The 230,686-nt window shown below is 50.2% G+C and carries 225 protein-coding genes, 1 pseudogene and 1 riboswitch (2 of these 227 running past the window's edge); of the genes and pseudogenes, 133 read left to right on the top strand and 93 right to left on the bottom strand.

What is annotated here, in order from left to right; genetic code table 11:
- The 6 genes from RBH92_RS11410 to RBH92_RS11385 all read left to right on the top strand — a co-directional run.
- Nucleotides 1–560 carry the 3' portion of a hypothetical protein gene (locus RBH92_RS11410; protein ID WP_307932165.1) on the top strand. 79 nt of this gene lie to the left of the window's left edge, so 560 of the gene's 639 nt are visible here — the last part of the coding sequence; the start codon falls outside the window, past its left edge; it ends in the stop codon at nt 558–560.
- Between the two features lie 229 nt (nt 561–789).
- Nucleotides 790–1,494 carry a PEP-CTERM sorting domain-containing protein gene (locus RBH92_RS11405; protein WP_307932164.1) on the top strand — a complete coding sequence of 235 codons (705 nt, stop codon included), beginning with the start codon at nt 790–792 and terminating at the stop codon, nt 1,492–1,494.
- Nucleotides 1,495–1,694: 200 nt separating this feature from the next.
- Nucleotides 1,695–2,252 carry a hypothetical protein gene (locus tag RBH92_RS11400; protein WP_307932163.1) on the top strand — a complete coding sequence of 186 codons (558 nt, stop codon included), beginning with the start codon at nt 1,695–1,697 and terminating at the stop codon, nt 2,250–2,252.
- 202 nt (nt 2,253–2,454) lie between these two features.
- Nucleotides 2,455–3,036 carry a hypothetical protein gene (locus RBH92_RS11395; RefSeq protein WP_307932162.1) on the top strand — a complete coding sequence of 194 codons (582 nt, stop codon included), beginning with the start codon at nt 2,455–2,457 and terminating at the stop codon, nt 3,034–3,036.
- Nucleotides 3,037–3,173: 137 nt separating this feature from the next.
- Nucleotides 3,174–3,386 carry a DUF4177 domain-containing protein gene (locus RBH92_RS11390; protein WP_307932161.1) on the top strand — a complete coding sequence of 71 codons (213 nt, stop codon included), beginning with the start codon at nt 3,174–3,176 and terminating at the stop codon, nt 3,384–3,386.
- A complete protein-coding gene (locus RBH92_RS11385) occupies nt 3,383–3,811 on the top strand; it encodes a TM2 domain-containing protein (RefSeq protein WP_307932160.1) in 429 nt (142 codons plus the stop codon). The genes RBH92_RS11390 and RBH92_RS11385 overlap by 4 nt, the downstream gene beginning before the upstream one ends.
- A 238-nt stretch (nt 3,812–4,049) precedes the next feature.
- Here RBH92_RS11385 and RBH92_RS11380 read toward each other — a convergent pair whose 3' ends face one another.
- On the bottom strand, nt 4,050–5,012 hold the full coding sequence (locus RBH92_RS11380) for a chemotaxis protein (RefSeq protein ID WP_307932159.1): 963 nt from the start codon (nt 5,010–5,012) through the stop codon (nt 4,050–4,052).
- A 195-nt stretch (nt 5,013–5,207) separates the two neighbouring features.
- Between RBH92_RS11380 and RBH92_RS11375 the strand changes: the two genes are divergently transcribed.
- Together RBH92_RS11375 and RBH92_RS11370 are read left to right on the top strand one after the other, a co-directional pair.
- Nucleotides 5,208–6,128, top strand: a complete 921-nt coding sequence (locus RBH92_RS11375) for a CPBP family intramembrane glutamic endopeptidase (protein ID WP_307932158.1) — start codon at nt 5,208–5,210, stop codon at nt 6,126–6,128.
- The gene (locus RBH92_RS11370) at nt 6,125–6,574 is read left to right on the top strand and encodes a DUF6174 domain-containing protein (RefSeq protein ID WP_307932157.1); all 450 of its coding nucleotides are present in this window, start codon (nt 6,125–6,127) and stop codon (nt 6,572–6,574) included. Before RBH92_RS11375 ends, RBH92_RS11370 begins: the two co-directional genes overlap by 4 nt.
- A 27-nt stretch (nt 6,575–6,601) precedes the next feature.
- Here the strand turns inward: RBH92_RS11370 and RBH92_RS11365 are convergent, their stop codons facing one another.
- Entirely contained in the window at nt 6,602–7,840 is a 1,239-nt protein-coding gene (locus RBH92_RS11365; protein ID WP_307932156.1) for an EAL and HDOD domain-containing protein, read from the bottom strand.
- Nucleotides 7,841–8,207: 367 nt separating this feature from the next.
- Here RBH92_RS11365 and RBH92_RS11360 point away from each other — a divergent pair, with 367 nt between their 5' ends.
- Entirely contained in the window at nt 8,208–9,095 is an 888-nt protein-coding gene (locus RBH92_RS11360) for a lipase family protein (RefSeq protein WP_307932155.1), read from the top strand.
- Here RBH92_RS11360 and tnpA read toward each other — a convergent pair.
- A complete protein-coding gene (gene tnpA, locus RBH92_RS11355) occupies nt 9,047–9,478 on the bottom strand; it encodes an IS200/IS605 family transposase (RefSeq protein ID WP_307931469.1) in 432 nt (143 codons plus the stop codon). The two genes, RBH92_RS11360 and tnpA, sit on opposite strands and share 49 nt — an antisense overlap.
- A 68-nt stretch (nt 9,479–9,546) precedes the next feature.
- Between tnpA and RBH92_RS11350 the strand changes: the two genes are divergently transcribed.
- Nucleotides 9,547–10,038: a hypothetical protein gene (locus RBH92_RS11350; protein ID WP_307932154.1), complete on the top strand. Its 492-nt coding sequence runs from the start codon at nt 9,547–9,549 to the stop codon at nt 10,036–10,038.
- A gap of 57 nt (nt 10,039–10,095) precedes the next feature.
- Here the strand turns inward: RBH92_RS11350 and pip are convergent, their stop codons facing one another.
- Nucleotides 10,096–11,055 carry a prolyl aminopeptidase gene (pip, locus tag RBH92_RS11345; protein ID WP_307932153.1) on the bottom strand — a complete coding sequence of 320 codons (960 nt, stop codon included), beginning with the start codon at nt 11,053–11,055 and terminating at the stop codon, nt 10,096–10,098.
- A gap of 147 nt (nt 11,056–11,202) precedes the next feature.
- Between pip and RBH92_RS11340 the strand changes: the two genes are divergently transcribed.
- The 6 genes from RBH92_RS11340 to RBH92_RS11315 are packed head-to-tail and all read left to right on the top strand — an operon-like array spanning nt 11,203 to nt 17,035.
- Nucleotides 11,203–11,460, top strand: a complete 258-nt coding sequence (locus RBH92_RS11340) for a hypothetical protein (RefSeq protein WP_292924361.1) — start codon at nt 11,203–11,205, stop codon at nt 11,458–11,460.
- Entirely contained in the window at nt 11,444–12,640 is a 1,197-nt protein-coding gene (locus RBH92_RS11335; protein ID WP_307932152.1) for a patatin-like phospholipase family protein, read from the top strand. Before RBH92_RS11340 ends, RBH92_RS11335 begins: the two co-directional genes overlap by 17 nt.
- Before the next feature lie 39 nt (nt 12,641–12,679).
- Nucleotides 12,680–13,402 carry a TerC family protein gene (locus tag RBH92_RS11330; protein WP_292924357.1) on the top strand — a complete coding sequence of 241 codons (723 nt, stop codon included), beginning with the start codon at nt 12,680–12,682 and terminating at the stop codon, nt 13,400–13,402.
- Nucleotides 13,403–13,427: 25 nt separating this feature from the next.
- The gene (locus tag RBH92_RS11325) at nt 13,428–13,853 is read left to right on the top strand and encodes a universal stress protein (RefSeq protein ID WP_292924355.1); all 426 of its coding nucleotides are present in this window, start codon (nt 13,428–13,430) and stop codon (nt 13,851–13,853) included.
- Nucleotides 13,854–13,874: 21 nt separating this feature from the next.
- A complete protein-coding gene (locus tag RBH92_RS11320) occupies nt 13,875–14,639 on the top strand; it encodes a 3',5'-cyclic-nucleotide phosphodiesterase (RefSeq protein ID WP_307932151.1) in 765 nt (254 codons plus the stop codon).
- 11 nt (nt 14,640–14,650) lie between these two features.
- The gene (locus RBH92_RS11315) at nt 14,651–17,035 is read left to right on the top strand and encodes a GspE/PulE family protein (protein WP_307932150.1); all 2,385 of its coding nucleotides are present in this window, start codon (nt 14,651–14,653) and stop codon (nt 17,033–17,035) included.
- Between the two features lie 48 nt (nt 17,036–17,083).
- On the opposite strand, the gene RBH92_RS11310 is transcribed toward RBH92_RS11315, so the two are convergent.
- Together RBH92_RS11310 and glnE are read right to left on the bottom strand one after the other, a co-directional pair.
- Nucleotides 17,084–17,533, bottom strand: coding sequence for a pilin (locus tag RBH92_RS11310; RefSeq protein WP_307932149.1), 450 nt, complete (start codon nt 17,531–17,533; stop codon nt 17,084–17,086).
- A 208-nt stretch (nt 17,534–17,741) separates the two neighbouring features.
- The gene (gene glnE, locus RBH92_RS11305; protein ID WP_307932148.1) at nt 17,742–20,525 is read right to left on the bottom strand and encodes a bifunctional [glutamate--ammonia ligase]-adenylyl-L-tyrosine phosphorylase/[glutamate--ammonia-ligase] adenylyltransferase; all 2,784 of its coding nucleotides are present in this window, start codon (nt 20,523–20,525) and stop codon (nt 17,742–17,744) included.
- A gap of 324 nt (nt 20,526–20,849) precedes the next feature.
- On the opposite strand from glnE, the gene RBH92_RS11300 reads away from it, so the two are divergent.
- From RBH92_RS11300 to RBH92_RS11260, 9 genes are all read left to right on the top strand, one after another.
- Nucleotides 20,850–21,632, top strand: coding sequence for a carbon-nitrogen hydrolase family protein (locus RBH92_RS11300; protein ID WP_307933963.1), 783 nt, complete (start codon nt 20,850–20,852; stop codon nt 21,630–21,632).
- Nucleotides 21,633–21,697: 65 nt separating this feature from the next.
- Nucleotides 21,698–23,170 carry a metalloprotease TldD gene (gene tldD / locus RBH92_RS11295; protein WP_307932147.1) on the top strand — a complete coding sequence of 491 codons (1,473 nt, stop codon included), beginning with the start codon at nt 21,698–21,700 and terminating at the stop codon, nt 23,168–23,170.
- A 115-nt stretch (nt 23,171–23,285) separates the two neighbouring features.
- Nucleotides 23,286–24,989, top strand: a complete 1,704-nt coding sequence (locus RBH92_RS11290) for an acetolactate synthase 3 catalytic subunit (protein ID WP_292924328.1) — start codon at nt 23,286–23,288, stop codon at nt 24,987–24,989.
- Nucleotides 24,990–24,993: 4 nt separating this feature from the next.
- The gene (ilvN, locus tag RBH92_RS11285) at nt 24,994–25,485 is read left to right on the top strand and encodes an acetolactate synthase small subunit (RefSeq protein ID WP_307932146.1); all 492 of its coding nucleotides are present in this window, start codon (nt 24,994–24,996) and stop codon (nt 25,483–25,485) included.
- Between the two features lie 125 nt (nt 25,486–25,610).
- Entirely contained in the window at nt 25,611–26,627 is a 1,017-nt protein-coding gene (gene ilvC, locus RBH92_RS11280; protein WP_307932145.1) for a ketol-acid reductoisomerase, read from the top strand.
- A 57-nt stretch (nt 26,628–26,684) separates the two neighbouring features.
- Nucleotides 26,685–27,350 (top strand): phosphatidylserine decarboxylase, encoded by a 666-nt coding sequence (locus RBH92_RS11275; RefSeq protein WP_307932144.1) that lies wholly within the window; start codon nt 26,685–26,687, stop codon nt 27,348–27,350.
- Nucleotides 27,351–27,485: 135 nt separating this feature from the next.
- Nucleotides 27,486–28,268 carry a CDP-diacylglycerol--serine O-phosphatidyltransferase gene (gene pssA / locus RBH92_RS11270; protein WP_307932143.1) on the top strand — a complete coding sequence of 261 codons (783 nt, stop codon included), beginning with the start codon at nt 27,486–27,488 and terminating at the stop codon, nt 28,266–28,268.
- Nucleotides 28,269–28,492: 224 nt separating this feature from the next.
- Nucleotides 28,493–30,025: a 2-isopropylmalate synthase gene (locus RBH92_RS11265; RefSeq protein ID WP_307933962.1), complete on the top strand. Its 1,533-nt coding sequence runs from the start codon at nt 28,493–28,495 to the stop codon at nt 30,023–30,025.
- A gap of 34 nt (nt 30,026–30,059) precedes the next feature.
- Complete coding sequence (locus tag RBH92_RS11260) at nt 30,060–30,509, top strand: TlpA family protein disulfide reductase (protein ID WP_307932142.1); 450 nt, start codon at nt 30,060–30,062, stop codon at nt 30,507–30,509.
- A 50-nt stretch (nt 30,510–30,559) separates the two neighbouring features.
- Here the strand turns inward: RBH92_RS11260 and RBH92_RS11255 are convergent, their stop codons facing one another.
- Both RBH92_RS11255 and RBH92_RS11250 read right to left on the bottom strand, forming a co-directional pair.
- Entirely contained in the window at nt 30,560–31,150 is a 591-nt protein-coding gene (locus RBH92_RS11255) for a lytic transglycosylase domain-containing protein (RefSeq protein ID WP_307932141.1), read from the bottom strand.
- Nucleotides 31,138–32,847, bottom strand: coding sequence for a proline--tRNA ligase (locus RBH92_RS11250; RefSeq protein WP_307932140.1), 1,710 nt, complete (start codon nt 32,845–32,847; stop codon nt 31,138–31,140). Before RBH92_RS11250 ends, RBH92_RS11255 begins: the two co-directional genes overlap by 13 nt.
- Nucleotides 32,848–33,051: 204 nt before the next feature.
- On the opposite strand from RBH92_RS11250, the gene RBH92_RS11245 reads away from it, so the two are divergent.
- The 10 genes from RBH92_RS11245 (at nt 33,052) to RBH92_RS11200 (ending at nt 41,990) form a co-directional block, all read left to right on the top strand.
- Nucleotides 33,052–33,612 (top strand): RNA pyrophosphohydrolase, encoded by a 561-nt coding sequence (locus RBH92_RS11245; protein ID WP_307932139.1) that lies wholly within the window; start codon nt 33,052–33,054, stop codon nt 33,610–33,612.
- A 164-nt stretch (nt 33,613–33,776) separates the two neighbouring features.
- Nucleotides 33,777–34,769: a cytochrome-c peroxidase gene (locus tag RBH92_RS11240; RefSeq protein ID WP_292924317.1), complete on the top strand. Its 993-nt coding sequence runs from the start codon at nt 33,777–33,779 to the stop codon at nt 34,767–34,769.
- A 251-nt stretch (nt 34,770–35,020) separates the two neighbouring features.
- Nucleotides 35,021–35,266: an RNA chaperone Hfq gene (hfq, locus tag RBH92_RS11235; RefSeq protein WP_292916613.1), complete on the top strand. Its 246-nt coding sequence runs from the start codon at nt 35,021–35,023 to the stop codon at nt 35,264–35,266.
- Nucleotides 35,266–36,462, top strand: a complete 1,197-nt coding sequence (gene hflX, locus RBH92_RS11230; RefSeq protein WP_307933961.1) for a GTPase HflX — start codon at nt 35,266–35,268, stop codon at nt 36,460–36,462. Before hfq ends, hflX begins: the two co-directional genes overlap by 1 nt.
- Nucleotides 36,463–36,483: 21 nt before the next feature.
- Nucleotides 36,484–37,668 (top strand): FtsH protease activity modulator HflK, encoded by a 1,185-nt coding sequence (hflK, locus tag RBH92_RS11225; protein ID WP_292924315.1) that lies wholly within the window; start codon nt 36,484–36,486, stop codon nt 37,666–37,668.
- Nucleotides 37,669–38,544 carry a protease modulator HflC gene (gene hflC / locus RBH92_RS11220; protein WP_307932138.1) on the top strand — a complete coding sequence of 292 codons (876 nt, stop codon included), beginning with the start codon at nt 37,669–37,671 and terminating at the stop codon, nt 38,542–38,544. It begins immediately after the preceding gene.
- 270 nt (nt 38,545–38,814) lie between these two features.
- Entirely contained in the window at nt 38,815–39,000 is a 186-nt protein-coding gene (locus RBH92_RS11215; protein ID WP_292924313.1) for a DUF2065 domain-containing protein, read from the top strand.
- Nucleotides 39,001–39,045: 45 nt separating this feature from the next.
- On the top strand, nt 39,046–40,197 hold the full coding sequence (locus RBH92_RS11210) for an ATP phosphoribosyltransferase regulatory subunit (RefSeq protein WP_307932137.1): 1,152 nt from the start codon (nt 39,046–39,048) through the stop codon (nt 40,195–40,197).
- Nucleotides 40,198–40,231: 34 nt separating this feature from the next.
- Nucleotides 40,232–41,527 carry an adenylosuccinate synthase gene (locus RBH92_RS11205; protein ID WP_307932136.1) on the top strand — a complete coding sequence of 432 codons (1,296 nt, stop codon included), beginning with the start codon at nt 40,232–40,234 and terminating at the stop codon, nt 41,525–41,527.
- Between the two features lie 31 nt (nt 41,528–41,558).
- Nucleotides 41,559–41,990: a GNAT family N-acetyltransferase gene (locus tag RBH92_RS11200; protein ID WP_307932135.1), complete on the top strand. Its 432-nt coding sequence runs from the start codon at nt 41,559–41,561 to the stop codon at nt 41,988–41,990.
- Nucleotides 41,991–42,005: 15 nt separating this feature from the next.
- On the opposite strand, the gene RBH92_RS11195 is transcribed toward RBH92_RS11200, so the two are convergent.
- Nucleotides 42,006–42,377: a hypothetical protein gene (locus RBH92_RS11195; RefSeq protein ID WP_307932134.1), complete on the bottom strand. Its 372-nt coding sequence runs from the start codon at nt 42,375–42,377 to the stop codon at nt 42,006–42,008.
- Nucleotides 42,378–42,503: 126 nt separating this feature from the next.
- Here RBH92_RS11195 and RBH92_RS11190 point away from each other — a divergent pair, with 126 nt between their 5' ends.
- Nucleotides 42,504–42,872 (top strand): hypothetical protein, encoded by a 369-nt coding sequence (locus tag RBH92_RS11190; RefSeq protein ID WP_307932133.1) that lies wholly within the window; start codon nt 42,504–42,506, stop codon nt 42,870–42,872.
- Between the two features lie 31 nt (nt 42,873–42,903).
- Here RBH92_RS11190 and RBH92_RS11185 read toward each other — a convergent pair whose 3' ends face one another.
- Nucleotides 42,904–44,451 carry a M10 family metallopeptidase gene (locus RBH92_RS11185; protein ID WP_307932132.1) on the bottom strand — a complete coding sequence of 516 codons (1,548 nt, stop codon included), beginning with the start codon at nt 44,449–44,451 and terminating at the stop codon, nt 42,904–42,906.
- Nucleotides 44,452–44,713: 262 nt separating this feature from the next.
- On the opposite strand from RBH92_RS11185, the gene RBH92_RS11180 reads away from it, so the two are divergent.
- Together RBH92_RS11180 and RBH92_RS11175 are read left to right on the top strand one after the other, a co-directional pair.
- Complete coding sequence (locus RBH92_RS11180; RefSeq protein ID WP_307932131.1) at nt 44,714–45,223, top strand: hypothetical protein; 510 nt, start codon at nt 44,714–44,716, stop codon at nt 45,221–45,223.
- A 72-nt stretch (nt 45,224–45,295) separates the two neighbouring features.
- Nucleotides 45,296–46,069, top strand: coding sequence for a hypothetical protein (locus RBH92_RS11175; protein ID WP_307932130.1), 774 nt, complete (start codon nt 45,296–45,298; stop codon nt 46,067–46,069).
- A gap of 135 nt (nt 46,070–46,204) precedes the next feature.
- Here the strand turns inward: RBH92_RS11175 and phoB are convergent, their stop codons facing one another.
- Nucleotides 46,205–46,933 carry a phosphate regulon transcriptional regulator PhoB gene (gene phoB, locus RBH92_RS11170; RefSeq protein ID WP_307932129.1) on the bottom strand — a complete coding sequence of 243 codons (729 nt, stop codon included), beginning with the start codon at nt 46,931–46,933 and terminating at the stop codon, nt 46,205–46,207.
- Nucleotides 46,934–47,256: 323 nt separating this feature from the next.
- Between phoB and RBH92_RS11165 the strand changes: the two genes are divergently transcribed.
- A complete protein-coding gene (locus RBH92_RS11165; protein ID WP_307932128.1) occupies nt 47,257–50,304 on the top strand; it encodes a DNA/RNA non-specific endonuclease in 3,048 nt (1,015 codons plus the stop codon).
- A gap of 81 nt (nt 50,305–50,385) precedes the next feature.
- Here RBH92_RS11165 and RBH92_RS11160 read toward each other — a convergent pair whose 3' ends face one another.
- From RBH92_RS11160 to RBH92_RS11130, 7 genes are all read right to left on the bottom strand, one after another.
- Nucleotides 50,386–52,011 carry a formate--tetrahydrofolate ligase gene (locus RBH92_RS11160; RefSeq protein WP_307932127.1) on the bottom strand — a complete coding sequence of 542 codons (1,626 nt, stop codon included), beginning with the start codon at nt 52,009–52,011 and terminating at the stop codon, nt 50,386–50,388.
- A 172-nt stretch (nt 52,012–52,183) separates the two neighbouring features.
- Entirely contained in the window at nt 52,184–53,140 is a 957-nt protein-coding gene (locus tag RBH92_RS11155; protein ID WP_307932126.1) for a hypothetical protein, read from the bottom strand.
- 383 nt (nt 53,141–53,523) lie between these two features.
- A complete protein-coding gene (locus RBH92_RS11150) occupies nt 53,524–53,748 on the bottom strand; it encodes a hypothetical protein (RefSeq protein ID WP_307932125.1) in 225 nt (74 codons plus the stop codon).
- The gene (locus RBH92_RS11145; RefSeq protein ID WP_132427361.1) at nt 53,745–54,002 is read right to left on the bottom strand and encodes a hypothetical protein; all 258 of its coding nucleotides are present in this window, start codon (nt 54,000–54,002) and stop codon (nt 53,745–53,747) included. Before RBH92_RS11145 ends, RBH92_RS11150 begins: the two co-directional genes overlap by 4 nt.
- Before the next feature lie 53 nt (nt 54,003–54,055).
- Nucleotides 54,056–54,898 carry an S-formylglutathione hydrolase gene (fghA, locus tag RBH92_RS11140; RefSeq protein ID WP_307932124.1) on the bottom strand — a complete coding sequence of 281 codons (843 nt, stop codon included), beginning with the start codon at nt 54,896–54,898 and terminating at the stop codon, nt 54,056–54,058.
- A 2-nt stretch (nt 54,899–54,900) separates the two neighbouring features.
- Nucleotides 54,901–56,007, bottom strand: a complete 1,107-nt coding sequence (locus RBH92_RS11135; RefSeq protein WP_307932123.1) for an S-(hydroxymethyl)glutathione dehydrogenase/class III alcohol dehydrogenase — start codon at nt 56,005–56,007, stop codon at nt 54,901–54,903.
- A gap of 5 nt (nt 56,008–56,012) precedes the next feature.
- Nucleotides 56,013–56,513 carry a low molecular weight protein-tyrosine-phosphatase gene (locus tag RBH92_RS11130; protein WP_307932122.1) on the bottom strand — a complete coding sequence of 167 codons (501 nt, stop codon included), beginning with the start codon at nt 56,511–56,513 and terminating at the stop codon, nt 56,013–56,015.
- 147 nt (nt 56,514–56,660) lie between these two features.
- On the opposite strand from RBH92_RS11130, the gene purB reads away from it, so the two are divergent.
- The 4 genes from purB to dnaJ all read left to right on the top strand — a co-directional run bounded on the left by purB (nt 56,661) and on the right by dnaJ (nt 62,025).
- On the top strand, nt 56,661–58,040 hold the full coding sequence (gene purB, locus RBH92_RS11125) for an adenylosuccinate lyase (protein ID WP_307932121.1): 1,380 nt from the start codon (nt 56,661–56,663) through the stop codon (nt 58,038–58,040).
- Nucleotides 58,041–58,162: 122 nt separating this feature from the next.
- Nucleotides 58,163–58,756, top strand: a complete 594-nt coding sequence (gene grpE / locus RBH92_RS11120) for a nucleotide exchange factor GrpE (protein ID WP_307932120.1) — start codon at nt 58,163–58,165, stop codon at nt 58,754–58,756.
- 71 nt (nt 58,757–58,827) lie between these two features.
- The gene (dnaK, locus tag RBH92_RS11115) at nt 58,828–60,765 is read left to right on the top strand and encodes a molecular chaperone DnaK (protein WP_307932119.1); all 1,938 of its coding nucleotides are present in this window, start codon (nt 58,828–58,830) and stop codon (nt 60,763–60,765) included.
- 147 nt (nt 60,766–60,912) lie between these two features.
- Entirely contained in the window at nt 60,913–62,025 is a 1,113-nt protein-coding gene (dnaJ, locus tag RBH92_RS11110; RefSeq protein ID WP_307932118.1) for a molecular chaperone DnaJ, read from the top strand.
- Between the two features lie 574 nt (nt 62,026–62,599).
- On the opposite strand, the gene RBH92_RS11105 is transcribed toward dnaJ, so the two are convergent.
- The gene (locus tag RBH92_RS11105; RefSeq protein WP_307932117.1) at nt 62,600–62,752 is read right to left on the bottom strand and encodes a hypothetical protein; all 153 of its coding nucleotides are present in this window, start codon (nt 62,750–62,752) and stop codon (nt 62,600–62,602) included.
- A 395-nt stretch (nt 62,753–63,147) separates the two neighbouring features.
- On the opposite strand from RBH92_RS11105, the gene RBH92_RS11100 reads away from it, so the two are divergent.
- The 26 genes from RBH92_RS11100 (at nt 63,148) to RBH92_RS10975 (ending at nt 96,257) form a co-directional block, all read left to right on the top strand.
- Complete coding sequence (locus RBH92_RS11100; protein ID WP_307932116.1) at nt 63,148–63,528, top strand: exosortase system-associated protein, TIGR04073 family; 381 nt, start codon at nt 63,148–63,150, stop codon at nt 63,526–63,528.
- A gap of 351 nt (nt 63,529–63,879) precedes the next feature.
- Complete coding sequence (locus RBH92_RS11095; RefSeq protein WP_307932115.1) at nt 63,880–65,460, top strand: phage tail sheath family protein; 1,581 nt, start codon at nt 63,880–63,882, stop codon at nt 65,458–65,460.
- Nucleotides 65,461–65,540: 80 nt separating this feature from the next.
- On the top strand, nt 65,541–65,999 hold the full coding sequence (locus RBH92_RS11090) for a phage tail protein (RefSeq protein WP_292924259.1): 459 nt from the start codon (nt 65,541–65,543) through the stop codon (nt 65,997–65,999).
- Nucleotides 66,000–66,031: 32 nt separating this feature from the next.
- On the top strand, nt 66,032–66,502 hold the full coding sequence (locus tag RBH92_RS11085; RefSeq protein ID WP_307932114.1) for a phage tail protein: 471 nt from the start codon (nt 66,032–66,034) through the stop codon (nt 66,500–66,502).
- Nucleotides 66,503–66,519: 17 nt separating this feature from the next.
- On the top strand, nt 66,520–66,684 hold the full coding sequence (locus RBH92_RS11080; RefSeq protein WP_307932113.1) for a DUF5908 family protein: 165 nt from the start codon (nt 66,520–66,522) through the stop codon (nt 66,682–66,684).
- Complete coding sequence (locus RBH92_RS11075; protein ID WP_307932112.1) at nt 66,685–67,392, top strand: CIS tube protein; 708 nt, start codon at nt 66,685–66,687, stop codon at nt 67,390–67,392.
- 2 nt (nt 67,393–67,394) lie between these two features.
- Complete coding sequence (gene vgrG / locus RBH92_RS11070; RefSeq protein ID WP_307932111.1) at nt 67,395–69,185, top strand: type VI secretion system tip protein VgrG; 1,791 nt, start codon at nt 67,395–67,397, stop codon at nt 69,183–69,185.
- A gap of 52 nt (nt 69,186–69,237) precedes the next feature.
- Nucleotides 69,238–69,537: a PAAR domain-containing protein gene (locus RBH92_RS11065; RefSeq protein ID WP_292924252.1), complete on the top strand. Its 300-nt coding sequence runs from the start codon at nt 69,238–69,240 to the stop codon at nt 69,535–69,537.
- A 19-nt stretch (nt 69,538–69,556) separates the two neighbouring features.
- Nucleotides 69,557–69,979 (top strand): GPW/gp25 family protein, encoded by a 423-nt coding sequence (locus tag RBH92_RS11060; RefSeq protein ID WP_307932110.1) that lies wholly within the window; start codon nt 69,557–69,559, stop codon nt 69,977–69,979.
- 18 nt (nt 69,980–69,997) lie between these two features.
- Nucleotides 69,998–73,840 carry a baseplate J/gp47 family protein gene (locus RBH92_RS11055; RefSeq protein WP_307932109.1) on the top strand — a complete coding sequence of 1,281 codons (3,843 nt, stop codon included), beginning with the start codon at nt 69,998–70,000 and terminating at the stop codon, nt 73,838–73,840.
- Complete coding sequence (locus tag RBH92_RS11050; protein WP_292924249.1) at nt 73,813–74,646, top strand: hypothetical protein; 834 nt, start codon at nt 73,813–73,815, stop codon at nt 74,644–74,646. The genes RBH92_RS11055 and RBH92_RS11050 overlap by 28 nt, the downstream gene beginning before the upstream one ends.
- A gap of 1 nt (nt 74,647) precedes the next feature.
- Nucleotides 74,648–74,974, top strand: a complete 327-nt coding sequence (locus tag RBH92_RS11045; RefSeq protein ID WP_307932108.1) for a hypothetical protein — start codon at nt 74,648–74,650, stop codon at nt 74,972–74,974.
- Entirely contained in the window at nt 74,961–78,089 is a 3,129-nt protein-coding gene (locus RBH92_RS11040) for a hypothetical protein (RefSeq protein ID WP_307932107.1), read from the top strand. The genes RBH92_RS11045 and RBH92_RS11040 overlap by 14 nt, the downstream gene beginning before the upstream one ends.
- Entirely contained in the window at nt 78,073–83,082 is a 5,010-nt protein-coding gene (locus RBH92_RS11035) for a contractile injection system tape measure protein (RefSeq protein ID WP_307932106.1), read from the top strand. The genes RBH92_RS11040 and RBH92_RS11035 overlap by 17 nt, the downstream gene beginning before the upstream one ends.
- Nucleotides 83,083–83,123: 41 nt before the next feature.
- A complete protein-coding gene (locus RBH92_RS11030) occupies nt 83,124–84,470 on the top strand; it encodes an ATP-binding protein (protein ID WP_307932105.1) in 1,347 nt (448 codons plus the stop codon).
- Between the two features lie 7 nt (nt 84,471–84,477).
- Entirely contained in the window at nt 84,478–87,108 is a 2,631-nt protein-coding gene (locus RBH92_RS11025) for a hypothetical protein (protein ID WP_307932104.1), read from the top strand.
- 28 nt (nt 87,109–87,136) lie between these two features.
- The gene (locus tag RBH92_RS11020) at nt 87,137–87,757 is read left to right on the top strand and encodes a class I SAM-dependent methyltransferase (RefSeq protein WP_307932103.1); all 621 of its coding nucleotides are present in this window, start codon (nt 87,137–87,139) and stop codon (nt 87,755–87,757) included.
- Nucleotides 87,758–87,816: 59 nt separating this feature from the next.
- Entirely contained in the window at nt 87,817–88,527 is a 711-nt protein-coding gene (locus RBH92_RS11015; protein ID WP_307932102.1) for a hypothetical protein, read from the top strand.
- A 276-nt stretch (nt 88,528–88,803) separates the two neighbouring features.
- Nucleotides 88,804–90,450, top strand: a complete 1,647-nt coding sequence (locus RBH92_RS11010; protein ID WP_307932101.1) for a hypothetical protein — start codon at nt 88,804–88,806, stop codon at nt 90,448–90,450.
- A 20-nt stretch (nt 90,451–90,470) separates the two neighbouring features.
- A complete protein-coding gene (locus tag RBH92_RS11005) occupies nt 90,471–92,012 on the top strand; it encodes a hypothetical protein (RefSeq protein WP_307932100.1) in 1,542 nt (513 codons plus the stop codon).
- Nucleotides 92,013–92,120: 108 nt separating this feature from the next.
- Nucleotides 92,121–92,834 (top strand): eCIS core domain-containing protein, encoded by a 714-nt coding sequence (locus tag RBH92_RS11000; protein WP_307932099.1) that lies wholly within the window; start codon nt 92,121–92,123, stop codon nt 92,832–92,834.
- A gap of 119 nt (nt 92,835–92,953) precedes the next feature.
- The gene (locus tag RBH92_RS10995; protein ID WP_307932098.1) at nt 92,954–93,418 is read left to right on the top strand and encodes a GNAT family N-acetyltransferase; all 465 of its coding nucleotides are present in this window, start codon (nt 92,954–92,956) and stop codon (nt 93,416–93,418) included.
- Between the two features lie 106 nt (nt 93,419–93,524).
- Nucleotides 93,525–93,953, top strand: a complete 429-nt coding sequence (locus RBH92_RS10990) for a hypothetical protein (RefSeq protein WP_307932097.1) — start codon at nt 93,525–93,527, stop codon at nt 93,951–93,953.
- Nucleotides 93,954–93,968: 15 nt separating this feature from the next.
- Nucleotides 93,969–94,340 carry a hypothetical protein gene (locus RBH92_RS10985; RefSeq protein WP_307932096.1) on the top strand — a complete coding sequence of 124 codons (372 nt, stop codon included), beginning with the start codon at nt 93,969–93,971 and terminating at the stop codon, nt 94,338–94,340.
- Nucleotides 94,341–94,382: 42 nt separating this feature from the next.
- A complete protein-coding gene (locus RBH92_RS10980; RefSeq protein ID WP_292924233.1) occupies nt 94,383–94,571 on the top strand; it encodes a DUF3330 domain-containing protein in 189 nt (62 codons plus the stop codon).
- 363 nt (nt 94,572–94,934) lie between these two features.
- Nucleotides 94,935–96,257, top strand: coding sequence for a porin (locus RBH92_RS10975; RefSeq protein WP_374049935.1), 1,323 nt, complete (start codon nt 94,935–94,937; stop codon nt 96,255–96,257).
- 29 nt (nt 96,258–96,286) lie between these two features.
- Here the strand turns inward: RBH92_RS10975 and RBH92_RS10970 are convergent, their stop codons facing one another.
- The 4 genes from RBH92_RS10970 to RBH92_RS10955 all read right to left on the bottom strand — a co-directional run bounded on the left by RBH92_RS10970 (nt 96,287) and on the right by RBH92_RS10955 (nt 99,770).
- Nucleotides 96,287–97,777, bottom strand: a complete 1,491-nt coding sequence (locus RBH92_RS10970) for an alginate export family protein (RefSeq protein ID WP_307932095.1) — start codon at nt 97,775–97,777, stop codon at nt 96,287–96,289.
- 325 nt (nt 97,778–98,102) lie between these two features.
- Nucleotides 98,103–98,402, bottom strand: coding sequence for a P-II family nitrogen regulator (locus tag RBH92_RS10965; protein ID WP_307932094.1), 300 nt, complete (start codon nt 98,400–98,402; stop codon nt 98,103–98,105).
- 205 nt (nt 98,403–98,607) lie between these two features.
- Nucleotides 98,608–99,600: a sodium-dependent bicarbonate transport family permease gene (locus RBH92_RS10960; protein ID WP_307932093.1), complete on the bottom strand. Its 993-nt coding sequence runs from the start codon at nt 99,598–99,600 to the stop codon at nt 98,608–98,610.
- Between the two features lie 26 nt (nt 99,601–99,626).
- Complete coding sequence (locus RBH92_RS10955) at nt 99,627–99,770, bottom strand: hypothetical protein (RefSeq protein ID WP_307932092.1); 144 nt, start codon at nt 99,768–99,770, stop codon at nt 99,627–99,629.
- A gap of 439 nt (nt 99,771–100,209) precedes the next feature.
- On the opposite strand from RBH92_RS10955, the gene RBH92_RS10950 reads away from it, so the two are divergent.
- The gene (locus RBH92_RS10950) at nt 100,210–101,697 is read left to right on the top strand and encodes a PAS domain-containing sensor histidine kinase (protein WP_307932091.1); all 1,488 of its coding nucleotides are present in this window, start codon (nt 100,210–100,212) and stop codon (nt 101,695–101,697) included.
- Nucleotides 101,694–102,308, top strand: a complete 615-nt coding sequence (locus tag RBH92_RS10945) for a response regulator transcription factor (protein ID WP_307932090.1) — start codon at nt 101,694–101,696, stop codon at nt 102,306–102,308. Before RBH92_RS10950 ends, RBH92_RS10945 begins: the two co-directional genes overlap by 4 nt.
- 117 nt (nt 102,309–102,425) lie before the next feature.
- On the opposite strand, the gene RBH92_RS10940 is transcribed toward RBH92_RS10945, so the two are convergent.
- From RBH92_RS10940 to RBH92_RS10900, 9 genes are all read right to left on the bottom strand, one after another.
- A complete protein-coding gene (locus RBH92_RS10940; RefSeq protein ID WP_307932089.1) occupies nt 102,426–102,764 on the bottom strand; it encodes a DOPA 4,5-dioxygenase family protein in 339 nt (112 codons plus the stop codon).
- A gap of 29 nt (nt 102,765–102,793) precedes the next feature.
- Nucleotides 102,794–103,177 (bottom strand): VOC family protein, encoded by a 384-nt coding sequence (locus RBH92_RS10935; protein WP_307932088.1) that lies wholly within the window; start codon nt 103,175–103,177, stop codon nt 102,794–102,796.
- An 89-nt stretch (nt 103,178–103,266) separates the two neighbouring features.
- On the bottom strand, nt 103,267–103,563 hold the full coding sequence (locus RBH92_RS10930; RefSeq protein ID WP_307932087.1) for a type II toxin-antitoxin system RelE/ParE family toxin: 297 nt from the start codon (nt 103,561–103,563) through the stop codon (nt 103,267–103,269).
- Nucleotides 103,560–103,769: an addiction module protein gene (locus RBH92_RS10925; protein ID WP_307932086.1), complete on the bottom strand. Its 210-nt coding sequence runs from the start codon at nt 103,767–103,769 to the stop codon at nt 103,560–103,562. The genes RBH92_RS10930 and RBH92_RS10925 overlap by 4 nt, the downstream gene beginning before the upstream one ends.
- Nucleotides 103,770–103,939: 170 nt before the next feature.
- Nucleotides 103,940–105,427 carry a protein adenylyltransferase SelO gene (locus RBH92_RS10920; protein ID WP_307932085.1) on the bottom strand — a complete coding sequence of 496 codons (1,488 nt, stop codon included), beginning with the start codon at nt 105,425–105,427 and terminating at the stop codon, nt 103,940–103,942.
- 191 nt (nt 105,428–105,618) lie between these two features.
- Nucleotides 105,619–106,245 (bottom strand): hypothetical protein, encoded by a 627-nt coding sequence (locus RBH92_RS10915; RefSeq protein WP_307932084.1) that lies wholly within the window; start codon nt 106,243–106,245, stop codon nt 105,619–105,621.
- Complete coding sequence (locus RBH92_RS10910; protein WP_307932083.1) at nt 106,242–106,829, bottom strand: ComF family protein; 588 nt, start codon at nt 106,827–106,829, stop codon at nt 106,242–106,244. The genes RBH92_RS10915 and RBH92_RS10910 overlap by 4 nt, the downstream gene beginning before the upstream one ends.
- An 88-nt stretch (nt 106,830–106,917) precedes the next feature.
- On the bottom strand, nt 106,918–107,316 hold the full coding sequence (locus tag RBH92_RS10905; protein ID WP_307932082.1) for a DUF4357 domain-containing protein: 399 nt from the start codon (nt 107,314–107,316) through the stop codon (nt 106,918–106,920).
- 203 nt (nt 107,317–107,519) lie between these two features.
- Nucleotides 107,520–108,671 (bottom strand): class I SAM-dependent RNA methyltransferase, encoded by a 1,152-nt coding sequence (locus tag RBH92_RS10900; protein ID WP_307932081.1) that lies wholly within the window; start codon nt 108,669–108,671, stop codon nt 107,520–107,522.
- A gap of 322 nt (nt 108,672–108,993) precedes the next feature.
- On the opposite strand from RBH92_RS10900, the gene msrB reads away from it, so the two are divergent.
- From msrB to RBH92_RS10875, 5 genes are all read left to right on the top strand, one after another.
- A complete protein-coding gene (gene msrB, locus RBH92_RS10895; RefSeq protein ID WP_307932080.1) occupies nt 108,994–109,464 on the top strand; it encodes a peptide-methionine (R)-S-oxide reductase MsrB in 471 nt (156 codons plus the stop codon).
- A gap of 3 nt (nt 109,465–109,467) precedes the next feature.
- Nucleotides 109,468–110,904, top strand: coding sequence for a Na+/H+ antiporter NhaC (nhaC, locus tag RBH92_RS10890; RefSeq protein ID WP_307932079.1), 1,437 nt, complete (start codon nt 109,468–109,470; stop codon nt 110,902–110,904).
- Nucleotides 110,905–111,683: 779 nt separating this feature from the next.
- A complete protein-coding gene (locus RBH92_RS10885) occupies nt 111,684–112,091 on the top strand; it encodes a lysophosphatidic acid receptor (RefSeq protein ID WP_307932078.1) in 408 nt (135 codons plus the stop codon).
- Nucleotides 112,092–112,099: 8 nt separating this feature from the next.
- Complete coding sequence (locus RBH92_RS10880; RefSeq protein ID WP_307932077.1) at nt 112,100–112,561, top strand: methyltransferase family protein; 462 nt, start codon at nt 112,100–112,102, stop codon at nt 112,559–112,561.
- Between the two features lie 205 nt (nt 112,562–112,766).
- A complete protein-coding gene (locus RBH92_RS10875; RefSeq protein ID WP_307932076.1) occupies nt 112,767–113,381 on the top strand; it encodes a PEP-CTERM sorting domain-containing protein in 615 nt (204 codons plus the stop codon).
- Nucleotides 113,382–113,731: 350 nt separating this feature from the next.
- Here the strand turns inward: RBH92_RS10875 and RBH92_RS10870 are convergent, their stop codons facing one another.
- The 9 genes from RBH92_RS10870 to RBH92_RS10830 all read right to left on the bottom strand — a co-directional run bounded on the left by RBH92_RS10870 (nt 113,732) and on the right by RBH92_RS10830 (nt 122,039).
- Nucleotides 113,732–114,028, bottom strand: a complete 297-nt coding sequence (locus RBH92_RS10870; RefSeq protein ID WP_307932075.1) for a hypothetical protein — start codon at nt 114,026–114,028, stop codon at nt 113,732–113,734.
- A gap of 187 nt (nt 114,029–114,215) precedes the next feature.
- Nucleotides 114,216–116,594 (bottom strand): endopeptidase La, encoded by a 2,379-nt coding sequence (gene lon, locus RBH92_RS10865; RefSeq protein WP_307932074.1) that lies wholly within the window; start codon nt 116,592–116,594, stop codon nt 114,216–114,218.
- A gap of 138 nt (nt 116,595–116,732) precedes the next feature.
- A complete protein-coding gene (locus RBH92_RS10860; RefSeq protein ID WP_307932073.1) occupies nt 116,733–117,182 on the bottom strand; it encodes a CBS domain-containing protein in 450 nt (149 codons plus the stop codon).
- A 27-nt stretch (nt 117,183–117,209) separates the two neighbouring features.
- Nucleotides 117,210–117,713, bottom strand: a complete 504-nt coding sequence (locus RBH92_RS10855) for a BCAM0308 family protein (protein WP_307932072.1) — start codon at nt 117,711–117,713, stop codon at nt 117,210–117,212.
- Nucleotides 117,714–117,879: 166 nt separating this feature from the next.
- Complete coding sequence (locus tag RBH92_RS10850; protein ID WP_307932071.1) at nt 117,880–119,247, bottom strand: nicotinate phosphoribosyltransferase; 1,368 nt, start codon at nt 119,245–119,247, stop codon at nt 117,880–117,882.
- Nucleotides 119,244–119,828, bottom strand: coding sequence for an isochorismatase family protein (locus RBH92_RS10845; protein WP_307932070.1), 585 nt, complete (start codon nt 119,826–119,828; stop codon nt 119,244–119,246). Before RBH92_RS10845 ends, RBH92_RS10850 begins: the two co-directional genes overlap by 4 nt.
- A gap of 18 nt (nt 119,829–119,846) precedes the next feature.
- Entirely contained in the window at nt 119,847–120,173 is a 327-nt protein-coding gene (gene hpf, locus RBH92_RS10840) for a ribosome hibernation-promoting factor, HPF/YfiA family (protein WP_307932069.1), read from the bottom strand.
- A gap of 34 nt (nt 120,174–120,207) precedes the next feature.
- A complete protein-coding gene (locus RBH92_RS10835) occupies nt 120,208–121,635 on the bottom strand; it encodes an RtcB family protein (protein ID WP_307932068.1) in 1,428 nt (475 codons plus the stop codon).
- Nucleotides 121,632–122,039, bottom strand: a complete 408-nt coding sequence (locus RBH92_RS10830; protein WP_307932067.1) for an archease — start codon at nt 122,037–122,039, stop codon at nt 121,632–121,634. The genes RBH92_RS10835 and RBH92_RS10830 overlap by 4 nt, the downstream gene beginning before the upstream one ends.
- 140 nt (nt 122,040–122,179) lie before the next feature.
- Here RBH92_RS10830 and polX point away from each other — a divergent pair, with 140 nt between their 5' ends.
- The 3 genes from polX to RBH92_RS10815 all read left to right on the top strand — a co-directional run bounded on the left by polX (nt 122,180) and on the right by RBH92_RS10815 (nt 125,119).
- Nucleotides 122,180–123,913 (top strand): DNA polymerase/3'-5' exonuclease PolX, encoded by a 1,734-nt coding sequence (gene polX / locus RBH92_RS10825; RefSeq protein ID WP_307932066.1) that lies wholly within the window; start codon nt 122,180–122,182, stop codon nt 123,911–123,913.
- 20 nt (nt 123,914–123,933) lie between these two features.
- The gene (locus tag RBH92_RS10820) at nt 123,934–124,563 is read left to right on the top strand and encodes a phosphoribosyltransferase (RefSeq protein WP_307932065.1); all 630 of its coding nucleotides are present in this window, start codon (nt 123,934–123,936) and stop codon (nt 124,561–124,563) included.
- Nucleotides 124,564–124,669: 106 nt separating this feature from the next.
- The gene (locus tag RBH92_RS10815) at nt 124,670–125,119 is read left to right on the top strand and encodes a hypothetical protein (protein WP_307932064.1); all 450 of its coding nucleotides are present in this window, start codon (nt 124,670–124,672) and stop codon (nt 125,117–125,119) included.
- Between the two features lie 73 nt (nt 125,120–125,192).
- On the opposite strand, the gene RBH92_RS10810 is transcribed toward RBH92_RS10815, so the two are convergent.
- Together RBH92_RS10810 and RBH92_RS10805 are read right to left on the bottom strand one after the other, a co-directional pair.
- The gene (locus RBH92_RS10810) at nt 125,193–125,924 is read right to left on the bottom strand and encodes a PEPxxWA-CTERM sorting domain-containing protein (RefSeq protein ID WP_307932063.1); all 732 of its coding nucleotides are present in this window, start codon (nt 125,922–125,924) and stop codon (nt 125,193–125,195) included.
- Nucleotides 125,925–126,088: 164 nt separating this feature from the next.
- Nucleotides 126,089–126,787: an SDR family oxidoreductase gene (locus RBH92_RS10805; RefSeq protein WP_307932062.1), complete on the bottom strand. Its 699-nt coding sequence runs from the start codon at nt 126,785–126,787 to the stop codon at nt 126,089–126,091.
- A gap of 290 nt (nt 126,788–127,077) precedes the next feature.
- Between RBH92_RS10805 and RBH92_RS10800 the strand changes: the two genes are divergently transcribed.
- Both RBH92_RS10800 and RBH92_RS10795 read left to right on the top strand, forming a co-directional pair.
- Entirely contained in the window at nt 127,078–129,102 is a 2,025-nt protein-coding gene (locus RBH92_RS10800; RefSeq protein ID WP_307932061.1) for a CopD family protein, read from the top strand.
- Nucleotides 129,103–129,121: 19 nt separating this feature from the next.
- Nucleotides 129,122–129,712, top strand: a complete 591-nt coding sequence (locus RBH92_RS10795; protein WP_307932060.1) for a hypothetical protein — start codon at nt 129,122–129,124, stop codon at nt 129,710–129,712.
- A 98-nt stretch (nt 129,713–129,810) separates the two neighbouring features.
- Here RBH92_RS10795 and RBH92_RS10790 read toward each other — a convergent pair whose 3' ends face one another.
- On the bottom strand, nt 129,811–130,011 hold the full coding sequence (locus RBH92_RS10790; protein ID WP_307932059.1) for a hypothetical protein: 201 nt from the start codon (nt 130,009–130,011) through the stop codon (nt 129,811–129,813).
- A gap of 187 nt (nt 130,012–130,198) precedes the next feature.
- Nucleotides 130,199–130,717, bottom strand: a complete 519-nt coding sequence (locus RBH92_RS10785) for a DUF3617 domain-containing protein (protein ID WP_307932058.1) — start codon at nt 130,715–130,717, stop codon at nt 130,199–130,201.
- 110 nt (nt 130,718–130,827) lie between these two features.
- Between RBH92_RS10785 and RBH92_RS10780 the strand changes: the two genes are divergently transcribed.
- Both RBH92_RS10780 and RBH92_RS10775 read left to right on the top strand, forming a co-directional pair.
- Nucleotides 130,828–132,603, top strand: coding sequence for an SLC13 family permease (locus tag RBH92_RS10780; RefSeq protein WP_307932057.1), 1,776 nt, complete (start codon nt 130,828–130,830; stop codon nt 132,601–132,603).
- A gap of 203 nt (nt 132,604–132,806) precedes the next feature.
- Nucleotides 132,807–134,225 (top strand): C13 family peptidase, encoded by a 1,419-nt coding sequence (locus tag RBH92_RS10775; RefSeq protein ID WP_307932056.1) that lies wholly within the window; start codon nt 132,807–132,809, stop codon nt 134,223–134,225.
- A gap of 52 nt (nt 134,226–134,277) precedes the next feature.
- Here the strand turns inward: RBH92_RS10775 and RBH92_RS10770 are convergent, their stop codons facing one another.
- Nucleotides 134,278–136,680: a Lon protease family protein gene (locus RBH92_RS10770; RefSeq protein ID WP_307932055.1), complete on the bottom strand. Its 2,403-nt coding sequence runs from the start codon at nt 136,678–136,680 to the stop codon at nt 134,278–134,280.
- A gap of 428 nt (nt 136,681–137,108) precedes the next feature.
- Here RBH92_RS10770 and RBH92_RS10765 point away from each other — a divergent pair, with 428 nt between their 5' ends.
- Nucleotides 137,109–137,702, top strand: a complete 594-nt coding sequence (locus tag RBH92_RS10765) for a cytochrome P460 family protein (RefSeq protein WP_292925414.1) — start codon at nt 137,109–137,111, stop codon at nt 137,700–137,702.
- 297 nt (nt 137,703–137,999) lie between these two features.
- On the opposite strand, the gene gloB is transcribed toward RBH92_RS10765, so the two are convergent.
- Nucleotides 138,000–138,773 (bottom strand): hydroxyacylglutathione hydrolase, encoded by a 774-nt coding sequence (gloB, locus tag RBH92_RS10760; RefSeq protein WP_307932054.1) that lies wholly within the window; start codon nt 138,771–138,773, stop codon nt 138,000–138,002.
- Between the two features lie 57 nt (nt 138,774–138,830).
- Between gloB and RBH92_RS10755 the strand changes: the two genes are divergently transcribed.
- From RBH92_RS10755 to dnaQ, 3 genes are read left to right on the top strand one after another with little or no spacing between them, the layout of a single operon-like run.
- The gene (locus RBH92_RS10755) at nt 138,831–139,580 is read left to right on the top strand and encodes a class I SAM-dependent methyltransferase (protein ID WP_292925416.1); all 750 of its coding nucleotides are present in this window, start codon (nt 138,831–138,833) and stop codon (nt 139,578–139,580) included.
- Between the two features lie 19 nt (nt 139,581–139,599).
- Nucleotides 139,600–140,079, top strand: a complete 480-nt coding sequence (gene rnhA / locus RBH92_RS10750) for a ribonuclease HI (protein ID WP_307932053.1) — start codon at nt 139,600–139,602, stop codon at nt 140,077–140,079.
- Nucleotide 140,080: 1 nt separating this feature from the next.
- Entirely contained in the window at nt 140,081–140,797 is a 717-nt protein-coding gene (gene dnaQ, locus RBH92_RS10745) for a DNA polymerase III subunit epsilon (protein ID WP_307932052.1), read from the top strand.
- Nucleotides 140,798–141,134: 337 nt separating this feature from the next.
- Here dnaQ and RBH92_RS10740 read toward each other — a convergent pair.
- From RBH92_RS10740 to RBH92_RS10725, 4 genes and pseudogenes are all read right to left on the bottom strand, one after another.
- A pseudogene (locus RBH92_RS10740) lies at nt 141,135–141,469 on the bottom strand (ABC transporter permease); the annotation flags it as partial.
- Between the two features lie 103 nt (nt 141,470–141,572).
- Nucleotides 141,573–141,986 carry a nucleoside diphosphate kinase regulator gene (gene rnk, locus RBH92_RS10735; RefSeq protein WP_307932050.1) on the bottom strand — a complete coding sequence of 138 codons (414 nt, stop codon included), beginning with the start codon at nt 141,984–141,986 and terminating at the stop codon, nt 141,573–141,575.
- Nucleotides 141,987–142,333: 347 nt separating this feature from the next.
- A complete protein-coding gene (locus RBH92_RS10730; RefSeq protein ID WP_307932049.1) occupies nt 142,334–142,792 on the bottom strand; it encodes a hypothetical protein in 459 nt (152 codons plus the stop codon).
- A gap of 252 nt (nt 142,793–143,044) precedes the next feature.
- Nucleotides 143,045–143,956, bottom strand: a complete 912-nt coding sequence (locus RBH92_RS10725) for a LysR family transcriptional regulator (protein ID WP_292925422.1) — start codon at nt 143,954–143,956, stop codon at nt 143,045–143,047.
- Between the two features lie 330 nt (nt 143,957–144,286).
- Between RBH92_RS10725 and RBH92_RS10720 the strand changes: the two genes are divergently transcribed.
- From RBH92_RS10720 to RBH92_RS10710, 3 genes are all read left to right on the top strand, one after another.
- The gene (locus RBH92_RS10720) at nt 144,287–144,496 is read left to right on the top strand and encodes a hypothetical protein (protein ID WP_307932048.1); all 210 of its coding nucleotides are present in this window, start codon (nt 144,287–144,289) and stop codon (nt 144,494–144,496) included.
- 201 nt (nt 144,497–144,697) lie between these two features.
- Nucleotides 144,698–145,048 carry a DUF488 domain-containing protein gene (locus RBH92_RS10715; protein ID WP_307932047.1) on the top strand — a complete coding sequence of 117 codons (351 nt, stop codon included), beginning with the start codon at nt 144,698–144,700 and terminating at the stop codon, nt 145,046–145,048.
- Between the two features lie 289 nt (nt 145,049–145,337).
- Nucleotides 145,338–145,622 carry a P-II family nitrogen regulator gene (locus tag RBH92_RS10710; protein WP_307932046.1) on the top strand — a complete coding sequence of 95 codons (285 nt, stop codon included), beginning with the start codon at nt 145,338–145,340 and terminating at the stop codon, nt 145,620–145,622.
- Between the two features lie 499 nt (nt 145,623–146,121).
- Here the strand turns inward: RBH92_RS10710 and RBH92_RS10705 are convergent, their stop codons facing one another.
- Genes RBH92_RS10705 through RBH92_RS10695 form a run of 3 tightly spaced genes read right to left on the bottom strand, consistent with a single transcriptional unit; the run spans nt 146,122 to nt 149,142 of the window.
- Nucleotides 146,122–147,324 carry an ABC transporter permease gene (locus RBH92_RS10705; RefSeq protein ID WP_307932045.1) on the bottom strand — a complete coding sequence of 401 codons (1,203 nt, stop codon included), beginning with the start codon at nt 147,322–147,324 and terminating at the stop codon, nt 146,122–146,124.
- The gene (locus RBH92_RS10700; RefSeq protein WP_307932044.1) at nt 147,311–147,994 is read right to left on the bottom strand and encodes an ABC transporter ATP-binding protein; all 684 of its coding nucleotides are present in this window, start codon (nt 147,992–147,994) and stop codon (nt 147,311–147,313) included. Before RBH92_RS10700 ends, RBH92_RS10705 begins: the two co-directional genes overlap by 14 nt.
- On the bottom strand, nt 147,991–149,142 hold the full coding sequence (locus RBH92_RS10695; protein ID WP_307932043.1) for an efflux RND transporter periplasmic adaptor subunit: 1,152 nt from the start codon (nt 149,140–149,142) through the stop codon (nt 147,991–147,993). The genes RBH92_RS10700 and RBH92_RS10695 overlap by 4 nt, the downstream gene beginning before the upstream one ends.
- A 129-nt stretch (nt 149,143–149,271) precedes the next feature.
- Between RBH92_RS10695 and RBH92_RS10690 the strand changes: the two genes are divergently transcribed.
- The 4 genes from RBH92_RS10690 to RBH92_RS10675 all read left to right on the top strand — a co-directional run bounded on the left by RBH92_RS10690 (nt 149,272) and on the right by RBH92_RS10675 (nt 152,841).
- Complete coding sequence (locus RBH92_RS10690; protein ID WP_307932042.1) at nt 149,272–150,903, top strand: MutS-related protein; 1,632 nt, start codon at nt 149,272–149,274, stop codon at nt 150,901–150,903.
- A gap of 215 nt (nt 150,904–151,118) precedes the next feature.
- Nucleotides 151,119–152,219, top strand: a complete 1,101-nt coding sequence (locus tag RBH92_RS10685; RefSeq protein WP_307932041.1) for a PEP-CTERM sorting domain-containing protein — start codon at nt 151,119–151,121, stop codon at nt 152,217–152,219.
- 107 nt (nt 152,220–152,326) lie between these two features.
- On the top strand, nt 152,327–152,611 hold the full coding sequence (locus RBH92_RS10680) for a BrnT family toxin (protein ID WP_307932040.1): 285 nt from the start codon (nt 152,327–152,329) through the stop codon (nt 152,609–152,611).
- The gene (locus RBH92_RS10675) at nt 152,608–152,841 is read left to right on the top strand and encodes a CopG family antitoxin (RefSeq protein WP_307932039.1); all 234 of its coding nucleotides are present in this window, start codon (nt 152,608–152,610) and stop codon (nt 152,839–152,841) included. The genes RBH92_RS10680 and RBH92_RS10675 overlap by 4 nt, the downstream gene beginning before the upstream one ends.
- Nucleotides 152,842–152,964: 123 nt before the next feature.
- Here RBH92_RS10675 and RBH92_RS10670 read toward each other — a convergent pair whose 3' ends face one another.
- Both RBH92_RS10670 and RBH92_RS10665 read right to left on the bottom strand, forming a co-directional pair.
- Complete coding sequence (locus RBH92_RS10670; protein WP_307932038.1) at nt 152,965–154,056, bottom strand: zinc metalloprotease; 1,092 nt, start codon at nt 154,054–154,056, stop codon at nt 152,965–152,967.
- A gap of 65 nt (nt 154,057–154,121) precedes the next feature.
- Entirely contained in the window at nt 154,122–154,949 is an 828-nt protein-coding gene (locus RBH92_RS10665; protein ID WP_307932037.1) for a hypothetical protein, read from the bottom strand.
- Nucleotides 154,950–155,216: 267 nt separating this feature from the next.
- On the opposite strand from RBH92_RS10665, the gene RBH92_RS10660 reads away from it, so the two are divergent.
- From RBH92_RS10660 to RBH92_RS15005, 5 genes are all read left to right on the top strand, one after another.
- Entirely contained in the window at nt 155,217–155,876 is a 660-nt protein-coding gene (locus RBH92_RS10660; protein WP_307932036.1) for a SagB/ThcOx family dehydrogenase, read from the top strand.
- A 53-nt stretch (nt 155,877–155,929) separates the two neighbouring features.
- Nucleotides 155,930–156,538 (top strand): hypothetical protein, encoded by a 609-nt coding sequence (locus RBH92_RS10655; RefSeq protein ID WP_307932035.1) that lies wholly within the window; start codon nt 155,930–155,932, stop codon nt 156,536–156,538.
- Between the two features lie 64 nt (nt 156,539–156,602).
- Nucleotides 156,603–156,923 carry a nucleotidyltransferase domain-containing protein gene (locus RBH92_RS10650; protein ID WP_307932034.1) on the top strand — a complete coding sequence of 107 codons (321 nt, stop codon included), beginning with the start codon at nt 156,603–156,605 and terminating at the stop codon, nt 156,921–156,923.
- On the top strand, nt 156,920–157,429 hold the full coding sequence (locus tag RBH92_RS10645) for a hypothetical protein (protein ID WP_307932033.1): 510 nt from the start codon (nt 156,920–156,922) through the stop codon (nt 157,427–157,429). The genes RBH92_RS10650 and RBH92_RS10645 overlap by 4 nt, the downstream gene beginning before the upstream one ends.
- A gap of 34 nt (nt 157,430–157,463) precedes the next feature.
- On the top strand, nt 157,464–157,541 hold the full coding sequence (locus RBH92_RS15005) for a hypothetical protein (protein ID WP_374049970.1): 78 nt from the start codon (nt 157,464–157,466) through the stop codon (nt 157,539–157,541).
- 14 nt (nt 157,542–157,555) lie between these two features.
- On the opposite strand, the gene RBH92_RS10640 is transcribed toward RBH92_RS15005, so the two are convergent.
- On the bottom strand, nt 157,556–157,888 hold the full coding sequence (locus RBH92_RS10640) for a putative signal transducing protein (RefSeq protein WP_307932032.1): 333 nt from the start codon (nt 157,886–157,888) through the stop codon (nt 157,556–157,558).
- 46 nt (nt 157,889–157,934) lie between these two features.
- Here RBH92_RS10640 and RBH92_RS10635 point away from each other — a divergent pair, with 46 nt between their 5' ends.
- A complete protein-coding gene (locus tag RBH92_RS10635; RefSeq protein WP_307932031.1) occupies nt 157,935–158,822 on the top strand; it encodes a recombination-associated protein RdgC in 888 nt (295 codons plus the stop codon).
- A 95-nt stretch (nt 158,823–158,917) separates the two neighbouring features.
- Here the strand turns inward: RBH92_RS10635 and RBH92_RS10630 are convergent, their stop codons facing one another.
- The 7 genes from RBH92_RS10630 to RBH92_RS10600 all read right to left on the bottom strand — a co-directional run bounded on the left by RBH92_RS10630 (nt 158,918) and on the right by RBH92_RS10600 (nt 167,079).
- On the bottom strand, nt 158,918–159,577 hold the full coding sequence (locus RBH92_RS10630) for a DUF6781 family protein (RefSeq protein ID WP_307932030.1): 660 nt from the start codon (nt 159,575–159,577) through the stop codon (nt 158,918–158,920).
- Between the two features lie 39 nt (nt 159,578–159,616).
- The gene (gene serS, locus RBH92_RS10625) at nt 159,617–160,924 is read right to left on the bottom strand and encodes a serine--tRNA ligase (protein ID WP_307932029.1); all 1,308 of its coding nucleotides are present in this window, start codon (nt 160,922–160,924) and stop codon (nt 159,617–159,619) included.
- A gap of 33 nt (nt 160,925–160,957) precedes the next feature.
- The gene (locus RBH92_RS10620; protein ID WP_307932028.1) at nt 160,958–162,292 is read right to left on the bottom strand and encodes a replication-associated recombination protein A; all 1,335 of its coding nucleotides are present in this window, start codon (nt 162,290–162,292) and stop codon (nt 160,958–160,960) included.
- Nucleotides 162,270–162,896, bottom strand: a complete 627-nt coding sequence (gene lolA / locus RBH92_RS10615; protein ID WP_307932027.1) for an outer membrane lipoprotein periplasmic chaperone LolA — start codon at nt 162,894–162,896, stop codon at nt 162,270–162,272. The genes RBH92_RS10620 and lolA overlap by 23 nt, the downstream gene beginning before the upstream one ends.
- Nucleotides 162,897–162,949: 53 nt before the next feature.
- Nucleotides 162,950–165,250: a DNA translocase FtsK gene (locus RBH92_RS10610; RefSeq protein WP_307932026.1), complete on the bottom strand. Its 2,301-nt coding sequence runs from the start codon at nt 165,248–165,250 to the stop codon at nt 162,950–162,952.
- Between the two features lie 294 nt (nt 165,251–165,544).
- On the bottom strand, nt 165,545–166,477 hold the full coding sequence (locus tag RBH92_RS10605) for a GGDEF domain-containing protein (protein WP_307932025.1): 933 nt from the start codon (nt 166,475–166,477) through the stop codon (nt 165,545–165,547).
- A 185-nt stretch (nt 166,478–166,662) separates the two neighbouring features.
- Nucleotides 166,663–167,079, bottom strand: a complete 417-nt coding sequence (locus RBH92_RS10600) for an RDD family protein (RefSeq protein ID WP_307932024.1) — start codon at nt 167,077–167,079, stop codon at nt 166,663–166,665.
- Between the two features lie 291 nt (nt 167,080–167,370).
- Here RBH92_RS10600 and RBH92_RS10595 point away from each other — a divergent pair, with 291 nt between their 5' ends.
- The 7 genes from RBH92_RS10595 to RBH92_RS10565 all read left to right on the top strand — a co-directional run bounded on the left by RBH92_RS10595 (nt 167,371) and on the right by RBH92_RS10565 (nt 175,836).
- Nucleotides 167,371–168,078: an energy transducer TonB gene (locus RBH92_RS10595; RefSeq protein WP_307932023.1), complete on the top strand. Its 708-nt coding sequence runs from the start codon at nt 167,371–167,373 to the stop codon at nt 168,076–168,078.
- A gap of 3 nt (nt 168,079–168,081) precedes the next feature.
- Entirely contained in the window at nt 168,082–168,840 is a 759-nt protein-coding gene (locus RBH92_RS10590; RefSeq protein WP_307932022.1) for a MotA/TolQ/ExbB proton channel family protein, read from the top strand.
- Complete coding sequence (locus RBH92_RS10585) at nt 168,840–169,262, top strand: ExbD/TolR family protein (RefSeq protein ID WP_307932021.1); 423 nt, start codon at nt 168,840–168,842, stop codon at nt 169,260–169,262. The genes RBH92_RS10590 and RBH92_RS10585 overlap by 1 nt, the downstream gene beginning before the upstream one ends.
- A gap of 115 nt (nt 169,263–169,377) precedes the next feature.
- The gene (locus tag RBH92_RS10580) at nt 169,378–169,605 is read left to right on the top strand and encodes a (2Fe-2S)-binding protein (RefSeq protein ID WP_307932020.1); all 228 of its coding nucleotides are present in this window, start codon (nt 169,378–169,380) and stop codon (nt 169,603–169,605) included.
- 243 nt (nt 169,606–169,848) lie between these two features.
- The gene (locus RBH92_RS10575; RefSeq protein ID WP_307932019.1) at nt 169,849–172,176 is read left to right on the top strand and encodes a TonB-dependent siderophore receptor; all 2,328 of its coding nucleotides are present in this window, start codon (nt 169,849–169,851) and stop codon (nt 172,174–172,176) included.
- A 103-nt stretch (nt 172,177–172,279) separates the two neighbouring features.
- Nucleotides 172,280–174,529, top strand: coding sequence for a hypothetical protein (locus RBH92_RS10570; protein WP_307932018.1), 2,250 nt, complete (start codon nt 172,280–172,282; stop codon nt 174,527–174,529).
- A gap of 230 nt (nt 174,530–174,759) precedes the next feature.
- Nucleotides 174,760–175,836 carry a multicopper oxidase domain-containing protein gene (locus tag RBH92_RS10565; protein ID WP_307932017.1) on the top strand — a complete coding sequence of 359 codons (1,077 nt, stop codon included), beginning with the start codon at nt 174,760–174,762 and terminating at the stop codon, nt 175,834–175,836.
- Between the two features lie 93 nt (nt 175,837–175,929).
- Here RBH92_RS10565 and RBH92_RS10560 read toward each other — a convergent pair whose 3' ends face one another.
- The gene (locus RBH92_RS10560) at nt 175,930–176,550 is read right to left on the bottom strand and encodes a calcium-binding protein (RefSeq protein ID WP_307932016.1); all 621 of its coding nucleotides are present in this window, start codon (nt 176,548–176,550) and stop codon (nt 175,930–175,932) included.
- Between the two features lie 196 nt (nt 176,551–176,746).
- Between RBH92_RS10560 and RBH92_RS10555 the strand changes: the two genes are divergently transcribed.
- The 5 genes from RBH92_RS10555 to RBH92_RS10535 all read left to right on the top strand — a co-directional run bounded on the left by RBH92_RS10555 (nt 176,747) and on the right by RBH92_RS10535 (nt 182,764).
- Nucleotides 176,747–178,306, top strand: coding sequence for an FAD synthase family protein (locus RBH92_RS10555; RefSeq protein WP_307932015.1), 1,560 nt, complete (start codon nt 176,747–176,749; stop codon nt 178,304–178,306).
- A gap of 132 nt (nt 178,307–178,438) precedes the next feature.
- Entirely contained in the window at nt 178,439–179,938 is a 1,500-nt protein-coding gene (locus RBH92_RS10550) for a DUF2779 domain-containing protein (RefSeq protein WP_307932014.1), read from the top strand.
- Between the two features lie 3 nt (nt 179,939–179,941).
- Entirely contained in the window at nt 179,942–180,088 is a 147-nt protein-coding gene (locus tag RBH92_RS10545) for a hypothetical protein (protein WP_307932013.1), read from the top strand.
- Between the two features lie 98 nt (nt 180,089–180,186).
- Entirely contained in the window at nt 180,187–181,878 is a 1,692-nt protein-coding gene (locus tag RBH92_RS10540) for a DUF262 domain-containing protein (RefSeq protein ID WP_307932012.1), read from the top strand.
- Nucleotides 181,879–181,999: 121 nt separating this feature from the next.
- Entirely contained in the window at nt 182,000–182,764 is a 765-nt protein-coding gene (locus RBH92_RS10535; protein WP_307932011.1) for a PP2C family protein-serine/threonine phosphatase, read from the top strand.
- 39 nt (nt 182,765–182,803) lie between these two features.
- Here the strand turns inward: RBH92_RS10535 and RBH92_RS10530 are convergent, their stop codons facing one another.
- From RBH92_RS10530 to RBH92_RS10510, 5 genes are all read right to left on the bottom strand, one after another.
- Nucleotides 182,804–183,961, bottom strand: coding sequence for a S1C family serine protease (locus RBH92_RS10530; RefSeq protein ID WP_307932010.1), 1,158 nt, complete (start codon nt 183,959–183,961; stop codon nt 182,804–182,806).
- Nucleotides 183,962–184,141: 180 nt separating this feature from the next.
- On the bottom strand, nt 184,142–184,573 hold the full coding sequence (gene trxC / locus RBH92_RS10525; RefSeq protein WP_307932009.1) for a thioredoxin TrxC: 432 nt from the start codon (nt 184,571–184,573) through the stop codon (nt 184,142–184,144).
- Between the two features lie 29 nt (nt 184,574–184,602).
- Entirely contained in the window at nt 184,603–184,920 is a 318-nt protein-coding gene (locus RBH92_RS10520) for a chaperone modulator CbpM (protein ID WP_307932008.1), read from the bottom strand.
- Nucleotides 184,921–184,923: 3 nt separating this feature from the next.
- The gene (locus RBH92_RS10515) at nt 184,924–185,868 is read right to left on the bottom strand and encodes a DnaJ C-terminal domain-containing protein (protein WP_307932007.1); all 945 of its coding nucleotides are present in this window, start codon (nt 185,866–185,868) and stop codon (nt 184,924–184,926) included.
- A gap of 153 nt (nt 185,869–186,021) precedes the next feature.
- Nucleotides 186,022–187,194, bottom strand: coding sequence for an alkaline phosphatase PhoX (locus RBH92_RS10510; protein ID WP_307932006.1), 1,173 nt, complete (start codon nt 187,192–187,194; stop codon nt 186,022–186,024).
- Between the two features lie 77 nt (nt 187,195–187,271).
- On the opposite strand from RBH92_RS10510, the gene RBH92_RS10505 reads away from it, so the two are divergent.
- The gene (locus tag RBH92_RS10505; protein ID WP_307932005.1) at nt 187,272–187,658 is read left to right on the top strand and encodes a multidrug ABC transporter permease; all 387 of its coding nucleotides are present in this window, start codon (nt 187,272–187,274) and stop codon (nt 187,656–187,658) included.
- A gap of 112 nt (nt 187,659–187,770) precedes the next feature.
- Nucleotides 187,771–188,400, top strand: a complete 630-nt coding sequence (locus RBH92_RS10500) for a hypothetical protein (RefSeq protein WP_307932004.1) — start codon at nt 187,771–187,773, stop codon at nt 188,398–188,400.
- An 83-nt stretch (nt 188,401–188,483) separates the two neighbouring features.
- On the opposite strand, the gene RBH92_RS10495 is transcribed toward RBH92_RS10500, so the two are convergent.
- The 13 genes from RBH92_RS10495 to purE form a co-directional block, all read right to left on the bottom strand.
- Entirely contained in the window at nt 188,484–190,421 is a 1,938-nt protein-coding gene (locus tag RBH92_RS10495) for a multicopper oxidase family protein (protein ID WP_307932003.1), read from the bottom strand.
- A gap of 113 nt (nt 190,422–190,534) precedes the next feature.
- A complete protein-coding gene (locus RBH92_RS10490) occupies nt 190,535–191,449 on the bottom strand; it encodes an HDOD domain-containing protein (RefSeq protein ID WP_307932002.1) in 915 nt (304 codons plus the stop codon).
- 434 nt (nt 191,450–191,883) lie between these two features.
- Entirely contained in the window at nt 191,884–195,507 is a 3,624-nt protein-coding gene (gene uca, locus RBH92_RS10485) for an urea carboxylase (protein ID WP_307932001.1), read from the bottom strand.
- Between the two features lie 168 nt (nt 195,508–195,675).
- A complete protein-coding gene (locus tag RBH92_RS10480; protein ID WP_307932000.1) occupies nt 195,676–196,335 on the bottom strand; it encodes an urea amidolyase associated protein UAAP2 in 660 nt (219 codons plus the stop codon).
- A complete protein-coding gene (locus tag RBH92_RS10475; RefSeq protein ID WP_307931999.1) occupies nt 196,332–197,054 on the bottom strand; it encodes an urea amidolyase associated protein UAAP1 in 723 nt (240 codons plus the stop codon). Before RBH92_RS10475 ends, RBH92_RS10480 begins: the two co-directional genes overlap by 4 nt.
- The gene (locus tag RBH92_RS10470) at nt 197,051–198,484 is read right to left on the bottom strand and encodes an APC family permease (protein ID WP_307931998.1); all 1,434 of its coding nucleotides are present in this window, start codon (nt 198,482–198,484) and stop codon (nt 197,051–197,053) included. Before RBH92_RS10470 ends, RBH92_RS10475 begins: the two co-directional genes overlap by 4 nt.
- A 60-nt stretch (nt 198,485–198,544) precedes the next feature.
- Nucleotides 198,545–198,648: riboswitch (guanidine-I (ykkC/yxkD leader) on the bottom strand.
- Between the two features lie 176 nt (nt 198,649–198,824).
- A complete protein-coding gene (locus RBH92_RS10465) occupies nt 198,825–199,370 on the bottom strand; it encodes a hypothetical protein (RefSeq protein ID WP_307931997.1) in 546 nt (181 codons plus the stop codon).
- A 337-nt stretch (nt 199,371–199,707) separates the two neighbouring features.
- Entirely contained in the window at nt 199,708–199,974 is a 267-nt protein-coding gene (locus RBH92_RS10460) for a hypothetical protein (RefSeq protein ID WP_307931996.1), read from the bottom strand.
- Nucleotides 199,946–200,161 carry a BrnT family toxin gene (locus tag RBH92_RS10455; protein WP_307931995.1) on the bottom strand — a complete coding sequence of 72 codons (216 nt, stop codon included), beginning with the start codon at nt 200,159–200,161 and terminating at the stop codon, nt 199,946–199,948. Before RBH92_RS10455 ends, RBH92_RS10460 begins: the two co-directional genes overlap by 29 nt.
- A gap of 245 nt (nt 200,162–200,406) precedes the next feature.
- Nucleotides 200,407–202,158, bottom strand: coding sequence for a hypothetical protein (locus tag RBH92_RS10450; RefSeq protein ID WP_307931994.1), 1,752 nt, complete (start codon nt 202,156–202,158; stop codon nt 200,407–200,409).
- A 226-nt stretch (nt 202,159–202,384) separates the two neighbouring features.
- Entirely contained in the window at nt 202,385–203,269 is an 885-nt protein-coding gene (locus RBH92_RS10445) for a phosphoribosylaminoimidazolesuccinocarboxamide synthase (RefSeq protein ID WP_307931993.1), read from the bottom strand.
- A gap of 10 nt (nt 203,270–203,279) precedes the next feature.
- Nucleotides 203,280–204,413 carry a 5-(carboxyamino)imidazole ribonucleotide synthase gene (locus tag RBH92_RS10440; protein WP_307931992.1) on the bottom strand — a complete coding sequence of 378 codons (1,134 nt, stop codon included), beginning with the start codon at nt 204,411–204,413 and terminating at the stop codon, nt 203,280–203,282.
- Nucleotides 204,413–204,901, bottom strand: a complete 489-nt coding sequence (purE, locus tag RBH92_RS10435) for a 5-(carboxyamino)imidazole ribonucleotide mutase (protein ID WP_307931991.1) — start codon at nt 204,899–204,901, stop codon at nt 204,413–204,415. The genes RBH92_RS10440 and purE overlap by 1 nt, the downstream gene beginning before the upstream one ends.
- 239 nt (nt 204,902–205,140) lie before the next feature.
- Here purE and RBH92_RS10430 point away from each other — a divergent pair, with 239 nt between their 5' ends.
- The 6 genes from RBH92_RS10430 (at nt 205,141) to RBH92_RS10405 (ending at nt 209,541) form a co-directional block, all read left to right on the top strand.
- Nucleotides 205,141–205,572 (top strand): ExbD/TolR family protein, encoded by a 432-nt coding sequence (locus tag RBH92_RS10430; RefSeq protein ID WP_292922978.1) that lies wholly within the window; start codon nt 205,141–205,143, stop codon nt 205,570–205,572.
- A 66-nt stretch (nt 205,573–205,638) separates the two neighbouring features.
- Nucleotides 205,639–206,280: a superoxide dismutase gene (locus RBH92_RS10425; protein WP_307931990.1), complete on the top strand. Its 642-nt coding sequence runs from the start codon at nt 205,639–205,641 to the stop codon at nt 206,278–206,280.
- Between the two features lie 14 nt (nt 206,281–206,294).
- Nucleotides 206,295–206,939 carry an ATP phosphoribosyltransferase gene (gene hisG / locus RBH92_RS10420; RefSeq protein ID WP_307931989.1) on the top strand — a complete coding sequence of 215 codons (645 nt, stop codon included), beginning with the start codon at nt 206,295–206,297 and terminating at the stop codon, nt 206,937–206,939.
- Between the two features lie 34 nt (nt 206,940–206,973).
- A complete protein-coding gene (gene hisD, locus RBH92_RS10415) occupies nt 206,974–208,281 on the top strand; it encodes a histidinol dehydrogenase (protein ID WP_307931988.1) in 1,308 nt (435 codons plus the stop codon).
- A 44-nt stretch (nt 208,282–208,325) separates the two neighbouring features.
- The gene (locus RBH92_RS10410) at nt 208,326–209,147 is read left to right on the top strand and encodes a TrmH family RNA methyltransferase (RefSeq protein WP_307931987.1); all 822 of its coding nucleotides are present in this window, start codon (nt 208,326–208,328) and stop codon (nt 209,145–209,147) included.
- A 49-nt stretch (nt 209,148–209,196) separates the two neighbouring features.
- The gene (locus RBH92_RS10405; protein WP_307931986.1) at nt 209,197–209,541 is read left to right on the top strand and encodes a hypothetical protein; all 345 of its coding nucleotides are present in this window, start codon (nt 209,197–209,199) and stop codon (nt 209,539–209,541) included.
- Between the two features lie 4 nt (nt 209,542–209,545).
- On the opposite strand, the gene uvrB is transcribed toward RBH92_RS10405, so the two are convergent.
- Nucleotides 209,546–211,576 (bottom strand): excinuclease ABC subunit UvrB, encoded by a 2,031-nt coding sequence (gene uvrB, locus RBH92_RS10400; RefSeq protein WP_307931985.1) that lies wholly within the window; start codon nt 211,574–211,576, stop codon nt 209,546–209,548.
- A gap of 79 nt (nt 211,577–211,655) precedes the next feature.
- Between uvrB and RBH92_RS10395 the strand changes: the two genes are divergently transcribed.
- On the top strand, nt 211,656–212,849 hold the full coding sequence (locus RBH92_RS10395; protein ID WP_307931984.1) for a pyridoxal phosphate-dependent aminotransferase: 1,194 nt from the start codon (nt 211,656–211,658) through the stop codon (nt 212,847–212,849).
- Nucleotides 212,850–212,880: 31 nt separating this feature from the next.
- Here the strand turns inward: RBH92_RS10395 and flhC are convergent, their stop codons facing one another.
- The 3 genes from flhC to RBH92_RS10380 all read right to left on the bottom strand — a co-directional run bounded on the left by flhC (nt 212,881) and on the right by RBH92_RS10380 (nt 215,284).
- Nucleotides 212,881–213,417, bottom strand: a complete 537-nt coding sequence (flhC, locus tag RBH92_RS10390; protein ID WP_307931983.1) for a flagellar transcriptional regulator FlhC — start codon at nt 213,415–213,417, stop codon at nt 212,881–212,883.
- A 28-nt stretch (nt 213,418–213,445) separates the two neighbouring features.
- Nucleotides 213,446–213,763 (bottom strand): flagellar transcriptional regulator FlhD, encoded by a 318-nt coding sequence (gene flhD / locus RBH92_RS10385; protein WP_292922996.1) that lies wholly within the window; start codon nt 213,761–213,763, stop codon nt 213,446–213,448.
- Between the two features lie 207 nt (nt 213,764–213,970).
- Nucleotides 213,971–215,284 carry a putative bifunctional diguanylate cyclase/phosphodiesterase gene (locus RBH92_RS10380; protein WP_307931982.1) on the bottom strand — a complete coding sequence of 438 codons (1,314 nt, stop codon included), beginning with the start codon at nt 215,282–215,284 and terminating at the stop codon, nt 213,971–213,973.
- 439 nt (nt 215,285–215,723) lie between these two features.
- On the opposite strand from RBH92_RS10380, the gene RBH92_RS10375 reads away from it, so the two are divergent.
- The 6 genes from RBH92_RS10375 (at nt 215,724) to RBH92_RS10350 (ending at nt 221,674) form a co-directional block, all read left to right on the top strand.
- Nucleotides 215,724–216,941 carry a PEP-CTERM sorting domain-containing protein gene (locus RBH92_RS10375; protein WP_307931981.1) on the top strand — a complete coding sequence of 406 codons (1,218 nt, stop codon included), beginning with the start codon at nt 215,724–215,726 and terminating at the stop codon, nt 216,939–216,941.
- 125 nt (nt 216,942–217,066) lie between these two features.
- Complete coding sequence (sucC, locus tag RBH92_RS10370) at nt 217,067–218,257, top strand: ADP-forming succinate--CoA ligase subunit beta (RefSeq protein ID WP_307931980.1); 1,191 nt, start codon at nt 217,067–217,069, stop codon at nt 218,255–218,257.
- A gap of 18 nt (nt 218,258–218,275) precedes the next feature.
- A complete protein-coding gene (gene sucD / locus RBH92_RS10365; RefSeq protein WP_307931979.1) occupies nt 218,276–219,151 on the top strand; it encodes a succinate--CoA ligase subunit alpha in 876 nt (291 codons plus the stop codon).
- Nucleotides 219,152–219,181: 30 nt separating this feature from the next.
- Nucleotides 219,182–219,502, top strand: a complete 321-nt coding sequence (locus RBH92_RS10360; RefSeq protein WP_307931978.1) for a hypothetical protein — start codon at nt 219,182–219,184, stop codon at nt 219,500–219,502.
- 14 nt (nt 219,503–219,516) lie between these two features.
- The gene (gene dacB, locus RBH92_RS10355) at nt 219,517–220,959 is read left to right on the top strand and encodes a D-alanyl-D-alanine carboxypeptidase/D-alanyl-D-alanine endopeptidase (protein WP_307931977.1); all 1,443 of its coding nucleotides are present in this window, start codon (nt 219,517–219,519) and stop codon (nt 220,957–220,959) included.
- Between the two features lie 124 nt (nt 220,960–221,083).
- Nucleotides 221,084–221,674, top strand: a complete 591-nt coding sequence (locus RBH92_RS10350; RefSeq protein WP_292923009.1) for a CBS domain-containing protein — start codon at nt 221,084–221,086, stop codon at nt 221,672–221,674.
- Between the two features lie 75 nt (nt 221,675–221,749).
- Here the strand turns inward: RBH92_RS10350 and trpE are convergent, their stop codons facing one another.
- From trpE to rpe, 3 genes are read right to left on the bottom strand one after another with little or no spacing between them, the layout of a single operon-like run.
- A complete protein-coding gene (gene trpE / locus RBH92_RS10345; RefSeq protein ID WP_307931976.1) occupies nt 221,750–223,222 on the bottom strand; it encodes an anthranilate synthase component I in 1,473 nt (490 codons plus the stop codon).
- A 9-nt stretch (nt 223,223–223,231) separates the two neighbouring features.
- Nucleotides 223,232–223,960, bottom strand: a complete 729-nt coding sequence (locus RBH92_RS10340) for a phosphoglycolate phosphatase (RefSeq protein WP_307931975.1) — start codon at nt 223,958–223,960, stop codon at nt 223,232–223,234.
- Between the two features lie 36 nt (nt 223,961–223,996).
- Nucleotides 223,997–224,677: a ribulose-phosphate 3-epimerase gene (gene rpe, locus RBH92_RS10335; RefSeq protein ID WP_292923014.1), complete on the bottom strand. Its 681-nt coding sequence runs from the start codon at nt 224,675–224,677 to the stop codon at nt 223,997–223,999.
- A gap of 161 nt (nt 224,678–224,838) precedes the next feature.
- On the opposite strand from rpe, the gene apaG reads away from it, so the two are divergent.
- Both apaG and RBH92_RS10325 read left to right on the top strand, forming a co-directional pair.
- Entirely contained in the window at nt 224,839–225,222 is a 384-nt protein-coding gene (apaG, locus tag RBH92_RS10330; RefSeq protein ID WP_307931974.1) for a Co2+/Mg2+ efflux protein ApaG, read from the top strand.
- A gap of 51 nt (nt 225,223–225,273) precedes the next feature.
- Nucleotides 225,274–225,978: an SAM-dependent methyltransferase gene (locus tag RBH92_RS10325; RefSeq protein WP_307931973.1), complete on the top strand. Its 705-nt coding sequence runs from the start codon at nt 225,274–225,276 to the stop codon at nt 225,976–225,978.
- A gap of 49 nt (nt 225,979–226,027) precedes the next feature.
- Here RBH92_RS10325 and gloA read toward each other — a convergent pair whose 3' ends face one another.
- Together gloA and RBH92_RS10315 are read right to left on the bottom strand one after the other, a co-directional pair.
- A complete protein-coding gene (gloA, locus tag RBH92_RS10320) occupies nt 226,028–226,423 on the bottom strand; it encodes a lactoylglutathione lyase (protein ID WP_307931972.1) in 396 nt (131 codons plus the stop codon).
- Nucleotides 226,424–226,612, bottom strand: coding sequence for a rubredoxin (locus RBH92_RS10315; protein ID WP_292923021.1), 189 nt, complete (start codon nt 226,610–226,612; stop codon nt 226,424–226,426).
- A 52-nt stretch (nt 226,613–226,664) separates the two neighbouring features.
- Here RBH92_RS10315 and thiD point away from each other — a divergent pair, with 52 nt between their 5' ends.
- From thiD to hemL, 3 genes are all read left to right on the top strand, one after another.
- Nucleotides 226,665–227,522: a bifunctional hydroxymethylpyrimidine kinase/phosphomethylpyrimidine kinase gene (thiD, locus tag RBH92_RS10310; protein WP_307931971.1), complete on the top strand. Its 858-nt coding sequence runs from the start codon at nt 226,665–226,667 to the stop codon at nt 227,520–227,522.
- A 105-nt stretch (nt 227,523–227,627) separates the two neighbouring features.
- Entirely contained in the window at nt 227,628–228,299 is a 672-nt protein-coding gene (gene thiE, locus RBH92_RS10305; RefSeq protein WP_307931970.1) for a thiamine phosphate synthase, read from the top strand.
- Between the two features lie 18 nt (nt 228,300–228,317).
- A complete protein-coding gene (gene hemL, locus RBH92_RS10300; RefSeq protein WP_307931969.1) occupies nt 228,318–229,598 on the top strand; it encodes a glutamate-1-semialdehyde 2,1-aminomutase in 1,281 nt (426 codons plus the stop codon).
- Between the two features lie 62 nt (nt 229,599–229,660).
- Here hemL and RBH92_RS10295 read toward each other — a convergent pair whose 3' ends face one another.
- Nucleotides 229,661–230,320: a c-type cytochrome gene (locus RBH92_RS10295; protein ID WP_307931968.1), complete on the bottom strand. Its 660-nt coding sequence runs from the start codon at nt 230,318–230,320 to the stop codon at nt 229,661–229,663.
- A gap of 134 nt (nt 230,321–230,454) precedes the next feature.
- On the opposite strand from RBH92_RS10295, the gene RBH92_RS10290 reads away from it, so the two are divergent.
- Nucleotides 230,455–230,686, top strand: the beginning of a protein-coding gene (locus tag RBH92_RS10290; RefSeq protein ID WP_292923030.1) for an SPOR domain-containing protein. The gene runs 359 nt beyond the window's last position; the window shows 232 of its 591 coding nt (coding positions 1–232); the start codon lies at nt 230,455–230,457; its stop codon lies off the right edge, out of view.

Here is a 230,686-nt window from a genome sequence, read left to right as displayed (position 1 = left end):
CGTTGGCGCGCGATCTGGCGTTGTTCGATCAGAACGGTTACGACCTGACCGATCTCGAACAGCGTTATGCCGAAGCCAACGGGACGCAAGCGCATTCGCACCGGGAGCACCATCATGCATTGAAAGCGCCGTGGTTTACGCAACCGGATCGGGTTGAGGGCGCGGTGTTGAATCACAGCTTGCTGTTCGAGCGCAAGGGGTATGCCGGGGAGGCGCTGCAACAATTGCAGTGTTGGGCGAAAGCCAATCCTCTGATCTACAAGATTATCCGTATCCGCCCGAAATGGGGGCTTGATTTCAGCATCGACTACGCCGACCGCGACGGCAACGTATTCGAAGTGCTGCACTGGGAATACGACGGTTTCAATTATGCCGAAGTCGAATCACGCAAACAGGAACTGGAACCACGATTCGCCGCCATCGACTGGGACGATGCTGCTGCCCGTATCCTGAAACAGAAAGATCAGTGGCATCACCTCGACTTCTTCGCGCAAAGCGATTGGAAGTGCAATTACTTCGGTATCGTCAAGGAACGCTTCAAGATGGTGATCTGGGAGTAGAAAGAAGTTTTGCTGATCTTGATAAATATCGGTATTTACGTGTTTATTCTGAGAGTATCCAGCACCTGGTAGTGTGTTTAGTGCAGCAAAAATTAGTACAACCATCCTATAAAAAAGGTAGTGCTCTCCTATGGTTTCGAAATATACTGTGGGCTACTATTTCTGTGCGAAATAGTTTTAAAATAAACAGATAATTGATCTTTAGGTATATTTCTTTTGTGAGGGAAAAATGATTGCGAATAATAAATTGATTAGAACAGCGGTATGTATTGCAGGACTGGCGGCATTACCGTCAGTTGCATCGGCCGGTTTGAGCGATCACAGTTTTGCATGGACGCACGGTATTGGCAGCGCACAACTGGTGCTGAACGGCAGCACGACGCTTACTGCGACCAATCGCGGCTGGGTTGATGAATTTGGTAATAATAATTTCGGTGGTGCTCTAGGAAACTATATTGTCGGTACCTGCGGTTCATCCGATTCGTGCAGTGGAAGCGACACGTATGCAAATAACTACTTTGCATTCGATCTTCATGGCATTACCGGCGCTACCAGCGCGGTGTTGAATTTGTATCAACCGGCGGTCGGTGAAAATGGCGGCGCGGATGGCGGTTTTCTGAGCCAATCGGCTGCATTGGTGTATACCTTGTTCGATGTTTCGGGTAACCCTTTAACCGATTCCGGTCTTGGAATTTTTGGTGATCTGGCATCCGGTGTTTCTTACGCTTCGATTGCGATTGGTTCATCGAGCAATGGCAATATCGTATCGATTCCACTGAATGCAGCGGCCGTTTCTGCAATTAATGGCGGTACGGACACTTTCTTTATCGGCGGCACGATCAGTCCGGTACCTGAACCTGCCACTTACGGCATGTTGTTAGCTGGTTTGGGATTGCTGGGATTCATGGTTCGCCGTAGAAATCAAGCCGTTTAATTTTCAAACGAATGTCACCGGGTTTCTCCGGTGACATTTTCCATGTTCCACGCATTACGTTACTTTTCATTGCAGCATTTGATTAATTTTCCGGAAAATAGCATTATTCCAATGAAGTGCTGGGTTATCCGCGATCTGCTAAGCCAAATCTTTCATTAACCTTTCTTGTTAACGATTGGTCGATAAGGAATACCATCAGCGTGGATGTTATCGAACTCAAGAATTATGCGGATTTTCTGCAATCGATTGCCACAACCGGTGCCATCGTTGTCGGCGGTATTTGGACTTATTTTTTATTCATCAAGCACCGGCTCAATTACCCACAAATAGAGCTGAAAATCGCCTACGATCAATATGCGCTGGATCACGGTAAAAAGCTGATCCATGCCACCGTCACGATAAAAAATACCGGCGAAGTGATGTTGTATTCGCGATTTGCGGAAATCCGCTTGCGGCAGGTATTGCCACTACCTGCGGATGTAAATGAACGGATTGCTCAGAATTATGATCTGCTATTGCAGGATCAAACCCAGGTTGAATGGCCGTTAATTGCCGCCCGGCAATGGCATTGGGACTCCGGTGAATTTGAGATTGAACCGGGTGAGTCGGATGCATTGCATACCGAGTTTGCTGTCGATGCGAGTGTTACCGTGGTTCAATTTTATTGCTTCATCAAGAATGCGAAAAAACAAAACTTGGGGTGGTCTCTCGTTGAGATGCGCAAGCTGGGATTGGCGGAAAATGAAGAACATACCTGACAGGGACAATCATCGGGATCCGGATAATACCGGAATCAGACAACAAGAACCGGGGCCATCGCAACAACAAAGAAGTATCCGCTGAATATCCTCTGCAGTTTTTCTATCCGGTATTTTTGAAGGTTATTTTCATTCGAACTGAACCAATTGAAAGCAGCATACTCATACATCGCTTTCAATAATTTCAGCGTGTCAGAAAAGCATGTTCTACAAAGAAACATTCAGCCTCATCGCAATTGCGATTACCTTGGCTGCGTTCATTCCTTATATCCGGGAAATCTTCCGGGGTTCGATCAGGCCGCATATTTTTTCCTGGGTGATTTGGGGTGTGACGACATTGCTGATCTTTGTGGCGCAGCTCGAAGATAATGGCGGACCGGGAACGTGGCCGATCGGGGTTTCGGCGAGTATCACTATTTTTATCGCTTATCTGGCGTTTATCAAACGCGCGGATGTCACTATTACACGCGCCGATTGGTTGTTTTTTATCGCGGCGCTGCTGTCGTTGCCGTTGTGGTACTGGACATCCGATCCGTTATGGGCGGTGATTTTGCTGACAGCTATCGATGTCGCCGGGTTCGGGCCAACGGTTAGAAAAGCCTACCAATTCCCTTATTCGGAATCCTTGTTGTTTTTTGCATTGTTTACATTGCGGAATGCACTGGTCATGTTGGCATTGGAGAATCTGACATTAACGACATTACTATTTCCTGCAGTCATGCTGATACTCTGTGTATTGATGATGGCGATGATTGCATACCGCAGACGGGTTTTGTTGGCCTAATCTGACAACCGTGATTGCTCGAAGGGCTTTCACGGCTGTTGTACTACACAGCAGATTCGCTGCTACCATTGTTCATATCAATTGGTTGTTAAAGGTAAACTTTTCTCGAATGAATAAAGTGAATAAGGAAATGTGCAATGGCGTATAAAGAATACAAAGTGTTATACGTGACGGAAGGCGGGTTGGGAACGCTTTTTCTCGGAGCATCGGGTATACCGATCAAGCGGTTGGAAGCGACACTCAACAAGGAAGCAGCCGAGGGTTGGACGCTGGTGTTTCAGTTTGTCGAACAGAAACGGTTTTTATTGTTCTGGAAGCGGGAAGCCGTCATTATCACGCTGGCACGTTGACAATCTCAAGCGCTATGCGGATGAAAAACAAGCAAGCCATCGAACAAGATGAAGAGCGCATTCGCAAAATGGTGCGTGAACTACCGGATGACAAACGGTTATGGTTCTTCCGAGAGGCGGAGAAACAGCTAAAAGATCCCGATACTTATGCAACGCTGAACTTTCTTTTTATCGCCGGTTTGCATCATTTTTATTTGGGAAAATGGGTACGCGGGTTTATCAATCTTGGGATTTTTCTGACTGGTTTCGTGATGTTGTTTACACCATTGTTTGGAGCTGGGTTATTGCTGCTGATTGTCATTACGGCGGTTGAACTGAAAGCGCTGTTTCAGTCGCAAACTGTGGTGCAGGATTACAACAATGGCGTGATGGAACGGATCTACAGGGAAGTTGCCGCGCAGACGGAAGTGTCGCCGGATAGTTAGTGCGTTTGTTTTACGGAAGCTTTGGTAAAAGTCGCAAACAAAAGTTATATAAAGTGCGATCCAGTGAAAAAACGCAATTTAATGAGGTATATGAGCGATTTGAGCCGGGTCCCAGCGCAGCTTCGCTGGGTGTAACGGCTTTTACGATATTTCCCTTGGAATAACAAACCCCGTCTCGTAGACGGGGTTTGTTATTTACAGACTCAACTCTTTTCGGAGAACCAAGCTTTATTCAGTTTCAGGCATGTGCTTTGTTTAAAACATTCCGGATCGCTGAAGCCATTTCATTCGCGGCAAACTTAGCGACATAGGCATCCGCGCCGACTGATTTGACGTGGTTCTCATTGGCTTCGCCGGTGAGTGACGAATGAATAACCACAGGAATCGATTTGAAGCGCTGATCATTCTTGATGTTGCGCGTCAGCGTGAATCCATCCATTTCCGGCATTTCCAAATCGGTGAGTACTAGCGCTACTTTATCTTGGATAGTTTTGCCTTCGGCGTGCGCTGCTTCCGCTATCGATTGTATCTTGGTCCAAGCCTCCAATCCGGTTTTGGTCATTACAAAAGGCGCATTCATTGCTTTGAGACCGTTCTCGATCATGCTGCGGGCAAGGGGTGAATCGTCGGCTGCCAGTATTACTTTCCCTGGCGGAATCGTTAACTTAACGTCGATGTTTTCCATTTCCATACTTCCGGAAGAATCGGGTAGAACATCGCGCAGTATTTGTTCGACATCGAGCACTTGTGCTAAACGCGAATCTTCCCTGTCGCCGTCGAGCCGGGCAATACTGGTTACCAGGTTGCCGCCTTTTCCATCCGCGGCGATGACTTGATTCCATTCCAGACGCGCGATCTCGTTGACTTCCTCAACGGCAAAAGCTTGTGTTGACCGGGCATATTCGGTTACCAGCAGAATGGAAGTTCCTTTTTTCGGCGTGCAACCGACGACTTTGGGTAAGTCAATGACGGTAATGATCTGGCCACGAATATTGGCGACGCCCATGACATATCGAGGAGCATTGGCAACTGCGGTGATGGTTGGCATCACCAGGATTTCGCGTATTTTAAAGACGTTAATGCCGAATAATTCGCGGTGGTCGGTACCCGGAGCTTCTCCCAATCTAAACAGCAATAATTCGAATTTATTGTGAGCTGTCAGGTTTGTGCGTTCGTCAATTTCGTGTAAAGCTGTGCTCATGGCAAGGTCTCCGCAATCGTTGAGTAGGTTAGAATGTGAAGTGTATCTTACGGCTGCTGATGGAAAAGCTTGAAAAAAGAGAAGAAAGCTACTTATTTCACCCTTCAACAAAGAATTACTGCATTGTTTCTTTTGTAATTATTACGAACAATATACCCCGGCTGATACCATGTCTCGTTCGATTGATTTCTATCTATGACCATCTTTCTCGATTATTTGCGGGATTATGTTTTAACGATTGATAAGCGGTTGTTGCTGTTTTGTAGCATCTGGATCGGGATTCTGGTTACTTTGAATTATCAACTAGGGGTCGAGCGCGAGATGATTGCCGGCTTGGGGTCACGCTATTACCAATTTGCAGCGTTGAGCGGGTTGTACTACTGCGCTTTTGTGATTCCTTACTGTTTTGTGATCGTGCGAAGAATGAATCAGGGGGCTTTAACGCCGGTATTCTGGGGCTTGCTGATGTTTGCTCCGCTGCTATTCGCGCTTAAAGTTTGTATTACCAATCCCTTCGAAAATTTAGCGGCGGGCGTTTGGGGTGATTATGTAGCGGCGGTGACGGCATTACCGTTTAGATTGTTGGTAGTGTTGATACCATTGCTGATTTTGGCCATGCATTTACCGGCGCAACAGAGTTTCTGGGGGATGACATGGAAAGGTGTTCAATGGCGGCCTTATATGCTGATGCTGGGATTCATGCTGCCGCTGATCGTTTTTGCCAGCACGCAGCCGGATTTTCTCAATACTTATCCGCGGTTAAAGCAAATTGATTTCATATTGCCGCATACGGAGCATCCGATCATTATTCAGTTATTGTATGAAATCAGTTATGGCTTGGATTTTGTGACCATTGAGCTATTTTTTCGCGGGTTTCTGATTTTTGCTTTTGTCCGCTACGTTGGAGCGGCTGCGATTTTACCGATGGCGGCTTTCTATTGTAGTATCCATTTTGGTAAGCCACTGTTTGAATGTATTTCTTCCTACTTCGGCGGATTGATATTGGGCATTGTCGCGTACCGGACACAATCGATCGCCGGTGGCCTTGCCGTGCACTTGGGAGTGGCCTGGATGATGGAAATTGGCGGTTTTTTGGGGAATCTTACGTTGAAATGAAAAAGATAGTTTGGTTAATACTGGCTTTTACCATCATGGCATGTGCAACATCAGGGCAAAGTCATTCCGATTACCAACAACGCAGATGGCAAGAAGCCAAAATTCCGCATTACCGGTTCGAGTTGCGTATCGTTTGCTATTGCCCTTTCAGGGGGCGCATGCCGCTACGAATCGAAGTTCTGGACGGGCAGGTGGTATCGATGAAAGATGCGCATGGCGGCATCATCACAAAGGCGGATGTTCACTCGGAATATTTTGAGCGTCATGCGACCATTGATCGTCTATTCTCGATATTGCAAACCCACCAAAGTGGTAAGGCGGATCGGGTTACAGTGAAATTCCATCCGGTATACGGTTTCCCGGAACGGATCAATATCGATCGCATAAAGGGCGCTGCGGACGATGAATTGGGATTTATTGTTTCCGGGTTCGAGCGCTTACCTTGACTTTGAGGTGCGATCGGCGGGTTCCGGCTAATTGGCAACTTCACCCGTTTGATTGGCCCAGTCGGAAGCGCGCAATTTGATGCCGTTAAATTCGCGCAAGCTCAAGAATCCTAATCCGGCGAGCGCCGATTCAACGGCGGCATTATCGCCGCTCTCGTCGCCTTCAACCAATTTGAGCGCTTGGCCCAGACGCCCTTCCCGCATCATCAAAGCTTGGTGCATATCGTCCGAGATCCCCAATTTGTTCACAATCTGTTGCATGTCGATGCCTAACAACTCGTCAAGCAAAGATAGAATGCCTACGATGAAAGCCCGCTCCTGATGATTTTTATCGTGCGGACGTTCCGCGGCGGCGATTAATTCCATCAACTTGCCGCGCTCGACGGCGGTTTGCATGCGCCGGTTAACCGCGATGTCTTCCACGGGATTGGAGGTATAGAGCAATAGTTGAATCCATTTCAATAATTGCTCGCGCCCCATCAATGTGATGGCGTGTTTGATCGAATTGATTTTGCGCGGCAGATCCCCGGCTACGGAATTGACCATGCGCATGAGGTGATAACTTAAACCTGGCTGGCGTTTGAATTCCCGTTCAATTTCATCGTGATCGCGATTGTCGGTTACCAGCGTGAGCAACTTCATCAGCGATAATTTTCCGGGGTCCGCGCGTTTGACTGACATAACCTCGGGTTTGGCGAAATAATATCCCTGAAACATTTGAAATCCCAGCTGCTTGCAGCGCATTTCCTGTTCGCGGCTTTCCACTTTCAATGCCAACAGCAGAACGGGCCAGCGTTTCAGAGTGTTTACCAATTTCTCTAATGCATCTATTTCCAGTGACAATACATCAACTTTCACGATGCTGACGATCGGCAACAGCTGCTCTATTTTGCTATCGATGGCAACAATGTTATCCAGTGCGAATTGATAGCCTTTTTGCTTTAATTCGTTGCAGTGCCGCAAGAAATCTTCAGTGATATGATCGGGTACTCTGACCTCTAAAACCACATGTTTACAGGGCAGCAAGCTGATGATATTGCTCATGATCAAACCGGGATCCGCATTGATGAAGCCCCGTTGTTGCCCTAGTACATTTTGGATACCGAAGCGGCCATAGGCGTTAACGATAACATTTGCCGATGCGGATAAGTCATCGGTAACGACCGTTGCTTCCTGGGCTTGTTCCTGGCGGAACAATAATTCATATGCGACCAAGTTTTGATTCCGGTCCAGAATGGGTTGCCGCCCGAGAAAATAATTGTCCATTGCAATCTCCGCATTCATCTGTATTTCAGTAACTTATGCCAAATCAAACACATATTGCCGAAGCCTGGGGGAGTATACGGTAAAGAGCAGGAAAGCCTAAAGCGGGAATAAAAGGGCTTTTCTGGATCAATGGCAAGTTTGGCCATTGCCCGGTGCGTGTGCAAAAGACATCAAGTTTTGCGATGTGTTTGCTGTAAACCTGAAGCGCAGCAAGATTTAACTACTACAGTTGTAGTACTACAGGTGTTTCCTATTAATTGTGTAACGTTATTGTAATAATTGGCGACGGGTATGTGCTCATACCCGATCGGTTTGTTCGTCAAAGGGATTCTCGATAGACCGATTTCTGATTGACATTGGCGGAGTTGTGTTTTTAAACACAGCAACTGGTTTTGAGAAATTTTTCTTGATCATTTTTAAGGAAAGAATAATGAAAACTAAACATACTCTAATGGCTTTATTGGCAGCATATTTAATATCTGCAAATGCCGTACAGGCAAATTGGGATACCAATACTGCTGTCATGTTGGCTACCGCATCGGAATGTGCATATCGAGTTACCAACGAGCGCCAGAGAGATGCTGATCGTATTAATGTATTAAATTGCCTCAAAGATGCCGCAACTGAGAATCCAGAATCCTTGAGAGAAGCTTTCTCGAGACTGAATATTCACTCGGTGGAAGTGTTTTCTTCGCCAGGATCATCTGAGAATGGAGGTGCCGAAATCGATGCGGCGATTCTGCTAAAAATCCCCAATGGTGCGATTATTGCCTTCCGGGGCACGGAGCCGAATAAATCGGATTGGTTGAATAACCTCAAGCTTTTTAGATTTCATGATCTTGACAGGAATACTCGGGAGTTATTGTTTGAAAAAGGCAGGCATGCCGGTTTTGCAAATTCGTTAGAAACTTTGCGCAATAAGATTTTGCAGGATCAAAAAATCTGGCAACCGTTCAAAAATCAAGCGCAGGGAACTTTGTATCTGACAGGTCACAGCAAAGGTGGTGCATTGGCAACGGGCGCCACCGTCGATTTCCGAGAAGATTTTACCGGGGAAGTTATAACTTATACATTTGCCGCGCCGAGATTCTTTACAGCTCGTGGAGAACAAATTAGTAAAGGATTCACTAAACAACCACCGGCTAAAGCCGGTGGGTTTGAGTTACGGACTGAAAGTCCGGATACGCGTCGACTAAACGACGCGTCTTATTCCGGCTCCATTTTAAAATTGTCGTTTGGATTTGGCTCAAAATGATGCTCCAAGTATTGTTTGATCATCTCTTCTGTCATCTGACCTACTGTCACGCAGAAATACCCTCGCGCCCAAAAATGCCTTCCCCAGTACCGCTTCTTCAAGTGAGGAAATTCTTCAAACAGATAGCTCGATGTTCGTCCTTTTAGCCGCCTCATGATCTCACTCGGAGCCATCTCCGGCGGACAACTCACCAGAATATGCACATGATCCTTACTTACTACACCCTGTACAATTCCGATTTCAAATGCTTCACACGTCTGACGAACCAACTCTCGTACTCGTTCTGCTACTTCTCCCTTCAGAATCTTATATCTATACTTCGTTACCCATACAAAATGATATTCAATCTGATAAACCGTATGACTTCCATATCTATAATCCATGCCACACCTCCTGTGTGGCATATTCTCGCAGCTAAAGCTGACCGGCTGAAGCCGGTGGTTTTAACCTTATGATGGACAATAAAGAATCCAATAAAGAATCCAGGCCGGATATATTTGATAATTTATGGCGTTTTGAATATCAATATGATTTTGTTCCGCACGTTCCGCTAGGAAAAGTGACGTATGACATCCTGCTTGAGAAACTGAATAATATTCCGGAAACATTGTTACCGGAAGAAATTTCTCAGCTTAAAGAATCGCTTAGAACGTGGCTGGAGGGCAATAATGTGAATTTTGTGCCGGTCGGAAAATTAATGTACGCGAATTACCAAAATGAGCTGCGCGGCGAAAACCTTTCCGCTTCTTATCCGGAACGCTTTAAGGATGTCGCCGGTAAGTTGGGCCGCAAGGTATTGGAGTTGATCCTGCACCCAGGTGAAGCGAAAGAAATAGTGAAAAATCCGACTAAAAGCAGTTTCTTCATTGAACAACACGCACAATATTTACCTTATCTTAAAGATCTGTCGAGCAACCAAGCAGCTATTGCCCACCCTGAATAAGGTACTGAATACACCGGGCTGGCAAGTAAAACCAAGTGCGATTTACATTTCCGGTGGTCAACGGATGCTTCGCATTTTAAATTGATTCGTAGCACGGATTAATGCTGCTTGTATGCCCGGTTCCCATACCGAGTGCCCGGCGTCGTCGATGATGAGGTATTCCGCTTGCGGCCAGGCATGGTGCAGATCATCGGCGCTGGCGATCGGACAAACCGCATCGTAGCGTCCTTGCACGATGGTTGCCGGGATGTTGTGCAATTTATGCGCGTTATCCAGCAATGAATTTTCCGGCAAAAAGATGTTGTGCTTGAAATAATGCGCTTCCATGCGAGCGAGTCCGAGCGCCACAGTGTCGCCCGCGAAATAACTGACGGTTGCGGGGCTTGGCAATAAGGTCGAGCAAGATCCTTCGTACGTGCTCCAAGCGCGCGCGGCCGGCATGTGGACGGCGGGATCGGGATTCATCAAGCGCTGATGGTATGCGGATAGAATATCGCGGCGTTCTTCAATAGACAGCGGTGCTACGAATTCCCGCCAGGCTTCCGGGAAAAAATTGCGCAATCCATATAAAAACCAATCAATTTCCGGTTTGCGGCACAGGAAAATTCCCCGCAGAATAAAACCAAGGCAGCGCTCGGGATGCGCTTCGCCATAAGCGAGGGCTAATGTGCTGCCCCAGGAGCCGCCAAAGACCAGCCATCGGTCGATTCTCAAGTGCTGACGGAGTAATTCCAGATCGTTGATCAAATGAAGTGTGGTATTTTCCTGGATCTCGCCAAGCGGTAAAGATCGGCCTGCGCCCCTTTGATCGTACACGACAATACGATAAGATGCAGGATCGAAAAAGCGCCGGTGGGCTGGAGATGCTCCGGCGCCCGGTCCGCCATGAAGAAATACCACCGGTGTGCCGGAAGGATTGCCGGATACTTCCCAGTACATGGTGTGGATGTTATCCAAGGTCAGCATGCCTTGCTGATAGGGTTGGATTTCGGGATAGAGCGTGGTTTGATGGTTCATGATATGAGTACAGATGCCGTTAATGAATTTGGTTAAAAAAGCTGAAAAGAGTGATAAACAGCACAGAGTTCAAAATATAAATGAATTATAGTTCTGTTATATTGCTCGACAGGCGGGTTACTGTATTTATGTTATAAGGAATATCATATGCCTAATACCATCTTGAGAGAACAAGAAGTTTCCATGCTGCGCGAAGAAATGGAAATTCTAATGAGTGAGCGTCAGAGTCTTTTGAATGCGACTGGCGCTGCAGCTGTTTTTGTGGCTAAACTGGATAGTTCGATATTGCCGGATTCGGCATGTCAGGCGGCGAAAATTTTATCCAGTTCGTTAAATAACTTACCAGAAGAGACCTTACGGGATGCGCTGGAGAGGGTGAAATCAGAATTTGCAGTTCGAGCATGAGCAACAACAAGATTCAGGTGCGCCCAGAGTCGGTTTGGTTCTGACCGGAGGGGGTGCTCGCGCAGCTTATCAGGTAGGAGTGTTACGAGCGATTGCGGAATTATTGCCGGATAAACGCCGTAATCCTTTTCCCATCATTTGCGGTACTTCCGCTGGTGCGATTAATGCAGCCAGTATTGCAGTTTCGGCAAGCAATTTTGGTGAAGGCGTTGAAAGACTGGAAGCCGTCTGGTCGAATTTTCATGTCGACCAGATCTACCGGTCCGATTTCCTGGGGGTGCTGCATAATACCCTGCGTTGCATGCTTTCTTTGGTATCGGCCGAATACGGTCAGCATCATCCGATTTCCTTGCTGGATAATTCCCCCTTAGAAGCTTTATTAAGAAACCGCTTCTCTTTTCGTACGATTCAGCATTCCATCCGTTCCGGCTCTTTATATGCACTCGGTCTTACCGCATGGGGCTATACCTCTGGCCAATCAGTCACTTTTTATCAGGCGGCTAAAGCAGTGACTCCCTGGAAAAGAGCCCAAAGATTGGGGATTCCGGCTGAGATCGGAGTTGGACACCTGATGGCTTCATCGGCAATACCATTTATTTTTCCAGCGGTAAAACTGAACCGGGAATTTTTCGGCGACGGTTCCATGCGTCAACTGGCGCCGATTAGTCCAGCGTTGCATTTGGGAGCGGATAAAGTATTGATAATCGGTGTGCGCAAGCCCGTGACCGATGAACCGAAGCGTGTCAGCGTATCGGGTTATCCGCCATTTGCGCAGATTGCCGGGCATGCGCTGAACAGTATCTTTGTCGATAGTTTGGACGTGGATTTGGAGCGTTTGCTGCGTATTAATGAAACCTTAAAACTGATTCCTCCGGCAGCATTCAAAGAAAAAAATATTTCATTGCGGCCCGTCGAAGCAATGATGATCGCGCCTAGCGAAGGTATCAATGAGATCGCGCAAAAATATGCGAGTACTTTACCTTGGATTATGCGTTACTTATATCGTGCGATCGGTGCGATGGGGCCGAATGGGTCGACCTTACTGAGTTACGTGCTGTTTGAAATGGCTTTTTGCCATGATTTAATCGAATTGGGTTATAACGATACGCTTCAGCAGAAAACGGAATTGCTGAAATTTATCGGAATTCAGGATAGCGAGAACCGGGCGGAACGCTCGTAGCATTTCCCATACTTAATTAAATATTTCTTAGGAAAGTTGATGGCATTTGATAGTCCGCAGTTTTGGTTAGCCGTGCTGCAAATTATTGCGATTGATATCGTTTTAGGTGGCGACAATGCGGTAGTCATTGCGTTGGCTTGCAGACGCTTACCGGATAAGCAGCGCAAGCTCGGGATTTTCTGGGGTGTCGCAGGTGCAATTGTGCTGCGTGTTGTGCTGATCTTTTTTGCATTGAATCTGCTAACCATTCCTTATCTGAAGGTTGCGGGCGCGGCATTGCTGGTTTGGATTGGTATCAAGCTATTACAGCCTGAATCGGAAGGCAGTCACGAAGTAGACGCCAGCACCACGCTGCTGGGCGCTATCAAAACGATTATCGTCGCGGATGCGGTGATGAGTCTTGATAATGTGATTGCCATTGCGGGGGCGGCAAAGGACGAAATCAGCTTGGTGATTTTTGGATTGGTGATCAGCGTACCGATCATCGTTTGGGGTAGTCAACTGGTAATGAGGGTCATGGATCGATATCCGGTCACGATTGCAATCGGTGCAGGGTTGCTGGGGTGGATTGCGGGCGATATGGCGGTAACCGATGTGGTTACCAAGGAATGGGTTGATGTGAATGCGAATTTTCTGCACTGGATCGCTCCCGCTGCCATGGCAATCGTGGTAATTGCCGCCGGTAAAACGCTGGCCGCTCGTAAGCGGGCTGAAGCGAGACCGATCGTTGATCTGGCCGATGAAGACAATTCCAGGCAATAACCTGGATAGATAAATAGAGGATATCATGCTGAAAATACTGTTGCCTGTTGATGGCTCTGAATGCTCGAAAAAAGCTGTAGCTGATTTTATTCAATTGCTCGATTGGTACAAGGAAATACCGGAGTTTCATCTGCTTAATGTTCAATATCCGCTCGATGGAAATGTGTCATTATTCATCAATCAAGCGGATATCAAGCAATATCATCAAGAGGAAGGCTTGAAAAACCTGCATGAAGCTCGCGACATATTGGATCAGGCCGGGATTGCTTACCAGTTTCATATTACGGTGGGTGATCCGGCTGAGATGATCGTGCGATTTGCCACCGAAAAGCAATATGATCTGATCGTAATGGGGCCACGCGGTAGAGGTGGTTTAAAAGGATTACTTTTGGGGTCCGTGACCAGCAAAGTGATGCAGCTGTCGCAGATACCCGTCTTACTGGTTAAATAATTCTTTCTCTGGGCTAGTCCGTTGAAACTGAGAATTTTGGGATGCAGCGGCGGTATCGGCGGTGGGGCGCAAACCACGGCGATGCTACTGGATAACGATATCCTGATTGACGCCGGGACGGGGGTCGGAAATCTGAGTGTCGAAGAGATGACCAAGATTGATCACGTTTTTGTGACGCACGCACATTTGGATCATGTGGCTTTCATTCCTTTTCTGGTGGATACGGTCGGTTCATTACGCACGAAACCGTTGACCGTTCATGCCATTCAAGCGACGCTGACGGTACTGCAGAAACATTTATTTAATTGGCACTTATGGCCGGATTTCACAAAAATTCCGGATGCGGATTTCCCTTATATGCGCTATGAAGCGCTATTGCCGGGACAAGCTGTCGCTCTGAATGGCCGGAAAATCATACCGCTTCCGGCGAATCACACTGTTCCGGCAGTAGGTTATCAATTGGATTCCGGTCATGCCAGCCTTGTTTTTACCGGCGATACCACCACACATGACGCATTCTGGCCGATCGTGAATAAAATCTCGAATTTAAAGTATTTGATCATTGAATCCGCTTTTTGTAATGAAAAAAGAGCAATCGCCATCCGATCCAAACATCTTTGTCCCAGTTTATTGATGGAAGAATTGGAAAAGCTGGAGGGTGAAGCGGAAATTTTAATTTCACATTTAAAGCCCGGCGAAGCGGATATCACCATGAACGAAATCCGGCAATGCCTGGCAAGATTTCATCCGAGACGATTGGAAAACAATCAATCACTTGAATTTTAGGAAGCGATTTTATGAGTACACCTGCACCAACGCTGCTTAAACAAAAAAATATCCCCAATAGCATTCCTGCACAGGATTTCTCCAAAAACCTGCAAGCAGTGATCGCTAAGATTCAGGCCGCGAACAATGTTGATGAAATCATGGTGGAGGCGAGTAAAGATATCCGTGCGCTGTTTAATGCGGATCGGTTAACGATTTATGCATTGAGCGACGATAAATCGTTCTTCATCACGCGGGTAAAAACCGGAATTGATACTTTTCAGGACCTGAAAATTCCGGTAACAGAAACCAGTATCATGGGGCATGCCGGTCTGCAAAAGAAAACGCTCAATATCGAAGATGTTTACAACAAAAGTGAATTGAAGCGTATTGATGCGCAACTGGTTTTTTCCAATGAAGCCGACAAACGTACCGGCTATCGAACCAAGCAAATGCTGGTTGCGCCAATATTGAACCAGGAAAACCAAGCATTGATAGGCATTGTTCAGGCAATCAATCATAAAAGCAATCAAGCCTTTCCGTCTGAGATTGTGCAAGGTGTCACCGAAATTTGCCGTGCGGTTTCGGGCGCTCTTAAACAGCCGGAAAAACCCGCGCAACTGCTGAAATCGAAATATGATTATCTGGTGCTGGATGCAACAATTTCCGCGGCGGAACTGGAACTGGCCGCCCGCTCGGCACGCAAAAAGGGGTGCGATCTGGAAGATATCCTGCTCGATGAATTTCAGATCGGATTGCCGGTTATTGGAAAAGCGCTTGCTTCTTTCTTCGCGGTGAAATACGAGCCTTTTAAAGCTGATCGTGTAAAACCGGCGGAACTGCTGAAAAATCTAAAAAGGGATTATGTCGAAAGTAACGCGATTCTGCCGATTGACGACACCAAAGATGGCTTGGTGATTTTAACGCTGGACCCCGAGCGCGTTAAAACACAGCGCATTGCCAATACTATTTTTCCGAAAAATAAAATTATCTATACCGTCACCACCAAACGGGAATTTGATGAAACGGTGAAGCAATTTTATGGCGGCGACGAAATCGATTCGGGCGATATCAATGAGATGCTCGTCGGTCTTCAAGGGGAATCGATTGATACCGAAGAAACTGATAACGACAAAGAAGAGTCTTCTGCGGCTTCCGACAACGAATTAGTCAAGCTCGTCAATAAAATCATCATCGATGCTTATAAACAGGGAGTCTCGGATATTCATATCGAGCCTTTTCCCGGCAAGGAAAAAACCAAAATCCGTTTCCGCAAGGATGGCTCGCTGATGCCTTATATCGAGATTCCAGCCGGCTACCGGAATCCGCTGATTACACGGATCAAGATCATGTGCGATCTGGATATATCGGAGAAGCGCAAACCGCAGGACGGCAAAATCAAGTTCAAGAAGTTCGCGCCGCTGGATATCGAGTTGCGGGTGGCGACGATTCCATCGGCGGGCGGCATGGAGGACGTGGTGATGCGGATTCTGGCCGCGGGCGAGCCGATTCCATTGGAAAACATGGGGTTTACAGAGCATAACCTGAAGGAGCTGAAAAGTATCATCAGCAAACCTTACGGGTTATTTTTTGTGTGCGGCCCGACCGGCTCCGGTAAAACGACGACGCTGCATTCCGTTTTAAAATATCTGAATCAGAACGATACCAAGATCTGGACGGCGGAAGATCCGGTGGAGATCACCCAGAAAGGTTTGCGGCAGGTGCAGATCAACGTCAAAGCGGGACTCACTTTTCCGGTCATCATGCGTTCCTTTCTGCGGGCGGATCCGGATATCATCATGGTCGGCGAGATGCGCGACAAGGAAACCACCAGCATCGGCATTGAAGCATCATTGACCGGCCACTTGGTTTTGGCGACCTTGCATACCAACAGCGCGCCGGAATCGGTGATCCGTTTGCTGGATATGGGCATGGATCCGTTTAACTTTGCCGATGCATTGCTCGGTGTGTTGGCGCAACGGTTAGCGAAACGGTTATGTAAACATTGTAAGGAAGCCTATGTCGCCAGCGAACAGGAAGTCGATACCTTGTTAGACGAATATTGCGTGGAATTGAGAAATATTGATCGTTTCAAAGCCGATCCCGAGACCGCGCTGCGTGAAATTCGCGCGCAATGGATCCAGCAATACGGTGACGATCAGGGCCGAATTACGCTTTACAAAGCTGTCGGATGCAACGAATGCGTTGGTACCGGTTATGCCGGACGGGTCGGGTTGCACGAGCTGATGACCGCGACCGATGCGCTCAAAAAGAATGTACAGGAGCGCGTGCGTGTGGCGGAAATGCTGGTAACAGCGTTGGGTGATGGGATGCGAACGCTAAAACAAGATGGGATTGAGAAGGTGTTACAAGGGGTTACTGATATGCATCAGGTGCGGGTGGTGTGTATTAAATAAAAAAACCGCCCACGATAGGCGGTTTTTTGTTTAGAACCTAATTATGCTTTAGCATATTGCACCTGCAGCACGAGTACGGCAGGTACTTGCTGCATTTACTGTCCATGTAACTTTTCCTTGTGCGTCGACGGCGGGCGTTAGGATATAAGTTTCACTATTCAAGCCTTGAACCGCTGTGGCAGTAGCTGTAATTTGACCGGCGGCCGTAACAACGACACCATTTAAGAAAGTGCTGGCTACAGGAGCTGCCGGTATCAATCCAAAAGCACCAAAAGCAACGCTTTGTATTGCAGGGCCGCCTGCATTAAAGCAGTTACCTTCTTGTACACATACTTCAATACCGGCTTTAATGCCTGCTGTTGCATTAATTACTTCTGTATATTTTGCCTTTAATGCGTAATTCTGATAAGCAGGCACCGCGACCGCTGCCAAAATACCAATAATGGCCACAACAATCATTAACTCGATCAGGGTAAAACCTTTTTGTACGTTTTGCATTTGCAGTTCTCCTTTTTGGTTGTGAGTAGGACACACCCGATGTGTGTGTATTGAATCGATAGCAGAATTCGTGCCAGAATTTCGAAAAAATAATTTCTATTTAATATTCAATGGTTATCAGTTTTATTTCAAGTAATTTATGATTAATTCAGATATGAAGATCAGCTTAAATTCATCGCTGAGTGAAAAGTATATTTAATACAATGCATTAGTTTCCAAAAACTTCTTTCCATAGCGCCAGTACCGCTTTGCGATCCTCTTTCAAAGGGCTGTCTTCAACCCGGGTGAATTTTTGTGCTTGGCTATCCACCGGCGCACTGCCGGCCATATCCGCTTCGCCATTCAAACGCTGCCGGTGCTGGATGCGCCGGAATTCGCGATAGGCCGATCGCGTTTTTTCCGCAGTGATTTTTTCTATGAGTCCCAGCTCTCCCGCAAGTTTTAAAAGCGCGATATTCCCGATGTTGCCGGTGAGTTCCGGATACTGATTCGAGTAGCCGAGCACCAGATATTGCACGATAAACTCGACGTCTATGATACCGCCGCGATCATGCTTGATGTCAAACAACGCGGTCGGATTGGGATGCGCTTCCAGCATCTTTTCACGCATTTTCAATATTTCCTGCTTAAGTCCGGTCAGGTTGCGTTGCTTGCACAAAATTTCTTTTCGCGTCTGCTCAAAAACATCACCGACGTGCGGATCGCCGACAACGAATCGAGCACGGGTCAGCGCTTGATGCTCCCATACCCAGGCTTGTTGATGCTGATATTGCGCGAATGCTTCCATCGAGCTGACCAGCAAGCCGGAAGCGCCGTTCGGGCGCAGACGCAGATCGGTTTCATACAGGAGCCCGGCGGATGTGTGGCGGGTCAGCCAGGCGTTGATGCTTTGTCCGAGCTTGGTATAGATTTCCGCTGCGTCGGGATGGTCATCGTCGTATAGAAATACCATGTCGAGATCGGATGCGTAGCCGAGTTCCTTGCCTCCCAGTTTGCCGTAACCGATCACTGCAAAAGCTGGGTTTTCACGGTGGCGTTTCTTCAAACCGGACCAGGCAAGATTCAGCACATTGTCCAGTACCAGATCGGCCAATGCGGTCAGATGATCACTCAACGTTTCCAATTGCAAGGAACCTTCGAGATCGGTAACCAGCAGGCGGAATACTTGCGCATGCTGGAAGTGCCGCAAAACGTCCATTTGCCATTCGATCACGTCATTTTTCGGATTGTTGACATGATTCAATTGGTAGATCAATTCGTTATTGAGTACTTTCCAATCCGGAACCGGATGCGGTTCAGCTTGGCGCAACAATTCATCCAGCAGGATCGGGTGGCGCCCCAGATAATCGCTTGCCCATTGACTGATGGAGGCGATTCCCGCGACGCGCTGCAAGGTATGTGGATGCTCCAGCAGCAACGCCAAGTAAGAAGATTGGGTGCTGATTTTTTCGAGTAATTGCAGCATGCGTTCCAGCGTGATGTCGACCGGCGGATGTTCCGAAGCGGTTTCAATGAGCATGGGTATCAACGTAATGATTTGTTGCTGGCTCGATTCGGCGAGATGCTGATAGGCATTATCTTGATAAAACGAGCGGATCCGTTCCGAGATTTTTTCGGGTTCGGTAAAACCCATGGTACTCAATTGCGTTGCGGCGGCTTCCGTTTGCGAGGTATCGTGCGCTTCGGCTTGCCATAAATAGGCCAGCATGTCATGCGAGGGAGATTTCCGGGGTGTGGCAAAAATGAGCTCAAAGTGACGCGTTACGTCACTCCGGTGTCTGTCCAATTGTTGCATGAACCGCTCGTAGCCGCTGAAGCCCATCGCGCTGGCGATGCGTTGTTGATCCTCGGGGTTCAATGGCAAGGTTTGAGTTTGCTGGTCATCCAGATATTGCAAGCGGTGTTCGAGTTTCCGTAAAAAGCAATAAGCCCCGATAAGCTCGGATACCGCTTGTTTCGGTAATTGCTGTTTTTTTTGAAGCCGTTGCAGAACGCCGAGGGTAGGGCGGATGCATAAATCGACATCCCGCCCGCCGCGGATTAATTGGAAAACTTGTGTGATAAATTCGATTTCGCGGATACCGCCCGGTCCCAATTTGATATTGTCGTGCAGTTCGCGGCGTTCGACTTCCTTGCGCAGTTGCGCGTGGAGGCGGCGCATCGATTCGTATGCATTAAAATCCAGATACTTGCGGAATACGAAGGGTCTGACAATTTGTTCCATCAAAATGGATTCGCTATCGATGCCGCCGGCGATCACGCGTCCCTTGATCCAGGCATGGCGTTCCCATTCCCGGCCTTGCTTGATGAAATATTCCTCCAGCATCGGGAAGCTGATGGCTAAAGGACTGTTTTCTCCATGCGGGCGGAGCCGCATATCAACCCGGAATACATAACCGTCCGCGGTAAAATCATTGAGACTGGCGATTAACTTGCGTCCGAGGCGCGCGAAGAATTCGTGATTCGAAATGGATTTGGCGCCATCGGTTTCGCCATCTTCCGGATATACGAAGATCAAATCGACGTCGGATGAGACATTCAATTCTCCACCGCCGAGTTTGCCCATGGCGACCACCAGCAGATGCTGAACCGAATGACTGTTTTCACCCCGTGGCGATCCGAAACGGTGCGGTTGTGTAAGCCACATTTCGTGGAATTTGAGGGCGCAATTGATCGTGACCTCGGCCAGATCGGTCATGCAGGTCATTACTTCCGCTAAATCCGCTTGGCCGCTGATATCCCGGATCGCCAATCGAAGGATGACTTGTTTGCGTAGATCCCGTAATACGGTATTTAAGCTTTCTTCGTCCGCGATTTGTACGGATTTCAATTCGAGATGATCTTGCATTTCTTTTCTATCGAAAGGGGAATGCAGATTTTCCAACAAGGCGGTTTTTCGGACTGGCTCGCTATCCAATAACCGCTGCGCATAGCGGCTGGAAGGCAGCGCGGCGGCAAGAATGGCTTCTGGCGAGTGATCGTGATGTCTCATAGACCGTCATGAGCAATAAAATAATCAATAAGCTTACAGGAAAGTGACGGTTGGCATGGTGAATAAAACGAAATAGAACGTTTTCCTACTTAAATGCTAGAATCCGGGTTGGGTAACACCGATTCGGTGCCGTGCATGATGCATATACCGGAAGTGATTGATAATAGAATTTATTTTTTGAATATCCACAAGATATTTTTTTAATTAAGATTTTCTGGAAATCTGAACCAGAGAAAGAGAAGTATGTTGAAAAATACAATTAAAAGCGATCCATCGAAGATTGATAAAGACGCCGATAAGGGTTTCTGTGTGGCCGCAATACAAATGGCTTCGGGTCCGAGCGTATCCGCCAATCTCGAAGAAGCTGCGCGGCTGATTGAGGACGCAGTTGGCCGTGGCGCCAAATTGGTTGTGCTGCCTGAATATTTTTGCATCATGGGCATGAAGGATACCGATAAACTGGCGGTGCGGGAGCAGCCGGGGGAAGGACAAATTCAGAAATTTCTAAGTGACACCGCAAGACGTTTAGGAATCTGGCTGGTGGGGGGGTCGGTGCCGCTGGCTTCGCCGGATCCTGATAAAGTTTATAATAGTTGTCTGGTTTATGCGGATGACGGCCAGCAAGTAGCCCGTTACGACAAAATTCATTTGTTCGGTTTGCAACTGGGGCATGAACGTTATGCTGAGGAAAAAACCATCAAGGCGGGGGATAAAGTAGTCACGGTAAACTCCCCTTTCGGGCGAATCGGCTTGTCGATATGCTACGATCTGCGGTTTCCGGAATTGTTCCGGCTGATGGATAAAGTTGATATTATCCTGGCGCCAGCGGCATTTACAGCGATTACCGGAAAGGCGCATTGGGAAGTTCTGGTGCGCGCGCGCGCCGTCGAAAACATGGCGTATGTTATTGCGCCAGGACAAGGCGGTTATCATGTGAATGGGCGGGAAACCAATGGCGATAGCATGATTGTCGATCCGTGGGGAGTAGTGATCGAACGCTTGCCGCGCGGTTCCGGCGCGGTTGTGGCGACGATCGACCCCGATTATCAATCGAGTTTGCGAGCCAATCTGCCCGCGCTGGATCATCGGATTTTACAACCCTGCTAAGCGTAAAGATTCGGTATCATGAGCAATTTATTTGCGGTTGCAGCTAGACTATTTGAATTACAATTATGAACATTGACGGTAGCACTGAAAATAGAGATTTTATGGCGATTGCCAATCGCAGCTTGCTAATGCCTTACGATTTGGATGCCTCGGGCTTGCAGCAAGTGATGGCGCAGTTATTGTCTCATCGGATCGATTACGCGGATCTCTATTTTCAATATAGCCGCTCTGAAGGCTGGATGCTGGAAGAAGGTATCGTGAAGTCGGGTAGTTTCAATATCGACCAAGGGGTTGGCGTTCGTGCGGTTTGCGGTGAGAAAACCGGTTTTGCCTATTCCGATGATATCAGCATGCCGGCGCTGGTGTCAGCCGCCCAAGCGACACGCGCAATTGCGAGCCAAGGACGTTCGCATGCGGTTCAAATAGCAAAGCGGAACGCGCTGGATCAACGGACGCAGTTGTATTTGCCTGAAGATCCGATCGCGAGCCTGAAGGACGCAGAAAAAGTAGCATTATTGGAAAAGGTGGAACGTTTTACCCGGCAGCTCGATCCCAGGATTACGCAAGTGGTTGCGTCGCTGGCGGGTGAGTACGAAGTCATTCTGGTCGCTCGAAGCGACGGCATGCTGGCAGCCGATGTCAGGCCTTTGGTCCGGTTGTCGTTGCAGGTAATCGCCGAAGAAAAAGGCCGGCGTGAGCAAGGGGTGGCTGGCGGCGGCGGGCGCTTCGGCTATGAATATTTTACTGATGAAATTTTGCAGGGCTACGCCAGGGAAGCGGTTCATCAGGCAGTGGTCAATTTGGATGCGCGTCCGGCGCCCGCCGGCACGATGACGGTCGTGTTGGGTAGCGGTTGGCCCGGGATACTGCTGCACGAAGCGATTGGCCACGGATTGGAAGGTGACTTTAACCGCAAGGGAAGTTCGGCATTTTCCGGGCGTGTTGGGCAGCGCGTGGCGGCACCCGGCGTTACCGTGGTCGACGACGGCACCATTCCCCGGCGGCGCGGATCGTTGAATATCGATGACGAAGGCAATCCGACGCAATGTACGGTATTGATAGAAGATGGCATACTGCGAGGCTATTTGCAGGACAGTTTAAATGCCCGGCTGATGGATTTGCCGGTCACCGGCAATGGCCGGAGAGAATCTTTCGCACATATCCCGATGCCACGTATGACCAACACTTATATGTTGAACGGCGATAAAGATCCCGCTGAGATTATCGCGTCGGTGAAACATGGATTGTATGCGGCCAATTTCGGCGGTGGTCAGGTTGACATTACCAGCGGGAAATTTGTTTTTTCGGCTGCGGAAGCCTATATGATTGAAGACGGCAAAATTACTTACCCGGTTAAAGGCGCTACTTTAATTGGTAACGGCCCAGATGTGTTGACCCGGGTTTCCATGATCGGGAATGATATGCTGCTGGATCCGGGGGTGGGCACCTGCGGCAAAGAAGGTCAAAGTGTGCCGGTCGGCGTCGGGCAGCCAACCTTGCGCGTCGACGGCCTGACAGTGGGCGGGACGGGGATTTAAAGTAGCAAGGATAATGCCTTGTTTTCGTAACGTTCTGTTTTTTGATGAGACAATGAAGCTTTTAAGTGTTATTTTCTATAATTTTTTTTGAAATTGATATTAGGATGTAATTAGCATGAGTGTAGAACTGACCGGTGCTGAAATTACCATACGGTGCCTGCAAGAAGAGGGGGTGCAGTGTATTTTCGGCTATCCTGGCGGCGCAGTGTTATTTATTTACGATGAGCTGTTCAAGCAAGATAAGGTTCGTCACATTTTAGTCCGTCATGAGCAAGCCGCACTCCATGCGGCGGATGGTTATGCGCGTTCCAGCAATAAAGTAGGTGTCGCGCTTGTTACTTCCGGTCCAGGTGTTACCAATGCGGTGACCGGGATCGCGACTGCCTACATGGATTCAATTCCGATGGTCATCATTAGCGGTCAAGTGCCGACCAGTGCTATCGGTTTGGATGCATTCCAGGAAGTTGATACGGTGGGTATTACACGCCCTTGTGTGAAACATAATTTCCTGGTCAAGGACGTGACCGAGCTGGCACAAACCATTAAAAAGGCTTTTTATATTGCCTCGACCGGACGTCCTGGCCCTGTACTCGTTGATATTCCAAAGGACGTTTCACAACAGAAAACCAAGTTTGTATATCCGGACAAGATCACGATGCGCTCTTATAACCCGGTGGTAAAGGGACACGCCAGGCAGATCAAGAAAGCAGCGGAATTGATATTGAGCGCCAAGCGTCCGATGATTTATACCGGTGGTGGTGTGATATTGAGTGATGCTGCGGCACAATTGACCGAGTTAACGCAATTGCTGAATTTTCCTTGTACCAATACTTTAATGGGATTGGGCGGTTACCCGGGTACCGATAAGCAATCCTTGGGTATGCTGGGCATGCACGGCACTTATGAAGCGAATATGGCGATGCAATATTGCGATGTGCTGGTGGCGGTCGGTGCCCGGTTTGACGATCGCGTGATCGGAAATCCCAAGCATTTTTACAATGAAAACAGGAAAATTGTCCATATCGATATCGACCCTTCATCGATTTCCAAACGTGTGAAAGTGGATGTTCCGATTGTCGGCGATGTTCAGGATGTGTTGAAGGAATTAATAAAATTACTGAAATCCGAGAATGCAAAACCCGATCAGGCGGCATTGAAGGATTGGTGGAAACAGATAGACCTTTGGCGCGAACGGGATTGCTTGAAATTCGACCGTGATAGCAAAATTATTAAACCGCAAATGGTTGTTGAGAAACTATTTGATGTGACTAAAGGGGATGCATTCGTTACTTCGGATGTCGGGCAGCATCAAATGTGGGCTGCGCAGTTTTACAAATTTGATAAGCCGCGCCGCTGGATCAATTCCGGCGGGCTAGGCACCATGGGATTCGGCATGCCGGCGGCAATGGGGGTGCAATTGGCTAATCCAAAAGGGAAAGTAGCCTGCGTCACTGGTGAAGCGAGTATCCAGATGTGTATTCAGGAACTGTCAACCTGCAAGCAGTATCGCTTACCGCTAAAAATTGTCAACTTAAACAACCGCTACATGGGCATGGTTAGACAGTGGCAAGAATTTTTCCACGGCAATCGTTACGCGGAGTCTTATATGGATGCGTTGCCTGATTTTATTAAACTGGCTGAAAGTTATGGACACGTCGGGATGCGCATTGAGAAGCCGGAAGACATTGAAGGTGCATTAAAAGAGGCTTTTAAGCTCAAAGATCAATTAGTATTTTTGGATTTCATTACTGATCAGACCGAAAATGTTTTTCCAATGGTGCCAGGCGGTAAAGGGCTTTCTGAGATGATTCTGGTGTGATCAAATGCGACATATAATTTCTTTATTAATGGAAAACGAAGCAGGGGCGTTATCCCGCGTGGCAGGTCTGTTTTCGGCGCGTGGCTATAATATTGAATCACTGTCTGTGGCACCGACAGAAGATCCGACGCTGTCTCGCATGACGCTGGTCACAGTAGGGTCCGATGATGTTGTCGAGCAAGTGACGAAGCAATTAAACAAATTGATTGAAGTAGTCAAGATTATTGACTTGAATGACGGCAACCATATCGAACGAGAGCTGATGCTGGTAAAAGTGCGCGCAACCGGACCCGATCGAGAAGAAATCAAACGGCTATCCGAAATTTTCCGCGGCTCCATCATTGATGTTACAGATAAATCCTTCACGATCGAATTGACGGGCACGAGTGCAAAGCTGGATGCGTTTCTTGAAGCTGTCAGCAAGAGCGCTGTCCTGGAAACTGTGCGCACGGGTGCATCGGGTATAGGGCGCGGTGAATGGATTTTAAAGGTATAATTCGTTTTTGCAGATTAATCCGGGCCTTGAAAGCTTAAATCCACAGTGGCCCACAGTGTTTATTTTGTTAACGAGCAGTTTCTTATTGGCTTGTTTCTATCCAACATTTGTATAAAAGGAAAATAATGAAAGTTTTTTACGATAAAGACGCAGATTTGTCTCTTATTAAAGGAAAGAAAGTTACGATCGTGGGTTACGGCTCTCAGGGGCATGCTCATGCGAATAATTTAAGCGAGTCTGGCGTCAAGGTTACGGTCGGTCTACGGAAGGATGGCGCGTCTTGGGCTAAAGCAGAGAAAGCGGGATTGAAAGTCAAAGACGTAGCCGATGCAGTTAAAGGAGCCGATGTCGTAATGGTTTTATTGCCCGATGAGCAAATTGCTTCGGTATATAAGAAAGAAATCGAGCCGGCTTTGAAAAAAGGCGCCACCTTGGCGTTTGCTCACGGTTTCAATATCCACTACGGGCAAGTAGCGCCGCGAGAAGATCTGGATGTCATCATGATTGCTCCGAAAGGCCCGGGGCATTTGGTGCGTTCGACCTATCTGCAAGGGGGGGGAGTGCCGTCACTGATCGCGGTCCACCAGAATAAATCGGGTAAAGCACGGGATTTGGCTTTGTCGTATGCAGCGGCTAATGGCGGTACGCGTGGCGGGGTGATTGAAACGACGTTTAAGGAAGAAACCGAAACTGATTTGTTTGGTGAACAAGTGGTATTGTGCGGTGGTTTAACTGCATTGATTCAAGCCGGTTTTGAAACATTGGTCGAAGCTGGTTATGCACCGGAAATGGCCTATTTTGAATGCTTGCACGAAGTAAAATTAATCGTCGATCTCATCTATGAAGGTGGAATTGCGAATATGCGCTATTCAATTTCCAATAACGCGGAATATGGTGATGTGTCGCGCGGACCGAGAATAATCACCGAGCAGACACGTGAAGAAATGCGGGCAATTTTACGGCAGATTCAAACCGGAGAATATGCCCGTGAATTTATTTTGGAGAACCAGGCGGGAGCGCCAGTTCTCAAGTCAAGCCGCCGTCTCGCATCCGAACATCCGATTGAGCAAGTGGGTGCGAAGTTGCGCGATATGATGCCTTGGATCAAGAAGAATAAACTGGTTGATCAAGGAAAGAATTAGGATTATTCATTCGAATTAATTTTTCACATTCATTAAGTTTCTGGCGCAGTTCATTTCATGACTAACTATCCTTACCCTATCATCGCACGCGAAGGTTGGCTGCATATCCTGATTGCGTTTACGGCGGCGATCAGTGTGACCTTTTTTGTTGACTGGTATTGGGCAATACCATTCTGGGTGATTGCCATTTTTGTATTACAGTTTTTTCGAGACCCGCCGCGGGAAGTGCCGGTTGTTCTAAATGCTGTTTTGGCGCCTGCTGATGGGCGGATAGTGGCCGTTGAGAAAACACAAGATCCTTTTCTAGACAGAGAAGCGGTTAAAATCAGCGTATTCATGAATGTCTTTAACGTGCATTCCAATCGTAGCCCGATTGATGGTGAAGTATGCAACAAGTGGTATTTCCCAGGAAAATTTATTAATGCCGATTTGCCTAAAGCGTCACTGGAGAATGAGCGCAATGCGTTATGGATTAAAGCCGATAATGGCGCGGATGTGACTTGTGTGCAAGTTGCCGGTTTGATTGCAAAACGGATAATTTGCCATGCTTCCTTGGGTGATCATTTGGCGAAGGGGCAACGCTTCGGGTTTATTCGATTTGGATCGAGAGTGGATGTATATTTACCGCTGAATACCAAAGTGAATGTCAATATCGGCGATAAAGTCTTTGCGACAACATCCATATTGGCAGAATTTCGTGAAGAAACAAACGCAACTGGCTGAAAAAATAAATTCTTTGCGCGTCTGAGGCTATTTCTGCAGCATTAAGCATTGTTGGCATGGGTACTCTGAGGAAAACTAACGTGAGCATGGCCAGTCTGAATTTTATTTTTACTACTGTGTTTTCAAGGCAGCCGAATGCCCATAACACCTGATTTACTGCCTGAGCGCGCTATAGTCAAATCCCGGCTCCGCCGGCGCGGTATCTATCTGTTACCCAATTTGTTTACGACGGCTGCATTATTTGCCGGGTTTTATGCGATTGTGCAGGCAATGAACGGGAATTTTGAATATTCTGCGATTGCTGTTTTTATTGCCATGGTGCTGGATGGACTGGATGGTCGTGTGGCGCGGCTGACTGGAACTCAAAGCGAGTTTGGCGCTGAATACGATAGCATGTCTGACATGGTTTCATTCGGGGTTGCGCCTGCATTGATCGTTTATGAGTGGGCGCTTAAGGAGATGGGCCAATGGGGCTGGATTATCGCATTTATTTACTGTGCTTGCGCGGCACTGCGGTTAGCCCGTTTCAATACCAATATTGAAGTAATTGATAAACGTTTCTTCCAAGGATTACCCAGCCCGGCTGCTGCGGCGTTGATAGCAGGATTAGTATGGGTTATGTTGAACTTTGATATTCAAGGGAGCGATATCAAATGGCTGGCAAGTATCGTAACGCTGTTTGCGGCATTAACGATGGTGAGTAATATCCCTTACTATAGTGGTAAGGAGATAAACTTGCGGCGCCGGGTGCCTTTTTTCACAGTCTTGTTGCTGGTACTGTTCTTTTTTGTGCTGATTCCCAGCCATCCGCCTTTGGTATTATTTATTCTATTTGCTGTTTATGCATTCTCGGGTTATTTCATTAAATTATGGCGTTTTGGTAGGAGCAAGAAAAATCCGGAAGGATCTAATCGCTAACATCTATTGCACAATAAGAAAAAAAATTTTATAGTCGCTTTCATGATGTATCTAACTGACAATTCCTCCTTATTTGATTTTCCTTCTTTTCCGATAAAAAAACTATCGGTGCCGTTATTGCGCCTTGCGCGCTAAATTTCTATCCTTACTTCACTTCTTCCTTATAAAATTCGAGCAACGAATTTTGTTATTCTTTTAGATTTCTTCCTCAAGTGGAGAGCATGATGCAAGATCATTTAATTATTTTTGATACAACGCTGCGTGATGGTGAGCAAAGTCCCGGCGCTTCTATGACAAGAGAAGAGAAAGTGCGCATTGCCTGGCAGTTGGAGCGGATGGGAGTGGATGTCATAGAAGCGGGTTTTCCGGCCGCTTCCAATGGCGATTTTGAAGCTGTCAAAGCGGTCGCGGATACGGTCAAAGAAAGTGTGGTATGTGGTTTAGCCCGTGCGATTGAATCGGATATTCAACGCGCAGGTGAAGCGCTTAGAGGTGCGCAATCAGCACGAATTCATACGTTTATTGCAACGTCTCCCATTCATATGAAGAATAAACTGCGGATGTCTCCGGATCAGGTGCTCGCGCAAGCTGTAAAAGCCGTCAAATGGGCGCGCCAATACACCGATAACATCGAATTTTCACCGGAAGATGCAGGGCGTTCGGAAATTGATTTCTTGTGCAAGATTCTGGAAGCGGTTATCGACGCCGGTGCGACTACGCTTAATATTCCGGATACAGTCGGTTACACCATGCCAGAGCAGTTCGGTAAGCTCATTCGCAATTTACGTGAACGTATTCCGAATTCCGATAAGGCGATTTTTTCGGTGCATTGTCATAACGATCTAGGGTTGGCAGTGGCCAATTCACTGGCTGCCGTAATGAATGGCGCGCGGCAGGTTGAGTGTACGATCAATGGTTTGGGTGAGAGAGCTGGAAATGCTGCACTGGAAGAAATTGTTATGGCTGTCCGCACGCGCCAGGATTTTTTTCCTTGCGACACCAAGATCGATGCTACGCATATTGTTTCGGCCAGCAAGCTGGTTTCAGGTATTACCGGTTTTCCTGTGCAACCGAATAAAGCGATTGTCGGTGCAAATGCCTTTGCACACGAATCGGGTATTCATCAAGATGGTGTGTTGAAGCATCGCGAAACATACGAAATCATGCGGGCGCAAGATGTGGGCTGGAATGCTAATAAGTTATTGCTGGGAAAACATTCCGGCCGGAATGCATTTCGCAGCAGATTGATGGAATTGGGAATTGAGCTGGAATCCGAAGAAATGCTCAACAACATGTTTATGCGCTTCAAGGAATTGGCGGATAAGAAGCATGAAATATTCGATGAGGATCTGCATGCGCTGGCTTCGGAAGAAGAACTGGTATTGCATGAATGTTACCGGCTGATATCGCTGACCATCCATTGTGAGACGGGTGAAATACCTTATGCGCAGATCGTGATTTCCGACAATGGCAATGAAATGCGTGCTGAATCTCAAGGAAGCGGGCCGGTAGACGCAACCTTCCGGGCGATCGAAAAATTGCTGACGAGCGGCGCCGAACTTCAATTGTTTTCGGTTAACAATATTACCAGCGGTACCGATGCGCAGGGTGAAGTGACGGTAAGACTGCGTAAGTCCGATCGTATCGTCAATGGCCATGGAGCGGATACGGATATCGTCGTTGCTTCAGCAAAAGCTTATTTAAGCGCGTTGAATAAGCTCTGTAGTAAATTGGAACGCGCGCATCCGCAAGTATAGTGTGAGGCAGGTTATGCGAAACTTGAGAAGGTTAATGCTGGCTTTTTGCGCATTGCTGCTGATACTGAGCGCCCCAGTACATGGGTTTCAATTTCAAGATACGACAGGAAAAATTCATAAGCTTGAAGATTACAAGGGGCGGTGGGTGCTGGTTAATTTTTGGGCAACCTGGTGTCCACCTTGTTTGAAAGAGATTCCCGATTTAATTTCGCTTTACAAAGATCGCGAGGACATCATGGTGATCGGTGTGGCGATGGATTCAGACGATCCGCGAACTGTTATGGAGTTCGTGCAGTCGATGTCTATCAGCTATCCGATTGTATTCGGTAACCGCCAGATCGCTTCTCAGCTGGATGACGTTTCACTTTTGCCCAGCACCTATTTTTACGACCCTGAAGGTAATCCCGCAGCACGTCAACAAGGCATTATTTCAAGGGAAAGCATAGAAAGCTTTATTGATTTGAAGTCACTCGGAAGAAAGTAACTTGGATTCGGAATAATCAGGTAAGAGTTTTGCTATTGCCGAGTGACTCACTATGAGGAGGTATAGCGCCAGGTAGTTTGCCATTTGTTAAAAACCAGTTGAGGATATGATGCAGCGCCCAAGCTGCCGTTGTATCTTCCGAGCGCGCGGAAATAGTCGCCTTTTTCTTTATCTAGGTAATGGCGCAAAATTGTGCAGCCATAACGTAAATTAATGCGCAGATGAAATAAATTGTGATCTTGATGTCCGATAACACCAACCCAGAATGGCATCACTTGCATATAGCCGCGCGCACCGGCATGAGAAACGGCGTATTTCTTAAAGCCGCTTTCAACCTGGATGACGCTCAGTACTAATTGGGGATCCAACCCCGCGCGCGTTGCCTCATAGTACACGGTTCTTAAGAAAGCTTCGCGTTCGAGTAAGTCCGGAATGTATTTCTCCAAGCGGCGGCTCATGCTGATGAGCCAAGTGACGTTGTCAGCGACAGCCGCATACTCCGTGTACGAGGCAGCTTGGTCGCTTGTTTCATGAAGGATAATGGTTTGGGTGCTGGCGGCAAGCTGTTGGTAACGGGGATTATTGGCGCTGGCGATCCCGGAAAACAACACAATGAAGCTTATAAAGATTAGTTTGTGCATAACTTGGCGGTGATAAATGAAAAAATCTCATCAAGGGGTATGGCTTGTGAAGTCTCATCTCTACGGCCTTGATACTCAACAGTCGATTGCTGAAGTCCGCGTTCGCCGATCACGATTCTATGAGGAATGCCCATTAACTCGGTATCTGCAAACATGACTCCCGGGCGCTCGTTCCGGTCATCCAGCAAGACTTCAATGTGTGCGTCGATAAATTGATTGTATAGTTTCTCGACAATTTCCGCGACCAGGTTATTTTTATGCAACCCGATCGGGATAATGGCAAGCTGAAAAGGGGCCATGGCCAATGGAAAAATGATACCGTGCGCATCATGATTTTGCTCTATGGCGGCTGCGACAATACGCGATACGCCGATACCATAACAACCCATTTCCATATTTTTAATCTGCCCTGATTCGTCCAAATAAGTAGCCTTCATGAGTTCAGAATACTTGGTTCTTAATTGAAAAATGTGCCCCACTTCAATCCCGCGGCAGATTTCCAGAGTGCCTTTGCCATCGGGTGAGGCGTCGCCGGAAACGACATTTCTGATATCAAAAACATGTGCTGGCAGTTTGAGATCGCGATCAAAATTGACGTTGATGAAGTGGAAACCTTCGTCATTTGCGCCGCAGACAAAATTACTCATATTGAGCACAGCTTGATCGGCAATAACGCAAGTATCCAAACCTAGGGGACCAATATAGCCCGGCACTGTTCCCGTAACCTGCAGGATATCTTCTTCACTGGCCATTTGAAATCCCGATAAAAAAGGGATTTTCCTGACTTTTAATTCATTTAGCTGATGATCGCCGCGCAGCAGTAACAGATAAATTTGATCGTTGGCTTTTATCGCAAGCGTTTTGACCGTTTGTTCCAAAGGAATTTTCAAGAACTCCGCAACTTCCGCACAGGATTTTTTTCCGGGGGTCGCAATTTTTTTCATGACATCTGCTGCTTCATCTCGCCCTGTTAGAGAGAATAACGAGCTTGCCAGCTCTATATTGGCAGCGTAATCAGAGTCCGGGCAAAACGCAATGGCATCTTCACCGGAATCCGCTAATACGTGAAATTCATGAGAACCACTGCCGCCAATAGCACCGGTATCTGCGGCAACAGCCCGGAATTTCAATCCAAGGCGCGTGAAAATACGGCTGTAAGTTTCATGCATGCACTGGTAAGTTTGCATCAGACTATTTTCGTCGGTATGAAAGGAATATGCATCTTTCATGATGAATTCGCGTGCGCGCATGACTCCAAATCGCGGACGGATTTCATCGCGGAATTTGGTTTGTATTTGATAAAAAATTAGAGGCAGCTGGCGATAACTCTTGATTTCCCTACGTGCGATATCAGTAATAATTTCTTCATGAGTGGGGCCAAAACAAAAATCATGTTCATGCCGGTCTTTGATTTTAAGCATTTGTGGCCCGAAAACCTCCCATCGTCCACTTTCCTGCCATAATTCAGCGGGTTGTATCGCAGGCATCAGCACTTCAATGGCGCCGCTCCGATCCATTTCGTCCCGGATAATGTTTTCAATTTTTCGTAAAACTCTTAAACCCAAGGGCATCCATGTGTACAGCCCACTACCTAGCCGACGGATAAGTCCAGCGCGCAACATGAGCTGATGGCTGATCAACTCAGCTTCAGCAGGCGCTTCTTTTAACGTTGTAATAAAAAATTGCGAGACGCGCATGAGCGATTCCATATTATAATAAAAACAGCGGTGATTTTACCTTGAAACGCTTGGGAAAGTGGGCATTGAAAGATATATTGCGAGTATGCTGATCACTTTGCTAAAAGCAAATACTGCAAGATGCGGTTTTTGTTTTAGGGCACTTTTAATCTATAGTAAAGTATGAAAAAATCCACTCATTTATGGATCAAATGAATAATTCAAATGATCGATCGTAATGGATATCGTCCCAATGTTGGTATTATTCTCCTGAATTCGAAGAATGAAGTTTTCTGGGGTAAACGAATACGGCAGAATTCTTGGCAATTTCCCCAAGGTGGCATTAAATCAGGAGAAAGCCCTGAGCAAGCCATGTATCGGGAGTTAAGCGAAGAGATCGGGTTGCGCCCTAATCATGTCGAAATTATTGGGCGCACACGCGATTGGCTGCGGTATGAAGTGCCTGATCGCTGGATAAGACGCGAATGGCGTGGGAACTATAAAGGGCAAAAGCAAATCTGGTATCTCCTGCGCTTGATCGGACGTGATAGTGACGTTTCTTTGCGCCGGAGCGCGCATCCGGAGTTTGATGCATGGCGCTGGAATCAGTATTGGGTTGAATTGGATACGGTTGTCGAATTTAAGCGTAAAGTTTATAAACAAGCTTTAACAGAATTATCACGTTTGCTGAAGACGGACCCTTGCCAAAGCACTGACGGCGAGAATACTAATGTAACCAAGCAAACAAAGAAAATACTCACAGATCGGCTCGAAATTAACGAATAGTGAATCTGTTGAGGATTTGCAAAGATGCATTTATAGTTGACAGTTACTGAATTAAGTTTTTCAACTTTCTCTTGCAGAATTTCCAATTTTAGGTGTTTTATCAGGCGTAATCGGCTGCGCCATTACAGCCGTTTTTTCAATTATTTAAGGTAGGGAGAATACCGATGAAGACACGTACACTGGTTGCGTCACTGATATCGATTGGGGCTCTGGTCACTTCGATGAATGTTTCGGCCAATGAACCGATTCAACCCATCAAAGCGGTCAAAGTAGCAAATGCGGACATGGTCGAATTGGGAAAGATGTTGTTTTTTGATCCGCGATTATCAAAATCTGGTTTTATCTCGTGCAATTCTTGCCATAATCTCAGCATGGGCGGAACGGATAATATTCCGACTTCAATTGGTCATGCATGGCAACAAGGACCGATCAATGCGCCGACAGTATTGAATGCAAGCATGAATTTAGCGCAATTTTGGGATGGGCGTGCTAAGGATTTGAAAGAACAAGCCGGAGGCCCGATTGCGAATCCAGGTGAAATGGCATCTACTCACAAAGTAGCGGTAGAGGTGTTGCAATCCATTCCTCAGTATCGTGAACACTTTGCAAAGGCTTTTGGATCGGACCAAGTCGATATCGACCGGGTTACAACCGCAATCGCTGCTTTTGAAGAAACCTTGGTGACACCCGGATCACGATTTGATAAATGGTTGGAAGGCGATAAGAAAGCATTGAGCGCTCAGGAACTGGAAGGTTATGAATTATTCAAAAGTAGCGGCTGTGCCGGATGTCATAATGGCCCAGCAGTTGGCGGTGCGCTTTATCAAAAATTCGGTGTGCATCACCCATATAAAACCGCTAGCAAAGCGGAAGGAAGAAAAGGCGTTACTGGAAAAGACACCGATTTGAATGTTTTCAAAGTCCCAACGCTACGTAACATTGAGTTGACCTACCCCTACTTCCACGATGGTGCAGCTGCAACATTGGAAGATGCTGTTAAAACTATGGGTAAGTTACAGTTAGACCGGGATTTTAATAAAAAAGAGATAGACAGTATCGTTGCTTTCTTAAAAACCTTAACGGGTGAGCAACCGGATATCAAATTGCCGGTTTTGCCGCCTTCCAATAACAATACGCCAAAGCCGGTACCATTTTAAGTTTTAACATTTAAATTCGAACTGCACGAGTGAATGTTTGCTAGGAACTGAATTAAAATTAAGCATCCAGGCTCGTATTTGCCTGGATGCTTAATTATTAAGCAACGCTGGAAAAATCGATTAAGCCGGTTTGGTAGTTGACAGGCTATGACGAAATTTACAGATATGCGTATAATTTGTTGTAGATTTACATCCGAAAATGAAGTAGAGTCACTCATCCGATAACCAATAATTAGAAGAGGGAGTTACCAATGGGTAACAAGGGACAGTTACTACAAGATCCATTTCTCAATGTTTTACGGAAAGAGCATATTCCGGTGTCGATATATCTAGTGAATGGTATTAAGTTACAAGGACAAATCGATTCGTTTGATCAATATGTGGTGCTGTTGAAAAACTCAGTTACACAGATGGTTTACAAACATGCGATTTCAACGGTTGTGCCTGCAAGAGCCGTTTCAATTCCCATTGAAACAATGGAAACACGCGATACTTGATGTTATCTGAGTCGGGTATGAATCAGTCAGTAGTCGCAAATGCGGCTATACTTGTTGGAATCGATTTTGGAAATGCTACCCACAAAGAGAGTTTGCAGGAGCTGCAGCAGCTGGCGATAAGTGATCAGCTTCAAGTATCGGCGATTGTTGAAGGAAAACGTAATCGCCCTGATCCGACGACCTTCATTGGAAGCGGAAAAGTTGATGAGGTAGCGCAGTATTTGCAGCAGACAAAAGCTGCGCTAATAATCTTTAATCATGATTTATCACCGGCGCAGCAACGCAATTTATCGATGCGGCTGAATTGCAATGTAATTGACCGTACTAGCCTGATTTTGGATATTTTCTCTCAGCGCGCAAAGAGTCATGAAGGTAAGCTGCAAGTTGAACTGGCGCAACTTGAACATTTGGCGACACGCCTTGTGCGTGGCTGGACTCACTTGGAAAGACAAAAGGGCGGGATTGGTTTACGTGGCCCGGGTGAAACTCAGCTGGAAACAGATCGCAGATTACTCAAAAAACGAGTTAAGCTGCTTAAAGAAAAACTTTCGGATCTGCGGCGTCAACGAGGTGTTCAGAGACGATCAAGGCAGCGATCAAAAGTGCTATCGGTATCGATTGTCGGATACACAAATGCTGGAAAATCCACATTATTCAATCGACTAACACACGCGCAATCGTATGCGGCGGATCAGCTCTTTGCAACGCTGGATACCACAACCCGGAAATTATTTTTGTCCGAAGCAGGCGCAGTCGTTATCTCGGATACCGTCGGGTTTATTCGCGAATTACCGCATACGCTGGTAGCTGCGTTTCGTGCGACGTTGGAAGAAACTGTGCAAGCCGATATTCTGCTTCATGTGATAGACGCCAGCAGCCCAAATAGAGATGAGCAGATCGATGAGGTTAATAAGATATTAAGAGAAATCGGTGCCGATACGATTCCTCAGATTCTGGTATATAACAAGATTGATTGCGTTGATGAAGTGAATAGCGGGAAAAGTTTCGTGCGCGATGAATATGATAGAATATCCCGCATTCGTTTAAGCGCAAAAACAGGCGAGGGTATTGAGTTTTTAAGGCAAGCACTACTGGAAGCAATCGTAGAAAACTCCAAGAAATTAAGTGAAAGAGCAGTAAATAATAATATCGAAGATGGGCTTGGAGGTTGTACTAAGGTACGAGAACTTTTTTGAACGAACAAAATAGGAAAGATTATGGGATTAAATGATCCTCAATGGGGAAAAAATAAAGGTGACTCCGGGCCACCGGATTTGGATGATGTGCTCCGTAACGTCAATAAAAAAATAAATAATATCTTCGGGCAGAAAAAAGGCGGCGGTGGTGGCGGAGACGAAGGCCCTCGCTCATCGGGTCCAAAGCCACAAAGTGGCGGTAGTGTCGCTCTGATCTTGGGGCTATTGGCTGTCGTTTGGTTAGCCAGCGGGTTTTACATCGTAGACGAAGGTCATAGAGGTGTAGTACTGCGATTTGGCCAATATGTCGATACGACGCCTGCCGGTTTGCGCTGGCATATGCCTTATCCGGTTGAGAAAGTTGAGATTGTGAATGTCAGTCAGGTGCGAACGGTTGAAATCGGTTATCGCAATAATGTCAGAAGTAAAGTCTTGCGGGAATCGCTGATGTTGACTGACGATGAGAATATCATCGATATTCAATTCGCGGTTCAATATATTTTGAATAATCCTGAAAATTTTCTTTTTAAAAACAGAAATCCCGATGAAGCAGTGCTTCAAGCGGCTGAAACGGCAATCAGGCAAGTCATCGGTAAAAGCAAAATGGACTATGTGCTATACGAAGGCCGTGAGCAGGTAGCCGCCAGTGCAACGCAGTTGATGCAAAAAATTCTGGATCGTTATGAGATTGGTATTTCGATCAGTAGAGTGACGATGCAAAATGCGCAACCGCCGGAACAAGTTCAAGCCGCGTTTGATGATGCTGTAAAGGCCGGTCAAGATAGAGAACGGCAGAAGAATGAAGGGCAAGCATACGCAAATGATGTTATTCCGAGAGCAGTTGGTAACGCGGCGCGGTTGATTGAAGAATCTGAAGGGTATAAGCAACGCGTCATTGTAAGTGCCGAGGGTGACGCCAGTCGTTTTGAACAGATTCTTTCAGAATACAGTAAAGCACCCAAGGTGACGCGAGAACGGTTATATCTGGATATGATGCAACAGGTGCTTTCGAATACGAGTAAGATTATTGTTGATCAAAAGAATGGCAATAACTTGTTGTACCTACCACTGGATAAGTTGATCAATATGAGTGGTTCCTCACCGGTTACACCAGTAACGGTGCAACCCATGATACAGGAAGCGGCGCCCGACAATAGCCTTCGCGCGCGCGAGTCATTTCGTAGCCGTGAACGGGAGATAAGATAGATGAAAAGCATAACGTCCGTATTAACAGGTATTCTTGTTGCGGTTTTCTTTTTAGGCAGCTCGGCGATTTTTATTGTTGACGAGCGGCAGCAAGCCATCCTGTTTCAATTGGGGGAAGTAATCGATGTGAAAACCGAACCTGGCTTGTATTTCAAAATTCCGATCGCTCAAAACGTGCGTTATTTCGAGAAACGCATACTGACAATGGATACTGAAGAGCCTGAGCGGTTTATCACTTCTGAAAAGAAAAACGTGTTGGTGGATCTTTTTGTGAAATGGCGTATTGTCGATGTAAAACAATATTATATCAGCGTGCGCGGTGACGAAGGGTTGGCGCAAACACGGCTGGCGCAAACGATCAATGCAAGTCTGCGGGATGAATTCGGTAACCGTACCGTGCATGATGTAGTATCCGGTGAACGTGACGTAATCATGGAGATCATGCGGCAAAAAGCCGACAATGATGCCCGGTCAATTGGTGTGGAAGTTGTGGATGTGCGTCTGAAGCGGGTTGACTTGCCGCAAGAGGTTAGCGAATCGGTATTCAGGCGTATGGAAGCGGAGCGTAAGCGAGTTGCGAACGAATTACGTTCAACCGGTGCTGCTGAATCAGAGAAGATTCGCGCAGATGCTGATAGGCAGCGTGAAATTATTCTGGCGGAAGCTTATCGTGAAGCACAAAAAACCATGGGTGATGGCGATAGTCAAGCGGCCGCAACCTATGCTACGGCATTTCAAAAAGACCCGGAATTTTATGCTTTTTGGCGCAGTATTGATGCATACAAGCAATCATTTAAAAACAAGGGGGATATGATGGTCCTTGAACCGACTTCCGAATTCTTTAAATATTTAAAGAACCCCTCGATCAATAAATAATTAGCGGCGATCGCATCACGTAATGATAATGATAGTGTTTGATTCCCAATAATTGATTGATATTTTTGCTAACAACAGGCAAATAAGATCCGGGGCCGGCACTATGATTATTTGATGAATTTTGTGATCCGCTGTTTCGATCGGTCATGAAGAGGTTCTGGAAATCGTAGTTTGTGCATACGCGAGACTACAACAGAGCCTCTTAATTTTTGTACTTCCTCAGCGGTTATAATCAACGTGAATGCGTCAATAACGCAGAGGTTATCGTAAATGTGGGAAAATTTTCTGAACGCGATTGCGTTGATGCTCATCATCGAAGGAATGTTGCCTTTTTTGTCGCCGCAAGCGTGGCGGGAAGCCTTCAAAAAATTGATCGAAACCAACGATAATCAGATACGATTTATCGGTTTGACCTCCATGATGGTCGGCGTAATGTTGCTTCTTATCTTCAGTTGAATTGTTATTCAAACCTCTTCTTTGATAGCTATCAATTTTTAATATATGCGTAATTGGTTACTTCCGGAGTATGTCGAGGATATATTACCCGTTGAAGCTTTACAGATCGAAGGCATGCGCCGGCAGATGATTGATTTGTTGATGGTGCACGGCTATCAGCAAGTGATTCCGCCACTGCTGGAATACATCGAATCATTGCTGACCGGCAGCGGTAGCGATATGGATTTACGCATGTTCAAAGTCATCGATCAGCTCAGCGGGCGGATGATGGGATTACGTGCCGACATGACACCGCAGGTCGCACGGATAGATGCACACTTGCTAAATTGTGATGGCGTTACACGCTTATGCTATGTTAACAGCGTATTGCATACGGTACCTTCCGCTATCACAACCACGCGGGAGCCGTTGCAAATCGGCGCGGAATTATATGGCCATGCTGGTCTCGAGAGCGATCTGGAAGTACAGCGGTTGATGTTGCAATGCTTATCAGCCGCAGGTGTCAATCCAATCCATTTGGATTTCGGTCATGTGGCTGTTTTCCGGGGGATTATCAAAGGCGCGGGCATTTCGCAAGGACTCGAATCCGAGCTTTATGCAGTGCTACAAGCAAAGGATATCTCGACATTGAGAGAATTGTGCGTGCAGTTGCCGGCGCATACTCGTGAAGCGCTATTGCTATTACCCGAATTTTACGGGGATGAAAAAGTATTAGCCGACGCCCTTAAGCGATTGCCAAGCTATCCCGAAGTCAAATCGGCGTTAAATGAATTGTCGACTGTCGCAGCGGAGTTGAGTGATTATGTCGATACGATCGCTTTCGATCTGGCGGATCTGCGCGGCTATCATTATCATACCGGAATGGTGTTTGCCGCTTATGCGCCGGGTTGTTCAAATGCTATTGCTTTGGGAGGACGTTACGATGAAATCGGCAAAGCTTTTGGACGCGCACGCCCTGCAACTGGTTTTAGCATGGATCTCAGGGAATTGGCGAGATTGATAAAACCGTCAATCTACCCGAAAGCCATCCGCGCGCCTTACCAGCTGAAGAATGCTGCGCTCGAGAACAAAATCGCGCAATTGCGGCAATCCGGCGAGATTGTCATTGTTGAGTTACCAGGACAACCCCAAGGATCGCTCACTTGCGATCGTCAGTTGATATGGCATGACGATCAATGGATCGTTAAAGCGCTATAATTGTCAGGAAACAGAATTTTTAGAGATAGCAAATATGACAAAAAATGTTGTCGTCATCGGAACGCAGTGGGGTGATGAAGGAAAGGGCAAGATTGTTGACTGGTTGACCGATCATGCGCAAGGCGTGGTGCGTTTTCAAGGCGGGCATAACGCGGGTCACACTTTGGTTATCGGTAATAAGAAAACCGTGTTGCATCTGATACCTTCCGGCATTCTGCGTGATAATGTGGTGTGCTACATCGGTAACGGTGTGGTGATTTCACCGGAGGCGCTGCTCAGTGAAATCGACATGCTCGAGAGCAATGGTGTCGACGTTAGCGGCCGTTTACGCATCAGCGAAGCGTGTCCGTTAATTTTGCCGTGTCATATCGCGCTGGATAATGCCCGGGAAACTGCCCGGGGCGTTGGAAAGATTGGCACCACCGGACGCGGTATCGGCCCGGCTTACGAAGATAAAGTTGCGCGGCGGGCGGTGCGGCTGCAGGATTTATTTCATCGCGACCGCTTTGCAGCTAAATTAGGCGAAATCCTGGATTACCACAATTTTGTGCTGAAAAATTACTTTCATGCGCCAGTGATCGATTTCCAGAAAACGATGGACGAAGCATTGGCGCAAGCCGCTCGCATCAAACCGATGGTGGCCGATGTGCCGCGATTGCTGTTTGAAGCGAACAAAGCCGGTAATAACTTGTTGTTTGAAGGCGCGCAAGGCGCGTTACTCGATGTCGATCACGGCACTTACCCCTTCGTGACTTCCAGCAACTGCGTGGCTGGCGCAGCGGGCCCCGGCAGCGGTGTCGGACCGCAAATGCTGCATTACGTGTTGGGTATTACCAAAGCTTATACGACGCGGGTGGGATCAGGACCTTTTCCGACTGAATTGGACGATGAAGTCGGCAAACATCTGGCCACGCGCGGGCACGAATTCGGTTCGACGACAGGTCGTCCGCGCCGTTGCGGCTGGTTCGACGCGGTGGCGCTGAAGCGCTCGATCCAAATCAACGGCGTGACCGGATTATGCATCACTAAGCTGGACGTATTGGATGGCGTCGAAAGTCTCAATCTGGGTGTCGGTTACCAGTTGAGCGACGGCAACAAGAGTAATATCCTTCCGGTTGGCGCGGATGACCTTGATCGCTGCGAACCCATCTATGAAGAAATACCGGGCTGGTCGGAAAATACCGCCGGCATCAAGGAATTTTCCCAATTGCCGAAAGCCGCGCAAAATTATTTGCGGCGCCTTGAAGAAGTTTGTGAAATCCCCATTGATATGATTTCTACCGGACCTGACCGGGAAGACACTATTCTACTTCGCCATCCTTTTATTTGAGTAACCGGGCACATCCTATCCGGAGTCTGTTATGCATTCCACCGGTACGATACGGATTGTAAGCTGGAATCACGAAGCGCCTGCCTTACGCGCGATTCGCACGGCGGTATTCATTCAGGAGCAGCAGGTACCTGAAGCATTGGAATGGGACGAACTCGACGCGGTCAGTGTGCATGCGCTGGCGTTGGATGCTGCCGGACAACCGGTTGGTACTGCGCGGCTGTTACCGGATGGACACATCGGCCGCATGGCGGTGCTCAAACCATGGCGTGGACAAGGTTTTGGCGCGGCATTACTGCAAGTGCTTTTGGAAGAACTGCGGCAACGGCAGCAAAAGAAAGCGATGCTGAATGCGCAAACCTACGCTGTTCCGTTTTACCAAAAATTCGGTTTTAACGTTTGCAGCGAAGAATTTATGGATGCCGGCATACCTCATGTCAAAATGGAATTGCTGCTGGCGTGAATACGCAGCAAGCGGTTACTTCACCTCGGAATTTCCCCATTCACTGGCCAAAGCATCTGTAGCTTGTTTCCACTGATTGGCTGCTTGCTGGGCAGCCATTCTAGCGCGCTCCGATCTTGTTTTTGCAGCTTTGGCTTCTTGTTCGGCTTCCGCCAGCTTTTGTTTTGCGGTCGCCAGTTTTCTTTCAGCGAGCGCCGCGTCTTTTGTCAAAGCATCTGCGGATTTTCTTGCTTCCATCATTTTTTCATACGCGATACTGGCGTTTTTCTGCAATAACTCGATGGTATCCGCTTGCGCTGGCAATACCCACGAGACCAGTAACAATAGCATCGTGAAACTGGTAAAGCGGAGACGGTTGCAGGGAAATGGTTGTGTGTGACGATTCATTTTCATCATAGCCTATGAGTTTGAAAACTGGTTGAGTTGCTTGTCAGCATTTGAGTTAGGGTAAAATCAGTATAACAAAAAGCCATTATTCAGTGGCTATCTAACATTTAGAAAGGGGAGATGTCGATGTCATTTTTTTTCAGAGCCAGCATCACGATTGTTTTCAGTGTGGGATTGGGGTTGTTTGCGGCGCCGGTACTGGCAAGCTGCGAAGGTTGCTTGTGTCCGGGAGATCCTTGTAATCTGTGCCCGTTACCGGCGATGGAGAACGATCCGCCCAAAGCGAACGAGCCTGAAATATGCGCGCGCATCCGCGCCCGCGTTCCACCCACCTCAGCGCAACCCGGTTCCAATGAATATTTTCCCAGCCTGGATCAGTCAATCGCGGTTTGTGTCAATGAAGGCGGTGACGTGATACGGAACCGGTTACGCAATAACCCGGAATTTCCGTCGCGCTATTATTGCAAGCCGCCGGCGGTGATCAAACAGCAGTGAGTAGTGTGAACCGGTGACACTCAGTCAAACATTAACCGACTTCAATATACGTCAGTCCCGTTTGCACCAATCCGGTCAAGTTGATATTTTCCGCATTGGCAGCGCTTTCAGCGGCCAGCACGGTTAATCCGCCGGTTGAAATGTCATCTTCGTCAAGCATTTTGACGTATGGGGATTTTTCGCTGCCGGTCGGAAGTTCGCCGAACAGATTCAACCACAGCAGTGTGACAATTTTGTCGTGATCGGTCAGCCGGGTGGCATCAATGGCGAATTTTGCCAGTTGCTCATAACTTAATCCCTCATCGGCTTTGCCCAGCCCGATGCCGACGTAACCGGTGTTGTTGACGAAGGTTGCACCGAATACCGCGCCGATCAGTTTGGCGACTTCCCCGGCGTTGCCGTCGAGGTCGAGCGCCAGTCTGAGGTCGTCGAATGCTGCCCGCTCGATATTGACGAGCGTATCCTCGTTGCCAGGGTTGGTGTTTACCTTGACGGAGTAGCCGTTGCCGGTTTTATTCAATGTGACTTGGTTGCGCTGCGCTTCGATCCGGATCGTATCGATACCGGCGCCGCCATCCAGATTATTGCGGCTGCCGTTACCGATCAGGATATCGTTGCCTTGTCCGCCGATGGCATTCTCAATGGTCACTTTGTCGGCGATCCAGATATTCGGGATCGGTGAACCGCGATTAACGCCGTTAGCTTGCACGTAGACCGGTTGACCGATCAGCGATGGGCGGGTGGCGTTCAGATCAATCAAACTGGGCAACGAACCGGCGTAGTGAATCGTATCGGACGCGCCGCCGGCATCCCAAATGGTTTGATGGTACGTGTGCGCATCGTCGAACAGATAGGTATCGTTACCGGTATGAAAACCATTGTTGGGGCTGTATAGATATTGGATCGCCGCAATATCCAGCACCATCGGCGTGGTCGGATGAAAGGAAAAACCGTTGCCTTCGTCACCGTCCAGATTGGCGTAGGTATAGCTCATGATAGTATGGATGGTGTTATCCAGATCAGGCGGCAATGTAGCTTTCGCAGGATCATCAGGGTCTGCAAACGGGTGTTTCAGACCCAATGCGTGCCCCAGTTCGTGCAGAATCGTTTCAAATGACAAACTGCCAGGATTCCACTCTTCTTCATTGAGCCGGCTTTTGGTGTTGATCCAGATATCGCCGCCCAGCGGACTGTTGCTTGGCAGATAAGTCCACGCCAGCGTCAGTGAATCCGCTTCGATGGTGTACGCGGCGCGGATATCGCCGACATTGCCGGGAGACTCCGAGACCTGAACGAATCTCAAATTGATAACATTTGACCATTGTTGCAGCGCATTCACAAAATTGCTCTGATCGGAACTGGTCAGCGGCGCAAATGTGCTTCGCCAGGGTTCGCCGTCGCCGCTGACCGGACCGTAACCATTGGAATACGTAGACCAGAAAGCGGTACTGTTGCTCGATGGAAAACTGTAAGGAATGGACAGAACCGCCCAGCGCGCACCATTCAATAGCGCATCAATCGAGTTGATGCCGGAAAGACTGCGATTAATAGCGCCGCTGGAGAATAGGGGAGATGGCATAGGAAATCCTGATAATTAATCAAAAGCTGACAATAATATAACGAGAAATCGTTGATTCACCGGCAATTATTGTAATATTTGTTCTGAAAAATTCACGAATTCTTCTCATTGATCTCACAAAAAAATCATTTATAAAAGAACATAATGCGCGTGTATAGAAGTACGTCCGATTTTTGAAGGAATCGTCACTAGATTGGTGACATTCATTCAGTGTTCTGTGGACTTTGATCAGATCCCGTCTATTTTCTATAAGGAAAGCGCCATGATAGTCAAAAAAACGATGTTTTTGTTCTTTTCTTTACTCACATTCATATTGCTAAGTTCCAATGCCCAAGCTTTGCCAAGTTTTGCCCGTCAAACCGGTTATGCCTGCAGTGCTTGCCATGTGCAGTCGTTCGGACCTAATCTGACGTCGGTCGGTAGAAATTTTAAACTCAACGGCTATACTCAGACAGACGGTAAAAATAACAATCTCATTCCGTTGAGCGGCATGATCCGCGGTTCATTTACGCATACCCAAGAAGGTCAGGAGGGTGGCGCGGCGCCGCGTTTCGGCAGAAATGATAACGCAACTATCGACGAAGCGGCGGTATTTCTGGCGGGCCGCTTGACGTCGAAGATTGGTGCATTTGTTGAAGGAACCTATGATGGCGTTGAGAATATCGGCGTGCTCGATAATACCGAGATCCGCTTTGCTGATCATTTTGAAGTAGCGGGACAGAAAGTGGTATTCGGTTTGACGACGAATAACAATCCGACCGTTTCCGATTAATGGAATACCACACCGACTTGGGGATTTCCGTGGAGTTCATCGCCGCTTGCACCGGCTCAATCGGCTGCAACATTGATTGAATCGCTCGGTTCGCAAGTGATCGGCGCAACCTCGTATATGATGCTGAACAATATTCTTTATGTCGAAGCGGGCGGTTACACCAGCTTAGCGAAGAACGCGCAAAAGGGCATCAGCGTATTTGATCCGGAACAATCCCGTTTGAGCGGCGGCGCGCCGTACTGGCGAATTGCACTGCAGAAAGACTGGAGCGGGCATTACGGCGCGATCGGCACTTTCGGCATGCACGGCGATGTCAGTCCGCAACGAATTACGACTGCCGGCACGGATCGCTACGATGACATTGGCTTCGATCTGACATATCAATATCTGGGAAATCCAGTTCATATCTACGAGTTTACCGCGACTTATCTGCGCGAGAACCGCAACATGAACGCCAGTTCGGCTTTAGGATTGGCGGATAAAATCAAAAGCAATCTCGATACCGTACGTATTAGAGCCGGTTACACGTATCAGCAAACGTACGGTTTGAATCTGTTTTATAACCAAACGACCGGAACGGCTGATACGTTCATTTACGGCTTTGGCGATCCGATCAGCGGCAGCCGGACAGGCAGCCCGTTAAGTCAGGCATTCATCGCAGAAGCCAGCTTTACGACGTTTGGTAAATCTAATAATTCGGTAATGAGTACTTTCGTTAATCTGCGGCTGGCAGTGCAGTACGTTCATAATTTCAAATTTAATGGCAGCGTTCACAATTACGATGGATTTGGCCGCAATGCTGTCAATAATGATGCGGTTTATTTCAATGCTTGGATGGCTTTCTAACGGCCTATGACGATTGGATCTCACGAATAATTGCGCTACCGGAAATTTGCGCGCCGAATTTCCGGTACATGGCCTGCCTTTCTGGTGCAAGCCATACTCAGAGGAAAATGTTGCGGATACTGATCCGGCATTCAATTACTGCAGTGTTTCTTCCTCTTGTTCAACCGAAAAGCGATAGCCCGTGCCGCGCACGGTTTGCACCAGATTCTCTTTTCCAACCTTCTCCAGGATCTTGCGTAACCGGCGGATATGCACGTCGACGGTGCGGTCCTCGATGAACACATGATCGCCCCAAACGCGATCGAGCAATTGCGCGCGCGTATGAACACGTTCTTTGTGCGCCATCAGGAAATGCAGTAAACGGAATTCAGTCGGGCCAAGTGAAATTTCCGCCATCTTGGATGGCTCGTCAACTGCGGCGGCATGCACACGGTGCGTTACCGGATCAAGTTTCAAGCCGCCGATGTCGATGATTTCATCCGACATTTCCGGCAACCGGCGGCGCAGTACCGCTTTGATGCGAGCGAGTAATTCCCGTGGCGAAAACGGTTTGGTGATGTAGTCGTCGGCGCCGGCGTCCAGTCCGGCGATTTTGTCGCTTTCCTGCACGCGCGCGGTGAGCATGATGATCGGAATCGCTTTGGTGCGATCCTCGCGCCGCAATTTTTTCGCGAATTCCAATCCGCTCATGTCCGGCAGCATCCAATCAAGCAAAACCAGATCCGGTAAAACGTTATTGACCATCTTCTTGGCTTGTTCGGCATCGCTCGCGCATAGCACAATATGCCCCGCTTTCTTAAGATTCAGCGCGATCAATTCCTGAATTGCAAGTTCGTCTTCAACAACGAGTATGGTGACAGCCATTAACGACTCCCTAGTTACTGCGGTTACGAGATGCTGCAATCATATAAAGAATGCGTTACATATTTATGACAATATGATGAAGGAAATATTATTTGTCATGAGCCAAGCAAGAATGCCAGCGATCCATCCGCATGGCGCGCGTGATTTGAAAGAAAAAGGATGCGGTCGTCAGGAAATCTGAAAATTGCTCGGACAGCGGCATGCAGTCCGGGTTAGATTTTTTCTTACGCGCGATACTTATCGCATTCAATGATGCGGTCCTTATTGATCACTATCAATGATAAGATACTCAACGTATATGACGATCTTCAAGCTTTTTTCCGATGAAAACCTCGCTTGTTAATCACAAGAAGGCTGAGTCCCCGGTTGATGCAAAACGGGAACCTAAGTTACCGGCGGAATCCACGGTGAGCGTTCAGCGCCCGGAATCGCTGGCGCTGAATGACTTGCATACTGCTATCAACGCCAGCCCGCGGGTTCAACAACTGAAGAGACAATCCCAACGGTTCAATAGCCGCTTGCCGGTAAGAATTCAAAAAAAATCGGATTCTCCAACCATTGGCAAAGTCGCACAGCGGAATTTTGATACGACGGTAGCCACCTTGCATCCTATGACCGGGAAACCGGTTGTTCTGAATTTGTTTGATAATATCAACGGAATTTATCAATATACCGGCACCATTACCTTCTTTTTCAAACCATCCGCCAACGAGTATTTTGACTCAAACCGGAAATCCATTCCGGGGCCAGCCGACTTTGACGAAGACAAAGCAGCCGTTAATCCTACTGTGGGTGGAAGTAATGCGTTTCGTGGATTGAAATTCACCGTCGATAGCGCCAATCGTGTGATTGGCGCCGAAGGAAATATCTATAAGAGCGGCACCACTGCCGAGAGCGGCCGTTCGTCGGATGCCCAATCCGGCGCATGGGATCATGTGCAAGGTATCCATCGCCGCATGTTCAGACCACTTAAGGAATTTAACGGTGGACACATCATTGCGCATCATTTCGGCGGCTCACCGGGGACCGATAATATGGTGCCGATGGAAAAAAACTATAACCAAAACGGCAGCTATAAACAATTTGAGAATGATTTGGACGAGGCGTTGAAAAATGCTAATCCGTTATCCATTAACATTCAGGTTAGCTATGCTACCGATTTTGACGACTTGATGGATCAATTGGTGAAGAAAGATGATGCCGATAAACGCACTGATATCAAGAATGATCCTGCAACCAATAGCATGATCATGCGAACCTTGGGGCGCATTCCCAAAACAATCCATGTTGTATCGCTGACCGATTCGAGCTTGAGCAGCGTCGCAATAACCGACCCGGACAGCCCCATGGATTCCTTGGAAGGAACCATTCCCAAAAACTTCAGCACCGATACAATCTTGCTCGAAAAATTTAGCAAAGTAGGTAAGGGGCGGGAAGGTGAAGGTACTTCCAAAACTTTTAAGCCATTTGAAAAATCCTATGGCCCGAAAAAAGGCGAATCGATTGCTAAGGACAAGACCTATCAATCGGATTATCAATCTTTATATGGTGCACTGCCGAAACCGGGAATTACGGAGTATTTGCCCGGAAATAATGGATTAGCAGGCGGCGTGCGGGCCTATATCTGGATGGATCCCATGGGGATCTACAATCGTTTCGGCGGTAGCGATACGATTGATACCGTCGATCCGCAGGGGAGTGACTGGGCTCATCTGCGCAAAGCTGTGCATGCGAACACCAGGGGCGGAAAGATTTATAAAAAAGGACACTTGCTTAATGCGGGGTTACACGGGCCTGGTGCGGATTCACGCAATTTATTGCCGATCACGACGCGCGCCAATGGCGAGATGTCGCGCAACTTTGAAGAGATTGTCAAGAAATCGGAGGCATTGATTAACCCTCAGAAAGGGGTGCTCTGGGAAACCCGTACCGGTGGCGGTAATGTGACACGCCCATTCGGCTGGGATCGGTATGCGGCCAGCCTGCAAAATTCCGCCAAGTTATTTGATGAAGAAGCAAAGCTTCCGCAGTATCTTGATTGCAGTGCCTGGGAAGCGATTCAATATCATGGCGGATTGCAAAAAGGCCGTTCGATCGCATCCTATCGCGCTTGGAACGGTCATCCGGGAGATCCCAACGGAGAGTTGGGTAAAACCCTGGCAAGTAATCAAGCCAACGATACTGGAATTGCTAATACGATCAAACAAGGCAATAACAATGTGACAGGACATGCTGTCGTGCCTTTGCCGGCGGATGCATCCGAGGCTTATGGAAAAGGCTACCAAATGGACGGTAACTGGTTGTTGTTGAATCCCGGAAAACAGAATGATTTTCTCGAAGGACTAGGCGACCGGGCATTTGATACCGGATTTGCGCAGCAGCCGAAGCCCGATCAATCCGGATGGTCACTATTGGCAATCCAAACATACGACAAGCATTACCTCAAAGGACAGCAAAAATACAGCCATGCCCACGGTCTGCATGACGATGTTCATGCGCCGGTCAATCCCAGTCAAGTCTTGGCTGACAGCTATAATCAAGGCCGTTATGACCGTGGCCGGGCGATTGGTAAATTACTGGGCGATCAACCCGACAAAGCGCACAATAACGATTTAATACAAGAGGGGTATTTCGACGGTCTTTATGTTCGCGGGAAGCAAGATGCATCCGAAGGAAAGAATGCGGCCAGCAATAAGCAAGACTATCTTAAAGGTTATTGGAAAATCTATCAAAACAAAGCTTACGATCATGGTTACGATTGTGATCCCTTGCCGCCAAACATGATCGACCCCTATGCGGCAAAATTTGAATCCGCCTATCGCGAGGGCCAGGATGCGCGAGGATTTCACGATGGCTACGATATTAAACCGTCATTGGATAACCAACTCCAGGAATATTATCTTGGTCGGGAAGAAGGGCTTGAAAAACGCGGTTATGAAGACGGCTACGATCTGGAAGACGAAGCCAGCGACGAACAAGACTATACCAAGGGCTATTATGACGGAGTTTTAGAACGCGGTAAGGATGATGGCTATAACGCTGAAGATGAAGCCAGTCAGGATGACGTGTATTTAGAAGGTTACTCGCAAGGTGCGCATGCGTTGAGTCAGGATGAAGGTTACGATTTGATACCGCATTATGAAACAAGCTATATTACCGATCAAAACGACAGCCATACGCAAGCGTATTCGCAAGGGATGTATGAACGCGGCAAAGATGATGGTTATAATCTGGTGGCAAGAGAATCCAATAACATGACATACCGGAACGGATACGAAATGGGGTTGTTCGAACGCGGACAATCCGATTCCGAGGAGGGAGGAATGCGCATGAGCAACGAGAAAAGCTATCTGGACGGGTATGGTGGTTAACGGATGGCTCTGGATTAATACCGCTTAGCGCTGCACAGCAGCTTCAGACTTTAATCGCTTTTTGTTCTTTTTAATAAACATTCAAATACCGGTAATATCGCCATCGTCGCTCAAGTCGATGCGATGCGCAGCCGGATCGTGCGGCAGTCCCGGCATGGTGACGATATCGCCGGTCATGACCAGCAAATAGCCCGCACCGGCAGCGATGCGTATCGCTTCCACAGGCAACGGGAATCCCTCGGGGTGGCCGATTTTGGCGGGGTCACTGCTGAGGGATAAATGGGTTTTGGCGATGCACACCGGCAACCGGTCGTAACCTAATGTGCGGATTCGTTCCAGGTCTTTTTTGGCTGTCCGGCTGAGCTCGACTTCGCTAGCACCGTAAATGGTGCGGGCAACAGCCGCAATCTTTTCTTCGGGTGAATCGTTCAGATCGTACAAATAACGTACGGGCGGTTGCGGCCGGGTGGCTGCGGCGATCACCGCGTGCGCCAGCGCTTCGGCTCCGCAACCTCCATCGGCGAAACCGGTGAAAATAGCGGTACTCAATCCAAGCTCAGCGCAGTACTGTTCGATAAGGCTTAGTTCGTTGCCGGTATCGCCCGTGAAGCGATTGACGGCGATGACCGGTTCAAACCCGAAAGCCCGCACGCTTTGCACGTGATGTTCCAAATGCGCCAAGCCGCGCTCGATTTCTGCGATACTGCCGAGCCGGGAAGGATCGCCGCCGCCATGCACCCGCAACGCCCGCGTGGTGACGACCAGCACCACTACGCTCGGCCATAACCCTGAACTGCGGCATTTCAGATCGAAGAATTTCTCCGCGCCCAGGTCGAAACCGAAGCCTGCTTCCGTCACCACCCAATCAGCGCAGGCCGCAGCAGTCTTGGTGGCGATTACACTGTTGCAGCCGTGCGCGATATTGCCGAAAGGGCCGCCGTGCACGAAGGCCGGTACGCCTTCGGTGGTTTGCACCAAATTCGGCAGTATCGCATCGTGCAGCAAAGCCGCCATTGCGCCGGTCGCTTGGAGGCTTTGCGCCGTGACCGGATTGCCGGAACGATCGAATCCGACCAGGATACGCCCCAATCGCGTTTTAAGATCGGCGAGATCTTCAGCCAGACAGAGAATAGCCATGACTTCGGAAGCCGCGGTAATGTCGAACCCGGTTTCGCGCGGCACACCGTTGAGTCGTCCGCCCAACCCGATCACCGCTTGCCGCAGCGAACGGTCATTCATATCCAGCACGCGGCGCCAAAACACCTGACGATGCTCCAGATCCAAGCCGCTGCGGAAATGCACAGCGTTGTCGAGCAAAGCGGCGAGCAAGTTGTGCGCCGCACCGACGGCATGCAGATCACCGGTGAAATGCATATTGATGCGCGTCGACGGCTCAAGCTGGCAACGTCCGCCACCGGCGCCGCCGCCTTTAATACCGAAAATCGGCCCCAAAGACGGCTCACGCAACGCCAGGGCAACCTGCTGCCCGATACGCGCTAGACCCTGTGCCAAACCGATCGAAACCGTTGTTTTCCCCTCGCCGGTGCGCGTCGGATTGATTGCCGAAACCAGCACGATTTTGCCTTTTGGTTGTGTACCTTTTTTCGGCAAAGCACCCAACCGCAGTTTGGCCATGTGTTCACCGAACAGCATGAAGTTGTCCGGTTGCAAGTTAAGCGTTGCCGCGATATCTACTATGGGGTGCATTTAATTATTTCACTCTGAGCTTTTAATCTCTTTCGGGTTTAATTTCGCATCTACTAGAGCGCAAGTAGGGAGGGAACTAGTAATTTGAAGAGTGTATTTAGTACATTGCAGATTACAGTGAGATGTTTTATCTAAAATAAATAACGAGGAATCTCAATTACTATGCGGTACTTTAAGAGTCGGCAAAGTGATTTATTAATGGATAAAAATTAAGCTTACGATCATTCCAATCGTAACAGGCATAGTACAATTTGAGATTGTAAGTTTCTCGCAGGAATGAAATATACAATCGATCATCAGGCAGTGCTACAGCATCTCCAGCAACAACGAGATATAGCTTCTCATTGTGATTTGGGTAATGAGCATATTCCAGTAATTGGCCCAAGGCTTCGCGGATGCATCTTTTTACTGAGGATGCAGCTTTAACCTCGAAGATAAATTGTATGTCCTCTATCTTTACAGAGAGATCAATCCAGTTTTTTTCGTAGTCAACATCCGGGAAGTTTGTTTTCAGAAGTGTATGAATAGTATTCTGTAAACGATCATGCTTTGGATCTTGGGTTGTCGCGGGCACACTACGACGTAATCTTTGGTCTACTTTCTTCTGATTTGTCGAGCTGCATCTTGCGGCGGGTGGTTTTATTAGTTCTAGAAATTTATCAGTACTATCCACTTTGTATGAAAGATAGCGGGGATAAGTTTTTGAGAACAACTTTTGCTCTTTAAATGGTTCAGGAGGATCCAAAACCTCGCAGTCTTTTGGGTAAAAGCGAATGTTCACTATGTTCGTGGCAAGTGCATCTCTAATCTTATCCCCAGAAATCTTTAGCCTTTCGAGGTCAGCGCCCATCGCCTGGAGAATGTTGGCATTGCTAAGTTTCTTTACAACCTCGGTGGCCTCGGTCTCAGTGAGGACAATAGCTGATGCAATTCGACCAACCTTGCACCACAGGCCATCGGGATTCTTTGTATAGAGTAGAATCTCTATGTCTTGCCCTGCTAATTTTCTGCGTGACTTGGAGATAGCTTGGATGAAACCCACTCGATGTCCATCTACGAGGCACTCATGATTGAATAACCACTCCTCGTGGCCAAATCGATTTTCAGCGACGTATGAGCCTTTCTCCAAGCGAGATGCTTCGTCGGTTGGTCTTCGCCACCCCTCACTATTCCAGCATAGGCGACACAGCAATGTAGTCATAGAATGGGCATTTAACTAGGAATTAAACATCTGAAATAAAAAATATATTGAGTCAATAATGAAATTTAATACGTTAATGTCTCTGGTATTTCTTTAAACAAACTTTCGCATAAAAATACACACATTGCTCACAGTAGATGATAAGAGATCATGACAGCGCATCCCGATGATACTTCAAATGCTCCCCAATAAACATGCTGATAAAGTAACCCGTAAGGCGTAAGCCCGTCAGGGTGTTCAGCCGTTTTCAACATTAGGCTATATTTATGTTTTTGGCGGAACGCCTTACCAGACTTCCGCCCTACAAACTACTAAGCATGCGCAGAAATAACTCGTTCAACAACATTATCTGGTAACGATATGCAAGTAAAAGCCGCAGCCGGGTATAAATAATCTTCCCCCGATTCATCGATGACGCGAATTTGCGCGTGCTTTTCCGCATCGGCATCAGGTAGCACTTCGTATAGCTTGCGGATTTCAAGCGATACTTCATAGCCGCGATTGTCAGTGCAAATTGCAAATTGATGTTTACTCATGATGTTATATCCCTATAACGTTTGATTTTGAACTCACGCTTGCCGATACCGGCCGCTTCATACCAATGAATCTCGGCTTCCCGGATTGATCCGTCATGCAAACGAACCATCGCGTTACCTTTGCGTTTGCGCCAATTGCCCGGGCCATGAATTTTTCGAAGCCGGTTTATCTCCCGGATACCGGAACCGCGAGCAATTGTTTCGGAGTGTTTGATTTCGCCGATAATTTCAAAGTCCATACGAAATTCTAGCATAACGAACTAAAGCTACTCAGTTGTTTATAGGCATAAATGTAATTAAATGAATGCTAACCAAGCTTCTCTCGATGATACTTCAAATGCTCCCCAACAAACGTGCTGATAAAGTAATAGCTGTGATCGTATCCTTGATGATAACGCAGCGTCAGCGATTGACCGGCATCGCCGCAGGCTTGTTCCAGTGCTTCGGGGAAGAGCTGTGTGGTTAGGAATTGGTCATTGAATCCCTGATCGACGAGTAGATCGGGTACGCGGTGTCCGGCTTGGAGCAATGCGGTGGTGTCGTAGGGTTGCCAGTCTTGCTGGTTGTCGCCGAGGTAGTTGCTGAATGCTTTCTGTCCCCACGGGCAGCGCATTGGCGCGCAGATCGGCGCGAAGGCGGAGACTGAGCGGAACAGTTCGGGGTAGCGCAGCGCTAAGGTCAATGCGCCGTGGCCGCCCATCGAATGGCCGGAAATGCCGATGCGGTTCGGATCGGCGGGGAATTGTTCGACGATGATTTGGCGCAATTCCTGTGTGATGTAACTTTCCATGCGGTAGTGTTGCGACCAGGGCGCTTGCGTTGCGTCGAGATAAAATCCCGCACCGGCGCCGAAATCCCAGGCGTCGGTTTCGCCGGGAATGCCGGTTTGGCGCGGACTGGTGTCCATCGATACCAGCATCAGGCCGAGCTCGGCGGCGTAGCGTTGCGCACCGGCTTTAATCATGAAGGTTTCTTCGGTACAGGTCAGTCCAGCCAGAAAAAACAGTACCGGAACGCGTTGCTGTTCGGCTTGTGGCGGTTGATACACCGAGAAGCGCATCGGCAGACCGATGACTGTGGAGGGATGCTGGTAATAGCCCTGGATACCGCCGAAGCAGTGATGCAGGCTGCGGGTTTCGAGTGTCGTCACGATCAGTAAATCACTACGGAGCGGATCGATTCACCAGCTTTCATCAGGCGGAAGCCTTCGTTGATGTTGTCTAGCGTCAGCGTGTGCGTGATCAGCGAATCGATGTCGATTTTGCCTTCCATGTACCAATCGACGATTTTCGGCACGTCGGTGCGGCCGCGCGCGCCACCGAACGCGGAGCCTTCCCATTTGCGTCCGGTGACGAGCTGGAACGGGCGTGTGCTGATTTCCGCGCCGGCTTCGGCGACGCCGATGATGATGCTGCGTCCCCAGCCTTTGTGCGTGCACTCCAGCGCTTGGCGCATGACTTTGGTGCTGCCGATGCATTCAAAACTATAATCCGCGCCGCCATCGGTCAGTTGCACCACGGCGTCGACGATGTTGGGCACGTCGTTCGGGTTGATGAAATGCGTCATGCCGAATTTGCGCGCCATCGCTTCGCGTTCGGGATTGATATCGATACCGATGATTTTGTCCGCGCCGACCATGCGCGCGCCTTGAATCACGTTCAAGCCGATGCCGCCCAGACCGAACACCGCGACATTCGCGCCAGCTTCGACTTTGGCGGTGTAGATCACCGCGCCGATGCCGGTGGTGACGCCGCAGCCGATGTAACACACTTTATCGAACGGCGCGTCTTCGCGGATTTTCGCCAACGCGATTTCGGGCACGACAGTGTAATTGGAGAAGGTGGAAGTGCCCATGTAATGAAACAGCGGTTTGCCGCCGATGGAAAAACGCGAGCTGCTGTCCGGCATCAAGCCTTTGCCTTGGGTGCTGCGAATGGCCTGACATAAATTGGTTTTTTTCGACAGGCAGAACTTACACTCGCGGCATTCCGGCGTGTACAGCGGAATGACGTGGTCGCCCTTGCGCAGCGATTTGACGTTCGGGCCGACGTCGACCACCACGCCCGCGCCTTCATGGCCGAGAATGGCGGGGAACAAACCTTCCGGATCGGCGCCCGATAGTGTGTAGTAATCGGTGTGGCAGATGCCGGTGGCTTTGATTTCGACCAGCACTTCGCCGGATTTGGGGCCTTCCAAGTCGATTTCTTCGACGGTTAACGGTTCGCCTGCTTTCCAGGCGACGGCAGCTTTTGTTTTCATGGGAATTATCCTTGTTGTGTTGGGGTGTTGCGCAAATGTTCCAGCAGGCCTTGGCTGGCTTCTTCGACCATATCCAGCACCAGCTCGAATCCTTGCTGCCCGCCGAAATACGGGTCGGGCACTTCGGTATCGTCTTCGTAGCTTTCGCCGTATTTCATGAATAAATGAATCTTGCCGTGATGGTGGCGCGGACTGCGTTGCAGCAGCAGTTGCAGATTCTCTTTATCCATCGCCAGAATATAATCGAATTCGTCAAAATCGTCCGATTCCACCGCTCTCGCGCGCAAATCGTCCATTTTGTAGCCGCGCTTCAACGCGGTGCGTTGCGAGCGTTCATCCGGCGGGTTGCCGATATGGTACGCGTGCGTTCCAGCGGAATCGACCTCGATCAAATGATCCACGCCAGCGTTTTTGACATGGTGACGGAACACCGCATCGGCGGTCGGCGAACGGCAAATATTGCCCATGCAGACAAACAATATCCTGATTTTCTTTTGAGTGTTCATGCGTGTTTTTTGGTGACAGCGATTATTAATTGTAATGGCCGTTATTTTACACGGCTATGAACGCAAGAACAGTGCGCAGCCGCTGAATACCATCTGCAACAACGGGCAAGCGTGATAAAATCCGCGCTTCAATTACCCTTAATCATTATGAATTTTTCTGCTATTACCGCGCTTTCACCGTTGGATGGGCGTTATCACAGCAAAGTCGAATCATTGCGGCCGTATTTCAGTGAATTCGCGTTGATCCGTTATCGTGTGCAAGTCGAGATTGCCTGGCTGAAAGCGCTCGGCGCTGAACCCGCCATTACCGAGGTACCGCCTTTCTCAACAGAAACCAATGCACGTCTGGATGAGTTGCTCACTAATTTTTCGGTGGCGGATGGCGAAGCCATCAAGGCAATTGAAGCTATTACCAATCATGACGTGAAAGCCGTTGAGTATTGGCTGAAACAAACGCTCAGCGATAATGCGGAAGTTACGAACGTCGCGGAATTCATTCATTTTGCCTGCACCTCGGAAGATATCAACAATCTGTCGCACGGCTTGATGCTCAAAACTAGCTTGCAGCATGCGATGCTGCCGGCATTGACCGCGATTATTGCTAAACTGATCGAGTTGGCGCAGCAATTGGCGGAAATACCCATGCTTGCGCGCACGCACGGACAGCCGGCGTCGCCGACGACGCTTGGAAAGGAAATGGCGAATTTCGCCTATCGGCTGCAACGCGCGAAGAAACAACTCGAAGCGGCCGCCATTCTGGGCAAGATCAATGGCGCTATCGGCAATTACAATGCGCATTTATCCGCTTACCCGCATTTGGATTGGGAAAGGTTTGCGCGATCGTTCGTGGAGCAATTGGGACTGGAATTCAATCCGTACACCACGCAGATCGAGCCGCATGACACCATGGCCGAACTGTTTGATGCTTACGCCAGAATTAACACCATTTTGCTCGATCTGAACCGGGATATTTGGGGCTATATTTCGCTTGGTTATTTCAAGCAAAAAACCAAGGAAAACGAAGTGGGTTCTTCGACCATGCCGCACAAAGTCAACCCGATCGATTTTGAAAATTCCGAAGGTAATCTTGGCATTGCCAACGCTCTGTTGCGCCATTTGAGCGAGAAATTGCCGGTTTCCCGCTGGCAGCGGGATTTAACCGATTCAACGGTGTTGCGTAATATGGGCGTTGCATTAGGTCATACCTTGCTGGCATACGATTCCTGCATCAAGGGTTTGAATAAACTGGATGTCAACATTGTGCAGATCCTGGAAGATCTGGATAACACCTGGGAAATTTTGGCCGAGCCGATTCAAACGGTAATGCGGCGTTATGGTGTCGCTAATCCGTATGAGCAACTGAAAGCGTTGACGCGCGGCAAAAGCGGCATTACCCGGGAAACGTTGCATCAATTCATCGCGCAAATCAATATTCCCGAAGCGGAGAAAGAACGCTTATTGGCATTAACGCCCCGCAACTATATCGGCAAGGCCAGTGAACTGGCCGCCGCGATCAAAACGGAATAGATTGGATGGTGTAACGTGTTGAACTGGAACGATGAAAAGGAATTCGTTCAGAAATTTCTGTTTTTGACTTGAAATTTTAAACGATGACCCCAACATGGGTTGCACAGTTACTAGGAGGAACGATGCAAAGTCCAGAAAATCCACAAAATACGGCAGGTAGTCAAGCCGAATTAGCAGAAAACGCACAAGAAAATAAAATTCCGGGTATAACCGACGATCCCACCATCTCGACGGGGGGAGTCAGCGCAGCGCAACCGGATTACGAACAGCTGCTGAAAGAAGCGGAAATTAAAGCCGCAGAGCATCATGATGCGTGGATACGCGCCAAAGCGGAAACCGAGAATATCCGTAAACGCGCGCAAAGCGATGTTGCGAATGCGCATAAATACGCGGTTGAAAATTTCTCGGCTGAATTGCTGAATGTGATGGATAGCTTGGAAGCCGCGTTGGCGGTGGAAAATGCGACCGTGGAGAATTATAAAAACGGCATGGAGTTGACGAAAAGACAACTGATGACCGTTTTTGAAAAATTCAGCATAAATGCTATTGATCCCAAAGGTGAGAAATTCGACCCGCATCAGCATCAAGCCATGTGCATGGTGGATTCCGAACTATCTCCCAATACCGTGGTGCAGGTTATGCAAAAAGGCTATAAGCTGCATGAACGAATCATCCGTCCGGCGCTGGTGTCGGTTTCTAAAGCCAAAGATACTTGAATTTTTGACAGATATCTCCATTTACCAATCAATTTACAAGCAGAATCAATTTCAGAAAAGGATCTATTAATATGGCAAAGATTATCGGTATCGATTTAGGAACGACCAATTCTTGCGTAGCCGTGATGGAAAACGGCAAGCCTAAAGTCATTGAGAACTCGGAAGGCACGCGGACGACCCCATCGATTGTGGCTTATACCGAAGAAGGGGAAATCCTGGTGGGCGCTTCGGCAAAACGTCAGGCAATTACCAATCCGAAAAATACCCTATTTGCAGTCAAGCGGTTGATTGGACGCCGTTTTGATGAAGACATGGTGCAACGCGACATTAAGATGGTGCCTTACAGCATTGTCCGCGCGGATAACAACGATGCCTGGGTTGAAGTGCGTGGCAAAAAAATCGCTCCGCCGGAAGTATCGGCGCAAGTATTGATGAAAATGAAGAAAACCGCCGAGGATTATCTGGGTGAACCGATAACCGAGGCAGTCATTACTGTTCCAGCGTATTTTAACGATTCGCAACGGCAAGCTACCAAAGATGCCGGACGGATCGCGGGCTTGGAAGTGAAACGGATTATCAACGAACCGACCGCCGCGGCGCTGGCTTTCGGTCTGGATAAAAAGGAAGGTGATCGCAAAATCGCGGTTTATGACCTCGGTGGCGGTACTTTTGATATTTCCATCATTGAAATCGCTGAGATCGAAGGCGAGCATCAGTTCGAAGTATTGGCAACAAATGGCGATACTTTCCTCGGCGGTGAGGATTTCGACTCGCGCGTCATCGAATATCTGGTCGATGAATTTAAGAAAGAAAACGGCATCGACCTGAAGAAGGATATGCTGGCATTGCAACGCCTGAAAGATGCGGCTGAGAAAACCAAAATCGAGTTGTCGTCCAGCCAGCAAACCGAAGTCAATTTACCGTACATCACGGCCGATGCTTCCGGACCCAAACATTTGGCGGTCAAAATAACCCGCGCGAAATTGGAAAGCCTGGTGGAAGATTTGATCGAGCGTACCGCGGGACCGTGCCGCACGGCGCTCAAAGACGCTGGTTTGAGCGCATCGGAAATTGACGATGTGATTCTGGTCGGCGGACAGACCCGCATGCCGAAAGTACAAGACAAGGTGAAAGAAATTTTTGGTAAGGAGCCGCGCAAAGACGTGAATCCCGATGAAGCGGTTGCTGTCGGCGCAGCCATTCAAGGCGGTGTGTTGCAAGGTGATGTCAAGGACGTGTTGTTGCTCGATGTGACACCGTTATCCCTGGGGATTGAGACGCTGGGCGGTGTGATGACCAAGCTGATTCACAAAAATACCACGATCCCGACCAAAGCGCAGCAAGTGTTTTCTACCGCGGAAGACAGCCAAACCGCTGTTACCATTCACGTTTTGCAAGGCGAACGCGAGATGGCGTCCGGCAATAAAAGCCTGGGGCAATTCAATTTGAGCGATATTCCACCGGCGCCGCGCGGCATGCCGCAAATCGAAGTGACGTTTGATATCGATGCCAATGGCATTTTGCACGTATCCGCGAAAGATAAAGCGACCGGCAAGGAAAACAAGATCAAGATCCAAGCCAGTTCCGGTTTGTCGGATGATGAGATCGAACGCATGGTCAAAGATGCGGAAGCGCATGCGGAAGAGGACCATAAAGCAATGGAATTGGTGTCCGCCCGTAATCAATGTGATGCAATGATTCACTCGGTCAAGAAATCTTTGAAAGAGCATGGCGATCAACTGGGCGGAGATGAAAAAGCCAAGATTGAATCGGCATTAAAAGAAGCGGAAGATGTTCTTAAGACCGATAACAAGGAAGCCATTGAGGCGAAAACTCAGGCGTTGACCGAAGCTGCGCATAAATTGGCCGAGAAAATGTATCAACAACACGATCAGGCAGGTCAGCAAGCGCAACAACCGGGTGCTGGCGCTTCTTCAAACCAAAGCGAAAAACCGGTCGAAGGTGAGGTTGTGGATGCGGAGTTCGAGGAAGTTAAAAACAAGAAATAGTTGTCTTTAAAACAACGATATCACTGCAGAGGCACACCAAGAAAGAGAAACTTTCCTGGTGTGTGCTCTGCGTTTTAACGTTAGATGCAAACATCAATAATCAAGAAACAGAATGCCCTATATCTGTCACGGTAGCAGGAAATCAATATGAGTAAGCGCGATTATTATCAAGTGTTAGGCGTCAGCCGCGATGCCGACGAAGCCACCATCAAAAAAGCCTATCGCAAACTGGCGATGAAGTACCATCCCGACCGGAACGCCGGCGATGTGAAATCGGAAGAGATGTTCAAAGAGGCGAAAGAAGCTTATGAAATATTGACCGATCCGAATAAACGCGCGGCGTATGACCAATTCGGCCACGCCGGGGTGGAAGGCGGCGCAGCGGGAGGAGCTGGCGCGCAAGGTTTCAGCGACGCCTTTAGCGATATTTTCAGCGACTTGTTCGGCGGGCGCGGCGGACGCGCCAACGTGCATCGCGGCTCGGATTTGCGCTATAACCTGGAAATTTCGCTGGAGCAGGCTGCGCGCGGTACTGAAACAAAAATTCGCATTCCAACAATGGAAATGTGCGATGTCTGCCATGGCAGCGGTGCCAAACCGGGTAGTTCACCGAAAACTTGTCCGACCTGTAACGGTCATGGGCAAGTTCGCATGCAACAAGGATTCTTCTCTATCCAGCAAACCTGTCCGAAATGTCACGGCAGCGGCAAGATAATTTCTCAACCGTGCGGCAGTTGTCATGGTGTCGGGCGTGTCAAGCAGCATAAAACGCTCAATGTGAAAATTCCCGAAGGTGTCGACGATGGTGATCGGATTCGCATTTCCGGCGAGGGTGAAGCTGGTGTCAACGGAGGCCCGCCGGGCGATCTGTACGTTGTTGTTCATTTGGCGGCACATTCGGTATTCCGTCGTGATGGCGATCATCTGCATTGCGAGATTCCGATCAGCTTTACCGTCGCGGCACTTGGCGGAGAAATCGAAGTGCCGACTCTGGAGGGGCATGCCAAAATCAAAGTGCCGGCAGAAACACAGACCGGTAAAATTTTCCGGTTGCGTGGCAAAGGCATCAAGGGTGTGAGAAGTCATGACAAGGGCGATTTGCTGTGTCATGTGGCGGTGGAAACACCGGTTAAACTGACAACCCGTCAAAAAGAATTGCTGGAGGAATTGGAAGCTATCAGCTTGAAAGACGGATCGCGTCACAGTCCCCGTGCAAAATCCTGGATGGACAAAGCGCGCGAGTTTTTCTCTGAAAAATGAAGCAGTTCGTTTGGGAAGCGCTGATTAATTCAACGAACGTGATGAAGGGCGAAGCGCACGGAACGCAACAACCGAGACATATCAATCTGATAGGCGAGGGAGTGAGTACCGCGCAACGAAGCAATTCGCTCGTGCAGTCAATTAATCAGCGCTTCCTTTGAATTCTCTGAAAAATGCAACAGACTCGAGTCCGATGAACGCCGATATTGCTCCGGAAGACGTAAATAGTGCTCATGCGGTCGAATCCGGAGCGAGTGTCGGAGGAAGAAGCCACTATGGTTTTATTTTACGTAGCAGGGTCTGCTGACATTGAATGATTTTCTTCACAACACCTCGATTAATCAGCCGGTTACAACAACACTGCGGATGCGGCGGATAACGATAGCAGCAGCCGCTGGCTATTATATTTGAGTCTTTATTGAGTCAGGCCAGGCGCATCCAACCCAATGTGGAATCGAACGGCGGTGATTTGAATCATCCATTGAGTCCGGTGATGGCGTTGATGATTAGAACCGTTCGGTTCCTTTTTTGCATCAGAAGCTTCAAGTTATTGAACCGTAACCGGCTCGATGAATTATTTCTTGGCCAGTAACATCATTGCGCTGATAAAGGAAATCAATAACCCCAGTAGCAACGGCGCCAGAACTGCGCCCTCGCCGGTTATTTCGTAATAGCCAAATAATATCAATGCGATGACTAATGAAACAATCACAATCGTTTTATACATCTAACGTTTCCTATCTCTATTAATTAGTTATCAATTCATTTCTTGCTTCCGGAATCAGCAGATTCCTGGATGTCCTCGGGCATAGTCGACTTGTTATTTGCGATACTTGTCATTAATGAACTGTGATACGAATAACCCGGCGACTAAAGCAATAATGCAATAAAAAGTGATTTCGATTAAATCCGACATTTTTCCGATTCTCCGCAACCAAGACACAAAGCTAAATCATACTATATCCATCAATGGAAATTGAATGGAAAAACGCGCTGACTTTTGTCGCGGACAATAATCAGATTCAAACAGAGTTGCAATCGCGCAAGCAACTGCTTCACTTTCGCTCGTTTCCATGGAATCATACCGGTCACTGCATTTATAACTCAAAAAGGAGTTTCATCATGAAAGCTGCCGTCCGCTTTACTTTCATATTATCTCTGTTATTGTTTTTTCCGGCATCAACATATGCAGAGAATATTACTGCCGACATCTACTTTAATAGAGCGGGTACAAAGATCGTTAGCGGTATTGCCAATGTAGCGACCGGGTGGATGGAGTTACCCAAGAATCTTGCGATCTGGAATGAGAAGGATGATCAGATCGTGATAGGCACCATTAATGGATTGCTTTGGGGCATGTTTCATACGGTCGGACGTACAGCGAATGGTGCGCTGGATTTCGCTACGTTCTGGCTGCCGACTTATCCAATTCCCGATCCGGTGTACATTTGGGAAGATTTCTGGAAAGAAACCGACTATCTTGGCTGGCGCATGGCGAGATAGTTGAGGGAAACGCTGGTTAATTGACTATACGAGCGAATCACTCCGTTGCGCGGCACTCGCTTCCTTGCCTATCTTGTTGATATGTCTCGATTGCTGCGTTTCGCGCGCCTCATATTTCATCTCGTTTGCCGAATTAATCAGCGTTTCTTTGGATTTTTCCGGAGCGGCGCATCAGATCTGGGCTTTTTCCGGTTTTACAATTTTCTTGAGGTTTCGCCATTCTTCCGCTAAGCTGTGATATGTTAAATTGAAATAGAGAAAATAAATGTAACGCTGTAATATTTATCAGTTTTGTCGGGTTTAAAAAGCATGTTGTAGAGCGCTACTCATCCAATCAATAAGGAGCTGGCTATGGGGCAGTATAAAACACCGGGTGTTTACATTGTTGAAAAAAGTGCGTTTCCCAATTCCGTCGTAGAAGTCGCTACAGCTGTACCGGCGTTTATCGGGTACACGGAAAAAGCAAACAATAAAGGCAAATCCCTGTTAAACAAGGCATGGCGAATCTCGTCCATGTCCGAATTTATCAGCTTTTTCGGCGGACCGCCTAAGACGCAATATCAGATTGCTGAAGCTGCGGCTTCAGCTCCTGCTCCCGGCGGAAAAGATAAGGATAAAGATTCTGGTAAGGGTAGTGCAGTTGCAGCAGTGATTGAATCCGATTTCTCCAGTAACGATAAAGAATATGCACTGTCGCTTCAGGGCGCACGCTATTTTCTGTATCACAGCATGATGCTGTTCTTTCAAAACGGCGGGGGTGCCTGTTATGTCGTTTCTGTCGGCAATTACGAGCAGGAAATTGCAAAGCAAATTATTGAGAAGCCTAAGCTGAGCGCGGGGATCGACATCCTGCTAAAAGAACAGGAACCGACCATGGTGGTAATCCCGGATGCGGTATCGCTGGCCGAGCCGGATTGCATCGCGTTGCAGCAAGCAATGCTCAGCCACTGCGGACAAGTGATGAAAAACCGTTTTGCCATTTTGGACGTGTTCGACGGCTACAAGGAAGCGCAAGACAGCAGTTGTATCGAGAATTTTCGCAACGATCTGGGTACGAATAGCCTGGACTTCGCAGCAGCCTATTATCCTTGGCTCAACACTTCGATTGTGCAAACCGGCGATTTGAGTTTTGCCAATGTTTCCAATCTGGATAAGTTGAAAGAATTACTCAAAGCCGAGACTGACGGTAGCGATCTGGATGACAAGAAAAAAGGCGAGATCAACGCCAAGATTGCCGAAATTGGTGTGACGCCGAAAACGGATAAGATGTCCAGCGATGAAGATCTGCACAAAATTCTCACCGCAGTTTGCCCGCTATACAAGAACATCATCGAAAGTATCAAACTCAAGTTGAATTTGTTGCCGCCCAGTGCCGGTATGGCCGGGGTCTATACCATGGTCGATAATTCCCGCGGCGTGTGGAAGGCGCCTGCGAACGTCAGCCTGAATGCGGTGATCTCTCCTTCAGTGGAAATCACGCATGCGCAACAAGAAGATTTGAATGTGACGACTGCCGGAAAATCGATCAATGCGATTCGTACTTTCATTGGCGAGGGTACGCTGGTTTGGGGGGCGCGCACACTCGACGGTAATAGTCTTGACTGGCGCTACATCAACGTGCGCAGAACCATGATCATGCTGGAAGAATCGATCAAGCTGGCGACCAAGGCCTATGTGTTTGAGCCGAACGTTTCCAATACCTGGGTTACGATCAAAAGCATGATCAGTAATTTCCTCACCAGCATCTGGAAACGGGGTGGTTTGGCTGGTGCAACACCGGATGACGCCTTTGGTGTTTATGTCGGTTTGGGCGAAACCATGACGCCGCAGGATATTCTGGATGGTATGTTGAAAGTGACTGTGCTGGTCGCATTGAGCCGTCCGGCAGAATTTATCGAAATTACTTTCCAGCAGCAAATGCAGAAATCTTAACCTGAAAGTTAAGCTGTTACTAATGCAGTTGACGAACACGACATTTATTTCTTAATCAATAAAATAAGCAGGAGTAAATCATGGCAGATGATGGATCAGCTCAATCGACTACAGTTTGGCCCATGCCGAAATTCTATTTTCAGGTTAAATGGGATTCGCAAGTGATGCGGTTTCAGGAAGTCAGCGGATTGGATATCCAATCCGAAGAAATTAAATACCGTCATGGCGATAGCCCGGAATTTTCAGTCATTAAGATGCCGGGCATGAAAAAATTTGGCAATATCACCATGAAGAAAGGCATCTTTAAAGGTGACAACAAGTTCTGGGACTGGTTTAAACAAATCAAGATGAACACGATCAAGCGTTTGCCGGTCACGATCAGCCTGCTCGATGAAGGCGGTAAAGCGACGATGGTTTGGACATTGACGAATGCCTGGCCGACAAAAATTACCGGTACTGATCTGAAATCCGAAGGTAACGAAGTGGCGATCGAATCCATTGAAATTGTGCATGAAGGCCTGACGATCGCCAACAGCTAATCGCAAGATCCAGAAAGCAGATGAGCGGTTCGATGAATTTGTCACTGTCGGGCAGTCCTTATCCGCCATCTGCTTTTTATTTCAAGGTTGTTATCGGACCGCCCGCTGGCTTAACGGTTGATACTTCGTTTCAGGAAGTTTCCGGGATCGATATTGAGATGGATGTCGAAACGGTAATCGAAGGCGGAGAGAATCGGTTTGTCCGGCAATTGCCGAAAGGCACCAAACACTCGAATTTATCGTTGAAGCGGGGGATTGCCGCTTTAGATTCACCACTGGTGATATGGTGTAAAACGACGCTCGAGTCCGGTCTGAATTTGGTGATTAAGCCCTTGCCGGTGCTGGTGTACCTGATGAATGAAGATAAAGTACCGATCCGTGGCTGGTCTTTTGACTCGGCTTATCCCTTAAAGTGGGAAGTGGAAAGTTTCGGGTCGACCAAAAACGAAGTGGCGATCGAGAAAATCGTGCTGAGCTATACCGCTTCATCCCGCATCATTTAGCGCGTCAGAATAAGAAGATGTCTATTGAAATTAAGCAATTGCTGATCAAATCGAACATTGTCCAGAGAACCAAGCTGGAGGATCCGGAGCTGCCGGAGGAATACCGGGAACTCAAGGAAGATATCCTGTCGGAGTGCCGGCGCATGATTCATGATTCTCTGCAGCGGAAGGAAGACCGCTAAATGCTGCTAAGCGGCACGAAAACACTGCTGACGATTTCGCCGTGCGTGGTCAATAACGGCAAGATCAGTGTCGACGGTTCCAGGCAAAAATTTGAAGCGATGATCAATCCTGCGGGTTATGAGCATACGCTCCGGTTAAGTTATTCGAAAAACCGGGTGCTGGGTCAACCGGGTACGGAAACCAAGTACGATATCAGTCATCCGGAGAAATTCTCGCTCAAGGAATTGATATTGGATGCTACCGGCGCGGTGCGTGCCAATCCGCTGGATGTGATCAGCGATCCGGTGCCGATCAAGGATCAGGTCGACTTATTGAAAGACGTCGTTTACAACTATCAAGGCAGTAAGCACGAAGCGCCGATTGTGCAAGTGAAATGGGGCGAATTGCTGTTTTACGGGCGGGTGGAAACCCTGAAACTGGATTATACCTTGTTCAAACCGAGTGGCGTTCCGCTCAGAGCAAGAGTTACACTGACATTTGTCGAATATCAAAGCAGCGAGGAAATCTCCAAAGAAGCCGCGACCGAATCGCCGGATTTGACGCATCTGATAGAAGTCAAAGCCGGTGACACTCTGCCGCTGCTTTGTTATCGCATTTATCAGGACTGCGGTTACTATCCGCAAGTCGCCAAGATCAACAACCTGACAAATTTTCGTGATCTAAAGCCCGGGATTAAGCTTCAATTTCCGCCATTGAGTGGAGGCTGATTATGGCAGATTCTCCATTGATGAGCAGCACCGGGGTGGTCTCGGTAACCATTCAAAGTAACGGCGCTGCGATCGCCGACTCCATTCAAATCGTATCCATCGAAATTTTTTACGCGGTGAACAAAATTCCGCATGCCAGGATTATCCTGCTGGATGGCGATATGCCGAATAATGATTTTCCCGTAAGCAACGCCGACGATTTCAAACCCGGTGCGGAAATTACTATCAATGCCGGCTACGCCAATCAAACCGCCACGGTTTTTAAAGGTATCGTCATCAAGCATGGCATCAAAATGGACGGCGATAACTTTTCCCGGCTGATTGTGCAATGTAAAGATAAAGCGGTTGCCATGACAGTGGGGCGCAAGAATGCCAACTATGTCGATTCGAAAGACAGCGATATCCTCAGCAAAATCATCGGATCCTATAGCGGATTGTCGTCCGACGTGACCGCCACCACTGCCAGTTTTAAGGAATTGGTGCAGTATTACTGCACGGACTGGGATTATTTGCTCGCTAGAGCCGAAGTCAATGGATTCCTGGTGACAATCGATGAAGCCAAAGTCAGCGTTAAGGCCCCGCAAGTGAGTGGTGAACCGGTATTGACGCTGACTTACGGGATCGATCTGATGGCATTTGCCGCAGACATTGATGCGGCGGCGCAATATTCGGAAGTTAAAGGCGCGGCATGGAGTTTAACGGATCAGGCAGTACAAGAAGCTCAAGCCGCTCCGGACAATCTGACCAGCCAAGGAAATCTGACAGGCAGTGATCTGGCCGGCGTGATCGCGGCCAATAATTTCCGCTTGCAATCGCCGGTGCCGCTCGACGATTCGGCATTAACCGGCTGGGTTAAGGGACAGCAAGTAAAATCGGCTTTGGCGCGGATCCGGGGTTACGCGTCGTTTCAGGGCAGCGCCAAAGCGAAAACCGGCGAGTTGATCGAATTGAAAGGTGTGGGTAATCGTTTCAACGGCAATGTGTTGGTGACGGCTGTCAAACATGATATCAAGCAAGGTAATTGGGTCACGGAGATCGAGTTCGGCTTGTCGCCGTTATGGTTTACCGAGCAGTATAAAACCGAAGCGCCGCTCGCTTCGGGGTTGACGCCGGGGGTCAACGGCTTGCACATCGGGGTGGTGAAAAAGCTGGATGCGGATCCGGACGGGCAATACAAGATCCAGGTATCGGTTCCGGTGATGCAGCCGGATACCGAAGGCGTGTGGGCACGTCTGGCGAATTATTATGGTTCGAATGGTTTTGGCGAGTTTTTTATCCCGGAAATCGGCGATGAAGTGGTGCTGGGCTATTTCAATAACGATCCTTCGCACCCGGTAATTTTAGGGAGTATGTACAGCAGCAACCACAAACCGCCGTACGAGTTGACTGCCGACAATTACATCAAGGCCGTGGTGACAAGAAGCAAGCTGAAGCTGGAGTTCGACGACGAGAAGAAAGTCATCACGCTGATTACTCCTGCCAATAACAAGATTGTCATCAACGACGATCAAAAGTCGATTCTGCTGCAAGACCAGAATTCCAACAAAATTGAGCTCAATTCCAGCGGCATCGTGATCGACAGCCCTAAAGATATTAAGATCAGCGCCAAAGGCAAAGTGACCATAGATGCCGTCGGCAACATCGAAGCAACGGCGCAAGCGGATATCAAGTGCCAAGGTTTAAATGTCAATCATCAGGCCAACGTCGGCTTCAGCGCCAAAGGCAATGCGACTGCCGAATTGTCCGCCAGCGGGCAAACCACTGTTAAAGGCGGTATTGTCATGATTAACTGACACCGCGCACGGCGATCTAAAATTTACCGGTTGACAAAGGAGTATCAGAATCATGCCGCCAGCTGCCAGAATTACCGATATGCATACCTGTCCGATGCAAACCCCCGGTGTTCCCCCGATTCCGCATGTTGGCGGTCCGATCAGCGGACCCTGTGTTCCCAATGTGTTGATTGGAAACCTGCCGGCTGCGGTCGTGGGGGATATGTGCGTGTGTGTCGGGCCGCCCGATACGATTGTGAAAGGTTCGGCTACCGTCATGATCGGTAACAAGCCGGCAGCCAGGATCGGCGATACCACCGCACACGGCGGTGCGATCGTGGTCGGTTTGCCGACCGTGATGATTGGCGGTTAGAACCGGAGCCAGATTCGCCATGACTGCCGACAAATCCTTTCTCGGAACCGGTTGGGGATTTCCTCCCGAGTTTCAGATCCATGGAACGGTGAAGCCTGTTTCCGCTGAAGAGGATATCCGGGAAAGTTTGTATATTTTATTATCGACCAACCCCGGAGAGCGGGTGATGCAACCAACCTACGGTTGCGGTTTGAAAACGCAGATATTTGAAGAAATCAATGAAACCGCGGTAACGGTGATGATCGATCTGGTTAGGCGCGCCATTCTGTTTTTCGAACCGCGAGTCATCGTGGAAACGATCACCGTCGAATCGGATAATGCAAACGATATCTTGAATGGACTGATAAAAATAAACATTTCTTATATCGTACGGGCAACCAATAACCGCCATAACATTGTATATCCGTTTTATTTCACGGAAGGAACCAACGTTGAATTGTAATTTATTCGGGTAAACGGGATGAAATCGCTCAATGATTCATTAATTGATCAACTGCACATTAGCGACGGCCGGAGTCAGCAAAACAGACGATTGCCGGCTTTGCAGCAAGATTATTTTAATGTTTCGGAAATGCAGTTTCATACACTGTTGGCTTTGCTGGCGGATTATGCGCAGGCAATGAATTTTTTTAACCTGGAGCACCGGATTTCCGGAACCTGGAAGCAATTTTTCTCAGTGGATGAAACCGTCGTCATCGCGACAATGCTGGCGGTCGATTTGAAGAAATTGACAGCGGCCGGAGCGGCTGAGTCAAGCGCGGAAAGTGCTGACAATCCGGTAATTCAGGCGCTGCAGCCGTTAGCCGGCAAAGAAGTCAGCCGGCATGTGATGGCAGCCTATACCGCGCTGCATTTGCTGGATCAGTGGTTGCAGAAATTGGCAACGCCGCATAACCAAGTTGGGATAGAGCTACGCAAGATTCTGGAAAGTGTGATCACCGGACTGAGGAAAGATGTCGATGTGCTTTGGCAATATTTAGCCGGATATCTGGAAGGTTGCGAACAGCAACAAGTTTTTTCCACAGATTTAATTGACTTGGTGTTATCCGCTGAGGAAAAGCCGCGAACGCATCGTGAAACCGGCATCGTCGAGATAACCGATGTTGCAACAATCCGGTCGAGTCATTATGCATTTGTGAAGGCCATTGAAATGGTGCAAAGTAATGCGGCCGAACTGCTTTCATCCGCTTTGCGCAGCGGCGATCATGATCCTGCGGTCGGTTTGCTGTTTGCTTTTTTGCAGCTATTCCAGAAACTGCAAAAAAAATTAAACCGGTTCACGTTGAATTATGTTGATTTTTACTATGATCAGGTGCTCAAAGTTCAGCGGCGTGATTTTTCCCCGGATTATGTTTATCTGGTAATCGCGCCCAATAAAAAGAATTTTAATGCTCTGATTCCACGGGGAACCGAATTTCTTGCGAGATCGGATGAAGAGAACCGGGATATTGTTTACGCGTCCACCGCTGATGTCGCAATTAATGATGCAGTCGTAAACTCGATTTATACGCTGTTCTTTAAAAGGGATGCGATGAATTTTCCAGAAAATAATTTACTGGAAAAAACCGGATTGGATGGCCGATCCGATGAATCCGCGAGACAACTGGCAACCGGATGCTGGCTGCAAAGTATTCCGTTGCCGCTAGGGACGAATGCCGCCGGTCAGGGACAGATGACCGCTTACCCATTGTTCGGAGCAACCAGAGAAGGCGAAGAGAATGTGCTGACGCAGCAAGCGGATATCGGTTTTGCATTCGCCAGCAAGGTGTTGCTATTGAAAGAAGGGAAGCGGACGGTAACGGTTGAAATTTGTTTCAGGAATAACGGACTGACTTTTGAGCAATGGCTTCAAAAAATTGCTGAAGCCATGCACTCTGGCGGCGGTTGCACTGAAACCTTGACGCATATTCAAGAACAGCAAGCTTTTTTTAAAGCGTTTAAGGATGTTTTTGTAATCAGCTTATCCACTCAAGCCGGGTGGCAGGAAGTACCGGAATATTCGCCTTGTTACTTAGGAATCGACCCGCGCCAGCAATCCAATAGTTTGCGCATAACCTTGTTGCTGCCGGAGAGTTTTCCAGGAATTGCCGCGGTCAGTTCCGATGTTCACGGAACGGATTTTGATACCGGGTTACCCGTTATCCATTTTCTATTAAATCCCCGGAGCTATTTGTATCCGTATGGGATTTTTTCCAGACTGGAAATATCGTCGGTTGAAATCGGGGTCGAAGTCGAGGGTTGCAGAACCCTGCAACTTTTCAATAATATCGGACAATTGTCGCCGTTGACGCCGTTTGCACCTTTCGGCCCGATCCCGGAAACCGGTTCGTATTTGGTTGCCGGGTGTCCGGAAACGGCCGGTAAACACTTATCCGACTTTAGTATCACGCTTCAATGGGGAGGTGTTCCCGCCACACTCGGCGGGTTTAGATCCTACTATCAAGGTTACGAGTTATCCGGAAATACTGATTTCCTGGTAAGCGCCACAGTTCTGGCCAATGGCAAATGGTTGCCCGAAAATGCCGGATCGGCTAACGTCAGCTCGTTATTTGAAATCAATACCGGCTTGGACGGCGGCAGTGAAATCAACGAACATCGCCAGCTATCATGCCGTTCCATCATTTCCAACTGGAGTCCTGTGGAGTACCGCAGCTCTGGAAGTCCGTACAATTATTCGCCGTCCGCCCAAAAAGGTTTTTTTAAGTTTACACTGATCGCGCCAGCGCAGGCTTTCGGTCATCGTGAGTATCCGCAGGTATTGACGGAGGTATTGACGTTCAACGCCAAACAGAAGCATAGCCAGTTTCTGAAAAAAATGCCGAATCCTCCCTATACACCGATGATCGTGTCGATTTTTGCGAACTACAAAGCGGCATCGAAAATCATCGTGGGCAGGGAAGAAGCAAACTGTATCCCGGCGATGCAAGAGAAAATCATTCATTTGCATCCGCTGGGCTGGAAAAATGCAATGATTAACACGGATCGAAGCATTTTTTTACTACCGCACTATGCCTATTCAGGCAATTTGTTGATTGGATTGCAGGGATTGACCGATGGCGGCGCGATCACGCTGTATTTTCATTTGCGCGAGAATTCCTTGCCGATTAAGGATACTTATCTGAAAGAGTTGCGCTGGTTCTACATGGCCGATAACCAATGGCTGCCATTAAGCGCGAAGGAGATATTATCGGACTCCACCCAACGGTTTATGAAGTCCGGAATCGTCACGTTGCATATCCCGGCGGATATTACGCAGGAGAATACGGTGCTGCCGGCCGGATTATCCTGGCTGCGAGTGTCCGCTGAGCATGAGCTGGAAAATTTCTGTAGTCTCTATGCGATCCATGCGCAAGCGATAAAAGCCAGCAGGCAATCGGATCAGGGCACTCAAAGCAACTTGATCCGATTGCCGCCCGGTTCGGTAACGCGTGCCCGCAAATCAATTCCCGGTATCGGGAGCATCGGGCAAATCCAGGCATCGTTCGGCGGCGAGCCGGTTGAAGATCGCGATCAATTGCGCGTGCGTATCAGCGAACGCCTGAAACATAAGAAACGTGCGTTGCTGTCGGCGGATTACGAATTGCTGATACTGGAACAATTTCCGCAGATCCATAAGGTAAAATGCTTTCCCAGCATGGCTCCCGATTTTGTGTCCGCGCAGCAATTTTCTCCCGGTCATTTGATGATAGTCGGAGTGCCGTATCTGTCGCATGATGAAATAACGACGCAACGGCCGTTCTTAAGCGGGCAATTGATCAATGACATACAGGATTACATCAGTCGGCTCACCACGCCGTTCGTGGCGATCCATGTTTGTAACCCGGTTTATGAAGTGATCCAGGTGAGGTGCACGGTCAAGCTGAAAAATCCGCTCCTGGCGGGTTTGCATTTGAATCAATTGAATGCGGCGATTTCCGGTTTTCTGTCGCCCTGGAATGATGCGATTGGCAATACCCATCATTTTGGCTGGCGCATCAGCAAGCACGATATCGAATCTTTTATTCAGAATATGGATTACATCGACCGCGTGACCAACTTATCGATCTTGCGGATCGCACCCAAGGGCGAAGGTTATTTCGAGTTGTTCGATAGCGCGGCGCAAACAGGGGATGACATAGATTCCGGCGATGTCGCTCCAATTTATCCCTGGAGCATCGCGGCGCCGATTAAGCAGCATTTTATCGAAATGGATGACCGCTTCGATTTGATCGAACCGGAAATAACCGGAATCGGGGAATTGGAGATTGGCAGCACTTTTATTATTTCTGATGAAAAATGGCGCGAAAAGATAGAAAAACACTAGAAGCCAAATTCAAGAACGGAAGAATGCCATCGGAAGTCGCATTCGCCGATCTCATTGATTCAACGTTGAATCTGATTGACGACGGGTTCGAAAAAACCGTGGAAGACGGGCTTAAAGTCTCGCAATTAGGAGATGGAAAGCTGATGAGTTTTTATCAAAATATGTCGACGCTTAGTTCTATGTGGTTTGTCGGGATTGATAAGGCAACCGCGAATTTAAGTTTTGGCAATCCGAGCAACCCTCACGTATTGACTTTACGCAGCATCGACCCCGCGGATTCCGGATCCGCAAGCGCGGCCAAAATGGGCGTCGGAATTAATACCGCGGCGCCGCGATTTGAACTCGATGTTGCCGGAACGATTGCGTCTCATGGCCGGGTTGGGCAGCGCGGAGAATTTGCCGTTCCCGCTGATGGCAACTGGCACGATATCACCGAAATGCTGACGGGCTGTCAGGCGTTTGAAGTGGTTGCGGGTGTCGGCGGCAAGGATGCCGACGGCAAGTTTGCGCTGATGCACGCGTTTGCGCTGAATACCTATAATACCAAGGGTCATATTACCTATCATCAATCCCATTACGGGGCCAAATGTAACCGCCTTGAATTGCGCTGGCAGAACGGCGAAAACACCGAGAACTTCGAATATAAGTTGCAACTGCGGGTCGAGGCGGCGTATGGAGATAAAATTTGGGTCAACTATCATATGACCCGGCTTTGGCATGATCCGCTGATGTATGGAAGTGAGAAAGAACCCGAATCGGTTTATCCGCAGGTCATCCGCAAACGGCAGCAAACAACGGACAAGTAAGATGACCGGACGCACATTCATTATCAGTTTGAATCTGGAAGAAGGCAATGTGTTATTGGAAGCGCTCGCGGAATGTCCTTTTAAATCAGTTTTTGAATTGATCGGTAAATTAAACCAGCAAGCCAATCAATTATTTGCATCCGGTGCTTCTCCGCAGGAGCGGCAACCATTTAATTTTACCGAAGCGGAACTCTCGCTTTCGCTCAAGGCCCTGGGGAACCTGCCTTATCATCGCGTTCACAAATTGCTGGAAGATCTGAACTTGCAGATCGGACGTCAAGGTAATCAGCATTCAACCGCGGTATCAACCGGCTATGTCAACGTCTGATCAAATACCGCGGATTAGAATTGATCCGGATGGTCTTGATTTTGATACGTTAAGAAAAGAAGCGATCGGCAGCGTTCAGGAACTCAGCGGAAAAATCTGGACTGACTTCAATACGCACGATCCGGGCGTTACCATCCTGGAACATCTTTGCTACGGCTTGACGGATTTAGCGTATCGGACCGGATTTGAAGTGCCGGATTATTTGATCGATCAGAACAATAAGATCGATTACGCCCGGCATGCATTATTTTCTCCGGAAGCAGTTTTTCCCAGCGCGGCCGTTACAGAAACCGACTATCAAAAATTATTATACGATGCGATTCCCGAAATCGATTATGTTTGGCTGGAACCCTATGTTGCCGGGGAAGCTTCCGCTCCGAAGGGGCTTTATTCGGTTTTTGTGAAGCTGGATGAAACGCATCTGCAAAGTGGAACGGAAAAACCGAAACAGGATGATAGCCGGCTAAAGGAATTTCCGGCAAAACTTGAGCCGATCCGCCGGGCATCGGATCGGGTGCGCAGCCAATTCGATCAACTCGGTGAATATTTGGATGCCTGGCTGGAAACTGTGCAACGTGGACGGGATACGGTGAATGATTGCACCCCGGCAAGCCAGGAATCCGCGCAATTCGTCAACCAGCTGAACGAGATGTTGCGTCAGCTCGATCGAATTTTGTCCTGCATCGATAGCATTTGGAGCCGGATCGATAACCTCTGGTCGGTGATGATTGATTCTTTAGTCAGCGCCGATTTGGCTGTCCGTTTCGACGAGATCCTGCTGAAAATGCACGCGGTATTCGGTTATGCCAAACTGAATGAAACGCTGAAGAATGCTTTGGCGTTTTTACAGCCGGGTCCAGTAAAGCGTAAGCCAGCGAAAAATGATTGGCTGACGGCACTGATGATTCCGCTGTCAAAGTTTGAACGCGCATTGAACAAGCTGGATGAATTGCTGCAGGGGATCGGAAACGGCTTATTCACGCAAATTGAATTACCGGATAACGCCATTGCGGCGCCTGATGAAGCCGCGATTAAACAAAAAATACGTACGGTATTTTTGCAACATCGCAATCTCTGCGAAGATATTCAACGTATCGAAATCATTCATAGCATGCCTTTTTTCCTGGCGGGAGAGGTGGAGATTCAGCCGTCTTACAACCGGGCTAAGATTTATGCCGAAATTTTTCTTAAATGCGCGCACTGTATTTCTTCCGGCATACAGATCGACCGCTATGAATCGGTTCTCAGCCGGACGGGTGATTACGAGCGGATTTTTTGCGGCCCTCTGACCAGTCACGGGCATATCAGCGATCGTTGTTTTGAGGGATCGCAACAAGTACTGGGTGTGATTGATTTAATCAACTTGGTGAAACAAATCGAGGGAGTCGTTCAAGTCCATGAACTGTATTTGATCGATCTGGACAATAAAAAACACACCAGTATTTTCTACGATTCTTCCCGGTATGTTTTTCCGGATTTATGCTTCCCCAAATCGGCCAATCCGAAGCAGGTGCTGAAGCTGGTTCTTCCGCAAACGGCTAGTCAACGGCAAACCGGCCGCAGTATTTCCGGTTTTGGATCTTCCGGTGGCGGCGCTCAGGATGTCGAATTGCTCGAAGAAACGCGGCTGGAACTCCGCAAGTTAATTTTTGAATACTACGCTTTCAGGAATAACCGCGTATCGTTTGCGCAATTGATTCCGCTGCCCAAGGGACAGCAGCGGCCTCTGCAAGAATATTATTCGATCCAGCATCACTTTCCGGCGATTTATGGGATTAACCGCTATGGCATTCCGCAGTCCAAACCCCTTGCAGTGAAAGCACGGGCGAAGCAGCTAAAAGCCTATTTGTTTCCCTTTGAACAGCTCATGGCGGACTATTTGCAGAATCTGCAGGAATTGCCGCGATTGTTTTCACTAGACCCGGAGCTTGGCCAATCCTATTTTTCTCAATTTCTGGATGATCAAAATATTCCCGGCATCGAGCAACTTTATGCGGGTGGAAAAGCGTGCAGCCGGACTTTGCTATCCGCCGTTTTGGCGCGCTACGATGGCTACGCTGAGCGAAGAAACCGGCTGCTGGATACATTATTGGCGATGCATGGCGAAGAATATCCGCAAAAGTTGCTGCTGCAATTCGACTGTTACTGGCGAGAGAATCCAGAAGAATGGATTATTCATAATAAGATCAATTTTCTGAAGTGTATCCGGGAAATTACACGCGACCGGGGGTTGGGTTTCAACTATTCGGAACCTGCGGTACGGGTGGCCGGTCAGGCGGCAATTGAAAATATTGCCGGCGCTCATCAACGTATCAATATTCTGCTGGGACTGACACAATATCGCAGCATGCCCGCCATCACCGAAGTGTTACTGGCCAGAAACAGCCGCCTGATTCCCGATCGGGTGATGGCGCAAGCGGTCAATTTTCTTTCCGAAGAAATGGAACAATCGGCGGAATCTATCGTTGCGGAAGCAGGAAGATTCGCCGGCCTTTCGGTTCCGGCTTTATTACCGCCGCTCAGCGATAGCGTATTCAAAGAAGGAACCGAATTGCGCAATTACCGGTTAGTCAATTCGGGCGGTCAAACCTTGGTATGTCTAAAAACCGCGCAATCGGCGCGCCTTTGGCCACTGGAGATCAAGGACAGCCGGGATGAAGCCATCCGTTATGCTTATACGTTCAGCCATGCGTTGACGCAACTCAATATCGCCTGTGAAGGCTTTCATTTGCTGGAGCATGTTTTACTGCGGCCGCGAGGACAGGATCAACCGGATACCGCTCCCGTTCCCGGTTCCGGTTCCGGTTCTTCTTTCGATTTCCGGGTCAGTGTGATTTTTCCATCCTGGACGGCGCGCTTCTCGAATCCGGCATTCAGGAAGTTCGCGGAAGAAACCGTGCGCAGCAATCTGCCGGCGCATATTTTTCCGCAGTTTTACTGGCTGGATTTTGTTTATATGCAAGATTTCGAGCAGCGTTACCGGATATGGCTTGACTGCATGCGGCAAACCGATCCGGATCAGCCGGGTCTCAAACGGCTCAATAATGCGTCCAAAAGACTCATCGCTTTCCTGGTAAAAAATAGAAAGGAAAATGACCATGCGTGCTGGATTTAGCGATAAGCCGGCGGCGCATTGCATTGAAGCGCTTATTTTTGATTGTTCTTTTGATTCCATGGCCATTGCACAGACGTTCGAAGCGGATATGAATGTCTGGTTAACCACCCGGTTACTGCCGGTTATCGATAGCGTGCTTCTCGAATTTGACGAAACCGGCGTGGTATGGCGCATGGATCGGCTGGAACTCGATCTGGGCGATATTCCCGAAGACAATTTTTACGATGTGCTGATGCAGCGCTTGCGGGAAAAACTGAGCGAGTGTTTGCAGGCGCAACAAAATAAAACCCCTGATTCCGCGGCGGCAGCCTCGGCTCTGTTGCCTTTACAGCGTATCAGCCAATTGCAGTCGGATCTGGAACGATTGCGGGATTTCTTGCTAACCGGCGCTTTACCCTGGCACATCAATGGTGCAAATCGGCTGGCGCATGAAACTATGCTGCAACGCCTGTTGCAATCCGGGCCTGCCGGAGGGCTATTGGTTACACTGTTGAAACGTTTATCAACGGACGAACGGACAATCGCTGTGAAACGTCTGATTTCGCAGTTTCCCCGGCAGCATTTGGAAAATCTGTTATCCCACATGACCCCGATGCATGTCGGCATGCTCGCTGATTTTATCAAGGTTTACCGGCAAGCGCTTGTCGAGCGAGGCGATCTGCAGTATTCACCTGCTGAAGAATCGGCCGCGGCGTGGACCCATGTATTCGAGTTTCTATTGTCAGCCAACCGGCTGCCCGATCATCCGCAAGCGTTATTACACCAGTTGATCCATCAAAATGCGATCCGGCAACCGTGGCAAGAGCCGCGCCAGTTAGTGAAGCAGCTGGCGGCAACGGCGATTCAATGGGAAAAATCCGGAAAGATTGATCGTGTTTTGAGTGATGCATTGCAAAAACTCTACGCGGGTATTTCCGGACGGAAGCCTGGTGCGGGACATCATGATATCGCAGTCACTCGCAATCAGTCCGCGCGGCGGGCAGCTCTGGACCGGAAGACGCCGCTGGCGCGGATAATGGAAGCGTTGCGCGGGATGGGACAGATAGGGGAGCCGATCCTCAAATGGGCGGATCAGGAACCGGAAGTGTTCAGGCGGCAATTGCAGCAGTGGCTCAGCGCAGCGGCTGTGAGAGACGAAGTGATCAAGCTGCCGGACCGCGTGCTGCGAGACATCCACTTTGTGTTGTCGGAACAAGCGGCGTTGCTGCTGGAAAACTTGCTGAGTTACAGCGGCAAACTGTACAAGCTGAAGCAACAAGGCGGTGAACTGAGTCGTACGGAGTGGCAACGGAAATTGTGGATGGCCAGTTTGGCCTACTGGCCGGCGCAACCCGGTGCGGCATTTGAGCCGATGGGTTATCTGCATGCGCTGGCCCGCGGCATATCGGATGCAGCAAGCCCGAGGGAAATATTGCGCGCCTGGCTGGCGGCGCTGCAGCGCGCCAAATCCTACGGCACATTGGTCATGCAACTGCAATTGTCGATTGCGAATGTTCCCGGACGGCAAACGGCCAAAGGAAGCAGCGTAACGCACCGGATTGATGAGCCAGCGGAAGACGAAACCGCCTGGCTATTGCAACAGCAGCTCCTGACCGGCGCGGCTGATGCGGCGCAACAGCCATTGCGGCAACATCTGCAGCAACTATCGATCAAGCACCCGCAACAACTGCAGCATTTCTATCAGGATTTACGCCGCGGCCGCTACGATTTGACAGCAGCGCATCTGCGCGTGGAAGACTTGCGCAGCCTGATCGAAGGATTGTTGCAGACTGAAACGGCTACTTCAGATGCCGATCATCAGCTTTTTCTGCAAAGCATCGACCAGCGGGCGGTGCGGATAACCGGCATAACCGATCAGCGCGCCTACTACCGGAAGGTGCTGGAAGCGATGCTGCAGAACCGTGAAATTGACGTAGAGGCGATTGCAACAGCGGTGCAGCGGGACGCCGATAGCGGCGGCACCGAGAGTAAAGAAACCCCGGGCGATACGCAAGCCGCCATGGCGGAAGCGGAAGCAGCCAAGCCACGCAAAGCAGACCCGCCGCAAACAGCATTAACGGACAGCGCACCGGAGCGGCAGCTTGAAGCGGTGTATGCCGCAGCTTATCGAAAGCTATTGAGCGGACTGCAACAGGCCGGGCTGCTGCAAGAAACCGGACGGCCGAGCGTGACCGGCATGCGTGTTACGGAATTGCGGCAACGGCTGCGGGAGCTGCTAAGCAGCATGGAACTGGATGAACTGGCCGGTAAATTACCGCCGGCATTGGTACTCGAAATCATTTATTGGCTGCAACCGCAGGCGGCGCGGATCGTTGAAAGCTTGCTGTCGCATGGCGCCGAACTGCACGAGGTAGCGGATCTGGAAGTAACGCGGAATCAGGCGCAGTGGCGATACCGGCTGCAGCGGGCCGCAATTGCCGGCTGCCTGATGCAAGAAGATCAGGCATTCGAGCCGGCAACTTATCTCCGCGCACTGGCGCGTGCGGTATCGGATGGCACGGCACCGGAGCAAGTACTTCTAGCCTGGCACGAGAAACTGGAACAGATCAAAGCCTACGGTGCGTTGCACGCGATGTTGCAAACGATCGATGACTTGTCCCAAGTTACCCGGAATCCGGTATTGCCGGTTCCAACCGCAGCATCCAGTCACGCTGACAAGATGATGCCAGCGGCTGAAACTCAGCCGGCTGCGCTTTCCGGTGAGTTGCGATCAACACGGCGGGCAGCTCTGGACCGGAAGACGCCGCTGGCGCGGATAATGGAAGCGTTGCGCGGGATGGGACAGATAGGGGAGCCGATCCTCAAATGGGCGGATCAGGAACCGGAAGTGTTCAGGCGGCAATTGCAGCAGTGGCTCAGCGCAGCGGCTGTGAGAGACGAAGTGATCAAGCTGCCGGACCGCGTGCTGCGAGACATCCACTTTGTGTTGTCGGAACAAGCGGCGTTGCTGCTGGAAAACTTGCTGAGTTACAGCGGCAAACTGTACAAGCTGAAGCAACAAGGCGGTGAACTGAGTCGTACGGAGTGGCAACGGAAATTGTGGATGGCCAGTTTGGCCTACTGGCCGGCGCAACCCGGTGCGGCATTTGAGCCGATGGGTTATCTGCATGCGCTGGCCCGCGGCATATCGGATGCAGCAAGCCCGAGGGAAATATTGCGCGCCTGGCTGGCGGCGCTGCAGCGCGCCAAATCCTACGGCACATTGGTCATGCAACTGCAATTGTCGATTGCGAATGTTCCCGGACGGCAAACGGCCAAAGGAAGCAGCGTAACGCACCGGATTGATGAGCCAGCGGAAGACGAAACCGCCTGGCTATTGCAACAGCAGCTCCTGACCGGCGCGGCTGATGCGGCGCAACAGCCATTGCGGCAACATCTGCAGCAACTATCGATCAAGCACCCGCAACAACTGCAGCATTTCTATCAGGATTTACGCCGCGGCCGCTACGATTTGACAGCAGCGCATCTGCGCGTGGAAGACTTGCGCAGCCTGATCGAAGGATTGTTGCAGACTGAAACGGCTACTTCAGATGCCGATCATCAGCTTTTTCTGCAAAGCATCGACCAGCGGGCGGTGCGGATAACCGGCATAACCGATCAGCGCGCCTACTACCGGAAGGTGCTGGAAGCGATGCTGCAGAACCGTGAAATTGACGTAGAGGCGATTGCAACAGCGGTGCAGCGGGACGCCGATAGCGGCGGCACCGAGAGTAAAGAAACCCCGGGCGATACGCAAGCCGCCATGGCGGAAGCGGAAGCAGCCAAGCCACGCAAAGCAGACCCGCCGCAAACAGCATTAACGGACAGCGCACCGGAGCGGCAGCTTGAAGCGGTGTATGCCGCAGCTTATCGAAAGCTATTGAGCGGACTGCAACAGGCCGGGCTGCTGCAAGAAACCGGACGGCCGAGCGTGACCGGCATGCGTGTTACGGAATTGCGGCAACGGCTGCGGGAGCTGCTAAGCAGCATGGAACTGGATGAACTGGCCGGTAAATTACCGCCGGCATTGGTACTCGAAATCATTTATTGGCTGCAACCGCAGGCGGCGCGGATCGTTGAAAGCTTGCTGTCGCATGGCGCCGAACTGCACGAGGTAGCGGATCTGGAAGTAACGCGGAATCAGGCGCAGTGGCGATACCGGCTGCAGCGGGCCGCAATTGCCGGCTGCCTGATGCAAGAAGATCAGGCATTCGAGCCGGCAACTTATCTCCGCGCACTGGCGCGTGCGGTATCGGATGGCACGGCACCGGAGCAAGTACTTCTAGCCTGGCACGAGAAACTGGAACAGATCAAAGCCTACGGTGCGTTGCACGCGATGTTGCAGCACATGATTTCGCAATCTGCCGCAACTCCGGGATTTCACGAGGAATCCGGCGGGATACAGCGGCAAGAGGTAGGGGGCGCCGCCGCAGAGTTATCGGCGCATCAAGCATCGCCGCCGGTTAACTGGGATTCTCTTATGAAAACATCGCGATACGGTGATATCTACGAAGAGATCTTCATCGATAATGCCGGAATGGTATTGGCCGCGCCATATCTGCCGCGGTTGTTCACGCTGCTGGAATTGGTCGACGACGGCGTATTCGTTGACCGGCAAGCCGCCGAGCGGGCAGCACATTTGTTGCAATTTCTGGTGAACGGACAATCGCAGTCACCGGAATATCAATTGACGCTTAATAAGATTTTATGCGGTATCACTACCGGCATTCCGATTTGCCGGGGAATTGAAATCAACAACCGTGAACAGGAAACGATTGAAGGCTTGCTGCGCGGCATGATTCAAAATTGGAAAACCGTCGGCAATACTTCCATCAGCGGGTTACGCGAAACCTTTCTGCAGCGTAAAGGCGTATTGCAGTTAAAAGAAGACGGGTTATGGTATTTAACGGTTGAGCCGGGTGTATTTGATATGTTGCTGGACAGCTTGCCGTGGAGTTTTTCGGTGATCAAGCACGCTTGGATGGAACGCGCGGTTCATGTAACCTGGCGTTAAAGCATCGTGATCTGTTTTTTTACCCTGAAAGACCAGACAGTATGATGAAAAGTCATGCAAATGCAGTTACTTTAGAGAAAGAGATCGCCTGGTTTAAGGCGGTGCTCGCGGCGCGTTGCGATATATATTTTTGCAGGGAAACCGCCACTGCGGATATTCGCGAGATTGCGCCGCCGGATGTCAGCGCCGATTCTTCCGAGTATGCCCAATTGATACAGGCTTACAACATGGGCTTTGATGAACGCCTGGTGTTGATTCTGGCAGTGTTGCCGCATATTCAACCGCATGTGCTGGATACGTTCTTGCTGAACAATCAAGAGACAGCCCGCGGCTTTACCGAATTTGGCGGATGGAAGGGAAAAGGGCATAGCGGTTTCTTACCGACGTGTGAAACCGCTGTGTTTATCCTTGCCGGCGAAGAGCTGGCGAGGCGCTTTGAAGTGATGAATCTGTTTCAGCCGGATCATTTCCTGTCGAAGCAGCAGATGATCAGAGTCGAGCACAATGCCAGCGGAGAACCTTTCTTAAGCGCCATGTTGATGATAACCGCCGAGTGCCTGAACCGGGTGACGCTCGGCCGCTGCGATAAACCCGATTACGGCGTTCATTTTCCGGCAAAGTTGATTACGACTTTCTTGACATGGGATGACCTGGTATTGAATCCCGAAGTGATGGATGACGTGGAAAATATCAATACCTGGCTGCGGCATTCGCAAACGATTTTGCAACAATGGAAACTGGAAAGAAATATCAAACCGGGGTACCGGGTGCTGTTTTACGGACCGCCAGGCACCGGAAAAACCTTGACCGCGACATTAATTGGACTCAGTATCGGCGTTGATGTCTACCGCATTGATTTATCGATGGTGGTATCGAAGTATGTCGGTGAAACGGAAAAGAACCTTGCCAATGTTTTCGATCAAGCGCTCAATAAAAACTGGATTTTGTTTTTTGACGAAGCGGATGCATTATTCGGCAAGAGGACGCAGACCAATAATTCCAATGATCGCTATGCCAATCAGGAAGTGTCGTATTTGCTGCAACGGGTTGAAGACTATCCCGGTGTCGTGATTCTGGCGACCAATCTGAAGGCAAACATCGATGAAGCTTTTGCCCGGCGATTTCAGGCTTCGATACATTTCGCCATGCCGGATGCCGATCAACGCTTGCGCTTATGGCAAGGAATGTTTGCGGATCGCGGACTACTGTCCGACGATGTGGATTTAGTAAAACTGGCGGAACGATACGAGCTATCCGGCGGGGCCATCACCAATGCGGTGCGTTACGCCGCGATTCAAGCGATCCGCATGAATCGTACCCAGATACTTCAACACGACTTGATTCAGGGTGTCACCAAAGAGTTGCTTAAGGAAGGCCGAACCTTGTGAGTGTGCAATGAATAGATATCTCTACCTTATTTTCGTTTTGTGGTGCTGCTGCCTGACAACGGTATCGGCAACGGAAGTTTATTATGACCGTCTGCTGGATCAAGATCATTTCAGTCACTTGAACAGATCCACGGTTAAGCGCATGCAGCACAATCTCGCAGCGATCTATCAGCATGACCGCGATTGGGCGCGCGATGCCGCGCTCAGACAGCATCCGCTCACGGATGGCACGCTCGGACCGGTTACCTTATTCTGGTTGCAACGCTTTATTTACGATTTCAAGATCGAACCCGTCGGCCGCCGCTATGTCGACGAGACGATTCTGCGATTGGAGCGCATTGCATCGTTTGCCGGTATGTTTCCGGAAGAATTGAAAATCCTTATCAGTTCGGATTTTGCGGAATGGAACGATGATCAGCCGGAAAAGCAGAGGAGTCAGTATTTTGGTGTGAGACGAACCGGCAGCGATCAAGCGCTGCTGGATCTGGTGTATCTGTATCTGCAACTGGTCGAGCCGCTGCCGGATCCAGGCAAGCCTAACAAGAATCTGCTCACGACCTATTATTACCAATTATCGGCGGAAGATTTCAAGGTACTGCAAGGCAAGAACCAGATTCAGGCGCAACTGGCGAAGCTGGTCAACAAACGGTTTGACAATATCGAAGCGCTGAAAGAAGCCGTGACGGGCGTGTTGAATGATTTTCCGGAATTGGCCGAAAAGCTGGCTTCGGTGATTGAGCGTTACTATCGTTACGCCGACCCGGTTATCAGTCAGAGTTTTCTGGAAGTCCTCATGGGCGATACCCTGTTTGCCACGCTCAATGGCACTCTCGTCAAGTTGCTGGAAAATACTCTTAGCGGTATCGCCTACCCGGATCAACAACTGTTTGCTCAAGCGGTAAAATCCAGAGTCAATGCAGGGTTCGGCGCTTGTCAGAACCCCGATCAGCAGAATGAATATGTCTCTCGATTAAAGTTGAGCGACGATGATTTTCATAAATTAACCGGGGATTTACTAACCGGCCCTTATCAAGGAATACCCGATTTCTCGCAGCAGCTAAAACAAATCGATTTATTGCGCATGCGGCGCAAGGACGATTGCGAAGCGGCGGATCTGGCGCTGATCAATGAATTTGTAAGCGGCGTCTATGAGAATGTCATTCATCCCGCGATCCAGTTGCATTACAAGAAAAAACCCGGCTATCGCGCGGCAACGCCGATACAGTGGGACGGCAGCGGTTGCGGTTGCGTTTTGGACGATCTATCGGGGCTCGTCTATGGTTTTTATCCGTTCTGGATCGCGGATGGCGCTGCGCATACGGTTAATTTCAGCGTATTGTCGCGAGTGGCGTACTATGGTTTGTCATTCGACGAGGACGGGATTATCAAGCAGACCAATAATCCGCACCATGAGGTTACGGCGTTGTCGATGAACGATGCCGGCCAGAATCTTCAAACCGCATTTATTCGAACGGCGCGCAAGCACAACAGCAAAGTCGACTGGGTTGTGCATAACGATAAATCGTACTGGGACCGGTGGAAGTCGCTGACGTATGCCGCCAAAGTGACGGTTTTCGAGACGCTGTCGGACAGCATCGTTAATCTGCTGACCGGCCGGCTCACCGACAGCGCTTCAGAATTTGCACAGAAAGTGACGTTCGGCGCTATCAAGCCGGCAACGCGCGGGGATGGCATAACGCTCTATTTTAATGATTTTCCGGATGACTACGAGTCGGTGGGGCTATTCAACCGGTTTTTCTCGGATTTGCAGAAGCGGTTGCAGATTGAGGCCAATGATTACTTTGTCAATATTCTGGTTTCCCAATCCAGACTGGGAACCGGTATTTACCGGTATTCCAATCTGTTGGCATGGATCGATCAGACAAAATCCGCAACCGGGATAGCGATGATGCCGAGTTTTCCATCGCAGGAAACTTTGAATACCAGGATCCTGGTATTTATCGAAGAACCGACAACCGATTCGAAGAAGAATTTACGGCTGGAAATTGAGAACAGCGAATTACACGGCATCGAGCGGGGGTTGTTATTAAGAAATATTATCCCGGTGATCGAATTCGACGGCAAGAATTGGAAGCAATTGGAAGATGACGTGGTGTATTTCAAGGATAATTTCGGCGGTATCGGCTTTTGGCCGTTCATGACGAATGAAGCGGAAGTCACCGCGGAAATGCCGTTCCGCTGCGATGAAATTCAATCGGTGAGCGGTTGCCTGACGCGGTTTTTTCAAGCCGCGACGTGGCATGGGGAACCGGAATCGATGCTGGAGAAAGTGGTTTGCGATAACCGTTACCTGTTCCGTATCGCATTCGGCTTGCTGGTTACACTTTGCCTGATTTATACCAGTTTGTATTTTTATTCATGCCGGATTCGTAGCAAAATCAGAAATTGGTACGTGTTTTATCTGCTCCTGATCGGGGTTCCAACTTTGGTCGTCGCGTTATTGCTGTTGACGTATGACCCCATGCTGGAGCCGGTTTCGGAGGGCAACTTGCCATTAATTATGCTGCTTTTTGGCGGTGTCGCAGTCAGTATTATGGTGTATCAACGACGGAAAAAACAAATGAGAAAACCAACGCGTCCGAGAGTTCTGGCTTATGACAGCCACACCGAAATCTAATTAGCTGATGTTAATGGAGTGAATAGCCGTGGATCTCATTGAGAAAGCAATGATCTTGCACTATCACCGGCACCGCATCGGGCAGTTCCAGCCAGGCACCGTTGAAGCACTCGGCTGGCGCAATATGAACAGCCAACAGTTACGGTTTCAAACATTAATGAAGGCTGGAAATCTGAACGGCGCGACGATTCTGGACATTGGCTGCGGTTACGGTGATCTGAAAGCTTTCCTCGATTTGCATTTTTCGGATTTTGATTATACCGGTATCGATCAAATGCCCGAATTTATAGCCGAAGCCCGGAAGCGCTATGCCGGTCACGCGCGAACTGTTTTTTTCCAAACGGACTTCAGTACCGCAGCATTGCCGCAATTCGATTATGTCTTCGCCAGCGGCGTATTGGGTTATCGCTGTAACAATGAAAGTTTTTATACCGGCATGATCTGCAAACTGTATGACAGCGCCGGAATTGCTCTGGCTTTTAACATGCTGGACAAAAACCGTTTTCCGCCCCATGATTTGCTGGTCGGGCATGATCGCGAAGCGGTTCTCGCGTTTTGCCGGGGACTGTCGCCGCGAGTGGAATGTTTCGACGATTACCTGGAAGATGATTTTACGGTGTTGATGTATCGGGATGTGGCGGATCGTTAGGAAAGTTCTGTTACAGAGTTTGCAAAGTCGCATGCTGGATATTTCTGGAAGGAGGCTGCATGAAGCGGTCGTTAATAACCAAAACTCGTTACTCTGCGGATCTAAGACAAAAGATTGCTGCAGGCGAATCTTCGCATATCGCTAAGCAGCGAATTGTGGATAATCGTCCGCATGCGATCGCGCAGCGGGAACTCAAAAAGATTATTAACGATAGCTTCCGCGTTGTGTCGCAGCGTAAGACAGCGGCAATGATGCAAGGCGGCTTGCAAAACCGGTTACAGAAAGCCTTACCCAGATCGTCAATCAAAACGGTTGCGCAATTGATGACGATACACTCCACCGGTAGTGAAGCCAATCCAAGTTATGACTTTACAGTGTTAAAAAACGATTTAAACAGAGGAACCAATACTACAAAAGAAACCAGAGAGTATGTCAATAGCTGGAAAGCTATCCCGGGAACGGTCAATTATGCCTACGAGATTTATGATGTCAGCCAGGCGGATAAGAAAGTCGACCAAGATTCGGGCTCTACGGCTAATCCAAATCCGATGAAAATTGGACAGAACTGGGATGCGGGCCACTCGCTTGGCCGGCAAAACGGGGGGTTAGGGGATGATAAAGGCTGGGTATTTCCACAGAACCCGCAGTTTAACCGCGGCAATAGCTATATGGGACAAAAGACTTATCAAGATTGGCGTTATTGCGAGAATGTTTTTCATGATTCTGTGTATCAATATGGCAAAGGTCGTTGGAAGGTATGGTTGACTTAGCTGCAAGTGCAGAAAGTTTATGCGATATCAAAATAAGCTAGAGGTATATGAGTGAAACAAATATTGCCTATTGAATCGGAGAAGAATCGGACATGTTGTGCTTATGATTCGACAAGTAATTCAGTGCTTATCCATCAAGCATTTACGGATAACCGTGAGTCGACTGCAATTCAACGGCAATTGAGAGACACCATGATGAATTCGTCGAAGGCCATCGAACAGCGGCAAATTAATCAGAAAATGCACAACAGTGAGCGGCTGCAGGCACAACGCAAAATGATTTCAAGTATTCCGGATGGTCCTGCGCAGTTCAAAGATGAAGAATCACTTCAAGGAAAATTTCCCAAAGTATATCAGCCGCAGGGAGTGATTCAGCGGAAAGCGGTCGATGTTAATCTCGATAAAGTCGAGGCCTTGGATAGCTCTGATAAGATTGAGCTGAAGAACGTATTTAGCCGTCCCACTTTTAAAATTTCTCGCGATGCTAAAGGAAAACGTGGCTATATCGGTACTGCGATTGTTTGGTCAGGCGAATCGGGAGCAGCATCCTTGGCCAACAAATATGTAGAAGGCTCACAAGAATGGGGTTCTGACGAACGTAAGGCCCGCTTGGGAATAAACTTTTTGATTAACAGCCGCGCCGAATTTGATATAAAAGCGAACGAGAATGCGGAAAGTGATGCTGTTATCAAAGCTGCGGATACGGCGCTGAATGTTCTGGGTAAAGCTACGAGCCGCATTGAAGGGACAACGTGGGGGTATCGCTACAAAGGCGGCGGATTGCCGGAAAAAACCACCACGGAAGTTGGTGAGACTCTTGCAAGTGGAAAGTTGAATGCAACGGATACGGTAAACTGGAAGAAAGATAATATCGTTGTTGATGCGCTTAAAGCTGCCGAGATATTCAAAGCCAAGCGGGCGGAAAAAGGCGTACCTTATGGCGCACTGCGCAGCAAAGTTGGCAAGGGCACGGCGGAGATAGAAAACCATCTGAAGAGTTCCAATAAAACTGGAGAGGTCTATCTTCATTCGATCGATGCAGATGCGCCTGATTTTTCGACACTCATCCCTGACAAAAAGGGCGGCTGGTTAAATGTGCTGGATGCTTACGACCAAGTTCTGGAAGGCGGAGGCGATCATGATTTTGTCATCGGCGGCTATAATCTCATTGCCGAGCCGGAGCAATACAAAGGATTGAATCCGGAGCAAGACTTCCGTCATACCGTCCGTGCTAACGTGGTGGATATGACCATTCGTCAGGCAGCGTTTAGTGTGGAACCGGCGCTGATTTATCCGACGGAACCGAATTTTCTGGTTAAGGCCAGTACTTACACTGAAATTGACAAATCTACCGGCAAAAAGAATGCATGGGGTAACCGCGCTTCGGAAGGCAGAGCATTGCTCGATAACTATATTAAAGCTAAAAAAGACAATACGGATATCGCTTATAACCCGCTAGCTTCGGTTCCAACCGGCGTTGGAGCGGGCGGTGCCCGGCTGAAAATCGACAGCGCTAAGACTTACGATGAAAATTCACTTTTCGGTAAACCACAAGGCGATACTTCCGTGAAAGGAGATGCCATAGGGATTCCGCAGCAGTATGTGGTGCAAGCGCAATCATGGGCAGGGGCTACGCGTATTGCTGGAGCCTATTTTGCGGCTTATACGGCTAAACTTGGCAACCAACCTACCTTCAAAAAAACGGACATAGTGAAGTATTTTGCACCAGTTGAGCAAATGGTGATGGCGCTGGCTCAAGACAGAGATCCTGCGGAGATTTCATTGGCAGTCGATGGATTGGAAGCACATGATCTAGCAAATACCAGTATAAAAATTCAGCCGATCCTGAAAGCAATTCAGGAAGCATTAGCGGTACTTCACACAGATGTTGATTTTGCTCGACTGATCACTGGAGACAAGTAGGAAATTGTGAGGGGGTTATTATGAAACGTTCATTACCGGTCGAAACAGAGCAGCGGCAATCACGCCGCGCTAATGTGCATGCAAATAATAGCGCTTTTGTCAGCCAAACTTTTGTTGATAACCGGGAATTGGCAGCAAGTCAACGCCAATTGAAGGCTCTCATGGTAAATTCCCCGCAATCCATTGCACAGCGGCTGGTTAAAAATCAATTGCACTCATATCCGCAAATGCTGATGCAATTCAAAAAAATAACAGCGACTGCTCCCAGTTTAGGCGCATTGAGAAAGAAAAAATTTAACAACTGGGTTCATTTCAATATTCAAATGAGCGGAGATTCCCGGATGGCGGTAGCGGGAGTAAGGCTGGCCGGTCAAAACGAAACTAGAGACAATTACTACAACGGTTTAATCGTTTCGGTTCCCAAAGATACAGATCATGCAGAATCTACCGATGCTGATTATGTTGATAAAAAACTGTATGGACTTTTATCTACCCATAGTGTGAAAGATAAAACAGAAGTTTATGCAACTTCAGCTAGCAATCCTCATGACAGTCGACAGGAGGCGCTAGAAACTTGGAAGGGTAGATCCAATAAAGAGCCACGTGTATATCAAACAGGAAAAGTAGAAGAGCTTATTAATGAGTATGAGAAACTGCCATCTGACAAATCTCTTAAGGATACTTTGATTCAGGATTATGGGCATGATGACGTGGAAACCGAGTTGGGTGGAAAAATGAAAGCATTAAACAGTGCAGGGAATGCAGTCCTTTGGTTCAAAGGGGATCCTGCAGAAAGTGGCGCAATCAATTCACTCCAAACTGCTAAAACGGAGCATTGGCTGAGTGCGGGTGCAAGCAACAAGATTATTTCCAAAATAGCAAAGGGGAAGAAATTTGCTATTGCGGGTTCTCTCGCGGGTGGTATGGAAGGTGCATTATCAGATAATCTCACAAGCGATAACCGGTTTACAGCAGATAAGTTAAATGAAGCCGGTTATACCAACTTAGGCAAACAATATGGATTTTTCAATCAATATAGTGACAAGATGACGCATTTTGGGGGACGAAGCGGGCATCTCGAACCGATTGCAGCGATGGGGATTAAAACAGTTTACTTTGAAGAGGAAGGTAATAGTCAGGCTGGCCGTACCGTCGGTATGGGGAAAAATAATGCGATGAGCAAGGTTGTCGTATCCGGTGTCGGCGGTTTGGGCGGGGTTATTTCAAAAGCGTTATCCTGGATGCAGCCGGATGGAGGGTATTACAGCGGAACGCGAGGTCCATCCGGTGATCAAGAAACACTGATGGATAATATTGTTCATCAATGGCTAAAGTTGGATGTGTCCGTTGCGGTTGATAAAAACAAGCGAAAAGAATTTTATGAGACGTTTGTGGCCAAAAAATTCGGAACAAACCAGCACCAGCAAGACAAAGATAAGACGCTCAGCGAAAATAGTAAACGTATGTTAGAGCAGTTGAAAAATAAAGGTCATGATCTGACCGCGTTGGAAGCAGGCGTGTTATCGGATAGCGATGTTGACGAAATCGTGAAGGCTTTTTAGTCGTCAAGTCATGGGCTTGCTTGCGATTTTGCTGTACCATGGACTGTATACAATGAGATTATAGATTTGATCTTGTTTCCCTGATAGTTGGTTTGAATGGAGGTTATTATGAAGCAAGCGTTGACAATGGATGCTGCGCAACGGCAATTACGCTACTCTGAGAATGCTACCGGAAATATCAAATCCGCACGGAGCATCACTGACAATCGCGCCTCAGTCGCCGCACAGCGCCAACTAATCACCGCCATGACCAATTCTCCCCAAGCCATCGCGCAGCGGAAAATGAGCCGGCAAATTCACGGCAGCCCGCGCATGCTGGCGCAACGCAAGCTAATATCCGGCGAATCCGTTCAGCGCGTTGTGGAAGATGAATCCTTGCAGAAGAAATCCGAACTGCTGCAGCGTGTTGAGGAGGAAGAGTTACAGAAAAAAGCGGTTACAGATTCTCCTGCGCAATTGAAAGAGCAGTCTTCCGCTCAATCGAACAATACCGTGAACAACACCGGTCTGCCGGATAACCTTAAATCCGGTATCGAATCGTTGTCAGGACTGTCGATGGATTCCGTGCGGGTTCATTACAATTCATCGCAACCGGCGCAACTCAACGCGCTGGCTTATGCGCAAGGCACTGATATTCATGTGGCGCCAGGGCAGGAACAACATTTGCCGCACGAAGCCTGGCATGTGGTGCAGCAGGCGCAAGGCCGGGTGCAACCGACCATGCAGATGAAAGACGGCGTGCCGGTCAACGATGATCAAGGACTCGAAAGAGAAGCGGATGTGATGGGCGAGAAAGCGCTGCAAATACCCGCTGGCGGCTGATGGTGCCCGGTGGTGGCGCGATTTATCGCGATAGGCGAATTTCCCTGGGCGCCGCCCATCGCAGCAGATCGCTTGCGTAGCTGAATTATCAGCATTTCCCTAAGATTTTCAGTGACTGCATGCAAATCCACCGGCGCCCCGCGCAGAACTCCGATTATGACTGGTTGTTGCGGCTGCATCATACCGTGTACCGGAAATTGATCATCCGAGAATTCGGTTATTGGGACGAAAACGAAGAATTCGAGTTATTTACCGAAGCATGGCAAACGCAGCAGATTCAAATCCTGCTGCGCGACGGGCAACGCGTCGGTATGTTGATGATTCTCGAAGAAACCGGGCGGCTGTGGCTCGACGAAATTCAAATCGATCCGCAGTTTCAGAATCAGGGTATTGGTACCGCCGTGATCGAGGAGTTGATCGCTACCGCGCGGGATCGCCAATTGCCGGTTCACCTGCGCGTACTGCGCGCCAACCGCGGTGCGCACCGGTTGTACCGCCGGCTGGGTTTCCGCCGGATCGAAGAAGCAAAACACCATATTGTGATGGAATTGACATGGGCAGCGCCCGGTATTGCCGCGGAATGAATGTATTTCCATACACTTGGTTGGGGTTTCTGTAATTCAACGGAATTCTGTGAAACGGCGTCAGTCATATTGAGAGATTATATTCAAAACTTGCGGTGAGGTTGCTATGCAATCGATTCAATGGAAAGGTTTGTCAGTGATTCTCCTGCTCGGCTTTAGCGGCAGCTTGGCATGGGCGCATGGGCATCATCATAGTCATTTCGGCATCGGTTTGGGTTATTACGGCCCGGGTTTTTACGGCAGTTATGGCTACGGCGGCTATGGATTTGGCCGCTATGGGTTCGGCGGTTATGGCTACGGCTATCCCTCTTACTACTATCCGTCTTGGTATGCATATCCGCCAGCAGTGGTCGTACCTACAACGCCGCCGGTATACATTGAGCGGCAAGAAGCGCAACCGGCTCAATCGGCCCAGCCGGATCAGCCGCAATCCAATTTCTGGTACTACTGCCGCAATCCCGATGGTTACTATCCTTATGTCAAAAGCTGTCCGGGCGGCTGGTTGCCGGTGCCGCCGCGGCCAGCCGGTCAATAACGCCAGGAGGAGATCATGATAAGTCGATTGTTCTTTCTGTTGATCATGCTGGTAATTCTGACCGCTTGTGTCAGTACGCCAAACGCGCCGAGTGTGATCACCCTGCCGGGCAAGGGGGTCAGTTTCGAGCAGTTTCGCGCGGACGACTACGATTGCCGGATGCTCGCATTCCAGCATCTGGAAGGCAAAACATCGCAGTCTGCCGCTGCCGCAATGCACAGGAGTCAGCGGCAATTCGATATCTACTACATTCAATGCATGTATGCCAGAGGCCACCGCGTACCGATGCTGGGAAGATTGACCGGTGATCCAGCGGATGTTGAAACAAGCAACCCCAAGGTAACCGCGCCACCGGCGGGTTTTAGGCCGCCATCGCCGCCACGTTAACGCAACCGCTTTAGCGTTTCTTTGTTGAAAGGAGAAATCGAGATGATCGAGCAAAAAAATATCCAGGAGCCCGAGAAAGTATCGTGCGAAGTGTGTTTCAAGGAAATTCCTGTATCAGAAGCGACTAGTGTCAAAGCGACCGATTACATCGTGTACTACTGCGGTCTTGAATGCTACGATCGTTGGAGAAAGCAGCAAACCGGAACCACGGCTCCGGAGAAAAAAGACTGAACCGCCAGCTTCAGCCTGGCAGTTTTTCGAACACTATCAAATCGAGCGCAACGCTTTTCAGGAACACCTGAAAAGCGTCATGCGCGCTCTCAGCACAGGCCAGATTCGGTGATTTTTACCATCGATCCCAGGTCAATTTTCTTATACGCTTCAACTGAAACGCTGCGTCAGCAATTTCTGGTACCGCGCGCATTTTCCCGGCAAAGCACTGCGGCATTGCCTGCGCAAGCCATCTGTTCCGTTTCCATGCTATAAAAAATAGGAATATTCTGACAGGAAATGAAGGCCATTCCGATAGCTTTTGCCGCTTCAATTGCGCTAAGGTGCAGCCCTATCATTTTACTTTTAAATATATAAATAACCATGAAAGGGATAATGAATTACCGGATCAACAGCCTGATAGCGTTAGCAGGAATGGCTGCCGCCATGATGATGACGGCTGATCGCGCCGCCGCCAATGTCATGCCGGAATTATTCAAGCGCAGCGGTCTGGAAATCGGCGGCTGGATCAACGGCGGGGCAACCTATAACGCAAACAATCCGGCGGATGGTTTTAATGGCGCGGTGACATTTGCCGATCGCGCCAACCGCTTCCAGTTAAACCAGCTTAACTTCTTCATCGAACGCAGTGTTGAAACCGACTCCAAAAATTGGAGCATCGGCGGCCGTTTCGACTTTATGTTCGGCACCGATGCCATTTACACGCAGGCCTTCGGCATTTCCGCGTTCGATGAGAATACCGGAGAGCCTTCGGACAGAGGCAATTGGGATTTGAATCTCTGCTGCAAATCGACGCGCACATACGGTATCGCGCTGCCGCAAGCGTATCTGGAAACACACGTTCCAGTCGGGAACGGCCTGAATATCAAAGCGGGACATTTTTATACCCCGCTGGGCTATGAAAGCGTACCCGCCCCCGACAATTTTTTTTATACCCGCGCGTATATCCTCAACAGCGGCGAACCCTTTACGCATACAGGCTTCTTGGGCACCTACCCGGTCAACCGCAACTGGACTATCCGCGGCGCAGCGACCACCGGCAGCGCAACCGGCGGCTGGGACGGCGGTTTCGACAAGCAGCTCGATAACTGGGGCGGATTGGCGAATCTGTTGTGGGATAGCGACGATAAGCGTACTAACGTATCGTTGGGCGGTACCTATGGCCAAACTGCGGTGGGTGAGCCGTGGATGATGTACAGCGTGGTGTTGCAACATTGGCTCACGCCCAAGATGCACGCCGTGCTGCAACACACGAACGGCTGGGCGGCTAACATCAATCTGCCCGAAGGCATCGGCAACGCCGCTTGGTACAGCATCAATTCCCACCTGACGTACGAACTGCGGCAAAACCTGTCGATCGGTATCCGCGCCGAACGTTTTCATGATCGCAACGGCTGGCGGGTATTTTCCCCTTACCGCATCTTGTCTGCATTAAACAATAAGGGTGTCAGCTATGCCGGTAATGTACCCTTCATCAGCGCGCCGGCGGATTATTACGCCGTGACCGTCGGCATGAACTGGAAACCGGCGATGCGCTGGAACAAAGGCTGGAAACCGATCCGCAATATCATCGTCCGTAAGAATATCCGTTACGACCGGGCGGACGGGATCGATATGGCGTTCCGCCCGTTCGACGGCAAGAAGGATCAGTTTTTATTCTCGCTGGATGCAACGATTCCTTTTTAAAAGAAAAACAGGAATTGATAAGCGTTTCCTCAAAACTTAAACGTCGCCATGGTGTAACCATAATTGGTGTCGGCCATACCAGGGGTGTTGGCGACTTTGTCGAAGTAATCGCCTTTAAAGATATGGCTGTAACCGATATCGAAGCTGACGCGTTTCAGGAAGCTGAATTGCGGATCCCAGCCGATGCTGACGTCGAGCATGTTGCCGAGGAAAGTGCCGGCGCGGCCGGTCGGGTCTTGCAAGCCGCTGCCGACATAGGCCCCGTGTTTATCGGCGAGCCAGTAGGCGCGATGCGACATCATCAGGCGGACAGTCGGCGTTGGAACCAGCGTTGCGCGGAAGCCGACCGGCGATATCAAGTTGGACGGAAAAAAAGGCCCGAACATACCGGTCGGGCCATACTCGACGCGTCGCTTGGCGTACAGAATGTCGAAGTTTTTGTCGGGATCGCGGTCTCCCGATGAGTAATCGAATAAATAAACGGCTCTGAGCGGCATAGAGGTATTGAAACTATACCCGACCTCACCGTGATGGCGATGGGCGAACAAACTTTTATCGCGCGTATCGCCGAATTGGTACATCGATTCGACTTCATAATCCATGCTGCCTTTCGCAGGTTTGGCGAACAGCCGGAAGCCGGTGGTCGACAAGTTACGCTGCCTGAGATGATCGCCCTCGTTTAACTGCAGGAAATAACCGTCGAAGTTAGCCCAGCGCAGATCGCGGTTGGTCACGTAAACCCCGGAAAAGTAAGTCTCGGGCGTGTTCCAGTTCAACGATGTGGTAACCCGGTTGACAGGCCGGGCGCCGAACACGCGCAAGCTCCATTTTTCATCGGTATTGCCCATCATGAAGTGCAAGCCGTCGAATGCGGGTGAGAGGGTTCCCCAGCGGTGTCCCCCGACCAGACGGGCTTCACCCAGATCCATCATGAAGCGGCCGACTTCAAATTTTGCCGCATACCCTGTACCGAGAAAATTTTTGCCGTGCAGACCGAGGTTCATTTGGGTAAAGTCAAAATGATCGGCGATATTCGGGTTGTGCTCTTGCCCGAAATTGGCCAGCGGGGCGCGGATATCGGTCAGTTCGAGCGTGAATTTCAGCGGGTCGATGATATTTTTGATTTCCATCAGAAAGCGGGTGCGCTGATGAATCTGATCGTTGAATCCTGGAATACTTCTGGTGAAACCGTTATCGTAAACATCGTAACGCGTGCGATGCTCAACCGCGATGTTCAGCCAGTCGGGTGCCATGGCGGCTAGCGGTGTTTTATGTTCCTCCATCAGTTTGGTCAGATTGTCGAAGTCGAAGCGTGTGCGCCCGGGCGTTTCCTGTGCGCTGAAAGACGTGCCGTTGGTGCCGTTGGCCGGCGTATTGGTTCTTACGATCGAAGGCGTTTGTGTGGCTTTCCGGGCTTCGTCCTTGGGTAGTTCCGCAGCAAACAGATGTCTGCCCCATAACACGCACCCGCAGCAGAAAAATACCAGCCAGCAAGTGTATTGAATTTGTTTCCAGGTCATTGTTGTTTCCTCATCAAGTGAATGGTCGGTTAAAGAAAATCCAGGTGAATCGATCAAGTTTCTATTAATATACCGGGCGATAGTTGCCGGAAAAATCCGTGCGAGCACTTAAGCGCAATCCCTTATAAGTTTTGGGGTGATATTAATTGCTATTGGTAATCAGATGGTTGTGGAACTGCCGCCGCATTTCCTATTGCAATTGCGATACCGGCGATAGGACCCGGCTACAAAAAATGCTGTGAATGGTTAGTGTGTTGAGATCCTGGCTGATCGCCAGCCAGGATTTGAAGATGAAGCGGTTTAAGGATGCCGGAACGGTTGATGCTTAATACGAAACTGCCGGTCCCATGACCCATTGGCAATCGGTGACCAGACACATGCCGCCGAAATTTTTTAAATTCGGGTGAAGGATGCTGATGATCTTTGCTGCCTGACTTTCTTCGCAGGCCAGTACCATGATGGCATTGGGCAGTTCCAACGCGTAATCGTCCGGGTTACGCTCGCCGGTGGATCCGAGTCCTCCGGCTTTCTTGATCACCGTGTAGCCGCGCACGTTGGCGTCGCGCAGCAGCTTCAGTAGATCGTCTAGTGAGTTTTCGTCGATGACGATCTCAATTCGCTTCATTGGTTTCAGTATTTCTTTTTCTAACATAATGCGGTATCTCCATAAAAATTAATGATGCGGTATCGGGATGTGAACGTATTGATCCGATCAATCGCGGCGGCACCGGAGGACAGTGCCGCCGAAATTGGCTCCTGTTGCTAAAGGAGGAAAAACAACAGGAGCAGGTAAACGCGGCTTGCGGCCACATAGCAGGCTGATACGCCGCTTACCAGGGATAGTAAGTGGCGTGCAAATATTGCGCGGCGGCGTAGTACATGGGAATGCCGATGACAACATTGAACGGGAAGGTGCAGCCGAGCGACAGCGTCAGATAGAACGACGGATTGGCTTCCGGAATCGCCAGACGCATCGCCGGGGGAACGGCGATATACGAGCAACTGGCTGCCAGCACCGTGACCAGCGTGATACCGCCAACCGAGTAGCCGAGCAGAAAGTGTCCGACAAACAGCCCGCAGACAGCGCCGATCAGCGGCATCACGATACCGAAGCTGACCAGGAAAATACCGACAGACTTGAATTCCGACAATCGTTTTCCGGCTTCCATGCCCATGTCGCACAAGAAGATGCACAACGCGCCCATGAAGATCAGCTCAAAGAACGGCTCGATTTTCTTATAACTAGGATCTGAAACCATCCACCCGATCGCCATCGAACCGAACAACAGCAGAATACTGCCGTTAGTAAAAGCTTCGATTATCAAGTGCTTATACATTCCTTTGTCAGCTTTGGTCGCGCCTCCCATGATTTTCCGGGAATATCCGGCAAGCACCAGGCCGATCATGATCGCCGGCGATTCCATGATTGCCAGCATGATCACCGGATAGGCTTCGTACGTCACGCCGATACCGGCTAGAAATGCGACCGCGGTCATGTAGGTGCCGGCGCTGACCGAGCCATAATGCGCGGAAATCGCCGCAGCGTTGAGCGGATCGATTTTGCCGACCATGCGCAGGATTAAATAAGCGACGATCGGCAAACCGATGCCGAATCCGAGCGCCGCCCAGACCGCCGGGATGGCGGATGCCATATCGGATCCGGCCAGCGCTTTACCGCCATGAAGTCCGATACCGATGAGTAAGTAAATGACGATCATTTTGTGCATATCGGGCGGGAATTTCAGATCCGATTTGATCAGACAAGCAAACATTCCCAATGCGAAAAACAGAATCGCCGGTACGAGAAGACTGGACAGGGACATAATGGAACTCCTCTATACGTAACAAGTTAAACAACTAAAGTATTGCGTGCATGTTCTTGCTGCACCGCGGGCTTTGAAGCCACATCGACCGGATCGCTGAACAGAGATTTGTCCGGCAAAACCGTTAATGCCGCCATGACGATCCCGCATATCCATATTTTTATGTTCATCGTGTTTCTCCAAATAGTTAAGAATCAGATTTTTTGAGTGAAAACAGCCCATCATTAGGTTGTAATCGCTCGCGGCAAGCCCCGGATTTTTTAAGGAAATGCTGATTAATTCGGCGAACGGGAGAAAGCACGAGGCGCACGGAACGCAGCACCGGGACATATCAACAAGATAGGCGAGGATGCGAGTACCGCGCAACGAAGTGATTCGCCCGTGCAGTCAATTAATCAGCGTTTCCTTAATGCATTCCGGTGAAAGCAATCGTTGCCATTTCCTACCGGGCAAATCCTACAAGAGAACCCCGTAGGGAAATATCCGTGCGGACACGTAAGTGCAAACCCTTACGTATCAACAAATTGATAGTAAATTGCCGATTTCTGTCGTAAGCTGTTTAGCGTTCCAATTCCGAATCGACGGGTGGAGAAACATTTGAATAGTGCAGTGAGAGGTTTAACTTTCTCGACAGTATTTGAAGCCGCAGCGGATGCCATGATTCTGGCGGACGACGCTGGCCGCATCGCGGTCGTCAATCCCACAGCCCAGCGGCTGCTCGGTTATACCGGCGGCGAGCTGGAAGGCGTGACGGTGGAAATGCTGATCGCGCCGCGCTACCGGAAGCAATACCGCTATTACCAGGATCTGTTTTTGAAACGTCCGGCGAAGCGCGCCATGAGCGCCGGTAACGAATTAATCGTACTGCATCGCGACGGCAAGGAAATGTTGCTCGATATCAGTCTCAGTCCGGTCAAGAAAAAGCAGCAGTTGTTCGTGTTGATTATCTTCAACGCCGCGCGGCGGCGGCTGGACACCGAAGAAGCCCTGCGTATCAGCGAAGAGCGCCTGCGTCTGGCCAAGCAAGCGGCGGGATTGGGCATTTTTGACTACGACTTCAAGCGTAATATCGTTTTCTGGGATAAGCAGATGCGCAAGCTGTGGGGGAAGAATTCCGAAAATACCGTCAGTTATGAGGAATTTGTGGCGGCGATTCATCCGGAAGACCGCGAAGCGCGGCAACTGGCGATCGAGAAAGCGATGGATCCCGCCAGCAACGGCGAATTCAAGGCGCAATACCGCATCATTAATCCGTTGAATGGCATGGAATGCTGGATCTCGGCGCACGGACGCGTCTATTTCGAGTCCGGGCATCCGCATCGCCTCATCGGGGTGACACGCGATGTCACCGAGCAAAAGAAAATCCAGAAAAAATTGCAACTGCAGCGCGACGAAACCGAAAGCATCCTCAAGCAGCAAGTCGCGGCGCGCACCGCATCGGCGATCGCGCACGAGCTCAATCAGCCGTTGGCGGCGATATCCGCCTACAGCGAGGTGGTGTTGCATGCGCTTGGCAGCGGCAGTTCCAGTTACAGCCATCTGAAACGGGCGCTGGAAGGCTGCGTGGAGCAGGCGCAGCGCGCCGGACGCAGTCTGCACGAGTTGCTGGCTTTTCTGCAGAAAGGCGAGCTGGTGACCGAACGCTCCAGTTTGACCGAAATCGTTTATGAAGCGTTAAATGTCGTCTACAACGATGGCTACGGCAGATTCCACCCGGTATTGTTACTGCAGGAAAATTTGCCGGAAGTGCGTTGCAACCGCACACAAATCCAGAAAGTGCTGGTCAATCTTTTCCGCAATGCGATCGAAGCGATGCGCAACCTGGACTCGCCCGACCTGACGATCATCACCCGGCTGGAAACGATCGGTGAAGTGGAGGTTGCCGAAGTGATCGTGCAGGATAGCGGCCCGGGATTCGACCCGAATCTGATGAAACGGATCTTCGAGCCGTTTTTTACCACCAAACCGACGGGTATCGGCATGGGGCTGGCAATCAGCCGCGCCTTGATCGAAGCCAACGGCGGCCGGTTATGGATCGACGCCAATGCCAAACCCGGTGCGAAATTTCATTTTACCTTACCCTTTGAACCATCATGATGCAGGAACCGGTTGTTTATATTGTGGATGACGATGCGGCGGTGCGCGATTCGCTCACGTTGATGATCGAACAAGCGGGTATGGCGGTGCAATCGTTCGAAAACGCCCGGATGTTTCTGAATGCCTGCCATCCGGATTTATTCGGTTGCATCATCATCGACGTAAGAATGCCCGGCATGGACGGCCTGCAACTGCAGGAAGAATTGGCCTGGCGCAAGATTCCATTGCCGGTCATTTTTCTGACCGGGCATGGCGACATTCCGATGAGCGTGCGGGCGATCAAGGGCGGCGCAGTCGATTTCCTCACCAAACCGGTGATCCGCGAGAAGCTGCTGATCTGCGTGCGCACGGCTTTTGCCGAAGCGAGAAAGCATATCAGCGATGTTACCGGTCATCAGGAAATCCGCTCGTGTCTGATCAAGCTGACACGGCGCGAACGCGAGGTTATGCTGCTGGCGGTGCAAGGCCTTGCCAACAAGGAAATTGCATCCTGTCTGGGCATCAGCCACCGCACCGTGGAAATTCACAAATCGAAAATCATGCAAAAAACCGGTGCGGGCAATTTGCTCGAGCTTGCGCGCATCGTCCGCGAAAATGGCTTGAACGAATAGTTTCGCCGGTTGCATGATCGCATCGGCATGAGCCTGACCGGGGCGGTTTTTCAGAACCTTATGGGGGAAACGTTGATACCCATGCGCCCAAAACCATCCGCTATCGGGCGGCCGGTTTCAGCCGCGCGGTTTTTCAAGAACCTTCAAGTCGAGCGGCAATGCTTCGCCGAGCCAGCGGGCGAGCGTGGTGTGCGCTGCCAGTTCATCCTCCAGCACCGGATGAATCAGCACCGGCAAGCCTTCGCGCAGATTGTCGATTACTGCCAGGATTGGGCCGATTTCCGCCGCCGGGATGTGAATCTCAAACATCGGCCTGGAATGCGGGCCGATTGGTTTGGGAATCAATTTTCCGATATACGTCAACTGCGGCAGCGCGCCGGCGAGATTGTTGCGCACTTTCTCGGCGAGTTCGATCTGATCCGCCGTAAAATAAATATGGCCGTGGAATAGTTGCATGGCTGTCATCCCGGTGCGGCTTTAGTGAATTATTGCGCCGGCATGACGTAATCCGCCGTCAGCATTTCCAGCAGATGCCGGTTCGGGTCGCGGAAATACACGCCGCGGCCGCCGTGGTTGTGATTGATCGCCATATCGTCGGCGTTGCCGGGACCGCTGCCATACGGAATTTTCTCCGCCAGCAAGCGCGCGAAAATCTCGTCGAATTCCCGCTCCGAAACTTTGAACGCGTAGTGATGCGGTTCAAACTGCGTTTCATTGTCGAAATCCAGGCACAACGTGTCGTTGACGCGCACCACGATAAAGTGCGAAAAAGGCCCGATGTACTCAAAACCGAACACCCGGCTGTAAAATTTTGCCGACGCGACTTTATCGAAACTCGGCACGATGGTGTGATTCAAGGTGATGGGCATGGCGGTTCTCCTTTATGTGGTGAAATCGGTAAGTCGAATGTATCGGCCACGATCTAATGATGCGTGGGATAAAGGTTTTAGCGGTCATGTCATGGTCTTTGCTGCCATTTTTGCGGATGGCGACTGCCATGCATGACGGCAATGACGATGATCGTTTCTTGCGCGATGCGATAATAAATTGCAAACGGAAAACGTCTGATTACGGCCCTGCGGGTTTCCCGGTGTATGACGGGAAAACTGCCCGGGTTAACGGCAATCCTGCCACACATATCGAGAATCTCATTCAAGAACTGATTTCCAAGACCTGCGCATTGCTTTTCATACCAGGAAGCGGCTTCCTCGATATCCGCTTCCGCTTCGGCGCGAAAAAATACCGTGCGCTTCACAACCGCTTTCTGATACCGGCAATCACTTCACCGGCTTCCCGGCCCTGCGCTTGATCCGCTTCGTAGGCATCCAAGCGCCGGTTCAGCTCGTCTTTTTGTTCGGGCGTGAACGGCAGCATGGCCTGATCTTCGGCAATGCTATCCCAGAGATCTTCCACCAGCAGAATTTTTTCACGGATCGATAGTGAGTTGAGTGGAGTCGGCATAGAGAAAGCACCTCGCTGAAAAAAGCAGTTGAAAAACAAGCTGTCAGTATAGCGCTAATGTACCCGGGATGAAAATCCGGCCAGGAGTCTGCCGGTTAATCGAGACCGGCATCTTAACGGGCCTGATTTCGAGCCTGCTTCCCGGCGTTATTCGCATCGTTTCAATCAATTTACGTCCCGCAAAACGTTTGATAAACCCGTTCCGACGGCGCGGGCGGGGTGCGGTAGTCGAAGTATTCCGGGTCATCTTCGTACGGTTGCGCGAGCGCGGCGAGCAGGCGCTGCAACACGGTGTAATCGCCTTGTTCGGATGCGGCCGTCAGCGCTTCCTCGACGTGGTGGTTGCGCGGGATGATCACCGGGTTGTTCGCTTGCATCAATTGCAGCGATTCGGATGCCGGTTGCGGCTGACGCGCCAGCCGTTGCTGCCAGCGGCTATGCCATTCCATGAAACTGCTTTCGCGGAACATTGCATCTTGCGGCAATGCCGGTTCGGTGAGCGCGCGGAAGGTGTTGGTGTAATCGGTCCGGTGCTGATCCATCCAGGTGAGCAGACCGGCGATCAGCTCGCTGTCGCCTTCCTCTTCTGTGAATAATCCCAATTTCTTGCGCATGCCGCCGATCCAATGCGTTTGGTAAATCCTCGGAAATGCGTGAAGGCTTTCTTCCGCCATTGCCACGGCTTGTTCCTGCGACGGGTCGAACAGCGGCAATAGCGTCTCGGCAAAGCGCGCGAGGTTCCACTGCATCATCACCGGTTGGTGACGATAGCGGTAACGGCCGTTCTGGTCGATCGAGCTGAATACGGTATCCGGATTGTACGCATCCATGAAAGCGCACGGGCCGTAGTCGATGGTTTCGCCGCTGATGCTGGTGTTATCGGTGTTCATCACGCCGTGAATGAACCCTGTCATCAGCCATTGGGCAACCAGCGCCGCTTGCCGCTCGATGACGCGGTTTAACAGCGCGAAATAGGGGTTCTCGCTGGCCTGCAATTCCGGGTAATGACGCTGAAGGGTGTAATCCGCCAGAATCTTCACCGCGTCCTTGCCGCCGTGCCCGGCGGCGTACTCGAACGTGCCGACGCGGATATGGCTGGCGGCGATACGGGTCAGCACCGCGCCGGGCAGCATCGTTTCGCGCCGCACTTGCTCGCCGGTCGTCACCACAGCGAGGCTGCGCGTCGACGGAATGCCGAGCGCGTGCATCGCTTCGCTGATGATGTATTCGCGCAGCATCGGCGCCAGCGCCGCGCGGCCGTCGCCGCGGCGGGAAAACGGCGTCTGCCCGGAGCCTTTGAGTTGAATGTCGACGCGCCTGCCGTCCGGGGTCAAATGCTCGCCGAGCAGAATCGCGCGGCCGTCGCCGAGCATAGCGAAGTGGCCGAATTGATGTCCGGCGTAGGCTTGCGCGATCGGCTGCGCGCCGTCGGGCAGGGCGTTGCCGGCAAACAAAGCCGCCGCTTCCTCTGTGGACAATGCGTGCAAATCCAATCCCAACGATTCCGCCAACGCGTGATTCAGCAGCACGGCCTGCGGCGCACGCACCGGCACCGGACACAATTGCGCGTAAAAATAATCGGGCAGTCGCGCGTAGCTATTGTCGAAGCGCCAGCCCACGTTAGCGGGGGTGTACTGCCTGTCGGGTTTCAGAGTCATGTCGTTATTTTTCGGAGAATGTTACAAACGAACTTATTGTAGGGAATTTATGGTGGGACATGCGCAAAACCAAGATGTTCGGGTGAGTCGGTGGATGTTGGGCTTACTTTTGTAAATCAACCCGTCGCGCTGATCAGGTTCTTCATCGTCGATTTCTTTAGGAATCTAACGCAAAGCTCAGTAGTGGAGCGTTAGCGGAGTCTGCTGGAACGTTGGATTAGGCTTGGTTGTTTAACCGAGACAATGGTTTCGATAGATTGCTCCTCGAACAAATCTTGTTGAATAGATTTTATTGATTCAATTTTTTTAAATAACCCGATTTTTTCATCTGCTTTTTTAAGCGATGTGGTATTCATAAAACTAATTAGAGTTTCAAGGTCTTGAGCATTTCTGACTTTGATAAATTCTTTGACTTTGTTTATATACACCAGACCAACTTTATTTTTCTCGACAAGTTCAATTACGTTGTTCAAGGTTCCGGTGCTATTGGTATCCCAAACCATAAAGCCATAATCGCAGTCAGCAGCCATGGCTTTATCTTTGGCAGTAAAATATTGCCGAGTACCGGACTTATAAGTGGTGCTAATTTTTTTGGTTTTCCAATGCCCAAGATTGTTTCTTGGCGTATCTCCTGAGCAATATACGACAACAGAGCGCATCCCGCTGGATTTTAGGAACTCTTGAACAGAACTATCAACACCGACAGCATCACCAATAATTACCTCAAGGTTGGATGAAATAATGTTTTTTAGTCGCTCAATGACTTTGGGATCGAGCTTTTTAATCTTGATTGAGCCAGATACAAAAACACTTGTCATACGTTTTTCCTAGTGATTGTGACAACAAAGATTTTATTGATTTTTGTGTATTGTCTTAACATGGTTGTAGCTGCTTCAAGCGATGATCCTGTATCATACAGGTCATCTATAATTAGCACATTATTATAAGAATCCTCCGCCAGTACGTTGTGTACTTTAAAGCTTGAACAGAGTGTATTAATCCGTTCTTCCTTTGACGGCATATTTTTCACTTGAGCCGTGTATGCTGTTTTAACTAAAACATTCTCGATGTAGGGGATATCCATTAATGCCGCTACTTGTTTCGCAATTTCATTTACTGGTTGAAAAGCCCTTTTTTTGGATGCTGGCATTGGTATGATAAACGATGCACTTTGCAAATAATTGCCAACTGAGTCAACAACCTGTTGTCCGATAATGCTGATTTGGCTACGATCTGAATTGTATTTCAACTGATATAAAGCTTCACCAATTTCTGTTCGTGTCGTGTCAAACATAGGATGACCAAATTCATTATTACCAATATAAACACTACTACTAGAGTGCTTGTCAAGCGAGTAACCAATGTCCCAGTTGCCAAATATTCTTTGAACGTTTACTTTCAAAAAATCACCTCATTTGAGTAAAGTATCTAATGTTACCTTTAGCGGCTCGCCGTCAGGCACGTTCGCTGGAAGGCGTAGTTGGGCAGTATTACTTTCGAAGCTCGGCGATCGTTTTCCATTTTGTTGTTTCTGGCACTAAGCATTCCCAAAACATCCAACCATTTACTGGGTTGCCAGTAATTGCGACTGCGGCAGCGGACGGCGAGGAGAAGCGCTTGCCATTTACAACTAAGGCACCATTCTGAACTATCCCGGTGTACTGCTGACCCTTGTGGGTGGTTCGAAACTCAGTTCCATGCGGAAAGGTTACACCTTTCGAAACCCATGGTGTGCCTCTGTTGCTTGCGAGTGTGGCAGCCTTTGTATGGGCGGTTGGCTTTGAAAGACCAAGAATCTCGCGAATTACTTCATTCTCGGTCATTGCTTCAGAGCGCCGCCGCATGGTTAGTTCTTTAAAAACTTCAAAATCTATATCTATAGCAACCATATCTATCCCTCCTATTTATTTATAGTAGAAATAGTAGTATTAATAGTTTCTATTGTCAACTGTTCTGTGATACCTAACTTAATATATAAGAGAGAAATTTTGAGACGATTGATACAAAGACGTGTCAATGGAATCAATTTCATAATCCCGTTCCCGGCTTCTGGCGGGCAATGACAACCTCAGCCATCAGCCGGTTGTCCTGACTATCGCTTGCTAAACACAGCCAACGTCTCAACATGCGCGGTATGCGGAAACAGATCGGCGAGCTGGATGCCGTCGATGGTCCAGCCGTGCTGGCAGAAGAACCAGGCGTCGCGCGCGAAGGTTTCGGGGTTGCAGGAGATGTAGTAAATCGCTCGCAATGCTTTAAAACACTCGAAGAATCCCTGATGTTTTTTTAGTCCGGCGCGTGGCGGGTCAAGCACCAGGATTTGCGCATGGCCGGCTTGCGGTTGCAGTTGTTTCCAGATGCGTGGGTCGTACAGATCGGCGATTCGCGGTTTCACTTTGGGAAGTTGCCTGGCTTTCAGTTGCTCGATGGCGGCGGTATCGGCTTCGTACGCCAGCACTTCCGTGCAGTTCGAGGCGGCGATGACCGATGTGAAATTGCCGGAGCCGCAGAACAGTTCCACCACTTTCGCCGGGCCAGGATGGGCGGCGAGTTTTTCTTTGAGCCAACTCTGCATCCATTCGCTTTGCGCAGTATTGCCTTGTTTGAACGGGCGTTTGCGGTCGATGGCGATTTCCTGCGGCTGCAAGCCGTCGTCCAGATCGATAAAATGCCACGGTTGCGTCAAGCCATCTTGCCATTGCGGATTCGGCAATTGTTGTTGCACCGATTTCAGCAATGCGCGGCAAGCGTCGTTGAGCACCAGGCAATCTTCGACCGGTGCGATTTGATGCGAATCTTCGGAGACGAAACCGAGCCGCACGCCGTCGGTTTTGATTTGGCAGCGGTTGCGGTAGCCCAATTGTTGCGGGGATGGATGGACGTGACTGATCGCCAGTTGCGCGGTGTCGAAACCAACGCGCCGCATCGCATAAACCACGCGATTGCGTTTTTGTTCGAGCTGGCTTGTATAATCGGCAATCATCCACGGGCAGCCGGTGCAGGCATGATCTTCCGCCGTGGCATGCGGACAAGGTGGCGTTTGCCGCTGACCGGACGGTTGCAGCAGCCGGACGAGTTTGGCGTAGGCGAATTTTTTATTGTTGAGCGGTTTGTCGATCACTTCGAATTCGCCGTGATCGCCCGGCCAGGCGCCATAGACGAAATACGATAAGTTATTCTCGGTATTTTTGACCACGCCGAGGCCCTTTTGCGACAAATGAGAAATGGTACCGGTAAATTTCATGATTAATTTTATGGGCATCTCTAAAAATTCATATTTTGTTACAATACTTCGTTGATCTAAAAAAATATTTCCTTACATATCAATCGAGACCTTTGTACGGTTACTACGCGGCACGATAATTGCGTTAAAAATTTGCGAAAAATGCTCATTTACCCCGTGTAAACTCCGCTTTTTCGCAAATTTTTGCCTTATTCTTGTACCGCTCATGACACCGTGCAAAGGTCTCCAATCATATGCTGCAAAAATATTTTTTGTTCTCGCCTCGTCTTGTCTAAAACTCTGAGTTTTTAGAGACGCCCCTATGTGTTAAGGAAACAATACAATGAGCAACAACCCCTTCGAGCAATTTAAAACAGACCCCGAGTCCCTGGAAAAAACATTAACGCCGTTGCAGTACGAAGTTACGCAACACGCCGGGACCGAGCCGCCTTTCCAGAACGAATACTGGGATCACCACGCCGAAGGCATCTATGTCGACATTGTATCGGGTGAACCGCTGTTTGCGTCGGTGCATAAATTCGATTCCGGCACCGGCTGGCCGAGTTTTTACCGGCCGATCAGCGAACAGTATATGCAGTTCAGAACCGATTACGAGCTGTGGATGCCGCGCACCGAGGTGCGCAGCCGTTACGCCGGCAGCCACTTGGGTCATGTATTCAACGACGGCCCGGCGCCGACCGGCTTGCGCTATTGTATCAATTCCGCGTCGCTGAAATTCATCGCTAAGCAAGATATGCAAGCGGCCGGGTATGGTGAATGGCTGGCTTTGTTTGAAAGCGGTACGCAAAGCTAGGCGATGGCAATGACTGATGAGCAACCCACGTTAGATGAATTACCGGTAACACAGCCGCTGCCATCCTTTTGGCAAGCGGCGCTTTGTTTCGGCGGCGTGTTGCTGTTGATTTCGCTGGGTTTGTTTGTATTTCAGATCAGTTTGCATGCATTGATGTTTCTGGCGTTGATTTGGGCCGGATTGCACGCGCGCGGTCTGGGGCTTCCGTTTGCCGCCATCCGCGGCATGATGAACGACGGCATTACCAAAGCGTTGCCGTCGATTTATATTTTCATGCTGATCGGCATGGTGATCGCCAGCTTCATGCACAGCGGCACGATCGCGACCTTGTTGTACCTCGGCCTGAATTGGCTCGATCCCGCCTTATTTCTGGCAGCCGGGTTTGTGTTATGCAGCTTGATGTCGGTCGCAACCGGCACGTCCTGGGGCACCACCGGCACCATCGGCGTGGTGTTGATCGGCATCGGCGATGCGATGGGGATTCCGCTGCCGCTGGTGGCGGGCATGATCGTCTCCGGCGCGACGTTCGGCGACAAGTTATCACCGATATCGGATACCACCAACCTCGCGGCAATGAGCGCGGGAACGAATCTGTACCGGCATATCGGCTCGATGTTGTATACCACGTTGCCGACCTTCGTCATCGTGCTGATTATTTTCACCGTGTGGGGTTTGCAATACGGCGGGAATCAGTTGCCCGGCGAGCATTTGACCGAGATCCGCAATGCTTTGGCGGGTTCTTACCGGCTGGACGGGTGGATCACGCTGCTGCCGCTGGTATTGATGTTCGGCCTGAGCATCAGACGCTACGCCGCCGAAGTCAGCATGTCGTGCAGCATCCTGCTGGCATTGGCGATTGCCATCGGCTATCAGGGCAAAGATGGCGTCGACGCGCTCAATGCGCTGTGGCTGAATTCGCCCGGCCAGACCGGCATCGCCAGCATCGACGAATTGCTCGGGCGCGGCGGTTTGTACAGCATGGCCTGGACGCTGTTGTTATCGATCATGGCGCTGGCGCTCGGCGGCATTTTGCATCACGCCGGGTTTCTGCGGGTGCTGCTGCTGCGTTTGATCGCCGCGATCCACCGTAGCAGCACCTTGATCGCCGCGACCATCGCATCCGGTCTGGCCGGCAACTTAGCGATGGGCGAAGCGTATATCTCCATCATCCTGAATTGCCAACTGTTTAAGGGTGCCTACCGCGAAAAAGACCTCGACCCGGCGGTGTTGTCACGCTCGGTCGAAGAAGGCTCGACGATCACAACCGGCTTGATTCCGTGGACCACCGCCGGGACTTTCTACGCCGCGACCTTGGGCGTGCCGACACTCGATTACGCGCTGTACGCCTTGTTGAATGTGCTGAATCCGTTCGTTTCCATTACGATGGCGGTTCTGGGGGTGGGGCTGTTGCGAAAGGAGAGTGGGTTGGGTAAGTTATAGGTTGATGTCCCCCAAGCGAGATATTGCTTGGGGTGATAAAAACTACGATTTCTTGCTATTCCTTGTGAGGAACTGCAGGAATCTGAATTTTAATGGTCCGGGGTGCGTCTGGATACTTGTCATGAATCGGAAGCGTGAAGCCAGGAGCATCGCTTTCTCGAATTTCATCAGGAGCGTCTTGACCAGGAAGACAATCCATGACTCTGCAGTACTGATACGTTGGATCTACGTTAGGAGATGGATTCGGGTCTACCCTGGTAACGCAGCACGTTCTGGAGTATCCGAGGCCACCGTCGCTTGTACAGGCATTGCAGCTTACCGGTTCAGCGTTCGCAGTACTGGCAAAAGAAATAATTCCGAAACAAAAAGCAGTCATAAAACCATGCAAACTAATTTTTTTCAAAATAGCCTCCGCTAAGTAAGGCCCTGAGGGCATTGGAAAAATGAAGTACCTCGTAGAATTTACATAAGGATAGTTGGGTTGTCAAACACCGTGGCCATTACCACCGCCTGTGAAATTGGAGCATACAGTCAGCAGGGAATTGGGTAGTACTATCATTGCACCCAACGCCGGTTGGGGCTATTCTTCGGAAGGACAAAAATTCTTGGTTTTGCGCGTTATGCTGTGCAAGCTGGCACCGTTCTATTCGATGTCGTCATGGCAAAGCTGCAAGAATTACACCTGACCGCTGAGTTTGCGATCGATGCGGTTCGCTTTGACTCACCACATCCTCCATATTTTATTGTTTAACCATTGATTACGTTCATCAAAGGAAGTTATGCAAAATAATCTCAATCAACCCAACCCTTGGAAAGGGTTGCTAATCGCATTGGCCGCCTTGGGCGGCGGTTTTTTATTGTCGTTTCTCGGTTTCGGTTTATTGTGGAGCGGCATTTCCTGGGCTGTTCAAATGGTTCTGGCGTTGCTGTTTTTCACCGCGGTGTCCTACGGGCTTTCGCGCTGGAGTCAGGGCGCGATCCTGCCCGAACTGCTGCTGGTGACCGGCGCATTGCCGCTTGGGTTGCTGATGATGCAATTCCGCGATACCAGCGGATCGCATTTGCTGCCGGTGCTGGTTGTTCTGAGCTGGTTGCTCGGGATAGCGGCCGGATATTTCTGGGGGAAATGGTCGCAAACCGCTCAAACCGTTCAATCCAGCGTTTCGCAAGATAACGTTTCTTCTTGAGGAATACCATGCATCGTCTTGAATTGAAAATTCCTCCGGCTGCGGTGGTCTTAGTGTTTGCCGGATTGATGCGGGCCGTCGCGGAACTGGCGCCGTGGGCGGCGGTGGCTATCCCGGGTAAGGAATGGATCGCATTGGCGCTTTGGCTGATCGGGATGATGCTGATTGCGAGTGGCATTGCGACATTTATTGCTGCACGGACGACCGCCAATCCATTCACGCCGGATCAATCGTCCTCGCTGGTCACGCACGGTGTTTACCGGTTCAGCCGCAACCCGATGTATGCCGGTTTCCTGTTGCTGCTGGCGGCATGGAATGTCTATTTGGAGAATGGCTTGCCGCTGCTGTTGTTGCCGTTGTTCGTGTGGTATCTGAACCGGTTTCAGATCATTCCGGAAGAAAAAGTGCTGTTGACGAAATTCGGCGAGGATTACGCTAACTATTTGAAGACCGTGCGCCGCTGGCTATGAAAGCGTTGAATATGCTGCATAAAGCTTGATGCCGTCATCCGTCAAAATAATCCTTTATTCAGCTAATAACCGCAGGTAGGACAAAAATTATCTAAACCCTCGTGGCAGATCGTTCGAAATAGTCGTGCTGGTTTCTTACAGCAATGGGTAAAAGTAATTCGTTCATTGAATTACTTTTTTGACGAAACTTTTTCGGAGATTAAGCATGAAGAAAATTTGCTATGCCACGATCGCCGCCGCGGGATTGCTGGTTTGCGCAAGCGCAGCCAATGCCGCGCTGGTGTTTGTGGAGACGGATACGGCAAAGCGGACCGAAGCGTTTAACGTTTCAGGATTCGCAACGCTGCCAACCGGTTCTACAGTGAGTATAGGACATCTTGATTTCGCAGGTCCGGGATCGCAGATGGTGACTTATACTTACTTGGGACAGGAGTCCGGATTCAACGACAAGTTTTATGATCTGCTGGGCGGTCATCAGCTGCGGGAATCCGATCCGGTCGGAACATCGGTCAGTACGCTGGTCAGCACAATTGGAGCGCTGAATTTCAAATTCGAAGGCGATGTCGGCAAATTTGCCGTCAACGGCGGCGATTGGGATAAAGGCACTTCGATCGGATTGATCGGCACCAACATGCTGGTCGGTTCGGTCGTATACGACTACGTGCTGGGCTATAACGACAGCGCCGGATCCAAGAAACTGGGCGATTGGGATGATTTCGTGATCGGTGTCAGCGCGGTTCCGGAACCTGAAACCTATGCGATGTTGATCGTCGGAGTCGGTTTAATAGGTTTCTCGCTGCGTAAACAGCCAGTCAGATAAAACCAACGTTTGAATTTCCTTTAAATCCCCTGATTGGTTCGCCATTCCGGGGATTTTTCATTGGGGAAACGCCGATTAATTGACTGCATGAGCGAGTCACTTCGTTACGCGGTATTCGCATCCTCGCCTATCTTGTTGATATGTCCCGGTTGCTGCGTTCCGTGCGCCTCGTGCTTCATCTCATTCGTTGAATTACTCAGCGTTTCCTTGACAGATCGTTGAAAACTATCTGCGTCGCCGCTACGGTATTGAAAACAGCCGAAAAATGCTCATTTATTACGCCATAAACCGTGCTTTTTCACCAGCTTTGACTTCGCATCGATTTCTCGAAAGCATTGCTCAATGAATGACTAATAATTCGCGAGCGAAACGCATATTTTCTGCAGATCCGAGCGAACTGCGGCGGGTGTCCGTTTTAACCATCCGGCGAGAATTTTAGAATCGGTCGTTTCCAGAATAATGCTGGTTTCCAGCAACTGATACAGGGAAGGCGTCAAAACTTTCTTGTCGTCTAAAACCTCAATCATTCGTGCCGCGTGCATTTTTGCGCGCCGTAATTGACCCGCTTCATAGATTGGCGGATTGCTTTCAAGCCGTTTGGGTTGATAAATGGGATTAGCTTGGATCGGTATTTCGGGATATTGCATGGTATTTACTCCTCTCATCAAACGCTAAATCAAGGATAGCAATAGCAGATGACAACAATATTTCATGATGATTGAAACACTATCAGTTGTCCAATGTAACTGATGAAGGACCAAACCGCAATGCGGCAAATTGCCGCTACAGTTTTTTACACCGTAGCGGCAATGCAGATAATGTTGCAGCGGCTTATTAAACCAGGATCAAGTCAGCAGTTGCGGCGGCATTGCGGTTGATTGGATTGAGCGCCGCCCGGACCGCGTCATCGGCGGTTTCCAGAAAAATGAATTGCATTGCTTGACGTGTTGTTTCGGGCACATCTTGCAAATCTTTCCGGTTACGCGCGGGCAGCAGCACTTTCCGGATACCGGCGCGTTGCGCCGCCAGTATTTTTTCCTTGATGCCGCCGACCGGCAATACGAAGCCGCGCAAGCTGATTTCACCGGTCATGGCGACATCGTGCCGTACTGGCCGGTTGGTAAACAATGAAGCCAATGCAATGAACATGGCTACGCCGGCGCTCGGTCCGTCTTTTGGAATGGCCCCGGCAGGGACGTGTAAGTGCACGTCGATACCGTCAAAAACCGATGCCGGAATCTGTAAATCGCTGGCGCGTGCTTTGACCAGCGTGAGTGCGGCTTGCGCGCTTTCTTTCATGACATCGCCGAGTTGTCCGGTCAGGATCAGGCGGCCGCTGCCATTGACGCGCGTGGCTTCAATGAACAAAATGTCGCCGCCGACCGGTGTCCAAGCCAAACCGGTCGCAACGCCGGGCATGTCGGTCAGCAGCGCCAGCTCATGCTCGAATTTTTCCGGCCCGAGGATGTCCGGCAAATTCAGTGTGTCGATCCGCACTTGCTGCAATTCGCCTTGCGCAATACGTAACGCGGCGTGCCGCATAACCCGGCCGATTTCGCGTTCGAATTGGCGCACACCGGCTTCGCGCGTGTAATTCGCGACGATGCTTTGTAACGCTTCGGATGTCAGTACGCATTGATCGGTTTGCAAGCCGTTGGTTTCGCTTTGGCGTTGCACTAAATATCGCTGTGCGATCTGTAATTTTTCTTCTTGCGTATACCCCGGCAAGTCGATGATTTCCATGCGATCGCGCACCGGCGGCGGAACATTGTCGATGACATTGGCGGTGGCGATGAAGATTACCCGGCTCAAGTCGAACGGCACACCCAGATAGTTATCGCGGAATGTCGAATTTTGTTCCGGATCGAGAATCTCCAGCAGCGCCGCTGACGGATCGCCGTGTGCGCTGGCGGTCATTTTGTCGATCTCATCGAGCATCATCACGCAATTGCGCGCGCCAGCCTTGCGCAGACCTTGGATGATATTGCCCGGCATGGCGCCGACGTAGGTGCGGCGGTGGCCGCGCATTTCCGCTTCGTCGTGCACGCCGCCCAATGACACCCTGACAAACGGGCGTTGCAACGCCCGCGCGATGCTTTGACCGAGCGAAGTCTTGCCGACGCCCGGCGGACCGACAAAACAAAGAATCGGTGCGCGGCCTTGCTGTTTTAATTTTTGTACCGCGAGAAATTCCACGATACGCTGCTTGATGCGTTCCAGCCCGAAGTGATCCGCCTCAAGCACTTCGCGCGCGGCATGGAGGTCGATCGGTTTTTCTTCCGGCAATTGCCACGGCAATTCTGTCATCCATTCGAGATAAGTATGCAGCATCGAGTATTCGCTGGACGCCGCGGGCATTCGCTGCAACCGCTGCAATTCCTTGCGGGTTTGTTCCTCGATATCGCTTGGCATGCCGGCAGCGGCGATGGTGTCGTGCAATTTTGCGATTTCCTGATCGTTCTCGCCGTCTTCACCGAGTTCTTTCTGAATGGCTTTTAACTGTTCGCGCAGTAAATACTTGCGTTCGCGGTCTTCCATTTGTTCTTTGGTGCGTTCGCCGATTTCTTGCGAAAGCCGCAGCACTTCGATGCGCCGCGTGATAATTTGCAGTACATATTGCAAGCGCGCTTCGGTATCGATGGTTTCCAGCAATTTTTGTTTTTCGCTGATTTCGGTATCCAGCAGGCTGGCGGTGATATCGGCCAGATCGGATGGCGCGCGGGTCGCTTGCAATGCATGCGCCAGTTCCGCCGGTACCCCCGGCAGCAACGACAGAATTTCGATCGCGCGTTCGCGCAATTGCAGCGCCAATGCTTCAATTTGCGTGGTAACGGCGGCGGTTTCCTGAATGCGTTTTATCCGCGCGGCGATGAACGGGTAACCTTCGACCAGTTCTTCGATCCGGAAACGCTCGACGCCGAGGCAAACGGCATGGTGCGTACCGTCTTCGGAAGCGATATGCCTGACGACATTGGCAATCGTTCCGACTTGGCAGAGTGCTTCGAGGCCCGGTTCATCGGCCATAGCATCTTTTTGCAGCACGATGCCGACCGGGGTTTTCGCTTGCAATGCATGCTGAATCGTCGCAATCGATCGTTCCCGGCCAACGGTGACCGGCATTAACACATGGGGAAATAGCACGACATTGCGCATCGGCACGAGCGCGATGACATCGGCGGGCAATTCGAGCGGGGTTACGGCAGATTGTTCCATGGCGTTCATCTCAACAGTTTACTAATGATGAGTAATATTGAGCGCTTCAACGGAAATTCAAGAGCGGGTCTGTTGAAGGATAACGATGCAATCCCGCCGGTTCAGAGCAATCAACCGGCGGTGTGCGAGGACACCCGCCTATGGACGGTGGCGGGTTTCTTTCTTCTGTTCGTACCGTACCAGTTTTGCGAGATCGAGCAATTCTTCCGACAAAATCTCCAGGACATCGTCCAGCGTCAGAATTCCGACCAGTTCACCGGCATCGTCGACGATCGGCAGCCGGCGGATGGTTTTGCGGCGCATGAATTCGATAGCATCATGCGTGGCGGTGCTTTCTTTCACGGTAAACAACTCCGGCGTCATAATGTCGCCGACAGTGATGACTTTCTCGTCCAACTCGGTAGCCAGCACTTCCACGACCAAGTCGCGATCGGTGACGATACCCACCGGTATCGCGGAGCCGTTGGGTTTATCGATTACAATGACAGCGCCGACATGGTATTGGCGCATCAGTTTTGCCGCTTCCACAACGGGCTCATCGCGTTGAATGACAATGACTTCACGGTTGCAAATTTCGCCGACGCTCATAGCAGTCTCCTTTATTTTTTATCGTTATCAGCGCGACCAATGCACGCGCAGTAAATTCTCATCCTGGTTATAGTGAAAATCCAGATCGCCTTGATAAGCATCATGAATCGCCTCACCGATGCCGCGCGCCAAGTGAATATCGGTGGTTGTAATCAAAAACGAGCCATTCTGCTTTTCAGTCGCAATAATGCGCTGCAACGGGTGTTCGGATTTTTCCTTTTTTTCGAAATTTTGCACCAGATGCAGAATTTCATCGCGATGGCTGTGAAAGAATTCACCCTCCAGCGTCAGAAAGCCGGCGGGATAATGATCGATGATGCGCTGGCACGCCGGGCAATTATGTTGGTGCGCATTGGCGGGCGCCGCCGTCCATTGCCACCGTCCGCTATGGAATACTGCGTTGCATTGCGGGCAAACGGTCGGCTCCGGCAATTTCTCCTTGATTTTATAAGCATCGTGTACGCGCTCTTTAAAAACCGTATCATGACGCATGATTTGACGAAAATTAGGGGGGATGCTTCGGGTGCCCATGATTTTATTCTCCTGTCATGTAACTTGCTAATTGTAATAATAAAATTATGTCTTCTTGTTGCCGACAACGACTATCATTCCGTCTGACTACACGCCTTTCATCTTGCTCCCTTTGATAATTTTGTCAAGCTATTACACTCGGTAATGTTGCGTTGAAAAACATACGTCATTTTTCTGGTAGTACGATTTTTTGATCGTGCAGGAATTGCTCCTGATCCAATTGACGGGCGAGCGCTTTCAATGCCTCTGAAATCGTTACCGGATAGGCATTTGCTGTTTCGAGCGTGATCATCGCGGATGGCAAGCCGTCATAATTGACCAGTGTTTGCTGGCGTAATTCGTGCAGCGATGGCTTCGGCTGCAACCGCTTTCCGGCGCGCATGAACGGTTGGATCAACGGCGTGCCCGGTTGCGGGTCATCGTCTTCCAGCGTGACAGTATCGCCATCGATGTAACCGTCATCGGTGAAGAGGCGATAAACCTGCTTTCTGCCCGGCCAGGTGGCTTTGCCTTCGGAGCGTTTACGCCGTGCTTTTCCGGCAGATTCCTGCAGCTTGTAGGCGCAATCGAGCGATGGGGCATCGATGGAAATGTCCAAGGCGGTGCCGATGCCGAAACCGTCGATTGGTGCGCGGGCGGCTAATAATGTTTGCAGTTTGTATTCGTCGAGATTGCCGCTGGCAAAAATCGTGGTGCCGTGCAAGCCGCCGTTATCGAGAATTTGCCGGACATTTTTGGCGTGTGCGGCCAAATCGCCGCTGTCGAGGCGCACACCCTTGATGCCGATATGATCCGCTTTCAGTTTATTCGCCAAGGCGACGGTTTTATGCGCGGCAGCTTCGGTATCGTAAGTGTCGATCAGCAAAATCGTATTGTCCGGGTGCGAGCGGGCGAAATGCTCGAAAGCCAGGCTTTCATCGCCGTGAGCCTGGATGAACGAATGCGCCATGGTGCCAAAAACCGGAATATCATACAACGCGCCGGCCAGCACCGTAGCCGTGCCGGAAAAACCCGCGAGATAACTGGCGCGTGCAGCCAGCAATCCTGCTTCCGCGCCATGCGCACGGCGCATGCCGAAATCGACCAGCAATTTATCCGGCGCAACTTGCACCGATCGCGCCGCTTTTGAGGCAATCAGCGTTTCAAAGTGCAGCAGATTGATAATGCGCGATTCGACCAATTGAGCCTGCGGCATTGGCGCGGTGATGCGCAGAATCGGCTCGTTCGGGAAAAAGACCGTGCCTTCCGGCATGGCATGCACATCGCCTTCAAAGCGGAAGTGTTCGAGGTAATCGATTACCTGCGGCGGGAAACGGGTCGCCAGCCAATCCAGTTCTTCCGCTGAAAACTGCATGTTCTCCAGAAATTCCAGCACTTGCTCCAGGCCGGCGGCAACCAGGAAATTGCGTCCCGGCGGCAATTTTCTTACGAACAATTCAAACACCGCGGTTTGCTGCATATCCTGTTCCAAATAGGTTTGCAGCATGGTGAATTGGTACAGATCGGCCAGTAACGGGCTGGTTATCGGATTCATGCGGCAAGCTCCTGAAACTGAGTCAGTGTTGCGCCATGCGCGATCATGTCGTCGATGGCTTTTATTCCGTCGTGCGGTTTGCGGTTAATCGCCTGTGTGGCGTCTTGCAGCACGGTAACGGAATAGCCCAGCTGCAGCGCATCGTTTACAGTCTCGTGCACACAGTATTCGGTTGCGATGCCGCCGACAAAAATCCTCTGGATATGCAAGGATTGCAGCAAATCCTGCAAGCCGGTGCCGGAAAAGCCGGAATAGGCATCGGCTTCGCGTGTAATTGCTTTGGAAATGACGTGCGTATCAGCCGGTAATGCCAGGTCAGCATGAAAAGCCGCACCAGCCGATCCGGCGATGCAATGTGGCGGCCACGGCCCGCCCTGCTGCACAAACGAGCAATGATCCGACGGGTGCCAGTCGCGGGTGGCGATAACCGGTAAGCGGGATTGCTGGAAACGGACGATATAGCGATTGAATACCGGAATGAGGGCATTCGAGCCGGGAACTTCCAGGCTGCCTCCTTCCAGAAAATCGTTTTGCAGGTCGATGATCATCAGCGCATCACCCGGTGCAAGCTGAATTGCCATACGCGGCGGATCACAGGATTAAGTTTCGCTGCCGGAAACATGCTGCTTCCGTCCGTAATCCTCCAATTGCCGTTTAGCGGCATCGAATGCATCGCGTACCGCGACATAAACATCTTCGTTGGCGACACGATTAACCACCAGCTCTCCGCCAGGCACTGTCATGTCGATGTGTACGTCAAACAACCGGCCTTGATGATGATGTTTATGCGGCAATTCAACGACAATCCGGCAGCTCATGATGTGTGGATAAAATTTTTCCAGCTTTGCCGCTTTTTCACGGATATGGCTTTCCAGGGCATCGGAATGCGGAATATCTCGCGTCGTAATTTGCAATGTGACTTCCATGATGTTTCTCCTTATGAACGAGGTGATTGCGAAGTTATCCTTTTATACATACTTTCGGGCGCAAGAAAGCTACCCGGCGAGCAAGTCCAGCCTGTTCCGTGACTTCGGCAACGATATCGACATCCTTGTAGGCGCCCGGTGCTTCTTCGGCAGCGCCACGCATTGAGCGGGTACGGATCAGGATGCCTTGCTGCAATAATTCCTGAATCAGGGTTTTGCCTTGCCATTGTTTTAATGCCTGGTTGCGGCTCATGGCGCGGCCTGCGCCGTGACTGCAGGAAGCGAATGCCGGGTTGCTGCGGGTGCCGGCGAGAATGTAAGAACCGGTGCCCATACTGCCGCCGATAATGACCGGCTGACCCGAATCCCGGTAGCGCTGCGGTAATCGCGGATGCCCCGGTCCGAACGCGCGCGTGGCGCCCTTGCGATGCACGTGCAAACCCCGGGGTTTGCCATCGACTTCGTGCGTTTCTTCCTTGCAGGTGTTGTGTGACACGTCGAATAGCGTTTCCAGCACGGCTTGCGGAAAGATTTCGTTGAATGTTTCGCGGGTCAGGTGGGTCAAGATCTGCCGGTTAGCCAACGCGCAATTGATCGCGGCATTCATCGCGCCTAAATAGCGCTGTCCTTCGGGGGATTTGATCGGAGCGCAAGCCAATTCCCGGTCGGGCAAGCGGATGCCGAGGCGATTCGCCGCCTTTGCGAGCATCATCAGATAATCGGTGCCGATTTGATGACCGAGGCCACGCGAACCGCAATGGATGGAAATCACCAATTGTCCTTCCTGCAATCCAAAAGTTTGAGCGATTGGCTGATCGTAAATTTTTTCAACCACCTGCACTTCGAGATAATGGTTGCCGGAACCCAATGTGCCCATTTCGCCGCGCTGGCGTTTTTTGGCGAGCTCCGACACATTGTCCGGCACCGCGCGGCTGACCCGGCCGTTTTCTTCAATAAATTCGAGATCAGCTGGATTGCCGTAGCCTTGCTTGACGGCCCACTGCGCGCCGCCGGTCAAGACTTGATCGAGTTGTTGCGGATTCAAATGAATACTGCCTTCCTCACCAACGCCGGCGGGGATGGTTGCGAACAGCCGGTCGGCCAGGCGCTGCAACAACGGCGCGGCGTCGGCAAGCTTCAGATTGCTGCGCAGGCAGCGGATGCCGCAGGAAATATCGAAGCCGACGCCGCCGGCGGAAATGATGCCGCCTTGTTCGGCGTCGAAAGCCGCGACGCCGCCGATGGGAAATCCATAGCCCCAGTGCGCATCCGGCATGGTCATCGCGGCGCCGACGAGTCCAGGCAATGCGGCGACGTTGGCGATTTGTTCCAGCACCTTGTCATCCATGCTGGCCAGTAACGGTTGACTGCCGTACAGCAAAATCTCCGCTCTTGCCTCATTTTTCGATTTAGGCAATGTCCACAGATATGAATGTAATGCTTGTAATGGTTGAATATTCATACATCGACCACGCAACGTGATTCCCAAACCGGTCCGATTTGCTTGACCGACAACATGGTCAGCGTGGCGCCTTTGACTTCGACGCCGCGCTCCAATCCCTCCCGCCACGGTTCGCCAAGCACCTTGCCATGCCAATGATCATCCTGGCGGTGGACATAAAAATGACCGAATACCATACCGGATTCGCGCGACTTTCCCAGGATTTGATTCAACCAAATCACCAAGGCCAGCTCCGGGTCGGCTTCTTCAAATTCGATCTCGATCCCCGTCAGCGGTTGCACTGCTTCGATATTGGTAATGATCGCAAACACCGCGTGCGCCGCCGCTTCGAACGATTGCTCAATGGTCAGGCCGCGGCCGATAATCCCGATATCCGCATCATGTTCAAAATACGAAGAACTCATGTCATAGTAATTGCTGTGCACGTTTTATTTCATTGTAGTAGTTTCATCGCGCCGGGATGTATTTTTCTGTACTTTTTTTGCGCTGGATCAATTGTGCGAGACTTGGAAGCGAAGTAAAGTGAAAGCGGGGAGAAGAAATTATGCCGAAGCACAATGCCGATATCGCCGGTATCTTTGAAGAGATCGCGGATTTTCTGGAAATCCAGGGGGCTAATCCATTCCGCATCCGTGCTTACCGCAATGCGGCGCGCATCCTTGGCGAACTGCCGCAAGAAGTTTCACGTTTGCTGGAAAACGGCGGCGATCTGACCCGCTTACCGGGGATCGGCGATGATCTGGCGGCGAAAATCAAGGAAATTGTCACGACCGGGCATTGCAGCCTGCTCGACCGGTTGCATACCGAATTGCCGCCCGCGATTACCGATCTGCTCAGAATTCCCGGACTCGGTCCCAAGCGAGTCAAAGCGTTGTATCACGACCTCGATGTGCAAACGCTGGAGCAGTTATACCGCGCCGCCCGAGACGGCCGGATCCGCACTTTGCCGGGATTCGGCGAGAAAACCGAGAGCAATATCCTGCAAGCGATCGAAGTGCATGCCAATCAGACGCAGCGCTTTAAACTGGCGGTTGCGGCACAGTACGCCGATGCGCTGGAGCGCTATCTCGCGATGACGCCGGGCGTCTTGAAAGTAACCATTGCGGGCAGTTACCGGCGCATGCGGGAAACCGTCGGCGATCTGGATATATTGGCGACTACGCCGACATCGGCGGCGGCGCGACAAGTGGTTCAACATTTTGTCAGTTATGATGAGGTTACGGATACCCTGTCGGCGGGGACGACGCGCGCCAGCATCATCCTCAAATGCGGATTGCAAGTCGATTTGCGCGTGGTCAAAGAAGAATCGTACGGCGCCGCGTTGCATTATTTGACCGGCTCGAAAGCGCATAACATCGCGATTCGCGTGCTGGCTCAGAAACAAGGTTTAAAAATTAATGAATACGGCGTGTTTCGCAATGACACGCATATCGCCGGAGAAACCGAAGCGTCGGTTTACGCGGCGGTCGGTCTTGCGTATATACCGCCAGAACTGCGCGAGAATCGCGGCGAAATCGCCATCGCCAAATCCGGAAAGTTGCCGCAATTGATCGAACGAAAGGATTTGCGCGGTGATTTGCATGTGCATACCAAGGCTACCGACGGCCATCATTCGCTGCGGGAAATGGCGCTTGCCGGTTTGTCGCAGGGGTTTGAGTACCTGGCGATCACCGAGCATTCGCAACGGCTGACAGTGGCGCATGGACTCGATACGGCGCGGCTGTTGGCGCAATGCGAGGCGATCGATGCGCTCAACGAAGAATTGCAAGGCATTACCTTGTTGAAGAGCATCGAAGTGGATATTCTGGAAGACGGCCGCCTGGATCTGCCGGATAGCGCACTGGCACGGCTCGATTTGGTGGTGGCCGCGGTGCACAGCAACTTCAATCTGTCGCGCGCCAAACAAACCGAACGCATCGTGCGGGCTATGCAGCATCCGCACTTCACGCTGCTGGCGCATCCGACGGGCCGCCTGTTGCAGCGCCGCGAGCCGTACGATGTCGATATGTTGCGTATTATCCGCGAAGCCAGGCAGCGCGGCTGTTTTCTGGAATTGAACGCGCATCCGGAAAGACTCGATTTGCTCGACACCCACTGTCAATTGGCCAAGGAAGAGGGGGTCTTGATTAGTGTCAATTCGGACGCACATAGCATTTACGATTTTGCCAATTTGCGCTTCGGTATCGGCCAGGCGCGGCGCGGTTGGCTGGAAAAGCACGATGTACTGAATACCCGGCCATTAACAGAATTGCGTTCGTTGATTAACCGCACGATGTGACTGAACTGCAGGAGCAAACCATGATTTTTAACGATCGCATTGCTGCCGCTGAGAAGCTTGCACAAGCACTTTCCGAATACCGCGGCAAGAATCCATTGGTGCTGGCGATTCCGCGCGGTTCGGTGCCGATGGCCAAATTGATCGCTGAGCAATTGCAAGGCGAGATGGATGTGGTTCTGGTGCGTAAGCTCGGTGCGCCGGGCAATCCGGAATTTGCCATCGGCTCGGTCGATGAAAGCGGCTGGGTTTACTTGACGGAGTATGCCGCCAAAGCTGGGGCGGACGATCTTTATGTTCAACGGGAAGTAGCCGCGCAAATGGAAACCATGCGGCGGCGGCGCGCGCAGTACACGCCGGCACGGCCGCCGGTGAATCCGGCGGGGCGCATCGTTATCGTCATCGACGATGGCCTGGCAACCGGTTCGACCATGATCGCGGCGTTACATGCGTTGCGTAACCGCAAACCGGCGCAATTGATTTGTGCCGTGCCGGTGGCTCCGCCTGAAACTATCCAGAAGTTGCAAGGCAAGGCGGATCGCATCGTTTGCTTGTCGACCCCGGCCGATTTTTATGCGGTGGGGCAGTTTTACCGCGATTTCCCGCAAGTCAGCGATGGTGAGGTGATCGCTTGTCTGGGGGCTGCAACGTGATGCGGGGTATGCTTTTGAAGTTATTTCAGCAATAATGAACCTTAACAAGGATTCTTAATCGAATTGCTCATTAGCTTCGGCTGTTACTAACCTGAATGGTAGATTTATGTGCCTCGATAAAATATACAAATTGAGAACGGGTGTAAGTCTTAAAGTTTCGACCATTGCTTTGCAAGAGTTGATTGCCAACGCCATCCGTAAAAGAAAATTTCCTGAACTTCATGACATGCGCAGCACATCGGATTTATACGACTATTTGTCGGTTGTCGTATGCGATGGCGCGGAAGGGTTGATCGAAAGAAGACAACGCTGGATTGAAAAACCCATCCAAGCCGATTTGATCGCAGGGCGTCCGGTTTCTTTCCGTAGCTTCTGCAATTTGTTCTGGCGTAATCTCGATGAGGACGATCCGGATGGCGATGAATGGCAGAAGATGATCGCCAGTGATCAATTTTATTTCCAGTTGACGATCCTGCTCAACAAACTGCGCATTGCGGAGCGCAGCCTGCAAGACCATAAGGGCGTACTGCCGGAGCTATCGCTCGGCTCGGCTTAACAAGCCGTCAAAAAACAAACCCCGCTTCGCGAGCGGGGTTGTTCATCGAAAGAAAAACTTCTCTGTCGATCGGTTAACCGGCTTTGCTGCGGCGAACCGAGAATCCAAGTAATCCCAAACCTGCAAGCAACATCGCCCAGGTGCTGGGCTCCGGAACCGCTGGTGTGATATCGCGAAGTACATACGCATTCAAAATAGGATTGTTTGTACTGTCGAAAAATTGAATGGTTTGATCCACGTCATCGGCGGTAAATGTTCCGACGATACTGGTGTAACTATTGCCATTGATCGGTGTCGATAAATTTCCTTCACTATCGCCGAACCAATGCGTGCGGGTTGCGCAGCAATCGGTGCGGGCGGCAAAAAACTGCACCTGGTATTGATGGCCGACGGTCAGGCTGTCGAGGAAATTGGCAGCAGTAACATTTGCGCCGCTTTGCCATTCAAACGTATTTAAAATGGCTGACCATCCCGGATCGGTATTGCCGCCGCCGGTAGCAGACGCCCAGTTGGAATTAAAAAATGGTGAATTGATGGTGCTGAATGTAATGTTTATGCCGGTTGGATCTACTGTAATGGGAGGAGCAGTTGAAGCGCCTGACAAATTGACGGCTTCGACCAGAGAACCGTTCGTTAAAATACCCAAATGGCCGTTAGGGCCACCGAAATTCGGACCGTTGCTCCAGGTGATACTAGCCGCCGATGCGGCAGAGATACTACACAATGTAAGCGCTGAAATTGCAAGTAACCGAGGAGTTGCAGCCGGGAGCTTCGCAGCTTTTTCAATTAAATCTTTTATCATCATTAGGCTCCTTAAAATTAACAATATGTTTCTTGGCGTAAATTTATAATAATTTTTACACGCCGATTGTATGGATTGACAATGAGTAAATTAATGGTCAATTGCTCCTTATTTTACTAGTACATTTGTCCTGGCTGAAAATATCTTTACGGCTACCGGTTTTCATTTCACCAAGGTATTTCCTTTCCATCAAACGCATAAAACTTGCCGGAATCTTGCAGTGTGAGGTTGCCGATCACGCGGCGCATGCCGGTGACGCTTTGTTCGGCGGTGATCAACGCGCCGGGGCCGCCCATGTCGGTTTTTACCCAGCCGGGATGGAGCAGGACGGCAATGATTTTCTTGGGATTCAAGTCGATTGACAGGCTTTTCATCACGATGTTGACACCCGCTTTGCTGGAGCGGTAGATATAGCTTCCACCGCCGCGATTATCGGCGATGCTGCCCATTTTGCTGGTGATGGTGACGATGGTTTTGAGCTCGCTGCGCGACACTTGCCGGATGAACGCTTCGGTCATTTTCAGCGGCGCCATGGTGTTGACTTCAAAAGCTTGCTGCCATGCGGCATAATCGGTGCTGCCGAACGCATCGCCGCGCTCCGGCGGATAAACGCCGGCATTGTTAATCAGCAAGTCGACCGGTTGACCGGCCAAGGTTTGCGACAATTGCTCGATTTGCCGGTGATCGGCGACATCCAGCGCATGCACCTGGATACGATCGGGATATTGGTTAGCTAAGCGGTTGAGCGCATCCGCTGCCGCCGGTTTGCGGCAACACGCGAAAACCTGCCAGCCGCCGCTGGCGTATTGGCGCGCGAATTCAAGTCCGATGCCGCGGTTGCAGCCGGTGATCAATACTGTTTTCATAATGCTCCTTTTAGCAATGACTCATGGGTGTCATTGTACTGCGGCTCATAAATCCGGTGACGTTCCGTTTGCACTTCATCCACATTCTTTAAATACTAGCCAGCACCGGATTCCGAATGAAATGGTTTGAGTAACCACAATGAATGCCTTGAATATCCGTTAGCTCGGCGTAAAATGTTTAACAATCCGCGATACCGCAAAGCTTCTGAATTATCAACCGATCGGATGGTTTTATGGCTTTTGTGATTTGTTTTGCAAACATTACCTATAACAGTTTTTAACGGACAACCATGATTGAAATCATTGCAGCAGTGGCCCGCTGGTCACAATTAACCGCTAATTTGATCGTTTTTGGCAGTTGCGTGTTTCTTGCCATCATCTGGCAAGCGAGCAACATTCAGGAAACGCCTTGGATGGCGCGGCTGGAGAAGCTTTTCCCGTGGCTGGCGGGGATTACCGTGATCGGGCTGATCGGCATTCTGGCGACGACTACCGGCGATGCAACCGGTGATGTCAGCGATGCCTGGAATCCCGCGGCCTGGATCGATGTTGTAAAGCGCACGCAGATCGGCCATATCTGGGCGGCCAGGGAGTTTCTCGCGATCGTGTTGTTATGCGCGGTGATTAAAATGCAAGGAATCGAGCGCGCCCGCTGGCACTACGTGCTGTGCGCGGTGCTCGCGGCTTTGCCGCTGGTGGCGGGTACTTTGATGAGCCATTCCAGCGCCGATGAAATGTCGTTCGAGGCGATCGCGCCGTATGCTATTCATATTCTGCTGGCGGGTATTTGGTTCGGCGCATTGCCGGCCTTCCTGCTGATCTTGCTGAATTTGAACAAGGATATCGGCCGGTCCGCCACACTAGCTGCGGTCGGGTATTTGCAGAAATTTTCCGCAGTGGCGCTACTCGCGATGATTCTGATCATGGTAACCGGCGTAATCGTTACCGGCCGCCTGGTCGATGAAAAATACCATACGTTGGTATCGAGTCCTTACGGCTGGCTGCTGGACAGCAAGCTGGTAATTTTGACGGTCATTCTGCTTATTGCTTACCAAGCGCGCAACCACTGGCTGCCCAAGCTGACCGGAATGCAAAACCAGGAACGTAGCGACAGCGTGGCGCATTTGAATCAATGGGTGCGCATCGAATTCGCATTGGCATTGGTGCTGGTTCTGGTCGCGACGATCTTGGCGAATACGCTGCCCGCCAAGCATACGATGATCGATAATTGGCCGTTCCCGTTCCGCTTTTCGATCAGCGCCGTCTGGGATGATCCGGATGTCGAAGGCCAGGTATGGTTCGGGCTGGCATTGCTGACTCTTGGAATTGCGACCGCCTGGTTCGCGATCCGCGAGAATACCGGCGGCAAGACGCTGAAATTTCTGTTGCCGGGCGCGTTCGGCATCAGTTCGCTGGCGCTGGCATTGCCGCCGCTGACGATTGAAGCGTATCCGGAAACGTACAAAAAACCGACCGTGCCGATCGACGCGATTTCCATCGTCGCCGGCGCGCAATTGTTCGCGGAGCACTGCGTTGCTTGTCATGGCCCGCAAGGCAAGGGCACCCGGCCGGTGGCCGATCCCGACGTGCGCGATCCGACCGATTTGCTAACCCAGGAACATACCGCGAAATATACCGTCGGCAATGTTTACCACCAATTATCGCGCGGTATTCCGGGAACCGAGATGCCGGGATTCGCCGATAAATTGTCGGAAGAAGAGCGCTGGGATTTGATCAATTTCCTGCATGCGATGTCGCGCGGTTTCGATGCGCGCCTGCTGGGCACCATGATCGTGCCGGAAACGCCGGTGATCGGCTCGCCGGTGTTTAATTACTCCGCCAGCGACGGCACTAGCGGCAATCTGAAAGATTTCCGCCTGCAAAAAAATGTGCTGATGGTGCTGTTCGCCTGGCCGTCAGCGAAAGACCGCTTTTTTCAGCTGGCGGCATCGTATGAGCGGATCCGCGATTTGAACACGGAAATTTTGGCGGTACCGATTCATCCGCTGACCGATGAGCAATTGCAGCAGATTACCGCGATTGCGCCATTCCCAGTCGTCACCGAAGGCTGGGAAGAAATCAAGAATGCTTACTGGTGGTTCCGGCGTATCCGCATGGTGCCGGATTTATCGGGCAAAGGCATGTTCCCGCAACACATGGAATTTCTGACGGATCGTTTCGGCTATCTGCGCGCGCGATGGGTGGCGCAATTCGAGGGATTCGGCTGGCAGAATGTCGGTGCGCTGGTATCACAAGTCAAGCAACTGAACGAGGAAGGTGAAATCATGCCGCCGCCGGGCGAACATGCGCATTAACGATTACAAGGAGTCGACCATGAACGGATTGCTGCAAAATGACCGGAGTGCAACGTGGCAGGGATGGATCAAACGCTGGTGTGTTATCGCGGTTTGGCTGATCGCGCTGCCGATGACGGCCGCCGCCGGTTCACCGGGGCATCCGCTGGCGGCGGTCGAAATCGCCGGCATTTCGCTCGATACTCCGGCGGATAAAATTGCCGGAATCTTGCAAGCGCAAGACTATACCCAGGTCAATCCGTCGCTGTATACCAAAAGCGAAGCCGCGCCGAACGGGCGTAGCACAGTTTACCGCGTCGAGATCGACGATACCGCGAGCGCTCGCGAATTGAGTTATTCGCGCAGCCTGACAGGCGGCCGCAACAAAAGCCCATTATCGCGCGATGCAACGATTCCCGATAGCGAAATCGCGATGGTGCGGCAAGTCTACGACGCCGTCTGCAATGTTTCCGAAGATTTGCAAAGCGAACGCAAGTGCCAGCCGCCGCAACCCGCCAGTGTCATGATCAACCACGGCATGTTGCTGACCGTCGATGCGGATTATTCGGTGCTGCTGAAAGCGTCGGATTCGAGCACGTCAGTGGTGGTTAAGTTTAAGGGGAATCCGTGAAACGCTATCTGCCATTACAACAAGTTTATATTTATATCGTAGTTAGCTTATCGGCAGCGATGAAGCATCGCCGAATTGATGCCCGGTGGAGTGCCTTGTTAGCCCATAATTTCGTTCATTCGCTCCTGGAAATACCTTGGGTATTTTTCCATCACCGTATTGGCTCCGTCCCGGTCTTGTTTCAGTGTCTTCACGAGATCCTTCTTTTGAGTCGCAGCCAGGTTCAAGGATGCGGCGAGGTTCTGAGAAATGACGCGGTCCGAAAAGCCAAGCTCATAAAGGGCAATGATGTGGTCCAATAGACCCGGACACTCCAGTTAAGAGAGAATAGTCATAATTGGAGTGTCCGGGTCTATTGGACCACATCAGTAATATTTATTGGTTTATATGGCAAGGGCGATTCTTTTTCAGTATTTGTCATTTTACGAGCCGCTAAATTGAGCGTGATTTCAAATACCGGCAACTTCACTCGTGCTGAGTCAATACTCACGGCAGCGGATTGACTGCAGTGCAGCGTTCGCCGATCCAGCGGGCGCGGGTTTGCGCTGTTGCGTGCACCGGCGCGCCGCTGACGGTGCTGTCGAATTCGGTGCGGCCGGTGAAGCTTTCCGGGCTGATGAAGGTGCCTTCGGCGGTGCCGTTGCCCTGAAAATGTGCATTGCTGCACGTCAATTCGAGTTGATAGCGGTTGCCGGTGCGGGTGGCGTTTTGCACGGTGCAGCCGGAGCGGTGTTCGTAAAAATAGGACGGAACATCCTCGCTGGCCATCGCTTCGGTGATGCAGACATGCGAGGTGGCGGCGCCGTTCTCGATTTTAGGCAGTTTCAATCCATAGCGCTGCGCGAGGTCGCTGAGTTGCTGCATGTGTTCCGCTGGAATGTGCGGCACCAGCGCCAGCAGGTCGGAGCGGGTGGTGACTTCCCATAGTCCGGGGCGGATGTGTTGATGCGCCAGCACGGGCGTCATCGCTAGGCTTAATAACAGGGCGGCGAGTGTTTTTCGCATGATCGGTGTCTCTATTCTATAATTCGTTTGTATATCATTATAATCAATTATTATTTCTGGTTATATGACGTTTGTTGTATATTCCGTTCCTTTGCGCGGAATGTAAGACTATGGAATGGCAAGGCTGGTTTACCCTGGGTTTGTGCGGCACGGTACTGGCGTCATTGATTTTTACCAAGATCGGTCCGCATTTGATCATGATCGGGGCGTTGACGATCCTCAGCGTAACCGGCATTTTGCAAAGCGGCGATGTGCTGAGCGGTTTCAGCAATTCGGGTTTGATTACGGTGGCGGGGATGTTCGTGGTTGCTGCGGGCATGCACGCTTCCGGCGCCATCGATTTGCTGGTCAACAAGCTGCTGGGCCGTCCTAAAACCTCGCGCGCGGCGTTGAACCGGATGTTCTGGCCGGTAGCGTTTTTGAGTAGTTTCCTGAATAACACCCCGGTTGTCGCGACCATGATTCCGGCGATTTACAGTTGGTCGCGCAAAATCGGGATTCCGCCATCCAAACTGATGATTCCGCTGAGTTACACGGCGATTCTCGGTGGTACCGTGACGCTGATCGGCACCAGCACCAACCTGATCGTGAACGGCCAGTATCAAACGTTGACCGGTGAGGCCGGTTTTTCCTTGTTTTCAATTACCGCGGTCGGCTTGCCGGTGGCGATCGCCGGGTTTCTGTTCATGTGGTTGTTTTTTCCGAAATTGCTGCCCGACCGCAAGCAAGGCGAAGTCTTTTCGAATTTGCGCGAATTTACGCTGGAGGTTTCCATCGATCCGAACGGTCCGCTGGTCGGTAAAACGGTCGAGCAAGCCGGGCTCCGGCATTTGCAACGGGTATATCTGGTAGAGATCGAGAGGAACGGCACCGCGCTGGCGGTGGTTTCTTCAGAGGAAGTGCTGCAAGGCGGCGACCGGTTGGTGTTTGCGGGGGATACCGATGCGATTTCCGATTTGTTGCGCATTAATGGCATTATTCCGTCGAGCGATGACGGGCAACTGCATGCTTTCGCGCAGCGGCATCCGGAAAGACGATTGGTCGAAGCGGTGGTATCCCCGCATTGCTCGGCGATCGGGTACGCCATCCGCGAGGCCCGTTTCCGCGCCCGCTACGGCGCGGCGGTGCTGGCTGTCGCGCGAAATGGCGAGCGCATTAAAGGCAATCTCGGCAGCATCATTTTGCAGCCGGGCGATACGTTATTGTTGGAAGCCCGGCCGGCATTCGTTACGCGGCAGCGTTACAACAAGGATTTTTTACTGATTAACGATCTCAATACCGAAGCGCCGCGGCATGACCGGGCCGTCATCGCTTGGGCTATTTTGCTCGGGATCGTCACGCTGGCGAGCTTCGAGGTGATTACCATGCTCAATGCCGCGCTGATCGGCGCATGTTTAATGATCATTACCGGCTGCTGCTCACCCGGCCAGGCGGAAAAGAGCCTGGATCTGACGGTTATCCTGACGATCGCGGCGTCGTTCGCGCTTGGCATGGCGCTGGAAAAAACCGGTGTCGCCAAATACCTGGCGGGCAATATCGTCGATATCAGCGGCGGAACGCCTTGGTTGTTGTTAATTCTCACGTATCTTGCGGTGTCGCTGTTAACCGAAGTGATCACCAATAATGCGGCGGCGCTGCTGATGCTGCCGATCGTGCTGGAGATTACCGCTGAAGCCGATTTGAACCATATTCCCTTTGTATTGGCCATCATGATGGCGGCTTCCGCCAGTTTTGCCACGCCGCTGGGTTATCAAACCAACATGATGGTGTATGGCCCCGGTGAGTACCGCTTCACGGATTTTCTGAAGGTTGGAATACCCATGAATATCGTTGCCGGCATTGTCACAATTACGGTGCTCTTAATCGGTTGGCCATTGACCCGATGATGCCGTCCGGAGCAAGCCCGCTTTATTTTTTATTCCGGATTAACTTTGGATTTGTATGATGGTCTAATTTTTGGCTTAGATTTTTACCGGCGAAGTTATTCAATAAAAAAACCGACCATATCCCTGTCTTTATTGACTTTAACAATCGGTTCTTTTGCCGTTAACAGCAAGCTATATTCGCAGATCGGGAACCGGAGTTTGAAATGGACTTATATGCAGGTATCGCCAAAGAATCAAAACAATCCACGTTAGTGAGAGAATCTCAGAGTCTCATTCAAAATCTTTTTTGCGGCATCCGATTGCTTGGCTTTCGCCGGAATGCGATCGCGCAAGCGATTGCGACGCATAATCAATTGGCCTTGCTCGTGGTTTTTTACAGTTTAACCGCGCTGGCCATTTCTTATTCGCTGACATCCGAGCCGACCTTCGATTTATTTGGCTTAAGTTATCTTGGAGTTGAATTACTGATTGTGCTGATGGTCGGCTTTGTGGTGACAAAGGTCACGCATAACCGGGATCATTTATTGCTGTTTTTAGTGTTGGCTTACAGCGTCTTACCATTCCTTTATTTGATATCTTTTGTTGCGTTGCCGCAGTTGCCGGACGATTATCTGGAGACCGGTTACACGATCTATGCCGTTTGGAGTTTTCTCGTTTGTTTTTTTCTTGCATTGCAACTGCTGGATTTCCACAAAATCCGGGCGCTTTTGTTAGCGGTTTTTTGGATGAGCGCAACGTATCCTTTAGTCAATATGCCATTCAGTTTCTGGTACGAGGATTTTGACTATTCAAATGTCATGGATGCGTATAGCAATGCCGATTTGAGCTACATTAATCAGGAAGATGTTTATTACAGCCAGTATAGGCTTCTGAATAACGCGCTCAGTGCTGTCGAACCCGGCAAGGAAGGCGTGACGGATTTGTTTTTTGTAGGATTTGGTTCCGATGCCGCGCAGGATGTCTTCATGAGAGAAGTTGGCCATGTGCAGCGCGCCATGAATAAAAACCTGGGGGCATCGGGACGGTCGGTGGTATTAATCAATAACCTGAAAACCATCGATACCACCCCGCTCGCGTCCGCTTCCAATTTAAGAATCGCTTTGAGTCATGTGGGCGGTAAGATGAACCGTGAGGAAGACGTGGTGTTTTTGTACCTTACCAGTCATGGATCGAGTGATCACGAGCTTTCAGTCAATATGTGGCCGCTCGAACTCAACGATGTGCGCCCTGAAGATATCAAAGCTTATCTGGATGACGCCGGTATCCGCTGGCGCATTATTCTGATTTCAGCGTGTTACTCCGGCGGGTTTATTGATGCGTTGAGGGATGATCATAGCTTGATTCTCACTGCGGCGGCGGCTGATAAAGCATCTTTTGGGTGTACTCATGAGAACGAGTATACGTATTTTGGCGAAGCCTTATTTAGAAGCTTGGATGACAGGCCTTATCAATTTATTGAAAATTTCAGTGAAGCTATCGAGAAAATACGGCAGCGCGAGCTGTCTGAAAATTTGACCCCTTCCGAGCCTCAATTATTTATCGGTGATTCCATGCGAGAGAAGCTGAAGCTGTTGGAACAGGATATGGTCCGGTATGCGCCCGAAAGATTTGCCGCTTATTGACGGAAAACCCGCTGGATAGCGTGACCGAGCGTAGCAGTTTTTTAGAACTTCCTTAAAGCGATTTTCCACTCGTCTGTGCAAATGATTGATTAAGCCTTGCTAATTCCGTCAATCGTTTGGAAATTTCGAAATTGATGCTGTCTTCGGGATATTTACCGTCTTGATCCATTTCACCTGGTTGTTTTCCGGTGAGCAGCATGATGGCTTGATCGACGTTTTCCACGGTATAAATGTGAAACGCACCGGCAGCAACCGCGTCGACGACATTTTTACGCAGCATCAGGTGCTGAACATTGCTGGCTGGGATTAGCACGCCTTGATTTCCGGTTAGTTTGCGCGCCGCGCAGATATCAAAGAACCCTTCTATTTTTTCGTTGACCGCGCCAATTGCTTGGACCTGGCCGAATTGATTGACTGAGCCTGTGATAGCCAATGATTGGTCAATGGGCGCATCTGCGAGATGAGAAAGCAGTGCGCATAACTCTGCAAGTGAAGCGCTGTCACCTTCGATCATGCCATAAGATTGCTCAAATACCAGACTGGCGGACAAAGCCAAGGGTTGATTCTTTGCATAACGTGCTGCAAGGAATGCAGAGAGTATTAATACGCCTTTGGAGTGGATGGCGCCGGAAAGTTTGACTTCGCGTTCGATATTAATCATGTCGCCCTTGCCGAAGCGGGTTGTAGCCGTAATCCGGGTCGGTTGTGCAAAAGCGAATCCGCCCAACTCGATCACCGAGAGTCCGTTAACTTGCCCTATCACAGACCCTTGCGTGTCGATCATCAGAATATTGCGCTGGATTGCTTCATAAAGACGATCCCTGACACGGTCTTGACGGCGGACCCGGGCATCGATCGCTTGTTGAATGTCGCTTGCAAGGACAATATTGTGATGCGCTTCGCGCGCCCAGAAATCGGCTTCCACGAGCAGGTCAGCGATATTGCGCATATGCATAGATAGTTTTTCCGAATCACCCGCCAAGCGCCCGCTATACTCGATTACACGCGCTACAGCATGACAATCAAAGGGCAATAATCCTTCTTTGCGGATTAGTGTGGCGATCAGTTGTGCATAAAGGAGATGATTGCCGGCATTCCATTCGATGGTTTCTTCGAAATCAGCGGCTACCTTAAATAGCTCACTAAATTCCGGATCATATTCCTGCAAGAGATAGTAATAAATGCGATCGCCGAATAATATGACTTTGACATCGAGTGGAATTGGCTCGGGCTCAAGCGAAACTGTGTTGATAAGGCTGTAAACTTGCCCGAGTGATTCAATGTGGATTTTTCGCGCTTGCAGCGCGCGTTTCAATCCTTCCCAAGCAAACGGCTGCATCAGAATCTTGCGCGCATCCAGGAGCAGATAGCCGCCGTTCGCCCGGTGCAATGCACCTGCTTTGATCAATGTAAAATTGGTAACCAATGCACCAAACTGGGAAAGGTATTCGACGCGGCCAATCAAATTGCTGTAAGTGGGGTTGTCTTCAAAAACGATCGGCGCACCCTGAGTCTGTGCGTTAGAGGTCAAGACATTGATCTGATAATTATTGAACGTCTGATGCGTGACGATTGTCATTCCGGAAATATTGATGGATTCATCGGGTTTGCGGAAATCATCAACATGGATAACCATGTCTTGTTGAACGGCATCAAAATACTCGAGTACATCGGGTAAATCATTGTAGATCGAGCGTAATTCGTTGAACATATGCGCAACGGTTGACAACATCGTGTCGCGATTCAGTTGCTTGATGCGCTCGTTACGCTCGCGGCGACGCATTGGCAGATGGCTGAGAATTCTTTCCAGATTGGTTTGTAGCTCCGCGATTGCGGTTTCAATCCGGTCTTTTTCAATTTGTGGCAGTTTGTCGTACTGTTCTGGCGGAATTACTTCGTGGTTACGGCTAGGAGCAAGTGCAAAACCTTCCGGAGTACGTAGCAGGATAATTTCCTTTTTCTGGGCTTCAACACCGAGTTCACCGATTTCGCGTTCCTGTTGCTCATTAAATTCCTGATGAATCGCATTGAGTTGATTGCGGTAGTCTTCACTCTCGAACTGGGCGGGGATCGCAGTACGCAAATAATCCACCAGCTGCTCCATGTGCAATCGCAATTCTTCCCCTTTCCCGGAAGGGAGTTTTAACATTTTTGGTTTGTGTGGCTGGGAAAAATTATGCAAATAGCACCAGTCATACGGCTTTGATTCGGTACTGGCTTTGCTTTCAAGAAATTGGCGCACTAAGCTGTGCTTGCCCATACCGGGCGGACCCAGCACAAAGAGGTTATAGCCTTCCTGACGGATGCCGGAACCGAAGCGTATGGCTTCCAGCGCACGCTTTTGTCCGATGATTTCGGTCAGATCCGCTAATTCCGATGTTGTTTGGAAAGTGAACTGATCCGGATCGCATGAGCGGTATAGTTGATGCGGCTTCAGTGGTGGAATTACAGTCATTGTTTATTTATGCCCGAAAAAATTACCGTTTTGATTGATACAGGTTAACAGATAAGTTGTACCAAAATTGAAGAAACAATGGAATGAGTGCGCGAGATCTGGCGGATGGCGACGATGCTCCATGCGAGTTCAATGTCATGACCGCTGTGTAACCCAATCAAAGTTGCCGCGCAGTTTAATTGCGTAGCGTGTTTATTTTACTTCAGTCTTTAAAAAATATTTATTTTTCAGCTAACTAGGAATATTCTGCAAATTTAGAATGCGTTATAAGGTGTTTGAAAAGTAAGAATTCAATGAGTCAGTCGATGTGCTTGCTACTAATACGTTTCTCTTGACGAAGGTAGGTTGTCTGAATACTATTAAGGCCGATGGCAGTTTAAGAATTTGCTGCTTTCTTTGTGATTCTTTAACTATTTTAAGGGCTTATTATGTTACAGTTAAAAAAAACGTTATTAGGTGGTATTGCACCAGTATTGTTATCCATTGCGCTGGCAAGCCCAGTGATCGCTTCCGATGCACACCATGCGCACGGTAAAGACCATAATTTTGGGAGATTCACTAAGGATAATTTGTTGTTGACTCCAAAAGATTATCGCGAATGGATCTTTGTCGGCGCGCCGGTTACACCGAATGATATGAATGAAGGAAAAGCCGCATTCCCAGAATTTCACAATGTTTATATCGATCCAACCAGCTGGAATCATTGGAAGAAAACGGGTCAATTCCGTGATGGAACTGTTATCGTTAAAGAATTGGTGGGTGTAGGAACCAAAGAAGCTCCAAGCGGACATGGTTATTTCCCTGGCGAATATAATGGAATTGCCGCCATGGTGAAAGATTCGAAGCGTTATCCGGATAGACCCGGCAATTGGGCATTCTTCGGTTTTGAATCCTATGAAGCCAAAAACGGTGCGATTCAGGCCGATGAAGCTTGTGCGGCTTGTCACAAAGAAAATGCCGCACAAGATATGGTCTTTATTCAATATTACCCAGTGTTGCGTGCTGCTAAACCTGGTAAATAATAAGTAGAGGCCTTTGCACGGTTACTACGCGACACGATAATTGCGTTAAAAATTTGCGAAAAATGCTCATTTACCCCGTGTAAACTCCGCTTTTTCGCAAATTTTTGCCTTATTCTCGTACCGCTCATGACACCGTGCAAAGGTCTCAAGTAATTAATTTTAGCTGTTTCTTTTAGTTAATTTGGCATATTCAGTTTCAACGGAATATGCCAAATTTGTTTTCAGCATAAGGTTTTGCAGCTTTTATCTAGCTCGCTGACTTCTTCAGCGTTTCCCTAATCGTTTAGTGGCATTGTGTTAGAAATTATTTTTCCAATTCCGCAAAGCTGTAAAAATGCTGAGCGGATCCGGTTGTAAACATCCGCAATGACTTTGCACGCTAGCGATGATCTCCCGATTTTCACATCGCAGAAACGGATTCATTGACTTCTCATTGCCAAGTTTTGTCGGTACTGTAGGAATATTTTGATCGCGTTGATTCTGCGTGGTTATTTCAAAAGCCTCTAACGTATCATTTTCAGGATCGACAACGCGGGCAAATTTAATATTGCTAAGCGTGTATTCATGCGCGCAGTAAATAAGCGTGTCATCCGGTAATTGGGAAAGCTCCTGCAGTGACCGGTACATTTGTTCTGCAGTACCTTCAAAGATCCGCCCGCATCCGCAAGCAAAAAGTGTATCGCCGCAAAATAGCATATCGAACGGTTGATGTGCATAGTAGGCGATATGATCGAGCGTGTGTCCGGGGACTTCAATGACAGTCAATGTTAATGACAATTCAGGAAAAGCGACTTCATCGTTTTCCAAGACTGAATGAGTAATGGCGGAAATGTTTTTGGAGTGCGGACCGTATACCGGCACCCCGGAAAATTGCAGCAGGCCGGTAACGCCGCCGGTATGATCATGATGGTGATGAGTAATGAGAATTGCAATTAACTGTAATTGTTTTGATCTAAGATACTCGATGACGGGTAACGCTGCTCCTGGATCAATCACAATCGCTGCGTTACGATCGTGAATAACCCAGATATAATTATCTTTAAATGCAGCTACCGGATGAACTGTCAGCATAGCGTTTCCAGAAAAATTGGCGTTAATCTATTCATGCGGGAAAAATGATCAGTGAAAATGAATATACAAAATGATCAACCATGGTTTCAATCTTCTCTTGGTCAGTATTTGATCGAACATGAATATTGCTACTTTGATCAAGTGGTTGCTAATATTTTTGGTTACAATGCTGTCCAAATCGGCTGGTCGCAGTTTAATTTTCTTCGCCTGAACCGGGTGCCATTCCATTTTACTGTGGGATTAGAAGACGGTACTTCGATTCGTGCCGGCGCTGGATTTTTGCCGCTCCAAAGTAATAGTATGGATCTGGTCATTTTGCCACATACGCTCGAATTTAACCCAAATCCTCATCAAATTTTACGGGAAGTACATCGCATCCTGATTCCAGGAGGGCATATTGTCATTTCAGGATTTAATCCTATGAGTTTGTGGGGTATTTGCCATTATTTAAAATCGACCCGGCGCGAGTTCCCCTGGAATGGTCATTTTATTTCTTTGGCGAGATTAAAGGACTGGTTAAAGTTACTGGATTTCGAAATGGCGGGTGGCCGGCTCGGATGCTATGTTCCGCCTTTCAAGCAAGAAAAATGGCGCCGGCGCTTTCATTTCATGGAAGCCGCAGGTGATCGCTGGTGGCCGATCTCAGGGGGCGTTTATTTTTTACACGCGATCAAATATATACATGGAATGCGTGTGATTAAACCGGATTGGAAAAATTGCTTGGACGGGAAAAGGAAAATGGTGCCTGTCGCTCAAAAGATAAAAAAATTTCCGGCGGAAGAGCAATCTACGAGAAAATGTGACTAGGTTGCTGAGAGACCGGACTATGAATCGAGAACGAAGCAGGGTCGTTGAAATTTTTACTGATGGTGCATGTAAAGGTAATCCCGGTGTGGGGGGGTGGGGCGCATTATTGAAATATCAAGGACATGAGCGAGAAATATTTGGCGGTGAAGAGCACACGACGAATAACCGCATGGAGTTGCTGGCGGCGATACGGGCGTTAGAAGCGCTAAAATACCGTTGCAAGGTGCAGTTACATACCGACTCGCAATACCTTCAAAAAGGTATCAGCGAATGGCTCGAAGCATGGAAAGCGCGGAGTTGGCGCACCTCGAATAAGAAACCGGTTAAAAATGAAGATCTCTGGAAGCTGCTCGATCAATTGTCGCAACAGCACGAGATTGAATGGTGCTGGGTTCGTGGCCATTCCGGGCATATTGATAACGAGCGCGCCGATCAGTTAGCAAATCGCGGGGTTGAAATGATGATTCCTACTGATATCAAGAATTCTCAAGGATCTTAAAATGCGTCAAGTCGTATTGGATACGGAAACGACCGGTTTGGAACATAAACTGGGTCATCGCATTATAGAAATTGCAGCAATAGAACTTTGTCACCGGCAGTTTACGGGTAAACATTTTCATTATTACCTGAATCCTGAACGTGAGAGTGATGAAGGCGCTTTGCAAGTGCATGGTCTTACCTCCGGATTTCTTCGCGACAAACCCAAGTTCATTGAGATATCGACTGAATTTCTGAATTTTATCAGTGAAGCGGAGCTTATTATTCATAACGCATCCTTCGATGTCGGATTTCTTAATTATGAATTAGGCTTGGTTAAATTAGGGGTACTGGATGATTATTGCGCATCAATAACGGATACATTGAGACTGGCCAAGGAACTCCATCCCGGTAAACGGAACAACTTGGATGCGTTGTGTGAACGTTATAATGTGGATAATTCCAGACGCACACTCCACGGCGCATTGTTAGACGCTGAATTGCTGGCGGAAGTCTATCTTGCGATGACACGCGGGCAAGAAAGTTTGCTCATTGAGATGGAACCCGCTGAGTTGGATCAATTTTCAATAACCGGTCTTGATGGTCAAAACCTTAAGATCATTACCGCAACCCATGAGGAAATGACCCAACACCAAGCGGTTTTAGCTCAAATCTCGCTTGAATGCGGTGGAAAATGTTTATGGGACAGACTTGAGCTGGGTGACGCTGCTGAAAAGTAATTTTGTCTGCGTGCTTAATTGATACTGCTACCGGAAGCCGCCAAAGAGTCACCGCTTCGAATCCATTCTTTCTTCTTTACGGTTGCCCCCCCGTGTAATCCAAGCTACACATCCTATGATGTTGTATTGAACGCCCCCGCCATTCACTAATGGTTTTACTTACTGGAAAACAAGTGATTCCCCAATATACCTCAGTGTTTTAACTAAGCTAGGATGCTTGTACCCGCTTTGAGAAACAGTGGTTGACTATTTCAAGAAGCGATGTTGATCTATCTGATGGGAATGAGAAATGCTCGTAAAAAATTTTGCGATTCTATTGTTGATTATTTTGAGGCTGACCGGTTGCCAGTGCGACCAAGATGCCTGCAATCGAAGCCCAAGCGGGCGCCCCGCAGGCAGTTGAGGAAATGCTAACCGCAGCAGCAGACTGCCGGATTGACCGAGCAGGAATCCCAACACAGCGCCTGTCAGCGATAACCAGACCGCTTCGGCGAAGAACAACCGGCGGATGTCGCCGGAAGTCGCGCCGATGGCCTTCAGCAGGCCGATTTCCGCAGTGCGCTGGCTGACCGCAACCAGCATCACGTTCATGATCAGAATCCCGGCGACGATCAGGCTGATCGCGGCAATGCCGGCGACTGCCAAAGTCAACGCTTGCAGGATTTTATCGAAGTTGGTTCAGCGCAACGAATCTCCGGAAAATCCAATGTGATTCAGGGAAAGCACCCCGGCAATATTAACTACCGTTTACACGAAATCTGGAATGTCATTCAAGCTAACGAAGGTACTCACCGGAACGTTCTGGTTGATATGTAATTTCTTCAATGCGCACTTGCAACATTCCTCCGTCTGGCTTCGGCCACTCGATTTCATCTCCTTGTGAAAGACCAAGCAGTGCAATACCCACAGGTGCAAGTATCGAAATTGTGCCGCCTTGAGCATCAACATCTTTGGGATATACTAGAGTTAGATAGAAATCCCGGCCGGTGGATTCGATTTTGAATTTTACGGTCGAATTCATTGTTACTACCGTTGATGGAATTTTCGTCGGATCTACCACTTCCGCGCGAGCAAGTTCAGCTTCCAAATCGCCTTTGTCTGGAAATTCTGAATCAGACAATGATTCTATAAGATTTTCCAGTCTTATCACATCAAGCGACGAAATTAGAATTTTGGGTTTTTGGGTCATATTTCCTAAATCGAGGTTGTTATAAATTGTCTGAATTGGCTTGGGATGAACAATGCAATGATGTCACTCTGGTCGGTATCAGACACTGTCTGATGGCTAAAAATGAGAAAAAAACGATGAAAATGGCGGGTCGATTGGAATCGAAAGCAATTACATCATGGAATAAATCAGCTATCTGATCTTTGGTTCAATTGAATTTTTCGTCAGCATAGAGATAAAAGATCAGATTTGAGCGACTTAAGAAAACTAAACGCCTAGAGTTCTCTTATTGCCCTGGGCGTTCTGAACATGCTCTGCTTCGAATCGGCTATTCCTGCTGCGGTTCTTTGCCTAGAGTTTTTGGGTGCTTATAACTTGTCAGGATCGGAATCCAACTCTGCTTTATTCGCACGATCACTGAACTGGCCTGGTGTTGCAACCGGCTTGGCATTTTCTCGTTGCAGCAATTCTGCTGCTATCTTGCGATGAAAATATGCCTGTTTTTGTGCTTCTTGCGCCGCTTGTTCGTAATAACGTAAATTGGCTGTTGTATGTGAGTGAAAATCTTGCCCGCCTCTTCCATAGTAGTGACTTTTGTCTTCATAGTGCTGTAAGGCTTTCCTTTTTTCTACAACTTTTTTTCTCATTTCGTTGGCCACGTCGTCATAGTAACTCGCCAATTTTTCATGATCGCTATGCGTTCTTGCGTGCTGTGCAAGCTTATTCATCTCGGTGTCCTGCACTTCGAGCGGTCCCAGTTGTGCACAGGCAACCAGCATAGAAAACAACGGTAGAACTGCAAGGTATTTTCGTAGATTCTTGCTCATGATAGTGACTCCAGGTAAAACGATAGGGAGGCATATTACGTGAGACGATACAACGATGAATATTGGGGAAACTATTGTTCTTTACTAAGGAAAACTATTAAGTCACATCTTGCCCGGTAATCCGTCAAGAGAGATGGCTTAATTGTTCAATGAGATAAACGGTATTGCGAAATGGATAAAGGTGCCGGTCAATGAACAGCTGATTACGTTTCATAATCATTGACCTAATGCAGGATATTGGTTGAAGCCAGGCTATTTTAGAGATTGATCCCAATACGGCATCTCCCCGACGTGTTCCGACAAGAAATTAACAAAAGCGCTTATCTTTTTCGGCAAATGTCTGCTTGGAAGATAGCAAGCGTAAATATGACGCTCTACCGATAGGTATTCCGGAAGCGCCGCCTGGAGCCGTCCTTTTTGTAACTCCATGCCGATGGTGTAGGTGGGTAACAAAGCGATCCCCAGTCCATGGAGAGCTGCCTGAGCAAGCGCATCATTATTATTGATGCGTAAGGTCCCCGATATTGGAATCTTGATCTTTCCCTCTGGTCCGGTAAAGTGCCAGTAACTTTGTTCGGTTGACAGCGCGCAATCGAGACAGTTATGTTTTTCAAGATCTGCTGGCGTTTGTGGCATGCCCCATTGTTGAAAGTACTGAGGAGTTGCGCACAATATGCGGCGCACAGGCGCAATCTTGCGAGCAACCAGATTGGGGTCAGGCTCGTTTGTTACACGAATTTGTACATCGTATCCTTCTTCTATCAAATCACCTGGGCGATCGGTAATGATCAAATCAACCTTTATTTTCGGGTAACGAGCTAGAAAGCAAGGGAGCGAGGGGGCGATATGGCGCATTCCGAAGGAACTCGGCACACTCACTTTTAGCGTTCCGAGCGGCTCTGCATGAAGACTACTCACGACTTGTTCGGCATGTTCAGCTTCTGCCAGGATGCGTGCAGCATGCTCAGACAGTGCGATGCCTGTTTCTGTCAAGCTGAGATGCCGGGTGCTCCGGAGAAGTAATCGTGTACTCAAGTCCTTTTCGAGTTTGGCGACAGCTTTACTGACTGCTGCACGTGAAATGTCCATACGCCGCGCCGCTTCCGCAAAACTGCCCGCTTCCACGACGCGTGCAAAAACGATGAAAAGATTAAGATCTTGCATATTGCTATTGTATATCTTTAGGAAACAAAATGTTTCATTTCTCGGTACTTCTCTCGGATGTTTTCTATCTATATCATGTTTCTCAAGGTTGAGATTAATATTATATTATAAAAAGTAATGATTCTTGTTATTGTAATATAATGGTTAATGTTTATACAACCTTAATTGATTCGCTCTGAATCACTTGGAATGATGAGTTTTTGGTTGATTAATTGATGATTTTATTGTCAACCATATAGAGCGTATTGTCAGTGCGGTTATTTTTACAAGTCAGAAATTCATCGCGACTTGCATCAATGATCAATAAATGCATCATAAGGAGAATAAATTATGGAAACCAAAGAGTTAATAAAAGCACCTCAGTTGTTTGTGGTTTATGCGATTGCCATCCTCTATACAGTCGTGTTCTCTTTAGCGGCGGTTGTGGCGCCATCCACTGATAATGCTGTATGGGGTCTGCAAGGCATAATTCAGGTTACTGAGCTGGGAACAAACAGCCCTAGCCATTCTCAAGCGGAATGGGACAATAGTTCGAGTTAAAAATTATATGGTTCGCGCCCCTCATGTGTGTGATTAAGCTACTTATGCCAGACAGCGGGAACATCATCGGGGGCGCCTGAAAAAATGCAGTCAGGAGTAACTATAAACGCGAGGGGAAAAATGAGATGCTATTTCGACAAAACATAGGGCCACTAGGCGAATTAAGCCGGCGATAGCTGCCTGTTAAATTCAGAAAATACCGTGAGCGTTATCAAAATTAAACGAGCCTATGAGAAGGCTGAAGCAAATGATGGATACAGAATTCTGGTGGATCGATTGTGGCCGCGAGGTTTGACTAAAGAACGGGCAGCTATTGATTTGTGGCTCAAAGAAATCGCGCCTTCGCCGGGATTACGCAAGTGGTTTGGGCATGATCCGGAAAGATTTCTTGAGTTTCGTACCCGCTATGTTGAAGAACTTGCACAAAATCCTGCTATAACAAATGTTTCAGACTTATTAACCAAACACAGAATTGTGACCTTGGTATATTCGGCTAAAAATGTGGAAATTAACCATGCTGTCATCCTCAGAGGATTTATGGAATCAATTTAGAGGGTATCGGTTCGACACCACATGACGGACATTTTCACTCAGCAGGTTTACCCGCTGAAGTAAGGCCGCCTAATAGTTTCCTGTAGGAAGAAACCATGGTTTCCTTAATATACCCCCTCTATTAATTCAACTAAGATGGCTTTGTTTTCTTGTGTCTGAAAAGAATTATCGGGAACGCACAAGGAGTCGCAGGAATTCGAGGGAATGCGAGTAACTATGAAAAAAGCATCTTATATTTCTATTCGATGGTTATTGGGTTTTTAGAGAGAGGAATAAGTAAATGATACTAATGAAAAGATTTGAAATCGTTGTTGGAATTGAACACCTCAATCAATTGATAGAATTGTTAGAGAGATCCGAAGTACGCGGATATACCGTCATCAAAAAAGCAGGGGGCCTCGGTTCACGAGGTGCGCGGAATCCGGACGATCTCCTGGTTTCCGATGAGAATGCGGTAATAATCCTTGCCTGCAAGGAAGATCAAGCGCAGAAAATGCTAAATGAATTACGACCCGCTATGGAGGGGTTGAATGGTATGTGCTTGATTTCAAATTGTCATGCACATGTTCATTAATGACACTGTCTAAAAAGTATCTGGCAACAATCTGGAAAGAGCATTTTTTTGTTTTGTTTAAAAATGGAATTACTGCTCCCGGAAGTTGCCGGAGAATCGCCGCTTCGAATCCATTCTTTCTTCTTTACGGTCGCCCTCCCGTGTAATCCAAGCTACATTCCAATGATGTTGTATTGAACGTCCCCGCTCACTAATGGTTTTACTTACTGAAAAACAAGTGATTCCCCAATATACCTCAGTGTTTTAACTAAGCTAGGATGCTTGTATCCGCTTTGAGAAACAGTCGCTGACTATTTTAAGAGGCGATATTGATCTATCTGATGGGGATGAGAAATGCTCGTAAAAAATTTTGCGATTTTATTGTTGATTATTTTGGGGCTGACCGGTTGCGCGACGGATGATTATTCTTATCAATCGTCACAAAGAGACAAATGCGCGTTAGCAGGCAGGGCATTCATGTATTCCTGCATGAGTCGGCGCTAGCAAGTACTCATCATGTTTATTTTTTCCCTAGCGCTTTCACCGCATCGAGCCGTGCTGCACGGTTGGCGGGGAAAAGGCTGGCTAGAACGCCGGTTGCCAGTGCGACCAAGATGCCTGCAATCGAAGCCCAAGCGGGCGCCCACGCAGGCAGTTGAGGAAATGCTAACCGCAGCAGCAGACTGCCGGATTGACCGAGCAGGAATCCCAACACAGCGCCTGTCAGCGATAACCAGACCGCTTCGGCGAAGAACAACCGGCGGATGTCGCCGGAAGTCGCGCCGATGGCTTTCAATAGGCCGATTTCCGCAGTGCGCTGGCTGACCGCAACCAGCATCACGTTCATGATCAGAATCCCGGCGACGATCAGACTGATCGCGGCAATGCCGGCAACCGCCAAGGTCAATGCTTGCAGGATTTTATCGAAGGTTGCCAGGATGGCATCCTGGGTAATCACGGTGGTATCTTCCTCGCCATCGTGACTTTGCTTCAGGGTGGCTAGGATTGCTTGTTTAGCGGGTTCGATTTCGCTGTGACTTTTGGCTTCGATCAAAATCCGGAACAGCGAGGTGGTGTTAAACATGGTTTGTGCGAAATCGATTGGGATGATGACAATCTCATCGGTATTAAAACCCATCGTTTCCCCTTGTGCCGCCAGGACGCCGGAAACCAGAAAGCGGCTGTCGCCCAGGCGTACGCGCTGTCCGATTGCTTGCGTGCGGGGAAAGAATTCCCGTGCGATTTTAGCGCCTAAAACAATCTGAGCGCTGTTTTCGGTGCCGGCTGCCATGAAACTGCCTTGCGCCAATTTCATATGGCGGATTGGGATCAGATTGGCATTGCTGCCGAGTACCGTGACTTCGCGCAGGCGGTTGGCTGCGGACAGCTCCGCTTCGCCGACATTGAGCGGCGCGTAACGCCGCACTTGCGGCAGGCGGCCGATCAATTGCGCGTCTTTCAACGTCAGATCACGCGGTGTTTGACCGAGTACCGCGCCGAGGAACGAACCGGAAGTTTCCGCGCGTCCCGGCAATACCACCAGCAAGTTAGTGCCGATCGAAGAAAATTGATTGATCACATAATTCCGCGCGCCATCCCCGATTGCTGTCAACACCACCACGGCGGCAACGCCGAGCGCCATCGCCAGAATGATCAGCAACGAGCGCACGCGATAGTTCACCACGGTTTTCAACGAAGTTTGCAGCGTATCAGTGAGTGTCATCGCTCTGGTCCGTCATTATCCGGCCGTCGCGCATGCCGATCTGACGATGCGCGCGGGCACCCAGTTCGCGGTCATGCGTGACGACGATCAGCGTGGTTCCGCGGTGATGCAGCGCTTCCAGAAGCAGCATGACTTCCGCGCCGGTTTGATGATCCAGGTTGCCGGTCGGCTCGTCAGCCAGGATGACGCTGGGTTGCATGATGGTGGCGCGCGCAATCGCCACGCGTTGCCGCTGGCCGCCGGAAAGCTCGGCGGGACGGTGGCGCGCGCGTTGTTGCAATTCAAATGCTTGCAAGGCATCGTTGACGCGTGTTTGCCGTTGCTCCGGCGGCACACCGCCGAGAATCAGCGGCAGTTCAATATTTTCCGCCGCGGTTAAGCGCGGAATCAGATGAAACGATTGAAATACGAAACCGATTTTCTCGCGGCGGATTTGCGCCAGTTCGTTTTCGGACAAATCGGTAATTAACCGGTTATCCAGCTCGTAACGGCCGCTGTCGGGTCTGTCCAGCAACCCGATGATATTGAGCAAGGTTGACTTTCCGGAACCGGAAGGTCCCATCACTGAAACGTATTCACCGGAAGCGATACTCAAATCGATATGGTTTAAAGCATGCACCGCTTGATCGCCCATCTGGAAAGTCCGGTTAATACCGGTCAGGCGGATCATGGTTGTTTACGTTGCACGGCGACGCCGGTTCCGATGCCTTCCCGGTCGAACGAAATCAACACTTGATCGCCCGCTTTCAAACCGCTGCGGATCTCGGTGAAACTCCAGTTGCTGAGACCGGCTTCCACAGGCTGTTCAACCAGCCGGTTTTGCGCATCCACCAGCCAGACTTTGTTTTCCTGGCGAATGGCCTGTGTCGGAATACGTAACACCTCGTCTCTGCGTTCCAGAATGACTTCCACGTCGGCGCTGTAGCCGACCAACAGCGGAATATCCGCCGGGATGTGTTGAAAGTCCACTTCAATATCGACCGTGCGTGCTTGTTTTTCAATCTCGGTCACATACGGTGCAATGCGGCGGATTGTGCCGGGAAAGATTTTATTGGGCATGGCATCGAGCGTGATGCGCGCTTCCTGGCCGACTCTGATTTTCGGCGCGTCCACTTCGTCCATCGGTGCGGTGACGTATAAGCAACGGTCGTCGATCAAATCGATCGTCGGCGGTGTCGGGATACCCGGTGGCGACGGTGTGGTGAATTCGCCCAGCTCGCCGGAAATTTTTCCGATCACGCCGGAAAACGGCGCGGTGATGATGGTGCGCTCGATTCCGGCTTGCGAGACGCGGATTTGCGCCTCGGCACGCTGGATATCGGAAGCAGCCGCTTCGCAACTGGCCTGGCGCGAACGGGCATTGGCGTTGACGTCATCGGCGCGTTGCGAACTGACGAAGCCTTGCGCAACCAATTGTTGCGTACGGATCGACTCGCGCCGGGCATTCTCGGCCAGAATGCAGGTTTCGCGGCGGCGCTCCTGCGCCATCGCCAATTGCCGCTGCGCCAGCTCACGTTGCGCCACAAGATCCTGATTCCAAAGCTCCAGCAGTACTTGGCCCTGTTGCACATGGTCGCCTTCTTTTACCCGGATTTTGGCGATCTGGCCGCCGGTAATCGGCGCCAAATTGGAGCGCTGACAGGATTTGATCGTGCCCGCGCGGGTATTGACAACCGTCGCCTCGACGCTGCCGGTGGTGATGACGGCGACATCCACTTCCAGCGGCTTGGGGCGGGTGTAATACCATGCGGCGGCGGCAAGTCCGCCGGCAAGCGCGATCAAACCGATAGCGCGGAGCGGTTTCTTAGTAAGTGGCATGATGAGAAACGGTGTGACGGATAAAAATGAGCGGACATCGAGTTGTGTTTCCTGGCAAATATGCGTATTTTACACGTTCATTTACACGGCTTGCCGACGTATCACGATAAACCCTGACAAACGATTGCTATGATTGATATTTGGCGAAAAAAATTCATCTTGTCCGATTCCGGCCGGCCTGCAGCCCTGGAAGACATCCGGCCTTCTGACGCGGATTACGAAGCACTCGATCCGAAAACCTTCGATGCTATCGAAGCGCAAGCCTTGTTTCATGCGATTGATCGCACGCAAACCGAAGTCGGCCGGCTGACATTGTACCGCGCACTTGCCCGTCCGGTGCATGACGCGGCAGTGTTGCAGCAAAAGCAAGATGCCTTGCGGGAAATTGCGGAAAATCCGGCGTTGCTCGATGTGCTGGTGAGATATGTCAATAAAGTGGCGCCACTGGAGAAATCGTTAAAATACTTGCTGTATGGTGAATTTACCGGCGGTTTGACGACCGAGGAACCGGCCAGCCGAAGCGATAAGCTGGAATTCGGCGGTTACGGTTACCGGCAATTTCAGGACGGGACACAATTCGCAATCGAACTGACCGAAGGCGCCGCGCAAATCCGCCAACCGCAATCTGCTTATTTACGTGCACTGCTTGGTGCTATTGGGGATTTCAGCGAATCGCGCACTTATGCCTTGATGAAAGGACCGGTGTATTCGTCAGGCGGTAAATTCAAGACCAGCAAAGAAAAGAAACCGTTTGATTTGTTTGCCCGCTTCCGGCCGTCGTTGTTCAAGATTTTTCCGGCCATCCTGTTTTTTGCAGCGTCGTACGGTGTGTTGTTTTTCTTTGAAAATTTCATGCCGCAGTTCAGTGCGTCGTATATCGGCTACGGCATTTTGGCGCTGACTGCGCCGGTGTTTCCGATCATCTTGTTGGCGATGGGCGTATCCGACCGCGATACGATTATTTATCCATTGCGCAAACATTTCCGCGAAAGCCCGGAACTGGCGAAAGCATTTGAAGCGTTCGGCATGATCGATGAACTGTTGTCGCTTAACCGCTACGGCCAGAAGTTGCCCGGCGCTAAAATACTGCCGGCTATCGTCGCTGACAAGCAGCACCGGCTGATCGTCAGCCAGGCACGGAATCCGTTACTAATCCGGACAATTCCGGATTACGTGCCGAACGATATCGAACTCGACGCGGCGGGGCGGGTGCTGATCATTACCGGACCGAACAGCGGCGGCAAAACGGCTTACTGCAAAACCGTAGTGCAGATTCAACTGCTTGGGCAGATCGGTTGCTATATTCCTGCGGTGCAAGGGCAATTGGTGCCAGCGGAACATCTTTACTATCAAGTGCCTGACCCCGGCCAGCTCAGCGCCGCAATGGGGCGTTTCGGTCACGAACTGCAACGCACGCGCGAAATTTTCTTCAATTCCACGCCACGCAGCCTGGTGGTACTCGACGAGTTATCCGAAGGCACCACGTTCGAGGAAAAAATGACGATTTCGGAATATATCCTGAAAGGATTCCATAAACTCGGTGCCAGCACATTGTTGGTCACGCACAATCACGAACTGTGCGAACTGCTGCAGCAAGACGGCATTGGCCATTACCTGCAAGTCGAATTCCTGCAAGGCCCGACGCACCGACTGATCCCCGGTATTTCCAAAGTCAGCCATGCCGATCGTGTCGCCAGCGCAATTGGTTTCAGCCGCAAGGATGTGGAGGCGCATTTGGAGAAACAGGGCGGTAGATCATGAAGGTTAAAAGATTGACATATTGTGTCTTTGTGAAGAGAATGAAACTCTTGCTCTTCATTGTGGTTCTAGGAGCAAGAAAATTCTCTGTAATTAAAAAATAATTTAATTACTTGAAGTAATAATAAAAAAAGGAAAAGTATGTTAAGAAAATCTCAAATCTCAAATCTCAAATCTCAAATCTCAAATCTCAAATCTCAAATCTCAAATCTCAAAGCTTGGTAGCGGCGAGTATCATTGCGGCTAGTACATCCTCGCTTGCGGTTGCTTATCAAATCTCACCGAATCCGAACTATGGAGATATAGTTATTTTTTCAGATGATGAGGCAGAAAATTACCTGACTCCATTTGAAAACTTTGGTTTTTTAATAGTGGCATCATCCGCGACATTGAGAAATTATGGTGATTTGCAAAATCATGGCTACCTTTGGGTAGGTGATGACTGGGGAGGTGCAGACATAGAAAATCATGGAAGCTTGATTAATCACGGGTTAGTCGTTTTTGGTCGTGGTAATGATCATATATACGGCGGAGGTCTTATAAGTAATTCAGGACGTTTTGTTGGTGACATTAACAAAAGCGGTCATGACACCATAGAAGCTTCTGCTTTAGATAACTCCGGGCTTTTTGATGTAAATAGTCAGGTTATAATTAACGGTGAAGTGACAAATTCCGGCGATTTTATCAACCATGAGCTACATGTTGGAACTTTTGTAAATACTGGAAGTTTTCAAAATCCTTTCGCTACTTCTAACGCTGATGGCTATAGCTATACACAGTTTTATGGAGAAACTGTCAACAACGGCGAGATCGAATTCATGTTCATAGATATTCATGGCGGTAGCTTAAAAGGAACAGGTACCCTCGTAGGGAACGTGAACATAGGCTCAAGTGCAACCGTAATTCCAGGGTCATCGCCGGGAACCCTAAGTATCGATGGCGATCTGCATAGTAGCGGGAATTATGTTTTTGAAATCGCAGGAGTGAATAGCGGTCAATACGATGTGCTGGATATCGATGGGAATGCATTCTTTACCGGCGGCAATTTCAAGTTCGAATTCATTGATGGCTACCTTCCTTCACCCGGCGATCATTGGGATTTCCTGGTTGCCGACAGTTTGAACGGTTTTGATACAGTCGGCTTCACATTTGCCGGTTTAGGTGATGGCTTGGGGATCGATTTTCACAACGAAGGTGGCAAAATCTCGTTGACGGTGATTACCGCAGTGCCCGAACCGGAAACCTATGCGATGCTTCTTGCCGGTTTAGGGTTGATGGGTTTCATGGCATGCCGAAGAAAGCTAAAAGAAGCGGCTTGATCTTTGTACGTGTTAGCAGTGAAAGCAACCCAGCTTCGGCTGGGTTTTTTGTTTGGAGTTTTCTTAAGATTCCTTGACTTCAAAAATCGTGTGCATACAATGTATGCATGATTAAGTTCGAGTGGGATTCCAATAAAGCGGCTTCAAACCGGAAGAAACATGGAATATCTTTTGAAGAAGCGCAATCCGTATTTTATGATGATTTTGCCGTGCAGTTTTTTGATGAGGATTCTGTTTCAGAAGATCGGTTTTTGATGCTCGGAATGAGTAACGAAGCTCGCATATTGATCATTTGCTACTGCGAGCGGGATTCAGGAAATGTCATCCGGATTATATCGGCACGAAAAGCAACTAAATCGGAACGTCAATTTTATCGTGGTGAAGTGTTATGAAAGCTGAATATGATTTGTCAAAAATGAAATCCCGCAAAAATCCCTATGCCGCCAAGCTTAAAAAATCCGTAACGATGCGGTTGAGTGAGGATGTTATCGGTTATTTCAAGAAAATGGCGGAAGAGACGGGAGTACCTTATCAGAGCCTTATCAATTTATATTTAAGGGATTGCGTTTCCCAACATCGGAAAATCGATATTACCTGGCGAGGTAAATCACAAATTTCCTGAAGGTTATTTTTAACCATTATTACGCATTGGAAAAATAACCGTTTTTCAAACGGAAACTACTCCGCTTGCATTGGTTGATGCGAACGGAGCAGTTTTTTGTTGACGCGGTGAATCGTGACAGACTTAATTCACGCGGATGCCGATGTAAGTGGCGTTGTTGGCTTCGCTACGCTCGGTAAATGCGCCGTTGTAGTCGATGATCGCGCCGATCCAGTAATTCTGGCCGCTGACCAGATCGGAAGGGATCACCAGGAAGGTGTTGTTGGTGGTATCCGGAAAGCCCCGATACAACGTTACCGTGCCTTCGCCCAGGAATCGGTCGCCGGTCGTGATGGTGTCGTTGGTCGATAAGTAATAACCGACTTTAGCCGTCAGCGGACTGGTTTTGCCGAGGTTTTCGTAGGTCATTTCGAGCTTGATGGTTTGTCCTTTGTTGACGCGGTATACCGGTTCGGCAGTACCGGCTACTTTGGTCAGTTCTACATTCGAGGTATTGAAAATGCGGGTGCGGCCATGCGTGCTGTATTCGCCGCTGCTGCCGATGTGCCGCCAGTGCGAAACGGCTAAATCATTGGGGCCGCCCGCCCACAAGCCGTACACTGCGACCAATCCATTATTAGCATCCTCGCCGCTGTAGGCGGTCGCGGTTGCGCCGTTGGCATGGATGTGTGTCCAATCGGATCCCATGATGTTATAGACATTGGCGGTATGCGCCAGTCCGGCGGCATGGCCGAATTCGTGCATGGCAGTGGTCTGGAACGGACGGTAAGCGCCGCCATAAGACCACAGGCTGGCTTTGTTGGTGGTGTAGTGATATGCCACGCTGTTATTGAAAATAATATCCGCCTCTTTCAGCGTGCAATCGCCTTTGAACCATACATAAGTGACAGCCGGATAGGTGCCGATGTTCGGGCCGTTATTGGCCTCCCACCAAGCTTCGTTTTCGTTGTTATTGGCAGCGACGCCAGGCTCGTTCCAAACGACACCGAAGCTCAGATTGCTGGGATTGCCGTTCCAATGTGTGACCACGGAAGATAACGCATCGCGCCACGGCCCCGCTGGGAAACCGACGGAAGATGCGCGGATGGTATAGTTGTTGCCGCTCCATTTGGTTGCGTTGCCGCCGCATTTGATGGTGGTGTAAGCGAATGCATGTTGCGTCATGGTTGCCAGAAACATCGTGGCGAGCAATTGATTTAATCGCGAAAATTTCATTGTAAGTCTCCTAAAAATTGTTCATAACTTGAGTGGCGGTTGCAAATTCAGGGTGAAAGCGCGCTTTAATCCCTGTGGATGGTCATTTCCACGTGATTCGGCGCTTCCAGATCGAGTTTTTTGAGAACCGGTGGTACCGCCGGTGCGGCAACTGGTTTTGCTTTTCCTACCGCAAATTGTTCATGGATCTGTACGCTTTGGACGGGCTTGAGCGAACCGAGCGCTTGCGGGGTGTAGTGCTGGTTGACGCTATCGCTGAGGAATTTACGGAATTGCACCGATGTCAGCTTGGTCGCGTCGGCTGGTGGCGTCCACTCGGCTTTGGTCTCGGTTTCAAAAGTAAATTCTTTGATGCCGATGCGAAGCGTCACGCTTTTCTTGTCTTCGTTAAAATTGCCTTGATCGAGCTGGCCGTTGCTGCGCAACCAGATTTCTTGCCACGCATCGGAATGCACGGCATCCTTGCTGATACGGAAGCGTCCGAAGTTACCGCCGACCACCGGTGAAATTTCCACGCCGTTACCGCGCACGAACACGATATCCTGATCGCCCACCTGGAACAGCGGCACACCCGGAATGATCAGAGTATTGCCGGCGTCATCCGGGCCGCCGCGGAAACGCAAGGTGATCAATTTGTCCTGGTTCGAGCGGCCTTTAAAGTTCCGGGCGATCTCGTAGGTCACATAGGTATGTGGCATGGCGACATCGCCTGCTTGCAGAACGTCCGATGTGCGATAGTCGACCTCGACGACTTTGCCTTCAAAAATCAGATCGGCCTTATGCACCAGATCCGAAGTATTGGTACCGTCCGCATGCGATGCGTAGGTTTGCGGAATGGCAATCGCCAGACCCAAAGTCAAAATTGCTGCGGCTAATGTTTTTACTTTCATCATATATCTCCTCTTACGTGGTGGATTACTACATTGTTGCGCCGGGTTTCAATAATTCCGGCAAATCGAAACTGCCACGCAAAGATAGGGCTTTTTGCCGGTTCAGGCTGTGATAAAAAACACAGGGAGAAGCACATAGCCGCTGAGCCGCGCAACGATCCGAACTTGATAAACAGATGAGTGCGCCATTAGCTATTGAATAAGCACCTGTTTTAGCGATAGATAAAAGCAGGTATGCTAGCGGTGGTTGCGTAGAGAAGGAGATCGATCATGCATACTGTTGGTAAATTCGTTCTCGGTTTAATGGGGCAATTGCGCGCTAAACCGACTGCCGGTGATTCGGCTGTGCCGGTTTCCTTGCCGCCTCCCGAAAAGCAGGGTGGGCTGCCACTGATGGAAGCCTTGGCTATGCGCCACTCGTCGCGCGAATTTTCACCCGAACCGCTGCCGTTACCGTTGCTGTCGAATTTACTGTGGGCGGCGTACGGCATTAACCGCGAGGACGGCGGACGCACCGCGCCATCCGCGCTCAATGCGCAGGAAATCGATATTTTTGTGGCGCTCCCATCCGGCGCTTACCGCTACGATGCAACGACTCACGCACTCATACTCGTTGCTGCCAGCGACATAAGGCGCACCACCGGTTATCAGGATTTCGTCGACGAAGCGCCGCTCGATTTGGTCTATGTCGCTGACTACACGCGCCTGAGCCGGGTGCCGTTCAGCCAGCGCGAATCGTATGCTTCGGTAGCCGCCGGGGCCATCGCGCAAAATGTTTACTTGTTCGCTGCGAGTAATAGCCTTGCCACCGTGCTACGCGCCTGGATCGACCGCACGGCGATTGCCGAAGCATTAGGGTTGACGCATGATCAACAGGTGTTGCTGTCGCAGACGGTGGGGTATCCAAGTATTATTAAGAAAAACCAATAGTATGGTGATTAATGACTGTCTTAGAATCATAAGATTCGTTGAGGAAAACTGAAATGAGTCGGGTAAAACGAACAATGGAGCAATTGTCGTATGGCTTGGAACAACCACGAGATTTGCTAGAAAAATTGAAGTGGGAAGCAGATAAACTCGGTGAATTGCCTCATGCTTACGATGTGTTTAATTTCATTGTGACTGCCGCTGTACTTGCTGAATGGATACAACAAGCTTATTCTTCTAATTTGGATTCCGACCCATTTGCTGCACCTGCAAAGACAAAGAAAAAGGGTCAAAATATATCTCAAGAAAATTGGTTGATACCAAGTAAAGCAGTGCATTGGATAAATGATACAAGCTGCCTTCCTAATCCCTATTTAGACGTTCGCTATCATATCGAGAATGCATTGTCGATCTGCTCGCATACAGCGAATGCCAGTAAGCATTTTCACTGGAAAGATGGGCGTAGTATTACTAGAATTGAGGAAGGACCTCAGATTGGTGATTATTACCAATATTTTTTTACGTCAACAGCCCCAGATTTGTATCTTGAATTTGAAGGAGATTATTATGGTTTACAACAAATAAAAGGGATTCTGTTGCAATTCTATACTGGGTTAATCCATTATCTCGAAAATAAAGAATCATCCAGTGGAGCGGTCTCGTGAGAATCTGTGAAATACCAAGTCAAAGCAATTTTTGAGCGATGCAGTGTGTAATGACGCCTAGCAAATGATGATAGCCAATCCCGACGTCCGATTATCGATCAGAGAAGTCGAGATCATCCGAGCGACGGTGCATCGTTTGCTGAGCGATGATGCACGGATTCGTATCTTCGGTTCCCGGGCAAAGATGGATGAAAGGGGCGGGGATATTGATATTTTGATCGAAACAGAACAGATACTGACCGATCGCGTTTCGACCGCATGCCGGTTAACCAGCCAACTGCAAATGCAGCTCGGCGATCGGAAGATCGATGTCATCATTGTCGATCCGGCAACGCCGGAGCAGCCGATTCATCAAATTGCACGCCAAACCGGGGTGATGTTATGACAGCGGATACGCTCAAAATCGAATCGATCCGACTGCTGACACTACTGAAAATTGTCCGGCGTGAAGGTGTGTTGCTGTTGAAAACGGATGCGCGATTGTTCAAGGAGGAGCTTGACGCAGCCTGGGTGGAGCGGTTGGAAAGCGATGATGATCTGGCGGAACGTCTGGATGCCTTTGTGTCCCGTTTTGGGCGGATGCAGGATACGGTGGGAGACAAACTGATACCGGCTCTGCTCCGGTCGATGGCGGAAACAACCGGCAGCGCGCTGGATAACCTGAATCGGGCTGAGAAGCTTGGTTTGTTACCGTCGGTCGAGGACTGGCTGAGTGCGCGAAATTTACGCAATAAACTGGTGCACGAATATATGTCCGATCCTGAAGAATTTGCCGTAGCGCTGAACAAAGCGCATTGGACGGTTTCGTTGCTGGTTACCGCCTACAACAACATTAATCGTTATGCCCGCTCGCGTATTCCGGCGGCGGAGTGGCCGGAGTTATTACCTTAGGGCGGGTGATTGAATCGAACGCACGCAACCTGATTTGCCGCGCAGTCCCGCGCAACGCTATCGATTAACTCCGAAGGGGCGGCACTGGTTGCAGCGGTATGCCGGTAAATGAACCGGATTAAACGATCAAGTAAACTGACGATTTTCAGCCATCTCCAACCCGCCACCACATTTCCAGCACAGTTGAAAATTCGCCGGGTTGTCTTCGCCGCAGGATGGACATTGCACGTTGCCGGTGGCGACCGGGGTGTTTTCGTAAGTGTCGATGATGCGTTTGGCGCGCTCGAAATCGTCTTCGCGGATAATCCAGATTTCCGGGTAGGCGTGGGTGAACGGGATTTCGCCGGCGACGCCTTGGGCGTGCTGGTTAAATATTTTTGCCGGGATATAGGCGTGTTCGAGCAGATCCAGTACTATCTGCGCTTCCATCAAATTGCTGGCGGAGTAGATTTTTTTCATGCCAAAGCGAATTAAAAAAACATCAAACGGTTAGTCGAGCAAAATTATGTGGTTCAGAAACTTACAAGCTTATCGTATCACCAGCGGCAATATAACATTGAATAGCCTGGAAGAGGCGCTGTCGAAACATGCATTGCAGCCTTGCACGCAAATGGAGCAGCAAAGCCGCGGCTGGCTGCCGCCGCGCGACGAGCAGGATAATTTCGTGCACGCGTTCGGTCAACAGTGGTTGATCGCGTTTGCGGTCGACAAGAAATTGCTGCCGGCGTCGGTGGTCAATCAGCATGCTCAGGAACGGCTGGCGAAAATCGCCGAGATGCAAGGTTACAAGCCGGGGAAGAAGCAAGTCCGCGACATCAAGGAAGCGACGTTGATCGAACTGCTGCCGCGCGCGTTTTCGCAGCGGCAAAAGACTTATGCATGGATCGACGCGGTTCAGAACCGGTTGATCATCGATACCGGCAGCGCCAACAAGGCGGAAGAATTCGTCGAATGCTTGATCAAATCGGTGCACGGGTTAACGCTGGCGCCGCTGGAGACGAAATTTTCACCATCGACGATGATGACACGCTGGTTGTCCGGCGACGATTTGTCGGCCGCTTTCACCATTGATCGCGATTGCGAATTGCAGGGCATGACCGATGAGAAGGAGATCATCAAGTATTCGCATCATAGCCTGGACGCGGAAGAGACCGGACGGCATATCCGCGCCGGCAAGAAAGTGATCAAGCTGGCGATGACGTGGGACAGTAAAATTTCGTTTGTGCTGCATGACAATCTGCAACTGCGGCGGATCGCGCCGCAGGATATTCTGAAAGAATCCGCCGAGAGCGCGGAGGAGCTGTTCATCAGCGATTTCGCCATCATGACCGGCGAATTGAGTCAACTGATCAATGAGCTGGTTGAGGCGTTGGGCGGCGAGGATCGCGATTAAGGAAGCATCTTGTCATTCCGAACATGGTGAGGAATCGTTAATTATCAAAGTAATAGATTTTTCGTGCTGCTCGAAATGACACCGGGTCGGCTTTTTTAGTGATGATTGCGATCCTTGATGCCGGACAACACGCCGCTGGCAAATTTGCCGACGAATTCTGCGGTTTTTTGCGCTAGAGTGACGCCGGTTTCCAGTTGCGCGTGGCCGACGGCGGCAACCTGCTGCGCCAGCGTCGCCAGGGTTTCTTTTAACTGGAAACCGACTGCCGTGCCGTTATTGCGCGCGTGCTTGCCGAGATCGTGCAGGATGTCGGCGATCAAGCCTTGCGCCGTGGACGCGGTGTGGTGCAGGGTATCGAGAAACAGATTTTCCAAGCCTTCCAGATCCGAACGCGTGCGCGATAATTCGGTGTCCGAGTATTTGCGCGCCTGGCCGGCGGCTTCCTCGATTGCCAATTTGGACGCTTGCGCGAAACCGGCCAGCGCGGTATCGAGTCCGGCGATGGCGGCGGTAATTTGAGTTTTTGCCGCTTGCGCTTGATTGGCAGTGTGCAGCAAATGCTGCGTGGCGCCGTCGTGCACGCCTTGCATCACCGCCGTGATAATGCGCCGCAGTGAGTCAGGGTCAACGTGACGGGCGTGCATCGCTTTCAGAGTCAAACGATGTACGGTTTCCTGAACATGTTCACCGCTGGCGAGCGCTTCGCGGATATCGGCGGTCAGTGTTTCGATATCGGTAGTAGAGTCATGGTGCATCGTGATAGGTCCTCTTACGGTGAAAAATGGGTATGAGGCTCATTTTCCCCCGTTGCTTACCAGCCGGTCAAGACCGTTCATATACGGACGCAGCACTTCGGGAATGGTGACGCTGCCGTCGGCGTTTTGATAATTCTCCAGCACTGCCACCAGCGTGCGGCCGACCGCCAGGCCGGAACCGTTCAAGGTATGCAGCAGCACCGGTTTGCCGTTTTCGTTGCGGAACCGCGCTTGCATGCGCCGTGCCTGGAATGCTTCGCAGTTGCTGCACGAGGAAATTTCGCGATAGGTGTTTTGCGCCGGCAGCCAGACCTCGATGTCGTAGGTTTTCGCCGCCGAAAATCCCATGTCGCCGGTGCACAGCGCCATCACGCGGTACGGCAAGCCGAGTTTCTGCAGGATTTTCTCGGCGTGGCCGACCAGTTCCTCCAGCGCATCGTACGACTGATCGGGATGCACGATATGCACCAGTTCGACCTTGTCGAATTGATGCTGGCGGATCAAGCCGCGGGTATCGCGGCCGTAGCTGCCCGCTTCGGAGCGAAAACACGGCGTGTGCGACACGTATTTAAGCGGCAAGGCTTGCAGCGGCACGATTTCGTCGCGCACCATGTTGGTGATCGGGACTTCGGCAGTCGGGATGAGATGATATTCCGGGCCGCTGGCCGGATCAGCACCGCCGGCTTTGACGGCGAACAAATCCTGTTCGAACTTCGGCAACTGCCCGGTGCCGCGCAGACTGTCGCGGCTGACCAGATAGGGCACGTAGGTTTCGACATAGTCGTGTTCCTGCGTGTGCGTATCAAGCATAAATTGCGCCAGTGCGCGGTGCAGGCGGGCGAGACCGCCTTTCATCAGACTGAAGCGCGCGCCGCTGAGCTTGGCAGCGGTTTCAAAGTCGAGCAGCGCCAGGCCCTCCCCGATACTGACGTGATCCTGGATATCGAAATCGAGTGGACGCGGTTCGCCCCAGCGGCGGATTTGCACGTTGCCGGTTTCGTCCTTGCCTTCCGGTACGCTGGCGTGCGGCAGATTCGGCACTTCCAGCAAGATTTTCTGCAGTTGTTGCTGAATCCGTTCCAGGTGCTCTTCCGCTTGTTTCAGCGCATCACCCAGGTTGGCGACTTCCGCCATGATCGCCGAGGTATCTTCGCCTTTGCTTTTGGCCTGGCCGATTTTTTTCGATGCCGCATTACGCTGCGCTTGCAGCTCTTGTGTCTGAGTTTGAATGATTTTGCGCTCCGCCTCCAGGGCGTTGAACGCTTCCACGGGGAAAGCGAAGCCGCGTTTGGCGAGCTGGCGGGTGACGTTGTCCAAATCGGTGCGTAGTTGCTGAATCTCTAGCATGCGAACTCCAAAATAGCCGGTATCGTTGAAAAGTTATATTTTATGCTTGGCTTGCTCATCCAAGCTGTGCAAATAAGCCAGTTTTTCCCGGATTTTTTGCTCCAGGCCGTAAGCGGTGGGTTGGTAAAAGCTGACTGCCGGCATATCGTCCGGAAAATAATTCTCACCGGCGGCGTAAGCGCCCGGACAATCGTGCGCGTAACGGTAAGCCTTGCCGTAGCCGATGTTTTTCATTAGCTTGGTCGGCGCATTGCGTAAATGCAGCGGCACGTTGCGCGATTTGTCGCGGGTGATGAAAGCCCGTGCCTGGTTGTATGCCAGGTAAGCGGCGTTGCTTTTCGGCGCGCTGGCCAGATACAGCGCCGCTTGCGCCAAGGCCAACTCGCCTTCCGGGCTGCCGAGCCGCTCAAAGGTTTCGCAAGCGTCGAGCGCCAGGCGCAACGCGCGCGGATCGGCTAGGCCGATGTCCTCGACCGCCATGCGGATCAAGCGGCGTCCGATATAGAGCGGATCGGCGCCGCCGTCGAGCATGCGGCACAACCAGTATAATGCGGCATCCGGCGACGAGCCGCGCACCGATTTGTGCAATGCGGAAATCTGATCGTAAAACGCGTCGCCGCCTTTGTCGAACGCGCGGGTGTTGCGTGATAACGCATTGATGACTAAATCCTCGCTGATCTGCGTGACTGCTTCAGTGGTTGCCGCAGTTTGAATCTGTTCCAGCAGATTGAGCAAACGCCGGGCGTCGCCGTCGGCAAATTCGATCAACAGCCGCCGGGTATCCGCTGAAAATTGCAACTGTGGCATCGCAAGCTTGTGCGCGCGATCGAACAGTTGCGCCAGTTCTTGCCCGGACAGCGCGGTCAAAATGTACACCTGCGCGCGCGACAGCAGCGCGTGATTGACTTCGAACGACGGGTTTTCGGTAGTGGCGCCGACAAAGGTGATCAATCCTTGTTCGACATAGGGTAAGAAAGCGTCTTGTTGCGATTTGTTGAAGCGGTGCACTTCGTCGACGAACAAAATGGTATGGCGCCCGCTTTGCTGCAGCGTGAATTGCGCTTGCTCGACGGCGTTGCGGATATCCTTGGTGCCGGACAGCACTGCGGAAAGCGCGATGAATTCGCATTGAAATTCGGTCGACATCAGCCGCGCTAGCGTGGTTTTGCCGGTTCCCGGCGGTCCCCACAAGATCATCGAATGCGGTTTGCCGGCCTCGAACGCCAGCCGCAACGGTTTTCCCGCGCTTAACAAGTGTTCCTGGCCGATGACATCGCTTAAATGTTTAGGGCGCAGCTGTTCCGCGAGCGGTGCCTGGGGTGCGTGACTGGCAAACAGATCCGGATCACTCGCTGATGACATCGGCATTGTCGGGCGGGGCGAATTTGAACAAGTCGGCGGATAGCGTAGGATTCTTGTTCCAGCCGGAAAACGACAGCAAGGTGGTTTGGCCGAAATTATCCCGCAATGCCATGATTTTTAACTCGCCATCCCGGGAGAATGCCATTTGTATGAATTCAAACGCGCTTTCTTTGCTCTTCGGAGTCGCTTCGAGCCATTCCAGATCGTTCTGCACACCCAGCTCGACCAGCTCAAAATTTTCCTCGATGGTGCTGCTGCCGGCCAGCAGCGCCGCCGGACTGCTGCCGATCGCGATATTAAATTGCCTTATGGTGACTTGATTGAGATCGGGATCGTAAAACCAGACTTGCGTGCCGTCGCCGACGATCATTTGCTCGTAGGGTTTTTCATAGACCCAACGGAATTTTTCCGGGCGTTCGAATTGCATCGTACCCTTGGATTCCTGGATGGCGCGGGCGCTTTGATCATAGAGCGTTTGGGAAAAATCGGCGCGGACAGTGCGGGTTTCCCGGATGAATGTTTTCAAGCTTTCGATTGCGGTTGCTTCCGCAAAAACAGGCAACAAGCAGCCCAGCAGAAGCAGTAAAACGGAACAACGTGAACGGGCCATAATGTTCCTAATATGAAATGATGGTAAAAAGACTGGCATCGGAATGCGCATGATTATTCCTTGCGCGACGGCGCCAGAACTTCGCGATTGCCGTTGCTTTGCATCGCGGAAACCAGCCCGGCGCGTTCCATGTCTTCGATCAAGCGCGCCGCGCGATTATAGCCGATGCGCAGGTTCCTTTGCACCAGCGAGATCGAAGCGCGGCGGGTTTTGACGACGATGGCGACGGCTTCGTCATACAATGGATCGGATTCACCGTTGGGCGGTTTTTTCAGGTCGGTTGCGCCATTGGCGTCGCTTTCTTCGTCACTGGATTGAAGGATTTCTTCGATGTAATCCGGTTCACCGTGTTCTTTCAGATATTCGACCACTTTATGCACTTCGTGATCGGCGACAAACGCGCCGTGCACGCGTTGCGGATAACCGCTACCGGGCGGCAGGTACAACATGTCGCCTTGACCGAGCAGCGCTTCCGCGCCCATTTGATCGAGAATGGTGCGTGAATCGATTTTGCTCGACACCTGGAACGCAACCCGCGTCGGGATATTGGCTTTGATCAAACCGGTGATGACATCGACCGAAGGCCGTTGCGTGGCAAGCAGTAAATGGATGCCGGAGGCGCGGGCTTTCTGCGCCAGACGGGCGATCAGTTGCTCGACTTTTTTGCCGGCGACCATCATCAGATCGGCCAATTCGTCGATGACTACCACGATCAGCGGCAGTTCTTGCAAGTATTCCGGTTCTTGTTCCGGCGGCAGCAGCGGATTGACCACCGGTTCCTCGGTTTTGGCGGCATCGCGGATTTTCTGGTTGTAACCCGCGAGATTACGTACACCTAAAGCCGACATCAATTTATAACGCCGTTCCATTTCGTTGACGCACCAGCGCAGCGCATTGGCGGCTTCGCGCATATCGGTGACGACCGGTGTCAGCAAATGCGGAATGCCTTCGTAGACGGATAATTCCAGCATTTTCGGATCGATCAGAATCAGGCGGGTTTGTTCCGGCGTGGCTTTGTAAACGAGACTCAGGATTACCGCATTGATGGCGACCGATTTGCCGGAGCCGGTGGTGCCCGCGACCAGCGCGTGCGGCATTTTCGCGAGATCGGAGACGATTGGGCGGCCGCTGATGTCTTTACCCAGCGCGATGGTTAAGGGCGATGCCGAATCGGCATACACTTGCGAACCCAAAATTTCCTGCAGCCGCACGATTTCGCGCTTGGGATTGGGAATTTCCAGACCCATGCTGGTTTTACCGGGGATGGTTTCAACCACGCGGATGCTGGCGACGGATAACGCGCGCGCCAGATCCTTCACCAGATTGATGACTTGATTGCCTTTGACACCGACTGCCGGTTCGATTTCATAGCGGGTAATGACCGGCCCCGGAAATGCCGCGACAACTTTGACATCGACGCCGAACTCCTTGAGTTTGCGTTCGATCAGGCGCGAAGTGAATTCCAGTGTTTCCTTGGATAACACTTCAAAGTTTTTTTCCGGTTCATCCAGTAGATGCAACGGCGGCAACGGTGAATCAGGTAGATCGGAGAACAGCGATGGTTGTTTCTCCTTGACGATGCGCTGCGACTTGACGATGGTGGCGGCTGGCGGCTCGATATGCAAATGCGGGATGTTTTCGATGCGTTTTTTTTCGGTTTCCACGGCTTTCTCGCGCACATGCGCGGCGATGACGCCGATGAATTTGTCTTGCCGGGTTTCCCAAGCGTGTTTGAGCAGAATGAGCAAATCCTCAACGCTTTCACCGATTTTTTCCACGAAACGCACCCAGGATAAACCGGTAAATTGGCTGAAGCCGACGGCAATCAGAATCAATAACGTCAGCGTTGCACCGGTAAAACCCAGAATTTGCGACAGATAATGGCTGATGGTGTTGCCGAGCATGCCGCCGGGCAGGAGCGGTAATGACAGATTGAGTGAATAAAATCGTAACGATTCCAGTCCGCTGCTGGCGGTCAGCAGCAGAAAAAAACCGCCGACCGACAGCAGCATCGAATGGCGATCAAAAATTCCGGCGGTATCAATGCGGCGATAGCTCCAGGCGATCGCCGATAAAAAGAAAGCGACCCACCACCAGGCCGATGCGCCGAATAAAAACAATAATAAATCCGCCAGCCAGGCGCCGGCATATCCGCCGGCATTTTGTATTTGGTCGGTTTCGCCGCTATGCGACCAGCCGGCATCGCCACGGTCGTAACTGGCAAAAATCATAATCAGATAGAGGGCAGCCCCCATCAGAACCAGTAAACCGGATTCGCGCAGCAATCGGGCGACTCTGGGGGAGAAATTGCGGCCGGTTGATTTCTTGGCCATTGGTTTGTTCAATAAACTCATGAGTATCTCAGCAACGTAGAGGTGTCTGATTGATACACCGGATTATATAAGAGAATTGAAAGTAATTACTTTAAGCAGACAATGATTAATTGCCTACACGGGCGAATCACTTTGTTGCGCGGTACTCGTTTTATCGCCTATCTTGTTGATATGTCTCAGTTGCTGCGAAGTACATGAAGAAATGCAAATGCAGGAGATGCGACAAACGATTTATATCAATCCAATAGGTGAAAGCGAACCCGCACGTTGTGCAATGAAGCGATTTGTTCGAGCTGAGGATTATTCGGCGATTCCCTAATCAATTCGTGATCGCGACAGGATAGCGGCAACCGGCGGTTTATCCTTGCAGGATACGGACGGTAACGTTGAAACCTGGTTGCCACCGTTGCGTTTCGAGATGAATAACGCTTCTTCAGCGCGCTTGCATAAATGCATTTGATCATCGGTTTCTTCCAGAGAGGCGATGCCGATGCTTAGCAGAACCTTATTTTCAGCCTGCTTGCCCATTCGTGCCGCTATTTTTTTTCGTACCGATTCGCATACTTTCTTGGCTTCTGCCAGTTCGGTTTCAGGGAACAGGATTGCGAATACATTGTTATCAATGCGATAGAAGAAATCAGTGGCTCTGATATTGATGCGGATATCGTTGGAGATCCGTTGAATGTAATCATTGCTGTTGCGGTAGTTATAGTTATCATTGAATAACTTAAACAAATCAATATCGATGATGGCAACCGATAAGTGATGGTGATACCGCTTGCAACGCAATATCTCGGTTTCCAATTCCGTCTCAAAAGATTGCCGGTTTCTATACCCGGTGAGAGGGTCTGTCGCTACTTGGTTCACTAGCGAGGAAATATCGATGTTGGCTCGTTTGATTCGAGTGACCATAATGGCCGTGGCGATGATCAATAACACGGTGAGTCCACGATTGATCAATACAATATGTATTGGTGCATCAATACCCGGAGAGAGATACAAGCCGGAAATAGTAAAAACAAGACTGAGTGTGGCGATAAGGTAGGAGAATCCGATACTGCTGATCCATAGGCTGGCGAAAATGACTAATACATAGGGTGCGCCAGCGGCAACGCCGAGCGGTAAATGCAGATCAATGATAAATATAAAAAACGTAGCGGCCACAATAATCAGACTGTTCGCATGGTTGGTCCATTCCCGGAACAAGACTTTGGTTGCGGCTGTTGTAGCAAAAAAATGATCACGCATCGTTAGTGTGTCCTACCTAATAAGTAAAACCAATCCCCATTCATCTGTACGGATCATGGGTTCTATTTTAAGCGTTAAAACGTGAACAGCAACATCAAACCCAGAACCGGGATATTATTACATATCTTTGATAACAGTACTAAATTTCTTTAGCTTTCATCCGGGGTCGTGAACGTTCTCCGGGGTCAGTGCTCAACTTTGATGATACGGGTTCCAGCGATGCGATCGTGCAAGTATTGATGGTCGCGATCGAACAATGCCCAGACAATCCCGATTCCGAATAAGAAAATGCCTACGACGGCCAGTAAGAAACGCGTGATTGCTTGTTTGTTATTCAAGATTTTACCGTCCGCTGTCACCACGCGCATTTTCCAAGTCTGCATGGCCAATGTTTGACCGCCACGGGTCCAGAACCAGGTGAAGTAGTACCCCATTATCGCGAGCAAGTAGAATTGAAATAGCGGCTTAAAATAAACAGCTTGCGTATCTCTGAAAATGAAATGGAAAAGAAAACTAGCCATAAACAATACTGCCAGTAATAGCAGCAGCTCATAAATTAAGCAAACTGCCCGCCGCCAGAAACCGGGTGTGGGGTATGTCATAATTAAATTAGATCAATGAATGCATTAAGTAAATTGATTGAAATTTTTTTGATTGATAGAGCGGAAAATAATCGCGAATAGGTTGAGTTTTGAGGTGTTTTTGATGTCTTCGGCGATTGATAATTATTATCGTTTGCGTTATTATTATAAAAACCCGGAAAATGATCTTATCAGTTGTAAATTCTATATCAAAACGCAATGTTTGCAGCTTGTCTCTGGAAAGAAAATGACGGGTCTCCGGTTTTTTTAAATCAAATCAGTTAAAAGTTTGTTTGGATTCGCTATTCTGAAATGCAATCATTATCCCGGAAAAATATTGAGTATTTGGAGCAGCGGCGGCATTTTATCTCATTACCCGGTTTGATTTTTGTATTGATTGTTCATGCCGCATTATTTTATTTTCTATGGAATCAGCGGCTTATTCCGAATCCGGATCAAGCGCTTACATTGTTCGCTGAATTGATCACACTGCCAGTACCGGCAGTGGCTCCTCCAGCGCCACCCGAACCGGCTCCGGTTAAATTGCAGCCGGCGAAAAAACCAGTCGTCAAACCCCAACAGGAACGGCTGGTTGCAAAATCTCCCGTGACTCCCAAACAAGAATATATCGAACCTGCGCCGCAGCCGGTCCCCGCTCCGGTGACCGAACCGGTTAACGAATCACCGGCGATGGCGGAAGCGCCGCCGGCTCCGGTATCGGCCAGCCCGGTTACGTTAACTTCGGAATTATCGGTTTCCTGTCCGAAGCTTACCCCGCCGACGTATCCGGCTATTTCCAGGCGGATGGGTGAAGAAGGCAAACTGGTGTTGCGTGTGGAACTGGATGAAAGAGGGCGCATCGATGATGCGAAAGTTATCAACAGCAGCGGCTACGAACGGCTGGATGCTGCTGCGTTGACTGCGGTCAGGGACTGGCAATGCAATCCTTCGTTGCGTAACGGCCAGCCGGTGCGGGCAGTCGCTTTACAGCCTTTTAATTTTGTATTGCAAGGAAATTAATTCATGGAACAAGGTCTCGGTTTTTCGCATTTTCTCGATCAGATCGACAGTGTCGGTATCAGTGTGCTGGTGCTGTTGCTGTCGTTGTCGGTGGCAAGCTGGTATCTGATCATCACTAAAAGCATTGCGAATCTTATCGCTACGCGCCGCGCCGAGGCTTTTTTAAGGCATTTCTGGAATGTCGATTCTTTGCAAGTTGTTAGTAATGAGTTAAAAAGCGTGCCACCCAACAATGCTTTTGCCGAGCTTGCAAAATTGGCAATCGACGCTGCAGCGGATGCTAAGATTCACAGTTCTCATAAATTGGCAGCCGCTGGGGGTACCAGCGAGTTTCTGACACGGACTTTGCGAAACGGTATCGATCAAGAAGCAAATCGCATAGAAAATGGACTGACATTAATCGCATCGGCCGGATCGGCCGCGCCTTATATCGGCTTGTTCGGTACGGTGTGGGGTATTTATCATGCGCTGATCCAAATTGGTTTATCCGGTCAAGGCACTCTGGATAAAGTCGCCGGTCCGGTCGGTGAAGCACTGATCATGACAGCGCTCGGCCTTGCAGTCGCTATCCCGGCGGTGCTTGCATATAACGCTTTTGTCCGCCGCAACCGCATATGGCTTGCCCGCTTGGAAGCTTTTGCTCATGACTTGTTTACATTGGTTACCGTGGGTGATGAGAATCATCAAGGCTCTACTCCGGCGCTGGAAGCGATGCAATCATACTCCGCCGATACCGGTAACATTGCTGAGAAGGTGCAATAATGGCATTCGGAAGCATGCAGGATAACGGGCGTCAGGCGCCGATGGCGGAAATCAACGTCGTGCCGTTAGTCGATGTGATGCTGGTTTTGCTGATTATTTTTATCATTACCGCGCCGCTTCTGACGCATTCCGTCAAAATTGATCTGCCAAAGGCGGAAAATACACCGAATATCACCCAGCCGGAGCATGTCGAATTGGCGATCCGTGCCAGCGGTGAATTGTTCTGGAATGGCGAACCGGTGATATTGGAGCAGCTCTCAGGACGTTTTTCCGCTAAGGTCGCTGAAGAGCCTGCAACAGAATTACATATTCGAGCCGACAAACTGGCCCATTATGAGCATGTTGCGCGTGTGATGAGCATCGCCGCGAAAGCTGGTATGACCAAAATCGGCTTTATTACCGACCCCTCTGCTGAGAACTGAGTTTTTATAATCTTGTTGCATTTTTCGGATATCTAAGTATAATTACGAATCATTCTCATTAGTAATAACTGATTTATTGCGAAGAGTTCATCGCGATTCGTTTTGAGGTGTCGATATGTACGTGTGTATATGCAGGGGAGTAACGGAAAAGGCTATTCGGGAAGCGGTTCATGACGGCGCTGACCGCATGAGGGATTTGAAGGAGTGCCTTGGTGTTACTGAGCAGTGCGGAATCTGCGCGTGTCACGCGAAACAAATTCTTGATGAGACCTTGCGGGAGCGGCCGCCGCAAATGCAGAGTTTCCTTTCATCGTCCGCTTGCCTGTGTGAAACGTCGGTCTGATGAACATCATGAGTGAAGTGCTGGGTTCTTTGCTGTAACATACGCCAAATTTTATTTCGATCTAACTATTAGCGATTATTTTCCTATCCGATAGCTCAGAATAAAATATTCTTCTTCAAGCCTGGTTAAGAATTATAAAAAATGTTTCAGCGCTTTAATAAAATCCAAATCCCGGTCGGGAGGATTTGTTTTGTAATCTTAACCAGTTTAGCCAGTACCTTTCTTTTCCCCCTCCATCTCAGCTTGGCGGAATCTCCGGCTGCAGCGGTATCTCCAGTACGTTCTTATAATATCCAAGCGGGCCTTTTGGAAGATGCGCTTAAGCAATTCGCCGAGCAAGCAGGAATTAAGCTTGCTTTTGATCCTGGGCTGTTACAAGGTAAAGTGACTTTTGGATTAGAAGGTGATTTTGAAGTTAAACAGGCACTTGATCGTTTGCTTGAGAACTCCGGTTTACAGGTAGTCCGGTTAGGCGAGAGCTTTGCAATAACTCCGGTTCCGGCTGCGAACGGTGCGGAGCAGGTGGTGACGCTGCCTTCGATACAAATTTCGGCCACCAATAACAATCGTTATGCTGCAACCAGCACCAGCACCGCGACCAAAACCAACACACTGTTGCGCGATGTGCCGCAATCCATCACGGTGATCACCGGTGATTTAATCAAGGATCAATCAATCCGGAGTCTTGCTGACGCGGTCCGGTATGTTCCCGGCGTCGGTGTTTCACAAGGCGAAGGCAATCGCGATGCCTTAGTATTTCGTGGCAACCGCTCCACAGGAGATTTTTTTATTGATGGCATCCGTGACGATGCTGAGTTTTATCGCGATCTTTATAACATTGAACGTGTGGAAGTGCTTAAAGGCGCTAACGGCATGATCTTTGGACGAGGCGGTTCGGGAGGCGTGGTCAATCGCGTAACCAAAGAAGCCAACTGGAATCCGGTCAGGGAATTTTCATTCCAGGGCGGCTCGTTCAACCAGAAAAGAATGACCGGGGATGTCGGTTATGTCATCAATGATGTCGCCGCCATCCGTTTGAACGCTATATATGAAGACGCCGGCAGTTTTCGCGATGGCGTCGACATGGAACGGCTGGGGATTGCTCCTACCGTAACCGTCAAGCCGACCAACCGCACGAAAGTGGTTCTGAATATGGAACGCTTTCATGACGACCGTACCGCCGATCGCGGGATCACATCGGTAGTGGGAAGAACCGGGCAAGTCACCGGTCCGGTCGATGTCGGCCGTTCGCAGTTTTTCGGAGATCCGCGGCGTAGTAATGCGAATATCGACGTATTATCGTTTGGTTCCTTCATAGAACATAAATTCGATTCGGGTTTTACACTGCAGAACCGTACGCTTTACACAACCTACGATAAGTTCTATCAAAATGTATTTGCGAGCGGTGGTCTCAATTCGCTGACCGGTTTGTTGCCGATCGGTGCTTATAACAATACGACGACACGCGATAATGTTTTCAATCAAACCAATTTACTTTATTCGCTTAATACCGGTCCGATAGCGCATACCCTTTTGGCCGGGGTCGAGGTTGGGCGGCAAGAAACCCATAACCGGCGTGAAACCGGGTTGTTCAATAATAGTGTTTCCAGCACCAACATTTTTGTACCGATCAGTAATCCGGTGACTAATCTACCGATTACTTTCCGCAACCGGGACGGAGGTGGCGATCTCGATGCGCTGAATCGCAGCATTGTGAATGTAACCTCGCTGTACATTCAGGATCAGATCGAAATATTGCCGCAACTTCAGGTGATTGCAGGGGTCCGCTATGATATGTTCGAGGTCGATTTTCAGCAGAAGAACGGCCCGCGGGATCATCTGAAGACGCGAGACGATTTGATTGCGCCTCGTTTTGGGGTGATTTATAAACCGATTGAACCGCTTTCATTTTATGGCAGCTACAGCCAGGCTTTCGTGCCTCGCGCTGGCGATCAGTTGACCGCATTGAATGTTACCGTGGAAACATTGAAACCGGAAAAATTTACGACGCTTGAAACCGGTGTGAAATGGGATATCCGGCCGGACTTGGCATTCACCGCCGCAGTCTATCAACTGGATCGTACCAACGTCATCAATTCCGTGGTCGGAGGGCAAACATTCTTGACCAAGGGACAGCGCACCGAAGGTGTTGAAATCAGCTTGGCAGGTCAACTCACAACCAACTGGAGTGTGATGGGCGGCTATGCTTATCAAGTCGGTGAAATTGCCAGTGACATTTTAGGAATTGCGAGAAAAGGGGCTACCGTTGCGGAGTTACCTAAACACACCTTTTCAGTGTGGAGCCGTTACGATATTACACCCCGTATCGGTGCCGCCTTTGGCGTGATACATCGTGACAATATGTACGCTTCCCTGACCAATCGCGTCAGTTTGCCGGATTTTACCCGTGTTGATGCTGCGCTCTTTGCGCAGTTTTCCAAGAGTTTCCGGGGCCAGGTAAATATTGAAAATCTGTTTGATACGAAATATTTCGCCGCAGCGCATAATGATTTTAATATCACCCCGGGTTCTCCCATTGCCGTCAGAGCCAGTCTGATTGCGAATTTCTGAGTAATTGCAAAACGTATAAAGTAATTTTATTTGAATTAATTAATAAGAATCATTATCATTGTCATTCGTGTTAGTGTTTATACTTTTAAAGGGAGTTTACAGAATGTTTATGTTGAAGAAACTCGGCCGATCATTGATTCAATTAATGATCGTGAGTTTATGTTTGTTTCCGGTATATGTCAGCCAAGCCACAGCGGCAGCGAATGTTGCCACGATCGAATCGGCTGTGGCCGCTTTCAAGACGATAGGAACGTTGCGCAGAGAATTTCCGATTAACGGGGAAGCAATCGCGGCGGCCTACACAGGGGCCTTACAAACCTTGACGAAGGAGATCGATACCGCTAATTCCTTAACTTTGGATAGTGATGTTCTGGCAGCGGTAGACGATCTCATCAATGATCGCGAACCCAGCCTGGCGGCGCAAACCATCGATAAAACCCTGCAGCGTGTGTTTTATCAAAGCATTTGGAACCGTATTTCCGCGATCCGGGATCAGTTTAAAACTGCGGCAACTGCGGAGTTGGTTGTCATGCTGGATGAGTCCGTAGCGGCATTTCAAGCGCTCTCAACGACGGTTGCCCGGGAAAATCAAGTATTGACGGCGGATCGGCAAGGGCTCGTAGCGGGCAGCAAGCCGGGTCTGGATGTCGATGTGAATAATTTCTTTACCCAAGTCAGAACCGCATTGAACAAAAGCAACCCCGATCAAGATTTCAATACGGTGCAAATTGCCCGCTATGGCATCCGCTTGTCGCTCACCCGCGCTTATTACATCGGTGTGCTGCGCGAAGTCGCCGGTATTCTGAATAATCGTGCGACAGACCCGGACGAAGCGCGCATTGCGCAAAAGGAAGGGGAAGTCTTTTATCGTATTATTGAGCCGCTGGTGGCGCGAGGAAATCCTGCCGGCAGCCTGATTATTAAGAAACAATTGACAGGCGGTTTTTCAAACGTTGCCGCCGATGAGATTGTGAGTGAATTGGGTAAAGGTTTTATCCCTCGTGTAACCGCCGAATTGACGGGGCAAGAGCGCGCGATCACATCGGGTGATCGTGCGGCGGCGTTGGCGGAAGCTGCGGGCGCCAAGTATTTTGCCAGGATTTTTTTACCGGATCTGGAATTGCGCATAGGCGCTACGGAACGCAGCAATCTGGAACAACAAATGGAGAATCTGCTGACTGCCAGCGACGAGTTGAGTGCGGCCAAATCCAAGGAAGCGCGTGATGCGATTATCGCAATTCTGACGAAGTACGAGAATCAGCTCAATCGCGCCAAATATGAAATCGTTCAGCATACCGCCCTCATCGATAATGCCGTTGCAAACTTTCTGCAGATTGGCGTGTTGCGAGGCAAGATCCCGATTGATGTCGATGCAATTGCCGCAAACTATGCGGGCGATTTACAGCAACTGACGAAAATCGTCGATCAAATCTATGGCACGATGATCGATCAGGATGTTACGAATGCCGTCAATCAAGCAAAAAGCGGCAGTGAACTCGCTCAAGCGCTGCAGAAGATCGATAAATCATTACAACGCGTATTTGCTCTGGTGGTTTATAACCGCGTGACGCTGGTCGCTGACCAATTCGCGGATTTACCGGCGGATGCATTGGCGCTTGAATGGGATCGAGCTTATTCGGCGTATACCGCGATCGCCGGAACCGCAAACCGGCCGGAAAAAATACTGTCAACGGATAAGAAATCCATCATTTCCGGCACAGATCCGGATTTGGATTATCAAATTGTTTCCGCATTCGTTCAAGGTAAGCAAGCGCTCAATAAAGCAAATGCCGATGACCGTTTGGCTTTGGCGCTGGCGCGCGAGAATATCGTCATTCCCTTGGTAAGAAGCTTCTTGATCGGCGTGTTGCGCGAGGTTGAAGGCATTATCACCAATCGCGGCTCGGATACCGATAAAGCCAGGGAGCAACAGGTCGAGGGTGAATTTTTCTTCCGCACGGTCGATGCCTTCATCTCGCCTGATAATCCTACGGGCAGCAGCCGCATCCATGCGCAATTTACCGGTGATCTGAACAGTGTCGTTGCCGATACCATCGTCAGTGACATCAGCAAGGGAATCTTGGGACAACTCAAGCGAGGCTTGAGTGAAGTTGGAACAAACTTTCTTTCTAATAAGAATCAGGCATTACTGGCGGTAGAAAGATTGTCGCTCTATGCAGGAATCTTCGCCGCGGATCTTCAGCTTCGCTTGAATGCGCTGCAACGCGCCAAATTGGAAAATGCAATCAGAGATCTGCGGGAAGCGGTCCTGGCCGGAGATGCCGATCGAGCGGTTGCATTGCGATCCATTCTGATGCAGGTTATTACCGAGTATGAAAGCAAGTTAAGTTAGGAGCACGTATCAGAGCCTCGCAGTCAAAGCCCTTCTGCGAGGTTCGCTCCGCCCAAGGATGGTAATGTCTTATTTCATTTATTCAAATCAGTTTCCCCAGCCAGCCACGGTTTTTCCTTTCCGGTAGCCAGCCAGCATAACACCAGCTTTTCAGTGCTCCATCGCGATCGCGTGAATAGCGATGATTGTTGTTGCAATAGCGGGTGCTTAAAAACAGGAGAAAATAATCAATGTGGCAGAAGAAGATTTACTGCACGGCTTTCGCGATCATTTGGCTTGGCGGGTTCATTAATGCCGCTTACGCCGCCCGGGAATATTGGATTGCCGCCGATGAAGTTCAATGGGATTACGCCCCGACATTTCCGATGAATCCGATGACCGGCAAGGAATTTACCGCGGAACAACGCGTATTTGTAGAGCAGGGAATAGGACGGCGTTACCAGAAATCGCTTTATCGCGAATATACCGAAGGATTCCGCGCGCTGAAACCGCGCTTAGCCGAAGAGCAACATCTCGGTATTCTTGGGCCGGTGATTCGTGCAGCAGTGGGCGATAAAATTATCGTCCACTTTAAGAACAATACCCGTTATCCCGCCAGCATCCATCCGCATGGAGTGTCCTACACCATGGCGCATGAAGGCGCGCCGCATTCGCGAGCGGCCGGCAACGAGCATAAACCGGATGGCGTCGTCGCGCCGGGCGGAGAATATACCTATGCCTGGGATGTGCCCGAGCGTGCCGGACCAGGCCCGAACGATCCTTCGTCGATTGCCTGGATTTACCACAGCCATGTCGATGAAACTGCCGATACCAATGCCGGCTTGATCGGCGCGATTATCATCACCAAAAAAGGATTCGAAGATGCGGACCGTGCGCCGGTCGATGTCGATCGTGAATTCATTTCCCTGTTTACCGTGTTCGATGAAAACGCCAGCTTACATTTGCAAAGCAATCTGGCGGCTTGCACCGGTCTGTGCGATCCCGATGATGAAGAATTTCAGGAAAGCAATTTGATGCATGGTATCAACGGCTTGGTTTACGGCAATAATCATGGCTACTCCATGCGCAAAGGCGAACGCGTGCGCTGGTACATTCTGGGCATGGGCACGGAAGTCGATTTGCATTCCCCGCATTGGCACGGCGCCACGCTGCTGCATAACGGCAATCGGCTGGATGTGACCGAAGTGCTGCCCGCCGCCACTAAAACGCTCGATATGCAGCCCGACGTCCGTGGCCGCTGGATGTATCACTGTCATGTCAATGATCACATCAACGCCGGCATGATGACGAATTTCATCGTTTATTGATATTGATTTTTATGTTGAGAAAACCAATCTTGGGAGATCAAGATTGGTTTTTTCAGAGAGGAGAAACTAAAAGAGAGGAAGGAAGAAATGAAACTACAGATTAAAAACGATCATATCGGCAGTGATCGAATTAAGATCTCCGCCGATGATGATCAACTCGATAGTGGCAACACCTCCTAAAAATTCAACCACATGGCCATTGGTGCCGCTGGGAGGCTTGATGTTCGTAATAAATGAAAGCAATTCCGGCACCGAGTCGATTCCAAGTGTCTGTGAGTCAAAAAATAACCGGTCCTGGCCGATCGTAAAATCGGAAATCTCAAATTGCCCGGCGCCATAAAAGCCGAAAGTGTCGTTGCCGGCACCGCCGTTCATCCGGTCATAATCGTTCGAAGAGCCGCCGGCGCGCAGTATATCGTTTCCTGCTTCGCCAAAGAGTTTTTCGGTACCGGCTTGACCGTCGAGATCATCGTCGCCGTCTCCGCCGCTCAAAATACCGTTGCCATCTCCGCCCCGGATAACGTCGTTGCCGCCTTCGCCGCGGATTTCGTCATGACCGGTGCCGCCGGTGAGAATGTTGTCGGCTTCGTCGCCGATAATGAGTAAGTCGTTGTCGCCGAATCCTGCGGAGCCAATTCCTTCGAAAGCAATGCCATCAATAAACTTGATGGCGCCGGAACCTAAATTCGGACGAGGTGTTGTACTGACTGCCATAATATTGTCTCCTGCTATGATGCGTTAAATAGGTTATTGCTCTCCCATTACTGATAGAAATAATAATGAGAATGATTCCTATTATATTGAGAAGTGATTAAAATGCAATACTTTTCATTAATTGTTTTTCTGATTGATTGTCTTCACAATGCGTTAGATTAAGTAAACTTAACAAAATAATAAGTGATGTTCGATTATGAGTGTGGATGGATTGCTGTTAAAAGCGCGGGATTTAATTGCTGCGGGGAAATTAAACGACGCGGATGCCATTCTGGAGCCCTTGAAAAGCGAGCAGCCGCTGTCACAGGATGTCGCCAGGTTGTGGTGCTCGGTGGCGATGCGGACGAATCGCGCGGTCGAAGCGCTTGCGTACGCCGCTAAAATTTATGCGCATGTCGATGGCGATTTTTATAAAGCGCATTGGGCGCATGTGCTTGGAACAGCGAATTTCGTGTTGCTGGATTTGCCCGCCGCGCAAACCCATTTCTGCCGTTCGCTGAATCATTTGATGGCGCTGACGAAATCCGGCAAAGTGCCGCCACAGAAAAGAGAAGCCAGATCACGGCGGCCGGATAGTAATATTTTTCTTTCCGGAGAAGCCGAATCATTGCTGTGGTCAACCTGCGCGCAACTGGCCAAACAAAACATACCCGTCTTTCCTTACGCCGGCACGTTGTTAGGATTGACGCGCAGCGGGCGGTTACTGGAATTCGATAAGGATCTGGATATCGCAGTGTGGATGGAATCCTGGGAAGCTTGCTGCGCGGAGCTGGAAAGCGCGGGATGGGTGCGCTCGTCAATGCGCATCGACTATGCCAATTACCGTGACTATATTCATCCGGAATTGGGCATCACGCTGGATGTCTGCGGTTTGCGGAGAAGCGGCAATCAGCAGATTACCGGCGGTTTTGAGTTGCCGGATTATCCGCCTGAATATCAGAGAATATCGGTTTTTCCATCGTTCGAATTGATCCAGCGTGAAACAGCATTTGGCCCTTGCTGGTATCCCCGGCAACCCGAGATCATTCTGAATGCTTTTTATGGCGATTGGCGCACGCCGAATCCGCATTGGGATACCGTGATTTCTGCGGTAAACCTGAAGGATTTTTCTTTATTGGTAAGATGTTATGCCTATCACCGGCTGGCGCAAAACTGGTTGTTAGGCGATTTATCAAAAGCCTGGTGCTACGCGCACCAGATTGCGCTGAAAGATCCCGACGACACCATCGCATTGCGCGGCAGGCAATGGCTGGAACGCGCGCTCAACCGGTTAAATCGGCCAATTCCCGCTTGGCCCGGAAATCAAAAACCAAAGCGCGTATACACCCGCATGGTGGCGGATCTGTTTCACGAAGGCCATATCAACTTTCTTAAAGCGGCTCGCGCATTGGGGACGCATCTGACAGTCTGCGTGGTATCCGATGAACGCGTCGTGGAAAACAAAGGCAAATCCCCGGTCATGAAGCAAGCCGAGCGCGCTGCCGTCGTTGCCGCTTGCCAATACGTCGATGCCGTGATGACCGAAACTCCGGCCAGCGTCACCCCGGAATACATGCAGCAACACGGTTTTGATATTTATACTTTCGCCTGCGCTTCCGAGCGGGAGCGCCAGGAAAAACGCAAACTCTGCGCATCGCTACCGGCCGAGATGATTCAGGAATTGCCTTATACGACCGGTATATCCACGTCCGATCTGGTGATGCGGATTTTGGATGGTGTCGGGAGTAAGGAAGCTGGTTTAACGCATCGCTCTTGAAGCATAATTGCTGTATCAGCAAACCGGTATAAACCTCCGGGATTTTCATTGCATTCTGTCACTATGTGCCTAGAATGATTGTTTTTCAGGATATCGTGAGTTTTCCGGTCCTTAAGCAAAGAAGAAAGCATTTTGCACACATTTTCCAAATCCAAACTTCTGGCGTTGCGGCAATGTCCGAAAAAGTTTTGGCTCGAAGTTCATCGCCCTGATTTATTGGAGTATTCCACTGAAACGGACGCTCGCTTACAGATAGGGCGTCAAGTCGGCGAGATTGCCCGGCGTATCTATGATCGCGACGGAAATGGCGTGCTGATTGACGTGCAAGCCGCTGGGTTCGATCATGCTTTTGAACGTACCCCGGAGTTGCTGCGCACCTGCCAGCCAATTTTTGAAGCCGGATTCTCAGCCGGTGGCGCGTTAACGTTTATCGATATTCTGTTGCCGGAACAGAAAGGCGATGAGCTGGCATGGCACATGATCGAGGTCAAGTCTTCCACCAGCGTGAAGGACTATCACTACGACGATCTGGCGGTGCAGGCTTTCGCGGTAAAAGCCGCGGGCATATCGCTGGCCTCCATTTCGCTCGCGCATATCGACAGTTCATGGACTTTTCCGGGAAGCGCTGATTACCGGGGATTGTTGAAAGAAAACAATCTTACGGCAGAAATCATGGGCCGGACTGAAGAAGTCGAAGAATGGATTTTGCAGGCGCAAAACCTTGCTGCTCAATCAATTGAGCCTGCGGTAGCAACGGGCAACCAATGTTTTTCACCGTTTGAATGCAGTTTCTACGATTATTGCAGCCGCAATGAACCCAAACCGGAGTATCCGGTTGCTTGGCTTCCGCGCTTTTCTTCGGCCAAAGCTGAAAAGCTGGCGGCGCAAGGCATTGACGATCTGAGGAATGTTCCCGATGAATGGCTGAACGGGAAGCAGCTCAGGGTGAAAACGCATACCTTGACCGGTGCGGTGTTTTTTGATGCCGCCGGTGCCGCATCCGATCTCGCCGCCCATCCGCTTCCGGCGTGTTTTCTCGATTTTGAAACCATTCAGTTTGCCGTACCGGTATGGAAAGGAACCCGTCCTTATCAACAAATACCCTTTCAATTCAGCTTGCATCGCCTTGATGCATCGGGCCAGCTAGAGCATATTGAATTCCTGGATCTGTCAGGTAACGATCCATCGGAATCTTTCGCGCAATCGCTGATTGCTGCTTGTGGCGAGCAAGGACCGGTATTTGTGTACAACGCCGGATTCGAGACGGCGCGCATTCGTGAATTGGCAGAGCGTTTCCCTGCTTTAAGCCGGCCGCTGCTGGCAATCAACGATCGAATCGTCGATCTGCTGCCGGTTGCGCGCGAACGCTACTACCACCCGAGCCAGCAAGGCAGCTGGAGCATCAAAAAAGTGCTGCCCGCCGTAGTGCCTGAATTACGGTACGATACCTTGGATGGCGTGCAGGATGGCGGCATGGCGATGGATGCTTTTCTGGAAGGCATCCATCCGGATACCCCGCCGGAACGCAAAAACCAAATCGAACAGCAGCTTCTGGCTTATTGCAAGCTCGATACCTACGCCATGGTGCGTTTGTGGCGGGTATTTTCCGGGCACAGTGACTTGAACCTCTGAATCATGTCCAAACGCCCCGGATTTCTGGAAACCATCCAGCTACTTCATGAATTGGAGTCGCTACCGTCCGAAGATCAACAGGTGATAGAACTGGATGATGCCTACCTGATTATGGCGACAGTGGTTGATTCGGTTACGTTGGAGTGGTAGCTAATGGGGTTTGGAGAGTCAAAAAGTAAGGTGAGCAGGGTTCCTCCAAACTTGTACATTAACTTTTAAGTATTTATAAATTGATAAAGGAATAATTAATGGAAGCATCTACCACCATTCAAAAGATGATCTCAGGAAATATAATTATTGTCCCAGATTATCAACGTGCATACTCTTGGGAAACACCAAGAGAAGATAGCGAACGTAAAACACATACAGATGTATTTCTTTCCGATTTGGATGAATATCATGGAAGTAATTCAAAGCTACCCTATTATTTCGGACATTTCTTGTTCGAGGAAAAGGGCGATAAGTTTTATATAATTGATGGGCAGCAGAGGTTGACTACTATTGTCATATTTCTTTCGGTACTTTTTTCGAAATTGGATAAATTAAGGCAAAGATCAGAGAAAGAAAATGAGTATTTCGAGGATATGGTGAAGCGGAATAGCACTATTCGTTTTACCACTGTAGATTACGATAACCAGATTTTTATAGATTACGTTATAAATCGAAATAAAAAGGACAAAGTTGGTCTTGAAACTGAGTCTGCAAAAAGAATTGTTAATGCTTTTGATTATTTTTCAGAACAGTTAGAAACTAAAAATGAAAAGTATTTGATAGATATGCTTGAAATTATCCGGATGGCATCTTGCACCACTCACAAAGTTAAAAATGAAGCAGAATCAATACAGATGTTTATTTTTCAAAATAATAGAGGAAAAAATCCATCAGATTTAGAAATTATTAAAGCCCAGTTCATGTATAGCATTCATTTAAAAGGTGGGGAAGAAAAAGAATCTCTCATAAGCGAGATAAAGAATCGTTTTGCAAAGATTTACAAATGCATCTCAACCATAGATTCCCAAATTGATGAGGATGATGTGCTTATCTATACACTTCGTGTCTACTACAACTCGTTGATGGAATCTGGTGCGCAAAAGAGAATTAATAAAGAGCTATCCAGTGAAAATCCTCTAATTTTTATTAAAGAATTTTCCCATGCACTGGAGATCAGTTTTAATTATCTTAATAAATTCTTCAGTAAACAAAACAGAGATAGTCACTATGCGATCCACTCACTGTGTGCGCTAGGTGGAATTGCCAATGCATTACCTTTTATTATAAAGGCATATAGTTTCGGGGTGGATCAGCACACAATAGAAAAACTTTGTGCATCATTAGAAATTTTAATCTTACGGGATCGATTAATTGGTACTCGTGCGGATATCGCAACACGTATTAATGAAGTATTTAAGAAATTTACTAAGGATGATGTCTCTATAGAATCAATTATCAAACGTGTAAATGAAATGAAATTTACAACTGATCCATGGCTTGCATATTGGAGTAATGCAGAACTTGAACGGGCATTACAAGGCGGCCTATATCATCTCGTTGCAAAATATCTGCTTTGGAAATATGAGAATTATCTGAGAGATGCAGCGGAATCTGGTTATGGGTTTATGAAATATGATGAAATTAAAGAATTAGAATTGGAGCATATTGCTCCAACTACGGAGCCAGCAAAGAAACCCCATGGCTATGATACATATGATGAGGAATTTAAAACTATATATCTAAATTGCTTGGGAAATTATTTGTTAGCCTCGAAACCGCATAATAGTTCCATGAGCAATGATCCTTTTTCATTAAAGCACCCTAGATATTCAATACTTGCACAGCAAAGAGAGGTACAGAAATTAGTTCCAGAGAATGGAACATGGAACAGAGATGCAATTCAAAAGAGAAAAGAAAAGATTGTTCAGTTTGCGATGGATAATTTTTAAGTATCCGATTACGGGTCATAATTTATAGTTATTCGTTTTAATTTAGTAACGTTAATGTAAGACTCGGAAGGATAAGCTTGCGATTGGATAAAAAAGTCTGCTACGGAAGCAGATAAAAATCATGACAAATTTCCAATTCACCGCCTTCAGTCAACGTGGCCGAGGAAAATCACGGAACGAGGATGCTGTTTTGCTGGATAACCAGGTGTATCAAGGCAGTATTCGCGAAGGCGGGATGGCGGATACCGCGCGGCCTCGCTATTTTGCCATTGCCGACGGGGTTGCCATCGGGACGTTGCCGCGTGTGGCCAGTCGGCGTTTGCTGGAAATTTTGAGAGATCATCTTGCATCGGCGTCTGCGACGGAGTTATTGCCGCCGTTGCTGCATCGAGTGCAGCAAGACTACGTGGCGTTGAGCGCTAATCCCCGATTCCACGGCATGGCTTCAACGTTGGTGGGAGTGCGCTTGCTAGGAAGTGCGGTGACCATTTTTAATGTCGGCGATTCGCGGGCTTATCTTTTGGCGGATGGCCGGGCAGATCTGCTGAGCCGCGATCATAGTTTGTTGAACGATCTGATGGATGACGGTGAAATCACCGTGGAACAAACCAAAGATGCTGCGAGTATTCTGCAAGGTCTTACTTGCCAGTTCATCGCGGATGCCGAATGTGCCGATTTCAGGGTAAATAGCGCCACGCATGAATTGCAACCCGGCGAACGTATTTTGCTGTGCAGTGACGGATTGAACGAAGCCTTGGACGATGCGCAGATTGCTGCGCTCTTTGCCAATGAGTCTGAGACGGATCTTGCTGAAATATTCAAAGCTGCGCGCCGCGCGGGCGGCAGCGATGATTTCTCAGTCATTGTATTGGCGGGTGAAAACTAGCAGACTATTTCATCGATCTGCTTTCTCGATTTTTCCATATCATTCTCCCGGTTGCAGTGTCACCGGTATTTCAAACGGTTCGCCTTTGCGCAATATCGTCAGTGTGATGGTGGCGCCGACTTTGTACGAGTCCACGCGGGCGAGCAGTTTTTCCACGGAATCGACCGGTTTGCCGTCGACGGCGATGATGATGTCGTTGGCGATGATGTTGCCTTCCGGGGTCAGCGTTGCGCCGCGCAATCCGGCTTCATCGGCGGCTGAGCCTTGGCTGACGTTGAGGATCACAACGCCGCTGACTTTCAGAAATTGCGTCAGGCGGTTGTTCAATTTGCTGTCGACGGTGATGCCCATCGCCGGGCGGATGTATTTGCCGCGGCTGATGATTTGCGGCACCACGCGGTTGACGGTGTCGACCGGAACGGCAAAACCGATACCGGCGCTGGCGCCGCTTGGGCTGTAAATCGCGGTGTTGATGCCGATCAAGCGGCCAGCGGAATCGAGCAGCGGCCCGCCGGAATTACCCGGATTGATTGCCGCGTCGGTTTGGATCAGATTGTCGATGGTGCGTCCGTCGCCGCCTGGCAGCGATCGATCCAATGCGGAAACGATGCCGGTGGTCAGCGTCCAGTCCAAGCCGAACGGATTACCGATAGCGAAGACTTTCTGCCCGACTTTCAGATCGTGGCTGCTGCCGATCGGCACCGGCGCAGGTCGCTGGAAGCCAATGCCGATCCGCAATACGGCAATGTCATGCGCCGGGCTGGCGCCGACCAGCGAAGCCTTGTAGTCCCGTCCATCCGCCAGCCGCACGGTCGCTTCGCTGGCGCCTTTAATGACGTGCAAGTTGGTAATGATATGGCCAAGATCGTCCCAGATAAATCCGGAACCGGTGCCGCTCGGGACCGAGAAAATATTGCGTGTCCAGGCATCCATCACTCGTTGACGGGTGGTGATGAACACTACTGAATCGCGCGAGTTTTCAAACAGTTCGATGGTACTTTTTTCATCTTCCGCGAGATTGCCGCGTGCTTGAATAGCTCGCGGTTCGGCGCCTTCGCGTTTCTCATCCGCGGAAAAATAACCCGGTTGCAATATGTCCGGGAAATAGTGATACAGGAAACTATGAAGAAATAACACCAGCAATACGCCTGCCAGCGTGAACAGTATCAGACGGGGAAGATTGCCGTTAGTGGGCATGAATATTGACTCCTTGATGGATTATTTTTCTCAGGAAGCGCTGATTAATTGCCTGCGCAAGCGATCTGCGGCGTTGGGTGGTGCTCAGAAACTCGCCTATCCTATCGATATGTCTCGTTTCTTGCGCTCCATCCGCCTTGCATCTCATCTCGTTCGGCGAATTAATCAGTGCTTCCCTCATTATTGGCGATTGGTTTGCGCCCAGCGCACGATATCGCGCTCGCTCATGGCGCCCGATTGCCGGGCAATTTCCCGGCCTTCCTTAAATAATACCAGCGTTGGAATGCTGCGGATGTGATAACGGGCGGCCAAACCTTGCTGTTCTTCGGTATTGACTTTCGCTAACCGCACGGCGGGTTCCAAGGCGGCGGCCGCTTGGACGAACGCGGGTGCCATCATGCGGCACGGACCGCACCAAGGCGCCCAGAAATCGACCAGCACCGAGATATCGTTGTTGGCAATATGCTTATTGAAAAAAATTTCCGTCAATTCCACCGGCTGAGCCGTGAAAAGGGGTTGATGACAAGCGCCGCAGTTGGGTGAAGCGCCTAAGCGGTCATCAGGGACGCGATTGGTGGCATGGCAGTGCGGACAGACAATATGTAAAGGCATGATTGATTTCCTTGCGAGGCGGGTGTTTTTTAATATCCGTCCAATCCCGAAGTTTTCAAGCGCGCGCGCAACAATTCGATTTCCTCGATTAAATCGGCGACCAGCCCGGCCAATTCCGGATTGCTGTCGAAATCGCGTTCGATCGCGATGATGCGTTTGACCCGTATCAGACTGCGGCTGTCGAAAATCCACGAATCCGGATCGGCTTGAAGCCGTCCGCTATCCGGCAACAAGCCCCATTGAATATGCTCGATGATCCATTCCCGGCTTACGCGGCAGCTGCGGGCGAGTTCATCCAGATTGAGCATGGCTTCTTCCAGTAATATGGCATCAATCTCGCGTGACATGGCTTAAACTCCCAGGTGCTGGCGCGGATCAAACGCAAGTTCCCGCGCCATGTTTTGGTAAAATTCGCGTGCTTTTTCCGAAGTGGCGGGCGGTAATACCACTTCCAGCAGCAGATAAAGATCTCCGGGTGCGGCAGCGGGTATACCGCGGCCTTTTAAGCGGAGTTTGCGGCCGCTTTGCGAGTTTTCCGGGACACGCACTTCGACCAGTCCGTCTGGCACCGGCACTTTGACGGTTGCACCCAATGCCGCTTCCCAAGGCGTAACCGGCAATGTGACATGAATATCCTTGCCTTCGATGCGGTAGCGGTTATGCGGCTTGAATTGAACTTCCAGGAACAAATCGCCGGCGGGTTCACCGGCATGTCCGGAACCGCCTTGACCGGCGAGCCGGATCACTTGCCCGGCATGCACGCCTTTCGGGATGCGGACATTCAAGGTATGCTCGGTGAGTACCGGCCGTCCTTGGTTATCGAGTTTCGGCATGCGCAAGGCGAGGCTGCGGGTCGCGCCGTGATAGCTATCTTCCAGATCAAGCATGATTTTTGCGTGATGATCCTCGCCGCGCGAACGGCGATGCGCATGGCGCGCATCCGCGCCCATGCCCCGGCTGAAAAGCTCCGCGAAGAAATCACTGAAATCCTCTGTTTGGCCGGCGCCGAAACCGTGGCTGCTGAATTCGAAATTTGCGTCCCACCCGGGCGGCGGCTGGAAATCGCTGCCAGCCTGAAAACCGCGCTGCTGCAATTGATCATAAGCCGCATGCTTCTCAGGATCGGACAGCACTGTGTAGGCTTCGTTGACTTCTTTCATTTTGTGCTCGGCGTCAACTTCCTTCGAAACATCAGGATGATATTTGCGCGCCAGGCGGCGGAACGCTTTCTTGATGTCATCCGCCGAGGCGTCGCGCGGAACGCCGAGTGTTTGATAGTAATCTTTGAATTCCAAATCGATACTCCCCGTTTATGCCGCTGTCATTCTATGCCAATTACCGCGGTCTGATGCGTAATAGTGAACACAGCGTTTCCTTCGTACACCACGGTTGCTACATGGGTTCATGACTTGGATTTATCAAGGGCTGGGAAATTGAATAAAAGCATATCAGAACGGCCCGGTGATTTCGAATGTCATGCCGCCGTCCGCTTTTCCGTTCGCGCCGCGCTGCGAGCTGAAATATAACCGTGAACCGTCGGGGCTAAACGCCGGTCCGGTGATTTCCGAACGGTCATGACCGACCAATTGCAGCAAGGGCAATACTTTGCCGCCGGTTAGAACCACGATTTGCATATTCCCGCCGTCCTCGGCGACTAACAATTCCCCCGCAGCATTACCGGTGATATTGTCGACACCGGTTAATACCGGTGACAGATAGAGCGATGCGTTATACAGCACGGAAATCCGGTTTTGTTGAACATCATACGCCCACACCCGGTTATCGCCTTTGGTGGCAAAGTAGACCACGCCTTGGTGGTACCAAATGCCTTCACCACCGTTAAACCGGGTGCTGGCGGGAACTTGCCGCCGCGCCGGTGTAGTCATTGCCAGCGGATCGGGAAGCTTATGCCAGCGGATTGAGCCAACCCGGCCCTCGATGATTTCGGCGACTTCCAGGAAACCGTCATCGAGATTGGGCTGGCCCGCGCGGTCGAAAGAATGGGCGGTGTACCGGTACAAACAGCCGTCGGTTTGATCTTCAGTCAGGTAGAGTTGCTTATTTTGAGTATCGACCGCAACCGCTTCATGCTTGAAAACTCCCAATGCGCTTCTGACTTGCGCCGCATTGCGGCCAAACGGATCGCATTCCCAGACCCGGCCGTTATCGGTCTCCTCGCACGACAGCCAGGTTTGCCACGGTGTATGCCCGCCGGCGCAATTGCGGTTGGTATGCTGCAGGATCGGGTAGGCATCGACAATGTCACCGGCGGCATTGAAGCGCAACGCGCCTACGCCACCGGCTTGATGATCCAGCTCGCTATTGGAAACATAAATCCAGCCGCCATCCTCGGCCGCAAAAGTAGCGCCGCCATCGGGCGCAGCGTGCCAGGTATAGTCAAATATTTTTTGACTGGAGCGGGCTACGATGCGCGATGCAAATCCTGCGGGTAAGCGCACGCCGTTCTGATCCGGCGGCAATAGCTCGGATTGCGAAGTCAACAGTGCATTTAATGCCGCCGCGTTGCCAAACGCTGGCAATAGCGCGTTACCGGCAAAAGCACCCAAGCTCAGGAAGCCGTATTGCAACAAGGTGCGCCGATCTGTATTGAAGGTATTCATACCGGAACTCCTAGGCGATATGCAGATAGTTTACAATGCGATGCTGTTAATGATTCCTTTGAGAAAAGCATCCGACAATGTTTCAAATTCTAAAACCGATTGTATCCCTGCTGATGTTTCTAACGGTATTGTTTTTTATCCATACCATGTTAACGATAACCACCAGTTTTGCACCCTGGCTGAGCGTGACTGTTTCATCGGGTTGCGCCGGGCTGGCGGCGTGGTTTGCCTGGATGCTGATTGTCGGCAAAAAAACCGGCACGCTGATGGCGATTGCCGGTGGCGCGTTACTATTGGGCGGCTTGTTCTTTACCGTGGGATTCTTGGGCCCCATGGTTGTCGCTAAGGATACCAGCCAAGGACCGATGATCGGAATCTTTATTGCCGCGCCACTGGGGGTGATTGTCGGGGCGATTGGGGGGTATGTGTATGCGTCGAGAGAGGATAGGGAAGGTAAGGATTGACGGATTATGATTGGAATAGTGAATTTGATAACCTGAATCATTCTTAGGCGTGGCAGAAGATGTATGCAGAACTTTTTCTAATTACTTAAGACAACGCTAGAAATTCTTACATATGAAAACTGAAGAGCATCTAATGGTAGAAGTTGAATATCCTGATGCTGAGTATCTTGCTGCGTACCATAGTATTTTTCGAGATTTAATGGTCGCTGAAGATGCTGTTAATCGTCTATTAAGTATGGATAGGTATTCAGAAGAAAATAGATGCCTTATTGAGTCACTCTATATCTCTGCTCTTGTAAGTTATATGCGTGGATTTACGTCTGGAAAAAGAGCAACTCGTCTTTCAAGTGACATTTTTTCTAAGCTTAATGGTGCAAAAGAAGCACACAATTATTTTAAGAATGTTAGGGATAAACACATTGCTCATTCGGTTAATCCATTTGAACAAGTAAAAGTTGGGGTGCGATTGACTCCCAAAAATAGTGGTAAAAGAGAGATAATAAGCGTAGGAGTTTTGTCATTGGATAGAATTTGTGAAAGTAATGAAAATCTTGTGACGCTTAAAAGACTTATTAATGTGGCGAAAGAAGAACTGCTCCAAAAAATCACAAGATATCAGGATCAAATCTTAGATCAGGCGAAACAAGAAAGCATCATTGATTTATACGAGAAATCAGTGTTGGAAATTGTGGTGCCTGGAGGATTGGAAGATGCGCGTTCATCAAGAAAAACTTCGAATTAATTGTTTTTTAAGTCAAATAGACAGAATAACTTAAATTTATCTTTCTACTAACCTAATCGGATTTCAGCATTAACAGAAAAGTACTATTGTCCATGCTTCTGACGTAACTGTTGTTGACCGCCGGAAGGCGGCAGTATCCTCACCAATTCCATCATGCCATTATCTTCATGAAAAACATTATGGCAGTGCATGACCAGGGAGCCGGTAAAATCCAGCGGCTTTTGCAGAAATTGCACGATTTCACCGATTTCTGCATTACCTTCTTTATCCGATTGCGTTTCCACTAGCAGCGTATCGCGCCAGACCGGGAACGGGTATTGGATCTGTCCGCGCGAGACCAGTTGAAAGGAGTTGATATGGATATGGAACATGTGCGTGCCTGCGGCGCTTTGCGCCGACCATAAATCGACTTGTTTTAGCGTAAGGTCACGCTGGCTGCGGATGGGGTTGAAGACCCGGGCGTTGATGATCGATGCGCCGCCGTCGATTGGGGCGAATTCGCTGTTGGTGAAACCGAAGACAGCGCCCTGGGTGGGGAGCTCGGGGCTTTCCGCCGCGGTGATCGCCGCTGGCGCATTGAGTTTGTTGAGTGCTTGTTGCGAGGGGACTTCGGTATTATAGGCAATCTCGCTCGTGCTGGTTTCGACATTCACCGTGAGAATCGGCGTTGAATTCGCATAGCTGGAGGCTTGGCACAATTCATTGGCGGGAATGGCATTGCCGGATTGATCGACGCTGTCGTACAGAGCGTAAGTGCCCGGTGTGGACGGCGCTTTTACCATTAAATCCAATCTTTGTCCGGCAGCCAGGAAAAGCAGTTCATTATTCAAGAGACTTTTACCATCGGTTGGGCTTGCCGCCGGATTGGTCAGAAGCACCGGTAAATCCAATTTTTCAGCATTGGGGTTTTGGATTGGAACGCCATCGGCTGCCAGAACATAAGCCACCGGTGTTGCGGTCAGTGTTTTATCGTTGCTGCCGCCAATCGGCACCAAGCACATCGGAACGATATTGCCGATGCTGCCGTTGATCACCCGCCAAAGCTGGGCTTCGTTGGTTGACATCGTAATGGCCGGCTGGAATTGACCATTGACGGATAATTCGCTGTTGGTAACGCCGGGAGCGGGTGGTTTCGGTCCGCCGAATGCACAACCATTCTGGTTACCGTATACGCTCATGCAGTCGATACGGTAAGGGTCTTTTTCCGTGCCGGAACCCGTGCCGTCCGGATATTTTCCGCCATACGCGATTTCCTGCAGCAAGATGATTTGTTCGCGCGCTTCCTGTACGGCAGGCAAGCTTTCCAGACCGTGAACCGGATCTTCGATAATCAAGGCTCCGGCAATACCATTGGCCAGATGCATTGCGACCGCGCCGTGTTTGTGCGCATGGTACCAATACGTCCCCGAAGGGTGATTGGCGGGAATTTTATACGCATAAGCAAATTTTTCCGTCACGCAGTTCGCTTTGCCGAATTCGGCGTAGCATTCCTTCAGCGGTTCTTTGGGCGTGTTTTTGGGAAAAATGTTCAGCAAGACGTTGTCGCCCGGGCTTTGCGGAGAAACATGCAAGCCGTGGGTGTGCAAATTGATGACATCGAATCCGTGCGGATTGGTGGTGCTGTGTCCGCCATCGCCGGCGGATTCTTCATAACTAAGATTGTTTTTGAAGAGAATATTCAGTTTGTCTCCAGGGCGGACGCGCAGAGTGGGGCCGATTAGTAGAGATTGAGCCGAGGGCGAAGCGGCCGGTTTGCTGTGCGTGAGTTTTACGCCGCGTGCTTTAACCACCGGGTTTTCGCTGGGACCGTGTGACGCTGTCGGCGAGGGACCGGAAAGCGTATAAGTGCCGAAATCAACATCCAAATGCACGCTTAAGGATTTTGTGGCGCCCGAACTGGCTGATACCGGCATTTGCAACGATGCCGCGTGAATTGGCGTACTGGCCATGGAAGTGGCTGTGACGAGGAAAACAAAAAATAGGATTTGCATGACAGATGCTCGCTGGCTGTTTTTTTTCATTTTATTGTTTCCTGATGAGTGATTGATTAACCGGCACTGATGCAAGCGAATGCAGTGGCTGAATCCGGGGAAAGCAAATCGATTAAACCTAAGATTCCGTTAAGCTTGATCAATCATGCGGCATTGGCAAGTTGTTTGGCTTGCGCGGCAACGGCTCCGATTTCTTCCAGGATTTTGCCAGTTTTACCCGGGTCTATACCCAGTTGATGCCATTCTTGTCCGGTGACTTCGTGAACCGCATGTTCCATGATGGCAAAATCCGGCAGCAATTTTTCCGCAATGTAAGCGAGCTTGACCAAAGGTTGAACATCGGCGGCATCGGGGTGGTCCGGGGTGTGGTGATAACGGATAACGGCGATGATTTCCGCGGGCAATCCCCAATGCGCGCCAAGTTGCGCGCCGATTTCTCCATGATGCGTGCCGAGCAATTCCCGCTCGATTTCAAGCAGCGAAGCCTCGCTCGGCGTATTCAGCTTGTCGTATAAAACGTTGCTGAGGTCTTTGGCGATAAAGCTTAGAACATTGTAGCCAATGTCATGCAGCAATCCGGCCAGGAAAATCTGATCTTCCATCGGGCGTAGCCGTGCCGGCATATACCGGGCGATGACGCGCATCGCGGAAGCGATGGCAAGGCTATGCGTCCAAAGATCTGCTGCTTTGAATTTTCCCTCCGCCACTTTGGAAAATGCCGCAATGGTCGCCATGCCGATCGCAACTGCTTTGATTTGTGTTAATCCCAGGCGCATCGCGGCATCGCTGATGGAGGAAATCATTCCCGGCGCGCCGAATAAGGAGGCATTGGATAGACCGATAATGCGCGCCGAGATTTGCGGATCTTGCGCGATCAATTTCAATAGTTGCGCTTCACCTTCGTCGGTATTGAGCGGTAACGCCAGCATTTTTTTAGCAATGGCCGGCATTGCGGGGAGTTCATGAATCCGTTCCAGAGATTTCTGCAGGCTTGAACTGTTGGAAAGTGTGCGTCCGCTCGGCGGATTATTCACTTCGGTCAATGCGATTTCACTCATTTTGAAAACCTATTTAAAAAGATAACCAACAAACGTAATTCATTGCGAATACCCGACCATCATCGAACCGGCGTTGATCGGCATCGGTTGTTATGCGTTTCCGATTGATCCATTGCGTTTCAGGGGACTATGATCATGGTGCCCATTATAGGAAGTAGCGGCGAGCGCCAATGGCTGAATAACGCTGTGAAAAGTTATCTTTTTTTAGAATGATTCATTGACGCCGATTGTTGGCGCGCGAGACGTTTTCTACTCGAAAAGAACGGTGCGGAGTCCGGAAATGGACGTGAAGGAAACGCGGATTAATTCGCCGGACGAGATGGAGCACGAGGCGCACGGAGCGCAGCAGCCAAGACCTATCAACAAGATAAGCGAGGGAGCGAGCACCGTGCAACGAAGTGACTCGCTCGTATAGTCAATGAATCAGCATTTCCCTAACTTTCCTGCACGATCATGAGCGTTTGGCCGGCGGCGATGTAATTGCCTTGCTGGCAAAAAATCTGGCGAATTTTTCCGCTAACGGGGGATTCGATCGCAAATTCCATTTTCATCGATTCGATGATTGCCAGCGGTTTGCCCGCCTCGATGTATTCGTTTTCCTTGACCAGCAGTTTCCAGACAGTGCCGGTCACTTGAGAACTGATAAGCTGAGCGCCATCCGGCAAATCCAGCTCGCTTTCACTGCCGGCTTCCTCCAGCACATCCTCGTTGATTGCCAGTGCTTGCGGATTTTCCGCCCAGCGTAGGCGTTCGGCTTCAAACGCGGTTTTTTGCCTGGTTTTGAAGGCTTCAATGCTCTCCGTTTGCTGTTGCAGGAAGGTATGATATTGCTGCAAGTTAAGCACGGTTGGTTCCGTGCGCAGCTTGAAATGACCGCTGATAAAATCCTTGCGCAATTTGAGCAATTCGCTTTCGCTCACCGGATAAAAGCGGATTTGATCAAAGAAACGTAATAACCACGGTTTGCCGTCCTTGAAGTCAGCGGTTTGGCGGTAACGGTTCCACATTTGCACGGTGCGGCCGACGAATTGATAACCCCCCGGACCTTCCATGCCATACACGCACAGATACGCGCCGCCGATGCCGACGGCATTTTCCGGTGTCCAAGTCCGCGCTGGATTGTACTTGGTAGTGACCAGCCGGTGACGCGGATCGAGCGGCGTAGCAACCGGTGCGCCGAGATACACATCGCCCAATCCCATCACCAGATAACTGGCGGAGAACACGATATCACGGACTTCGTCAATATTATTCAGGCCATTGATACGGCGGATGAATTCGATATTGCTGGGACACCAGGGCGCATCGCGTCGTACCGATTGCATGTATTTGTCGATCGCCAGCCGCGTCGCGGCGTCGTCCCACGATAACGGCAGATGAATGATGCGCGACGGCACTTCCATTTCGGCAATCGCGGGTAATTGCTTTTCGGCGGCAATCAATTGTTGCAGCAGCGCATCACGCGGCAGCCGGGCCGAATCGAAATGAATCTGCAGCGAGCGGATGCCGGGCGTCAGATCGACGATGCCGTGCAGTTCACCCGCATCAATACGTTGTTGCAGCCAGGTCATCAATGCATGCGCGCGGAAACGCAAATTCAGATCAAGTACCGGCGCGCCATATTCGATCAATAGGTATTTGTCGCCGGATTGCCGGTACGCGACTTCCAACTGATGATTGCTGGCGGCAATGCGATGCAATACCGGATCTTCCAGTTGCGGCATGACGGGCGGGAGCGGTATGTGCTGACTGCCGCCAAGTTGCTCGATGAATCGTGCTTGTTGTTGTTCCAGCAGTTGTGCGTGTTCAATCGACACCGGATGGAAGCGGATGCTGTCACCGGGGCGGAGTTGCCCGATTTTCCAGAGTTCCGCGTGCGCCACCGTCACCGGACAAACGAAGCCGCCGAGGCTGGGGCCGTCGGGGCCGAGGATGATCGGCATATCGCCGGTGAAATCGACCGCGCCGATGGCATAGGCATTGTCATGGATATTGGAAGGGTGCAAACCGGCCTCGCCGCCGTCGGTTCGCGCCCATCGCGGTTTCGGTCCGATCAGGCGCACGCCGGTGCGGCTGGAATTGTGGTGTACCTTCCATTCCGCGGCAAAGAACTGCTCGATATCCGGGCCGGTGAAGAAATCCGGTGCGCCGTGCGGTCCGTACAGCACCGCAATTTCCCAGCGGTGGCTGTAGTGCGGAATCGAATTGTGCGGTAGATGTTCAGTGATGACGGGGTGAGGCGATGGCAGCGCCGGGATATGCAGCACATCCCCGGCGCGTAGCGCGCGTCCGGCGTGGCCGCCGAATTGACCAAGCGTGAATGTGGCTTTGCTGCCGAGGTATTCCGGTACTTCAAAGCCGCCATGCACCGCTAGATAAACCCGGCTGCCGGCCTGGCGGATTTTGCCGAATTGCAGCACCGCGCCTGCTTTGATCAAATGCGCCTGCCATTGCGCCAGCGCCTCGCTGTCGAGCAGTACGTCCATCGGTGCGCCGCAAACGGCGATGATACTGTCGCAATTAAACCGCAATGCCGGACCGGCAATCGTGATTTCCAGCCCGGCACAGCTGCCGGAGTTGTTCACCAACCGGTTGGCCAACTGGAAAGCCAGGCTATCCATCGGCCCGGAAGGCGGTACACCGACATTCCAGTAGCCGGTTCGTCCCGGAGAATCCTGAATGGTGGTTTGCACGCCAGGATTCAGAACATCGATGCTATGGGTCTGATAATGAAAACTATTGAGGAACTGCGTGGTCGATTCACCGTTGCGGAAAGCCCCACTTTGCAGGATTTGCTGGAGATAATCGAGATTGGTTTCGATACCGTGCAACGCGGTTTGCTTCAATGCGGTCAACAGTTTGATTCTGGCGGTTTCCCGATCGGGTGCATGCACGATGATTTTCGCCAGCATCGGATCGTAAAACGCCGATATCTCGGTGCCGCGCTCAACCCAAGTCTCGATGCGCGCGGTTGCGGCGAATTCGACGGCTGTCAATGTGCCGCTCGACGGCTGAAAGTCCTTGGCCGGATTCTCGGCGTAAACCCGTGCCTGAATCGAAACACCGCTGGGCTTAATGACAAAAGAATCGAGCGGCGGCAGGTCGCCGGCAGCTTGCCGTACCATCCATTCGACCAGATCGATGCCGGTGACTTCTTCGGTCACGCCGTGTTCAACCTGCAAGCGGGTATTCACTTCGAGAAAATAAAATTCGCCGCTGACGGCATCGACAATGAATTCCACCGTGCCGGCGGATTGATAGCGTACCGCCTTGCCGAGGCGCACTGCCGTTTCCAGTAATGCCCGGCGCAGTTGCGGAGCTAAATTGGGTGCGGGCGTTTCCTCGATGACCTTCTGATTGCGCCGCTGCATCGAACAATCGCGCTCGCCTAATGCGACGACTTGCCCCCGGCCGTCGCCGAAAATCTGTACTTCGATATGCCTTGCGCGGTCGACGTATTTTTCCAGAAACAAACCGGCATCTTTGAAATTGTTTTGCGCTAACGTTTTGACCGCTTCATAAGCGCCGCTTAATTCATCCGCATTCCAGCACAGGCGCATGCCGATGCCGCCGCCGCCAGCCGTGCTTTTCAGCATCACCGGGTAACCGATATGCTTCGCCTGGTGCAGCGCTTCATCCAAATCGCTCAGTAAACCGGTACCCGGCAGCAGCGGTACCTGGTTTTCCATTGCCAGCGCCCGGGCGGTGTGTTTCAGACCGAAATCGCGCATTTGCTGCGGCGCCGGACCAATGAAGCGAATTCCCTGCATTTCGCAGTGTTCGGCAAAATCCGCTTTCTCGCTCAAAAAACCGTAACCGGGATGAATGGCTTCGGCGCCGGTTGTTTGAGCGATTTCCAGGATTTTACCGGTATTCAGATAACTTTCGGCGGCAAGGCTGCCGCCGATGCAATAGGCTTCATCGGCGGCAGCGACATGCTGCGACAACGCGTCGGCTTCGGTGTATACCGCGACACTGGTTACTTTCAACCGGCGCAGCGTGCGGATAATGCGGCACGCGATCGCACCGCGATTGGCGATCAGTACTTTGTTGAACATATTTGTTCCTCCGTTAGGGAAACGCTGATTAATTGACTGCACGAGCGAATCACTTCGGTGCGCGGTACTCGCTCCCTTGCCTATCTTGTTGATATGTCTTGGTTGCTGCGTTCCATGCGCCTTGTGCTTCATCTTGCCCGGCGAATTAATCAGCGTTTCCTCAGCGAGTTAATCCCAGATCAGCAAGCGGATCGGCGTCGGGTTATAGGCATTGCACGGATTGTTCAGTTGCGGGCAATTCGAGATCAATACCACCACATCCATTTCAGCGCGCATTTCGACGTATTTTCCGGGAGCGGAAACACCATCGGTAAATTCCAGCCGGCCAGCTTCGGTGACCGGTACATTCATGAAGAAATTGATGTTGCCCGGCAGGTCACGCTTGCTCATGTCGAGTTGCTGGCACAACGGATGATGCGCCAAGGCATGTAAAAAATTATCGCGGCAACTGTGCATCGGGAATTTTTCCAATGCGTAGCGCACGGTGTTGCTCTCCGCAGCGCATGCGCCGCCCAAGGTATCGTGGCGGCCGCAGGTGTCGGCGGTGATGACGAGCATGACGTTGCCGAGATTGGAGTAAAGCTTGCTGCCCGTGGTCAGGTACAAATGATTCTGACGGGTAATGGTATCGGTAGCGCTGTAACGTTCTTGCGTATCGTGCGCGTTGTAGAACAGGGTGTCGACCGCTTGATTGCCTTCGAGATCGACGATACGGAATGTTTGCCCTTGTTTGATGAGGTGCACCCAAGGTTCCCCGGCGGGGCAGATTTCGTTGACGGCAGCTTGAGCTGGATCGAAGTGATTGACAGGTAATTTTGCGGCATTCATAGCGTACCCTCCCCATAAAAGTTTTGCGCGTTTTGCAGTGCACGGCTGTTTTCGTCGATATGCAAACATTCCTTGATGGCATCCGGCGGCGTATTGAAAACCTCCAGCGAGATCGCGCCGGGCTGATAAGTTTTTTTGGTGTCGAGCGGATGCGGTGCAGCCGACAGCACCACCAGCGTGTTCATGACGAAACTCAAGTCGATATAGTCGCCCGCTTTGCTATGATCGGGGTGATAGGTCAATTCACCAAAGGCATCAGAGGTGACTTTGCTGAAGAAATTGATATTGGCGACTACATCGCGCATGTCCAGTCCCCACTTGCCCAGCTCGATCAACATACCGCTCAGGCCGCTGCGGTGCATTTGATTGCGATGTTCCTGGTAGCGCGCTTCGCCGTATTTCCGCCGGATCAATGCATCGTCGCTCAAGCCGCAGACGGTGTCGTGCCAGCCGGCGGTATCGGCGGTGATGCAGCAAAAAATCCGGCCCATATCGGAGTGGCAGGCATGACCTTTGGTCAGACGGAAGGTGTGCTGCGACTTCAAGGTGTCGGCCATGTTATAGCGTTCGAGTTTTTCTTCCTGATTGAACAGCAGAACCGCTGCATTCGCGCCGCCGTCGGCATCGGTCAGACGCAATGTCGTGCCGCGGCGGATGATGCCGGACCAATGGCAGCCGCCTGGAATGGTTTGTTTCCAGATGATGGTGTGCTGATTCATAACCGGCTCCTTAAAAGTTTTTTAAATAATAGATAGATGGTTGTAATAGCCAGAATGCTGCCGAGCACCAGCGGTGTCGCCCAAAGCTGCCACCACGGCGCATCGGCGGAGATGGCGTAGGGACGCGGCCAGGCGATGTTGATCAATTCAAACAGAGCCCAGATAAACGCCAAGGTATTGATGAGTAATCCCCATTTGCCCAGTTTCAGTTGACCCAATGCCGGATTCCAGCGGCCGGATAAACGCGCGAACAGCGCAATACCGGTGGTAAAGGCGAACATCGCGTAAAGACCGCCGGTACCGAATGCGATGATGGTTGCCACCGCATCGTCGTTGAGCCCGAAAATCAAACCGCAACCGGCTAACAAAACGGTAAATAGCACAGCATTCCGGGGTGTCTGACTAGCGGTGACCCGGCTTAAAGCTGCCGGCATGTTGCCTTCCCGCGCCATCGAGAACATGATGCGCGAGGTATATTTGACGACCGATGCGCCGCACGCGAGAAACGCGACCATCACGATCGCCAGAAACGGTTTCTCGATCCAGCCGCCAAAGTGATTGGCGACCAACGGCGTAATCGGATCGGCGGTGGCGCTGCTGTGGATGAGTGTTTCGTGATCGAAAGCCAATATCAGGGAAGCCGAATTGAATACCACCACGGTACCGACGGTGCACAATGAGAAAAAGATCGCGCGAGGGACCGCCCGCTTTGGTTCGTGCGTTTCTTCCGCGGTCGTCGAACACGCATCGAAACCGATGAACGCCCAGCCGGCAATGGCGAGCGCGGCCAGAAATGCGGCGGTCTGGCTCGGCGCGGTGCCGGTGCCTAAGTGCTGGAACAGTTCGGCGAGCGAGTGCTGGCGGAAAAACAGGAACAGCAGGATGGCGATTCCGAATGAACCAACGATTTCGGCATAAACACCGAGTTTGATGGTGAGCTTGAAAACGTTGACATGCACCAGATTCAGCGCCGTGCATAGCGCCAGGAAAACGACTGCCCACAGGACTTTTTCCATGCCGCTGTCACCGGAGGATCCAAAAAATCCGGCAAACCAGATACCGCCGGCGTACGCCGTGGTGGTCAGCATGGCAATGGTCGAGCTGATGTAGATGACACCGGCATAGTGTCCGGCCGTGCTGCCGTAAAACTGCCGTGTCCATTTGTAAGCGCCACCGGCAATCGGGAATTGCGACGACAGCTCGGCGTAAACCGTTGCCACCAGCAGTTGCATCAACAGGCAAATGACCAGGGCTGCGAACCAGCCGCCGCCGGTTACGGCCGTTTGCACACCGATAATCGCATAAAGCCCGACAATCGGCGATACCACCGCAAAACCCAACGTAAAGCTGTGCCAGATGGTCATGCTGGCGCGCAGCGATTGTGTTTCCTGGGCGGCTGGCGGATTAACTGATTTTGATACTTCCGACATAACGAACCTCCATTTTCAGAATATTACCGAAAGACCCATGTATCAACGATACACGACTTGATCTCCCGGGCTTTTATCCCTCCGTGGAGCCTCGTTTTAAGAGACCGGAAACTCTCGGACCTGACGTCTTAATTACTTTGACCGGAACCCTAGTTTCCATGCGAGTTATCGCTTTTCTGCATGGCAGTCGAACGTTGACAGACAGAAAAACAACTTCAGGCTGGATTTTATGGATGCTTTCTGGAAAAAGCAATGGGAAATGAAAGGTTGTTGCAAAAAAATCAGGAGAATAGTTGAAATTCCGCCTGCATTCAGCCACCAATACTGTTTGCAAAGCGCATCAATCAAAACACCGGTCGATGGTCTCGGCTTTATGCAAGCGTTGCGGCAGTGAAGCATCCGGGGTGGGCGCATAGGAATCCGGCGGGTAGTCATGCAGCAGATTGGCGTTGCTGCGAATTTCGATGCCGGATCGGATTTCTTCACCGGTGCTTGTATCTTTGATGGTCAAAATCCAATTGCCATTGCCGTGCGTGATCGGTTGACCGGTATTCCGCGAAGAACCGGTGCTGTGAATCTCGGTGATGTAATAAGTTTTTGCGGCTTCGTCGTGAAAGTGCGGATATCCATTGACTTGCATGGATTCGTGATAAATGAAATAAGTGTTGAGATCGCGCACGGTTTGGCGATGCCATTCCGGCAGGGGAAAGCTATCTTTACTTTTCAAGCATTCGGCAATCGCCAGATAGTGTTTGCCGCTGATGCGGCTGTAAATAACGTTCTGAGCCAGTAACGCTTCGCGAGTAGGTGTTGCGACGCAGGCGGTTAACAGGCCGATGATTATCAGAAACAGCGCGGTTGTGATTTTTTGTAAAGAAGTGTTCATGAGCAGTATGGATTTTTAATTAATCGATATTTTGAAATCTTTGCAAAATGATGTGAATTTTTTATTTCGATGTAATTCCGGGTTTATTTTCAACTGATCGAGTGATTTCTAGTTATTTTTTCGCAAATGAGTCTTCACAAAAAACAGTCGGCGACATGCCAAAATCATAGCATTCCTAGCAAGTTGCTTGTGATTTGCTTTATGCCGGAGGAAACGGCTTATGCGAATAATTGCCTTGCCAGAGTAGGGTATCAGTGCGCAAAAAGCACACTACACAGGAAATCATTTTAGTCTTGGATGATGCAGGCTTATCCGGGCGGCTTCCCCCCCGGCAAGTTTATTCTTGCTCGGTTAAAGCGGAGTCTGATACTGGAGGTTTGTCGTAGGCATCGACGTAGCTATCGATCAGATTTCGAATCATGCGCTGATATTGCGTATGGTGTTTCGCTGCTTCCGCCTTGAAGAATTCAACACTTTTCTTGCTGAGTGCAATCGTCACTTTCACGCCTTCTTCCCGGAAAGCAAGCTGCTCAGGTGTAGGCAGAAAATCTTCAATGACTTTGGCTTCAATCGGCTCATCCTGGTACTTGATTTTCTTGCTCATAAATTATCTTTCCTTTTCGCCAATAACCGGCGCCAAATATACGAATTACACCACCGCGATAAGTAAAGCGGACGGTAAGAATGCCACCTTCAACCGCACCGAAACAAAAATAACGCTTTTCCGTTTCACTATGTGCAATATCCTCGGCGATAACACGGTTAGGATCAGCGAAAGCATATTGCGCCAAGGAAAAAGCTACGCCGTGTTTCTTCTGATTCTCGACATCCTTATCCGCGTTCCACTCAAACCGGGCTTTCTTCCTGGAATCAGCTTAGCATATCGACAAATCAGGTTCCATATAAAAATATGGCTATCAATGGAATTCCGGTGCGATCATTCGGCAGGTGATTGGAGGCGGAACGCTACCAGCTTCCGCTTTACATGGCTGATGATTTCGAGACGACACTATCGACGCCACGATATCACGCAACATCAAGGAAGTCGCGGTGGGTATCCTTGACCAAGTACTCTAATTCCACCAGGGGTCACAATATATACGCCTCCTTGGTTGTCCTGAAGAAACCCGCCAGCGATAGGCCCACCACCTCTGGGTGTTGGACTGACACATGGCATAGGGGGCGCGCCAGGGGGGGCAGGGAAGCAAATCGTGTCGTCACCCTTCGGTACGATAATGTCGGGCTGCTCCACATCTACACGAGGACATCCATCGATGGTCGAGTCACACCCTCCTTGAAAACTCGGTGAACCTTCGACGGTTAGCAAACAAGGATCCACACCAGGCATTGGGTATGCTATTTGCATTCCGCAAGCCTTATCTGCTGCAGTATCAATTTGTTCACTAGAAAAGGAGGTCGCGCCACAGATGTTTGAATCTCCATCAACAAGTGCTATAGTCATATCAACCTTGCAACCCTGCATCATGCGAGCAAGCTCTTGGCATTGAAAGGTCTTCCAGCCAGACTCCTCACACTCCCAGATCTTTAGACGTAGCGTCTCACACGTATTTTGCGGAGTATTGGCACTGTCTGTACTCATGTTGTTAGAGTTGTTTTGATTGCCCCCCCCACTCGTATCCAATTTATTCTTAGCCACTTCAAGTGCGTCGGCAGTTTCCTTATTCTTTTTCTTTGCTTCTTCGTCGGCTGCCTTTGCAGTATTGTACGCAGATACCACCTCAGCACGTGTCTTGGCTTTAGAGGCCTCTTCGGCCGCTCTCGCTGCCGCCCCAGCGGCTTTCGCAGCGTCATTCGCAGCTTCGCGTGCTTTTGCTGCCTCTACAGCAAGCTCGGGGTTTTCTTTATTAGCTGCCGCGAGAAACTCCGCTGCTTGAGCGTTAGCCTCAGCTTCTTTAGCAAATTCGCTAGCTTGATGAGCAAAACCTTTGGCTCCATCGCGGTATTTATTTTCCATCAAATCCCCAAGATCATTTGCTGCCTTAATCCCCCAGTTAACTAGGCCAGATGCGCCTGCGCCAACAGTCACAACTTCACTCCCTGGAAAGGGCGGCGTCAGAATACCCCTGTACGTTCCGTATGCGATACTTACTCCAGCTATTACCGAGAAGAGGTAAGTCGATGCAATGTCAGAATTACTAACAGGTTGCTTTCCGCCCTCTGCTGCCCAAGGATTGGGTGAACCTTGAGCGCTGCATTTAATACTGCTCGCACGCGGCATGCTCGTCTTAATTCCGAATAGATTGGGAAGAATGCCACTATCGCGATCACCTCCCCCGATTGCGCCACCCAAACTACTGACTCCTGACGAAGGAACGATAGGTGACGCGCATGCTTTGATAGCTTCATTCAGTGAAGGAAGGCCATTTAAAAGTGTAATCGAACCAACTGCACCGTCATGGCAAAGCATCGCTCCGAGTTGGTTGCTTCGTGCCTCGTCAAGTGTCATTCCGGTTCTTTCGAGAAATGTCTTAATACTGACTTCCTGGACAGATTCTCTTGGTCTAAATTGCTCCGCAATGGGCATCCAACACATGATATGCTCATTTAGCTTGATTCTACCTTGATTGATTTCCAGCGTCACATCCTCAGCCTTGATAGCTGTTTTCGAGTAGATGCAAATCCATGGATCCCAAGTTCTTTTTTGCAAAATATCTGGTGCGATATTTGGTGCGAATGAATTGCACCCTGTAAACATAAGAGCAACCATCCCGCTGAACATTAGGGTAAACCACGAAAAGCAAATACAACGAGTGGGCAGATACTTCATAAGTTTTATAAAACGGATAATTTGGGATAACCAAATTCCATAGCAAGGCCACGGAGAATTGCGAATTAATAATATAAGCATATTTCAGTTTCATGTCCAGAATAACTGGAATCAGTTTTTTTGAAAGTATATGCTATCCAATTATCTGCCTATAAAAATAATCCTGATATCTCATACAAATAAACGAGCAACAGATACAGATTCCGTAGTTAAAGTAGCTAGTCATTCACATCAACAACCTTATCGCCTCCCGATACTTCCCCACCGTCTGCCGTAACACATCGTCCGGTAATGCCGGCGCTGGCGCTTTTTTATTCCAGTCTTGCGTTTCCAACCAGTCGCGCACGAATTGTTTGTCGAAACTCGGCGGGTTTTGGCCGGGTTGATATTGGTCGGCAGGCCAGAAGCGGGATGAGTCGGGGGTGAGGACTTCGTCGATCAGGTAGAGTTCACCGGCATCATCCAGGCCGAATTCGAATTTGGTGTCGGCGATGATGATGCCACGTTGCAGGGCATACTCAGCGGCTTCGGAATAGAGCTGGATGGCTTTGGCGCTGACATTGGCGGTCAATTCCCTACCGAGCAGTTTCTCCACTTCGGCGATGACGATGTTTTCATCGTGCGCTCCGGCAGCAGCTTTGGTCGATGGCGTGAAGATCGCACCACCCGGCAGTTTGTCAGCGAGTTTCAATCCGGCAGGCAACGGAATGCCGCAGATTGCGCCGGTTTGCTGATAATCCTTCCAGCCGGAGCCAACAACATAACCGCGCACGATGGCTTCGATCGGCAGCGGTTTCAGGCGACGGATCACGAACGCGCGTCCTTCTACCTGATTGCGTTCGTTCTCGGCGACGACCGATTCCGGTGCGATGCCGGTGAGGTGATTCGGCAGGATATGCGCAAGTTTGTCGAACCAGAATTGCGATAATGCGGTCAGGATTTTGCCCTTTCCGGGTACCGCGGTCGGCAGAATTACGTCGAACGCCGACAGGCGGTCGGTTTGCACGATTAACAGTTTGTCGTCGCCGACGGCGTAGATGTCGCGGACTTTGCCGCGGTGCAAAAACGGCAAACTTTTAATCGAAGTTTCAAACAGTGCGGTTTCGGTCATGGTATTCGCTTTACTTGGGTTCCAGTTGTTTTTTGATGCGTAGCGCATCATTCAATGCGGTTTCGGTGTCGCTGCCCAACACGGTGAAATGCCCCATTTTACGTCCCGGGCGTGCTTCGGTTTTGCCGTACAAATGTAATTTGGCCGATGGGTGTTGCAACACCAAATTCCAATCGGGATCGCCGCTGTGCCACACATCGCCGAGCAGATTGACCATCACCGCAGGGCTGAGCTGCGCAGTCGAACCCAGCGGCAAGCCGCACAGCGTACGCACTTGCTGCTCGAATTGCGAGGTGACGCAGACGTCGATCGAATAATGCCCGCTGTTGTGCGGACGCGGCGCAATTTCGTTGATCAGCAGCGCGTCGTCGTGCAATACGAAAAATTCGACGCACAACACGCCTTGATAATTGAGTTTTTCGGCAACCTGGCAGGCGAGGGTTTGCGCTTTGTCAGCCAGCAGCGGAGAAATCCGGGCGGGCACGATGCTGATATCGAGGATGCCGTTGACATGCTGATTCTCGGATACCGGAAACGTCGCTATTTCACCATTGCCACCACGGGCGACCACCACCGAGACTTCGCTTTTCAACGGCATGAATTTTTCCAGCACGCACACGGCATGATTCAATTGCTTGTAGCCCGCCTGCAATTCCACTACATTGGCTACTTTGATCTGACCCTTGCCGTCGTAGCCGAATTGACTGACTTTCAGAATACCCGGCAGAAACTGAGCGACATCTTGCGTGGCAATGTCTTGCGGTTGCGTAATGACTGCAAACGATGCCACGGCAAAACCGCAATCGACCAGAAATTGTTTTTCACGCACGCGGTTTTGCGCGATCGACACACTATTCGCATCCGGGCTAACCACGCAATAACGAGTCAGTGCGCGCAACGATCCGGCGGGAATGTTCTCAAATTCGGTGGTAACGGCAGCGCATTGCTGTCCGATCTTTTCCAGAGCCGCTTGGTCATCATAATCAGCGCAGATAAAGACATCGGCAACACGCCCGGCAGGGCTATCAGGCGATGGATCCAGCACCGTGACTTGATAACCCATTTGCTGCGCGGCTTGCACGAACATACGCCCGAGCTGCCCGCCACCGAGCACACCGAGCATGGCGCCTGGCATCACTGGCATTATTGCGGTAACTCGGCGTTAAGAACGGATTCGGTTTGTTTGCGCCGGTATTCGTTCAGTTGTGTGCTGAGTTCGCTGTTGTTGACCGCCAGCAATGCTACGGCGAACAATCCGGCGTTGGCCGCTCCGGCCTGTCCGATGGCAAACGTGGCGACTGGAATGCCTTTCGGCATTTGCACGATCGACAACAGCGAATCCAATCCTTGCAAATGTCTGGAATTGACCGGCACACCGAGCACCGGCACGGTGGTTTTGGCCGCGATCATACCCGGCAGATGCGCCGCGCCGCCGGCGCCGGCGATAATGCACTGAATCCCGCGCGATTTGGCTTCCGCAGCAAACTGGAACAGCAAATCCGGGGTGCGGTGCGCGGACACCACTTTGGTTTCGTACGCAATATGGAATTCATCGAGCACGGCGACGGCGCGCTGCATCACTTCCCAATCGCTGGTACTTCCCATGACTACGCTGACTAATGGTTTAATCATTTCACTCCAAACGGCAAAATTAAACAGTCACGATCAACAGAATGTTGTACTATCACGCCATCAAAATCACGGCTGGCTATTTTATTAGTCTATGCAATAATTGTGTGATGTATTTCGATGGCTTCGCCAACTGGCGTAACTGGTATTATACTAACCTCATCGAACATTGCTTTTCTTCATTGATTTTTTTTATCAATGTTGCCGGAGCCGGAACACGCAATTTCACAAATAGTAGCGGAATGAATTTTCAACGCGGAAAACAAAACGACGAGCCGGAAATCAATCTGGTGCCGATGATCGATGTGTTGTTGGTCATCCTGATTTTTTTGGTGGTGACCACGACTTATTCCAAATTCGCCGAGCTTGAGCTGACGTTGCCGCAAACCAGCGCGGAACAAGTGGATCAAAATATCGAAAAACCCAATCGCATCGATATTACCGTATCGGCGCTTGGTGATTACACCATCAACCTGGTGCCGGTGAAATCTTCCAGCATCGAAAGCTTGCGCGATGCATTACACGCGGCTGCGAATAACCGCGAGGATCCGTTCATCACCATCAACGCCGATGCCAAAGCGACGCACCAATCGGTGATTACGGTAATGGAAGCCGCGCGGCTGGCGGGCTACAATAAAATCACCTTTACCACCGAAACAGACAATACCCAATAAGAAAGGGGTACGCAAATGTTTGAATTGCTGAAAAGTTTTTTTAATAAACCCATGAAGGAGACCACTATGTCTACAGTCAATGTCGATAATTTTTCCAAGGCGGCGCAAGCCGGTTCGCAATATGTGCTGGCGCCGCTGCCGTACGCCAACAACGCGTTGGAACCGGTGATCACCGCCAATACCTTAAGCTTTCACTATGGCAAGCACCACAAAACCTACGTTGATAACTTGAACAACCTGGTGGCTAACACCGCTTTGGCGGGTCAGTCGCTCGAAGACATCGTGCGCGCTTCCGCCGGACAAGCGGACAAAGCGGCGATCTTCAACAACGCCGCGCAAGTTTGGAACCACATGTTCTATTGGCACAGCCTCAGTCCCAACGGCGGCGGCGAACCGCCGGCGGCGTTGAAACAGAGAATCGAGGAAGCATTCGGCAGCGTCGAAGCATGTAAAAAGGAATTCGCGCAAGCAGCCTTGACGCAATTCGGCAGCGGCTGGGCCTGGCTGGTCGTCGACGGCGGCAAAATCGCCATCGCCAAAACCGGTAACGCGGAAACCCCGATCACCAAGAACGTGCGGCCACTGCTGACCATCGACGTGTGGGAGCATGCCTATTATCTCGATTATCAGAATCGCCGCGCGGATTACGTCAACACCATTCTGGATAAATTGATCAACTGGGAATTTGCCGCAGCCAACCTCGGATAATTTCCACTGCTTTTATGACTGAAATCACCATCGCCCTGTCAAAAGGGCGGATTTTTGAAGACACGGTGCCACTGCTCAGGGCCGCCGGTATTGAAGTACTGGATGACCCTGATGCATCGCGCAAGTTAATACTTGCTACCAACCGCGATCATGTGCGGTTGATTATCGTACGCGCGTCGGATGTGCCGACTTACGTGCAGTACGGCGCCGCCGATCTGGGTATCGCCGGCAAGGATGTGCTGCTGGAACATGGCGGCGATGGTTTGTACCAACCGCTCGATTTGAACATCGCGCGCTGCCGCATGATGGTCGCCACCCCTGAAGGGTTCGATTACGACTCCGCCGTGCGCCAAGGCGCGCGGCTGCGCATCGCCACCAAGTACGTGCAAACCGCGCGTGAACACTTCGCCGCCAAGGGTGTGCATGTCGATCTGATCAAATTGTACGGATCGATGGAACTGGCGCCGCTGGTCGGACTGGCTGACGCCATCGTCGATCTGGTATCCAGCGGCAATACGCTAAAAGCGAATCATCTCAAGGCTGTGGAAGAAATCATGCCGATTTCGTCGCGCTTGATCATCAACCAGGCGGCGTTAAAACTGAAAAGAGGCGCGATTCAGCCGGTTCTGGACGCATTTTCCGCAGCCATCGAAAAATAACTGTAAAGCTTTCCACTCAATCGTCATTGAAGCCATGGTTCAAATCAAACGATTCAACACTACTGATTCCGATTTCAACGAGAAGCTCGACAAGCTGCTGGCATTTGAAAACGCACAAGATGATGCCGTCGACGCGACGGTTGCCGGCATTCTGGCGGATATCCGCAGCCGCAAAGACGCGGCGTTGATCGAATACACCAACCGCTTCGACCGCCTAGCGGTCACTTCGGCCAGCCAACTGGAGCTAGCGCCGCAACAGTTGCAGCAATCTCTGAATACCTTACCGGCAGTGGAACGAACGGCGCTCGAGCAAGCTGCCGAACGTGTGCGCAGCTATCACGAAAAACAACCGTTGAGTTCCTGGCAATATACCGATGCCGATGGCACGCTGCTGGGTCAAAAAGTCACGCCGCTGGACCGTGTCGGTTTATACGTGCCTGGCGGTAAAGCTTCGTACCCTTCATCGGTGCTGATGAATGCCATCCCGGCGAAAGTGGCCGGCGTACCGGAATTAATCATGGTGGTACCGACACCGGACGGCGAAAGAAACGAATTGGTGCTGGCTGCCGCAGCCATCAGCAAGGTTGACCGGGTATTCACCATCGGCGGTGCGCAAGCGGTCGGCGCTCTGGCGTTCGGCACTGAAACCGTGCCGCCGGTCGATAAAATCGTCGGCCCCGGCAATGCCTACGTCGCTGCCGCCAAGCGTCGGGTATTCGGCATCGTCGGTATCGACATGGTCGCCGGTCCTTCGGAAATTCTGGTGATTTGCGACGGCGGCACCGATCCGGACTGGATTGCGATGGATTTGTTCTCGCAAGCCGAGCACGACGAACTGGCTCAGGCTATTTTGCTATCTCCCGATGCGGCGTTTCTGGATCAAGTGCAGCAAAGCATCGTGCGGCAATTGTCCGCCATGCCGCGCCAAGCGGTGATTCGCGCGTCGCTGGAAAATCGCGGCGCGCTGATTCAAGTGAGAGACTTGGCCGACGCTTGCGACATCGCCAACCGTATCGCGCCGGAACATTTGGAATTGTCGGTTGAGCATCCGGAGCATTGGGTGGATAAAATCCGTCACGCCGGCGCTATTTTCCTGGGACGTCATGCGTGCGAAGCGCTCGGCGATTATTGCGCAGGACCCAATCACGTGCTGCCGACTTCCCGCACCGCGCGGTTTTCTTCGCCGTTGGGGGTATACGATTTCCAGAAACGCAGCAGCCTGATTCAAGTTTCGCCGCAAGGCGCCGCCAAGCTCGGCGAGATCGCATCGATTCTGGCGAACGGCGAAGGTTTGCAGGCGCACGCAAAATCGGCGGAATACCGCTATATAAAGCACCGGTAGCTGATCGCGTGAACTGACCCCCTTTCATAGCGGATTTGCTCATCATGCCGGTCATCACTTCACGCAATCATCCGCTCGTCAAACAACTGATCAAGCTGGAAGGATCTTCGCAATATCGCGGGAAAACCGGTTTGACGCTGCTCGACGGGATTCATTTGATTCAGATTTATTGCTCGGTATTGGGCAACCCGGAAAACCTGATCGTCAGCCAATCGTATATGGAAAACACCGGGAACGAGCATTTTCTGACCATTCTCTGCGGGCATACCCCGCCGAAAATATCCGTTGTCAGCGATGCCTTGTTTCGCGCCATTTCACCGGTTAAAACACCCACCGGGATTCTGGCGCTGATTACGATTCCTCCATTGCAAAAAGAAACCGGACGCGGCCGGGAGGTTTTCAGCGTGATGCTGGAAGCAATTCAGGATCCCGGCAACCTCGGCTCAATCCTGCGTTCCGCCGCGGCCGCTAATGTTCGCGATATTTATCTGTCGCAGCACTGCGCGGATGCTTGGTCGCCTAAAACTTTGCGGGCGGCAATGGGCGCCCATTTTTTTTTGCGCATCCACGTGAATTGCGATTTATTGCAAATTTCCCGCGACTTTCCGGGAACGGTGATTGCCACTTCGATTCAAGCCGCCAAGAATCTTTTCGACATTTCTCTGGCTGGTCCGGTGGCCTTTCTGTTCGGCAATGAAGGCGCCGGGTTATCCAAAGAACTGATTCAAACCGCGCGGGAAAATATCGTCATCCCAATGCCGGGAAAAACCGAATCGCTCAATGCCGCTGCCGCCGCGGCGATTTGTTTTTTTGAGAAAGTCCGGCAAGACCGGGATTCCGCGCTTACCAACATTGGAACAAAATAGAGCGGCGGTGTATGATACGTGCCTTTTAGACGGAACACTTCTTAAAATCATGAAATTATCTTTTTTATCCCTCATGGCGCTGATTGTTTGCCTGTTTATTCAATCCACCCATAGCATAGCGCAACCCAATGTTGCACAAGGTGCCGCAGCATCAGGAAAAATGGCCGACAACGAAGGTATTGTCGTCGACTTTATGGATGCCGGCGGCTATACCTATATGGAATTGCAGAACAGCGGACACAAATTCTGGATTGCCGCGCCGACGACCCAAGTCAACAAGGGCGATCACATCCGTTTCGGTCAGAGCATGGTGATGACCAATTTCACCAGCAAAACGCTGAACCGTACCTTCGGCACCATCATTTTCGTGTCTTCCACCGAAGTCAAAAAATAGCCACTCAGGTAATACCGGTAAAACCGATCAGCAGCTTGTTCTTGAGGTTCTTGAGTTCATCGCGGTAAACAGCGGCTTGCTCAAATTCCAAGTTCTTCGCGGCATTGAGCATTTTCTTCTCGACCCGCTGAATTTCCTTGGCAAGTTGCGCTTCGTTCATGGCATCGTAGCGCGCTTGCACTTGCGCGGCTTTGTGCTGCTGTTGCGCGGATTCATGATTATAAACGCCGTCGATCAAGTCCTTGATGCGCTTATGCACCGACCGCGGTGTAATTTGATGCTGTTCGTTGAATTGAATCTGCTTTTGACGCCGCCGGCTGGTTTCGTCAATCGCAACGCGCATTGATTTGGTGATAGTGTCGGCGTATAAGATTGCGGTGCCGTTGATATGCCGGGCAGCTCGGCCAATGGTTTGAATCAGCGACCGTTGCGAACGCAAGAAGCCTTCCTTATCGGCATCCAGTATCGCGACCAGCGACACTTCCGGAATATCCAGCCCTTCGCGCAGCAAGTTAATCCCGACCAGCACATCGAATTGCCCGAGCCGCAAATCGCGGATGATCTCGACACGTTCGACGGTGTCGATATCCGAATGCAAATAGCGCACTTTGATTTGATGATCGGAAAAATAATCGGTCAAATCCTCCGCCATGCGTTTGGTCAGCGTGGTGACTAGTACACGCTCGTTCTTGGCCGTACGTAAAGTTACCTCCGACATTAAATCATCCACCTGCGTGGCAACCGGGCGCACTTCGATAACCGGATCGACCAGACCGGTCGGGCGCACGACTTGCTCGACGACTTGGCCGCTATGCTGACTCTCATAATCGGCGGGCGTGGCCGACACGAAAACCGTCTGCGGCATGCGTTTCTCAAATTCCTCAAAACGCAACGGCCGGTTGTCCAGCGCCGACGGCAAGCGGAAGCCGAAGTTCACCAGATTCTCCTTGCGCGAGCGATCGCCCTTATACATGCCGCCGATTTGCGGCACGGTCACATGGCTTTCGTCGATGATCATCAAAGCATTATCCGGCAGATAATCAAGTAACGTCGGCGGCGGTTCACCCGGCTGCTTACCGGATAAATGGCGGGAATAATTTTCAATGCCTTTGCAAAAACCCAGTTCATTGAGCATTTCCAAATCGAAGCGGGTGCGTTGTTCGAGCCGCTGCGCTTCGACCAGGCGGTTTTCCTGATAGAAATACTCCAACCGCTCGCGTAATTCGGTTTTGATGGTTTCCATTGCCCGCAATGTGGTGCTGCGCGGCGTAACGTAGTGACTGGAAGGATACACCGTGAAACGCGCGATTTTCTGCAGAACGCGCCCGGTCAGCGGGTCGAATAGCGCCAAGCTATCCACTTCGTCGTCAAACAACGTGATGCGGACTGCCGCTTCGGAATTCTCGGACGGAAATACATCGACGACATCACCGCGCACGCGAAAAACCCCGCGTTTGAACTCCAGTTCATTGCGTTCGTATTGCATCTCGGTCAAGCGCTTGATGATGTCGCGTTGCGACATTTTTTCACCGTTGCGCAAGTGCAGAATCATGCCGTGATAATCGACCGGATCGCCGATACCGTAGATGCACGATACCGTCGCGACGATAATCGAATCGTCGCGCTCCAGCAGCGATTTGGTCGCGGACAAGCGCATTTGTTCGATATGTTCGTTGATGCTGGAATCTTTCTCGATAAACAAATCGCGCGACGGCACGTATGCTTCCGGTTGATAGTAATCGTAATAGGAAACGAAGTACTCGATGGCGTTTTCCGGGAAGAATTCGCGCATCTCCGCGTATAACTGCGCGGCCAGCGTTTTATTCGGCGCGATGATAATCGCCGGACGGCCCAAGCGGGCGATCATGTTGGCTATGGTGTACGTTTTACCGGAGCCGGTCACGCCCAGTAACGTTTGATACGCAAGACCATCGTTTATGCCTTCGACCAACTGTGCGATTGCAACCGGCTGATCACCGGCGGGCGCAAATGCTTGATGTAATTTATAGGGACTATTGGGGAAGGTTGCGATCACGGGTATAATTCCGCCATTGAATTGTTTCTTGTTATTCTAACATGCGGGTCTGTCTATTTTTTTAGTGCGAGGATTTTCTGTGGAGCTCTCTAGCCGCGTTCAAACCATCAAACCATCTCCTACCCTTGCGGTAACCGCCCGGGCTGCCAAACTGAAAGCCGAAGGCAAAGACATTATTGGATTAGGCGCGGGCGAGCCTGATTTCGACACGCCGCAGCACATCAAAGATGCTGCTATCACCGCGATTAACAAGGGATTTACCAAATACACGCCGGTCGGCGGCACCCCCGGATTGAAAAACGCCATCGTGGCTAAATTCAAACGGGAAAACAATTTCGATTTCGAGCCCAAGCAAATTCTGGTTTCTTGCGGCGGCAAACAGAGTTTTTTTAATCTGGCGCTGGCGGTCATCAACCCCGGCGATGAAGTGATCATTCCGGCGCCTTACTGGGTTTCTTATCCGGATATCGTACTGATCGCGGAGGGCAAACCGGTCTTTATCAATACCGGCATCGAGCAACATTTCAAAATTTCACCGCAGCAGTTGGAAGCTGCCATTACACCGAAAACCAAAATGTTCGTCATCAATAGCCCGAGCAATCCTTCCGGCGCGGTCTATACCCTGGATGAACTGAGAGCTTTGGGCGAAGTATTATTGAAACATCCGCAGATTCTCATCGCCACGGATGACATGTACGAGCATATCCTGTTAACCGGTCAGAAATTTGTCAATATCGTTAATGCTTGTCCGGAGTTATTTGCGCAAGCGGTTGTTCTCAACGGTGTATCCAAAGCTTATTCGATGACCGGCTGGCGCATCGGTTATTGTGGGGGACCTGCTCATATCATTACGGCGATGGAGAACATTCAGTCGCAAAGCACTTCCAATCCGAGCTCGATTTCGCAAGTTGCCGCCGAAACTGCGTTGAATGGCGATCAATCCTGCATGAATCCGATGATTGCGGCATTCAAGGAACGTAATCTTTATGTCACTGAACAACTCAACAAAATCAGCGGCGTGCACTGCTTGGCTTCGGAAGGTGCTTTTTATGCATTCGCCGATGTTCGTGAATCAATCGGAAATTTGTACAAAAACAAACTGATCAATGCACAAAACGATCTCGCATTCAGCGAATATCTTCTGGAAAAAGCCGGTGTTGCGGTTGTCCCAGGCTCGGCATTCGGTTGTGAAGGCTACATGCGCTTATCGTTTGCCACGTCGATGGATAATTTGCAGCAGGCTTTAGCGCGCATTCAAAATCTGCTGAAATGATCAGCAAGCCTTCTAAATCATTCATTCTTATCTAGTGCAAATGTAGCGCCGCAGCTTTCTTGGTTTTTCCAGCCCGCGAAGGAATATTGCACAAACCGCAGACATGATTGGAATGAATTTCCAGCGAATGAACCACAAATTTTCCGTGACAATTCACGCATGGTGCGATGCACAGAACGCCGCTTTCCACAAAACGCACCAAAGTCCAGGCGCGCGTCAAGCTTAATACTTTCTCCAGCTGATTGACTTTGACATGCTCGAGATAGAGCCGGTAGCTTTTTACCAATGCGTCGATTCCTTCGACATCCGAATTAGTCGTCACATAGTTATGAATATTCATAAATAACGTAGAGTGCATGTTGGGTTGCCAGCTCATGAACCAGTCTTCCGAATAAGGCAGCATGCCTTTGGGAGGCGACACCCCTCTGATTTCCTTGTACAGCTTAACCAACCGCTCGCGGCTGAGATTTGTGTTCATCTCCAGAACCTGGAGCCGGGCGCCTAGTTGAATCAATTCCGTGGCGAGTTGAATTTGTTTGGCTTCGGTAAGAATACTTCGGTTGCGCATTATGGACTCCCCATTCAAGCGATTATGATTACACCACAGCTTCGGCCGGTTTTCCGGCCATCAAAATTGCTGCATGCGATTTAGTAACAGCCTGATCGCGGCTATCGTTGGAGAGCATCTCGGCAATCAAGCGATCGTCGAAACGGAACCGGCAGAGCAACATGTTGGTAGCAGCCATTTTGATTAACTGCGCGGAACTCAGTCTGTCGATAATGTCCGCGAGATCCTGATTGATTCCCAAACGGTAGATTGCAGACACTTTATCTTCCCGCAACATTTGCTTGGCAAGCAATAAGTAGCTTAAATTGATATCCCTGATTTCATCCAATATTTGATTGGTTTCCATTTCAACTCCCCTGTCGATTAAAAAGTATTTATCAAAAAAGACAATTTCGCACAGGTGAAATTGTCGGCGATCGCAGGGGGGTAAGTAAATGGAAGTTGCGCTTAAATGAAGTTAGGTAATTCTCTTATCACGATGTAAGAGTTTTACCTACATCGATTATGCGCATTAATTATGAATCGTTCATGCCGGTTGGCCCGGATACTACGGCTACGCAAGCGTCCCGGTTTTGCGCTGCACCAGCAGTTGCATCACATCCTGCGCAAAAACCGGTTTGCTAAACAAATAACCTTGCGCCCGGTGACACCCGGTATGCAGCAAACAATCGAACTGCTCTTTGGTTTCGACGCCCACGGCTTGAACCGCCAGTCCCAGGCCTTTTGCGAGCCCGATCATTGAGGAAACAATCGTCAAGCCGTCAGGATCCGCAATCATATCATGGGTTAAAGTCCGGTCGATCTTCAGAATATCCACAGAAAAATGCTTTATATAGCGCGGCGATGAATAACCGCGCCCAAAATTATCCATGACAATTTTGACGCCAAGGTTTTTCAATGAGCGCACGGCTTGGAGACTGGTTTCCGCATGCCGCATCAACGTCGATTCGGCGATGTCCAATTCCAGAAACTCCGGGGGCATGCCGGTTTCAGCGAGAACCTGCGAAATCGTATTGATCCATTGCGCTTGATCAAATTCAACAGCGGAAACATTCACCGAAACCGACAACAATGGGTATCCCGCGCTGTGCCAGACTTGAAGCTGATCACAAGCCTGCCGCAGCACCCATCGGCCCAGTTCCATGACAAATCCGTTTTCTTGCGCCAACGGAATAAAATCTTCCGGCAGCAACATTCCCAATTCCGGATGATTCCAACGCACCAGCGCTTCAATGCCGGTCAAATCACCCGACTGCAGATCCACTACCGGTTGATAAAGCAGCACAAGCTCTTGTTTTTGAATCGCAGTTTGCAGCGATTTTCTAAGCGATCGTTGTTTAGCCGCCGCTTCGGCGGTTTCCTTGGAAAAATAATAACAATCGCCGCTCCAAACCGTGCGATTATGCAACAGAGCAGCCGGTGCATTCGCAATTGGCTCAGAAATCATTTCCGTGTTATCGGGATAAGTGCTGATTTCCACATCCATCGCGATGCGAAACTGTAAATAATCGATATTGATCGGTGCAATGACCGTCTTTGCAAGCGTGCGAGCAAATAACCCGGCATTCTCATTATTCGCGCAATCCGTTTTGAAGATGGCAAACTGATCCTCTGCAATTCTTGCTAGCAAGCAATGTTCGTTGACATAAGCGGACAGCCGGTTCGACAATTCCCTGGAAAGTTGCCCGGCTAAATCCGGGCCATAGATTTCAATAACAGCTTTCCAACGCTTCAACTGAATCCGGAACATTGCTGCGATACTCATTATTTGAGCGCGCTGTGCCAGCAGTTCATTGCATTGCTGTATAAAATTACGGCTGGAATCCGTGTCTCCAGCCACACAGGACATTGCTTTTTTGATTTTCAATTCTTTACCGGGCATATTCGGACAATCAGCATCTTACGTCCGGATTGTTACGACTTAGCGGAAGTAAAGCTTTAACTCGAAATACCGGTACTTTGCCCCGGCATTTTCATTAACAATAACAATACCCGGCGCAACATGGCGTTACTTTTAGGGAGGCGCTGAACAATGAGCGGCTTTCAGATGATCAGCTCAAACTTGGTATCTGATGCTGCTTTTAGCAGCATCAGCCTTCGCCCCTTTGATGGGCTAGCAAATATAAGCCTCCGGCTTTGCCGGAGGTGATTTAACTGAATTTATCGTAAGAATAAGTAATCGGTTTATTGATTGTGTAATCAATCCGGCCTACACTGATAACGCAACCAAATTGGTTTAAGTTTCTGATTTCTTGCAATCTGAAGGACTTGAACATCACGGAAATAACCACATGAGGGCAATCATCATGAACACTCAGCTCGCAAATTTCAAACAGATCGCAATCTTTGTCGCAGGAATTTACACCGCATCAATTCCGGCAGTGGCGCATGCCGACTGGTCAATAAAAGGATTGGGATTCTTGGGGGAATTTTTACCACCACTCTTTCCTATAGCTAGCAGTGCCTTTGGCATCAACGATTCCGGACAAGTGGCCGGGACTTCTTCTGCATCAGATGGTCCCCAGCATGCATTTATCACGGGCCCTAATGGCATAGGCATGATTGACTTGGATGAGGTGGGCTATAGTTTTGCTTTGGGCATTAATGATTCCGGGCAAGTGGCGGGAGAATCTATTTTTGCAGATGACTATTCTACTGATGGCTATTCTATTCATGCATTTATCACGGGTCCTAATGGTATAGGCGTGACTGACTTGGGTACCCTGGGTGGATCCATGAGTACAGCTCAGGGTATCAACAATTCCGGGCAAGTCGTCGGATATTCTTTCACGAAAGGTGATATTGCTCAGCACGCTTTTATTACGGGCCCGAATGGTATCGGCATGACTGACCTAGGTACGTTGTTGGGCGGAAGATACAGTGTGGCTTATAGCATCAATGATTCCGGGCAAGTAGTGGGAAGTTCTCAAACTGCAGGTGGTTCCCCTCATGCATTCATCACGGGACCTAATGGTATAGGTATGACTGACTTAGGGACCTTAGGGGGATTCAGTAGTCAAGCCTATGGAATCAATGATTCCGGGCAAGTGGTGGGGGAATCGACCATTGCAAGCGGTCCTACCCATGCATTTATCACGGGTCCTAATGGTATTGGCATGACTGACTTGGGTACCTTGGTCGGCGGATACAACATTAGTCGTGCCACCGGCATCAATGATTTCGGAGAGGTTGTGGGAGTGGCCGGAGGTGCTGATGGCCTAGAGCACTCTTTTATTTTTAGTCATGGCGGAATGACTGATCTTTCGTTATTGGCTCCTGTCGTCGCAGACGGGTGGACTAATATTGTTGTTAACAGCATCAACAATAATGGACAGATGGTTGGGTCTGGCCAACACCATGGACATACCGAAGCATTTTTACTGTCGTATACTCCTGATACTATCTTTGACCCTCAACCAATTTATATCCCGCCAGTACCGGAACCGGAAGCCTACGTAATGTTGTTGGCTGGCTTAGGCTTAATGGGTTATCTAGCGCGACGGAGAGAAGAAACCTTTAATTAATCAAGCTTAAATTTGGTTCAGAGTGGAGGGGGTAAGTGGAGGCTTTGGAGGGGGCAGGTCTTGCAATTTGCATTGCTGGCTAACTGCGTTAGACTGAACTATTACCTTAGGGAGAAGTGAAACCGATGAAAATCCACGAATACCAAGCCAAGGAAATTTTACGGCAATACGGTGTTGCGACACCGCAAGGCGTCGCGTGTTTCAGTGTCGACGAGGCGGTGCATGCCGCCAAGCAGTTGGGCGGTGATATTTGGGCGGTGAAGGCGCAGATTTATGCGGGCGGGCGCGGCAAGGGCGGCGGCGTGAAAGTGGCAAAGTCGCTGGACGAAGTGCGGCAACGCGCCGGGGAGATTCTGGGGATGCGGCTGGTGACGCATCAGACCGGACCGGAGGGGCGGATCGTGCACCGGCTATTCATCGAGCAAGGCGTGAAGATCGACAAGGAATACTACGCCGGTATGGTGGTCGACCGGCGTCAGCAGCGAGTGTGTTTGATGGCGAGCTCCAAGGGTGGTATGGATATCGAGAAAGTTGCGGCGGAAACACCGGACAAGATTCATAAAGTATTTATCGATCCGGTGGCGGGGCTGACGCCGCAGCAAGCGGAAGAGGTGGCGCGGAAAATCGGTATTCCCGCAGTTTGCGTGCCGCAAGCGGTGACATTGCTGCAAGGCTTGTACCGGGCATTCGACGAGACCGATGCGTCGCTGCTGGAAATCAATCCGCTGGGTTTGGTAAACGGCGACCAAGTGATGGCGCTCGATGCCAAAATGAATTTCGACGACAACGCGCTGTACCGGCATTCCGACATCGTCGCGTTGCGCGATCTGGACGAGGAAGATCCGGTCGAGATCGAGGCGGCGAAGCATGAGCTGTCGTACATTCCGCTCGACGGCAATATCGGCTGCCTGGTAAACGGCGCCGGGCTGGCGATGGCGACGATGGATATCATCAAGCTGTACGGCGGCAATCCGGCGAATTTTCTCGATGTCGGCGGCGGCGCCACGGCGGAAAAAGTCACCGAAGCATTCAAGCTGATGCTGCGCAATCCCAAATTGCAGGCGATTCTGGTGAATATTTTCGGCGGTATCATGAAATGCGACGTCATCGCGCAAGGGGTGGTCGCGGCGGCGCGCGAAGTGCAATTGACGGTGCCGCTGGTGGTGCGGCTGGAAGGCACCAACGTCGATCTCGGCAAGCAGATTCTGGCCGATTCCGGCTTGCCGATCATTTCGGCTACGGATATGGCCGATGCGGCGCAGAAAGCGGTGAATGCGGCGAAGTCGAAACCGTCTTCGTGCGGTTGTCAGAATTAATCATTACAGGAGCCCAACATGTCTATTCTGATCAATCGCAACAGCCGTGTCATCACCCAAGGCATTACCGGTAAGACCGGACAATTTCATACCCGCATGTGCCGCGACTATGCCAACGGCAAGGAATGTTTCGTGGCTGGCGTGAATCCGCGCAAACCCGGCGAGGATTTCGAGGGGATTCCGGTATTTGCCACCGTCCAGGAAGCCAAGCAGCAAACCGGCGCGAATGTGTCGGTGATTTACGTGCCGCCGCCGTTTGCCGCTGCAGCGATCGACGAAGCGGTCGAAGCCGAGCTGGATCTGGTGATTTGCATCACCGAAGGCATTCCGGTACGCGACATGATCCGCACGCGTTACAACATGCAAGGCAAAAAAACCAAGCTGATCGGTCCGAATTGTCCCGGCATCATCACGCCGGACGAACTCAAGATCGGTATCATGCCCGGCTACATCCACAAAAAAGGCCGCATCGGCGTGGTGTCGCGCTCCGGCACATTGACCTACGAAGCGGTGGCGCAATTGATGGCGCTTGGATTGGGGCAGTCGACTTGCATCGGGATCGGCGGCGATCCGGTGAATGGTTTGAAACACCTCGATGTGATGCAGTTATTCAACGACGACGATGAAACCGACGCGGTGCTGATGGTCGGCGAGATCGGTGGCAGCGACGAAGAGGATTGCGCACGCTGGATCAAGGACAACATGCACAAGCCGGTGGTCGGTTTTATCGCCGGTGTTACGGCGCCGCCGGGTAAGCGCATGGGACACGCCGGGGCGATCATTTCCGGCGGCAAGGGCACGGCGCAGGAGAAACTCGAAGTAATGGAAGCCTGCGGCATCAAAGTCACGCGCAATCCGGCGGAAATGGGCAAGCTGCTGAAATCGGTTTTGTAATTACGTTATTTTTTGTCAAAGGGTTTTTTCATGCGTTTTCGCTTATCTTTTTTTGTCATTTTTTTCGCACTCATTGTCTCCGCTTGCAGCACTACCCCAATGCCCGGTAAGCAGCAGTTGCCGCTACCCGGCAAGAAACCGGAGCGGCCCGCGGGACCGCTGCCGCAAAGCGCCAAGCCCAAATACAACCTGACCGGCTACCCGGCCGAAGTGCAGCAAGGCTATATCGACGGTTGCGAGACCGCCAAAAATACCAGTTGGGCGTTCAAGGATCTCAATCGCTACGACAAGGACGGGCAATACCGCATGGGCTGGGACGACGGTTTCATGATGTGCAAAGGCACGAAATAAGCAATTTCATTCCGATGGTCACTATGAAAGGGCACCTGGGTTTGCTGGTGTGGCTGATGGTCTTGGCATCACCGGTTGCCGCCGCTGAATTACCGTCGATCGTCAAGCAGAAGCTGCAGCAATTGGCGATTCCGGAAACCGCAGTCGGTGTTTATGTGCATGAGACCGGCGCGCGCGAACCGCTGCTCACGATGAATGCCGATACCGCCATGAATCCGGCGTCGGTGATGAAATTGCTGACGACGTATGCCGGGCTGGAATTATTGGGTCCGGCATATACCTGGCCGACGATGCTGTACGCGGATGGAGCGATTATCGATGGTGTGTTGCACGGTGATTTGGTGATCAAGGGCTATGGCGATCCGAAGCTGGATCTGGAAAATTTCTGGCTGCTGATTCACCGCTTACGACAAACCGGATTGCATGAAATCAAAGGAAATCTGGTGCTGGATAACAGTCATTATCAGATTCCGGATGATCATCCGGGCGATTTCGACGGTCAGCCGTACCGCACCTACAACATCATTCCGGAAGCATTGCTGATCAATTACCGCACATCGACGATTCATTTGTTTCCGCAGCCCGAGAAAAATGCCGTGCGGGTGGTCATCGATCCGCTGCCGGACTCGATTCAGGTACAGAATCATTTAAAGCTGACACAAGGCGGCTGCAGTGATTGGCAGAATGCACTGACGATCGATGTTTTGTCCGGTAAAAGCCAGGATAATGATTTTACTGTGGTGCTGAAGGGTAATTTCTCGCAGCATTGCGGCAAGCAGTCGTACATGCTGAGTTTGCAGAAGAGCGCGATCTACACGCGCGATTTGTTTAAGCGCTTGTGGGCGCAACAAGGCGGCATGTTTCATGGCGATGTCATCGTGGGGCGGGCGCCGTCCGGTTTGACACCGTTAAAAATCTATCAGTCACCGCCTTTGGCGGAGATCGTGCGCGGCATCAATAAATTCAGCAATAACATTGCCGCGCGGCAGTTGTATCTGGCGTTGGGAACGGGAGAAAATGCCGCGCAGCAATCACCGGCAACGCTGGCGAAATCGGATGCGGCTGTCCGGCAGTGGTTGGCCGGTAAGCAACTGAATTTTCCCGAACTGGTGGTTGAGAACGGCTCCGGATTGTCGCGCAAGGAACGCATCAGTGCGCGGCACATGGGGCAACTGCTCTTGGCGGCATTTAATAGTCCGGTGATGCCAGAATTCATGTCGTCGATGCCGATCGCGGCGGTTGACGGCACCTTGAGAAACCGCTTTGCCGGGACAGCGGTGAAAGGGCTGGCGCATATGAAAACCGGCGCATTGAATAACGTGCGCGGGTTGGCGGGATATATGCTGGATAAGGCCGGGCGGCGCATCGTCATCGTGTTTTTCGTGAATCACGATCAGGCCGGGCAGTCGCGTGTGGCCGTGGATGCATTGGTGCAATGGCTTTATAGCCGGCCGTAATTCCCCTGACCCGAATAGGCCTATTGATTCCAATTTCTTTTCGGCGTAGAGTGCTTGCTCAAGGTAGACCATCTATTTTGAAATCAGGTGAATCCCTTCAATTCCAGTTTGAGGAGTACACAAAATGATGAATGAATATAAATCCCTCGCCGTACAGTATCTGTCCGGAACCGTCCATATCTCCCGCCCCTTGCCGCCCAGTCCGGTTACATTCGATTCTCCCGCCGCGGAAGTCATGACAGATCTGCGTTCCATCCACGCAGCAGTGATTGCGCCAAGCACTCCGATGGAAATCGCCAATACTTACATGATGCAGCGCGGTGTGCGGACATTGCTGGTCATGAGCAATGACAACACGTTAGCCGGGATTATCACGGCTACCGATATTCTTGGCGAGAAACCGATGCGTTTTATTCAGGAACGCGGCGTGAAGCACAATGAAATTCTAGTAGCGGATATCATGACACCGCTGGATAAGCTGGAAGCGATTTCCCTGGAAGAAGTGATGCATGCGCGAGTCGGCAATGTTGTCGCCAGTCTGCGTGAAAGCGGCCGGTTGCATGCATTGGTGATTGACGATCAGACTATTGGTCTACCAAGAATTTGCGGGATCTTTTCCTGGACTCAAATTGAAAAGCAGCTGGGTATGATGATTCCGCAAAACAATGTGGCGAAGAGTTTTGCGGAAATTGAATCGACATTGATTGCGAGTTAGCCTGAAAACAAAAAACCAGCTTGTGATGTGCTCATAAGCTGGCTTTGTTATTGCTGGATTAATACCACTTTCTTACTAGAGCTTGCTGTCGAGACCGTTCTCGGCCAGTTCCGCCGCGCGTAACACCGCTTTGGCTTTGTTCTGCGTTTCCACCCATTCGTTTTGCGGCACCGAGTCGGCGACAATGCCGGCGCCGGCTTGAACGTGCAGCATGCCATCCTTGATGACGCCGGTGCGGATGGCGATCGCCAAGTCCATGTCGCCGTTAAATCCCAAATACCCCACGGCGCCGGCATAGACGCCGCGCTTGGATACTTCCAGTTCGTCGATGATTTCCATGGCGCGTACTTTGGGGGCGCCGCTGACCGTTCCAGCCGGGAAGGTGGCGCGCAGTACGTCGATGGCGCTCAAGCCAGATTTTAATTTGCCTTCAACGTTCGAGACGATGTGCATGACGTGCGAGTAATTTTCAATTTGCATTTTTTCCGTAACTTTGACGGTTCCGGTTTGCGCGACCCGGCCGATGTCGTTGCGTCCCAGGTCCATCAGCATCACATGCTCGGCGATTTCTTTCGGGTCGGCTAAAAGATCCGCCGCCAAATCGGCGTCTTCCTGCGGATTCTTGCCGCGTGGACGGGTTCCGGCAATCGGCCGCACCGTTACCGCATCACCTTCCAGGCGCACCAATATTTCCGGGGAAGCGCCGACGACGTGGAAATCCTTGAAATGATAGAAAAACATATAGGGCGATGGGTTCAGACTGCGCAAAGCGCGATATAACGCCAGCGGAGAAGCGCTATAGGGTTTGCTGGTGCGCTGCGACAGTACCACTTGCATGATGTCGCCATCGTAAATGTAGCGCTTTGCCCGCTCGACGGCCGCTTTAAAATCCGTCTCCGGAAATTCGGAAGCTGCAGCGGCGGAAGCGACAGTTTCTCCGGAAGGAATGGCGGCCGGTTGGCGTAATTGCGCAAGTAACGCTTTTAACCGGTTGCGTCCGGTTTGATAAGCGTTTGCTTGTGCCGGATCGGCGTACACGATCAGATACAATTTGCCGGAAAGATTGTCGACCACTGCTAATTCTTCGGAAAGCAACAGCAGCATATCCGGTGTATTCAGGGAATCCGGCTTGGCATGACCTTTGAGCCTGTGTTCGATATAACGCACGGTATCGTAGGAGAAATAACCAGCCAATCCACCGCGGAAACGTGATTTTCCAGCCTGGCACGGCGCAGCCTTGAATTGCCGCAGATAGGATTCGACGAATGCCAGCGGGTCATCGGCAATGGTTGTCGCCGATGCATTCTGCCGGATTGTATTGATCGAATTGCCATACGCCTCGATCCGTGCTGTGGCCGGTAAACCGATAATCGAGAACCGTCCGAACCGCTCGCCGCCCTGAACCGATTCGAGTAAATACGAGTACGGCTGGTTGGCGAGTTTCAAGTAAATGGACAGCGGCGTGTCGAGATCGGCAAAAGTTTCAAGGACTATCGGGATGCGGTTGTATCCTTGTTGCGCCAGCTGGTTAAATTCCGCTTCGGTCATGATGCCTGTTCAGGATAAGCGTTTGAGCAATTTGGCCGCATCCACCAGCGATTCGACGATCGCATCGCAGTCCAGCTCGTACACGTTGCGGCCCTCGTTATAACCGTAAGTTACGCAAAACACATGGCAACCTGCCGCTCTGGCAGCGATCGCATCGTTCAGCGAATCGCCGATCAGCAGCGCTTCGTGCGGTTGCGCATCGAAATGTTTGCAAATATGCGTCAGCGGCATCGGATCGGGTTTCTTTTTCGGTAAGCTATCGCCGGACAAAACGATTTCGAATTGATCGTAGAGGCCGGTTGCTTTTAACAGCGGAATGGTAAACGCCTCGGCCTTATTGGTGATGCAAGCTAGCCGGAAGCCGGCTTGCTGCAGAACTTTAACGCCTTCAACCACTCCCGGATAGGGGCGTGTGTTCAAGCTCAAATTTTCGGCATAGTGCTTTTCATAAATCGGCAGCGCTTTGGCAAACAAAGCTGCATCGGGTTCGCCATCGAGATCGCCGGTCAGGGTACGCTTGACCAGCTTTTGTATGCCTTTTCCGATATAAGAACGGATGGTTTCGGTCGACTGTTCCGGCATTCCTAAATCCCTGAGCATCAGGTTGGCGGACAACGCAAGATCGTCCGCAGTGTTTAGCAATGTGCCATCCAAATCGATCATGATTACCTTGACCGCAATCGGGAAATCAATTTTTCTGGAGGAAGCCACGGTATTCGAAGAAAAACTTGGGTTCATGAACGTGTAAAAAATTAAACGAAAATAATTAACTGCTTAGACTTTTGCCAGTTCGGCGCGGAATGCCGCGACAACACTGTCGTAGCGGTGTGGGTCGGTATCTTTGCCGGCATTGTAGATCGCCGATCCAGCGACAAACGTGTCGGCGCCGGCACGTGCAATTTCTGCAATGTTATCGACTTTCACACCGCCATCGATCTCCAGCAGGATATTTTTATTGCCGCTGTCATCCAGCCGTTTTCTGACAGCGCGTAATTTGTTCAACGCTTCCGGAATGAATTTCTGACCGCCAAAGCCGGGGTTGACCGACATGATCAGAATCAAATCCAGTTTGTCGAGCACATGATCCAAATACGATAGCGGTGTTGCCGGGTTAAACACCAAACCGGCCTTGCAACCTTGTTCCTTGATTAGACCAATGGTGCGGTCGATATGGTTGGATGCTTCCGGGTGAAAGGAAATGATATTGGCGCCGGCTTTGGCGAAATCGGGGATAATGCGATCAACCGGTTCAACCATCAAATGCACATCGATGATGGCGTCGGTAACCGGGCGAATTGCTTCGCAGACCAGAGGGCCGATCGTCAGGTTGGGGACATAATGGTTATCCATCACGTCAAAATGAACGATATCCGCGCCGGAAGCGATAACATCGGTAATTTCCTGGCCGAGTTTTGCAAAATTGGCGGACAGAATGCTGGGTGCTAAGCGAAACATGAAAAACCTCTCAATTGAAATCAAATCGTTTATTTTAACCTTAATTGCTCGTTTGCGCGTGAAAGAGTGCAAGCGGATACGAATTTCATCCGGCTAATCCGTTTTTTTGTTTTTTCTTGGTACACTACCTGAAAGAATGAGCTAATGACAGGAATCAACAAATGTCCGAAGAAAATAAATACGAAATCGATATTACTGTTCGAACCGCCTATTTACCGGATCAATCGGATGAGGAAGCCGATCGGCATGTGTTTGCCTACACCATCACGATTGCCAATAATGGCACGGTCGCCACACAATTGATCAGCAGGCATTGGATCATCAACAATGGCGATGGCACGACGCAGGAGGTGCGGGGGTTGGGGGTCGTCGGCGAGCAACCGCTGCTTAAGCCCGGCGACAGCTTTGAATACACCAGTGGAACGGTGATCTCAACCTCGGTTGGATCGATGAAGGGCAGTTATCAGATGGCGGCGGAGGATGGCGTTCATTTTGATGTGGCCATCCCGGAATTCATACTGAGCGTACCCAGGATACTGCATTAGAATCGCTATTTGCTTTTTTATGTTTGATGATCGCTTTGCACTGTTGCTCTGATGGCCGGCACGCTCTATCTCATTCCATCGCCCATCAGCCAGGAAAATATCGCTTGGGTGCTGCCGGCGGCAGTACAGCAATGCGTTGCCGGATTGAGTCATTTTATCGTGGAGCATCCTAAAACCGCGCGGCAATTTCTCAAGCAAATCGGTTGCGAGCAGCCATTGCAGGCATTGCAGATGCAAATACTCAATGAGCATACGCCCAGTAAAGATTTACCGGGATTACTTCAGCCCTTATTGGCAGGCCACGATGTGGGGTTGTTATCAGAGGCCGGGTGTCCGGCAGTGGCGGATCCTGGCGCGGAATTAATCCGGCTGGCGCATAAAAATAACATTGCCGTGATGCCTTTGGTCGGACCATCTTCCATTCTGCTGGCGTTGATGGCATCGGGTTTGAACGGCCAGTGTTTTGCTTTTCATGGGTACTTGCCGGTCGAGAGCGCCGCGCGGGTTCAGAAAATCATGGAATTGGAAAAGTTATCAGCCAGTCTGCAACAGACACAGATTTTTATTGAAGCGCCGTACCGTAATCAGAAATTACTGGAGCAATTGGTGAGTGTATGCCGCGATACGACCGATTTATGCATCGCCAGTCATCTTACTTTTTCCAGCGAGATGATTGCGACCAGAACGGCCAAAGAGTGGCGGAAAAACTTGCCGGATATCAATAAAATACCGACCATTTTTCTATTGCATGGTTAGGCGGTATCCGGGTTGTCGCGGGTTGTGCCCGGATAATCAATGACGCAGATTACTGATCCGGGAATTTTTTCTGTATAAATTCTATTTTATAGCCATCCGGGTCTTCGATAAACGCAATAACTGTCGTACCATGCTTCATCGGTCCGGCTTCACGAGTAACCTTGCCGCCCAGTTTTTTAGTGTTTTCGCAGGCTTGGTAAGCATCATCGACTTCAATGGCGATATGGCCGTAGCCTTCTCCCAGATTATACGAAGCGGTGTCCCAATTGTGCGTCAATTCCAGAACAGCGCCGCTTGCTTCATCCTGGAAGCCAACGAAAGCCAGCGTAAACCTGCCGTCGGGATAATCTTTGCGGCGCAGCAGCTTCATTCCTAATACTTGCGTATAAAAAGCCAGGGATTTTTCAAGATTGCCGACACGAAGCATGGTATGCAGAATGCGCATTTATATTTTTACCATTTCAAAATCATCTTTACGCGCGCCGCATTCGGGGCAAGTCCAATTGATCGGCACATCTTCCCAGCGCGTGCCCGGTGCGATACCTTCATCCGGCGCTCCTGCGGCTTCATCATAGATATAACCGCAAATTAAGCACATGTATTGATTGTACTCACGATTCTCATCGGTTGGCATGATAGATAGCAACTTCCTTTTAGGTTAAAATGACATTTTACGGTATTAATGCATGTTACAGCCACCCCCAATTGTACTTTCTTTTGCAGCCAATGATCCCAGTGGCGGAGCAGGTCTTCAAGCAGACTTGCTGACTATTGCCAGTCTGGGCTGTCATCCGTTGTCAGTGATGACAGCCATTACCGTTCAGGATACTGCCGGTGTCGAGGATGTCATGCCGCTTGATCCGGAATGGGTTGCGGATCAGGCCAGAGCAGTGCTTGAAGATATGCCTGTTCAAGTTTTCAAGATCGGATTGTTAGGCAGCGTTGAGATTATCGCGACGATCGCGGAGGTGATTTCCGATTATCCGCAGATTCCATTGGTGATGGATCCCGTTCTGACTTCCGGCCGCGGTGATGAACTGGCAAGCGAAGAAATGATTGATGCCATGCGCGAGTTATTATTGCCGCAGGTGACGATTTTAACGCCCAATAGTCTGGAAGCGCGGCATCTGGCGCAACTGGAAAACGATAGTCATGTGACGAAACTGGATTTAAGCGTATGCGCGCAGCGGTTGCTGGATCTGGGATGCGAATATGTGTTGATTACGGGTACTCATGAAAATACCGCTCAAGTGACCAATACTTTATTTGCAAGTGACGGTGTTGTGCGATCCGATCACTGGGAGCGGCTTGTCAATACCTATCATGGCTCGGGTTGTACGCTGGCATCCGCGATTGCAGCCTTTTTAGCCAACGGATTGCCCATCACGGAGAGCGTGCAGGAAGCGCAAGATTACACCTGGCATACGTTGCAAGCAGGTTTTCGTCCCGGTATGGGGCAATATATTCCCAACCGGCTTTTTTGGGCGAGGGATAGCGAAGATGACGGCGACGAGACAGGCGCATCAGTTGCTGAGAAAAGTTGAAGAAACGCCGGCTCGTTCGATGAATACGGCGAAATGCAAGATGCTCGCAATGCAACGGCAGATTAATCCAATCATCGGGGAAACGAGCGCTGCTCACAAAATGGCGTGTCTGCGCAATCAATGAATCCGGGCTTCCCTATGATCGGCGGGCTTTACGCAATCACACCGGATCTGGCCGATACCGGCGAGTTGCTTGATAAGACGCGGCAAGCATTGATTGGCGGAGTTCGGCTCGTTCAGTACCGGAACAAATCGGCTAATAGCATTTTGCTGAAGGAACAAGCCGGGTTAATGCGTCAACTCTGCAATGAGTTCCGGGTACCGTTGATTATCAATGATCACATCGAGCTGGCGTTGACCGTTAATGCGGATGGTGTGCACGTAGGCCGGGAGGATGCCGGTGTCGTTGAAGCGCGGAAGCATTTCGGGAAAGATAAGATTGTCGGAGCATCGTGCTATAACGATCTGGAACGAGCGCAGCAAGCGGAACGGGAGGGCGCCGACTATGTGGCTTTTGGCGCATTCTTTTCCTCATTGACAAAGCCTGATGCTGTTTCCGTTCCCGAATACCTGGTCGGACAAGCGAAACGAGAAATTTCGGTTCCTATTGTGGGGATCGGCGGTATCCGGCTGACCAATGCCAGACAAGTAATCGCAAGCGGCTGTGCCGCGGTTGCGGTGTGCGGTGATTTATTCATGAGCGGCAATATCACAGCGCAAGCCATGCGATTCACGCAACTATTTGCAGAATTTCGAAACTTACTAACAACCAATTAATTTTAAAAGAGTAATCAAATGACTTCACGTAATCATCAACTATTTGAACAATCTCAGCAATATATTCCAGGCGGTGTGAATTCTCCCGTTCGCGCTTTTAAATCGGTAGGCGGGGAGCCGGTTTTTTTTCAACGTGGCGAGGGGGCGTATTTCTGGGATGCGGACGGTAAATCGTATATTGATTATGTGGGCTCATGGGGGCCGCTGATTTTGGGTCATGCCCATCCGGATGTGGTTAAAGCCGTGCAGGCTGCGGCACAGAATGGCTTGACCTTCGGCGCGCCTACCGAAGCGGAACTGGAAATCGCCAAGCTGATTTGCCAAATGGTGCCGTCAATTGAGCAAGTGCGGTTGGTGAGCTCCGGCACGGAAGCGGGGATGAGTGTCATTCGGTTGGCGCGTGGTTTCACCGGCAGAAGCAAGATCGTCAAATTTGAAGGTTGCTATCACGGTCACGACGATTCGTTGCTGGTTAAAGCAGGCTCGGGCGCGCTGACCTTCGGCAATCCAAGCTCCGCCGGTGTTCCGGCGGAAACGGCCGGACATACCATTGTCCTCGACTACAACGATCTGGCCGGCATCGAAGAAGCCTTCAGCAAATGGGGTAAAGAAATTGCGGCAGTGATTGTTGAACCGGTCGCGGGCAATATGAATCTGATTGCTCCCAAAGCGGATTTTCTGGCGCGGCTACGCGCATTGTGCACGCAAAACGGCACCGTATTGATCTTTGATGAAGTGATGACGGGATTTCGTGTTGGATTGGGATGTGCGCAAGGACTTTATCAAATCAAACCGGATCTGACGGCATTGGGTAAAGTGATCGGCGGCGGCATGCCGATGGCTGCATTCGGCGGGCGGCGTGACATTATGCAATGCTTGGCGCCACTGGGGCCGGTTTATCAAGCGGGTACGCTTTCCGGAAATCCGGTTGCCGTCGCGGCAGGTACGGCGACACTGAAGCTGATTCAAGCGCCGGGTTTCTACGATAAGTTATCCAGCAGAACCCGGCAGCTTGTTGAAGGTATCAGTGCGGCAGCAAAAAAATACGGCATTGATTTTTGCGCCCAATCGGTCGGCGGTATGTTCGGTCTTTATTTCAGTAAAGATATCCCTGCCAGTTTTGCCGAAGTCATGCAGTGCGACAAGGCGGCTTTCAATCGATTCTTTCACGCTATGCTGGAAGAGGGGGTTTATTTTGCGCCATCCGCGTTTGAAGCTGGATTTGTATCGGCAGCGCATGGCGATAAGGAACTTGATAAAACCCTGGCGGCAGCCGATAAAATATTTAAGAATTGGTAGTAGCAACGGATAACAAAAAAGGCGATCTCAAGATCGCCTTTTTTGTTTGCGTGAAATGTTTTTTAGCGAATCGTTGCGATGTATGCAGAAACCGCTCTTTTTTCATTTGCGCTCATACGGCTGACAACTTGTTGCATGACGGCGTTGTCGTTAGCGCGATCGCCTTTGTTGAATTGATCAAGCTGTGACAGTGTGTACTCCGCATGTTGTCCGGCAACAGCAGGATAATGCGGCGGAATGCCGGAACCGTCCGGGCCATGGCAGCTTGCACAGGCAGGAATGCCATTTTCGATATTGCCGCCGTGATAAATAACTTTGCCGGCTTCAATCAATTTTTCATCGATGGGCGCTTGGCTGGGATTAGCTTTTTGTTTGGCGTAGTATTCTCCCAATCCTTTCATATCTTCCTGCGACAGTGCCGCGACCATGGCGGACATCACAGGGCTGTTGCGTTTAGGCGGTTCTTCGCCATTTGCCTTAAAATCCATCAACTGCTTGGTGATATACTCCGGATGTTGTCCGGCCAGAATAGGATTCATCGGAATGACACTATTGCCATCAGCGTTATGACAGCCAGCGCAAGTGCCTGCGGCAATCTCTTCAACCGTGGCCGGCGCAGCGGGTTCAGGAGCAGTGGAATCGGATTCAGAAGTCGTTTCGGCTGAAATCGGCGCAGCGACTAATAATGCTGCGAATAAAACCATATTCTTGAAAATTTTCATGTTTCTTATTCCGTTTTTAAAGGCATCTAAAAGTTAGTTGGTGTATTTGTGAAATAACGGCGTATTTTAGCAAGGCAAAAGCGCGTTAACAACAAAATTAATAGGGTTGTTGTTATTTAATATTTTATTTTTCAATGAGAATAATCTTTATTATCCTGCTGATAGTGAATGTTGCATTATTTGCCAGTGCGCAGTTCCGCCCGGATGATCGAAATAAAAGCGCTCCGCTGCCGGTAAATCCGGAAAAAATTATTCTGGTGCCGGCTCACGAAAATTGTTTAATGTGGGGCAATTTTTACGAAGAACAAATACAATATGCGACATCGGTATTAGCCGAATTGTTACCCGATTTGGCCTATAGTTTGG

It is taken from the genome of Nitrosomonas sp. sh817 (assembly GCF_030908545.1).
Lineage (GTDB): Bacteria > Pseudomonadota > Gammaproteobacteria > Burkholderiales > Nitrosomonadaceae > Nitrosomonas.
The sequence above is the reverse complement of the archived record's forward strand: the minus strand, read 5'-3'. Positions and strand labels throughout refer to the sequence as shown.

Excerpts from the sequence above, each read along its gene's own strand:
- RBH92_RS11405 (WP_307932164.1), top strand. The coding sequence starts at position 790 with ATGATTGCGAATAATAAATTGATTAGAACAGCGGTATGTATTGCAGGA.
- RBH92_RS11395 (WP_307932162.1), top strand. The coding sequence starts at position 2,455 with ATGTTCTACAAAGAAACATTCAGCCTCATCGCAATTGCGATTACCTTG.
- RBH92_RS11390 (WP_307932161.1), top strand. The coding sequence starts at position 3,174 with ATGGCGTATAAAGAATACAAAGTGTTATACGTGACGGAAGGCGGGTTG.
- RBH92_RS11380 (WP_307932159.1), bottom strand. The coding sequence starts at position 5,012 with ATGAGCACAGCTTTACACGAAATTGACGAACGCACAAACCTGACAGCT.
- RBH92_RS11375 (WP_307932158.1), top strand. The coding sequence starts at position 5,208 with ATGACCATCTTTCTCGATTATTTGCGGGATTATGTTTTAACGATTGAT.
- RBH92_RS11370 (WP_307932157.1), top strand. The coding sequence starts at position 6,125 with ATGAAAAAGATAGTTTGGTTAATACTGGCTTTTACCATCATGGCATGT.
- RBH92_RS11365 (WP_307932156.1), bottom strand. The coding sequence starts at position 7,840 with ATGGACAATTATTTTCTCGGGCGGCAACCCATTCTGGACCGGAATCAA.
- tnpA (WP_307931469.1), bottom strand. The coding sequence starts at position 9,478 with ATGGATTATAGATATGGAAGTCATACGGTTTATCAGATTGAATATCAT.
- RBH92_RS11350 (WP_307932154.1), top strand. The coding sequence starts at position 9,547 with ATGATGGACAATAAAGAATCCAATAAAGAATCCAGGCCGGATATATTT.
- pip (WP_307932153.1), bottom strand. The coding sequence starts at position 11,055 with ATGAACCATCAAACCACGCTCTATCCCGAAATCCAACCCTATCAGCAA.
- RBH92_RS11340 (WP_292924361.1), top strand. The coding sequence starts at position 11,203 with ATGCCTAATACCATCTTGAGAGAACAAGAAGTTTCCATGCTGCGCGAA.
- RBH92_RS11330 (WP_292924357.1), top strand. The coding sequence starts at position 12,680 with ATGGCATTTGATAGTCCGCAGTTTTGGTTAGCCGTGCTGCAAATTATT.
- RBH92_RS11325 (WP_292924355.1), top strand. The coding sequence starts at position 13,428 with ATGCTGAAAATACTGTTGCCTGTTGATGGCTCTGAATGCTCGAAAAAA.
- RBH92_RS11315 (WP_307932150.1), top strand. The coding sequence starts at position 14,651 with ATGAGTACACCTGCACCAACGCTGCTTAAACAAAAAAATATCCCCAAT.
- RBH92_RS11310 (WP_307932149.1), bottom strand. The coding sequence starts at position 17,533 with ATGCAAAACGTACAAAAAGGTTTTACCCTGATCGAGTTAATGATTGTT.
- glnE (WP_307932148.1), bottom strand. The coding sequence starts at position 20,525 with ATGAGACATCACGATCACTCGCCAGAAGCCATTCTTGCCGCCGCGCTG.
- RBH92_RS11300 (WP_307933963.1), top strand. The coding sequence starts at position 20,850 with ATGGCTTCGGGTCCGAGCGTATCCGCCAATCTCGAAGAAGCTGCGCGG.
- tldD (WP_307932147.1), top strand. The coding sequence starts at position 21,698 with ATGAACATTGACGGTAGCACTGAAAATAGAGATTTTATGGCGATTGCC.
- RBH92_RS11290 (WP_292924328.1), top strand. The coding sequence starts at position 23,286 with ATGAGTGTAGAACTGACCGGTGCTGAAATTACCATACGGTGCCTGCAA.
- ilvN (WP_307932146.1), top strand. The coding sequence starts at position 24,994 with ATGCGACATATAATTTCTTTATTAATGGAAAACGAAGCAGGGGCGTTA.
- ilvC (WP_307932145.1), top strand. The coding sequence starts at position 25,611 with ATGAAAGTTTTTTACGATAAAGACGCAGATTTGTCTCTTATTAAAGGA.
- RBH92_RS11275 (WP_307932144.1), top strand. The coding sequence starts at position 26,685 with ATGACTAACTATCCTTACCCTATCATCGCACGCGAAGGTTGGCTGCAT.
- pssA (WP_307932143.1), top strand. The coding sequence starts at position 27,486 with ATGCCCATAACACCTGATTTACTGCCTGAGCGCGCTATAGTCAAATCC.
- RBH92_RS11265 (WP_307933962.1), top strand. The coding sequence starts at position 28,493 with ATGCAAGATCATTTAATTATTTTTGATACAACGCTGCGTGATGGTGAG.
- RBH92_RS11260 (WP_307932142.1), top strand. The coding sequence starts at position 30,060 with ATGCTGGCTTTTTGCGCATTGCTGCTGATACTGAGCGCCCCAGTACAT.
- RBH92_RS11255 (WP_307932141.1), bottom strand. The coding sequence starts at position 31,150 with ATGCACAAACTAATCTTTATAAGCTTCATTGTGTTGTTTTCCGGGATC.
- RBH92_RS11250 (WP_307932140.1), bottom strand. The coding sequence starts at position 32,847 with ATGCGCGTCTCGCAATTTTTTATTACAACGTTAAAAGAAGCGCCTGCT.
- RBH92_RS11245 (WP_307932139.1), top strand. The coding sequence starts at position 33,052 with ATGATCGATCGTAATGGATATCGTCCCAATGTTGGTATTATTCTCCTG.
- RBH92_RS11240 (WP_292924317.1), top strand. The coding sequence starts at position 33,777 with ATGAAGACACGTACACTGGTTGCGTCACTGATATCGATTGGGGCTCTG.
- hfq (WP_292916613.1), top strand. The coding sequence starts at position 35,021 with ATGGGTAACAAGGGACAGTTACTACAAGATCCATTTCTCAATGTTTTA.
- hflX (WP_307933961.1), top strand. The coding sequence starts at position 35,266 with ATGTTATCTGAGTCGGGTATGAATCAGTCAGTAGTCGCAAATGCGGCT.
- hflK (WP_292924315.1), top strand. The coding sequence starts at position 36,484 with ATGGGATTAAATGATCCTCAATGGGGAAAAAATAAAGGTGACTCCGGG.
- hflC (WP_307932138.1), top strand. The coding sequence starts at position 37,669 with ATGAAAAGCATAACGTCCGTATTAACAGGTATTCTTGTTGCGGTTTTC.
- RBH92_RS11215 (WP_292924313.1), top strand. The coding sequence starts at position 38,815 with ATGTGGGAAAATTTTCTGAACGCGATTGCGTTGATGCTCATCATCGAA.
- RBH92_RS11210 (WP_307932137.1), top strand. The coding sequence starts at position 39,046 with ATGCGTAATTGGTTACTTCCGGAGTATGTCGAGGATATATTACCCGTT.
- RBH92_RS11205 (WP_307932136.1), top strand. The coding sequence starts at position 40,232 with ATGACAAAAAATGTTGTCGTCATCGGAACGCAGTGGGGTGATGAAGGA.
- RBH92_RS11200 (WP_307932135.1), top strand. The coding sequence starts at position 41,559 with ATGCATTCCACCGGTACGATACGGATTGTAAGCTGGAATCACGAAGCG.
- RBH92_RS11195 (WP_307932134.1), bottom strand. The coding sequence starts at position 42,377 with ATGAATCGTCACACACAACCATTTCCCTGCAACCGTCTCCGCTTTACC.
- RBH92_RS11190 (WP_307932133.1), top strand. The coding sequence starts at position 42,504 with ATGTCATTTTTTTTCAGAGCCAGCATCACGATTGTTTTCAGTGTGGGA.
- RBH92_RS11185 (WP_307932132.1), bottom strand. The coding sequence starts at position 44,451 with ATGCCATCTCCCCTATTCTCCAGCGGCGCTATTAATCGCAGTCTTTCC.
- RBH92_RS11180 (WP_307932131.1), top strand. The coding sequence starts at position 44,714 with ATGATAGTCAAAAAAACGATGTTTTTGTTCTTTTCTTTACTCACATTC.
- phoB (WP_307932129.1), bottom strand. The coding sequence starts at position 46,933 with ATGGCTGTCACCATACTCGTTGTTGAAGACGAACTTGCAATTCAGGAA.
- RBH92_RS11165 (WP_307932128.1), top strand. The coding sequence starts at position 47,257 with ATGAAAACCTCGCTTGTTAATCACAAGAAGGCTGAGTCCCCGGTTGAT.
- RBH92_RS11160 (WP_307932127.1), bottom strand. The coding sequence starts at position 52,011 with ATGCACCCCATAGTAGATATCGCGGCAACGCTTAACTTGCAACCGGAC.
- RBH92_RS11150 (WP_307932125.1), bottom strand. The coding sequence starts at position 53,748 with ATGAGTAAACATCAATTTGCAATTTGCACTGACAATCGCGGCTATGAA.
- RBH92_RS11145 (WP_132427361.1), bottom strand. The coding sequence starts at position 54,002 with ATGCTAGAATTTCGTATGGACTTTGAAATTATCGGCGAAATCAAACAC.
- RBH92_RS11135 (WP_307932123.1), bottom strand. The coding sequence starts at position 56,007 with ATGAAAACAAAAGCTGCCGTCGCCTGGAAAGCAGGCGAACCGTTAACC.
- RBH92_RS11130 (WP_307932122.1), bottom strand. The coding sequence starts at position 56,513 with ATGAACACTCAAAAGAAAATCAGGATATTGTTTGTCTGCATGGGCAAT.
- purB (WP_307932121.1), top strand. The coding sequence starts at position 56,661 with ATGAATTTTTCTGCTATTACCGCGCTTTCACCGTTGGATGGGCGTTAT.
- grpE (WP_307932120.1), top strand. The coding sequence starts at position 58,163 with ATGCAAAGTCCAGAAAATCCACAAAATACGGCAGGTAGTCAAGCCGAA.
- dnaK (WP_307932119.1), top strand. The coding sequence starts at position 58,828 with ATGGCAAAGATTATCGGTATCGATTTAGGAACGACCAATTCTTGCGTA.
- dnaJ (WP_307932118.1), top strand. The coding sequence starts at position 60,913 with ATGAGTAAGCGCGATTATTATCAAGTGTTAGGCGTCAGCCGCGATGCC.
- RBH92_RS11105 (WP_307932117.1), bottom strand. The coding sequence starts at position 62,752 with ATGTATAAAACGATTGTGATTGTTTCATTAGTCATCGCATTGATATTA.
- RBH92_RS11100 (WP_307932116.1), top strand. The coding sequence starts at position 63,148 with ATGAAAGCTGCCGTCCGCTTTACTTTCATATTATCTCTGTTATTGTTT.
- RBH92_RS11095 (WP_307932115.1), top strand. The coding sequence starts at position 63,880 with ATGGGGCAGTATAAAACACCGGGTGTTTACATTGTTGAAAAAAGTGCG.
- RBH92_RS11090 (WP_292924259.1), top strand. The coding sequence starts at position 65,541 with ATGGCAGATGATGGATCAGCTCAATCGACTACAGTTTGGCCCATGCCG.
- RBH92_RS11085 (WP_307932114.1), top strand. The coding sequence starts at position 66,032 with ATGAATTTGTCACTGTCGGGCAGTCCTTATCCGCCATCTGCTTTTTAT.
- RBH92_RS11080 (WP_307932113.1), top strand. The coding sequence starts at position 66,520 with ATGTCTATTGAAATTAAGCAATTGCTGATCAAATCGAACATTGTCCAG.
- RBH92_RS11075 (WP_307932112.1), top strand. The coding sequence starts at position 66,685 with ATGCTGCTAAGCGGCACGAAAACACTGCTGACGATTTCGCCGTGCGTG.
- vgrG (WP_307932111.1), top strand. The coding sequence starts at position 67,395 with ATGGCAGATTCTCCATTGATGAGCAGCACCGGGGTGGTCTCGGTAACC.
- RBH92_RS11065 (WP_292924252.1), top strand. The coding sequence starts at position 69,238 with ATGCCGCCAGCTGCCAGAATTACCGATATGCATACCTGTCCGATGCAA.
- RBH92_RS11060 (WP_307932110.1), top strand. The coding sequence starts at position 69,557 with ATGACTGCCGACAAATCCTTTCTCGGAACCGGTTGGGGATTTCCTCCC.
- RBH92_RS11055 (WP_307932109.1), top strand. The coding sequence starts at position 69,998 with ATGAAATCGCTCAATGATTCATTAATTGATCAACTGCACATTAGCGAC.
- RBH92_RS11050 (WP_292924249.1), top strand. The coding sequence starts at position 73,813 with ATGGCGCGAAAAGATAGAAAAACACTAGAAGCCAAATTCAAGAACGGA.
- RBH92_RS11045 (WP_307932108.1), top strand. The coding sequence starts at position 74,648 with ATGACCGGACGCACATTCATTATCAGTTTGAATCTGGAAGAAGGCAAT.
- RBH92_RS11040 (WP_307932107.1), top strand. The coding sequence starts at position 74,961 with ATGTCAACGTCTGATCAAATACCGCGGATTAGAATTGATCCGGATGGT.
- RBH92_RS11035 (WP_307932106.1), top strand. The coding sequence starts at position 78,073 with ATGCGTGCTGGATTTAGCGATAAGCCGGCGGCGCATTGCATTGAAGCG.
- RBH92_RS11030 (WP_307932105.1), top strand. The coding sequence starts at position 83,124 with ATGATGAAAAGTCATGCAAATGCAGTTACTTTAGAGAAAGAGATCGCC.
- RBH92_RS11025 (WP_307932104.1), top strand. The coding sequence starts at position 84,478 with ATGAATAGATATCTCTACCTTATTTTCGTTTTGTGGTGCTGCTGCCTG.
- RBH92_RS11015 (WP_307932102.1), top strand. The coding sequence starts at position 87,817 with ATGAAGCGGTCGTTAATAACCAAAACTCGTTACTCTGCGGATCTAAGA.
- RBH92_RS11010 (WP_307932101.1), top strand. The coding sequence starts at position 88,804 with ATGATTTCAAGTATTCCGGATGGTCCTGCGCAGTTCAAAGATGAAGAA.
- RBH92_RS11005 (WP_307932100.1), top strand. The coding sequence starts at position 90,471 with ATGAAACGTTCATTACCGGTCGAAACAGAGCAGCGGCAATCACGCCGC.
- RBH92_RS11000 (WP_307932099.1), top strand. The coding sequence starts at position 92,121 with ATGAAGCAAGCGTTGACAATGGATGCTGCGCAACGGCAATTACGCTAC.
- RBH92_RS10995 (WP_307932098.1), top strand. The coding sequence starts at position 92,954 with ATGCAAATCCACCGGCGCCCCGCGCAGAACTCCGATTATGACTGGTTG.
- RBH92_RS10990 (WP_307932097.1), top strand. The coding sequence starts at position 93,525 with ATGCAATCGATTCAATGGAAAGGTTTGTCAGTGATTCTCCTGCTCGGC.
- RBH92_RS10985 (WP_307932096.1), top strand. The coding sequence starts at position 93,969 with ATGATAAGTCGATTGTTCTTTCTGTTGATCATGCTGGTAATTCTGACC.
- RBH92_RS10980 (WP_292924233.1), top strand. The coding sequence starts at position 94,383 with ATGATCGAGCAAAAAAATATCCAGGAGCCCGAGAAAGTATCGTGCGAA.
- RBH92_RS10975 (WP_374049935.1), top strand. The coding sequence starts at position 94,935 with ATGAAAGGGATAATGAATTACCGGATCAACAGCCTGATAGCGTTAGCA.
- RBH92_RS10970 (WP_307932095.1), bottom strand. The coding sequence starts at position 97,777 with ATGACCTGGAAACAAATTCAATACACTTGCTGGCTGGTATTTTTCTGC.
- RBH92_RS10965 (WP_307932094.1), bottom strand. The coding sequence starts at position 98,402 with ATGAAGCGAATTGAGATCGTCATCGACGAAAACTCACTAGACGATCTA.
- RBH92_RS10960 (WP_307932093.1), bottom strand. The coding sequence starts at position 99,600 with ATGTCCCTGTCCAGTCTTCTCGTACCGGCGATTCTGTTTTTCGCATTG.
- RBH92_RS10955 (WP_307932092.1), bottom strand. The coding sequence starts at position 99,770 with ATGAACATAAAAATATGGATATGCGGGATCGTCATGGCGGCATTAACG.
- RBH92_RS10945 (WP_307932090.1), top strand. The coding sequence starts at position 101,694 with ATGATGCAGGAACCGGTTGTTTATATTGTGGATGACGATGCGGCGGTG.
- RBH92_RS10940 (WP_307932089.1), bottom strand. The coding sequence starts at position 102,764 with ATGCAACTATTCCACGGCCATATTTATTTTACGGCGGATCAGATCGAA.
- RBH92_RS10935 (WP_307932088.1), bottom strand. The coding sequence starts at position 103,177 with ATGCCCATCACCTTGAATCACACCATCGTGCCGAGTTTCGATAAAGTC.
- RBH92_RS10925 (WP_307932086.1), bottom strand. The coding sequence starts at position 103,769 with ATGCCGACTCCACTCAACTCACTATCGATCCGTGAAAAAATTCTGCTG.
- RBH92_RS10920 (WP_307932085.1), bottom strand. The coding sequence starts at position 105,427 with ATGACTCTGAAACCCGACAGGCAGTACACCCCCGCTAACGTGGGCTGG.
- RBH92_RS10915 (WP_307932084.1), bottom strand. The coding sequence starts at position 106,245 with ATGACAAGTGTTTTTGTATCTGGCTCAATCAAGATTAAAAAGCTCGAT.
- RBH92_RS10905 (WP_307932082.1), bottom strand. The coding sequence starts at position 107,316 with ATGGTTGCTATAGATATAGATTTTGAAGTTTTTAAAGAACTAACCATG.
- RBH92_RS10900 (WP_307932081.1), bottom strand. The coding sequence starts at position 108,671 with ATGAAATTTACCGGTACCATTTCTCATTTGTCGCAAAAGGGCCTCGGC.
- msrB (WP_307932080.1), top strand. The coding sequence starts at position 108,994 with ATGAGCAACAACCCCTTCGAGCAATTTAAAACAGACCCCGAGTCCCTG.
- nhaC (WP_307932079.1), top strand. The coding sequence starts at position 109,468 with ATGGCAATGACTGATGAGCAACCCACGTTAGATGAATTACCGGTAACA.
- RBH92_RS10885 (WP_307932078.1), top strand. The coding sequence starts at position 111,684 with ATGCAAAATAATCTCAATCAACCCAACCCTTGGAAAGGGTTGCTAATC.
- RBH92_RS10880 (WP_307932077.1), top strand. The coding sequence starts at position 112,100 with ATGCATCGTCTTGAATTGAAAATTCCTCCGGCTGCGGTGGTCTTAGTG.
- RBH92_RS10875 (WP_307932076.1), top strand. The coding sequence starts at position 112,767 with ATGAAGAAAATTTGCTATGCCACGATCGCCGCCGCGGGATTGCTGGTT.
- RBH92_RS10870 (WP_307932075.1), bottom strand. The coding sequence starts at position 114,028 with ATGCAATATCCCGAAATACCGATCCAAGCTAATCCCATTTATCAACCC.
- lon (WP_307932074.1), bottom strand. The coding sequence starts at position 116,594 with ATGGAACAATCTGCCGTAACCCCGCTCGAATTGCCCGCCGATGTCATC.
- RBH92_RS10860 (WP_307932073.1), bottom strand. The coding sequence starts at position 117,182 with ATGAGCGTCGGCGAAATTTGCAACCGTGAAGTCATTGTCATTCAACGC.
- RBH92_RS10855 (WP_307932072.1), bottom strand. The coding sequence starts at position 117,713 with ATGGGCACCCGAAGCATCCCCCCTAATTTTCGTCAAATCATGCGTCAT.
- RBH92_RS10850 (WP_307932071.1), bottom strand. The coding sequence starts at position 119,247 with ATGAATCCGATAACCAGCCCGTTACTGGCCGATCTGTACCAATTCACC.
- RBH92_RS10845 (WP_307932070.1), bottom strand. The coding sequence starts at position 119,828 with ATGGCAATTCAGCTTGCACCGGGTGATGCGCTGATGATCATCGACCTG.
- hpf (WP_307932069.1), bottom strand. The coding sequence starts at position 120,173 with ATGGAAGTCACATTGCAAATTACGACGCGAGATATTCCGCATTCCGAT.
- RBH92_RS10835 (WP_307932068.1), bottom strand. The coding sequence starts at position 121,635 with ATGAATATTCAACCATTACAAGCATTACATTCATATCTGTGGACATTG.
- RBH92_RS10830 (WP_307932067.1), bottom strand. The coding sequence starts at position 122,039 with ATGAGTTCTTCGTATTTTGAACATGATGCGGATATCGGGATTATCGGC.
- polX (WP_307932066.1), top strand. The coding sequence starts at position 122,180 with ATGCCGAAGCACAATGCCGATATCGCCGGTATCTTTGAAGAGATCGCG.
- RBH92_RS10820 (WP_307932065.1), top strand. The coding sequence starts at position 123,934 with ATGATTTTTAACGATCGCATTGCTGCCGCTGAGAAGCTTGCACAAGCA.
- RBH92_RS10815 (WP_307932064.1), top strand. The coding sequence starts at position 124,670 with ATGTGCCTCGATAAAATATACAAATTGAGAACGGGTGTAAGTCTTAAA.
- RBH92_RS10810 (WP_307932063.1), bottom strand. The coding sequence starts at position 125,924 with ATGATGATAAAAGATTTAATTGAAAAAGCTGCGAAGCTCCCGGCTGCA.
- RBH92_RS10805 (WP_307932062.1), bottom strand. The coding sequence starts at position 126,787 with ATGAAAACAGTATTGATCACCGGCTGCAACCGCGGCATCGGACTTGAA.
- RBH92_RS10800 (WP_307932061.1), top strand. The coding sequence starts at position 127,078 with ATGATTGAAATCATTGCAGCAGTGGCCCGCTGGTCACAATTAACCGCT.
- RBH92_RS10795 (WP_307932060.1), top strand. The coding sequence starts at position 129,122 with ATGAACGGATTGCTGCAAAATGACCGGAGTGCAACGTGGCAGGGATGG.
- RBH92_RS10785 (WP_307932058.1), bottom strand. The coding sequence starts at position 130,717 with ATGCGAAAAACACTCGCCGCCCTGTTATTAAGCCTAGCGATGACGCCC.
- RBH92_RS10780 (WP_307932057.1), top strand. The coding sequence starts at position 130,828 with ATGGAATGGCAAGGCTGGTTTACCCTGGGTTTGTGCGGCACGGTACTG.
- RBH92_RS10775 (WP_307932056.1), top strand. The coding sequence starts at position 132,807 with ATGGACTTATATGCAGGTATCGCCAAAGAATCAAAACAATCCACGTTA.
- RBH92_RS10770 (WP_307932055.1), bottom strand. The coding sequence starts at position 136,680 with ATGACTGTAATTCCACCACTGAAGCCGCATCAACTATACCGCTCATGC.
- RBH92_RS10765 (WP_292925414.1), top strand. The coding sequence starts at position 137,109 with ATGTTACAGTTAAAAAAAACGTTATTAGGTGGTATTGCACCAGTATTG.
- gloB (WP_307932054.1), bottom strand. The coding sequence starts at position 138,773 with ATGCTGACAGTTCATCCGGTAGCTGCATTTAAAGATAATTATATCTGG.
- RBH92_RS10755 (WP_292925416.1), top strand. The coding sequence starts at position 138,831 with ATGAATATACAAAATGATCAACCATGGTTTCAATCTTCTCTTGGTCAG.
- rnhA (WP_307932053.1), top strand. The coding sequence starts at position 139,600 with ATGAATCGAGAACGAAGCAGGGTCGTTGAAATTTTTACTGATGGTGCA.
- dnaQ (WP_307932052.1), top strand. The coding sequence starts at position 140,081 with ATGCGTCAAGTCGTATTGGATACGGAAACGACCGGTTTGGAACATAAA.
- rnk (WP_307932050.1), bottom strand. The coding sequence starts at position 141,986 with ATGACCCAAAAACCCAAAATTCTAATTTCGTCGCTTGATGTGATAAGA.
- RBH92_RS10730 (WP_307932049.1), bottom strand. The coding sequence starts at position 142,792 with ATGAGCAAGAATCTACGAAAATACCTTGCAGTTCTACCGTTGTTTTCT.
- RBH92_RS10725 (WP_292925422.1), bottom strand. The coding sequence starts at position 143,956 with ATGCAAGATCTTAATCTTTTCATCGTTTTTGCACGCGTCGTGGAAGCG.
- RBH92_RS10720 (WP_307932048.1), top strand. The coding sequence starts at position 144,287 with ATGGAAACCAAAGAGTTAATAAAAGCACCTCAGTTGTTTGTGGTTTAT.
- RBH92_RS10710 (WP_307932046.1), top strand. The coding sequence starts at position 145,338 with ATGAAAAGATTTGAAATCGTTGTTGGAATTGAACACCTCAATCAATTG.
- RBH92_RS10705 (WP_307932045.1), bottom strand. The coding sequence starts at position 147,324 with ATGACACTCACTGATACGCTGCAAACTTCGTTGAAAACCGTGGTGAAC.
- RBH92_RS10700 (WP_307932044.1), bottom strand. The coding sequence starts at position 147,994 with ATGATCCGCCTGACCGGTATTAACCGGACTTTCCAGATGGGCGATCAA.
- RBH92_RS10695 (WP_307932043.1), bottom strand. The coding sequence starts at position 149,142 with ATGCCACTTACTAAGAAACCGCTCCGCGCTATCGGTTTGATCGCGCTT.
- RBH92_RS10690 (WP_307932042.1), top strand. The coding sequence starts at position 149,272 with ATGATTGATATTTGGCGAAAAAAATTCATCTTGTCCGATTCCGGCCGG.
- RBH92_RS10680 (WP_307932040.1), top strand. The coding sequence starts at position 152,327 with ATGATTAAGTTCGAGTGGGATTCCAATAAAGCGGCTTCAAACCGGAAG.
- RBH92_RS10675 (WP_307932039.1), top strand. The coding sequence starts at position 152,608 with ATGAAAGCTGAATATGATTTGTCAAAAATGAAATCCCGCAAAAATCCC.
- RBH92_RS10670 (WP_307932038.1), bottom strand. The coding sequence starts at position 154,056 with ATGAAATTTTCGCGATTAAATCAATTGCTCGCCACGATGTTTCTGGCA.
- RBH92_RS10665 (WP_307932037.1), bottom strand. The coding sequence starts at position 154,949 with ATGATGAAAGTAAAAACATTAGCCGCAGCAATTTTGACTTTGGGTCTG.
- RBH92_RS10660 (WP_307932036.1), top strand. The coding sequence starts at position 155,217 with ATGCATACTGTTGGTAAATTCGTTCTCGGTTTAATGGGGCAATTGCGC.
- RBH92_RS10655 (WP_307932035.1), top strand. The coding sequence starts at position 155,930 with ATGAGTCGGGTAAAACGAACAATGGAGCAATTGTCGTATGGCTTGGAA.
- RBH92_RS10650 (WP_307932034.1), top strand. The coding sequence starts at position 156,603 with ATGATGATAGCCAATCCCGACGTCCGATTATCGATCAGAGAAGTCGAG.
- RBH92_RS10645 (WP_307932033.1), top strand. The coding sequence starts at position 156,920 with ATGACAGCGGATACGCTCAAAATCGAATCGATCCGACTGCTGACACTA.
- RBH92_RS10640 (WP_307932032.1), bottom strand. The coding sequence starts at position 157,888 with ATGAAAAAAATCTACTCCGCCAGCAATTTGATGGAAGCGCAGATAGTA.
- RBH92_RS10635 (WP_307932031.1), top strand. The coding sequence starts at position 157,935 with ATGTGGTTCAGAAACTTACAAGCTTATCGTATCACCAGCGGCAATATA.
- RBH92_RS10630 (WP_307932030.1), bottom strand. The coding sequence starts at position 159,577 with ATGCACCATGACTCTACTACCGATATCGAAACACTGACCGCCGATATC.
- serS (WP_307932029.1), bottom strand. The coding sequence starts at position 160,924 with ATGCTAGAGATTCAGCAACTACGCACCGATTTGGACAACGTCACCCGC.
- RBH92_RS10620 (WP_307932028.1), bottom strand. The coding sequence starts at position 162,292 with ATGCCGATGTCATCAGCGAGTGATCCGGATCTGTTTGCCAGTCACGCA.
- lolA (WP_307932027.1), bottom strand. The coding sequence starts at position 162,896 with ATGGCCCGTTCACGTTGTTCCGTTTTACTGCTTCTGCTGGGCTGCTTG.
- RBH92_RS10610 (WP_307932026.1), bottom strand. The coding sequence starts at position 165,250 with ATGAGTTTATTGAACAAACCAATGGCCAAGAAATCAACCGGCCGCAAT.
- RBH92_RS10605 (WP_307932025.1), bottom strand. The coding sequence starts at position 166,477 with ATGCGTGATCATTTTTTTGCTACAACAGCCGCAACCAAAGTCTTGTTC.
- RBH92_RS10600 (WP_307932024.1), bottom strand. The coding sequence starts at position 167,079 with ATGACATACCCCACACCCGGTTTCTGGCGGCGGGCAGTTTGCTTAATT.
- RBH92_RS10595 (WP_307932023.1), top strand. The coding sequence starts at position 167,371 with ATGCAATCATTATCCCGGAAAAATATTGAGTATTTGGAGCAGCGGCGG.
- RBH92_RS10590 (WP_307932022.1), top strand. The coding sequence starts at position 168,082 with ATGGAACAAGGTCTCGGTTTTTCGCATTTTCTCGATCAGATCGACAGT.
- RBH92_RS10585 (WP_307932021.1), top strand. The coding sequence starts at position 168,840 with ATGGCATTCGGAAGCATGCAGGATAACGGGCGTCAGGCGCCGATGGCG.
- RBH92_RS10580 (WP_307932020.1), top strand. The coding sequence starts at position 169,378 with ATGTACGTGTGTATATGCAGGGGAGTAACGGAAAAGGCTATTCGGGAA.
- RBH92_RS10570 (WP_307932018.1), top strand. The coding sequence starts at position 172,280 with ATGTTTATGTTGAAGAAACTCGGCCGATCATTGATTCAATTAATGATC.
- RBH92_RS10565 (WP_307932017.1), top strand. The coding sequence starts at position 174,760 with ATGTGGCAGAAGAAGATTTACTGCACGGCTTTCGCGATCATTTGGCTT.
- RBH92_RS10560 (WP_307932016.1), bottom strand. The coding sequence starts at position 176,550 with ATGGCAGTCAGTACAACACCTCGTCCGAATTTAGGTTCCGGCGCCATC.
- RBH92_RS10555 (WP_307932015.1), top strand. The coding sequence starts at position 176,747 with ATGAGTGTGGATGGATTGCTGTTAAAAGCGCGGGATTTAATTGCTGCG.
- RBH92_RS10545 (WP_307932013.1), top strand. The coding sequence starts at position 179,942 with ATGTCCAAACGCCCCGGATTTCTGGAAACCATCCAGCTACTTCATGAA.
- RBH92_RS10540 (WP_307932012.1), top strand. The coding sequence starts at position 180,187 with ATGGAAGCATCTACCACCATTCAAAAGATGATCTCAGGAAATATAATT.
- RBH92_RS10535 (WP_307932011.1), top strand. The coding sequence starts at position 182,000 with ATGACAAATTTCCAATTCACCGCCTTCAGTCAACGTGGCCGAGGAAAA.
- RBH92_RS10530 (WP_307932010.1), bottom strand. The coding sequence starts at position 183,961 with ATGCCCACTAACGGCAATCTTCCCCGTCTGATACTGTTCACGCTGGCA.
- trxC (WP_307932009.1), bottom strand. The coding sequence starts at position 184,573 with ATGCCTTTACATATTGTCTGTCCGCACTGCCATGCCACCAATCGCGTC.
- RBH92_RS10520 (WP_307932008.1), bottom strand. The coding sequence starts at position 184,920 with ATGTCACGCGAGATTGATGCCATATTACTGGAAGAAGCCATGCTCAAT.
- RBH92_RS10510 (WP_307932006.1), bottom strand. The coding sequence starts at position 187,194 with ATGAATACCTTCAATACAGATCGGCGCACCTTGTTGCAATACGGCTTC.
- RBH92_RS10505 (WP_307932005.1), top strand. The coding sequence starts at position 187,272 with ATGTTTCAAATTCTAAAACCGATTGTATCCCTGCTGATGTTTCTAACG.
- RBH92_RS10500 (WP_307932004.1), top strand. The coding sequence starts at position 187,771 with ATGAAAACTGAAGAGCATCTAATGGTAGAAGTTGAATATCCTGATGCT.
- RBH92_RS10495 (WP_307932003.1), bottom strand. The coding sequence starts at position 190,421 with ATGAAAAAAAACAGCCAGCGAGCATCTGTCATGCAAATCCTATTTTTT.
- RBH92_RS10490 (WP_307932002.1), bottom strand. The coding sequence starts at position 191,449 with ATGAGTGAAATCGCATTGACCGAAGTGAATAATCCGCCGAGCGGACGC.
- uca (WP_307932001.1), bottom strand. The coding sequence starts at position 195,507 with ATGTTCAACAAAGTACTGATCGCCAATCGCGGTGCGATCGCGTGCCGC.
- RBH92_RS10480 (WP_307932000.1), bottom strand. The coding sequence starts at position 196,335 with ATGAATGCCGCAAAATTACCTGTCAATCACTTCGATCCAGCTCAAGCT.
- RBH92_RS10475 (WP_307931999.1), bottom strand. The coding sequence starts at position 197,054 with ATGAATCAGCACACCATCATCTGGAAACAAACCATTCCAGGCGGCTGC.
- RBH92_RS10470 (WP_307931998.1), bottom strand. The coding sequence starts at position 198,484 with ATGTCGGAAGTATCAAAATCAGTTAATCCGCCAGCCGCCCAGGAAACA.
- RBH92_RS10465 (WP_307931997.1), bottom strand. The coding sequence starts at position 199,370 with ATGAACACTTCTTTACAAAAAATCACAACCGCGCTGTTTCTGATAATC.
- RBH92_RS10460 (WP_307931996.1), bottom strand. The coding sequence starts at position 199,974 with ATGAGCAAGAAAATCAAGTACCAGGATGAGCCGATTGAAGCCAAAGTC.
- RBH92_RS10450 (WP_307931994.1), bottom strand. The coding sequence starts at position 202,158 with ATGAAGTATCTGCCCACTCGTTGTATTTGCTTTTCGTGGTTTACCCTA.
- RBH92_RS10445 (WP_307931993.1), bottom strand. The coding sequence starts at position 203,269 with ATGACCGAAACCGCACTGTTTGAAACTTCGATTAAAAGTTTGCCGTTT.
- RBH92_RS10440 (WP_307931992.1), bottom strand. The coding sequence starts at position 204,413 with ATGCCAGTGATGCCAGGCGCCATGCTCGGTGTGCTCGGTGGCGGGCAG.
- purE (WP_307931991.1), bottom strand. The coding sequence starts at position 204,901 with ATGATTAAACCATTAGTCAGCGTAGTCATGGGAAGTACCAGCGATTGG.
- RBH92_RS10430 (WP_292922978.1), top strand. The coding sequence starts at position 205,141 with ATGAATTTTCAACGCGGAAAACAAAACGACGAGCCGGAAATCAATCTG.
- RBH92_RS10425 (WP_307931990.1), top strand. The coding sequence starts at position 205,639 with ATGTCTACAGTCAATGTCGATAATTTTTCCAAGGCGGCGCAAGCCGGT.
- hisG (WP_307931989.1), top strand. The coding sequence starts at position 206,295 with ATGACTGAAATCACCATCGCCCTGTCAAAAGGGCGGATTTTTGAAGAC.
- hisD (WP_307931988.1), top strand. The coding sequence starts at position 206,974 with ATGGTTCAAATCAAACGATTCAACACTACTGATTCCGATTTCAACGAG.
- RBH92_RS10410 (WP_307931987.1), top strand. The coding sequence starts at position 208,326 with ATGCCGGTCATCACTTCACGCAATCATCCGCTCGTCAAACAACTGATC.
- RBH92_RS10405 (WP_307931986.1), top strand. The coding sequence starts at position 209,197 with ATGAAATTATCTTTTTTATCCCTCATGGCGCTGATTGTTTGCCTGTTT.
- flhC (WP_307931983.1), bottom strand. The coding sequence starts at position 213,417 with ATGCGCAACCGAAGTATTCTTACCGAAGCCAAACAAATTCAACTCGCC.
- flhD (WP_292922996.1), bottom strand. The coding sequence starts at position 213,763 with ATGGAAACCAATCAAATATTGGATGAAATCAGGGATATCAATTTAAGC.
- RBH92_RS10375 (WP_307931981.1), top strand. The coding sequence starts at position 215,724 with ATGAACACTCAGCTCGCAAATTTCAAACAGATCGCAATCTTTGTCGCA.
- sucC (WP_307931980.1), top strand. The coding sequence starts at position 217,067 with ATGAAAATCCACGAATACCAAGCCAAGGAAATTTTACGGCAATACGGT.
- sucD (WP_307931979.1), top strand. The coding sequence starts at position 218,276 with ATGTCTATTCTGATCAATCGCAACAGCCGTGTCATCACCCAAGGCATT.
- RBH92_RS10360 (WP_307931978.1), top strand. The coding sequence starts at position 219,182 with ATGCGTTTTCGCTTATCTTTTTTTGTCATTTTTTTCGCACTCATTGTC.
- dacB (WP_307931977.1), top strand. The coding sequence starts at position 219,517 with ATGGTCACTATGAAAGGGCACCTGGGTTTGCTGGTGTGGCTGATGGTC.
- RBH92_RS10350 (WP_292923009.1), top strand. The coding sequence starts at position 221,084 with ATGATGAATGAATATAAATCCCTCGCCGTACAGTATCTGTCCGGAACC.
- trpE (WP_307931976.1), bottom strand. The coding sequence starts at position 223,222 with ATGACCGAAGCGGAATTTAACCAGCTGGCGCAACAAGGATACAACCGC.
- RBH92_RS10340 (WP_307931975.1), bottom strand. The coding sequence starts at position 223,960 with ATGAACCCAAGTTTTTCTTCGAATACCGTGGCTTCCTCCAGAAAAATT.
- rpe (WP_292923014.1), bottom strand. The coding sequence starts at position 224,677 with ATGTTTCGCTTAGCACCCAGCATTCTGTCCGCCAATTTTGCAAAACTC.
- apaG (WP_307931974.1), top strand. The coding sequence starts at position 224,839 with ATGTCCGAAGAAAATAAATACGAAATCGATATTACTGTTCGAACCGCC.
- RBH92_RS10325 (WP_307931973.1), top strand. The coding sequence starts at position 225,274 with ATGGCCGGCACGCTCTATCTCATTCCATCGCCCATCAGCCAGGAAAAT.
- gloA (WP_307931972.1), bottom strand. The coding sequence starts at position 226,423 with ATGCGCATTCTGCATACCATGCTTCGTGTCGGCAATCTTGAAAAATCC.
- RBH92_RS10315 (WP_292923021.1), bottom strand. The coding sequence starts at position 226,612 with ATGCCAACCGATGAGAATCGTGAGTACAATCAATACATGTGCTTAATT.
- thiD (WP_307931971.1), top strand. The coding sequence starts at position 226,665 with ATGTTACAGCCACCCCCAATTGTACTTTCTTTTGCAGCCAATGATCCC.
- hemL (WP_307931969.1), top strand. The coding sequence starts at position 228,318 with ATGACTTCACGTAATCATCAACTATTTGAACAATCTCAGCAATATATT.
- RBH92_RS10295 (WP_307931968.1), bottom strand. The coding sequence starts at position 230,320 with ATGAAAATTTTCAAGAATATGGTTTTATTCGCAGCATTATTAGTCGCT.